The 228,873-nt window shown below is 68.5% G+C and carries 202 protein-coding genes (1 of these 202 cut by a window edge); 121 read left to right on the plus strand and 81 right to left on the minus strand.

Annotated features, from left to right (window positions below):
- The 7 genes in view from LRH25_RS05175 to LRH25_RS32980 are tightly spaced (at most 43 nt apart) and all read left to right on the plus strand, a layout consistent with a single transcriptional unit that may run on beyond the window.
- On the plus strand, positions 1–1,043 hold the 3' portion of the coding sequence (locus LRH25_RS05175) for an SAM-dependent methyltransferase (protein ID WP_141289412.1). 205 nt of this gene lie to the left of the window's left edge; the window shows 1,043 of its 1,248 coding nt (coding positions 206–1,248); the start codon falls outside the window, past its left edge; its stop codon occupies positions 1,041–1,043.
- 11 nt (positions 1,044–1,054) lie between these two features.
- Complete coding sequence (locus tag LRH25_RS05180) at positions 1,055–1,612, plus strand: chalcone isomerase family protein (protein ID WP_141289411.1); 558 nt, start codon at positions 1,055–1,057, stop codon at positions 1,610–1,612.
- Positions 1,612–2,895, plus strand: a complete 1,284-nt coding sequence (locus tag LRH25_RS05185) for an MFS transporter (protein ID WP_375142163.1) — start codon at positions 1,612–1,614, stop codon at positions 2,893–2,895. The genes LRH25_RS05180 and LRH25_RS05185 overlap by 1 nt, the downstream gene beginning before the upstream one ends.
- Positions 2,880–3,440, plus strand: coding sequence for a DUF3833 domain-containing protein (locus LRH25_RS05190; protein ID WP_141287738.1), 561 nt, complete (start codon positions 2,880–2,882; stop codon positions 3,438–3,440). The genes LRH25_RS05185 and LRH25_RS05190 overlap by 16 nt, the downstream gene beginning before the upstream one ends.
- A gap of 43 nt (positions 3,441–3,483) precedes the next feature.
- A complete protein-coding gene (locus LRH25_RS05195) occupies positions 3,484–4,257 on the plus strand; it encodes an SDR family NAD(P)-dependent oxidoreductase (protein WP_141287739.1) in 774 nt (257 codons plus the stop codon).
- 2 nt (positions 4,258–4,259) lie between these two features.
- Positions 4,260–4,673, plus strand: a complete 414-nt coding sequence (locus tag LRH25_RS05200; RefSeq protein ID WP_310742412.1) for a nuclear transport factor 2 family protein — start codon at positions 4,260–4,262, stop codon at positions 4,671–4,673.
- Positions 4,639–4,767, plus strand: a complete 129-nt coding sequence (locus LRH25_RS32980; protein ID WP_310733326.1) for a hypothetical protein — start codon at positions 4,639–4,641, stop codon at positions 4,765–4,767. Before LRH25_RS05200 ends, LRH25_RS32980 begins: the two co-directional genes overlap by 35 nt.
- Here the strand turns inward: LRH25_RS32980 and LRH25_RS05205 are convergent, their stop codons facing one another.
- Positions 4,768–5,484 (minus strand): HAD family hydrolase, encoded by a 717-nt coding sequence (locus tag LRH25_RS05205; protein WP_141287740.1) that lies wholly within the window; start codon positions 5,482–5,484, stop codon positions 4,768–4,770.
- A gap of 5 nt (positions 5,485–5,489) precedes the next feature.
- Positions 5,490–6,464, minus strand: coding sequence for a magnesium/cobalt transporter CorA (gene corA, locus LRH25_RS05210; RefSeq protein ID WP_141287747.1), 975 nt, complete (start codon positions 6,462–6,464; stop codon positions 5,490–5,492).
- Positions 6,465–7,046: 582 nt separating this feature from the next.
- On the opposite strand from corA, the gene hpf reads away from it, so the two are divergent.
- The 3 genes from hpf (at position 7,047) to hprK (ending at position 9,061) form a co-directional block, all read left to right on the plus strand.
- The gene (hpf, locus tag LRH25_RS05215; protein WP_141287741.1) at positions 7,047–7,388 is read left to right on the plus strand and encodes a ribosome hibernation-promoting factor, HPF/YfiA family; all 342 of its coding nucleotides are present in this window, start codon (positions 7,047–7,049) and stop codon (positions 7,386–7,388) included.
- A gap of 246 nt (positions 7,389–7,634) precedes the next feature.
- On the plus strand, positions 7,635–8,105 hold the full coding sequence (locus tag LRH25_RS05220; protein WP_141287742.1) for a PTS sugar transporter subunit IIA: 471 nt from the start codon (positions 7,635–7,637) through the stop codon (positions 8,103–8,105).
- Complete coding sequence (hprK, locus tag LRH25_RS05225; RefSeq protein WP_141287743.1) at positions 8,102–9,061, plus strand: HPr(Ser) kinase/phosphatase; 960 nt, start codon at positions 8,102–8,104, stop codon at positions 9,059–9,061. Before LRH25_RS05220 ends, hprK begins: the two co-directional genes overlap by 4 nt.
- Here the strand turns inward: hprK and fur are convergent.
- A complete protein-coding gene (gene fur, locus LRH25_RS05230; RefSeq protein ID WP_141287744.1) occupies positions 9,015–9,497 on the minus strand; it encodes a ferric iron uptake transcriptional regulator in 483 nt (160 codons plus the stop codon). The genes hprK and fur overlap by 47 nt on opposite strands.
- Before the next feature lie 176 nt (positions 9,498–9,673).
- Here fur and LRH25_RS05235 point away from each other — a divergent pair, with 176 nt between their 5' ends.
- The 4 genes from LRH25_RS05235 to LRH25_RS05250 are packed head-to-tail and all read left to right on the plus strand — an operon-like array spanning position 9,674 to position 12,158.
- Positions 9,674–10,228 (plus strand): outer membrane protein assembly factor BamE, encoded by a 555-nt coding sequence (locus LRH25_RS05235; protein WP_231010300.1) that lies wholly within the window; start codon positions 9,674–9,676, stop codon positions 10,226–10,228.
- Positions 10,225–11,040 (plus strand): 4-hydroxy-tetrahydrodipicolinate reductase, encoded by an 816-nt coding sequence (dapB, locus tag LRH25_RS05240; protein WP_259372440.1) that lies wholly within the window; start codon positions 10,225–10,227, stop codon positions 11,038–11,040. The genes LRH25_RS05235 and dapB overlap by 4 nt, the downstream gene beginning before the upstream one ends.
- 1 nt (position 11,041) lies before the next feature.
- Positions 11,042–11,689, plus strand: coding sequence for a MotA/TolQ/ExbB proton channel family protein (locus LRH25_RS05245; RefSeq protein WP_141287745.1), 648 nt, complete (start codon positions 11,042–11,044; stop codon positions 11,687–11,689).
- 22 nt (positions 11,690–11,711) lie between these two features.
- Positions 11,712–12,158, plus strand: coding sequence for an ExbD/TolR family protein (locus LRH25_RS05250; RefSeq protein WP_141287746.1), 447 nt, complete (start codon positions 11,712–11,714; stop codon positions 12,156–12,158).
- A 6-nt stretch (positions 12,159–12,164) separates the two neighbouring features.
- Here the strand turns inward: LRH25_RS05250 and LRH25_RS05255 are convergent, their stop codons facing one another.
- The gene (locus LRH25_RS05255; RefSeq protein WP_231010302.1) at positions 12,165–14,153 is read right to left on the minus strand and encodes a PEP/pyruvate-binding domain-containing protein; all 1,989 of its coding nucleotides are present in this window, start codon (positions 14,151–14,153) and stop codon (positions 12,165–12,167) included.
- Positions 14,154–14,241: 88 nt separating this feature from the next.
- Here LRH25_RS05255 and leuS point away from each other — a divergent pair, with 88 nt between their 5' ends.
- From leuS to holA, 3 genes are read left to right on the plus strand one after another with little or no spacing between them, the layout of a single operon-like run.
- Positions 14,242–16,893, plus strand: coding sequence for a leucine--tRNA ligase (gene leuS / locus LRH25_RS05260; RefSeq protein WP_141290475.1), 2,652 nt, complete (start codon positions 14,242–14,244; stop codon positions 16,891–16,893).
- Entirely contained in the window at positions 16,880–17,542 is a 663-nt protein-coding gene (locus LRH25_RS05265) for an LPS-assembly lipoprotein LptE (protein ID WP_231010304.1), read from the plus strand. Before leuS ends, LRH25_RS05265 begins: the two co-directional genes overlap by 14 nt.
- Before the next feature lie 10 nt (positions 17,543–17,552).
- Positions 17,553–18,644 carry a DNA polymerase III subunit delta gene (holA, locus tag LRH25_RS05270; protein WP_231010306.1) on the plus strand — a complete coding sequence of 364 codons (1,092 nt, stop codon included), beginning with the start codon at positions 17,553–17,555 and terminating at the stop codon, positions 18,642–18,644.
- On the opposite strand, the gene LRH25_RS05275 is transcribed toward holA, so the two are convergent.
- Positions 18,641–19,153 carry a CinA family protein gene (locus tag LRH25_RS05275; protein WP_231010308.1) on the minus strand — a complete coding sequence of 171 codons (513 nt, stop codon included), beginning with the start codon at positions 19,151–19,153 and terminating at the stop codon, positions 18,641–18,643. The two genes, holA and LRH25_RS05275, sit on opposite strands and share 4 nt — an antisense overlap.
- A 60-nt stretch (positions 19,154–19,213) precedes the next feature.
- Between LRH25_RS05275 and LRH25_RS33270 the strand changes: the two genes are divergently transcribed.
- Both LRH25_RS33270 and LRH25_RS05280 read left to right on the plus strand, forming a co-directional pair.
- Positions 19,214–19,438, plus strand: a complete 225-nt coding sequence (locus LRH25_RS33270) for an addiction module protein (protein WP_141292095.1) — start codon at positions 19,214–19,216, stop codon at positions 19,436–19,438.
- The gene (locus LRH25_RS05280) at positions 19,435–19,731 is read left to right on the plus strand and encodes a type II toxin-antitoxin system RelE/ParE family toxin (protein WP_170201216.1); all 297 of its coding nucleotides are present in this window, start codon (positions 19,435–19,437) and stop codon (positions 19,729–19,731) included. The genes LRH25_RS33270 and LRH25_RS05280 overlap by 4 nt, the downstream gene beginning before the upstream one ends.
- A 29-nt stretch (positions 19,732–19,760) precedes the next feature.
- On the opposite strand, the gene LRH25_RS05285 is transcribed toward LRH25_RS05280, so the two are convergent.
- The 4 genes from LRH25_RS05285 to LRH25_RS05300 are packed head-to-tail and all read right to left on the minus strand — an operon-like array spanning position 19,761 to position 24,091.
- On the minus strand, positions 19,761–20,393 hold the full coding sequence (locus tag LRH25_RS05285) for a phosphatidylglycerophosphatase A family protein (RefSeq protein WP_259373908.1): 633 nt from the start codon (positions 20,391–20,393) through the stop codon (positions 19,761–19,763).
- Positions 20,390–21,349, minus strand: coding sequence for a thiamine-phosphate kinase (thiL, locus tag LRH25_RS05290; protein ID WP_231010716.1), 960 nt, complete (start codon positions 21,347–21,349; stop codon positions 20,390–20,392). The genes LRH25_RS05285 and thiL overlap by 4 nt, the downstream gene beginning before the upstream one ends.
- Before the next feature lie 37 nt (positions 21,350–21,386).
- Positions 21,387–22,046 carry a response regulator transcription factor gene (locus LRH25_RS05295; protein WP_231010310.1) on the minus strand — a complete coding sequence of 220 codons (660 nt, stop codon included), beginning with the start codon at positions 22,044–22,046 and terminating at the stop codon, positions 21,387–21,389.
- Entirely contained in the window at positions 22,043–24,091 is a 2,049-nt protein-coding gene (locus LRH25_RS05300; protein ID WP_231010312.1) for a sensor histidine kinase, read from the minus strand. The genes LRH25_RS05295 and LRH25_RS05300 overlap by 4 nt, the downstream gene beginning before the upstream one ends.
- 203 nt (positions 24,092–24,294) lie before the next feature.
- Here LRH25_RS05300 and LRH25_RS05305 point away from each other — a divergent pair, with 203 nt between their 5' ends.
- The 3 genes from LRH25_RS05305 to LRH25_RS05315 all read left to right on the plus strand — a co-directional run bounded on the left by LRH25_RS05305 (position 24,295) and on the right by LRH25_RS05315 (position 27,670).
- Positions 24,295–26,589 carry an NADP-dependent malic enzyme gene (locus tag LRH25_RS05305; protein ID WP_141288263.1) on the plus strand — a complete coding sequence of 765 codons (2,295 nt, stop codon included), beginning with the start codon at positions 24,295–24,297 and terminating at the stop codon, positions 26,587–26,589.
- Between the two features lie 194 nt (positions 26,590–26,783).
- Positions 26,784–27,227, plus strand: a complete 444-nt coding sequence (locus LRH25_RS05310) for a guanyl-specific ribonuclease (RefSeq protein WP_375140583.1) — start codon at positions 26,784–26,786, stop codon at positions 27,225–27,227.
- 47 nt (positions 27,228–27,274) lie between these two features.
- A complete protein-coding gene (locus tag LRH25_RS05315) occupies positions 27,275–27,670 on the plus strand; it encodes a barstar family protein (RefSeq protein ID WP_141288262.1) in 396 nt (131 codons plus the stop codon).
- Here the strand turns inward: LRH25_RS05315 and LRH25_RS05320 are convergent.
- The 4 genes from LRH25_RS05320 to LRH25_RS05335 all read right to left on the minus strand — a co-directional run bounded on the left by LRH25_RS05320 (position 27,645) and on the right by LRH25_RS05335 (position 32,720).
- Positions 27,645–27,815: a hypothetical protein gene (locus LRH25_RS05320; RefSeq protein WP_170200914.1), complete on the minus strand. Its 171-nt coding sequence runs from the start codon at positions 27,813–27,815 to the stop codon at positions 27,645–27,647. The genes LRH25_RS05315 and LRH25_RS05320 overlap by 26 nt on opposite strands.
- Before the next feature lie 270 nt (positions 27,816–28,085).
- A complete protein-coding gene (gene rsmA / locus LRH25_RS05325) occupies positions 28,086–28,850 on the minus strand; it encodes a 16S rRNA (adenine(1518)-N(6)/adenine(1519)-N(6))-dimethyltransferase RsmA (protein WP_141288261.1) in 765 nt (254 codons plus the stop codon).
- 139 nt (positions 28,851–28,989) lie between these two features.
- On the minus strand, positions 28,990–30,333 hold the full coding sequence (locus tag LRH25_RS05330) for a peptidylprolyl isomerase (RefSeq protein WP_231010314.1): 1,344 nt from the start codon (positions 30,331–30,333) through the stop codon (positions 28,990–28,992).
- Entirely contained in the window at positions 30,333–32,720 is a 2,388-nt protein-coding gene (locus LRH25_RS05335) for an LPS-assembly protein LptD (protein WP_231010321.1), read from the minus strand. Before LRH25_RS05335 ends, LRH25_RS05330 begins: the two co-directional genes overlap by 1 nt.
- A 216-nt stretch (positions 32,721–32,936) precedes the next feature.
- Here LRH25_RS05335 and LRH25_RS05340 point away from each other — a divergent pair, with 216 nt between their 5' ends.
- Positions 32,937–34,040, plus strand: coding sequence for an aminoglycoside phosphotransferase family protein (locus tag LRH25_RS05340; RefSeq protein ID WP_141289836.1), 1,104 nt, complete (start codon positions 32,937–32,939; stop codon positions 34,038–34,040).
- Between the two features lie 55 nt (positions 34,041–34,095).
- Here the strand turns inward: LRH25_RS05340 and LRH25_RS05345 are convergent, their stop codons facing one another.
- Positions 34,096–35,133 (minus strand): LysR family transcriptional regulator, encoded by a 1,038-nt coding sequence (locus tag LRH25_RS05345; protein WP_141289837.1) that lies wholly within the window; start codon positions 35,131–35,133, stop codon positions 34,096–34,098.
- Between the two features lie 165 nt (positions 35,134–35,298).
- Between LRH25_RS05345 and LRH25_RS05350 the strand changes: the two genes are divergently transcribed.
- Positions 35,299–35,583, plus strand: a complete 285-nt coding sequence (locus LRH25_RS05350) for a DUF4148 domain-containing protein (RefSeq protein ID WP_141289838.1) — start codon at positions 35,299–35,301, stop codon at positions 35,581–35,583.
- A gap of 120 nt (positions 35,584–35,703) precedes the next feature.
- Here the strand turns inward: LRH25_RS05350 and LRH25_RS05355 are convergent, their stop codons facing one another.
- Both LRH25_RS05355 and LRH25_RS05360 read right to left on the minus strand, forming a co-directional pair.
- Positions 35,704–37,170, minus strand: coding sequence for a M20 family metallopeptidase (locus tag LRH25_RS05355; RefSeq protein ID WP_141289839.1), 1,467 nt, complete (start codon positions 37,168–37,170; stop codon positions 35,704–35,706).
- Between the two features lie 139 nt (positions 37,171–37,309).
- Positions 37,310–38,212: an alpha/beta hydrolase gene (locus tag LRH25_RS05360; protein WP_231010329.1), complete on the minus strand. Its 903-nt coding sequence runs from the start codon at positions 38,210–38,212 to the stop codon at positions 37,310–37,312.
- A 311-nt stretch (positions 38,213–38,523) separates the two neighbouring features.
- On the opposite strand from LRH25_RS05360, the gene LRH25_RS05365 reads away from it, so the two are divergent.
- A complete protein-coding gene (locus tag LRH25_RS05365; protein WP_141290020.1) occupies positions 38,524–39,174 on the plus strand; it encodes a porin family protein in 651 nt (216 codons plus the stop codon).
- A gap of 28 nt (positions 39,175–39,202) precedes the next feature.
- Here the strand turns inward: LRH25_RS05365 and metW are convergent, their stop codons facing one another.
- Complete coding sequence (gene metW, locus LRH25_RS05370) at positions 39,203–39,784, minus strand: methionine biosynthesis protein MetW (RefSeq protein WP_141290021.1); 582 nt, start codon at positions 39,782–39,784, stop codon at positions 39,203–39,205.
- Positions 39,781–40,956 carry a homoserine O-succinyltransferase MetX gene (gene metX, locus LRH25_RS05375; RefSeq protein ID WP_141290022.1) on the minus strand — a complete coding sequence of 392 codons (1,176 nt, stop codon included), beginning with the start codon at positions 40,954–40,956 and terminating at the stop codon, positions 39,781–39,783. The genes metW and metX overlap by 4 nt, the downstream gene beginning before the upstream one ends.
- Before the next feature lie 324 nt (positions 40,957–41,280).
- Here metX and LRH25_RS05380 point away from each other — a divergent pair, with 324 nt between their 5' ends.
- The 11 genes from LRH25_RS05380 (at position 41,281) to trxC (ending at position 54,577) form a co-directional block, all read left to right on the plus strand.
- On the plus strand, positions 41,281–41,925 hold the full coding sequence (locus LRH25_RS05380; protein ID WP_141290023.1) for a TetR/AcrR family transcriptional regulator: 645 nt from the start codon (positions 41,281–41,283) through the stop codon (positions 41,923–41,925).
- Positions 41,912–42,904, plus strand: coding sequence for an HlyD family secretion protein (locus tag LRH25_RS05385; RefSeq protein WP_231010332.1), 993 nt, complete (start codon positions 41,912–41,914; stop codon positions 42,902–42,904). The genes LRH25_RS05380 and LRH25_RS05385 overlap by 14 nt, the downstream gene beginning before the upstream one ends.
- Positions 42,901–43,875 carry an ABC transporter ATP-binding protein gene (locus tag LRH25_RS05390; protein WP_231010334.1) on the plus strand — a complete coding sequence of 325 codons (975 nt, stop codon included), beginning with the start codon at positions 42,901–42,903 and terminating at the stop codon, positions 43,873–43,875. The genes LRH25_RS05385 and LRH25_RS05390 overlap by 4 nt, the downstream gene beginning before the upstream one ends.
- Positions 43,872–45,011, plus strand: coding sequence for an ABC transporter permease (locus LRH25_RS05395; protein ID WP_141291467.1), 1,140 nt, complete (start codon positions 43,872–43,874; stop codon positions 45,009–45,011). The genes LRH25_RS05390 and LRH25_RS05395 overlap by 4 nt, the downstream gene beginning before the upstream one ends.
- 80 nt (positions 45,012–45,091) lie before the next feature.
- Positions 45,092–45,619 (plus strand): ECF-type sigma factor, encoded by a 528-nt coding sequence (locus LRH25_RS05400; protein ID WP_141291469.1) that lies wholly within the window; start codon positions 45,092–45,094, stop codon positions 45,617–45,619.
- 21 nt (positions 45,620–45,640) lie between these two features.
- Positions 45,641–48,511 carry a serine/threonine-protein kinase gene (locus LRH25_RS05405; RefSeq protein WP_231010336.1) on the plus strand — a complete coding sequence of 957 codons (2,871 nt, stop codon included), beginning with the start codon at positions 45,641–45,643 and terminating at the stop codon, positions 48,509–48,511.
- A gap of 145 nt (positions 48,512–48,656) precedes the next feature.
- Entirely contained in the window at positions 48,657–50,657 is a 2,001-nt protein-coding gene (locus LRH25_RS05410) for a serine hydrolase (protein WP_141291036.1), read from the plus strand.
- Positions 50,658–50,764: 107 nt separating this feature from the next.
- Positions 50,765–52,783 carry an NAD(P)-binding protein gene (locus tag LRH25_RS32985; RefSeq protein ID WP_310742413.1) on the plus strand — a complete coding sequence of 673 codons (2,019 nt, stop codon included), beginning with the start codon at positions 50,765–50,767 and terminating at the stop codon, positions 52,781–52,783.
- A gap of 173 nt (positions 52,784–52,956) precedes the next feature.
- Entirely contained in the window at positions 52,957–53,619 is a 663-nt protein-coding gene (locus LRH25_RS05420; protein ID WP_231010342.1) for a hypothetical protein, read from the plus strand.
- Between the two features lie 29 nt (positions 53,620–53,648).
- Entirely contained in the window at positions 53,649–54,089 is a 441-nt protein-coding gene (locus LRH25_RS05425) for a hypothetical protein (RefSeq protein ID WP_231010343.1), read from the plus strand.
- 53 nt (positions 54,090–54,142) lie between these two features.
- A complete protein-coding gene (gene trxC / locus LRH25_RS05430) occupies positions 54,143–54,577 on the plus strand; it encodes a thioredoxin TrxC (RefSeq protein WP_231010345.1) in 435 nt (144 codons plus the stop codon).
- 1 nt (position 54,578) lies between these two features.
- On the opposite strand, the gene LRH25_RS05435 is transcribed toward trxC, so the two are convergent.
- From LRH25_RS05435 to LRH25_RS05460, 6 genes are all read right to left on the minus strand, one after another.
- On the minus strand, positions 54,579–56,672 hold the full coding sequence (locus LRH25_RS05435; protein ID WP_231010346.1) for an acetoacetate--CoA ligase: 2,094 nt from the start codon (positions 56,670–56,672) through the stop codon (positions 54,579–54,581).
- Positions 56,673–56,734: 62 nt separating this feature from the next.
- Complete coding sequence (locus LRH25_RS05440) at positions 56,735–58,588, minus strand: ABC transporter substrate-binding protein (RefSeq protein WP_231010353.1); 1,854 nt, start codon at positions 58,586–58,588, stop codon at positions 56,735–56,737.
- 1 nt (position 58,589) lies between these two features.
- Entirely contained in the window at positions 58,590–60,455 is a 1,866-nt protein-coding gene (locus LRH25_RS05445) for an ABC transporter substrate-binding protein (RefSeq protein ID WP_231010359.1), read from the minus strand.
- Positions 60,456–60,462: 7 nt separating this feature from the next.
- A complete protein-coding gene (locus LRH25_RS05450) occupies positions 60,463–62,322 on the minus strand; it encodes an ABC transporter substrate-binding protein (protein WP_231010361.1) in 1,860 nt (619 codons plus the stop codon).
- A gap of 5 nt (positions 62,323–62,327) precedes the next feature.
- Positions 62,328–64,214 (minus strand): ABC transporter substrate-binding protein, encoded by a 1,887-nt coding sequence (locus tag LRH25_RS05455; protein WP_231010363.1) that lies wholly within the window; start codon positions 64,212–64,214, stop codon positions 62,328–62,330.
- A gap of 41 nt (positions 64,215–64,255) precedes the next feature.
- Positions 64,256–65,989: an ABC transporter substrate-binding protein gene (locus LRH25_RS05460; protein ID WP_231010364.1), complete on the minus strand. Its 1,734-nt coding sequence runs from the start codon at positions 65,987–65,989 to the stop codon at positions 64,256–64,258.
- 293 nt (positions 65,990–66,282) lie between these two features.
- Between LRH25_RS05460 and LRH25_RS05465 the strand changes: the two genes are divergently transcribed.
- The 11 genes from LRH25_RS05465 (at position 66,283) to LRH25_RS05515 (ending at position 79,761) form a co-directional block, all read left to right on the plus strand.
- Positions 66,283–67,221, plus strand: coding sequence for an ABC transporter permease (locus tag LRH25_RS05465; protein ID WP_141286470.1), 939 nt, complete (start codon positions 66,283–66,285; stop codon positions 67,219–67,221).
- Between the two features lie 8 nt (positions 67,222–67,229).
- The gene (locus tag LRH25_RS05470) at positions 67,230–68,270 is read left to right on the plus strand and encodes an ABC transporter permease (protein ID WP_231010366.1); all 1,041 of its coding nucleotides are present in this window, start codon (positions 67,230–67,232) and stop codon (positions 68,268–68,270) included.
- 6 nt (positions 68,271–68,276) lie between these two features.
- Positions 68,277–69,965 (plus strand): ABC transporter ATP-binding protein, encoded by a 1,689-nt coding sequence (locus tag LRH25_RS05475; RefSeq protein ID WP_141286474.1) that lies wholly within the window; start codon positions 68,277–68,279, stop codon positions 69,963–69,965.
- A gap of 19 nt (positions 69,966–69,984) precedes the next feature.
- Positions 69,985–71,271 (plus strand): hypothetical protein, encoded by a 1,287-nt coding sequence (locus LRH25_RS05480; protein ID WP_231010368.1) that lies wholly within the window; start codon positions 69,985–69,987, stop codon positions 71,269–71,271.
- 47 nt (positions 71,272–71,318) lie between these two features.
- Positions 71,319–72,575: an NAD(P)/FAD-dependent oxidoreductase gene (locus tag LRH25_RS05485; protein ID WP_231010371.1), complete on the plus strand. Its 1,257-nt coding sequence runs from the start codon at positions 71,319–71,321 to the stop codon at positions 72,573–72,575.
- A gap of 2 nt (positions 72,576–72,577) precedes the next feature.
- Complete coding sequence (locus tag LRH25_RS05490) at positions 72,578–73,333, plus strand: class II glutamine amidotransferase (protein ID WP_141291840.1); 756 nt, start codon at positions 72,578–72,580, stop codon at positions 73,331–73,333.
- Positions 73,334–73,430: 97 nt separating this feature from the next.
- On the plus strand, positions 73,431–74,663 hold the full coding sequence (locus LRH25_RS05495; RefSeq protein WP_231010373.1) for a sensor histidine kinase: 1,233 nt from the start codon (positions 73,431–73,433) through the stop codon (positions 74,661–74,663).
- 263 nt (positions 74,664–74,926) lie between these two features.
- Entirely contained in the window at positions 74,927–76,000 is a 1,074-nt protein-coding gene (locus LRH25_RS05500; protein ID WP_231010381.1) for a sensor histidine kinase, read from the plus strand.
- Between the two features lie 12 nt (positions 76,001–76,012).
- Positions 76,013–76,792: a LytR/AlgR family response regulator transcription factor gene (locus tag LRH25_RS05505; protein ID WP_141291914.1), complete on the plus strand. Its 780-nt coding sequence runs from the start codon at positions 76,013–76,015 to the stop codon at positions 76,790–76,792.
- 135 nt (positions 76,793–76,927) lie between these two features.
- A complete protein-coding gene (locus LRH25_RS05510; RefSeq protein ID WP_375142157.1) occupies positions 76,928–77,455 on the plus strand; it encodes a (2Fe-2S)-binding protein in 528 nt (175 codons plus the stop codon).
- Complete coding sequence (locus LRH25_RS05515) at positions 77,452–79,761, plus strand: xanthine dehydrogenase family protein molybdopterin-binding subunit (protein WP_231010390.1); 2,310 nt, start codon at positions 77,452–77,454, stop codon at positions 79,759–79,761. Before LRH25_RS05510 ends, LRH25_RS05515 begins: the two co-directional genes overlap by 4 nt.
- Positions 79,762–79,799: 38 nt before the next feature.
- Here LRH25_RS05515 and LRH25_RS05520 read toward each other — a convergent pair whose 3' ends face one another.
- The 3 genes from LRH25_RS05520 to purB form a co-directional block, all read right to left on the minus strand.
- Positions 79,800–82,736, minus strand: a complete 2,937-nt coding sequence (locus LRH25_RS05520) for an ATP-binding protein (protein WP_231010404.1) — start codon at positions 82,734–82,736, stop codon at positions 79,800–79,802.
- 89 nt (positions 82,737–82,825) lie between these two features.
- Complete coding sequence (pyrF, locus tag LRH25_RS05525) at positions 82,826–83,662, minus strand: orotidine-5'-phosphate decarboxylase (protein ID WP_231010406.1); 837 nt, start codon at positions 83,660–83,662, stop codon at positions 82,826–82,828.
- 124 nt (positions 83,663–83,786) lie between these two features.
- Entirely contained in the window at positions 83,787–85,136 is a 1,350-nt protein-coding gene (gene purB / locus LRH25_RS05530; RefSeq protein WP_231010408.1) for an adenylosuccinate lyase, read from the minus strand.
- 192 nt (positions 85,137–85,328) lie between these two features.
- On the opposite strand from purB, the gene LRH25_RS05535 reads away from it, so the two are divergent.
- Positions 85,329–85,943, plus strand: coding sequence for a glutathione S-transferase family protein (locus LRH25_RS05535; protein WP_141288144.1), 615 nt, complete (start codon positions 85,329–85,331; stop codon positions 85,941–85,943).
- On the opposite strand, the gene LRH25_RS05540 is transcribed toward LRH25_RS05535, so the two are convergent.
- Positions 85,940–87,610: an FMN-binding glutamate synthase family protein gene (locus LRH25_RS05540; protein WP_141288145.1), complete on the minus strand. Its 1,671-nt coding sequence runs from the start codon at positions 87,608–87,610 to the stop codon at positions 85,940–85,942. The two genes, LRH25_RS05535 and LRH25_RS05540, sit on opposite strands and share 4 nt — an antisense overlap.
- 171 nt (positions 87,611–87,781) lie before the next feature.
- Between LRH25_RS05540 and LRH25_RS05545 the strand changes: the two genes are divergently transcribed.
- The 10 genes from LRH25_RS05545 to LRH25_RS05590 all read left to right on the plus strand — a co-directional run bounded on the left by LRH25_RS05545 (position 87,782) and on the right by LRH25_RS05590 (position 99,319).
- Positions 87,782–90,283, plus strand: a complete 2,502-nt coding sequence (locus LRH25_RS05545; RefSeq protein WP_231010410.1) for a penicillin-binding protein 1A — start codon at positions 87,782–87,784, stop codon at positions 90,281–90,283.
- A 39-nt stretch (positions 90,284–90,322) separates the two neighbouring features.
- Complete coding sequence (locus LRH25_RS05550) at positions 90,323–90,850, plus strand: gamma carbonic anhydrase family protein (RefSeq protein ID WP_141288146.1); 528 nt, start codon at positions 90,323–90,325, stop codon at positions 90,848–90,850.
- A gap of 143 nt (positions 90,851–90,993) precedes the next feature.
- A complete protein-coding gene (locus tag LRH25_RS05555) occupies positions 90,994–91,380 on the plus strand; it encodes a hypothetical protein (RefSeq protein ID WP_231010411.1) in 387 nt (128 codons plus the stop codon).
- 55 nt (positions 91,381–91,435) lie between these two features.
- Positions 91,436–93,049, plus strand: a complete 1,614-nt coding sequence (locus LRH25_RS05560; protein ID WP_141289626.1) for an AmpG family muropeptide MFS transporter — start codon at positions 91,436–91,438, stop codon at positions 93,047–93,049.
- Between the two features lie 71 nt (positions 93,050–93,120).
- Entirely contained in the window at positions 93,121–94,062 is a 942-nt protein-coding gene (locus LRH25_RS05565; protein WP_141289627.1) for a M48 family metallopeptidase, read from the plus strand.
- A gap of 187 nt (positions 94,063–94,249) precedes the next feature.
- Positions 94,250–94,798, plus strand: a complete 549-nt coding sequence (locus tag LRH25_RS05570) for a hypothetical protein (protein ID WP_141289628.1) — start codon at positions 94,250–94,252, stop codon at positions 94,796–94,798.
- Positions 94,799–94,899: 101 nt separating this feature from the next.
- Positions 94,900–95,892: an ABC transporter substrate binding protein gene (locus tag LRH25_RS05575; protein ID WP_170200993.1), complete on the plus strand. Its 993-nt coding sequence runs from the start codon at positions 94,900–94,902 to the stop codon at positions 95,890–95,892.
- 22 nt (positions 95,893–95,914) lie between these two features.
- On the plus strand, positions 95,915–97,792 hold the full coding sequence (locus tag LRH25_RS05580; RefSeq protein ID WP_231010413.1) for a sensor histidine kinase: 1,878 nt from the start codon (positions 95,915–95,917) through the stop codon (positions 97,790–97,792).
- Positions 97,793–97,811: 19 nt separating this feature from the next.
- The gene (locus tag LRH25_RS05585; protein ID WP_170201142.1) at positions 97,812–98,183 is read left to right on the plus strand and encodes a response regulator; all 372 of its coding nucleotides are present in this window, start codon (positions 97,812–97,814) and stop codon (positions 98,181–98,183) included.
- Entirely contained in the window at positions 98,180–99,319 is a 1,140-nt protein-coding gene (locus tag LRH25_RS05590; RefSeq protein WP_231010415.1) for an adenylate/guanylate cyclase domain-containing response regulator, read from the plus strand. Before LRH25_RS05585 ends, LRH25_RS05590 begins: the two co-directional genes overlap by 4 nt.
- A 196-nt stretch (positions 99,320–99,515) precedes the next feature.
- On the opposite strand, the gene LRH25_RS05595 is transcribed toward LRH25_RS05590, so the two are convergent.
- The 5 genes from LRH25_RS05595 to LRH25_RS05615 all read right to left on the minus strand — a co-directional run bounded on the left by LRH25_RS05595 (position 99,516) and on the right by LRH25_RS05615 (position 103,755).
- Entirely contained in the window at positions 99,516–100,184 is a 669-nt protein-coding gene (locus LRH25_RS05595; RefSeq protein ID WP_170200896.1) for a Crp/Fnr family transcriptional regulator, read from the minus strand.
- A gap of 70 nt (positions 100,185–100,254) precedes the next feature.
- Entirely contained in the window at positions 100,255–101,094 is an 840-nt protein-coding gene (locus tag LRH25_RS05600) for a helix-turn-helix transcriptional regulator (RefSeq protein WP_231010417.1), read from the minus strand.
- 241 nt (positions 101,095–101,335) lie between these two features.
- Positions 101,336–101,974, minus strand: a complete 639-nt coding sequence (locus tag LRH25_RS05605; protein ID WP_141289805.1) for an MBL fold metallo-hydrolase — start codon at positions 101,972–101,974, stop codon at positions 101,336–101,338.
- Between the two features lie 153 nt (positions 101,975–102,127).
- A complete protein-coding gene (locus LRH25_RS05610; RefSeq protein ID WP_231010418.1) occupies positions 102,128–102,646 on the minus strand; it encodes a MarR family winged helix-turn-helix transcriptional regulator in 519 nt (172 codons plus the stop codon).
- A gap of 92 nt (positions 102,647–102,738) precedes the next feature.
- Complete coding sequence (locus LRH25_RS05615) at positions 102,739–103,755, minus strand: SDR family oxidoreductase (protein WP_141289806.1); 1,017 nt, start codon at positions 103,753–103,755, stop codon at positions 102,739–102,741.
- A 236-nt stretch (positions 103,756–103,991) separates the two neighbouring features.
- Here LRH25_RS05615 and LRH25_RS05620 point away from each other — a divergent pair, with 236 nt between their 5' ends.
- From LRH25_RS05620 to LRH25_RS05630, 3 genes are all read left to right on the plus strand, one after another.
- Complete coding sequence (locus LRH25_RS05620; RefSeq protein ID WP_231010420.1) at positions 103,992–105,644, plus strand: acyl-CoA dehydrogenase family protein; 1,653 nt, start codon at positions 103,992–103,994, stop codon at positions 105,642–105,644.
- Positions 105,645–105,708: 64 nt separating this feature from the next.
- Positions 105,709–106,920 (plus strand): mechanosensitive ion channel family protein, encoded by a 1,212-nt coding sequence (locus LRH25_RS05625; RefSeq protein ID WP_141287505.1) that lies wholly within the window; start codon positions 105,709–105,711, stop codon positions 106,918–106,920.
- 186 nt (positions 106,921–107,106) lie between these two features.
- Complete coding sequence (locus LRH25_RS05630) at positions 107,107–108,255, plus strand: HD-GYP domain-containing protein (protein ID WP_170200844.1); 1,149 nt, start codon at positions 107,107–107,109, stop codon at positions 108,253–108,255.
- Between the two features lie 5 nt (positions 108,256–108,260).
- Here the strand turns inward: LRH25_RS05630 and LRH25_RS05635 are convergent, their stop codons facing one another.
- Entirely contained in the window at positions 108,261–109,049 is a 789-nt protein-coding gene (locus LRH25_RS05635) for an exodeoxyribonuclease III (RefSeq protein WP_141287507.1), read from the minus strand.
- 12 nt (positions 109,050–109,061) lie between these two features.
- On the opposite strand from LRH25_RS05635, the gene pyrE reads away from it, so the two are divergent.
- The 3 genes from pyrE (at position 109,062) to LRH25_RS05650 (ending at position 110,914) form a co-directional block, all read left to right on the plus strand.
- The gene (gene pyrE / locus LRH25_RS05640) at positions 109,062–109,736 is read left to right on the plus strand and encodes an orotate phosphoribosyltransferase (RefSeq protein ID WP_141287508.1); all 675 of its coding nucleotides are present in this window, start codon (positions 109,062–109,064) and stop codon (positions 109,734–109,736) included.
- A gap of 93 nt (positions 109,737–109,829) precedes the next feature.
- Positions 109,830–110,516: a hypothetical protein gene (locus LRH25_RS05645; RefSeq protein ID WP_141287509.1), complete on the plus strand. Its 687-nt coding sequence runs from the start codon at positions 109,830–109,832 to the stop codon at positions 110,514–110,516.
- On the plus strand, positions 110,513–110,914 hold the full coding sequence (locus tag LRH25_RS05650; protein WP_141287510.1) for a hypothetical protein: 402 nt from the start codon (positions 110,513–110,515) through the stop codon (positions 110,912–110,914). Before LRH25_RS05645 ends, LRH25_RS05650 begins: the two co-directional genes overlap by 4 nt.
- A gap of 9 nt (positions 110,915–110,923) precedes the next feature.
- Here the strand turns inward: LRH25_RS05650 and gatB are convergent, their stop codons facing one another.
- From gatB to gatC, 3 genes are read right to left on the minus strand one after another with little or no spacing between them, the layout of a single operon-like run.
- Positions 110,924–112,369 (minus strand): Asp-tRNA(Asn)/Glu-tRNA(Gln) amidotransferase subunit GatB, encoded by a 1,446-nt coding sequence (gene gatB / locus LRH25_RS05655; RefSeq protein ID WP_141287511.1) that lies wholly within the window; start codon positions 112,367–112,369, stop codon positions 110,924–110,926.
- A gap of 2 nt (positions 112,370–112,371) precedes the next feature.
- Positions 112,372–113,886, minus strand: a complete 1,515-nt coding sequence (gatA, locus tag LRH25_RS05660) for an Asp-tRNA(Asn)/Glu-tRNA(Gln) amidotransferase subunit GatA (protein WP_141287512.1) — start codon at positions 113,884–113,886, stop codon at positions 112,372–112,374.
- Positions 113,883–114,182, minus strand: a complete 300-nt coding sequence (gatC, locus tag LRH25_RS05665) for an Asp-tRNA(Asn)/Glu-tRNA(Gln) amidotransferase subunit GatC (protein ID WP_141287513.1) — start codon at positions 114,180–114,182, stop codon at positions 113,883–113,885. Before gatC ends, gatA begins: the two co-directional genes overlap by 4 nt.
- A 290-nt stretch (positions 114,183–114,472) precedes the next feature.
- Between gatC and LRH25_RS05670 the strand changes: the two genes are divergently transcribed.
- From LRH25_RS05670 to LRH25_RS05695, 6 genes are all read left to right on the plus strand, one after another.
- Positions 114,473–115,516 (plus strand): rod shape-determining protein, encoded by a 1,044-nt coding sequence (locus tag LRH25_RS05670; RefSeq protein WP_231010422.1) that lies wholly within the window; start codon positions 114,473–114,475, stop codon positions 115,514–115,516.
- A 78-nt stretch (positions 115,517–115,594) separates the two neighbouring features.
- Complete coding sequence (gene mreC, locus LRH25_RS05675; protein ID WP_231010429.1) at positions 115,595–116,590, plus strand: rod shape-determining protein MreC; 996 nt, start codon at positions 115,595–115,597, stop codon at positions 116,588–116,590.
- Positions 116,587–117,108: a rod shape-determining protein MreD gene (gene mreD / locus LRH25_RS05680; protein ID WP_231010435.1), complete on the plus strand. Its 522-nt coding sequence runs from the start codon at positions 116,587–116,589 to the stop codon at positions 117,106–117,108. The genes mreC and mreD overlap by 4 nt, the downstream gene beginning before the upstream one ends.
- Positions 117,109–117,133: 25 nt before the next feature.
- On the plus strand, positions 117,134–119,305 hold the full coding sequence (gene mrdA / locus LRH25_RS05685) for a penicillin-binding protein 2 (protein ID WP_231010442.1): 2,172 nt from the start codon (positions 117,134–117,136) through the stop codon (positions 119,303–119,305).
- 58 nt (positions 119,306–119,363) lie between these two features.
- Complete coding sequence (gene rodA / locus LRH25_RS05690) at positions 119,364–120,518, plus strand: rod shape-determining protein RodA (RefSeq protein ID WP_141290568.1); 1,155 nt, start codon at positions 119,364–119,366, stop codon at positions 120,516–120,518.
- 81 nt (positions 120,519–120,599) lie between these two features.
- Entirely contained in the window at positions 120,600–121,415 is an 816-nt protein-coding gene (locus LRH25_RS05695; protein ID WP_231010444.1) for a transporter, read from the plus strand.
- Positions 121,416–121,419: 4 nt separating this feature from the next.
- On the opposite strand, the gene LRH25_RS05700 is transcribed toward LRH25_RS05695, so the two are convergent.
- Both LRH25_RS05700 and LRH25_RS05705 read right to left on the minus strand, forming a co-directional pair.
- The gene (locus LRH25_RS05700; RefSeq protein ID WP_231010446.1) at positions 121,420–122,931 is read right to left on the minus strand and encodes a sensor histidine kinase; all 1,512 of its coding nucleotides are present in this window, start codon (positions 122,929–122,931) and stop codon (positions 121,420–121,422) included.
- 6 nt (positions 122,932–122,937) lie between these two features.
- The gene (locus tag LRH25_RS05705) at positions 122,938–123,609 is read right to left on the minus strand and encodes a response regulator (RefSeq protein ID WP_141291149.1); all 672 of its coding nucleotides are present in this window, start codon (positions 123,607–123,609) and stop codon (positions 122,938–122,940) included.
- 165 nt (positions 123,610–123,774) lie between these two features.
- Between LRH25_RS05705 and recA the strand changes: the two genes are divergently transcribed.
- From recA to LRH25_RS05790, 15 genes are all read left to right on the plus strand, one after another.
- Complete coding sequence (gene recA / locus LRH25_RS05710) at positions 123,775–124,827, plus strand: recombinase RecA (protein ID WP_141291147.1); 1,053 nt, start codon at positions 123,775–123,777, stop codon at positions 124,825–124,827.
- A 98-nt stretch (positions 124,828–124,925) separates the two neighbouring features.
- Positions 124,926–125,534: a regulatory protein RecX gene (locus LRH25_RS32990; RefSeq protein WP_310742414.1), complete on the plus strand. Its 609-nt coding sequence runs from the start codon at positions 124,926–124,928 to the stop codon at positions 125,532–125,534.
- Between the two features lie 182 nt (positions 125,535–125,716).
- On the plus strand, positions 125,717–126,319 hold the full coding sequence (locus LRH25_RS05725; protein ID WP_141288194.1) for a DUF2889 domain-containing protein: 603 nt from the start codon (positions 125,717–125,719) through the stop codon (positions 126,317–126,319).
- A gap of 54 nt (positions 126,320–126,373) precedes the next feature.
- On the plus strand, positions 126,374–127,534 hold the full coding sequence (gene sucC, locus LRH25_RS05730) for an ADP-forming succinate--CoA ligase subunit beta (protein WP_141288195.1): 1,161 nt from the start codon (positions 126,374–126,376) through the stop codon (positions 127,532–127,534).
- A 103-nt stretch (positions 127,535–127,637) separates the two neighbouring features.
- Positions 127,638–128,531 (plus strand): succinate--CoA ligase subunit alpha, encoded by an 894-nt coding sequence (sucD, locus tag LRH25_RS05735; RefSeq protein WP_141288196.1) that lies wholly within the window; start codon positions 127,638–127,640, stop codon positions 128,529–128,531.
- Between the two features lie 199 nt (positions 128,532–128,730).
- Positions 128,731–129,429: a TerC family protein gene (locus tag LRH25_RS05740; protein WP_141288197.1), complete on the plus strand. Its 699-nt coding sequence runs from the start codon at positions 128,731–128,733 to the stop codon at positions 129,427–129,429.
- A gap of 299 nt (positions 129,430–129,728) precedes the next feature.
- Complete coding sequence (locus LRH25_RS05745; RefSeq protein ID WP_141288198.1) at positions 129,729–130,427, plus strand: TerC family protein; 699 nt, start codon at positions 129,729–129,731, stop codon at positions 130,425–130,427.
- Between the two features lie 123 nt (positions 130,428–130,550).
- Positions 130,551–131,552 (plus strand): serine/threonine-protein kinase, encoded by a 1,002-nt coding sequence (locus tag LRH25_RS05750; protein WP_231010449.1) that lies wholly within the window; start codon positions 130,551–130,553, stop codon positions 131,550–131,552.
- 48 nt (positions 131,553–131,600) lie between these two features.
- A complete protein-coding gene (locus LRH25_RS05755; RefSeq protein WP_310733332.1) occupies positions 131,601–132,404 on the plus strand; it encodes a Stp1/IreP family PP2C-type Ser/Thr phosphatase in 804 nt (267 codons plus the stop codon).
- Between the two features lie 51 nt (positions 132,405–132,455).
- On the plus strand, positions 132,456–133,085 hold the full coding sequence (locus tag LRH25_RS05760) for an FHA domain-containing protein (RefSeq protein WP_141288200.1): 630 nt from the start codon (positions 132,456–132,458) through the stop codon (positions 133,083–133,085).
- 44 nt (positions 133,086–133,129) lie between these two features.
- Positions 133,130–135,340, plus strand: coding sequence for a CHASE2 domain-containing protein (locus tag LRH25_RS32995; RefSeq protein ID WP_310742415.1), 2,211 nt, complete (start codon positions 133,130–133,132; stop codon positions 135,338–135,340).
- Positions 135,337–136,182 (plus strand): MBL fold metallo-hydrolase, encoded by an 846-nt coding sequence (locus tag LRH25_RS05775; protein WP_141286629.1) that lies wholly within the window; start codon positions 135,337–135,339, stop codon positions 136,180–136,182. Before LRH25_RS32995 ends, LRH25_RS05775 begins: the two co-directional genes overlap by 4 nt.
- Before the next feature lie 218 nt (positions 136,183–136,400).
- Positions 136,401–136,868 (plus strand): pilin, encoded by a 468-nt coding sequence (locus tag LRH25_RS33000; protein ID WP_141286627.1) that lies wholly within the window; start codon positions 136,401–136,403, stop codon positions 136,866–136,868.
- A 170-nt stretch (positions 136,869–137,038) separates the two neighbouring features.
- Entirely contained in the window at positions 137,039–138,799 is a 1,761-nt protein-coding gene (locus LRH25_RS05785) for a PglL family O-oligosaccharyltransferase (RefSeq protein ID WP_141286625.1), read from the plus strand.
- Between the two features lie 97 nt (positions 138,800–138,896).
- Positions 138,897–140,756 (plus strand): PglL family O-oligosaccharyltransferase, encoded by a 1,860-nt coding sequence (locus LRH25_RS05790; RefSeq protein ID WP_170200792.1) that lies wholly within the window; start codon positions 138,897–138,899, stop codon positions 140,754–140,756.
- Here LRH25_RS05790 and moaC read toward each other — a convergent pair.
- Complete coding sequence (moaC, locus tag LRH25_RS05795) at positions 140,746–141,255, minus strand: cyclic pyranopterin monophosphate synthase MoaC (RefSeq protein WP_141286621.1); 510 nt, start codon at positions 141,253–141,255, stop codon at positions 140,746–140,748. The two genes, LRH25_RS05790 and moaC, sit on opposite strands and share 11 nt — an antisense overlap.
- A gap of 170 nt (positions 141,256–141,425) precedes the next feature.
- On the opposite strand from moaC, the gene LRH25_RS05800 reads away from it, so the two are divergent.
- Positions 141,426–143,072 (plus strand): M48 family metalloprotease, encoded by a 1,647-nt coding sequence (locus LRH25_RS05800; protein ID WP_231010457.1) that lies wholly within the window; start codon positions 141,426–141,428, stop codon positions 143,070–143,072.
- Positions 143,073–143,203: 131 nt separating this feature from the next.
- On the opposite strand, the gene LRH25_RS05805 is transcribed toward LRH25_RS05800, so the two are convergent.
- Positions 143,204–143,557 carry a phage holin family protein gene (locus tag LRH25_RS05805; protein ID WP_141286619.1) on the minus strand — a complete coding sequence of 118 codons (354 nt, stop codon included), beginning with the start codon at positions 143,555–143,557 and terminating at the stop codon, positions 143,204–143,206.
- Positions 143,558–143,918: 361 nt separating this feature from the next.
- Here LRH25_RS05805 and LRH25_RS05810 point away from each other — a divergent pair, with 361 nt between their 5' ends.
- Positions 143,919–144,332 carry an SWIB/MDM2 domain-containing protein gene (locus LRH25_RS05810; RefSeq protein WP_141286633.1) on the plus strand — a complete coding sequence of 138 codons (414 nt, stop codon included), beginning with the start codon at positions 143,919–143,921 and terminating at the stop codon, positions 144,330–144,332.
- 189 nt (positions 144,333–144,521) lie between these two features.
- On the opposite strand, the gene uvrA is transcribed toward LRH25_RS05810, so the two are convergent.
- Positions 144,522–147,458, minus strand: coding sequence for an excinuclease ABC subunit UvrA (uvrA, locus tag LRH25_RS05815; protein ID WP_141286617.1), 2,937 nt, complete (start codon positions 147,456–147,458; stop codon positions 144,522–144,524).
- 94 nt (positions 147,459–147,552) lie between these two features.
- Positions 147,553–147,693, minus strand: coding sequence for a hypothetical protein (locus LRH25_RS05820; RefSeq protein WP_170200791.1), 141 nt, complete (start codon positions 147,691–147,693; stop codon positions 147,553–147,555).
- A gap of 79 nt (positions 147,694–147,772) precedes the next feature.
- Here LRH25_RS05820 and LRH25_RS05825 point away from each other — a divergent pair, with 79 nt between their 5' ends.
- Complete coding sequence (locus tag LRH25_RS05825; RefSeq protein WP_141286615.1) at positions 147,773–148,099, plus strand: hypothetical protein; 327 nt, start codon at positions 147,773–147,775, stop codon at positions 148,097–148,099.
- 129 nt (positions 148,100–148,228) lie between these two features.
- Entirely contained in the window at positions 148,229–149,245 is a 1,017-nt protein-coding gene (locus LRH25_RS05830) for a patatin-like phospholipase family protein (RefSeq protein ID WP_231010459.1), read from the plus strand.
- Between the two features lie 127 nt (positions 149,246–149,372).
- Here LRH25_RS05830 and LRH25_RS05835 read toward each other — a convergent pair whose 3' ends face one another.
- Positions 149,373–150,617, minus strand: a complete 1,245-nt coding sequence (locus LRH25_RS05835; protein ID WP_141290411.1) for a glycerophosphodiester phosphodiesterase family protein — start codon at positions 150,615–150,617, stop codon at positions 149,373–149,375.
- Positions 150,618–150,776: 159 nt separating this feature from the next.
- Here LRH25_RS05835 and LRH25_RS05840 point away from each other — a divergent pair, with 159 nt between their 5' ends.
- On the plus strand, positions 150,777–151,907 hold the full coding sequence (locus LRH25_RS05840) for a diguanylate cyclase domain-containing protein (protein ID WP_170201077.1): 1,131 nt from the start codon (positions 150,777–150,779) through the stop codon (positions 151,905–151,907).
- A gap of 32 nt (positions 151,908–151,939) precedes the next feature.
- Here LRH25_RS05840 and recQ read toward each other — a convergent pair whose 3' ends face one another.
- The 6 genes from recQ to LRH25_RS05870 all read right to left on the minus strand — a co-directional run bounded on the left by recQ (position 151,940) and on the right by LRH25_RS05870 (position 157,455).
- A complete protein-coding gene (gene recQ / locus LRH25_RS05845) occupies positions 151,940–153,937 on the minus strand; it encodes a DNA helicase RecQ (RefSeq protein WP_231010463.1) in 1,998 nt (665 codons plus the stop codon).
- 95 nt (positions 153,938–154,032) lie between these two features.
- Positions 154,033–154,734: an anti-sigma factor gene (locus LRH25_RS05850; RefSeq protein WP_231010464.1), complete on the minus strand. Its 702-nt coding sequence runs from the start codon at positions 154,732–154,734 to the stop codon at positions 154,033–154,035.
- 4 nt (positions 154,735–154,738) lie between these two features.
- The gene (locus LRH25_RS05855) at positions 154,739–155,404 is read right to left on the minus strand and encodes a sigma-70 family RNA polymerase sigma factor (protein WP_141289762.1); all 666 of its coding nucleotides are present in this window, start codon (positions 155,402–155,404) and stop codon (positions 154,739–154,741) included.
- Between the two features lie 59 nt (positions 155,405–155,463).
- Positions 155,464–156,099, minus strand: coding sequence for a cupredoxin domain-containing protein (locus LRH25_RS05860; protein WP_141289761.1), 636 nt, complete (start codon positions 156,097–156,099; stop codon positions 155,464–155,466).
- Complete coding sequence (locus LRH25_RS05865; protein ID WP_141289760.1) at positions 156,096–156,554, minus strand: group I truncated hemoglobin; 459 nt, start codon at positions 156,552–156,554, stop codon at positions 156,096–156,098. Before LRH25_RS05865 ends, LRH25_RS05860 begins: the two co-directional genes overlap by 4 nt.
- A gap of 22 nt (positions 156,555–156,576) precedes the next feature.
- Positions 156,577–157,455, minus strand: a complete 879-nt coding sequence (locus tag LRH25_RS05870) for a DUF3034 family protein (RefSeq protein WP_231010465.1) — start codon at positions 157,453–157,455, stop codon at positions 156,577–156,579.
- 258 nt (positions 157,456–157,713) lie between these two features.
- Between LRH25_RS05870 and LRH25_RS05875 the strand changes: the two genes are divergently transcribed.
- Complete coding sequence (locus LRH25_RS05875; RefSeq protein ID WP_141289758.1) at positions 157,714–158,208, plus strand: cupin domain-containing protein; 495 nt, start codon at positions 157,714–157,716, stop codon at positions 158,206–158,208.
- Between the two features lie 276 nt (positions 158,209–158,484).
- Here LRH25_RS05875 and LRH25_RS05880 read toward each other — a convergent pair whose 3' ends face one another.
- On the minus strand, positions 158,485–158,901 hold the full coding sequence (locus LRH25_RS05880) for a hypothetical protein (protein ID WP_231010466.1): 417 nt from the start codon (positions 158,899–158,901) through the stop codon (positions 158,485–158,487).
- A 249-nt stretch (positions 158,902–159,150) separates the two neighbouring features.
- Between LRH25_RS05880 and ssb the strand changes: the two genes are divergently transcribed.
- From ssb to LRH25_RS05905, 5 genes are all read left to right on the plus strand, one after another.
- A complete protein-coding gene (ssb, locus tag LRH25_RS05885) occupies positions 159,151–159,687 on the plus strand; it encodes a single-stranded DNA-binding protein (RefSeq protein ID WP_231010467.1) in 537 nt (178 codons plus the stop codon).
- Positions 159,688–159,837: 150 nt separating this feature from the next.
- Complete coding sequence (locus LRH25_RS05890) at positions 159,838–161,409, plus strand: tetratricopeptide repeat-containing sulfotransferase family protein (protein WP_141289975.1); 1,572 nt, start codon at positions 159,838–159,840, stop codon at positions 161,407–161,409.
- Positions 161,410–161,441: 32 nt separating this feature from the next.
- The gene (gene chrA, locus LRH25_RS05895; RefSeq protein ID WP_141289976.1) at positions 161,442–162,788 is read left to right on the plus strand and encodes a chromate efflux transporter; all 1,347 of its coding nucleotides are present in this window, start codon (positions 161,442–161,444) and stop codon (positions 162,786–162,788) included.
- Between the two features lie 80 nt (positions 162,789–162,868).
- On the plus strand, positions 162,869–163,249 hold the full coding sequence (locus LRH25_RS05900; protein WP_231010468.1) for a metal-sensing transcriptional repressor: 381 nt from the start codon (positions 162,869–162,871) through the stop codon (positions 163,247–163,249).
- A 19-nt stretch (positions 163,250–163,268) separates the two neighbouring features.
- A complete protein-coding gene (locus LRH25_RS05905) occupies positions 163,269–163,769 on the plus strand; it encodes an OsmC family protein (protein ID WP_231010469.1) in 501 nt (166 codons plus the stop codon).
- A gap of 16 nt (positions 163,770–163,785) precedes the next feature.
- Here the strand turns inward: LRH25_RS05905 and soxB are convergent, their stop codons facing one another.
- The 6 genes from soxB to LRH25_RS05935 form a co-directional block, all read right to left on the minus strand.
- The gene (gene soxB, locus LRH25_RS05910; protein WP_231010470.1) at positions 163,786–165,519 is read right to left on the minus strand and encodes a thiosulfohydrolase SoxB; all 1,734 of its coding nucleotides are present in this window, start codon (positions 165,517–165,519) and stop codon (positions 163,786–163,788) included.
- 16 nt (positions 165,520–165,535) lie between these two features.
- A complete protein-coding gene (gene soxX / locus LRH25_RS05915) occupies positions 165,536–166,189 on the minus strand; it encodes a sulfur oxidation c-type cytochrome SoxX (protein ID WP_141289493.1) in 654 nt (217 codons plus the stop codon).
- Between the two features lie 22 nt (positions 166,190–166,211).
- The gene (gene soxA, locus LRH25_RS05920; protein WP_141289497.1) at positions 166,212–167,027 is read right to left on the minus strand and encodes a sulfur oxidation c-type cytochrome SoxA; all 816 of its coding nucleotides are present in this window, start codon (positions 167,025–167,027) and stop codon (positions 166,212–166,214) included.
- A 51-nt stretch (positions 167,028–167,078) separates the two neighbouring features.
- Positions 167,079–167,390: a thiosulfate oxidation carrier complex protein SoxZ gene (soxZ, locus tag LRH25_RS05925; protein ID WP_141289494.1), complete on the minus strand. Its 312-nt coding sequence runs from the start codon at positions 167,388–167,390 to the stop codon at positions 167,079–167,081.
- A gap of 133 nt (positions 167,391–167,523) precedes the next feature.
- Positions 167,524–167,979, minus strand: coding sequence for a thiosulfate oxidation carrier protein SoxY (soxY, locus tag LRH25_RS05930; protein WP_141289495.1), 456 nt, complete (start codon positions 167,977–167,979; stop codon positions 167,524–167,526).
- Between the two features lie 253 nt (positions 167,980–168,232).
- On the minus strand, positions 168,233–168,880 hold the full coding sequence (locus tag LRH25_RS05935; RefSeq protein ID WP_141289496.1) for a DUF599 domain-containing protein: 648 nt from the start codon (positions 168,878–168,880) through the stop codon (positions 168,233–168,235).
- 205 nt (positions 168,881–169,085) lie between these two features.
- Here LRH25_RS05935 and LRH25_RS05940 point away from each other — a divergent pair, with 205 nt between their 5' ends.
- Together LRH25_RS05940 and LRH25_RS05945 are read left to right on the plus strand one after the other, a co-directional pair.
- Complete coding sequence (locus tag LRH25_RS05940) at positions 169,086–169,907, plus strand: sulfite exporter TauE/SafE family protein (protein ID WP_231010471.1); 822 nt, start codon at positions 169,086–169,088, stop codon at positions 169,905–169,907.
- Between the two features lie 67 nt (positions 169,908–169,974).
- Positions 169,975–170,370 carry a thioredoxin family protein gene (locus LRH25_RS05945; RefSeq protein ID WP_141291774.1) on the plus strand — a complete coding sequence of 132 codons (396 nt, stop codon included), beginning with the start codon at positions 169,975–169,977 and terminating at the stop codon, positions 170,368–170,370.
- Positions 170,371–170,382: 12 nt separating this feature from the next.
- Here LRH25_RS05945 and LRH25_RS05950 read toward each other — a convergent pair whose 3' ends face one another.
- From LRH25_RS05950 to LRH25_RS05980, 7 genes are all read right to left on the minus strand, one after another.
- Entirely contained in the window at positions 170,383–172,950 is a 2,568-nt protein-coding gene (locus tag LRH25_RS05950; RefSeq protein WP_231010472.1) for a bifunctional diguanylate cyclase/phosphodiesterase, read from the minus strand.
- Positions 172,947–173,519, minus strand: a complete 573-nt coding sequence (locus LRH25_RS05955) for a methylamine utilization protein (protein ID WP_375140612.1) — start codon at positions 173,517–173,519, stop codon at positions 172,947–172,949. The genes LRH25_RS05950 and LRH25_RS05955 overlap by 4 nt, the downstream gene beginning before the upstream one ends.
- Positions 173,520–173,935: 416 nt before the next feature.
- Positions 173,936–175,867 carry a potassium transporter Kup gene (locus LRH25_RS05960; protein WP_231010474.1) on the minus strand — a complete coding sequence of 644 codons (1,932 nt, stop codon included), beginning with the start codon at positions 175,865–175,867 and terminating at the stop codon, positions 173,936–173,938.
- A gap of 462 nt (positions 175,868–176,329) precedes the next feature.
- On the minus strand, positions 176,330–178,534 hold the full coding sequence (locus tag LRH25_RS05965; RefSeq protein ID WP_141289623.1) for an NACHT domain-containing protein: 2,205 nt from the start codon (positions 178,532–178,534) through the stop codon (positions 176,330–176,332).
- Between the two features lie 32 nt (positions 178,535–178,566).
- Positions 178,567–179,232: a PIN domain-containing protein gene (locus LRH25_RS05970; RefSeq protein WP_141289624.1), complete on the minus strand. Its 666-nt coding sequence runs from the start codon at positions 179,230–179,232 to the stop codon at positions 178,567–178,569.
- A gap of 587 nt (positions 179,233–179,819) precedes the next feature.
- Positions 179,820–180,548: a response regulator gene (locus tag LRH25_RS05975; protein WP_141289625.1), complete on the minus strand. Its 729-nt coding sequence runs from the start codon at positions 180,546–180,548 to the stop codon at positions 179,820–179,822.
- Positions 180,545–182,182, minus strand: coding sequence for a sensor histidine kinase (locus LRH25_RS05980; RefSeq protein ID WP_231010475.1), 1,638 nt, complete (start codon positions 182,180–182,182; stop codon positions 180,545–180,547). Before LRH25_RS05980 ends, LRH25_RS05975 begins: the two co-directional genes overlap by 4 nt.
- Before the next feature lie 212 nt (positions 182,183–182,394).
- On the opposite strand from LRH25_RS05980, the gene LRH25_RS05985 reads away from it, so the two are divergent.
- The 20 genes from LRH25_RS05985 to LRH25_RS06085 all read left to right on the plus strand — a co-directional run bounded on the left by LRH25_RS05985 (position 182,395) and on the right by LRH25_RS06085 (position 202,714).
- Complete coding sequence (locus LRH25_RS05985; RefSeq protein WP_141288365.1) at positions 182,395–182,682, plus strand: hypothetical protein; 288 nt, start codon at positions 182,395–182,397, stop codon at positions 182,680–182,682.
- Between the two features lie 55 nt (positions 182,683–182,737).
- Positions 182,738–182,956: a TOBE domain-containing protein gene (locus LRH25_RS05990; protein WP_141288364.1), complete on the plus strand. Its 219-nt coding sequence runs from the start codon at positions 182,738–182,740 to the stop codon at positions 182,954–182,956.
- A 201-nt stretch (positions 182,957–183,157) separates the two neighbouring features.
- Positions 183,158–184,174, plus strand: coding sequence for a sulfate ABC transporter substrate-binding protein (locus LRH25_RS05995; protein ID WP_141288363.1), 1,017 nt, complete (start codon positions 183,158–183,160; stop codon positions 184,172–184,174).
- Between the two features lie 161 nt (positions 184,175–184,335).
- Positions 184,336–185,280: a sulfate ABC transporter permease subunit CysT gene (gene cysT / locus LRH25_RS06000; RefSeq protein WP_141288362.1), complete on the plus strand. Its 945-nt coding sequence runs from the start codon at positions 184,336–184,338 to the stop codon at positions 185,278–185,280.
- Positions 185,281–185,314: 34 nt separating this feature from the next.
- Complete coding sequence (gene cysW / locus LRH25_RS06005) at positions 185,315–186,253, plus strand: sulfate ABC transporter permease subunit CysW (RefSeq protein WP_141288361.1); 939 nt, start codon at positions 185,315–185,317, stop codon at positions 186,251–186,253.
- A gap of 19 nt (positions 186,254–186,272) precedes the next feature.
- Complete coding sequence (locus tag LRH25_RS06010; RefSeq protein ID WP_141288360.1) at positions 186,273–187,295, plus strand: sulfate/molybdate ABC transporter ATP-binding protein; 1,023 nt, start codon at positions 186,273–186,275, stop codon at positions 187,293–187,295.
- Positions 187,296–187,510: 215 nt separating this feature from the next.
- Positions 187,511–188,548, plus strand: coding sequence for a CysB family HTH-type transcriptional regulator (locus LRH25_RS06015; RefSeq protein WP_141288359.1), 1,038 nt, complete (start codon positions 187,511–187,513; stop codon positions 188,546–188,548).
- Positions 188,549–188,691: 143 nt separating this feature from the next.
- Positions 188,692–189,735: a serine O-acetyltransferase gene (locus LRH25_RS06020; RefSeq protein WP_231010476.1), complete on the plus strand. Its 1,044-nt coding sequence runs from the start codon at positions 188,692–188,694 to the stop codon at positions 189,733–189,735.
- 40 nt (positions 189,736–189,775) lie between these two features.
- Positions 189,776–190,342, plus strand: a complete 567-nt coding sequence (locus tag LRH25_RS06025) for a flavin reductase family protein (RefSeq protein ID WP_141292058.1) — start codon at positions 189,776–189,778, stop codon at positions 190,340–190,342.
- 57 nt (positions 190,343–190,399) lie between these two features.
- Entirely contained in the window at positions 190,400–191,728 is a 1,329-nt protein-coding gene (locus tag LRH25_RS06030; RefSeq protein WP_231010477.1) for an SfnB family sulfur acquisition oxidoreductase, read from the plus strand.
- Positions 191,729–191,763: 35 nt separating this feature from the next.
- Positions 191,764–193,017, plus strand: a complete 1,254-nt coding sequence (locus LRH25_RS06035; RefSeq protein WP_231010478.1) for an SfnB family sulfur acquisition oxidoreductase — start codon at positions 191,764–191,766, stop codon at positions 193,015–193,017.
- 120 nt (positions 193,018–193,137) lie between these two features.
- Positions 193,138–194,883 (plus strand): methyl-accepting chemotaxis protein, encoded by a 1,746-nt coding sequence (locus LRH25_RS32700; protein WP_259373909.1) that lies wholly within the window; start codon positions 193,138–193,140, stop codon positions 194,881–194,883.
- 152 nt (positions 194,884–195,035) lie between these two features.
- Positions 195,036–196,235 carry an acyl-CoA dehydrogenase family protein gene (locus tag LRH25_RS06050; protein ID WP_231010479.1) on the plus strand — a complete coding sequence of 400 codons (1,200 nt, stop codon included), beginning with the start codon at positions 195,036–195,038 and terminating at the stop codon, positions 196,233–196,235.
- A 32-nt stretch (positions 196,236–196,267) separates the two neighbouring features.
- On the plus strand, positions 196,268–197,128 hold the full coding sequence (locus tag LRH25_RS06055) for a methionine ABC transporter ATP-binding protein (RefSeq protein ID WP_231010480.1): 861 nt from the start codon (positions 196,268–196,270) through the stop codon (positions 197,126–197,128).
- Between the two features lie 28 nt (positions 197,129–197,156).
- The gene (locus LRH25_RS06060; RefSeq protein ID WP_231010725.1) at positions 197,157–197,819 is read left to right on the plus strand and encodes a methionine ABC transporter permease; all 663 of its coding nucleotides are present in this window, start codon (positions 197,157–197,159) and stop codon (positions 197,817–197,819) included.
- A 75-nt stretch (positions 197,820–197,894) separates the two neighbouring features.
- The gene (locus LRH25_RS06065; protein ID WP_141291059.1) at positions 197,895–198,731 is read left to right on the plus strand and encodes a MetQ/NlpA family ABC transporter substrate-binding protein; all 837 of its coding nucleotides are present in this window, start codon (positions 197,895–197,897) and stop codon (positions 198,729–198,731) included.
- Positions 198,732–198,739: 8 nt separating this feature from the next.
- Positions 198,740–200,119 carry an LLM class flavin-dependent oxidoreductase gene (locus LRH25_RS06070; RefSeq protein ID WP_231010481.1) on the plus strand — a complete coding sequence of 460 codons (1,380 nt, stop codon included), beginning with the start codon at positions 198,740–198,742 and terminating at the stop codon, positions 200,117–200,119.
- 23 nt (positions 200,120–200,142) lie between these two features.
- Complete coding sequence (locus tag LRH25_RS06075) at positions 200,143–201,123, plus strand: aliphatic sulfonate ABC transporter substrate-binding protein (RefSeq protein ID WP_141291939.1); 981 nt, start codon at positions 200,143–200,145, stop codon at positions 201,121–201,123.
- Between the two features lie 29 nt (positions 201,124–201,152).
- The gene (locus tag LRH25_RS06080) at positions 201,153–201,974 is read left to right on the plus strand and encodes an ABC transporter permease (RefSeq protein ID WP_375142164.1); all 822 of its coding nucleotides are present in this window, start codon (positions 201,153–201,155) and stop codon (positions 201,972–201,974) included.
- Complete coding sequence (locus LRH25_RS06085; protein ID WP_231010483.1) at positions 201,971–202,714, plus strand: ABC transporter ATP-binding protein; 744 nt, start codon at positions 201,971–201,973, stop codon at positions 202,712–202,714. The genes LRH25_RS06080 and LRH25_RS06085 overlap by 4 nt, the downstream gene beginning before the upstream one ends.
- 34 nt (positions 202,715–202,748) lie before the next feature.
- On the opposite strand, the gene LRH25_RS06090 is transcribed toward LRH25_RS06085, so the two are convergent.
- The 3 genes from LRH25_RS06090 to LRH25_RS06100 are packed head-to-tail and all read right to left on the minus strand — an operon-like array spanning position 202,749 to position 205,718.
- Complete coding sequence (locus LRH25_RS06090) at positions 202,749–202,961, minus strand: DUF3565 domain-containing protein (RefSeq protein WP_141291720.1); 213 nt, start codon at positions 202,959–202,961, stop codon at positions 202,749–202,751.
- 2 nt (positions 202,962–202,963) lie between these two features.
- Positions 202,964–204,172: an HPP family protein gene (locus tag LRH25_RS06095; RefSeq protein ID WP_141291722.1), complete on the minus strand. Its 1,209-nt coding sequence runs from the start codon at positions 204,170–204,172 to the stop codon at positions 202,964–202,966.
- 55 nt (positions 204,173–204,227) lie between these two features.
- Positions 204,228–205,718, minus strand: a complete 1,491-nt coding sequence (locus LRH25_RS06100; protein ID WP_231010484.1) for an FAD/NAD(P)-binding protein — start codon at positions 205,716–205,718, stop codon at positions 204,228–204,230.
- Between the two features lie 305 nt (positions 205,719–206,023).
- Between LRH25_RS06100 and LRH25_RS06105 the strand changes: the two genes are divergently transcribed.
- From LRH25_RS06105 to LRH25_RS06115, 3 genes are read left to right on the plus strand one after another with little or no spacing between them, the layout of a single operon-like run.
- A complete protein-coding gene (locus LRH25_RS06105; protein WP_141290917.1) occupies positions 206,024–206,875 on the plus strand; it encodes a WcbI family polysaccharide biosynthesis putative acetyltransferase in 852 nt (283 codons plus the stop codon).
- A complete protein-coding gene (locus LRH25_RS06110; protein WP_231010485.1) occupies positions 206,872–207,777 on the plus strand; it encodes an EamA family transporter in 906 nt (301 codons plus the stop codon). The genes LRH25_RS06105 and LRH25_RS06110 overlap by 4 nt, the downstream gene beginning before the upstream one ends.
- Before the next feature lie 50 nt (positions 207,778–207,827).
- A complete protein-coding gene (locus LRH25_RS06115) occupies positions 207,828–209,648 on the plus strand; it encodes an AI-2E family transporter (protein WP_231010486.1) in 1,821 nt (606 codons plus the stop codon).
- 39 nt (positions 209,649–209,687) lie between these two features.
- Here the strand turns inward: LRH25_RS06115 and LRH25_RS06120 are convergent, their stop codons facing one another.
- From LRH25_RS06120 to LRH25_RS06185, 14 genes are all read right to left on the minus strand, one after another.
- Entirely contained in the window at positions 209,688–213,356 is a 3,669-nt protein-coding gene (locus LRH25_RS06120; protein ID WP_231010487.1) for a CheR family methyltransferase, read from the minus strand.
- Between the two features lie 161 nt (positions 213,357–213,517).
- Positions 213,518–215,482 carry a PhoX family protein gene (locus tag LRH25_RS06125; protein WP_141288214.1) on the minus strand — a complete coding sequence of 655 codons (1,965 nt, stop codon included), beginning with the start codon at positions 215,480–215,482 and terminating at the stop codon, positions 213,518–213,520.
- A gap of 164 nt (positions 215,483–215,646) precedes the next feature.
- On the minus strand, positions 215,647–217,689 hold the full coding sequence (locus LRH25_RS06130; protein ID WP_231010488.1) for a TonB-dependent receptor: 2,043 nt from the start codon (positions 217,687–217,689) through the stop codon (positions 215,647–215,649).
- 243 nt (positions 217,690–217,932) lie between these two features.
- On the minus strand, positions 217,933–218,409 hold the full coding sequence (locus tag LRH25_RS06135; RefSeq protein ID WP_231010489.1) for a hypothetical protein: 477 nt from the start codon (positions 218,407–218,409) through the stop codon (positions 217,933–217,935).
- A 136-nt stretch (positions 218,410–218,545) separates the two neighbouring features.
- Positions 218,546–219,001, minus strand: coding sequence for a hypothetical protein (locus tag LRH25_RS06140; RefSeq protein WP_141291965.1), 456 nt, complete (start codon positions 218,999–219,001; stop codon positions 218,546–218,548).
- A 93-nt stretch (positions 219,002–219,094) separates the two neighbouring features.
- Positions 219,095–220,024, minus strand: a complete 930-nt coding sequence (locus tag LRH25_RS06145; RefSeq protein ID WP_231010490.1) for an ATP-binding cassette domain-containing protein — start codon at positions 220,022–220,024, stop codon at positions 219,095–219,097.
- Positions 220,025–220,075: 51 nt separating this feature from the next.
- The gene (ssuC, locus tag LRH25_RS06150; protein ID WP_231010491.1) at positions 220,076–220,918 is read right to left on the minus strand and encodes an aliphatic sulfonate ABC transporter permease SsuC; all 843 of its coding nucleotides are present in this window, start codon (positions 220,916–220,918) and stop codon (positions 220,076–220,078) included.
- Between the two features lie 22 nt (positions 220,919–220,940).
- On the minus strand, positions 220,941–222,173 hold the full coding sequence (gene ssuD, locus LRH25_RS06155; RefSeq protein WP_141291138.1) for an FMNH2-dependent alkanesulfonate monooxygenase: 1,233 nt from the start codon (positions 222,171–222,173) through the stop codon (positions 220,941–220,943).
- A 41-nt stretch (positions 222,174–222,214) separates the two neighbouring features.
- On the minus strand, positions 222,215–223,213 hold the full coding sequence (locus LRH25_RS06160) for a sulfonate ABC transporter substrate-binding protein (protein WP_141291136.1): 999 nt from the start codon (positions 223,211–223,213) through the stop codon (positions 222,215–222,217).
- 10 nt (positions 223,214–223,223) lie between these two features.
- A complete protein-coding gene (ssuE, locus tag LRH25_RS06165; protein WP_231010492.1) occupies positions 223,224–223,799 on the minus strand; it encodes an NADPH-dependent FMN reductase in 576 nt (191 codons plus the stop codon).
- Positions 223,800–223,992: 193 nt separating this feature from the next.
- On the minus strand, positions 223,993–224,895 hold the full coding sequence (locus LRH25_RS06170; protein ID WP_141291838.1) for a phytanoyl-CoA dioxygenase family protein: 903 nt from the start codon (positions 224,893–224,895) through the stop codon (positions 223,993–223,995).
- Between the two features lie 21 nt (positions 224,896–224,916).
- Positions 224,917–226,083 (minus strand): glycosyltransferase, encoded by a 1,167-nt coding sequence (locus LRH25_RS06175; protein WP_231010493.1) that lies wholly within the window; start codon positions 226,081–226,083, stop codon positions 224,917–224,919.
- A gap of 15 nt (positions 226,084–226,098) precedes the next feature.
- Positions 226,099–226,938, minus strand: coding sequence for an MbnB/TglH/ChrH family RiPP precursor modification enzyme (locus LRH25_RS06180; protein ID WP_141292084.1), 840 nt, complete (start codon positions 226,936–226,938; stop codon positions 226,099–226,101).
- Positions 226,893–228,695 carry a hypothetical protein gene (locus tag LRH25_RS06185; protein ID WP_231010494.1) on the minus strand — a complete coding sequence of 601 codons (1,803 nt, stop codon included), beginning with the start codon at positions 228,693–228,695 and terminating at the stop codon, positions 226,893–226,895. Before LRH25_RS06185 ends, LRH25_RS06180 begins: the two co-directional genes overlap by 46 nt.
- Between the last annotated feature and the right edge of the window lie 178 nt (positions 228,696–228,873).

The following is a 228,873-nucleotide window of genomic DNA, read 5'->3' on the forward strand; positions in this document are numbered from 1 at the left end:
TGCACGACTGGCGCGTCTTTGCCGCGGTGCTGAAGTCTGGCGACGTGGGCTTTGGCGAGGCCTACATGGCCGGAGAGTGGAGCTCGCCCGACCTGCCGGCCCTGCTGCGCCTGTTGATGGCCAACCGCGAGCAGCTCGAACGCGCTGTCTACGGCAGCTGGTGGGGCAGCCTGCTGCACCGCGTGCGCCATGCGCTGAACCGCAATTCGCGCGAAGGCAGCCGCCGCAACATCGAGGCGCATTACGACCTGGGCAATGATTTCTACCGGCTCTGGCTGGACGAAACCATGAACTACTCCAGCGCCTGGTTTGACGGCGACCTGCAGCAGCCGCTGGACCAGGCGCAGCGCGCCAAGCTTGGCCGCGCGCTGGACGCCTGTGGGCTGCGGCCGGGCCAGCGCGTGCTGGAAATCGGCTGCGGCTGGGGGGCTGTGGCCGAGGCTGCTGCGCAGCGCGGTCTGGAACTGACCGGCGTGACGCTGTCCACCGAGCAGCTGGCTTTTGCGCAAGCGCGGCTGGCCCGCCAGGGGCTGGACGGCCTGGCCAAGCTGCGCCTGCAGGACTACCGCGACGTGCCGGAAAGCGGCTTCGACGCGGTGGTCTCGATCGAGATGTTCGAAGCCGTGGGCCAGGCCTACTGGCCACAGTTCTTCCGCGGTGTGCATGCCAAGCTCAAGGCCGGCGGCCGGGCCTGCGTCCAGTCCATCACGCTGCGTGACGAGCTGTTCGAGCGCTACGCCGGCGGCACCGATTTCATCCAGCAATACGTCTTCCCCGGCGGCATGCTGCCCAGCCCCACGGCCTTCCGCGAACAGGCGGCGCAGGCGGGGCTCAGGGTGGTCGACGAAATGGCTTTCGGCCCGGACTATGCCGAGACGCTGCGCCGCTGGCGCGCCGCCTTCCTGGCCCAGGAGGAAGCCGTGCGCCGCCAGGGCTACGACGACCGTTTCCTGCGCCTGTGGGACTTTTACCTTGCCTACTGCGAGGCGGCCTTCGAGAGCGGCAACACCGACGTCATGCAGTTCACGCTGCAGCGCGACTGAGGCCGACGGCCATGGTCCAACGCCTTCGCCGTCACCTGCTTGCCGCGCTGCTGACCTTGCCCCTGTGGGCACAGGCTGCCACGCCCGCCAGCCCCCCACCGGCAGAAGTGCGCGAGGCGCTGGGCGAAGCCGCGCGAGCCCAGGGCCTGGGCCGCATGCGGTTCTTGGGCATCGCCATCTACGAGATTGCCTTGTGGGCGGCAACACCGGTCAGCGCCAGCGACTGGACCGGCAAGCCGCTGGCACTGGAGATTCGCTATGCCCACGGGCTGGACGGCGCGAAGATCGCCGAGCGCTCTCTGGACGAGATGCAGCGCCAGGGCGGCTTCAGCGCTGCCCAGGGCACGGCCTGGCTGGCGCGCATGAAGGAACTCTTTCCCGACGTGAAGCCGGGCGACCGCATCACCGGCGTGCTCGAACCCAGCCAGGCGGCGCGCTTCTACGTCAACGGCCGCGCGGTCGGTGAGCTGCGCGACGCGGCATTTGCCAACCGCTTCTTCGGCATCTGGCTGTCGGAAGCGACTTCGGAGCCTACGCTGCGCCAGCAGTTGCTGGGCCGCGCGCCGTGATCACTACCGCAGCCGCCACCCCGCCGCTGTCCGGCTGGCGCGCCGGCCTGGCCTATGGCGGGTTGGGCCTGCCGCTGGCCTTCGTGGCCCTGCCGCTCTACGTGGTGCTGCCCGAGCACTACGCACGCAGTTTCGGCGTGCCGCTGGCAAGCCTGGGCGCAGTGCTGCTGCTGGCACGTGCCGGGGACGCGGTGATCGACCCGCTGATCGGCCGCGGCGTGGACAGGCTGCTGCGCCGCCCGCCACGCGACTGGGCACTGATGGCGCTGGCCGCCGCACTGCTGCTGGCCGCCAGCTTCCACGGCCTGTTTTTCCCGCCGGTGCGCGGCAGCCCGGCATTGCTGGCCTGGTGCGCGCTGATGCTGGCCGGCTGCTACCTGGCCTACAGCGCACTCAGCGTGCTGCACCAAGCCTGGGGCGCAAGCCTGGGCGGTGACGAAGCCCAGCGGGCCCGCGTGGTCGCCTGGCGCGAAGGGCTGGGGCTGCTGGGCGTGATCACGGCCAGCCTGCTGGCCGGCGTGAGCCTGCAGTGGACCAGCGCGGTGCTGGCCACCACCCTGGCCGCGGGCCTGGTCGGCCTGTCGCGCGCACCGCGGCCGCAGGTGGTGCTGGCCGTTCCCGAAGCCGCACCGTCGCTGCTGGCGCCGCTGCGCCATGCGCAATTCCGGCGGCTGTTGGGCGTCTACCTGCTGAACGGCATGGCCAGCGCGATCCCGGCCACGCTGGTGCTGTTTTTCATCCGCGACCGGCTGCAGGCGCCCGCGCTGGCGCCGCTGTTCCTGGGCGCGTATTTCCTCGCCGCAGCGCTGTCGCTGCCGCTGTGGGTGCGTGGCGTCAAGCGGCTGGGGCTGGCGCGTTGCTGGGCGCTGGGCATGGGCCTGGCGGTGCTGAGCTTTCTCGGCGCGGTGGCGCTGGGCGCTGGCGACACGCTGGCCTACGGCCTGATCTGCGTGGCCAGCGGCGTGGCGCTGGGCGCGGACCTCAGCGTGCCGCCCGCACTGCTGGCCGGCCTGTTGCGCGAAGAAGGCCTGCACGGCCGCAGCGAAGGCGCCTGGTTCGGCTGGTGGCAGCTCTGCACCAAGCTGAACCTGGCGCTGGCGGCCGGCGTGGCGCTGCCGCTGCTGCAGGCGCTCGGCTATGCGCCAGGCCATGCCGATGCGGCTGCCGGCCTGGCATTGGCCACCGTGTATGGCGCGCTGCCCTGTGTGTTGAAAACCCTGGCTGGCCTGCTGCTATGGCACGGCTGGCTGAGAAAAAAGGTGCCTGAATGTTTGCCCGCCTGAACACCCGCTGGCCTCGCCTGGCCGGGCTCGCGCTCAGCGCGCCGCTGTGCCTGGCCTTGTTGTCCGGCTGCGCCAGCCCGACGCCGGCCGACTACGCCAGCCAGACCCCGGTGCTGGACTTGCGCAGCTATTTCAACGGCCCGATGAGCGCGCAGGGGCTGTTCACCGACCGCTCGGGCAAGGTGGTACGCCGCTTCAGCGTGGCCCTGAACGGCCGCTGGGAAGGCGATGAAGGCGTGCTGGAGGAGGACTTCGTCTACAGCGACGGCGAGCGCCAGCGCAGGGTCTGGCACCTGCGCCAGCTGCCCGACGGCCGCTACACCGGCAGGGCCGACGACGTGGTCGGCGAGGCCGTCGGCCAGGCCGCAGGCAATGCACTGAACTGGCACTACACGCTGCGCCTGCCGGTGGACGGCACGGTCTACGAGGTGCAGTTCAACGACTGGATGTACCTGATGGATGCCCACGTGATGCTGAACAAGGCGGCGATGCGCAAGTTCGGCTTCCAGCTCGGCGAGGTCACGCTGGCCTTCTACAAGCCATGAGCCCGGCCATGCCTGCCCGCCTGCACTGCTGCGAAAGCACCTGATGTCCCTGAACCCCCGCATTCCCGCCTGGCAGGGCCAGGTGGTCTGGCTGGTCGGTGCCTCTTCGGGCATTGGCCGGGCACTGGCCGAGCGGCTGCATGCTGCCGGCGCCGTTGTCGTCTGCTCGGCCCGCCATGAGGTTCCTCTTAACGAATTCGTGGCCCGCCACCCGGGCAGCCAGGCGATTGCGCTGGACGTGACCGACCGCGACTCGCTGCAGGCTGCCGCACAGACCGTGGTGGCCCGGCATGGCCGGCTGGACATGGTGGTGTACTGCGCCGGCCACTACCGCGCGCTGCGCGCCACGGCCTTCGACCTGGTGGATGCGCTTCGGCACGACCAGATCAACTACGTCGGTGCGCTGAATCTGCTGGACGCCGTGCTGCCGGTGCTGCTGCGCCAGCGCAGCGGCCACCTGAGCCTGATCAGCAGCGTGGCCGGCTACCGCGGGCTGCCGAACTCGCTGGCCTACGGGCCGACCAAGGCGGCGCTGATCAACCTGGCCGAGTGCCTGTACTGCGATTTGCATGCGCAAGGCATTGGCGTGTCGGTGGTCTGCCCGGGCTTTGTCGACACGCCTCTGGTGCAGCAGAACGAGCACGCGATGCCAGCGCTGATCAGCGCCGATGAAGCCGCAAGGCAGATGCTGGCCGGCTGGGCCGTGGGCGACTTCTCGCTGCACTTTCCGAAACGTTTCACCCGCTGGATGCGCGCCGCACGCTACCTGCCTGATGCTTTGTACTTCCCGGCCGTGCGCCGGGTGACGGGGCTGTGACCATGCTCAAAAACGCCTTGCCCTCCCTCGCCGAGCTGAAGGACCGGCAGCGCCCGGCACCGCGCCATGCCGACGCACGGGTGCAGAAGTTGATCCACTTCTTCGAGCAACTGCAGCTGGCCGACCTGGCGCAGTTGCCCAGGCTCTACACGCCCGAGGCCTACTTCAAGGACCCGTTCCACAGCGTGCAGGGCGTGGCCGAGATCGACGCGATCTTCCGCCGCATGTTCACCAACCTGCAGGCGCCGCGCTTCACGGTGCACAGCGTGATCGCCGAAGGCGCGCAGTGTTTCATGACCTGGGATTTCGACGCGTTGCGCAACGGCCGGCCGCTGCACATCCACGGCAGCAGCCATTTGCTGTTCGACCTGCAGGGCCCGGGTGGCGCTGCACCGCGACTACTGGGACGCGGCTGAGGAGCTGTACGAGCAGGTGCCGCTGCTGGGCGGCCTGCTGCGCTGGCTGAAGCGGCGCATCGCCGGGCCTGCGGCCCAGTTGAGCCGGGACTGATCAGGCTTTCGCTGGCGCGGCGTCGAACAGGTCCAGCGCATCGGCCAACGCCGTCAGCGAATCCAGCTCGCGCCACGGCGTGGCGGTGGTGCGCAGCGGCTTGGGGCGATGGCCGGGCCGATGCAGCCAGACGCTGGCAAGGCCGGCGGCGTGCGCGCCTTCGATGTCCAGCGCCCAGTCGTCGCCCACGTGCAGCACTTCGTGCGGCGCGCAGCCCAGGCGCTCGCAGGCGGCATGGAAAAACGCCGGCTCGGGCTTGCCTACGCCAAATTCACGCGCACCCAGCGTGCCGGCGAAATGACCGGCCAGGCCGATGCGCTGCAGGTCGGCATTGCCATTGGTCAGCGCCAGCACAGGACCACGCGCGGCCAGCCGCACCAGCGCGGCCGGCACGTCGTCGTAAAGCTGTACCTTTTGGCGGTGCTCGAAGAACAGCTCGAAAGCCGGCTCGGCCAGCGCCGGGTCTTCACCGCACTGCGCCAACGCGCGGGCAATGCTGGTCAGCCGCAGCCAGCTGAGGTCGTGGCCGCGCTCAGGGTGCTCGCGCCCGACCTGCTCGCGGATCAGGCGCAGCGCCGCGGTGTCGAAAGCCGCAGCCGTCGCCGGTGCGTTGGCCTTCAGCCAGCCGTGCAACACGGCTTCGGCGGCTTCGATGGCTGGCCAGACCGGCCACAGCGTGTCGTCCAGGTCCAGCGTGATGGCGCGCCAGCTTGGCATGACCGTCACCGCATCCAGCCCTTGCGGCGGAAATACAGCAGCGGCGCGGCGACCGAGGCCACCATCAGGCACAGCGCATAGGGGTAGCCGTATTTCCAGGTCAGCTCAGGCATGGCCTGGAAGTTCATGCCGTAGATGCTGGCGATCAAGGTGGGCGGCAGCAGCGCGACCGAGGCCACCGAGAAGATCTTGATGATCTTGTTCTGGTTGATGTTGATGAAGCCGACGGTGGCGTCCATCAGGAAGTTGATCTTGTCGAACAGGAAGGCAGTGTGGCTGTCCAGCGAGTCGATGTCGCGCAGGATCTGGCGCGATTCCTCGAACTGCTCGGCGTTGAGCATGCGGCTGCGCATCATGAAGCTGACCGCGCGGCGGGTGTCCATCACGTTGCGGCGGATGCGACCGTTCAAGTCCTCTTCCTTGGCAATGGCTGCCAGGATCTCGGCCGCCATGCGGTCGTCCACGTCCTGCTTGAGCACCCGGGCGCCGACTTTTTCCAGGCTGTCGTAAATGCTTTCGAGCGCATCGGCGGAGTATTCGGCGTCGGCGTCGTAGAGCTTCAGCAGCACATCCTTCGCGTCCTCGATCAGGGCCGGGATGCGGCGCGCACGCAGCCGCAGCAGGCGGAACACCGGCAGGTCTTCGGCATGCACCGAGAACAGCACGTTGTTGAACAGGATGAAGGCCACGCGCACGTTGCGCGGCGTGATGTCGTCATCGATCAGGAAGTCGGAGCGGATGTGCAACTCGCCGTTGTCTTCCTCGTAGAAGCGGGCCGATTCTTCGAGGTCATCGTCCACGATGTTGCCGGGGATCTGCAGGCCGAAACGGCCGGCGATCCAGCCGATCTCCTCGGCCGACGGCGCTTCCAGGTCCACCCACACGGGCTGCACCTGGGCCAGTTCGGCCGCGGTTTCGATTTCCTCTTGCACGAGGCGGCCACTCAGGCGGCCCTTGTCCAGCGTGAACACGTTGAGCATGCGGTACTTCCAGCGGATCGGCCCGGCACGGCGGCCGAGGAAGGCAGGCACGGCGCGGGCAGAAAGATCAGGTCGGGGTGTTCGGAGCAGACCGTCTCACCCCAGACGGACCGGACCGGCCCGGGGGCAGGCGTCGCGGCAGCTGGAATGGACGGTCACCGAGGGTGAGGGGTGTCCAAGTCGTGCTTTCAACAATCAAGAAAAAACCAAAACCGGTCCTGCAGGCAGGGTCTAAAAACGGAGAGCCGCACGGGGTTTTCCCTGGGTTTTTGCCCAGCAGCCGGCCATTCCAAAACACCGGGCCAGCAGGCCTTGGCGCCCCGAAAGGGCCGTGACGCCGGGCTGCACGGGTCAGGCGTGGCCTTGGCCCCCAAAGGGCCAGACACCGCCGCGAACGGCCTGCGCAGTAATGCTCACAACCAGCGAGTCTAACCCCCTGGGACGAGGCTGACCACGCTTGTCAAAGCATGGTCCCACGCGCACACTGAATTCGACCGGAGCCCCCAAAGGCACCGGCTGCGAGCGACCAAATGCAGGTGATGAGCCTGCTCTTGTTTTCCCCTTTCCTGAAAGGAGTCCTCGATGAACCTGACGATCAGCGGACATCACCTAGACGTTACCCCCGCGCTTCGCGAGTACGTGCTGACCAAGCTGGACCGGGTCACGCGCCATTTCGACCAGGTGGTCGATGTCAACGTCCTGCTGACGATAGACAACCAGAAGGAAAAGGATCGACGACAAAAAGCGGAGGTCACCCTCCATGTCAAGGGCCGCGACATCTTCGTTGAACACTGCCACGAGGATCTTTATGCGGCGATCGACCAACTGATGGACAAGCTGGACCGCCAGGTCTGCCGTCACAAGGACCGCATGCAGGACCACCACCACGAATCGGCCAAGCGCCAGGTGGCCGCACCGCTTTGATGGCTTCGCTTTTGTCGACCCAACACGGCCCTGCGGGGCCGTTTTTGCTGCCTGGCGCAAGCGCGAGACTGTTACACCTGCGAAATCGTGAACTGTTGCTGCAACGCAGCACCCCATCCGTCAACCACTTGATTCAGGCTTCGTTCAAGTTCATGGTGAGACTGTCGATTTCTATAATCCGCTCCCCGCCCGCACGCTTGAACAGCCTGCCGCTCCAGTTGTGACCGTAGTCGGAGAACATTCTTCATGAACCGCCTTGCCGCCATCCTGCCCGCCGCCAATGTGCTGGTGGGTGTGGACGCCACCAGCAAAAAGCGCGCGTTCGAGCACGCCGGCCTGCTGTTCGAGAACCAGCATGCAATTGCCCGGGCCACGGTCACCGACAACCTGTTCGCCCGCGAACGCCTGGGCTCGACCGGCCTGGGGCATGGCGTGGCGGTGCCGCACGGCCGTGTCAAGGGCCTGAAAAACCCGCTGGCGGCGGTGCTGCGCGTGCAGCAGCCCATCCCGTTCGACGCACCGGACGACGAGCCCGTCAGCCTGCTGATCTTCCTGCTGGTGCCCGAGGCGGCCACCCAGCGCCACCTGGAGATCCTCTCCGAGATTGCCGAGCTGCTGTCCGACCGCGAACTGCGCGACAAGCTCAAGAGCGAGCCCGACGCAGCTGCTGTGCACCGCCTGATCGAAGGCTGGGAACCGCTGAAGTCGGTGGCGTGAAAGCCATTTCGATCAGCGCCGAGGCGCTGTTTGAGGAGCACCAGCCGGCGCTGCGCTGGGAGTGGATCGCCGGCCACGCCCACCCCGAGCGCCGCTTCGACGAAGCCGCGGTGCGCGACGCCCGCTCGGCCGCCGACCTGGTCGGCTACCTGAACTACATCCACCCTTACCGGGTGCAATTGGTCGGCCGCCGCGAGGTGGACTACCTGGGCGAGGCCGCAGCGCCCGAGATCCAGGAGCGCCGCATCCAGCGCATCGTCACGCTGGAGCCGCCGGTCATCATCGTGGCCGATGGCCAGCGCCCGCCGGATCGGCTGGTGGCCATGTGCGACCGGGCCGAGATCCCACTGTTCACCACCAGCCATTCGGCCGGCCATGTGATCGACGTGGTGCGCGCCTACCTGAGCCAGCTGATGGCCGACCGGACCACGCGCCACGGCGTGTTCATGGACATCCTGGGACTGGGCGTGCTGCTGACCGGTGAATCCGGCCTGGGCAAGAGCGAACTGGGCCTGGAGCTGATCTCACGCGGCCACGGCCTGGTGGCCGACGACGCGGTGGACCTGTTCCGCATCTCGCAGGCCACGCTGGAAGGCCGTTGCCCGGAGCTGCTGATGAACCTGCTGGAGGTGCGCGGCATCGGCCTGCTGGACATCAAGGCCATCTTTGGCGAGACGGCGGTGCGGCGCAAAATGCGCCTGAAGCTGATCGTGCACCTGGTCCGCAAGGAAACCATGGAGCGCGAGTTCGAGCGCCTGCCTTACGAACCTTTGCACGAGGACATCCTCGAGATCCCCATCCGCAAGGTGGTCATTGCAGTGGACGCCGGCCGCAACCTGGCAGTGCTGGTGGAAGCCGCGGTGCGCAACACCATCCTGCAGCTGCGCGGCATTGACACCTACCAGGAATTCATCGCCCGCCACCAGGCTGCCATGAGTTCGGGCTCGGATGTTTGACGCCGCCTGCCGGGCGGTGTTCACAATCGGTTTTCACGCAGGTGGCGTACAGCGCCAGCGCATGGTCCTGCAGCGCAAAGCCGCGTGATTGCGCCACGGCGCGCTGGCGCGACTCGATCTCGGGGTCGAAGAATTCCTCGACCCGGCCGCAGCTCAGGCAGACCAGGTGGTCGTGGTGGTTGCCCTCGTTGAGCTCGAAGACCGACTTGCCCGACTCGAAATGGCTGCGCGCCAGGATGCCGGCCTGCTCGAACTGCATCAGCACACGGTAGACCGTCGCCAGGCCGATGTCCGCACCCTCGTTCATCAAGGCCTTGAACACGTCTTCCGCCGTCATGTGCCGCTGCTGGGTCTTCTGGAAGACCTCCAGAATGCGGATGCGCGGCAGCGTGGCCTTCAAGCCGCTGCTCTTGAGTTCGTCTACCTGGTTGCTCATGGTGTCAATCCCTGGCCCCGCGAGGCTTGGTGAGACTTGTTTGGCGTTGCCCTAGAATCGTCCAATCATAGCCAGCCTGTCCGCCTCAAGCGACAGGCAAGCCATTTCGGCCGCCTTCGCCTCGTGTCGCGCGGTTTCTTTTTCGCTCCATCGCCGCCCGCAGGGCGATTCGCCGTATGCCTTTGCTGAGTTCTGTTCGACCCGTTGCGGTCGCGGCCGCGCTGATGGCGGCCAGCCTGCTGGGCGGTTGTGCCTACGTCTCGCGCACCATGAGCGAGGGCATCACCAGCGTGATCACGCCCTACCGCGTGGAAATCGTCCAGGGCAACGTGGTGACCTCGGAGCAGATTGCGCAGATCAAGCCCGGCCGCAGCCGCAACGACGTGCGCGACATCCTCGGCTCGCCGCTGCTGGCCGACCCCTTCCACGGCGACCGTTGGGACTATGTGTTCACGCTGCGTCGCCCCGGTACCGAAGCGCAGAAGCGCTCGGTCGTGATCCGCTTCGAAAAGGACACGGTCAAGACCGTCGACGCGCCGCCCGACCTGCCGTCAGAACGCGAGTTCGTCGCGTCCATCACGCGCTACAAGGCCGATCCGAGCAAGGAACGCAAGCTGATGCTGACCGACGAGGAACGAGCCGCCCTGCCGCTGCCGCCCGCCGCAGCCGCCAGCACCGCCGCAGCCCCCACCGGTCCGACCCGCATCTACCCGCCGCTGGAGACGCTGTGAGTGCCGCCGGCCCCTTGCGCATCGCCATCGCCGGTGCATGCGGCCGCATGGGCCGCATGCTGATCGAGGCGGTGCAAGCCGCTGACGACTGCGTGCTGGCCGGCGCGCTGGACCGCAAAGGCAGCCCTGCGCTGGGCAGCGACGCCACCGCCTGGCTGGGCCAGGCCAGCGGCGTCAAGATCACAGCCGACCTCGCCGAAGGCCTGGCCAAAGCCCAGGTGCTGATCGACTTCACCCGGCCCGATGGCACGCTGGCCCACCTGGCCGAATGCGAGCGCCTGGGCGTGAAGATGGTCATCGGCACGACGGGTTTCGAGCCGGAACAAAAGGCCCGAATCGGTGCCGCCGCGCAGCGCATCGCCATCATGATGGCGCCCAACATGAGCGTGGGCGTCAACGTCGTGATGCAGCTGCTGGCCCAGGCCGCCAAGGCGCTGAACCAGGGCTACGACATCGAGATCATCGAGGCCCATCACCGCCACAAGGTCGACGCGCCCAGCGGCACCGCGCTGGCGATGGGCGAAGTCGTCGCCAAGGCCGTCGGCCGCGACCTGAAGGAATGTGCCGTCTACGGCCGCGAAGGCGTCACCGGCGCGCGCGACCCCAGCACCATCGGCTTTGCCACCGTGCGCGGTGGCGACATCGTCGGCGACCACACCGTGCTGTTCGCCGGCATTGGCGAGCGCATCGAGATCACGCACAAGAGCTCGAGCCGCGTGACGTATGCGCAGGGCAGCCTGCGCGCCGCGCGCTTCCTGGCCGGCAAGGCCAGTGGCCTGTTCGACATGAACGACGTGCTGGGATTGTCCTGAGATGAACGGCTTGAGCGACTTCTGGGCGGGCAGCGACGGCATCGGCCGCACGGTGGCCCTGCTGCTGCTGGCCATGTCGGTTGGCGCCTGGGTGCTGATCGTCTGGAAGACCTGGCTGCTGCGCCGCGCGCTGCGCGGCCAGCGCGACAGCGTCGCCGCCTTCTGGCAGGCACCGAACCTGAAGGACGGCCGCGAACGTGTGGCCCAGTTGGACCGCGAACAGGTGCTGCTGGGCATGGTGGACGCGGCCGCCGCGCAGCCCATGGCCGGCACGCTGCAGGGCAGCGCCAGCACCGAAGCCCAGCTGACCCGCCGCCTGCGCGACGCGCTGCACGAAGGCCTGGGCCGGCTGCAGAGCGGCCAGGTGTTCCTGGCCTCGGTGGGGGCCACCTCGCCCTTCATCGGCCTGTTCGGCACCGTCTGGGGCATCTACCACGCGCTGCTGGGCATCTCCACCGCCGGCAGCCTGTCGATCGACAAGGTCGCCGGCCCGGTCGGCGAGGCGCTGATCATGACCGCCGCCGGCCTGGCCGTCGCCATTCCTGCGGTGCTCGCCTACAACCTGTTCGGCAAGTGGCTGGGCGCACTGGAAGCCGAGCTCGAAGGCTTCGCGCACGACCTGCGCGACCTCGTGCTGACGGGCCGCTGAGCCCGCACCCGAGAACAGCGCCATGGCCTTCGGACGCCTGGAACGCACCCGCCCGCCGCAGCCGATGGCGGACATCAACATGACGCCGCTGATCGACGTGATGCTGGTGCTGCTGGTGATCTTCATGATCACCGCCCCGCTGATGGCCAGCAGCCTGAAGCTGGACCTGCCCAAGGCCGAAGGCGCGTCGCCCGGCGACAACCCGGTATTCCTCTCGGTGGCCATCAGCATCGACGGCCAGTTGCACCTGGACGACGAGCAGGTCAACGACGCCCAGCTGACGCTGCGCGCCCGCCAGGCCTCGCAGCAGGATCCGAATACCGAAGTGCAGCTGCGCGCCGACGAGAAAGTGCCCTATGGCCGCGTGGCCGAGCTGATCGGCCTGCTGCAGGACGCCGGCCTGAGCCACATTGGCTTCATCACCGCCGGCCCGCCAGCCAAGCCCGCAGGCACCACTGCCGCACCCTGAACCGGCTCAGCGCCGTGTCACCAGTGGGCGCGACTGCAGCAGCACCACCTGCCCGGCCGGGTCGATGGCCCATTCGATGTCCTGCGGTGCCGGCCCCAGGCGCCGCTGCACCGCCTCGCCCACCCGCGCCAGCTGCCGCACCAGCGCGTCGCTCAGCACCGCGCGGCCAGGCTCGGCCGGGGCTTCGCGCACACCGCCCTGCGGGTCCAGCAGCAGCGCCACCGGGTCTTCGGTGCGGCTGAGCACCTGGATGCTGTCGCTGCGCCGGTGGTAGAGCACCTGCTCGGCCTGGCGCAGCCCGTCCACCACCCGAATACCCAGGCCGCGCTTGGCGGTGATGAAGCTCATGCCGGGCTGCCCCACGTCGAAGGGATTGGCGGTGGTCATCACGCCGGCCGCCTGTGCGTCCACCGCCTGCTGCACCAGCACGCCCATCACCACCTTGTCGTGCGGCACGCCAGCCGCGCGCCGCGCCTCCCAGGCCTCGGTGTTGTAGACCGAGGCCCAGACCGTCTTCACCGCCTCGGCAAGCTTTGCATCGTCGTCGGCCACGTTGGGCACCGTGGTGTAGAGCCCGGCGCCGCTGAAGCCGGGCAGGTCCTCGGAGTTGGAGGAGCTGCGCACGAACACGCCGCGGCCGCCAGGGACCCAGCGCGCGCGGGCTTCGTGCCAGCGCTGTACCTCGACCTCCGGCAGCGGCAGCGCGACCAGCGCCTCGCGCAGCTTCGCCAGCGCCTGCGCCCGCACCTGGCGGTCGAGCGCAAAGTCTGGCGTGCCCACCGCCTCGGCCAGCGCGGCGCGCGCCGCCGGCTGGGCCATGAAGGCGGCGAAGCTGGCAAACGGGATGCAGAAGCCCGAAGGCACCGGCGCGGCGCCGGGCAGCTGGCCCTGACGCAGCGCGGCCGTGAGTTCGCCCAGGTTGGCGGCCTTGCTGCCGCAGCGGCGACTGTCGGCCCGGCGCAGTTCGGTGAGCGGCGCGAGCGCGCTGCCCGCCAGGTCCGGCTGCGGCCAGTTCGTCACTTTGGCCACAAGTGGCCTGGCCTGCGCCAGCGCCACCTCGGCCTCGCTGGCCGGCACCAGCGTCACGCCGGTGCGTGCCACCGTCAGCCGCACCCACTGCCCGTCCAGCGCGCGCCAGCGCTCGGCCTCGCGCGACCACGCATTGGGAATGCCCCAGCCGCGCGCCAGCAGGTTGACGTGCGACAGCGCGGTGGATGGCTGCAGCGTCAGCACACCCGCCACCGGTGGCAGGTTCTGCGGCAGCGTGCCCAGCAGCGCGACGTCGCCACGCTGCAGGTCGTCCGTGGCATCCGGGTCGTCGCGCACCCTCAGCCGGCCGACCGCACTGCCCGGGTTCAGCGGCAGAAAGCCCTGTTTGGCGATGACGGCCGCCTGGCTCAGCAGCGGCTGGTCCAGCCTCGGCTGCAGGCCTTCGGCCAGCGTTTGCTGGGCCGACGAGGTGGGCTTGAAGCGCAGCGGCGCGAAAAACGCGGCGCGCAGCCGCTGGTCGGCCAGGCGCAGCAATGCGGGCGACAGCGGATCGCCCTCCCAGAACTCGTAGGCCCAGGCACCGGCTGCGGCCTGCCAGCTCAGCGTGCCCATCAGGTAGCGGCGCTGCGGCGAGCGGTAGTTCTGCGCCACGGCGGCATGCGGCCACGCCGCTGCGCCGTCGCGCGCGCGCAGGAACTGCTCATGCAGCGCGAAGCGGCGGCTGTCCAGGAACATCACCTGCTCGCCGTTGGCGCGGTCGATCATGAACAGCACATGAGGCAGCGCCAGCGCGGTGCCGGCGTCGTACACCCGCGCCAGGCGGTCCAGTTCCTGGCGGCTGGTGAGCCGAGGCAGCCAGCCGGCCGGCACGGTGCTGGCTGCACCTGGCGGCGCCACGGCGCGGCCTGCTTGGTAGCCGCTGGGCTTTTCGGCCAGCTGGGCGCTGGCGGCCGTGGCCAGCCCCAGCGCGGTGGCGGCCAGCGCTCGGTGGATGTACTGCTGCATGCGTGTGCCCGCCGGTGGCGGTCCTCTCCCTTGTTGGCGCGCATGATGCCAAAAGGCCCGGCGGCCAGCCACGCGCGATAATTTGCCGATGAACGAGAAATACGTCCCCGCCGAAGTCGAGTCGGCCGCCCAGGCGCACTGGCACGCGAACGACGCCTACCGCGTGAGCGAAGACCAGAACAAGCCCAAGTTCTACGCCTGCTCGATGCTGCCCTATCCCTCGGGCAAGCTGCACATGGGCCATGTGCGCAACTACACGATCAACGACATGCTCACGCGCCAGCTGCGCATGAAGGGCATGAACGTGCTGATGCCCATGGGCTGGGACGCCTTCGGCCTGCCGGCCGAGAACGCCGCGATCAAGAACAAGGTGCCGCCGGCTCAGTGGACGTATTCCAACATCGCGCACATGAAGCTGCAGATGCAGGCCATGGGCCTGGCGATCGACTGGTCGCGCGAGGTTGCCACCTGCCAGCCCTCGTACTACAAGTGGAACCAGTGGCTGTTCCTGAAGATGCTCGAAGCGGGCATCTGCGAGCGCCGCACGCAGATCGTCAACTGGGACCCGGTGGACATGACCGTGCTCGCCAACGAGCAGGTGATCGACGGCCACGGCTGGCGCTCCGGCGCGCCGGTGGAAAAGCGCGAGATCCCGGGCTACTACCTGAACATCACCAAGTACGCCGAGGAGCTGCTGTCGGCCGTGACCGACCCGAGCGACCCCGAGTACCTCAGCGGCTGGCCCGAGCGCGTGCGGCTGATGCAGGAAAACTGGATCGGCAAGAGCGAAGGCGTGCGCTTTGCGTTCCCGCACGAGATCGCCAGCGCCGACGGCGGGCTGATCCAGGGCGGCAAGCTGTTCGTGTTCACGACCCGCGCCGACACCATCATGGGCGTGACCTTCTGCGCCGTGGCGCCGGAGCACCCGCTGGCCGCGCACGCCGCCGCCAGCCAGCCCGAAGTGGCCGCCTTCATTGCCGAATGCGCGCAGGGCGGCACGACGGAAGCCGAGCTGGCCACGCAGGAAAAGAAGGGCGTGAAGACCGCGCTGCTCGTCACCCACCCTCTCACCGGCGCGCAAGTGCCGGTGTGGGTCGGCAACTATGTGCTGATGAGCTATGGCGACGGCGCGGTGATGGGCGTGCCGGCACATGACGAGCGCGACTTCGCGTTCGCGAAGAAGTACGGCATCGCGATCCAGCAGGTGGTGGCCGTCGAAGGCGAGACCTTCTCCACCGAGGCCTGGGCCGACTGGTATGGCGACAAGCAGAAGTGCGTCTGCGTGAACTCGGGTGAGCTGGACGGCCTGGGCCAGAAGGCGGCCGTCAGCAAGGTCGCGGAACTCGTCGGCGCCAAGGGTCTGGGCGAAAAGAAGACCACCTGGCGCCTGCGCGACTGGGGTGTCAGCCGCCAGCGCTTCTGGGGCACGCCGATCCCCATCATCCACTGCGACGATTGCGGTGTGGTGCCGGTGCCCGAGCAGGACCTGCCGGTGGTGTTGCCGGAAGACCTGATCCCGGACGGCTCGGGCAACCCGCTGAACAAGCACGCCGGCTTCCTGAACGTGGGCTGCCCGAAGTGCGGCAAGCCTGCGCGCCGCGAGACGGACACGCTGGACACCTTCGTCGATTCGTCGTGGTACTTCATGCGCTACTGCGACCCGACGAACGAGCAGCAGATGGTCGGCGCCGGCACCGACTACTGGATGCCGATGGACCAGTACATCGGTGGCATCGAACACGCGATCCTGCACCTGCTGTACGCGCGCTTCTGGACCAAGGTGATGCGCGACCTGAAGCTGGTCAAGTTTGGCGAGCCGTTCAAGAACCTGCTGACCCAGGGCATGGTGCTCAAGGGTGCCTATTTCCAGAAGCCGGCCGACGCTGGCAAGAACTACTTCTGGGAGCAGGACGTCGAGACCGTGCTCAACGACAAGGGCGCAGTCGAAGGCTACAAGCTGAAGTCCGACGGCTCGCCGGTCGAGTACGAGATGACGACCATGTCGAAGTCCAAGAACAACGGCATCGACCCGCAGACGCTGATCGACCGCTACGGCGCCGACACAGCGCGCCTGTTCGTGATGTTCGCCGCCCCGCCGGAGCAGACGCTGGAGTGGAACGACGCCGCCGTGGAAGGCGCGCACCGATTCCTGAAGCGCGTGTGGGGCTTTGGCGCCAAGAACACCGACGCACTGAAGTCCGCGAGCGACACCGCCGCCGAACTGTCGGCCGACGCCAAGGCGCTGCGCCGCGAAGTGCACCTGGTGCTCAAGCAGATCTCGTACGACTACGAGCGCATGCAATACAACACCGTGGTCTCCGGCGCAATGAAGCTGCTGAACGCGCTCGAAGGCTTCAAGTCCACCGGCAGCGCCGGCGACAGCGCGGTGCTGCGCGAAGGCTTCTCGGTGCTGCTGCGCGGCCTGTACCCAGCCTGCCCGCATGTCACGCACGCGCTGTGGACCCAGCTCGGTTACGCGGACCGCCTGGGTGACCTGCTGGACGCGCCTTGGCCGCTGGTCGACGAGGCCGCGCTGGTGCAGGACGAACTGGAACTGGTGCTGCAGATCAACGGCAAGCTGCGCGGCGCGGTGAAGGTGCCGGCGAGTGCCGACAAGGCCGCGATCGAAGCCGCGGCAATGGCCGCGCTTTCCGACCCGGAGCTGCAGAAGTTCACCGAAGGCAAGCCGCCGAAGAAGGTGATCGTGGTGCCGGGCCGGCTCGTCAATGTGGTGGTCTGAGCGGGTGGCCGCGCGCTTGCTGTCTTCGCGCCGCGGCGCCCTCGTGGCGCTGCTGGCCGCTGCGTCGCTGGCTGGTTGTGGCTTCGAGCTGCGGCAGCCGCCGCAGCTGCCCTACCAGCGCATTGCGCTGACCGGCTTCGCGCGCCATTCCGAAATGCCAGAAGCCGTGCGGCTGGCGCTGCCCAGCGGCACCAAGATCGTCGACAGCCCGGCCCAGGCCCAGGTGGTGCTGGCGGCGATGGAGGACAAGCTGGAGCGCACCGTCGCAGCCTCCACCTCGGCCGGCCAGGTGCGTGAATTCCGGCTGCGCGTGCTGCTGAAGTTCCGCCTCACCCGGCCGGACGGCACGGTGCTGCTGGGCGACACCGAGCTGGAACAGAGCCGCGACATGAGCTACACCGAAACCGCGGCGCTGGCCAAGCAGACCGAAGAGGCCACGCTGCTGCACGACATGCGCGCCGACATGGCGCGCCAGCTGCTGCGCATGCTGTCGGCCTCGGCCGAGCTGGCAGCGCGGCTGCCGGCGCCAGCGGCTTCGGCAGCGTCCGCACCAGAGGCCGCATCGGCGCCCGAGCCGGCCTTCGTGCCGGCGCCCGCCGGCAACTGGGGCGCGGCTGCCGCGTCCGCGCCGGCCTCGGCCGCACGCTGAAGGCCCCGCGATGCAGGTCCGCTCCGATGCCCTGGCAGCGCAGCTCTCGCGTGGCCTGAAGCCGCTTTACACGCTGCACGGCGACGAGCCACTGCTGGCGCAGGAGGCGGCCGATTCGATCCGTGCGGCGGCCCGCGCAGCCGGCGTCTCCGAGCGCCAGGTCTTCACCGTCAGCGGCGCGCATTTCGACTGGAGCAGCGTGCTGGGCGCCGCGCAGTCCATGGGCTTGTTTGCCGACCAGCAGCTGATCGAGATCCGCATCCCTTCCGGCAAGCCCGGCAAGGAAGGCTCGGTCGCGCTGCAGCAGTATTGCGACCGGCTGGGCGAAGGCCTGTTCACCATCGTGCACCTGCCGCGGCTGGACCGCCAGCAGCAGCAAAGTGCCTGGTTCCTGGCGCTGGACCGGGCGGGGGTGACCGTACGGCTGGACCCGATCGAGCGCAATCAGCTGCCTCAATGGATCTCGCGCCGGCTGGGCGCGCAAGGCCAGTCGCTGCCCGCCGGTGAAGCGGGCCAGCAGGCGCTGGCGTTTTTCGCCGACAGGGTCGAAGGCAACCTGCTGGCCGCGCACCAGGAACTGCAGAAGCTCGCGCTGCTGTACCCCGAAGGCGAACTCAGCTTCGAGCAGATCCAGGACGCGGTGCTGGACGTGGCCCGCTACGACGTCTTCAAGCTCGGTGCCGCCGTGCTGGCCGGCCAGGCCGAGCGCGCGCTGCGCATGCTGGACGGCCTGCGCGCCGAAGGCGAGGCCGCGGTGCTGGTGCACTGGAACCTGGCCGAGGACATCCGCGCGATGAAGCGCGCCCGCGACGCGATGGCCGGCGGCAAGCCGCTGCCGATGGCGCTGCGCGAAGCGCGGGTTTGGGGAGACAAGGAGCGCGCCTTCGAGCGCGTGTTGCCGCAACTGGATGACGCCAAGCTGGCCGCACTGGTGCAGGCCGCCGCGATCTGCGACGGCCTGGTCAAAGGCCTGCGCCACCCCGACTGGCCCACCGAAGCCTGGGACGGCCTGCGTCGCCTGATGCTGATGACGCTGGACCTGATGCAGCCGCCACCCCGCCGCGGCCAGGCTGCGCCTGCGCCGATGGCGCTGCAGCCTTAAGCCGAGCGCTCGACCAGGCGCGCCAGCGCCAAGGCGACGGTCGCCGAGCGCACCGCCGTGCGGTCACCTGGCAGTTGCAGCAACTCGCTGTGAACCTGCGCCACAGCACCGACCTGCCAGGCCAGCGCCAGCCACACCGTGCCCACCGGCTTGCCCGGCACTGCGCCGCCCGGGCCGGCAATGCCGGTGACCGCCACCGCCATCTGCGCGCGGCTGTGCGCCAGCGCGCCGCGCGCCATCGCTTCGGCCACTTCCTGGCTGACGGCGCCGTGTGCGGCGATCAGGTCGGCCGGCACGCCGAGTTGCTCGGTCTTGGCCTCGTTGCTGTAGGTCACGAAACCGCGGTCGAACCAGTCGCTGGAACCAGCGACGCTGGTGCACAGCGCGGCGATCAGGCCGCCGGTGCAGCTCTCGGCCGTGGCCATGCGCCAGCCGCGGGCGCGCAGTGCGTCGGCAAGCGCCGGCAGGCGGGCTTGCAGCGAGGCGGCGTCGGTGAGCAGTGTGTCCATCACTGGGGTTGCGCCGCAGACGCAGGCATTGAGATGGCGCCCGATGCTAGACTTTGACGCATGACTGCTCGCGTTGACCAGCTTCTCGATGAAGCCTTGTCCTTGCCGACGGACGAACGGTCCGCGCTGGTTGTTGCGTTGCTTGACAGCCTGGAAGGCAGCGACGATGCCTGCATTTCTGAGGCTTGGCGTGCGGAGATTCGCAGGCGGCGTGCCGGGCTTCGGGATGGGACCATCGTTCCGGTTCCGTGGTCCGGGGCCAAGGCACGACTCCGTGCACTGTGAGTCAGTTCGAAGTCGTCATTCTTCCCGACGCAGAAGCTGAAATTGCGGGTGCGTTCCAGTGGTATCGCGAACGCAATCCGCTTGCCGCTGAGGCATTTCGGACCGAAGCGCTCGACTGCATTGATGCGCTGGCCGACTCGGCAGAGAAGTGGAAGAAGGATGACGACGGCACGCACCATTGTTTGCTTCGACGATTCCCGTACACCGTTTTCTATGCCATCGAAGGCAATGTCGTGTTCGTGCTGGCAGTTTCGCACCAGAGGCGGGAACCCGGATATTGGCGTGATCGCTGAATTGCGCCGCGCGCGACTTCCGGCGGCCATCATGCGTGCCAGAGTGCCATCACCAGCAGCGTGCAAAGCGCCGCCACCAGGTCGTCGAAGATGATGCCGAAGCCCTGGCGCCAGCCGGGCAGCGTGCCGGGCTGGCCCTTGTAGCGGCGGTCGGCCCAGCCGACCGGGCCGGGCTTGGCGGCGTCAAAAAGGCGGAAGATCAGGAAGGCGGCCAGTTGCGCGACCAAGCTGGAGGGCGTGACCAGCCAGAGGATGAGCCAGAAGGCCAGCACCTCGTCCCAGACGACCGCGCCGGGGTCGCCCACGCGCATGGCCTGCGCGGTGCGCGTGCAGGCCCACCAGCCGACGAAAAAGCCGACCAGCAGCACCCAGCCCCAGCCGGCCTCGCCCAGCGCGTCGCTGAGCATCGGGTCCAGCAGCAGGAAGGCCGCCCAGGCCCACAGCGTGCCGACCGTGCCCGGCGCAAACGGCGACAGCCCGCTGCCCATGCCCAGCGAGATCCAGTGCAGCGGCGAGCGGCGCAGCAGCCACACGCCCGCACGACGCGGCGGCAAGGCGGCATCGGCCGCGTGCACCGACTCAAAGCCGGGCCGCGGCGTCTCGGCGATGACGTGGGCGTCGCTGATCGAAGCGGGTGAGGTGGCAGTGGGCTCTTCGTTCATGACTTGAAGTGATCGAAGCCGGCGAGTTGCGTCAGGTCGATGGGCGAGCCTTGCTCGTCCAGCACACGCAGCCCGGCCCCCCTGGGCAAGACCTGGCCAATGCGGTGCAGCGGCACGCCGGTTTGCGTCGCAATCGCCTGCAGCGCCGCGTCGGCGCCTTCGGGTGCGCAGAACAGCAGCTCGTAGTCGTCACCGCCCGTCAGCCAGGCGATGCGCTGCACGGCGGCCAGCTGGCCGGCCAGCAGCGCGCGGCGTGGCATGCGGGCCAGCGCCAGCTCGGCGCCCACGCCCGAGCGGCGCAGCACATGGCCCAGGTCGCCCAGCAGGCCGTCGCTGACGTCGATGGCCGCGGTGGCCAGGCCGCGCAGCGCCAGCCCCAGCGCAATGCGGGGCTCGGGGCATTCCATCGCCAGCCGGGCCTGTGCAAAGTCTTCGGCGCCCAGCGCCAGCGTGCCGCGGAAGACCTCCAGCGCCAGCCGCGCCTCGCCGGGCCAGCCGCTGACCCAGATGTCGTCCCCCACGCGCGCGCCGCTGCGCAGCAAGGCCTGGCCGGGCGGCACTTCGCCGAACACGGTTATGCCGATGGTCAGCGGGCCTGCCGTGGTGTCGCCGCCGACCAGCTCGATCTGGTGCCGGTCCGCCAGCGCCAGCAGGCCTTGCGCAAACGGCGCGAGGAAACGTTCGTCGGCCCGGGGCAGCGCCAGGCTCAGCGTGAAGCCCAGTGGCTTGGCGCCGCAGGCGGCCAGGTCGCTGAGGTTGACGGCCAGCGCCTTGTGGCCCAGCCGCGCCGGGTCCACGGTGGACAGGAAATGCCGGCCCTCGACCAGCAGGTCGGTCGACACGGCCAGCTGCATGCCGGGCGTGGGCTGCAGCAAGGCGCAATCGTCGCCCACGCCCAGCACGGCGCGCTGCACGGGGCGCTTGAAGAAGCGGTCAATCAGTTCGAATTCGCCCAGGGACATGGGCGGTATTGTCGGTCAGCGGAACACGGGATCAGGGGCGCAAAAGATTGGCCAGCTCGACGGCGGATTTGACGTTCATCTTCTCGAAGACGCGTGCCCGGTGGACCTCGACGGTGCGCACGCTGATGTCCAGCGCGTCGGCGATCAGCTTGTTCGGCCGGCCTTCGACCACCAGCTGCATGACCTCGCGTTCGCGCTCGGTCAGCTCGGCCAGCGCGCGCTGCACCTCGCGCTTGGCCAGGCGCTGCAGCAACACCGCTTCGCTGGCCTGCAAGGCATGTTCGACCCGGTCCACCAGCGCGTTGTCCGAGAACGGCTTCTCGACGAAATCGAAGGCACCGCGCTTGACGGCGGCGACGGCGGTCGGCACGTCGCCATGACCGGTCAGGAAGATCACCGGCAGCACCTGGGCCAGGCCACGCTCGACCAGCCGGTCGAACAGCGCCAGCCCGTTCATGCCGGGCATGCGCACGTCCAGCACCAGGCAGGACGGCGCGGTCGGCCAACTGGCGGCCAGGTCGGCATGGGCGCCGCGCTGATTCAGCAGTTCTTCGAAGGCCTCGGCGCTGGCGAAGCCCTCGGACAGCAGCCGGCGCGAGCGCAGCAGCCAGGCCAGGGCGTCGCGCACCACGTCCTCGTCGTCAACGAGGTAGACCATGGGCAGGCCGAAGCGGGACGAGGTGGGCGTCATGGCGTCATGGCAGAAGAAGGCGCGTTGCGGCGCGGGCTGTCGGGCGCTGGAAGGGTAAACCGGAATTCCGTGCCGGCGGGAGAGGCCTCGCTGTTGGCCGGCCCATGGTCCAAGGTGCCGCCATGTTGCTCGATGACGGTGCGGCAAAGCGAGAGGCCAAGGCCCATGCCTTCCTGGCGGGTGGTGAAAAACGGCGTGAACAGCCGCGCCGCCACTTCCGGCGCAATGCCGGGTCCGGCATCGGCCACGCTGAACTGCACCCAGCGCGGCTCGTGCTGGCGCACCTTCAGCGTGAGCACCCGCTGGGCCAGCGGCGTCTGGTCGGTCTCCATGGCCTGGATCGCATTGCGCGTCAGGTTCAGCAGCACCTGCTCGACCATGGTGCGATCGGCCTGCACGCTGGGCACCGGCTTGGGCAGGTCCAGCTCGATGCGCGTACCGCTCTTGCGCGCCTGCAGGCGCACCAAGGGCAGCACGGCCTCTATCAACTGGTCCGCCGCCACCACCTCGCGCGACTGCTCGCGCCGACGCACAAAGCCGTGCACGCTCTTGATGACACGCCCTGCCCGCTCGGCCTGCTCGGCAATGCGTTCGATGGCCTGGCGCACCAGCTCCAGCGTGTCCGGCTCGGGCTCGGCCATCAGGTTCAGCGAGCCGGTGGCGTAGCTGGCAATCGCCGCCAGCGGCTGGTTCAGCTCGTGGCTCAGCAGCGAGGCCATTTCGCCGACGGTGGCCAAGCGCGCCGCGGCCTGCAGCCTGTCCTGCTGCTGGCGCGAAAGCTCTTCCATGCGCCGCTCGCCGCTGACGTCCAGGATCGCCCCCATCCAGCCCACATGGTGGCCCACCCGGTCGTGCAGCGGCGCCTCGTAAATCATCACCGGGAAACGCTCGCCGCCGCGGCGCATGAACACGGTTTCGTAGCCCTCGCGGTGCACGCCGCCGCCGTCCACGCCCAGCTGCAGCCGGGTGTCCTGGCGCCGCAGGTATTCCTCGACCTGCTCGGGTGGCCAGTAAGGCGGCGGAAAGCGGCCGATCAACTCTTCCGGCGCATAACCCACCATCTCGCTGAAGGCCGGGTTCACATAGCTGACGCGGCCTTGCACATCGCGTGCGCGCAGGCCGGTGACCAGCGAATCCTCCATCGCCCGGCGGAAGGCCAGCGACTCGGCCAGCGCGGTCTCGACCTGGCCGCGGCGGCGCACGTCGCGCACCAGCAGCACCACCAGCCCCAGCAGCACCAGCGACAGGCCCAGCACCAGCGCAATCGCCAGGTTCGGGATCAGCCCAGGCCGGCCGGCCACGGCATCGGCGCGCAGCTGCAGCGAGCTGCCGGGCAGATCGACCAGCCGGCTGGCGTGGTAGATGCCGGCGCCGCGCATCGGCCCGGCACGCACCAGCCGCGTGCCGTCGGCCTCGACCAGCGACAGCTCGTGCCGGCCGACTTCGGCCTGGCGCACCGTGTCGTCCAGCATGGCTGCCAGACCCAGCGTGGCCACCATGAAGCCGACCAGGTGGCCCGATTGCGTGATCGGCATGCACAGGTCCAGCACCTCCAGGCCGAGGCCGCTGGGCTGGGGCACGAAGTACGAGCGCGAATAGGCCGGCGCGCTGCTGCGGCGGGCGGTGGCGCAGGCAGCCTGCAGCTCGACCTCCAGCTCGCTGCGGCCGATCACGGTGAACAGCGAGAGCTCGGGCCTGCCGTCCAGTGCGAGCTGGACGCGCAGCTCCAGGTCGCGCCGCTCCAGCCGCAGCACCTCGCGGCGCTGGCGCAGCATCTCGGTGGCGTCCAGCCGCCACTGGCGCTCGTCCGGCTCGTTCCACAGCAACGACTGCACGCTTTGCTGGCTGCGCAGCAGCACGCGCCGCATCTCGATGGCCGCCGAGGTGGCGACCGCATCGGTCTCGTCCTGGGTTCGGGCTTCCTCGTAGCGCAGCGTCAGCATCACCAGCAGCGACTGCGCGACCAGCAGCAGCACCACCAGCGCACCCCACAGCAGCCAGCGCATGCCGCGGCGCAGCCGGGGCGCGTCGGCGGGGGTGTCCATCCTCATCGGCGTGGGGTCTCGCGGGCGCATGATCGTGCAGGGAACGGGGCCGAAGTATCTGCGCTGGGCAGAGGCGCCCGGTAAGCAGTTCCTCGCATGCGCCATGCCCGCCGGCGCGCGCACACTGCGCCCCCGCCCCGCCGTTCACTTGCGGCTCCTACAATCGCCGACCCCGGGGTTGGGAATGAAAAGGACACTTTGCGATGCCGACAGCCGAAGAACGAAAAGCCGAACTGCGCCGTGCGGCGCTGGAGTATCACGAGTTCCCGACGCCGGGCAAGATCGCTGTCACTGCCACCAAGCAGCTGATCAACCAGCACGACTTGGCGCTGGCCTACTCGCCCGGCGTGGCCGCCGCCTGTGAAGAGATCGTCGAAGACCCGGCGAATGCCTTCCGCTACACCTCGCGCGGCAACCTGGTCGCGGTGGTGTCCAACGGTACTGCGGTGCTGGGCCTGGGCAACATCGGCCCGCTGGCTTCCAAGCCGGTGATGGAAGGCAAGGGGGTGCTGTTCAAGAAGTTCGCCGGCATCGACGTCTTCGACCTGGAGATCGCCGAGAACGACCTGGACAAGCTGGTCGACGTGATTGCTGCGCTGGAGCCGACCTTTGGCGGCGTGAACCTCGAAGACATCAAGGCACCGGACTGCTTCTACGTCGAGCGCAAGCTGCGCGAGCGCATGAAGATTCCGGTCTTCCATGACGACCAGCACGGCACGGCCATCGTCGTCGGTGCGGCGCTGCTGAACGGCCTGAAGGTCGTCGGCAAGAGCATCAAGCAGGTCAAGCTGGTGTCCTCCGGCGCTGGCGCCGCGGCGCTGGCCTGCATCGGCCTGCTGGTCAAGATGGGCCTGCCCAAGGAAAACATCTGGCTGACCGACCTGGCCGGCGTGGTCTACAAGGGCCGGGTCGAGCTGATGGACCCGGACAAGGCCGAGTTTGCGCAGGAAACCTCGCAGCGCCACTTGTCGGAGGCCATCGAAGGCGCGGACATCTTCCTGGGCCTGTCGGCCGGCGGCGTGCTCAAGCCGGCGATGGTCGCCGCCATGGCCCCCAAGCCGCTGATCTTCGCGCTGGCCAATCCGACGCCGGAGATCATGCCCGAAGAGGTCAAGGCGGTGCGCGACGATGCGGTGATGGCCACCGGCCGCACCGACTACCCGAACCAGGTCAACAACGTCCTGTGCTTCCCGTACATCTTCCGCGGCGCGCTGGACTGCGGCGCCAGCACCATCAATGACGAGATGGAAATCGCCGCGGTGCGCGCGATCGCCGAGCTGGCCCAGGCCGAGCAGCACGACGTGGTCGCCGCAGCCTACGCCGGCATCAACCTCAGCTTCGGCCCGGAATACCTGATCCCCAAGCCTTTCGACCCGCGGCTGATGACGCAGATCGCACCCGCCGTGGCGGAGGCGGCGCAACTGTCGGGCGTGGCCACCCGACCCATCACCGACATGGTGGCCTACCGCGAGAAGCTGCACACCTTCGTCTATGCCTCCGGCACGATGATGAAGCCGATCTTCTCGGTCGCGAAAAAGGCCAAGGCCAACCGTGTGGCCTACGCCGAAGCCGAGGACCGGCGCGTGCTGCGCGCGGTGCAGGTGGTGGTCGACGAAGGCCTGGCGCGGCCGGTGCTGGTCGGCCGGCCGAACATCATCACAGCCCGCATCAAGAAGCTGGGCCTGCGCCTCGAAGAAGGCCGCGACTACGAGATCGTCAACACCGACGACGACCGCCGCTACCGCGACTTCTGGCAGACCTATCACCAGATGATGGACCGCAAGGGCGTGACCGAGCAGCTGGCCAAGATCGAGATGCGCCGCCGCCTGACGCTGATCAGCAGCATGCTGCTGCACAAGGGCGAGGTGGACGGCCTGATCTGCGGCACCTGGGGCTCGACCGCACTGCACCTGAACCACATCGAGCAGGTGATCGGCCGCCGCCCTGGCGTCAAGACCTACGCCTGCATGAACGGCCTGGTGCTGCCGAACCGCCAGCTGTTCCTGGTCGACACCCACGTCAACTACGACCCGACCGCCGAACAGCTGGCCGAGATCACCATCATGGCGGCCGAGGAAATGCTGCGCTTTGGCATCCAGCCCAAGGCCGCGCTGCTCTCGCACTCGAACTTCGGCTCCAGCAACCAGCCGTCCGCCATCAAGATGCGCGACACACTGGCGCTGGTGCAGGCCCAGGCGCCCTGGCTGGAGATCGATGGCGAGATGCACGGCGACGTGGCGCTGGACACCGCTTACCGCGCCGAGCTGATGCCGCGCAGCACGCTCAAGGGCGAAGCCAACCTGCTGGTGCTGCCCAACATCGACGCCGCGAACATCAGCTACAACCTGCTGAAGACCGCCGCCGGCGGTGGCATTGCCATCGGCCCGGTGCTGCTGGGCGCGGCCAAGCCGGTGCACATCCTGACGCCTTCGGCCACGGTTCGCCGCATCGTCAACATGACCGCGCTGACCGTGGCGGACGCCAACGCCGGGCGCTGAGCGCCCACCAACCGGCACCAAAACCGCGCATCCAGGCCAGCGGCAGAAGAACAAGTAAGCGGTTACTTCAATACCCGTCCACTGCACGCTTTTCGGGCAGTGGACTTGTGGTATTTGTGCCAATCAGATAGGATCGCGGTTTGATTCTTCAGGGCAAACCCGTGGTTTTTCTTGGTCGGCTGTCAACAACGCCGATGGAGCGGTCCTGGCGCCAAAAGTTTGATTTTGTGCGTCGTGGCCTCAGCTCCTTCGGTGTGGCAGCAGTGCTGGGAATGGCCGCCGTGGTCCAACTGGCAGGGTCCGGCGCAGCCCTTGCGCGGGAACCGATGGTCGTCACCGCCGAGTCGCTCGGCACGGTGTCGCTGGCCAGCCTGCCGCCCGAGGCGCAGCAAACCGAACGCCTGGTGCGTGCCGGCGGTCCGTTTCCTTTCGACAAGGATGGCGTGGCCTTCGGCAACCGGGAACGCAGGCTGCCGCCTCAGGCGCGAGGCTACTACCGCGAGTACACCGTGCCCACGCCCCATGCAAAGAATCGTGGGGCAAGGCGTTTGGTGTGCGGCGGTCGTCAACCGCAACAGCCTGAAGCCTGTTTCTATACCGACGACCACTACGCCAGCTTTCGCCGCCTGGTGCCGTGAACGCCATTTCGGGATCTGGATTTCTTTGACCAAGGAGGAACGCGACCATGCTTTTGCAGACCGTCCGTCCCAACATCGTGCAGGCGATACGCGCTTATCGGGTGGATGACCTGATGCGCGCGGCCCAGGAATCGGGCCAGCACTTCCTGTTCGCCAATCTGACTGAAGCCCAGTCCAAGCAGGACGTGCTCGAGGGCATTGCCACCTCGTTCTTGTTCCCCCAGCATTTCGGGAAGAACCTGGACGCGCTGTATGACTGCATGACCGACCTGGTGCACAAATCGGGCCAGCAGCCCGGCTTTGTCGTCGTGTTGGAACAGTTGCCGGATAACTCGCGTTTCGACCGCGAATCCCGAGAACAGCTTCTGGACGTCTTCCGAGACGCGGCCGACTTCTGGGCCGAGCGGAAAATCCCGTTCAGATGTTTCTATTCTTTTCAGTAGCCCGCTCCCAAGAAAACGGGTCATGGGAGCGGGCTGCGGAAACGGCCCCCGAAAAACCGGCCAGCAAGGCCAGTACAAAAGCAGGCAGCAACCCCAGCTTCGGCATGAACATGCCGATGATGAGCAGCGCCTTCGACACCGCCATGTGGCAGAACGCCGCTTGAGTTGTGCACCCGGCCTCAGGGACACCTGAGGCCACCCGCCGAGCGGGTAGCGGGGCCGCGTGGCAGCGGCCCGGCGCTGGCCCCGGAGTGTGGTGCACCCGGCTCGGCGGATACGCCGAGCCGCCCGCCAAGCGGGTTGCGCAGCCGCCTAGGGGCGGCCAGGCGCCGGCTGCGCTCTGCGGCCTTGACGGTTGGTGAATGCAAACGGCCCGCGAATGCGGGCCGTTTGCATTGGTGCGTCTGCGTTGAGATCAGCGCGGCGGCAGCGACTGCGCCAGCGCAACGAATTCGGCCACAGGGACTTCTTCGGCGCGACGTTGCATGTCGAACGTGCCTTCAAAGCCTTGTTCATCCAGCCAGCGGCCGAGTGCGTGGCGCAACAGTTTGCGGCGCTGGGAGAAGGCAGCTTGCACCATGGCGCCGAAGCGGGGCAGGTCCAGCGTGGCGGGTTGCGGCAGCGGGATCATGCGGACGACCGCCGAATCGACCTGCGGTGGCGGGTCGAAACTTTCGGGCGGGACGTCGAGCAGGGACTCGATGTCGTAGCGCCACTGCAGCATCACCGAGAGCCGGCCGTAGGTCTTGCTGCCGGGGCCGGCGGCCATGCGGTCGACGACTTCCTTCTGCAGCATGAAATGCTGGTCTTCCACATGCTGCACGTGTTCGAGCAGGTGGAACAGGATGGGCGTGGAGATGTTGTAGGGCAGGTTGCCGACCACGCGCAGCTTGCCGCCCAGTTCGCCGGCCAGCGCGCTGAAGTCGACCTTCAACACGTCGGACTCGATCACGCTGAGGCCTTCCTGCTTGCGCAGGCGGGCGGCCAGGTCGCGGTCCAGCTCGATGACGGTGAAGGCCGGGCAGCGCTCGCGCAGCGGCAGCGTCAAGGCGCCCAGGCCAGGGCCGATCTCGACCACCGGCTGGCCCGGCTTCGGATCGATCGCGCGCACGATGTCGTCGATCAATCCAGCATCGGTCAGGAAGTGCTGCCCAAAGCGCTTGCGCGCCAAGTGCTTCATGACAGCCCCTCGTCCGACGGGTACGTCAGCCGATCCCCCACGGGGGCGAGCGCGGACGTGACTTGTCCGGGGGACAAGTCACGCCAGCAAGCGGCCAGCTTGGGAGCGGCCCGGCGCTCGACCCGCTTGAAAGCACGGCTCACAGCGGCGGCTCGCGCATCTCGATGAAGGCCTTGGCGCGCAGGTCGTCGATCCATTCGGCGTAAGCCGCGTCGAACTTCTTTTCGCGCAGCGCGGCACGGGCCTGCTCACGCGCCTTGATGGGGTCGATGGGGATCTCGCGGCGCTCCATCACCTGGATCAGATGCACGCCGTAGCGCGAGACGATGGGTGTGGAAATGCCGCCTGGCTGCAGCGCGTTCATCGTGATCTCGAACTCGGGCACGAAGGTGCCGGCCGCAGCCCAGCCCAGGTCGCCGCCACGCGAGGCGCTGCCGTCTTCCGAGTAGGCCTTGGCCAGGTCCTCGAAGCTGCGCTTGCCACTGAGGATCTGGGCGCGGAAATCGGCCAGCCGGCGCTGCGCGGCGTCCTGGGAAAGTTGTTCGGACGGCCGCAGCAGGATGTGGCGGGCACGGGTTTGGGTGACGGTGTTGACGTCCGCACTGGCGCGCGAGAGCACCTTCAGCAAGTGGAACCCGGCCGGGCTGCGCAGCGGCTGCGGCGTGACCGCGCCAACCGGCAGGTCCTTCACCGCGGCAACAAACAGGTCCGGCAACCTGTCGGTCGGGCGCGAGCCGATCTCGCCACCGCGCTCCTTGTTGTTGTCTTCCGAAACCGCCTTGGCGACCAGTTCAAACGGCTCGCCGCTCTGGAGCCGGCCCTGCACCGTCTTCATGCGGGCCTGGACTTCGGCCACCTGGGCCTCGCTGGGATTTTCCGGCAGGGTCAGCAGGATTTGCGCGAGGTTGATCTCGTTGCGCGTGGCCTTGGCGGCACGCTGCTCGGCCAGGTAGGCGTCGACCTCGGCGTCGGTGATCTTCACGCGCGAGTTCACCTCGCGCTCGCGGCTGCGCTCGGCCAGGATCTGGTCGCGCAGGTTGGCGCGAAAACGCGTGTAGTCCATGCCGTCGGCCTTGAGCCGCTCGCGCAGCTGCGGCACGGTCATCTTGTTGGCACTGGCGATGTTGTCGACCGCGCGGTCCAGCTCGGCGTCGTCAACCTTGGCGCCACTGTCGCGGGCATTGGTGATCATCACCCGCTCGTCGATCAGCTGTTCGACCACTTCCTTGCGCAGCGCGGCGTCGTCCGGCAGCTTGGCGCCAGAGCGCCCTGCCTCTTCCTTGGCCCTGGCGATGCGCTGCTCAACCTCGACCTGGGTCACCAATTCGTTGTTGACCACGGCCACGATGTAGTCCGCGGTGCGGGGTGCGGGAATCACCGGTGCAGGCTTGGTGCCCACGCGCTGGGCCATCGCACCCAGGTGAGGAAAGGCCAGCGCAGCCATCAGCGGCAGCAGGCGGAAGAGGGAACGCGAGGAAGACATCATGGATTCACCGTGGACGGTGGCGCTGCGTTGTCATCACGCAGCAGCCGGTAACCGGGGATATTGTCCTTCAGGACCTGCAGCGGGTTGCTGCCCAGGCGGGACAGGCCGACCAGCTCCAGCTGGATCATCAGCCGCTTGGTGGCTTCGGACTGGCCGGTGGAGACACGCTCCGCCACCACCCGTGCGATCCAGCAGCCTGCGTCGTATTCGAGGCCGACGATGGAATCGGTGGTGCGGTGGTCCTTCAGGCTGTAGTTGACGCGGCCCACACCATACAGCGTGCCCTGGCAGCTGCCATCCGCAGTTTGCGCACCCTTGCCGCTGAACAGCGGCCATTGGTAGCCGAGCTCGAACTGCTCGCTCAGGCCGCGCGAGTAGCGATAGGTGCCGGCCAGCGTGTGGAACGGCGCCGGGTTGTAGCGCATCGAGATGATGGAGCGCACCGTGCGGCCGAGGTCGGGGTTGTACTGCAGCGTGGTGTCGGTCCGCCAGTCCTGCCCCAGCCGGCCGGCGGCGAACACCAACAGGTCCGAGACATGGTTGTCGCTGGCCTGGCCATCGGCCGTCAGTTTCTGGTCGCGGAACTGGAAGCGCTGCGCGGCGCCCAGGCTGAAGCGCTCGACGCCGGTGTCCGGTTCTATCCAGCGGGTGCTGGCGCCCAGCGTGATCTGGTGCGCGTCGCTGACGCGGTCAATGCCGGTGAACTCGTTGTCGGCGTAGATGGACAGCGAGTTGAAGTCACTGGCTGCGGTGTCGAACAGCGGCAGCGCATCCTGGCCATGCGTGGGCGTGTTCAGGTAGTGCAGGCGCGGCTCCAGCGTCTGCACGAAGCGGGTGCCGAACCAGGTCGAATCGCGCTCGAAGCGCAACCCGCCGTCGATGCTGGCGGTGGGGATCACGCGGTGGGCGCGGGTGCGGCCGTCGGTCATCGGCTCGTCGGTGTCGTAGGCCGCGGCGTTGACCGCCAGGCGGGGCGTCAGCCAGCCCCAGCCGAAGTCGTAGGGACGCGCGACGGCACCGAGCGCATGCACGCGGCTGCCCTGGGGCCGCGTGTCGCCGGCCGCCCGGTCGTTCAGCGTGAAGCGGTTGGCCTCGGTCTCCAGGTCGAAACGCAGCGACTGCCAGCCCACGTTGCTGAGCCGCGCGCCGATCTGCGGCGCGCGCTGGTACGGCACCTCGATGGGCGTGTCCACATCCTGCAGCACCCGCCAGTCCTGCACCCGGGCATAGACCGACAGGTTGCCCTGGTCCACCGCCCACGAGCGCCAGACGCCCGCCTGCTGTGGCAGCAGCCGCGGCGCCAGGCTGGGCAGCAGGCGCGAGAAGTCCTTCCAATAGCGGTCGTCGGAGGCGTCTTCGTAAGCCAGCTCGTAGCGCACGCCGTTGTCCAGCGCGCCTTCGTGCTCGGCCTGCACCGAGTAGCGGCGGGTGTCGGTGGTGCGGTCTTCCGGCACCCAGTGCAGCTCCAGCCGCCCACTGTCATTGGGCTGCAGGTAGCGGAATTCGCTGCGCAGCGCGGTGCCGCGGCGCGACGAGAGCACCGGCGTGAGCATCAGGTCGTAGTTCGGCGCGAAGCGCCAGTAGTACGGCACCGAAAAGCCGAAGCCGCCTCGGCTGTCGAAGAAGTCGATCGTCGGTGGCAACCAGCCGGACTTGGCCGCGTCGCTGGTCGGAAAGCTCATCGACGGCAGCGCCAGGATGGGCACGCCCAGGAAACGCAGCACCGCGCCGGTGGCCTTGCCTTCGTTGGCATCGAAGTCCAGGTCCAGCTTGTCCATGCGCAGCTCCCAGCCGGGTTCGCCATCGGCCTCGCGGGTGCAACTGCTGTAGTTGGCGTTGTAGGCGGTGAGCTGCTGCGGGCCGGTGAAGTCGATGCGGCGCGCGTTGCCACCGGCGGCGGTGCGGGCGAAGTAGTAGGTCGGCTCGGTCACGTAGCCGGTGTGGCTGTCCAGCAGCAACTGGGCCTGCTCGCCATTGAACATGTCGCCGCCGCTGCTCAGCCGCACCTGGCCGCTGGCCATCACCAGGCGCTGGGCCTGCAGGTAGCGCAAGGTGTCCGAGGTCAGCAGCAGGCCACCGCGGCGCAGCTCCACATCGCCCAGCGCCTGGGTTTCCTGGTTGAGCTGGCTGTGCACTTCGCGCGCTGTCAGCTGCACCGGGCTGTCGCTGCTGCCATCGATGGGCGGCTGCGGGTTGACCTTGCCGGGCCGGGACTGGGCGGGCGTGGTCAGGGCCGGCGCAGGCAGCGCGGCAGCGGTCGACTGGCCCCAGGCCAACGGCGCCACGCCAAAGGCCAGCGCCAGCCCGGCGGCCAGCGGCAGCCAGGCGAAGGGCGCAGGACAGAGGCGGCGGGAGCGGCGGGGGGCAGGCAGCGGGAGAAACAAGCGCGGCAACTCGCGGTGATGTGCAAGCCCCACCGGTCGCGGCAAGCGGCTCAACACAGGGCAGGCCGGCAGCGGCCGCCCGGGGCGTCATTAGAATGAAGATTATCCATGAGCCCTGCCCGGCCGCCCCAAGCGGCCCGCACCGAAGCCCTTCCAGGCGAAGGCGCCAAGGTGTGAACCCTGCCGCGGCAGGCCGTGGCCAGCCGGCATGCCCTGATGACACCTGAACCCCCCGCCCCCGCTTCGCCCCCCGTGGCCCCCGTGCAATGCCCCGCCCGCATCGCCTGGGGCAATGCAGGCCGACGCCTGGCCTTCGAGCAATGGCTACAGCCGCTGGTGGCCTCGCACGGCCTGCAAGTGGCCAGCCTGGAGGCCGCCTCGGCCGACGCCAGCTTCCGGCGCTATTTCCGCATCCAGGCACAGCCGGCCGGCATGCCGCTTTCCACCCTGATCGTGATGGACGCGCCGCCGCCGCTGGAAGATGTGGCGCCGTTTGTGCAGGTTGCCGGGCTGATCCAGCAGGCGGGACTGCACGGCCCGCAGGTGCTGGCCTGCGACGCCGAACAAGGTTTCCTGTTGCTCAGCGACCTGGGCCGCACGCTGTACCTCGACGCCCTGCAGGCCGAGGACTGTGCCCAGGCCGACAAGCTGATGCGCGACGCGATCCGTGCGCTGGTGCAGTGGCAGGGCCATGTCGACGCGACACCGTTGCCGCCGTACGACGACGCGCTGCTGCGCCGCGAGCTGGCGCTGTTCCCCGAATGGTGCGTGCAGCGCGAATTCGGCATCACCTGGACAGCCGAGCAACACGCCCGCTGGCAGTTGGTGTGCGACCGGCTGGTGGCCAGCGCGCTGGCGCAGCCCACCGTGGCGGTGCACCGCGACTGGATGCCGCGCAACCTGATGGTGGCCGACCCGAACCCGGCCATCCTGGACTTCCAGGACGCCGTGCGCGGCCCCATCAGCTACGACGTGGCCTCGCTGCTGCGCGATGCCTTCCTGTCCTGGGACGAAGAGCAGGAACTGGATTGGGCCGTGCGCTACTGGCAGGCCGCGCGCAAGGCCGGGCTGCCGGTGGACGAGGACTTTGGCGAGTTCTGGCGCCAGCTCGAATGGATGGGCCTGCAGCGCCACCTGAAGATCCTGGGCATCTTCTGTCGCCTGAAGCACCGCGACGGCAAACCGCGCTACAGCGAAGACCTGCCACGCTTCTTTGCCTACGCGAACAAAGTGGCGCTGCGCTACCAGCCGCTGAAGCCGCTGCTCGCGCTGATCGAGCCGATGCAACAGGCCAAGCTGAGCACCGGCTACACCTTTTGACATGGCGCACCCCCGGCCTCGCGGGTACGCGAGACCACCCGCCGAGCGGGTTGGCTCAGCGCCCTTGGGGCGGCCCTGCGGGCGCTGAGCTCGCGTCAGCCACGGTTTCAAGTGCCTTGACGCAGTCGGCCGCAAACGGGCGTGTCTCGCAACCGGCTGCGGCCAGCCACGGGTCCCGGTCCTCGCCGCCAAATGCCTCGACCAGGAAATCGCGCAGCGCGCGGGTGCGGGCCGGCAGGTGATGGCGCGTGGGCATGCACAGCCACAGCGTCTGGCTGTAGAGCCGCCATTCGGGGATGACACGCTCCAGCGCATGCTCCATCAGCGCGTCTTCGGCCACGAAGGACGGCAGGCCGGCAATGCCCAGGCCAGCCAGCGCAGCGGCGTAGTTGGCGTCCACATGCAGGGTGCTCAACACGCCGCGGCGCGGCACCATGTGGACCACGTCCGGCCCGGCGTCGCCCTCCTTCGCGCCGCATCGGTAGAAGGTGACGCCGCGTGTCACCTCTGAAGCCGGCGGGATCAGCATGTCGTGCTGCTTGAACTCGGCCGGGTGCTGCGGCCGGCCGCGTTTGTCCAGGTACTCGGGCGAGGCGCAGCAGATCACCTCGGTGCGCGCCAGCCGGCGGGCCACGAACTGGCCGTCCAGCGGCTTGCGGGTGTGCACCAGCGTCAGGTCAAAGCTCTCGTCGACCGCCTCTACCGCGCCGGGTGCGGTGATCTCCAGCGTCACGTGCGGGTACAGCGCATGGAAGCGCGGCAGCAGCTTGGCGATCTGGTGCACGGCGAAGGCCGGCGCGGTCAGCAGCCGCACATGGCCGCGCGGCTCGTGCACCGAAGCCGAAGTCATGGCCTCGGCTTCGTCGATGTCGGCCAGGATCTGCCGCACCCGCTCCAGGTAAGCCTCGCCGGTTTCGGTCAACGACAACCGGCGCGTGGTGCGGTTCAGCAGCCGGGCGTCAAGGTGCGTCTCCAGCTCAGAAATCAGCCGGGTCACGACGGCCGGTGCCAGGTCCAGCGCGCGGGCCGCGGCAGCCAGGCTGCCTTCGTCGACGACACGGGCAAACACCCGCATGGCGCGCAAGGTGGGCATGCAAGCACTCCAGGAATTCAAAGACTGAGGGACCGGCAGCGCCGTTTCGATTGTTTGCGAAACGAGAACACTGCGTGTGCGCAAACCTTATTTATTCCTTCGATCCAAATCTCTACAGTTCAACCCTATCGGCACTAACCCTGGGCCGAAACGAAAGGAACTCAGATGACCCGCTTCTCCTCCGCTTCCATGGTTGCCGGCCTGCTGCTGGCATCTGTCGCCACCCTGAACGTGGCCCAGGCCGCCGACAAGGCCGACCAGCCGCGTACCCGTGCCGAAGTGCTGGCCGAACTGGCCCAGGCCCGCGCCAATGGCGAAATGAACTTCGCCGACCAGGAAGTCATGCAGACCCCGCGTCGCGTCCGCGTCCAGGCGCCCACCGCGTTTGCTGCCAGCACCCCGGCGACCACCAAGACCCCCGACACCGAAACCAAGACCAGCGCCCAGTGAGCGCGGGGCAACGGCAGCTTGGTCCCCGAGGGCCAGGTCTGCCAGACACGCCAGAACCAAAGCGGGCTTGAGGCCCGCTTTTTCACGTCCTGAGCCGGCAGCTGCCCTTGACGGCCACGTTCAGGGATGGGCCGCGATGACCTCGGCCACCGCCGCCGTCAGCCGTGTGCCGTAGCCAATGTGCAGGAACTCGTTGGGCCCGTGCGCATTGCTCTTCGGACCCAGCACGCCGCAAACCATCATCTGCGCCTTCGGGAAGCCCTGCTGCAGCAGGCTCATCAGCGGGATGGTGCCACCCTGGCCGATGTAGCCCAGCGGTGCGCCGAAGTGCCTGCGCGAGGACTGGTCCATCGCCGTCTCCAGCCACGGCGAGAGTTCAGGCGCGTCCCAGCCGGTCGCCCCCCATTGGCCCACGCGGCCATCCGGCACGAAGGTGACCTTGGCGTTGTAGGGCGCGTTGTCTTCCAGCAGCGCCTTCAGCTGCACCGCCGCCTCGTGGCCCTGCACCAGCGGCGGCAGCCGCAGCGAGAGCTTGAACGCGGTGTAGGGCCGCAGCACGTTGCCGGCGTTTTCCAGCGACGGCATGCCTTCCACGCCAGTGACCGACAGCGTGGGCCGCCAGGTGCGGTTCAGCAGCGCCTGCACCGGGTCGGTGGTGGTGGGCAAGGTCGCGCCGCCGTCGGCGCCGCAGGCCCAGGGGTAGCGCTTCCAGACCTCGTCGCCGAGGATGTCGGCCGTGGCCTGGGCCTGCGCCACGCGCGAGGCCGGCACTTCGCAGTGGAAGACCGGCGGCAGCAGCCGGCCGGTGGCGGAATCTTCCAGCCGGTCCAGCACCTGCCGCATGATGCGGAAGCTCGACGGCACCAGCCCGCTGGCGTCGCCCGAGTGGATGCCCTCGGTCAGGATCTCGACCTTCAGCGCGCCGGTGATGTTGCCGCGCAGGCTGGTCGTCAGCCACAGCTGGTCGTAATTGCCGGCGCCCGAATCCAGGCAGACCACCAGGCTCACGTCGCCCAGCCTGTCCTTCAGCTGTTCCAGGTACAACGGCAGGTCGAACGAGCCGGATTCCTCGCAGCTCTCGATCAGGCCGACGATGCGCGGGTGCGGCGCATGCTGCGCCTTCAGCGCCTCGATCGCGCTGACTGCGGCATAGACCGCGTAACCATCGTCCGCGCCGCCGCGGCCATAGAGCTTGCCGTCCTCCAGCTTGGGCGTCCACGGGCCCAGGTCCGAGCGCCAGCCGTTGAACTCGGGCTGCTTGTCCAGGTGGCCGTACATCAGCACCGTCTGCGTGCTACCGGGCTTGGTCGACTCGACCTCGAAGAAGATCACCGGCGTGCGGCCTTCGCCGCGGATGACCTCCAGCTTCAGCCCCGGCACCTTGCGGCCCTCGACCCAGGCCGCGGCGTCGCGCACCACGCGGTCGATCAGGCCGTGCGCGGCCCAGTCGGGGTCGAACATCGGGCTCTTGGCCGGCACTGCGATGTAGTCGACCAGGTTCGGAACGATGCGCTCGCTCCAGGCCTCGGTGACGAACCGATTCAGTTGTGCCGAATCGAGGCCGGGCAGTTTTTCAGGTGCATTCATGGTGTGAAGCCTCCGGCGCGCCGGGTGCCGGCGCGGTGCTGGACGGGAACGGGCCGGATCGGCCCTGTGGCAGCGCACCCCAACGGGCGCCAACCCAGTATTCTGCGCTTCCCGTGCCAGCCCGAACCGAGGCGGGGGCTCAGGCGACGGCGGCCATGGGTGCCGCCACCGCGCCACGCCGGTCCACCGCCTGCAGCCAGGCCAGCAGGGCAGAGACGACTTGCGCCCGTTCGGGCTCGTTGAAGATCTCGTGGGCCAGGCCCGGCCACTCGCGGGTGCGCACCAGCGCCGGCGCATGTTGCGCGAAGCGCGCGCTGCCGGCCGGGGCAACGCAGCGGTCCGCACCGGCCCACATCAGCAGCGTGGGCACGCGCCAGCGAGAAGCCAGCGCTTCGACAGCCGGGCCTTCATCACGCACGAAACGCGCGAGCCGGCCGCTGATGCGGTCATGCACCAGCGGGTCGTCGCGGTAGGCCTGCACCACCGCCGGGTCGCGGCAGATCCAGTCGGCATCCAGGCCGTTGTTGACCGCCAGCGATGGCGAGAGGGCGCAGACCAGCGAGACCAGCTTCTTCTGGAACGCACTCATGCCGCCATCCAGCGCGGGCGACGACAGCACCAGCGCGTCCACCGTGCGTGACCATGCGGCCGGCTGCGGCTGCAGCGCCTCGGCGACGAAACGCCCGGCGACCAGTCCGCCCAGACTGTGCCCGAGCAGCACCCGTGGCGCGCCGGCCGGGGCTTCGGCCGAAACCGCGTCCCAGAGGCCGCCGAGGTCGCTCAGCAAACTGTCGTCTGCCGCGATGCGCCCCAGCGCACCTTGCGAACGCCCGTGGCCACGCTGGTCGTAGGCCTGCACCTGCCAGCCCTCGCCGGCCAGGGCCTGCGCCAGCGCCTGGTAACGGCCGGCGTGTTCGCCCAGGCCGTGCACGATCAGCAGTTGCCCGCGCGCCGGGCCTGTGGGCTGCCATCGGTAACGCTGCAGGTTCAGGCCGTCCGGGCTGCGCCAGGCCGGCGCGAGGAATTCTGGGAGGGTGCTCATCGAGGCAGTCTACGAGGCGCCAACGCACAGGCCCTTGGCGTTCACCCGCACAGGGCGCGACCTGCGAAGCCAAAAGCAGGTCCCGGCAAGCCAGGTGCCTGAAGCGGCAAAAGCCGGGGCACGCTTGCAAACGCAGGCTTCGTCTGACATCCGCTTTCACTTCAGGCTTCTTTACGCCCAGCAACGGAACATCCGGGTTTGCCCGCAGGTCTATCTCACGGCAGTGCCAAAAAACCGAGGCCCGCAACGATCTCGCCTCGCAGGCACCGCGCTTCGCAGCCACCCGGCTGTGCAATACAGAAAGGCATCACATGACTCGCTTCTTCTCCCGTTCCCGTGTTGCGGCCCAAGGCCTGCCTGCCGGCTCGGCGGCATCTCGCCCCGGCCAGCCGCAAGTGCTGCCGCTGGTGACGCGGCGCCGCGGTCGGCGTGCCGCGCAACTCGGCGTGGCCTTGCTCGGGCTTGCAGCGCTGGGCTTTGCCGCCAGCTCTCGTGCCGAGGGTCTGTACCTCGGTGGCAGCCTGGCGGTGCCGCAGTGGCACGGGCCTGTCAACGGCAGCGATGGCGACAACCAGGGCGTGGGCGTGAACCTCTACGGCGGCTATTCGTTCACGCCGAACTGGTCACTGGAAGCAGGCTACATGAACCTGGGCCGCCTGAAGGGCGACGTCGACGGCCTCAGCACCTCGGCCAAGGCCCAGGGCGGCTACCTGGATGCGGTGGGCACGCTGCCGATCGGCGAACGCTTCTCGCTGCTGGGCCGCCTCGGCTACGCCGGCGCGAACCTGAAGACCACCGCGGGCGACGACCACGGCAACGGCCTGAAGCTGGGCGCCGGCGTGCAGTACGACCTGAGCAAGCAGGTGGCGCTGCGCGGCGAATGGAACCGCTACCGCTTCGATGCTTTCTCCGACCATCAGGACGTCGACCAGTACAGCCTGGGCGTGAAGGTCGGGTTCTGAACGCCGCGCTCGCCTTTCGCGGCGAGCGCTACTTCGAGAACTTGAACACCGCGACGCTGGCTCGCAGGTTGGGCCAGCGCCGCACGACGCGCCCGCCCTGCAACCCGAAGCTGTCCTCGATGTTCAGCCCGTTCTTGCGCGCCAGCACCTCGAAGTCGGCCAAAGTGCCAACCCGGATGTTCGGCGTGTCGTACCACTCGTAGGGCAGCGCGCGTGTCACCGGCATGCGGCCGCGCACCACGCTGAGCCGGTTCGGCCAGTGGGCGAAGTTCGGGAAGCTGACGATGCCGATGCGGCCCACGCGCGCCGTCTCGCGCAGCATGCGCTCGGCATTGCGCAGGTGCTGCAGGGTTTCGAGCTGCAGCACCACGTCGAAGCTGCGGTCGTCGAACAGGTCCAGGCCTTCTTCCAGGTTCAGCTGGATCACGTTGACGCCGCGCTGCGCACAGGCCAGCACATTGGCGTCGTCCAGCTCGATGCCGTAGCCGCTGCAGCCGCGATGCTGCTGCAGGTAGGCCAGCAGCTCGCCGGTGCCGCAGCCCAGGTCGAGCACGCGCGCGCCTTCGGGTACCAGGCTCGCAATGACCTCCAAGTCTTTTCGTTCACTCATGCTGCAAACCCCTTGACCTGAAGCGGCACGTTCGCGGTCTCGGCCGCGATGCGCTCGAAATACGCCCGCATCACGCCGTGGTAGCGCGGGTCTTCGAGCAGGAAGGCGTCGTGGCCATGCGGCGCAGCAATCTCGGCGTAACTCAGGTCCACTCGGTTGTCCACCAATGCCTTGACGATCTCGCGCGAACGGGCCGGCGAGAAGCGCCAGTCGGTCGTGAAGCTGACCAAGAGGAACTTCTTTTCGCGCGCCACCGCAAACGCCCGCGTCAGGTCGCCGGCATGCGTACGGGCCGGATCGAAATAGTCCAGCGCGCGGGTGATCAGCAGGTAGGTGTTGGCGTCGAAATAGTCGCTGAACTTGTCGCCCTGGTGGCGCAGGTAGCTCTCGATCTGGAACTCGATGTCCTGCGTGCTGTAGCTGGGCGCGCCGTTGCGCAGCTCGCGGCCGAACTTGGCCTCCATCGAGTCGTCGCTCAGGTAGGTGATGTGGCCGATCATGCGGGCCACGCGCAGGCCGCGCTTGGGCACCACGCCGCGGGCATAGAAGTGGCCGCCGTGGAAATCCGGGTCGGTCACGATGGCGCGCCGCGCCACCTCGTTGAAGGCGATGTTCTGCGCCGACAGGTTGGGCGCCGTGGCCACCGCCACGCAGTGGCGCAGGCGCTCCGGGTAGCGCAGCGTCCAGGCCAGCGCCTGCATGCCGCCCAGGCTGCCACCAAGCACGGCCGCCAACTGCGTGATGCCCAGGTTCGCGATCAACCGCGCCTGCGCGTCCACCCAGTCTTCCACGGTGACGACAGGAAAGTCGGCGCCATACGGCTGACCGTTTTTCGCCGGGTTCGGGTCGGTGTGCATCGGCCCGGTCGAGCCGAAGCAGGAGCCGGGGTTGTTGATGCCGATGACGAAGAACTTGTCGGTGTCCAGCGGCTTGCCGGGCCCGATCATGTTGTCCCACCAACCCTCGCTTTTGGGCTCGCCCGCATGCAGCCCCGCCACGTGGTGCGAGGCATTCAGCGCATGGCAGACCAGCACCGCATTGCTGCGTGCGGCATTCAGTGTGCCGTAGGTCTCGTAGACCAGCGTGTAGTCGGCCAGCTGCGCGCCGCTTTGCAGCGGCAGCGGCTGCTCGAAATGCATTTGCTGCGGTGTGACGACGCCCAGCGAAGCCATGTTGCAAACCCCAAAACAAGAACACCCGGCACCGCACAAGAAGCGGACACCGGGTGACTGTTGGGTCGGGGCGTCCCTCTTTAGCGGCATTTCTTCGGGACGGCCCCTCGGCTTCCCGGCGCCCGCAATCCGGAACAAATCGGCGCCAATGGAAGGAGTTTAGCAGCGCGGCAACCTGCCATGCCCGCTGCGACGGTCACTCGGCGATCAACCCTTGATGCTGCAGGCGCCCTGCAGATGCAGAGCAACGGAGCCGTCGGGTGCCGCATCCCCCGCCCAGCCATCCGGACTTTGAATTACTGAACACTCGGCCAATAATGCCCCATGCCACGCCCGTCCCAAGCCGTTGACCAAGCTTTGCTGCAGAGCGGGCTGGCGCTGTATCCGCAGGTGGGGTGCGCGGGCTTGTCGCTGCGAAAGGTGGCAGAACATGCGGGCACGCAGCCGGCGATGGTGCATTACCACTTCGGCAGCAAGCAGGCGTTCCTGAGGGCTGTGCTGCAGCAGTGCTACGAGCAGTTGTTTGCGCAGATGAGCGCGGGCAGTGCGGCTGAGGGGACAGCAAGGCACCGGCTGCGCACGGCCCTGCTGGCGCTGGCGGGGTTCCTGCGCGAGCACCGGGCGCTGATTGCGCGGCTGCTGATGGATGCGGCCCAGGGCGAGCCGGTGGTGCACAGCTTTCTGCAGGCCAATGCGCCGCGCCACCTGGGGCTGGTGATGCGCCTGCTGGGCGAGGTCGCGCTGAAGCCCGGAGTGTTGCCGATGCAGGCGTTTGCGTTCCTGATGGGCTCGGTCAATGCGCCGTTGCTGGTGGCATCCGGCGCCTTGCACATTGGCGTGGTGCCGGGTGTGCTGGGCGAGCAGCTGGCAGCGCAGGTGGTGAGCGACGCGGCGCTGGCGCAGCGCGTGGACCTGGCGCTGGCGGCACTGTGCGCAACCGAGGAGGGTTCGCCCGATGACAAGGTTTGATCCGAGATCCATTGGCGCAACGGCGGCGCTGGCGCTGCTGTTGACGGGCTGCCAGAAGCCGCCGCCGGCCGGTTGGTCGGGCTACGTGGAGGGCGACTACGTGCTGGTGGCCGCGCCGGTGGCGGGCACGCTGACCAAGCTTGCGGTGCAGCGCGGTCAGACGGTGGCGGCCGGCGCGGCGCTGTTCTCGCTGGACGACGTGAGCGCCCGTGCGGCCAACGACGAGGCGCAGGCCCGTGTGACTGCGGCACAGGCACAGGCCGACAACGGCCGCAGCGGCCAACGCACGCCGCAGCTGGCCGTGACGCAGGCGCAGTTGGCCCAGGCCCAGGCCGCGGCGCAGCGGGCCGACACCGAGCTGCAGCGCCAGCAGCAGTTGGTGGCGCAGAACTTCATCTCGCGCTCGCGGCTGGACGACGCGGTGACCACCGCACGGCAGGCGCACGATCATGTGGCCGAGCTGCAGGCCGCGCTGCATAGCGGTGAGCTGCCTGCCGCCCGGCCCGAGGAACTGAAGGCTGCGCAGGCCAACACCGAGGCCGCGAAGCAGGCGCTGGCGCAGGCCGCCTGGCGCGCGCAGCAGGCCCGGCAGAGCGCCCCGGCCGCCGGCCTGGTTGCCGACACCTTCTTCCGCGAAGGCGAATACGTGCCCGCAGGCCAGCCGGTGCTGTCGCTGCTACCACCCGAGCGCCGCAAGGCCCGCTTCTACGTGCCCGAGGCCGAACTGGGCGGACTGCGCGTGGGCCAGGCGGTGAGCCTGGGCTGTGACGGCTGCGGCGCGCCGATTGCCGCGCGCATCAGCTACCTGTCGCCACAGGCCGAGTACACGCCACCGGTCATCTACTCGAACGCCCAGCGCGCCAAGCTGGTGTTCCTGGTCGAAGCGGTGCCGGCCGCGGCCGATGCGCTGCGGCTGCAGCCGGGGCAGCCACTGGATGTGCGGCTGAATAACGCCGCGAGTGCGGCCAGCGCGCCATGAGCACACCCGAAGCCAGCTTGGCAATCGACGTTCGCGGCCTGACCAAGCGCTACGGCCAGCACACCGTCGTCGACCAGATCGACCTGCAGTTGCGCCCCGGCCGCATCTGCGGCTTCCTGGGGCCCAATGGCAGTGGCAAGACGACGACCATCCGCATGCTGTGCGGGCTGCTGACGCCGGACGCCGGCGAGGGCCAGTGCCTGGGGCTGGACATTCGCCGCGAGGCGCTGGCGATCAAACGCCAGGTCGGCTACATGACGCAGCGCTTCGGGCTGTACGAGGACCTGTCGATCCGCGAGAACCTGGACTTCATCGGCCGGCTGTTCGAGCTGCCGGACCGCAAGCGCCGCGTCGACGAGGGCCTTGAGCGCCTGGGCCTGGCCAGCCGCCAGCGCCAGCTGGCCGGCACGCTCTCGGGCGGCTGGAAGCAGCGCCTGGCGCTGGCCGCCTGCCTGCTGCACGCGCCGCGTTTGCTGCTGCTGGACGAGCCCACCGCCGGGGTGGACCCGAAGGCGCGGCGCGACTTCTGGGACGAGATCCACCGCCTGGCCGCCGAAGGCATCACGGTGCTGGTCTCGACCCACTACATGGACGAGGCCCAGCGCTGCCACGAGCTGGTCTACATCGCCTACGGCAAGCTGCTGGCACGTGGCAGCGAGCGCGAGATCATCGAAGGTGCGAAGCTGAGCGTGTGGGCCGTGCAGTCGGACCGCGACGACCCGGCCGCGCTGGCGCCGCTGGTCGCGCCCTTGAAGGCGGCACCCGGCGTGCAGAGCGTGGCCTCGTTCGGCAGCGCGCTGCACGTGGCCAGCCAGGACCAAGCGGCGCTGAAGCGTGCCATTGCGCCGTTCGAGCACCAGCCGGGCCTGCGCTGGGCGCCGGCCGAGGCGTCGCTCGAAGACGTGTTCATCAGCCTGATCTCGCAGAGCCCGGACAACTTCGGCAGCGGCGCCGCGAGGGAGAAGGCATGAAGAGCAAGAGGTTCAGCGTCGCCAGGATGTGGGCCATCTTCCTGAAGGAATTCCAGCAGATGATGCGCGACCGGCCGACCTTCGCAATGGCGGTCGGCGTGCCCATCCTGCAGCTGGTGCTGTTCGGCTACGCGATCAACACCGACCCCAAGGGCCTGCCCACCGCGGTGGTGAGCCACGACAACGGCACGATGTCGCGCAGCCTGCTGGCCACGCTGCAGAACACCGGCTATTTCAAGGTCATTGCCCAGCCCGCCAGCGAAGCCGCCGGCGACGCACTGGTGGCCGACGGCGAGGTGCAGTTCCTGATCGTCATCCCGCCGGACTTCAGCCGCCGCCTGGTGCGCGGCGAGCAGCCTGCGCTGCTGGTCAGCGTGGACGCGACCGACCCCTCGGCCGCCGGCAATGCGCTGGCCGCGCTGTCTCAGCTGGGCAGCACCGCGCTGCAGCGCGAACTCAGCGGCCCGCTGGCGCACCTGCAGCCCGGGCCGGCACCGTTCGAGATGCGCATCCACCGCCGCTACAACCCCGAAGGCCTGTCGCGCTACAACATCGTGCCGGGCCTGATCGGCACCATCCTGACGATGACGATGGTGATGCTGACCGGGCTGGCGATGACGCGCGAACGCGAGCGCGGCACGATGGAAAACCTGCTGGCAACGCCTGTGCGCCCATTCGAGGTGATGGCCGGCAAGATCCTGCCGTACATCCTGGTGGGCTACATCCAGCTGGGCGTCATCCTCTCGGCCGGGGCCTTCCTGTTCGAAGTGCCAATGGAAGGCAGCCTGGCGCTGCTGATGGTCATGATCGGCGTCTTCATGCTGGCCAACCTCGCCGTGGGCTTCACGTTTTCCACGCTGGCCAAGAACCAGATGCAGGCGCTGCAGGCGACCTTCTTTTTCTTCCTGCCGTCGATGCTGCTGTCGGGCTTCATGTTCCCGTTCCGCGGCATGCCGGTCTGGGCCCAGCACCTGGGCGAGCTGCTGCCGCTGACGCACTTCCTGCGCATCGTGCGCGGCATCCTGCTCAAGGGCAACACCATGGGCCAGGTGCTGCCGGAGCTGTGGCCACTGCTCGGTTTCCTCGTCGTCGCAGGCACCGTTGCCTTGGCGAGGTACCGGCAGACCCTGGATTGAGGCAAGAAACACCAATTCCCACGCCCCGCCCCGCTGGCATACTCGCCCCGCCCACTCCCTTCGCCCTCGGAGAGCCTTTGATGATTGCCGCCGAGCCGCCGCCCGCAGACGCCCTGTTCCAACAGCTCTACCAGGACCTGCGCCGCCTCGCCCGGGCCCGGCTGCGCCGCAGCGAGGACATCACGCTGCTGGACACCACGGCGCTGGTGCACGAGTCCTACCTGCGCATGCAGCAGCAGGAAGATGCAGCACTGGCGCAGCTGCCGCCAGGGCAGTTCCTGGCCTATGCCTCGCGCAGCATGCGTTTCGTCGTGATCGACTTCGTGCGCCAGCGGCATGCCGAGCGGCGCGGCGGCGGGCAGTTCCAGGTCACGCTGAACACCGAGATCGGCGACTCGCTGGCGGTGGACGACAGCGAGGTGCTGCGCATCCACGAAGCGCTGGAAGAGCTGGCCCAGGTGGACGAGCGGCTGGCCCGCATCGTCGACATGCGCTGCTTCGGCGGGCTGGACGAGGCGACGATTGCCGACGCGCTGGGCATCACAGACCGCACCGTGCGCCGCGACTGGCAGAAGGCCAGGCTGATGCTGAAGGCCGCGCTGGCCTGAGCGGCTGAGCGTCTTTCGGCCATGCCCTTGCCCGCTGCCGACCTGGCCCGGCTCTCGCGCCTGCTGGACCAGGCCCTGCCGCTGAACGAAGCCGGCCGCGAGGCCTGGCTGGCGAACCTGCCCCCGGAAGATGCCGACCTGCGCGTGCTGCTGGCCGAACTGCTGGCCGACGACGCCGCGCCGCTGTCGCGCGAAGCCGTGGCACCGGTTGGCCTCTCCCGCACGGCCAACCCGATCGCGCTGCTGGACCGGCTGCCGGCCATGGCCGCGACTGCCGCGCGCCAGGCGCTGGGCCAGCCGGCCAACGAGCGCAACAGCCGCGTCGGCCCCTATGGCCTGCTGCGCCGCATTGGCGAAGGCGGCATGGGCGAGGTCTGGCTGGCCGAGCGGGTCGACGGCGGGCTGCAGCGCGAAGTGGCGCTGAAGCTGCCCGCGCGCCCGGCCGGCAGCGACCCGCAGCGCCTGGCGCGCCGCTTCGAGCGCGAACGCGACATCCTCGCCGCGCTGGAGCACCCGCACATTGCGCGCCTGTACGACGCCGGCATCGCCCCCGACGGCCAGCCCTACCTGGCGATGGAATACGTGGACGGCCAGCCGCTGACCGCCTGGAGCGAACAGCAGGCGCTGCCGCTGCGCGCGCGCATCGAGCTGTTCCTGCAGGTGCTGCAGGCGGTGCAGCACGCGCACTCGCAGCTGGTGGTGCACCGCGACCTGAAGCCTTCGAACATCTTCGTCAACCGCGAGGGCCAGGTGCGGCTGCTGGACTTCGGCATTGCCACGCTGCTGGCCGACGAAGCCGAGCCCGGTCACGGCCCTGCGACCGAATGGGCCAACGCGCCAATGACGCCGAACTACGCCTCGCCCGAGCAGATCGCCGGCGAGCCGCTGGGCACTGCGTCGGACGTGTATTCGCTGGGCGTGGTGCTGTGCGAGCTACTCAGCGGCCAGCGGCCTTACCGGCTGGCGCGCGCCAGCCGCGGCGCGCTGGAAGACGCCATCCTGCACACCGAACCGAGCCGGCCCAGCCAGCTGGTGGGCGCCGAGCAGCCGCTGCTGCGGCGCGAGCTGCGCGGCGACCTGGACACCATCGCCTTGAAGGCCTTGCGCAAGGCGCCGGCCGAACGCTACGTGTCGGCCGAAGCCTTCGAGCAGGACCTGCGGCGCTGGCTGCGTCATGAGCCGGTGCTGGCCCACCCCAGCCACTGGACCTACCGCACGCGCAAGTTCATGCGCCGCCATGCGCTGCCGGTGGCCGCCGGCGCGGTGGCCACGCTGGGCCTGGCCGTGGGCCTGGGCGTGGCGCTGCACCAGGCCGAGGCCGCGCGCCGCCAGGCCCAGCGAACGCTGGCCGTGCAGGACTTCCTGATCGGCCTGTTCAACGAGGCCGACCCGGCCCACGCGCAAGGCCGTGAGCTGTCGGCGCACGACCTGCTGGCGCGCGGCGAGCGCGAGCTGACGCGCCTGGCCGCCGAGCCCGATCTGGCCGCCCAGCTCGGCGGCGTGCTGATGACGCTCTACGGCAAGCTGGGCGACGGCGTGCGCGCGCTGCCGCTGGCCGAACAGCAAGTGGCCTGGGCACTGCAACAGCACGGCGCCGGCAGCATGGCCCACGGGGACGCCTTGATGGCCCTGGGGCGCATCCACACGATGCTGGATCATCACGAACAGGCTTTGGCCACGCTGGCCCAGGCCGACGCCGTGCTCGCGCAACACGGCGAAGCGCGGGCCGACGCGAGGCTGACGCTGGCGATGATGAAGGCCGATAACCTGCAGGCCCTGCTGCGGACCGGCGAGGCACTGACGCTGGCGCAAGACACCTTGCAGCGGCTGCTCGCGCGGCATGGCGCGCAGCACTGGACGGTGATCAAGGCCGAGGTGCAGGTGGCCACCCAGCTGGCCGCCACCGGCCAGCTGGCCAGGAGCCGTGAAGCCCTGCAGCGGCTGGCCCCGGCGCTGGCGCGCGACTGGCCCGAGCAAGGCCTGGAGGCCACCGAGCTGCGGGCCGACGTGGGCTATGCGCTGTGGCAGCTGCGCGAGTTCGAGGCCAGCGGCGAGCTGCTGCGCCAGGCGATTGCCGAGCTGGAGCGGCTGGCCGGGCCGCGCAATGCCGGCACCATCCAGGCCAGCCGCACGCTGGGCATGCTCTACATGGACAGCGGCCAGTACGCCCGCGCTGCCGAAGTGCTGCGCAGCAACGTCGCCCGCTCCCGCACTTTCTACGGGCCTGGTGACAGCGAAACGGCGCTGAACCTGTCCTTCCTGGTGCTGCCGCTGTACCGCACCAATGATGTGGCCGGTGCGCTGGCCGCCGCGCGCGAGGCCTGGCAGCTGGTCAGCGCGGGGCCGGGCACCTTGTCCGGCTCGGAGCAGCGTGGCGTGCGGCGCCGCTTCGCAGGTGCGCTGCTGGCCGCCGGCCAGACCTCGCAGGCGCTGGCCGAGTTTGCCGCGCTGGCAGACGACGAACGCGCCGCAGGTGGCCTGGACACCCGCCATGCCACCACCTTGCTGCTGCAGGCCGGCGCGCTGAACACCGCTGGCCAGCCGCGCGAGGCGCTGGCCAGCGCTGAGGCCGGCGCTGCGCTGTTCGGCCGCAGCGACAACTCAGCCGGCCGCCTCGGCCGCGCCAAATGCCTGATGGTCCAGACGCTGGCCCTGGTGGCGCTGCAAAGGCCGGATGAAGCTGCGCAAAGCCTGGCCGAGGCCGAACGCCTGTTCAATGCCGAACTGCCGGCCGCCCACCCGGACCGCGAACTGCTGCCCTGGATACGTTCCACCTTGTTGCAGGCCGGCGGCCAGACGGCTGCCGCCGAAACGATGCGCAACCAGGCCAGTGCACGCTACACCGAGCGCTCAGGCGGCACATTGCCGGAGCGGCCGAGCTACGTGTTCTGAAGCGGCTCTGAAAATACTTTCGGAAATCCCCCCATCGGAGGGAGACAGCGCATGTCCGGTTTTGCCTCCGGGGCGCGAATTGATAGGTAAGCACCTCAACAAACACCCGGTGCTGATTCATCGATTCACACCCTCGGAGATCAACATGAAGACCCGCATGACCACCCGCCAGCAGCTGACCCAATCCGCGCTGGCCGCCCTCGCCACCATTGCCACGATGACTGCCTTGGCCGCCGCTTCTGGCGCCCACGCACAGGACATGGCGACTCAAGCCGAGACGATGTCGGCGCAGGACGAGGCGCTTTCTGCCCAGCTTGACCCGACCCCGCAGATCCTCGACACCACCTCGATGACCGATGACCATTCGGTCAACGTGCCGACGGGCTGGTGGACCTACACCAATGTCAGCGCCGCCTCGATCGGCACCTACCTGAGCCAGAACAACGCCCGCCTGACCGAGGTCAAGGTCTACGGCGTGAGCAACGGCACGCCGACCTTCAGCGTGCGCATGGTGGCCAACAGCGGTGCCTACGCGGTGCCCGGCTGGTGGTGGTACTACGGCCTGACGGCGGCCGATGTGACGGCCAAGGTGAATGCCAACACCGCCCGCCTGATCGACCTGCAGCCTTACGACGCAGGCGGCGGCACGATCCGCTACGCGGCCGTGATGGTCTCCAACACCGGCAGCGCGGCGCGCGCCTGGAGCTACCTGATGGGCGTGAGCACTTCGCAGATCAGCACCCAGATCACCAACAGCGGCCACCGCCTGATCGACCTGGACAGCTACGTCGAAGGCGGCGTGAAGAAGTACAGCGCAGTGTTCGTGGCCAACACCGGCGCGGATGCCAAATCCTGGCAGTGGTTCTACGGCGTGAGCCCGGCCACCATCGCCAGCAAGGTCTCGGCCTTCCAGGGCCGCATCGTCAAGCTGGATCGCCACAGCGACGGCACCTACAACATGATCCAGGTGAAGAACACCGGCAGCGACGCCTCGGCCTGGTGGTACCAGTACGGCTTCGCCTCGATGGCCGACCTGAACAACTACGCGCTGCAACTCGCCTCGCGCCCGGTCGACATCACGACCTACAAGGACGCCAACGGGACCCGCCGCTACGACGCCGCCTTCATCGACAACGCCAACACCAGCACCCGCCGCATGCGCAGCGAGTTCGCCCCCACCTTCCTGGACGCCAACGGCAACCCGACCAAGGGCATCTTCGAGGCCTATCTGAAGGAAGTCAGCGGCAGCGTGAAGGTGGACCTCAACGGCAGCCGCCGTGCCGAGACCGCCAGCTCGTTCAAGTCGGTTCACCTGCTGCATTCGATGCGCCAGGTCGCCGCCGGTGCGGACACGCTGGCCTCGGCCTTCAGCTACTACGAGTACGACCCGGTCAAGGGCAAGGACGCCTGCCCGAACCCGGCGCTGGAAACCGCCGCCAACCTGCGCACCAACTACAACTTCGAGACCGGCCTGGACCAGATGATGGCCATTTCGGACAACCGCACCACGCGCGGCACGGTGATCCGTTACGGCGGCTTCACGCCCTTCAACAACACGGCCGCCGCCACCGGCCTGACGGGCACCACGCTGCGCCACAACATCGGCTGCGGCTACAAGAACCTCAGCACCGGCAAGTACGACCCGACCAACATGCGCAACGACACCACGGCGAGCAACCTGGCGCGCATCTACGAAGGTGTCTGGAACAGCACCCTGCTGAGCAACAACTTCAACGCCCGCACCGAGTTCCTGGAATCGGCCAACCCGTCCAGCGGGGTCGACCCCACCTTGCAGGCCGTCATCAACGAGGAGGCGGCAGCCCTGGGCAAGTCCGCGATCGCGGCCAGCTTCGGTGCCAACATCAAGCGTTGGGGCAAGGGCGGCAGCTACGGCACCTGCCTGCCTGACAGCAACGGCGCCTGCGGGCAGAAGGTCACGATCCGCTCGGGCACCGGCCTGATCAGCCTGCCCTTCAAGAGCGGCGGCGTGATCGCGCCCAAGGTCTACAGCTTTGCCCGCCTGATCTCCGACGTGCCGGTCTCCTGCTGGAACTGCACCGAGGAAACCAACTACGTCAACGCCTACAACGACGCCTCCAACGAGCTGTACCGCGACGAGATCCGGGCCGCACTGAAGACCTGGTAAGCCCTCCGAAGGCAGCCCCCGCTGCCGCCCTCCCCGGCCGCCGGCCTGCGCTTTGCAGGCCGGCTTTTTTGCGCCAGTGCGGCGCGCGGCGGACTATCCTCAAGCCCATGGCCGAACTGCCCCGCCCCGCGCGCCCGTGGTCCGAATTGCTGCCGCAGGTCAGCCGGCGCGATCTGCTGCACGGCGCAGGCGCGCTCGCGCTGAGCAGCGCTGCCATCCAGGCGAAGGCCGCAGACACGCCGCCGGCCGGCCCGCCACCCGATCACCCGTCCCGGCGCACCGGCCTGCAAGGCCAGACCGACAGCGTCAACCACGCCGCGCATGCCTGGCGCGACCACCCCGAGGACGCGCGCGAGGCAGTGGCTGAGCGCGACCCCGAGATCGAGGACCTGGTGGTGGTCGGCGCCGGCATCAGCGGCCTGGCCGGCGCCCATCTCTTCCGGCAGCACGCTGGCCGGCCGGTGCGCGTGCTGCTGCTGGACGCGCTGGACGACCTGGGCGGCCATGCGCGGCGCAACGAGTTCGTCTCGCGCAGCGGCCGGCGGCTGGTGGGCTATGGCGGCTCGCAGTCGCTGGACTCGCCCGGCCTGTTTTCGCCAGCCATGCACACGCTGCTGCAGGACCTGGGCATTGAGCTCAAGCGCTTCGAGACCGAGTTCTACGACAGCGGCTGGGCCGAGCGCCACGGCCTGCGCAGCCACGGCCTTTACTTCGGCGAGGAAGCCTGGCCGGACGCCGCGCCGGGCGCGAGCCGGCTGGTGCTGCCCGGGCCGGACGAAGCCGCCGGCGCCTGGCTGGCCCGCACGCCGCTGCCGCCCCGCGCGCAGGCCGATCTGCAGGCCTTGCTGGCCACCGAGCCACCCGCGCCGCTGCGCCGCCCGCTGCCCGGCTCGCGCGCAGCCCGCCGCCGGGCGCTGGCCGCGCTGCGCTACGACGACTTCCTGCGCCGCCACTGGCAGGTGCACCCCGCCGTGCTGCGCTACCTGCAGGCCAACACGCAAGGCTATTTCGGCGTTGGCACCGACGCCACCAGCGCGCTGGACGCCTGGGCTGGCGGCCTGCCCGGCTTCGCCAGCCTGGACCTGGGCAGCGCACCCGATCGCCTGCAGTCGCCCAGCGGCCGCCACCTGATGGCCGGCACCGACCGCTACATCTACCACTTCCCCGACGGCAACGCCGGCCTGGCCCGCGCGCTGCTGCGTCGGCTGATTCCCGCTGCTCTGCCGGGCAGCGGCATGGCAGGCCTGGCCGATGGCGTGCTGCAGCATGCCGAACTGGACCGTCCCGACAGCCCCGTTCGGCTGCGGCTGCAGTCCACCGTGCTGGGCCTGCGCCACCTGGGCCCGCCAGCGCAGGCCGAGCTGGTCGAGCTGCGCTATGTGGACGCCGGCGGCAGGCTGCGCACCGTGCGCGCCCGCCAGGTGCTGTTGGCCTGCTGGCACCGGGTCATCGCCCGGCTGACCGACGAGCTGCCCGCCGCGCAGACCGCGGCGCTGAACGACCAGGTCAAGGTGCCGCTGCTGTATGCCAACGTGCTGCTGTCCAACTGGCAGGCCTTTGCCCGTGGCGGCCTGGACGCCTTCAGCGTGGCGGCCGGCTTCTGGGCCGAGGCGGGGCTGGACTTCCCGGTGCGCATGGGCACGCTGGGCCCGCCGGACGATCCCTCGCAACCCATCCTGCTGCACCTGGCCAAGGTGGTGGTACCCGGGGACGGCCAGCCGGCCCGCGCCCAGGCCGCGCAGGGCCGGTCCCAGCTGCTGGGCTGGGACTTCGACTTCCTGGAGCAGCAAAGCCGCGCGCTGCTGCAAGGCGCGCTGGGCGGCTTCGGCTTCGACCACACGCGCGACATCGAAGCCCTGACCGTGAACCGCTGGGCCCACGGCTATGCCTATGAATACATGCGGCCCTGGGATGCCTGGTGGCCCACCGGCCCGCTGCCTTGCGAAACCGCCCGTCGCGGCTGGGGCCGGGTGCAGATTGCCAATTCGGATGCGGGCGCCTATGCCTACGCCCACAGCGCGGTCGACCAAGCCACGCGCGCGGTGCAGGCCCTGTTGCCGCATGCCAGCTTGCCGCGCTGGCATGCCGGGCCTGGCCCCGAGATGCCACTTCTGACGCGGCGCTGACGCCAGTTTCGGCAAATTGGCAGCAAAAGCGCGACACCCGGGCCGCCCGCTTCACGGCTGGGCCGGGAAAATGTGATGGAATCGTTGACTAGGCACGACCGCCCACCGCCGGGGTGCGTGCATTCGCTAAATAGACAACCTCAACAACCAACAGGGTGGCGCGCGTGGGCTTGATGGCAGATGTTCCCGCCTGGTACTGGCAAGTGTTGGGCGCGATATGCGGCCTGGGACTGGGCCTGGTGCTGGGTGCGCTGCACAAGCGCAGAAGCAGCAAGGGCAGCGCCGCCGGTGCGCCGCGTGCGCAGGCCGCCGGGCCGTCCAGCACCGTGCCGCTGCCACCCCGACCCAGCCGCCCGCCTGGCGCCACCGGCATGGCACCGGCCGCCGCGGCCCAGCCAGCCGCCGGCGAAGCCGGCCCGTCCCAGCGCCTGCTGGAAAAGCTGCGCGAGACCAACCTGGACCTGAACGCCAAGCTGCGCGCCGCGACAGACCAGCACGCGCGCGACATCCTGGAACGCAGCCAGACCCAGCAGTCCGACCAGATGCGCCATGAGCGGCAGCTCGAAGAACTGCGCCAGGCCCATTCGTCCGAACTCTCGCACCTGATGTCGGCCATGGTCGAGCAGGTCGATGCGATGCAGCGCGAGCATGCCGCCCAGGTGCACACGCTGGAAGGCGAGATCGAGCGGCTGAAGCGCGCCTCTCAGACCAGCGCCGAAGCCGCCGCCTCCGAAGCCTTGACCCGCCCGGTCACGATGACCATGGGCGGCGACATGCGGCCACTGCCAGCGGCCCCACCCGGGCCGCCCACGCGGCCCCGCTCCTCTTCGCACTGAGCCGACGTGCCGCCGCCGTTGCTCCCCGCATGTCGCTGAACTCGCTTGCCCTGGTCCACGCCGCCTGGCTGCTGGTCGGCCTGGTTCTGGGCCTGGTGCTGGGCTGGCGCATTGGCCCCGGCCGTCACCCGAAAGCCGCTTCCCAGCTGGCCACCGCCCTGCGCAACGAAGCCGGCCTGAAGCGCGATGTGGAGCGCATGCGTGAGCTGCAGACCGAGCTGCGCGGCCGGCTGGCCGATGCCACAGCCCGCCACAGCCAGCAGCTCGAACAGCTGAAAACCATCCACGGCGCAGCGATGGCCCAGGCCGACGAAGAACTCAAGCGGGCGCAGACCAAGCTGCTGCACCTGATCGACGCGGTCGAGCAAGGCCAGCCAATGTCGCCCAGCGCTTTCCAGAGCACCCAGTTCGAAGACCCGCCAGCCACCGCGGCGGTGCCGACCACGGCAGTGCGCCCGCCGCAGGCCTGAGGCTCAAGGCCTTGCCGGCTTGAAATCCGCCGGCCCGGCCTCACGATCAGGCCATGGACACCGAAGCTCGCACCCTGCTCGCCTGCCCGCACTGCGGCGCCACCAACCGCGTGCCCAGCGCACGCCTGGCCGAAGACCCGGTCTGCGGCCGCTGCGGCACCGCGCTGGCCGACGGCCACCCCGTGACGTTGACCGACGCCAACTTCGACGCCTTCGTGCGCGCCAGCGGGCTGCCAGTGGTGGTGGACTTCTGGGCCGAATGGTGCGGCCCCTGCCGCATGATGGCGCCGCAGTTCGAGCAGGCCGCCGCGCAGCTCAAGGGCAAGGTGGTGTTCGCCAAGGTCAACAGCGACGAAAACCCGCGGGTCTCGGCCCGCTTCGGCATCCGCAGCATTCCCACGCTGCTCAAGCTCAAGGGCGGCCAGGAGGCGGACCGTCAGGCGGGCGCTCGGCCGGCTGCCGCCATCGCCCAGTTCGCGGCCAGCTGAATCAGCCCGCCAGGCGCTGCTGCGCGTAACTGACGAACCAGCCCACCGCGCCGGCGTTCGCCATCGCGTCCGGGTTCAGCACCTTCTCCGCCGCCTCGCCCAGCAGCAGCTTCTTCACCGGCAGCTCCATCTTCTTGCCCGACAGCGTCCGCGGCACCGCCGGCACCTGCAGCACCACGTCGGGCACGTGGCGCGGCGACAGCGCCTGGCGGATGCCGGCCTTCAGCCGCGCGACCAGCGCCTCGTCCAACGCCAGCCCCTCGCGCAGCACCACGAACAGTGGCATGAACGACGGCCGGCCCAGGTACTCCAGGTCCACCACCAGGCTGTCCAGCACCTCGGGCTCGGCTTCGACCGCGCGGTACAGCTCGGCCGTGCCCATGCGGATGCCGTGGCGGTTGATGGTCGCGTCGCTGCGGCCGTAGATGATGGCGCCAGCCGCACCAGCGTCCGGATGCGGCACGATGCGCAGCCAGTCGCCATGCCGCCAGACGCCGGGATAAGTGTCGAAATAGCTGTCGTGCAGGCGTTGACCTTGCGGCCCTGGCGGCTGGTCACCCCAGAAGTACAGCGGCATCGAAGGCATCGGCGCGGTGCACACCAGCTCGCCCACCTCATCGATCAGCGGCCGGCCACGTCCCTCGTCATCGGGCTCGCTGAAGGCCTGCACCGCAGCACCCAGGCAGCGGCACTGCATCTCGCCGGCGACCACCGGCAGGGCGGGCGTGCCGGCCAGGAAGGCGCCGGCGAAGTCGGTGCCGCCGGAGATGCAGGAGATCCAGATCGGCCGGCCACCGGGCCGCGGCAGCTGCTGCCAGATCCATTCGTAGCACTCGGGTGCCAGTGGCGAGCCGGTCGAGCCGACCGCGCGCAGGCGGTGCAGGTCGGCCACCTGCTGCGGCGCCACCCCAGCCTTCAGGCAAGCAGCGTAGAACGCCGCGCCGGCGCCGAAGAAGGTGCAGCCGGCCAGGCCGGCAAAGCGCCACAGCGTGGACCAATCCGGCGCGCCCGAATGGCCATTGGCGGGCGCTGCCGGTGAGCCGTCGAACAGGCAGACCGTGGTGCCGCTGAGCAGGCCGGCAACCTGGCTGTTCCACATGATCCAGCCGGTGCTGCTGTACCAGTGGAAGCGGTCACCGCCAACGGCGCTTGGCGCCAGGTCGTTGTGCAGCCCGCCCATCTTCAGCGCCTCCAGCACCACGCCGCCGTGGCCGTGCACGATGGGCTTGGGCAGTCCTGTCGTGCCGCTGGAATAGACGATCCACAGCGGATGATCGAAGGGCAGCCAGGCCGGGGCCAGCGGTGCGGGGACTTGCGCCTCACCGGGCAGCAGCGCGTCGGCCACCAACGCCGAAAAGTCCAGACGCGGACAGCCGCCCCCTGCGTCGTCCCATGGCAGGTCCAGCACGTCCACGGCCACCTGCAGCTTCAGGCTGGGCAAGGTTTGCTGCAGTTGCGCCACCAGCGCGCGCCGGTCATGCGCCTGGCCGCCGTGGCGGTAGCCGTCGCAGGCGATCAGCGCCACCGGCGCGATCTGCCGCCAGCGGTCCAGCACCGCCACCGGCCCCATGTCCGGCGAGCAGACCGACCACACGGCCCCCAGGCTGGCGCAGGCCAGGAAGGCCACGATGGTCTCGGGCCGGTTCGGCAGCAGCGCCGCCACCCGATCGCCGCGCTGCACGCCCAGCGCCTGCAGCCGCGCGGCCAGCAGGCCGACCTGGCGCCGCAGCGACGGCCAGTCCAGCTGACGAAGCTCGCCACGCGCCAGGCCAGGCTCGTCGGTCCACACGATGGCCGGATGGCCGGCGGCATGCGCCGCGTCCGCATGCCGCAGCACCTGCTGCGCATAGCTGACCTGGGCGCCGGGAAACCACTGCGCGCCCGGCATGCGCCGCTCGGCCAGCACCGTGCGATGCGGCGTGGGCGACTGCAGGTCGAAGTATTCCCACACCGCCTGCCAGAAGCTTTCCAGCTCGTCGACCGACCACTGCCACAGCGCGTCGTAGCTGGCGAAACGCCGCCCGCTGCGCGCCTCCAGCCAGCGCTCGAAACGGATCAGCTGAGGTTCCGGCAGGGCAGCGGCATCACGTGTCATGCCGGCAGACTAGGCAGCTTTGCTGCACCGCGCCATCCGGGCTGCCCCGGGGCCCAAAAACTTCAGGCCTTCTTCAGGCTGTTGTCCACGTCCACGTAATGCCAGAAGTCGTTGTGGAAGACCGGTCGGCGGTAGCCCTGCACCCACGGGTGCGCCATGTCCGTCACGTAGCGGTGCACGTGGTTCTTGTAGGGTGCATAGGCCACGGCAATGCGCTTGGCTTCCTGGAACAGGGCCAGGCGCTCCGGGCCATCGGGCAAGGCCTTCATCTTGTCGTAGATCGCATCGAACTGCTTGTTCTTGAAGCGCGCCAGGTTCGCGCCACCGCTCATGGGCCCGTAGAGCCGGCCCAGCGCACCCTGCCCGTCGGGCTGGGACGATGACGAGGCCACGTCCCAGATCATGGCCTTGCCGGCCTGCGCGGTGCGCAGGTTCTCGGGCCACTTGGCGATACGCAGGTCCACCTTCAGGCCGATGGCCTGCATGTCGCGTTGCCAGATCTCTTCCAGCCCGCGGGTGAATTGGTCAGGCTGGGTGTTCTTGACCAGCACCAGCGGGCTGCCGTCGGGCATTTCACGCCAGCCGTCGCCGTCCTTGTCCAGGTAGCCGTAGAGATCCAGCAGCGCCCGCGCCCGGCCCGGGTCGAAGTCGCTCATCTCGGTCTTGAACTTCGGGTCGTAGCCGGTCGTGTGCGGCACTTCCATCGCCTGCGCTGGAATGGCCTGGCCACGGCGACCGAGGCTGATCTCGCGCTGGATGTTGGTGCCCAGGTTGATCGCGCGCCGCAGCGCCACCTTGTCTGGCGTGTAGCCGCCAATGACCGGATGCTCCATGTTGTACAGCGTGACCACCACGTCCCAGTACAGCGTGCGATAGCCCTGGATGCCTTGGTGCTTCAGGTTGGCCGCCAGCTTGCCACCCGGCATCGCGATGTTGATGAACTCCTCGGGCACACGCTCGATGAAGTCGTGCTGCTGGTTCAGGAAGGACAGCCAGCGCGGCTGGTTCTCCTCAATGATGGACACCTCCACACGGTCCACCAGCGGCAGGCGGCGCCCCTTGTACTTGGCCAGCATCGCCTGGCCTTCGGCGTCGTCGGCCGCCGGCTCGGCGTCGTACAGCACTTCGCGGTACTGCGGGTTGCGCTCCAGCGCCACCAGCGAGCTGCGCCGCCACTGCACCAGCTTGAACGGGCCGGTGCCCACCGGATGGGCCGGGATCTGGTCGCCGTAGCGTTCCACGACTTCGCGCGCCAAAGCCCCGTACAGGTCGCCTTGCGCCAAGAACTCGACCAAGCGCGGTTGCGGCTCACGCACTTCAAAGCGAATGGTGTAACGATCCAATGCCCGCAGGCCAGCCACTTCTCGCTCGTAGTCGAATGGCGTGCGCTTGCTCAGCGCTTCTTCGCGCACCTCGGCGAGGCCGACAAGGCGAAGTTCTTCCAGCTCACCCCAAGCCGGGCTCTTGTTGGCAGGATCGGCGAAGCGCTTGATGCTGTAGACGTAGTCCTGCGCCACCAGCTCGCGCGGTTTGCCACCAAATGCCTCATCGTCGGTGAAGAAGATGCCGGGCTTGAGCTTGACGGTGAAGACGCGAAAGTCAGCCGACACCTCGGGCAAGGCTGCCGCCGTCAGCGGCTTGATCTTGGCCGGCTCGGCCAGGTAGTCGTATCCGTACAGGCCCTCGAACAGGTGCGCGGTGATGATGCGCGAATAGAGGTCCGACAGCTTGGCCGGATCAAAGCCGGTTTCGGCGACACGGAAGGCGTAGCGCAGGACCTTGGGGCTGACGTCGCCCGCTGAAGGTGCTGCGCTGGCCAAGCCCGGCGCCAGCAAACCACCCGCAGCGGCAGCGGCCATGCCAAGGGCCGTGCGGCGGCCCGGGTTCACGGGCGCATCAAGGTCAATGCTGCTCATCTCAGGCTTTTCGCTTGCTGTCGTCCACGTCCACGTACTGCCACCAGTCCTGCCAGAAGTCCGGCCGGCGGTAGCCGATGATCCACGGGTGGGCCATGTCGGTCACGTAGCGGTGCAGGTGGCACTTGTAGGGCGCGTAGGCAATGGCAATGCGCTTGGCTTCGCGGAACAGGGCATTGCGCTCGGGGCCGTCCGGGATGCCTTGCATCTTCAGGTAGATCTCGTCGAGGGCTTTGTTCTCGAAGCGCGCCAGGTTGGCACTGCCCTTCAACGGCCCATACAGTCGGCCGAGCGCGCCCTGCCCATCGGGCTGGGCGGCCGATGAAGCGACGCCCCAGATCATCACGCTGCCGGCTTGCGCTGCCCGCAGATTCTCGGGCCATTTGTTGGCACTGAATTCGATCTTCAGGCCCAGCGCATTCATGTTGCGCTGCCAAAGCTCATCCAGTTGGCGCGACTTCTGATCCGGTTGCGTGTGCTTGATCAGCACCAGCGGGCTGCCATCGGGCTGCTCGCGCCAGCCATCGCCGTCCTTGTCCACGTAGCCGAACATGTCCAGCAGCGCGCGAGCGCGCGCCGGATCGTAGTCGCTCATCTCGGACTTGAAGTGCGGGTCGTAGCCGGTCGTGTTGGGCACTTCCATCGCCTGGGCCTTGATGCCCTGGCCGCGGCGAACCTGGTCGATCTCGCGCTGGATGTCCACGCCCAGGTTGATCGCGCGCCGCAGCGCCACTCTCTCGGGCGTGTAGCCGCCGATGACCGGATGCTCCATGTTGTAGAGCGTCAGCACGATGTCGGACGTCAGCACACGATAGCCCTGGACGCCGTGGCGCTTCAGGTTGGGTGCCACCTGCCCGCCGGGCATCGCAGTGGTGATGAACTCCTCGGGCACCCGTTCGACGAAGTCGTTCTGCTGGTTCAGGAAGGACAGCCAACGCGGCTGGTTCTCTTCGATGATGGAGACCTCGACGCGGTCGATCATCGGCAGCCGGCGGCCCTTGAACCTGGCCAGCAAGGCCTGGCCTTCGGCATCGTCCGCAGCCGGCTCCGCCGCGTAAAGCATCTCCCGATACTCCGGGTTGCGCTCCAGCACAATCAGCGAGCTGCGGCGCCACTGCACCAGCTTGAACGGGCCGGTGCCCACCGGATGCGCGGGGATCTGCTCGCCATAGTGCTCGACCACCTCACGGGCCACGGCGCCATACAGGTCGCCGCCCGCCAGAAGCTCCAGCAGACGCGGCCGCGCGGCGACCACCTCGAAACGGATCGTGTAACGATCCAGCGCCCGCAAGCCCGGCACTTCACGGTCGTAGTCGAACGGCGTGCGCTTGGCCAGCGACTCTTCGCGCAGCGCGTTCAGGCCAATGAAGTCCGCCTCTTCCAGGTCACCCCAGGGTGGCGCCTTGTTGGCCGGGTCGGCAAAACGCTTCAGCGCATAGACATAGTCCTGTGCCACCAGCTCGCGCGGCTTGCCACCAAAAGCCTCGTCGCTGGCGAAGAAGATGCCCGGCTTGATCTTGACCGTGTAGACGCGGAAGTCGGCCGAGATCTCAGGCATCGCGGCAGCAGTCAGCGGCTTGATCTTCGCCGGGCGCGCCAGGTGGTCGTAGGTGAAGAGCCCTTCGAAGATGTGCTGCGTGACGATGCGCGAATAGATGTCCGACAGCTTGGGCGGATCGAAACCGGTCTCGGCGATCTGGAACGCGTAGCGAAGCACTTTCTTGCCGCCAGCGGTGGCTGCCGGCGCCGGCGCGGCCATGCCCAGCGCGGGTATCGCCAAGCCGGCAGCTGCGGCCGCGGAAAAGCCCAGCACTTGCCGGCGGCTAGGGTCGATTGGCAACAAAGAGGTATCGGAATCGGTGCTCATCGGAATCTCAGGTCTTGCGCTGGCTGTCGTCCACATCCACGTACTGCCACCAGTCGTTCCAGAAGACCGGACGGCGGTAGCCGACGATCCACGGGCGGGCCATGTCGGTGATGTAGCGGTGCAGGTGGATCTTGTAGGGGGCGTAGGCCACGGCGATGCGCTTGGCCTGCACAAACAGCGCTTCCCGCTCGGGTCCGTCGGGCAGCACCAGCGCCTTGCGGTAGAGCGCGTCGAACTGCTCGTTCTTGAAGCGGGCGTAGTTGCCGCTGCCGGCCTGCGGGCCGTAGTACAGGCCCAGCGTGCTTTGTCCGTCGTACTGCGCTGCGCTGATGCCCAGCCACCACATCATCAGGCTGCCAGCCTGCACCGCGCGCAGGTTCTCGGGCCACTGCGCCGGGCGGATCTCGGCCCTGATGCCAATGGCCTTCATGTCGCGCTGCCAGCGTTCGTCCAGCGCACGCGAGAGCTGGTCGGTCTGGCTGGCACGCCACACGCGCAGCGGGCTGCCATCGGGCTGCTCGCGCCAGCCATCGCCGTCGCGGTCCAGGTAGCCGTAAAGGTCCAGCAGCGCCTTGGACCGGGCCGGGTCGTAATCACCCATCTCGGACTTGAACTTCGGGTCGTATCCGGAGGTGTTCGGAATGAACGGCGACTGCGCCGTGTAGCCCTGGCCGCGACGCACGATGTCGATCTCGGCCCGGATGTCCATTGCCAGGTTCATGGCCCGGCGCAGCGCGATCCTCTCCGGGGTGTAGCCCCCCACCACCGGGTCCTCCATGTTGTAGACGGAGATGACGATGTCCGGCGCCTGTGAGCGGTAGCCCTGTACACCATGCTTGGCCAGGTTGGCCGCCACCTTGCCTGCAGGCATGGCCTGGCTGATGTACTCCTCGGGCACACGCTCGATGAAGTCGTACTCCTGGTTCAGGAAGGACAGCCAGCGCGGCTGCGGCTCCTCGATGATGGCCACTTCCACGCGGTCGATCATCGGCAGCCGCCTGCCCTTGAAGCGGGCCAGCAGGGCTTGGCCTTCGGCGTCATCCGCCGCGGGCTGTGCGTCGTAAAAGCGCTCGCGGTAGGCCGGGTTGCGCGCCAGGGTGATCAGCGAGCTGCGGCGCCAGTTGGCGAGGATGAACGGGCCGGTGCCGACCGGGTGCGCGGCGATCTGGTCGCCGTAGAACTCGACGACCTCGCGCGCCACCGCGCCGCGCAGGCTGCTGTCAGCCAGCGATTCGATCAACCGGGGGCGGCTTTCCTTCAGCTCGATGCGCAGCGTGTGCCGGTCCAGCGCACGGAAGCCCGGCAACACCTTGTCGTAGTCGAAGGGCTTGTGCGAAGCGATGGCTTCATCGCGCGCCTCGTTGAGCCCGACGATGTTCAGCTCTTCCAGGTCGCTCCAGCTGGGCGCCTTGTTGGCCGGGTCGGCAAAACGCTTGAAGGCGTAGATGAAGTCTTCGGCCACCAGTTCGCGCTTCCCACCCTTGAAGGCCGGATCGTCCGCAAAGAAGATGCCGGGCTTGAGCTTGATCGTGAAGACCTTGAAGTCGGCCGAGGCCTCGGGCATGCCATCGGCCGTCAGGGGCTTGATCACCGGCGGACGCGCCAGGTGGTCGTAGGTGTAGAGACCTTCGAAGAGGTGGCTGGTGATGATGCGTGAGTACAGGTCCGACAACGGAGCCGGATCGAAGCCGGTTTCGGCTGCGCGCAACGCATAGCGGAGCACCTTCTGGCCACCGGACTCGGCCACACTGGGCGTGGCCAGGCCTGCCAACGGCGCGAACAGGCCGCCGGCCACGACGGCCATCGCCACACCCAGGCCCTGGCGCCGCCTGCGGTCAATCAATTCGGGAAAGACGTCTTTGCTCATCTCGTTCAAGCCTTGCGCTGGCTTTCGTCCACGTCGATGTACTGCCACCAGTCCAGCCAGAACAGCGGCCGGCGGTAGCCGACGATCCACGGGCGGGCCAGGTCGGTCACATAGCGGTGCAGGTGGATCTTGTAGGGGGCGTAGGCCACGGCGATGCGCTTGGCCTGCAGAAACAAGGCCTCGCGCTCCGGGCCGTCCGGCAGCACCAGCATCTTGCGGTAGACCTCGTCGAACTGGTCGTTCTTGAAGCGGGCGAGGTTGCCGGCACCGGCCTGCGGGCCGTAGTAGAGCGTGAGCGCGCCCTGGCCGTCGTACTGCGCGGCGCTCAGGCCCAGGAACCACATCATCAGCTTGCCGGCCTCCGCCGTGCGCAGGTTCTCCGGCCACTGCGCCACACGCAGTTCGACCTTGATGCCAATCGCGGTCATGTCGCGCTGCCAGCGCTCCGACAAGGCCACGTATTGCTGATCGCTCTGGGTGGCATGCCAGATGCGCAGCGGACTACCGTCGGGTTGCTCGCGCCAGCCGTCGCCGTCGCGGTCCACGTAGCCATAGAGGTCCAGCAGCGCCTTGGCCTTGGCCGGGTCGTAGTCACCCATCTCGGAGCGGAACTTCGGGTCGTATCCCGACGTGTGCGGCACGATGGGCGATTGGCCCGGAATGCCCTGGCCACGCCGCACGATGTCGATCTCTCGGCGCACGTCCATCGCCAGGTTCATCGCCCGGCGCAGCGCGATCTTTTCCGGCGTGTAGCCGCCGACCACCGGGTCCTCCATGTTGTAGAGCGTGAGGAACTGGTCTGGCGCCAGGGACTGGTAGCCCTTCACGCCGTGGTGGGCGAGGCCGGGCACGACCTTGCCACCGGGCATGGCCTGGTTGATGTACTCCTCGGGCACGACGTCCAGGAAGTCATGCTCCTTGTTCAGGAAGGACAGCCAGCGCGGCTGAGGTTCTTCAATGATGGAAACCTCGACCCGGTCCAGCATCGGCAGCCGGCGGCCCTTGAAGCGCGCCAGCAAGGCCTGGCCTTCGGCATCGTCGGCAGCCGGCTGGGCGTCGTAATAGTGTTCGCGGTAGGCAGGGTTGCGCGCCAGCGTGATCAGCGAACTGCGCCGCCAGGCCGCCAGCACGAATGGCCCGGTGCCGACCGGGTGGGCACTGATCTGGTCGCCATAGTGCTCGACCACCTCGCGCGCCACCGCGCCACGCAAGCTGCAGTCGGCCAGCGATTCGATCAGCCGCGGCCGCGTGTCGCGCAGTTCGAGGCGCAGCGTGTAGCGGTCGAGCGCACGGATGCCGGGCACCACGCGGTCGTAGTCAAACGGCTTGCGCGAGGCGATGGTCTCATCCCGCTGCTCGTTCAAGCCGACAAACTTCAGCTCCTCCAGGTCGCTCCAGCTTTGCGACTTGTTGGCCGGGTCGGCAAAACGCTTGAAGGTGTAGACATAGTCTTGCGCCACCAATTCACGCGGCTTGCCCTGGAAGACCGGATCGTCGGCGAAGAAGATGCCAGGCCTGACCTTGATCGTGAAGACCTTGAAGTCGGCCGAGGTCTCGGGCATGCCTTCGGCGGTCAGGGGCTTGATCAGCGCGGGCCGAGCCAGGTGGTCGTAGGTGTACAGGCTCTCGAAGATGTGGGCCGTGAGATAGCGCGAATAGAGGTCCGACAGCCGCACCGGGTCCATGCCGGTCTCGGAGGTCTTGAACGCATAGCGCATGACCTTCTGCCCAGCCGGCGTGGTGCTCACAGTGGCAGAAGCGGCAGAAGCGGCAGGATCGGCAGCCCAGCCCAGGCCGGTGGCCCAGAGGCCGGCTGCGGCGCCGGCGGCTTGCAGGCCGCGACGGCGGGCCGGCAACTTCGGCCGAGCGGAAACAACAGTCTTCTTGGTCACGACAACTCTCGGGTGAACCGCCCTTGTGGGGCGTGTGGCGCTCAGCGAATCGCCGCCGCCTGCTTGGCAGCGTCAACATCCACATAGCGGCCGAAGTCCAGCGCGAATGGATGCGTGCGGTAACCGGTCAGCCAGGGCTGGGACAAGTAGATGCGGATGCGATGCACATGAGGCTTGATCGGCAGGTAGACCGCGAGCAAGGACTGCGCCTGCTTCAGCAGCGCATGGCGCTCCGGGCTCTCGGGGGATTCGTCAATGCGCTTCACCAGGGCGTCATACGCCGGCAGGTTGAAGCGCGCCAGATTCTCCGCGCCGATCTCGGGGCCATAGGCCTCGTGCAGGAAGCTGGATCCGTCCGGCGAGGTGGCGGTATTGCCCAGGCCCCAGATTTGAATCTTCCCGGCCTGCGCCTGCTTGAACTGCTCGGGCCACTGACCGATCTCGAACACCATGCGCAGGCCGACCGCCTTCATCGCCTTGGCCCACAGCTCGTTGAACTGCCGGTAGGTCTCGCTGCCGGTGGTGTAGTAGTGCAGGGTCAGCGGTTGGCCATCCGGCAGGTCCCGCCAGCCGTCACCGTCCTTGTCCAGATAGCCGTAGAGGTCCAGCAAGGCCTTGGCCTTGGAGGGGTCGTGTTCGCTGAAGCCGAAGTCCAGCGCAGCGTCGTAGCCCAGGGTGTACGGAACGACCAGGCTGGTGGCGGGAATGCCCAGCCCGCGCCGCACGCGGGTGATTTCGGTGCGATTGTCGTAGGCCAGCGCAATCGCACGCCGCAGCGCGATCTTGTCTGGCGTGTAGCCGCCGACCACCGGATCTTCCATGTTGAAGTAGGTGTAGACATGGTCGGCCTGCAACGTGCGCTCCAGCGTCATGCCCTGCTTGGCCAGGTTGGGGGCCAGTTTGCCGCCGGGCACGGCAATGGGCGCGAACTCCAGCGGCACGCGCACCAGGTCGAACTCCCTGCCCAGGAAGGACAACCAGATGGGCTGCGCCGCCTCGATGATGGAGATCTCGATCTGGTCAACCAGCGGCAGGCGGCGCCCCTTGTACTTGGCCAGCCAGGCCTGGCCGGCGGCGTCGTCGGCGGCGGGCTGCGCGTCGAACAGGTCCTCGCGGAAGCCGGGATTGCGCACCAGCACGATTTTCGAAGCACGCCGCCACTGGGCGAGCTTGAAGGGGCCGGTGCCAACAGGATGGTCGTCGAGCTCTTCGCCATAGCGCTCCACCACCTCGCGCGCCACCGCCCCGAAGTTGTTGGGATTGGCCATGTTCAGGATGAACTGGGGATCGGACCGGCCGAGGTGCACGCTCAGCGTGTAGCGATCCTTCAGTTCCAGGCCGGCCACGGGCGCGTCGTAGTCAAACGGTTGCCTGGTGTCCAGGGCCCGTTGGCGCAGCGCCTCCAGGCCCAGCACGTCGTCTGCGCGATAGTTGCCGTAGACGGGGCTCTTCCAGCGCGGGTCGTAGTAGCGCTTGAAGCTGTACGCGTAATCGGCAGCGGTCAACTCGCGGCGCTTGCCATTGAAGGCGGGGTCATCGGCGAAGTAGATCCCGGGCCGGATGCGAATCGTCCAGGTCTTGAAGTCGGCCGAATGCTCGGGCAGGGCCACGGCGGTGCGCGGCACCAGGACCACCGGGCGCGCCAGGTAATCGTAGGTCAGTGGCGACTCGAAGATGTGCGCAATGATCGTGTTCGAGTACGTGTCCGAAACCCGGGCCGGGTCCAGGCTGGTCTCGGCCGCGTCCAGCGCATAGCGGAAAACCTTCTGCACCACCGCGTCAGGCGGCGTGGCAGAGGTAGCCCAATGGCTGGCGCCTGCCAGCCCTAAGATCAAAGCGATTCTCAGCGCATGGCTTGTGGCCCGCGCCAAACTGCGAATCCGGCCCATGTGCTGCTGCCGCTTCCGTTGCAAAGCCGCAGAGTCTATCCGCGACCCAGGCCTTCCCGCGCCTGGCACAGGGTTTGCGTGAGGAAAGCTCAACAAGGGCGTGGCCCTACACTCTCGCGTTTTCGCCAACTGGCAGCCCGCCACAAGCTGGGTGCGCCTCAACTTCCGCTGTTGCCCCCATGCTCGCTTACCTGATACGGCGCTTGTGGCAGATGATCCCCACCTTGATCGGTGTGGTGCTGCTGGTGTTCGTGCTCTTCAAGTACTTCGGCAGTGACCCTGCCGTGATCCTGGCGGGGCAGAACGCCACCCAGGCCCAGATCGCCGCCATCCGCCAGCAGCTTGGCCTGGACCAGCCCGCCTGGTTCCAGCTGTGGATCTTCATCAAGCAGATCGCCACCTTCGACTGGGGCAAGAGCTGGGCGACCAACGAGGCGGTGAGCCACCTGTTCGCGACCCGCATGCCGGCCACGCTGACCGTCATGATCCCCATCGTGCTGCTGGACACCATCCTGGCCATTCCGGTGGCCCTGGGCGTGGCCTATGTGCGCGGCTCCTGGACCGACCGCACGCTGATGGTGGCCACCACCATCGCGCTGTCGATCTCCTTCCTGGTCTACGTGATCATCGGCCAGTACGTGTTCGGCTTCCAGCTCGGCTGGTTCCCGGTGCAGGGCTGGAGCGATTCGACGCTGACCAACCTGATCGTCTACTGCCCGCTGCCGGTGCTGCTGGCCGTGGCGGTGGGCATCTCACCGCAGACGCGCCTTTACCGCACCTTCTTCCTCGACGAGCTCAGCCATGACTACGTGCGCACCGCACGCGCCAAGGGCCTGAGCGAGCGCAGCGTGTTGTTCAAGCACGTGCTGCGCAACGCGATGATTCCGATCCTGACCAACGTCGGCCTGGCGCTGCCGGGCATCTTCGTGGGCTCGTTCCTGATCGAATTCTTCTTCTCGATTCCCGGCATGGGTCGCGAGGTGTTGCTGGCGGTCAACCGCAGCGACTACCCGGTGATCCAGGCCTCGGCCGTCTACCTGGCGATGATGACGATGTTGATCAACCTGGCCACCGACCTGCTCTACAAGGTTGTGGACCCGCGGGTGGTGCTGAAATGAGCGCAGTGATGAATGCAACGGCCGCCGAGGTGAACGAGCGGTCCGAGGGTGTGTGGCGCGCGGCCTGGCGGCGCTTCAAGACCGACCGCGTGGGCCTGGTGTCCATGGGCGTGGTGGCCATCTTCCTGGTGATGATCCTGCTGTCGGCCACCGGCGTGGTGGCGCGCAATTTCCAGCAGGAAGTGGCCGTGCCCAACGCGCCGCCGACCTTCCTCGGCGCACGCGCGGCCGAGAAGGCCGCAGCCGCGGTGGCCGCACCGCTCACGCCCAATGTGGACCTCAGCGACATCGACCCGCTGGCCCCGCGCTACGCCGAGTGGGCCGAGAAGGCCAAGCAGTACCACACGACCGAAACCGTGAAGGCCACGACGCTGCCGCTGGGCGCTGACCGGCTGGGCCGGGACGTGCTGTCCAAGGCGCAGAAGGGCACCGAGATCTCGGTCTTCGTCGGCGTGCTGGCCGCGCTGGTGGCGACCATCCTCGGCACGCTGCTGGGCGCCTCGGCCGGCTTCTTCGGCAAGAAGGTCGACGACTTCCTGGAGTGGCTCTACAACGTCTTCACCGCCATTCCCGACATCCTGCTGATCTTCGCCTTCGCGGCCGTGCTGGGCCGGGGCATCGGCACCGTGGTGCTGATCCTGGGCCTGACCGGCTGGACCAGCCTGTACCGCCAGGTGCGGGCCGAGTTCATCAAGCACCGCCAGCGCGAATACGTGCGGGCGGCCGAGGCCATCGGCGCCTCGTCGTTCTCGCGCATGTTCCGCCACATCCTGCCCAACGTGAGCCACGTGGTGCTGGTGCGCATGTCGCTGATGGTGGTGGGCTTCATCAAGAGCGAGGTGATCCTGTCCTACCTGGGCCTGGGCGTGCCGGTGGACCAGGTGTCCTGGGGCACGATGCTGGCCGAATCGCAGGCCGAGCTGATCCTCGGCTACTGGTGGCAACTGGCTGCCGCCACCGTCTTCATGGCGGTTTTCGTCACGGCCTTCTCGCTGATGGCCGACGCCTGGCGCGACGCGCTGGACACCAAGCTGCGCGGCCAGGAGTAAGCCATCATGTTGTTGAGCATTCAGAACCTGAAGGTCGCGTTCCGCATGGGGCGCGTGAACGGTGAGATGGTGCGTGCCGAGGCCGTGGGCCGCGGCGGCGAAAGCGTGAGCTTCGACGTGCCGGAGAACAGCACCGTGGCCCTGGTCGGCGAGTCCGGCTCGGGCAAGAGCGTCACCGCGATGTCCATCCTGAACCTGCTGCCCAAGAACGCCGAGCGTTCGGGCCAGGTGCTGTGGCGCGGCAAGAACCTGCTGGAAGCCACGCCGGCCGAGCTGCGCGCCTTGCGCGGCGCCGAAATCGCCTGCGTGTTCCAGGACCCGATGTCCTCGCTGAACCCGGTCTTCACCGTGGGCCAGCAACTGGTCGAGACGCTGAAGGTGCACCTGAGCCTCTCGGCCAAGGCCGCGCTGGCGCGCGCCGAGCAGTTGCTGCAGGAAGTCGGGATCCCCGAGCCGGCGCGCCGGCTCAAGGCCTATCCGCACGAGCTTTCGGGTGGCCAGCAGCAGCGCGTGATGATTGCGATGGCACTGGCCTGCGAGCCCAAGCTGCTGATCGCCGACGAACCCACCACCGCGCTGGACGTGACCATCCAGCGCCAGATCATCGAGCTGCTGGCTTCGCTGAAGGCCAGGCACAAGATGTCGGTGCTGTTCATCAGCCATGACCTGGGGCTGGTTGGCGAGATTGCCGACCACGTGGTCGTGATGCGCCAGGGCACGGTGCGCGAAGCCGGCACCACGGCCGAGCTGTTCAGCGCGCCGAAAGACCCATACACCAAGGCGCTGCTGGCCTGCCGGCCCAGCCTGGATCACAACCCGCCGCGGCTGATGGTGATCGACGATTACATCCAGGGCCGCGCTGCGCGCACCGACAGCAAGGCCAAGGACCCGGCCGCGCCGGTGGTGCTGGAAGTCAAGTCGCTGGCCAAGAGCTTCTTCATGAAGGAAGGCCTGTTCGGCAAGCGCGAGTTCAAGGCCGTGCGCAACGTCAACTTCAAGCTGCGCAAGGGCCACACGCTGGGCGTGGTGGGCGAGTCGGGTTCCGGCAAGACGACCATGGGCCTGACGCTCTTGCGCCTGCACGAGCCAACCAGCGGCGAGGTGATCTTCGACGGCAAGAACCTGCTGGCGCTCTCGGCCGCTGAGCGCCAGCTGATGCGCCGCCGCATCCAGATCGTGTTCCAGAACCCGTATGCCTCATTGAACCCGCGCTTCACCATCGGCCAGGCGCTGATCGAGCCGATGCGCATCCACGGCATTGGCAAGGACGACCGTGATCGCGAGCAGCGCGCCCGCGAGCTGCTGGTCAAGGTGGGCTTGGACGGCCGCGCCTTCGGCAAGTACCCGCACGAATTCTCCGGCGGCCAGCGCCAGCGCGTGGCGATTGCCCGCTGCCTGAGCCTGAACCCCGAAGTGCTGGTGCTGGACGAATCGGTCAGCGCGCTGGACGTGTCGGTGCAGGCCCAGGTGCTGAACCTGCTGAAGGACCTGCAGGACGAGCTGGGCCTGTCGTACATCTTCATCAGCCATGACCTGTCGGTCGTGCGCTTCATCTCCGACGAGGTGCTGGTGATGAAGGACGGCGAAGTCGTCGAGCAGGCCGGCGTGGAGGAGATCCTGCATGCGCCCAAGCAGGAATACACCCGCAAGCTGATCAGCGCGGTGCCCAAGGGCTGGCAAGGCGCGGCAGCCTGAGCCTGACGGAGCAGGCGCGATGCGCTGGCCAGGCAGTTTCCTCGTTGCGCTGGCGCTGCTCGTCAGCGGCTGCGCAACGCCGCCGGCCCCGCCGCCCGATCCGCTTGCCGGCCCGCAGCTGTATGCCGACTTGCGGCACTACGCCAGCTTCGGCGAGCACCGCTTCGGCTCTGCGGCCGACCAGGCCACCAGTGACTGGCTGGCCGCCGAGCTGAGACACGCCGGCCTGCAGACCAGCTTCCAGCCGTTCACGATGGACCGCCAGTACCAGCTGGACAGCGCCAGCGTGACGGTTGGCGAAGCGCAGCTGCAGGCGCGGCCGTTCTGGTGGCCACCGGCCGAGCAGGCGAGCTTTCGCCTCAGCGCACCCATTACGCCTGAAGGCAGCGCCGACGCCAGCGGCCAGATCGTCTGGCTGACGCTGCCCTACGACCAGTCCGCCTACCTCGGCAAGGCGCAGCGCGACGCGATTGCCGCCGCTGCACTGCGCCACCCAGCGGCCATCCTGCTGAGCATTGCCAGCCCGGGCGAGCAGCCGTATGCGTACAACGTCGCGCAGGCAGACACGCCGTGGCCAGTGCCAGTGCTCACCGTGGGCACGGCGGACGCCGGCCTGTTGCGGGCCGCGCAGGCAGCCGGCCACAAGGTGAACATTGCCGTCGACGGCCGCTACGAACAACAGGTCGCCGGGCGCAACGTCGTGGCCCGGCTGGACCGCCATGCCGCGCGCACCATCGTCGTCTCCACGCCGACCACCGGCTGGTTCACCAGCGCCTGCGAACGTGGCTCCGGCATCGCGGTCTTCCTGGCGCTGGCGCGCAGCGTGGCGGCCAGCGACCTGGGTGTGAACTTCGTCTTCGTGGCCACCGCTGGCCACGAGATTGGCCACGGCGGCATGGAAGTCTTCCTGCAGCGCGAGCCGCCGCCGGCCGACTCGGTCAGCTGGCTGCACCTGGGCGCGTCGCTGGCCTGCTACGAGTGGCGCAAGGAGGGGGCGCAGTGGGTCACAGACCGCGCTGTGGACGCCCGCCGCACGCTGTTCTACAGCGCTGCGCTGGCGCCCGCGGCGAATGCCGGCAGCGAAGGCCTGCTGCCGCTGCGCCGGGTGCAGGTGGGCAGCGCGGCGCCGCCCGGCGAACTGCGCGAGATCCATGCGGCAGGCTACGGCCGCTACCTCGGCCTGGCCTCCGGCCACCGCTTCTTCCACAACCCGGGCGACACGCCCGCCACGACCGGCCCCGAGGCGCTGGCCCCGGTCGCCCGGGCGCTGGACCGCACGCTGAAATTGCTCGCCCGTCCGGAGTGAGCCAGGCACGGCGTTACGATGACCGCTTCCGCCGATCACCCCGCCCCATGGACCCGCTGGCCGCCATCCCTTCCGCATCCCCTTTGCCCGAAGCCTGCGACGTGCTGGTGATCGGCGCGGGCCCGGCTGGCAGCGCCTGCGCCCAGCTGCTGGCGCGCGCCGGCAAGGCCGTCTGCCTGGTGGACGCGCAAAGCTTCCCGCGCGAAAAAATCTGCGGTGACGGCCTGATCCCCGATGCCCACGCCGCCTTCGCCCGCCTGGGCGTGGCCGACCAGATCCAGGCCTATGCACACAAGGTGCCGTTCCTGCGCTGCGTGGGCCCGCGTGGCGGGTCCATCGAGATCCCCGGTCACCTGGCCACGCTGGCCCGCCGCGAGCTGGACATGATCCTGCTCGAAGCCGCGCGCCGCGCCGGCGCCGCCTTCCATGCACCGTGGCGCTTCGAGGCCCTGCTGCACGCAGACGGCCCGGATCGCCCCGCCACCGGCGCCCGCCTGAAGGGCCCGGACGGCAGGCTGTGCGAAGTGCGCGCCAGCCGTGTCGTGCTGGCCACCGGCGCCGTCACGCAAGGCCTGCTGGCGGCCGACCTGTGCGAGCGCCGCACGCCCAGCGCGATTGCGCTGCGCGCCCATGTGCGCTGCCAGTCGCTGGTGGACCGCATCCGCGGGCTGGAGCTGGTCTGGCACCAGAAGCTGCGGCCGGGGTACGGCTGGATCTTCCCGATGAAGGACAGCGTGTTCAACATCGGCGTGGGATTGTTCCAGACCGACGCCGAAGCGGCCCCCAATCTGCGCCAGGTCTTCAATGCCTTCCTCGAAGCCTACGAACCCGCTCGCTTGCTGATGCAAGACGGCGAAGTGCTGGGCGACGTGAAACGCGAGGCCAGCGGCTGGGCACTCAAGGGCGCGCCACTGCGCTGCTCGCTGGGCGGCGCGAAGTGGAGCGCGCCGGGCGTGCTGGTCACCGGCGAGGCCGCTGGTGCCACCTACCACTTCACCGGCGAAGGCATTGGCAAGGCCATGGAAACCGGCATGCTGGCCGCCGAGGCGCTGCTGGTGGCCGAAGACGAAGGCGTTCAGCGCGCCGCCTACGAAGCGCGGCTGCGCGCGCTGCAGCCGCGCTTCGCGCTGTACGAGAAGGCCAACCTGATCAACAGCCACCCCTGGCTGGCCGACCTGCTGATCTGGCGCGGCCGCCACAGCGCCTTCCTGCGCGGTCGCATGGCCAAGATCCTCGACGAGACCAGCAACCCAGGCAGCCTGGTGACCGTGCGTGGCCTGGCGCGCGCGATGATCGGCGTTTGAGCATGTGCCAGCTGCTCGGCATGAATGCCAACACGCCGACCGACGTGATGTTCAGCTTCACCGGCCTGGCCACGCGCGCCGACGAGCACAAGGACGGCTTTGGCATCGGCTTCTTCGAGGACCGCGGCGTGCGCCTCTTCGTGGACCACCACAGCGCCCGGCAGTCGCCGGTGGCGCAACTGGTCAAGACCTACCCGATCCGCAGCGACAACGTCATCGCCCACATCCGCAAGGCCACGCAGGGCCGCGTGGCGCTGGAGAACACCCACCCGTTCCAGCGCGAGCTGTGGGGCCGCTACTGGGTGTTCGCGCACAACGGCAACCTGGTGGACTTCCACCCACGCCTGCACGCCGCGTTCCGCCCGGTGGGCGACACCGACAGCGAGCGCGCCTTCTGCTGGCTGATGCAGGAGCTCGCCAAGGCGCATGCCGGCGTGCCCGCCATAGCCGAGCTGACGCGCACGCTGGCCGAGCTGATGCCCACGCTGCACCGCCACGGCACCTTCAACATGCTGCTGTCCAACGGCCAGGCGCTGTGGGCCCACGCGTCCACCCACCTGCACTGGGTCGTGCGCCAGCATCCGTTCGGCGCAGTCGCGCTGCGCGACGAGGACCTCAGCGTGGACTTTGCCCACCACACCACGCCCAAGGACCGCGTGGCCGTGATCGCCACCGAACCGCTGACCCAGCACGAAGCCTGGACCGCCTTCACCTGCGGCGAGCTGAAGGTTTTCGTTGACGGCCAGCCGCTGGGCTGACCGCAGCTCATGCGCCGCTGCTGCCATTCGTGCGCCCGCACCGGCCGTCCGCCGCCTCGCAGCGCCGCTGCGCCAGCGGCTGCGAGATGCTGGCGCCATGACGATGCCGCCGACTCCCTTGGTCATTGAGGACCCGGGCCGCCCTGCCGGGCCGGCCACCACCCCAGAGGTGCCACTGAACGGCTTCCAGCGCTGGCTGCTGGTTCGCATGTCGCCGGACCGCCAGGGCTGGCCCGCCGAGCAGCGCGAGATGGCCGAAACCATGGACCGCCTGATGGTGGGCCGCTTTGGCCTGGGCATGGCCACGGGCGTGGCCGGCGGTGTCATCGGCGGCGCTGGCGGGCTGCATGCCAACGGGCTGAGCTGGCCCGCCGCCTGGGCCGTCAGCGCGCTGTATTTCGCCGGGCTGTTCATGCTGTGCCTGCGCGTGTGGCGCCAGCCGGGCCTGTTCGCCTCCCAGGGCTCGGGCCGGCGCCTGCTGCGCCTGGCGCTGCTGATGTCGCTGGCCACCTATGCCAGCACCCTGGTGCTGGCCTGGCGCAAACTGCGTGGCAGCGAGGCCGGCTGGCCCTCGCCGGGCGAATGGCCGGGCTTGCTGTGGGCGGCCACGCCACTGCAGCTCATCGTGGCGCTCACCACGCTGGTCTTCCTCTGGCTGCTGTCCAACACCCGCAAGGTGCAGATGAAGCTGGAGCTCGAGCGCATGCAGCTCAAGCGTGAGCGCGACCAGGCCTCGCGCGAAGCCGCGGAGGCCCAGCTGCGGCTGCTGCAGGCGCAAATCCAGCCGCACTTCATCTTCAACACGCTGGCCGCGCTGCAGCACTGGGTGGACAGTGGCGACGCGCGTGCGCCCGGCCTGCTGCGCGCCCTCACCGGCTTCCTGCGTGCCAGCACCGAAACGCTGTCGCGCGCGCACATCCCGCTGGCCGAGGAAGCCGCCACCGTGGCGCACTACCTGGCCATCCAGCAGGCCCGGCTCGGCGCGCGGCTGCAGACCGCCCAGTCGCTGCCACCCGAAGCCGGCGCGCTGCCGCTGCCGCCGGGGCTGCTGCTGACCCTGGTGGAAAACGCCATCGAGCACGGCGTGAGCCCGGCGCTGGCCGGCGGCGAGATCCGCCTCGGTGGCGCGCGGCAGGCCGATGGCTGGGCCGTGTGGGTCGACAACACCGGCCAGCCCTTGCCAGAACCGCTGCCATCCGAAGGCGTGGGCCTGCGCAACTGCCGCGAGCGGCTGCAGCGCCTGGCCGGTCCGCGCGCCACGCTGGCCCTGCAGCGCCAGCCCGATGGCAGCACACGCGCCGCGCTGTGGTTGCCGGAGTCGCGGTCATGAGCGCGACTCCTCTCGGTTCCGTTCGCCCTGAGCTTGTCGAAGGGTTGGCTGGCTTCGACAAGCTCAGCCCGAACGGTGGGGGACTCGGCACGGACGGACAACGTGCATCGGCATCCGTTCACCCTGAGCCTGTCGAAGGGCCGGGGGCTTCGACAAGCTCAGCCCGAACGGCGGAGGGGTCAGTCAGGACGGGGAAGGGATCAGCCGGCTCGGCCGCCACGACCACCCCGCCCCGCACGACATGGTTCGACTGGCGCTGCATGATGATGATGCTGCCCAGGCGCCGCTTCACGGCCGCCGAGCTGGCGCGCGCCGTGCCGCACGGCCCGTCGCCCTCCATCGTCGGCGCGGTGCTGTTCAACGTGATCTTCGTGATGGCGATGTACGCGGTCGCCTTCCACGCGATGGTGCCCGCGCCGATCTGGTTCGTGATGGGCTTCTACCTGCTGGGGCTGCTGGCCGGCCTGTGGGCGCTGTGGCACGACCCCGGCTGCCGGGCCGGGCGCTGGGCTTACTACGTGATGCCCATGGCCACCGCGAGCGGCTTCCTGCTGGTGCCGATGCTCACCTACGGCGGGTCGTTCGGGCAGGTGCTGCACACCGCGCAGAATCTGTCGACGGTGCCGGCCGGCCCCGGCGTGCTGGGCGCGCTGTTCGGCATGGGCATGGTGGGCCTGTGGTTCACCGCGATGCACCGCAGCCAGCACATCGCCCTGCGCCTGGCCGAGCTGGACGAGCGCGAGCGCGCGCTGGAAATGGCCCGCCAGCTCGGCAGCGCGCAGATCCAGCCGCACTTCCTGTTCAACACGCTGGCCTCGCTGCAGCACTGGGTGGCCAGCGGCGACCCGCGCGCCGCGCCGCTGCTGGACTCGCTGACCGGCTACCTGCGCGCCACGCTGCCGCTGTTCGACCGACCGCTGCTGCGCCTGGACCAGGAGCTGGAAGCCGTGCGCCGCTACCTGGAGGTGATGCAGGCGCGGCTGGGCGAGCGGCTGCGCTTCGAGATCCGCGCCGAGCCCGCGCTGGGCGCCACGCCGCTGCCGCCCGGTCTGCTGCTGACGCTGGTCGAAAACGCCGTTGAACACGGCATCTCGCCGCAGCTGGCCGGCGGCAGCGTGCAGCTCAGCGCCTGGCGCGAAGCCGGCCAGCTCTGCATCGCCATCGACGACGACGGTCCCGGCCTGCCGCTGCTGCCCGGCCCTGCCGAAGGCCACGTGGGCCTGGTCAACAGCCGCGCCCGCCTCGCACAAGCCTTCGGCACCAAGGCCGAGCTGAGCCTGGCCAACCGACCCGAGGGCGGCTGCCGTGCGCTGCTGCGTCTTCCACTTTCTGCCTGAGCCTGCACACCGATGAATCCCATCACCGCCCTGATCGCCGACGACGAAGAAGCCCCGCGCGCGCAACTCAAAGCCGCGCTGCAGCAGGCCTGGCCGGAACTCGAACTGGTGGCCGAGGCCGTCAACGGCGTGGACGCCTGGGACGCCTTCCTCGAACACGAGCCGCAGCTGTGTTTCCTGGACATCCGCATGCCGGGCCTGAGCGGCATCGAGGTCGCGCAGCGCATCCAGGGCCGGGCCGAGGTGGTGTTCGTCACCGCCTATGGCGACCATGCGCTGCAGGCTTTCGAGGCTGGCGCGGTGGACTATGTGATGAAGCCGGTGGACCCTGCCCGGCTGGCGCAGACGGTGGCGCGGCTCAAGCAGCGCTTGCAGCCCGCGCAAGCCGCGCCCGCCACACCGGACATGACGGCACTGCTCGCGCAGCTCAGCCAGCAGTTGCTGCCGGCGCGCCGGCCGGCCCCGATGATCCAGGCCAGCATCGGCAAGGAGGTGCGGCTGATCCCGGTCGAGCAGGTGGTGTACTTCGAGTCGGACGCGCGCTACACGCGGGTCGTCTACCAGGACGAGGCCGGCCCGGGCGAGGCGCTGATCCGCACGCCGCTGAAGGAGCTGCTGGCGCAGCTGGACGAGCAGCAGTTCTGGCAGGTGCACCGCTCGGTGATCGTCAACCACCGGCACATTGCCAGCGCGCTGCGGGTGGACGAGGGCACGATGGTGCTCTCCTTGCGCGGCCGCAGCGAGAAGCTGCCGGTGTCGCGCCACTTCCAGGGCCTGTTCAAGGGGCAGTGAGCTTCAAACGCCGCGTCACCTCGGGTTAGTCCGGGAGGCCTTGTCACCGCTGGACACCCTCGCGACAGGCGATGGCGGCCCTGCTTCTGCCAAACTCGCGGCGCTCCCAGTTCCAGGAGCGTAGGAGACGCGCCCGTGCAGTTGACCGTCAACACCCAAGCCCATGCCCTCGACGACCAGCGCGTACCGCCGGACATGCCGCTGCTGTGGGTGTTGCGCGATGAACTCGGGCTGACTGGCACCAAGTACGGCTGTGGCGTCGCCGCCTGCGGCGCCTGCACGGTGCAGGTCGACGGGCAGGCGGTGCGCTCGTGTGTGACGCCGGTCGGTGCGGTGCAGGGCAAGGCGGTGAAGACCATCGAGGGCCTGGCGGGCACGGGTTTGCACCCGCTGCAGCAGGCCTGGGTCACCCACCAGGTGCCGCAGTGCGGCTACTGCCAGAGCGGCATGCTGATGGCGGCCGAGGCGCTGCTGCGCCAGAAACCACAGCCGACCGACGCCGACATCGACGCGGCCATCACCAACCTGTGCCGCTGCGGCACCTACCCGCGGGTGCGCGCGGCCATCCATGCCGCGGCCGCAGCGCTGGCGCCGGCCATCAAGCCCGGGGCCAAGGCGCTCGTCAAGACTGCCCTGGCGGACCAGGACCGGAGCGCCGCATGACGCTCAAGCGCCGCACGCTGCTGTGGTCCGGCCTGGCCGGCGCCGGGGCCTTGATCGTGGGCTGGAGCGGGCTGCCGCCACGCGGCCGGCTGGGCCGGGCCGACACCTTGCCGCCAGTGGCTGGCGAGGTCGGGCTGAACGGCTGGATCAAGGTGGCGCGCAATGGTGACGTGCTGCTGGCCATGCCGTATGCCGAGATGGGCCAGGGCGTGCACAGCACGCTGGCCTTGCTGGTGGCCGAGGAGCTGGACCTGGCGCCCACCCGCGTGCGACTGACCGCGCCAGCTGCGGGCGAGACGCTGTACGGCAACGTGGCCGTGCTGGCCGCCAGCCTGCCGGTGCACCCGCGCTCGCTGGAACCCGGCCATGAGACCACCGGCGCGCGGCTGGGGCAGTGGATGGTGCGCAAGGTGGCGCGCGAGCTGGGCATCGTGATCACCGGCGGCTCGTCCACCGTGGCGGACGCCTGGGAACCGCTGCGCCTGGCCGCGGCCACCGCGCGGGCCCAGCTGCTGGGCGCGGCCTCGCTGCGCTGGCGCCTGCCGGTGGACGAGTTCCAGGTGCAGGACGGTATGGTGCAACACGCTGCCAGCGGCAACAGCGCCGGCTACGGCGAGCTGGCCGAGGCGGCGGCCACCGTGCCCGCCGGCAGCGTCAAGCTGAAAGCCAGCCCCCAATGGCGCCTGCTGGGCAAGCCGCAACCGCGCAGCGACACGCCGGCCAAGAGCACCGGCGCGGCGCGCTACGGCATCGACACCCGGCGGCCAGACATGCTGTTCGCGGTGATGCGCCATGCGCCTGCGCTGGGCGGCGCCCCGGGTGCGGTGGACATGGACGCGCTGCTGCGCCGGCCCGGCGTGCAGCGCGTGGTGCGGCTGGGCCCGGTGGCCGGCAGCACCGCCGGCATCGCGGTGGTCGCACACAGCAGCTGGCATGCCAAGCAGGCGGCGCTGGCAATGGACGCGAGCTGGCAGGGCCGGCCCGCCGGCGCGCTGGACTCGGCCGCCATTGCCGCCAGCCTGGCGCAGACGGCGCGCAACGCCGCCGACGCCAACCACGGTTTTGGCTTCTACAACCTGGGGGACGCGGCGGCCAGCTGGCGGGCCGGCGAACAAGGCGGCGCCCGCCGGCTGGAAGCCGCGTACCAGGCACCGTACCTGGCCCACGCGACGATGGAGCCGATGAACTGCACCGTGCAGGTCACGGACCAGGCCGTTGAGATCTGGGCCCCGACACAGGTGCCTGAAATGGCCCGCCAGCTCGCGGCCCGCGTGGCCGGCGTGCCGCTGGACAAGGTCACGCTGCACATGACGCTGATCGGCGGTGGGTTTGGCCGCCGGCTGGAGACCGACCACGTGGGCCAGGCGGTGCGCGTGGCCATGGAAACCGGCGGCCGGCCGGTGCAGCTGCTGTGGCCGCGCGAAGAGGACTTCACGCACGACTTCTACCGCCCGGCAGGGGCTGCACTGCTGCGCGGCGTGCTCTCTGGCGACGGCAAGCTGCAGGCGCTCAGCATTCACAGTGCCGGCGACGCCATCACGCCGCGCTGGATGGCGCGCAACGTACCTCAGCTGGCCGGCCCGGTGGACATGCCGGACAAGACCACGGCCGAAGGCCTGTTCGACCTGCCGTATGCCGTGCCGAACCAGCGCATGGCGCATGTGGCCACGCAGCACGACGTGCCGATCGGCAACTGGCGCTCGGTCGGCCATTCGCACAACGCGTTTTTCAGCGAAGCTTTCATCGACGAGCTGGCGCATGCCGCCGGGGCCGACCCGCTGGCCTTTCGCTTGAGCCTGCTGGCCGACCAGCCGCGCCATGCCGCCGTGCTGCAGCGCGCCGCCGAGAAGGCCGGCTGGGGCCAGCCGCTGCCGGCCGGCATCGCCCGCGGGCTGGCGCTTCACGAGAGCTTCGGCACCGTGGTGGCCCAGGTGCTGGAGGTCACGCTGAGCGACAGCAAGCCGCGCGTGCTGCGGGTGGTTTGCGCAGTGGACTGCGGCTTGGTGCTGCAGCCGGACATCGTGGCCCAGCAGGTCGAAAGCAGCGTGGTCTTCGGGCTGACGGCCGCGCTCTACGGCCGCATCGACATCGTGGGCGGCGAAGTCCAGCAGAAGAACTTCCCGGACCAGCCACTGCTGAGCCTGCGCGAATGCCCGCTGATCGAGACCCACCTCATCACCAGCACCCGCACGCCGACCGGCATTGGCGAGCCCGCCGTGCCGCCAGTCGCGCCAGCGCTGGCGAATGCCTTGTTTGCGCTGACGGGTCAGCGGCTGCGCAGCTTGCCGCTGACGCTGGCCGCCTGAAAAGGCCGGGCGCAGCCCGGCCCGGGGAGTGCCAATCCTCAGGTCTCGCCGTGCAGCGCGCGCAGCGCGCGCACCAGCGAAGCGCGCAGGCGCTGCGCGTCGATCGGCTTGGTCAGGAAGTCGTTCATGCCTTCGGCCAGCGCCTGGTTGCGCTCGGAGACCAGCGCCGCGGCGGTCAGCGCGATGATGGGCAGCTGCTCGCGCGAGTGGCGACGGCGCAGCACCTGGGTCGCCTCGTGGCCGCTGATGCCGGGCATCTGCACGTCCATCAGCACCACGTCGTACGGCCGGCCCAGCGCAAAGGCCTGCTCCACCGCCTCGATGGCCTGCGCGCCGTCATGCGCCTGCGTGACCAGCGCGCCCCACTGCTCCAGCAGGGCCACCGAGATCATCATGTTGACCGGGTTGTCCTCGACCATCAGCACGCGTGCGCCGTTGACCGGGTCCATGCCGCCGCTGCCGGTGCTGGCCTCCAGGTCCTCGCTGCTGCCGCTGGGCAGCGGCAGCTCGGCCCAGAACACGCTGCCGCGGCCCGGCTCGCTGAGCATGCCGACTTCGCCTTCCATCAGGTGCGCCAGCTGGCGGCAGATGGACAGGCCCAGGCCGGTGCCGCCAAAGCGCCGGTTGACCGAGTTGTCGACCTGGGTGAAGGGCGTGAACAGCCGGGCCTGCGCGTCTGGCGCGATGCCGCTGCCGGTGTCGCGCACCTCAAAGCGCAGCGCGTTGCCGCCGATGCGCCGCACCGCCAGTTCGATCCGGCCGGCCTGGGTGAACTTCAGCGCGTTGGTCAGGTAGTTGCTGAGGATCTGGCGCAGCCGCACCGAGTCGCCGATGACGATGGCCGGCACGTCGGCATCACAGGCCAGGCGCATCGCCAGGCCCTTGTTGTCGGCCAGTGCGCCATAGGCCTGGTAGAGGCTGTCGAGCAGCGCCTGCAGCGAAAACGGCAGGTGCTCCAGGTGCATCTTGCCGGCCTCGATCTTGGACAGGTCCAGGATGTCGGAAATGATGGCCGACAGGGTCTCGGCGCTTTCGCTGATCTGCTCGATGTAGTCCTGCCGGCGGCGCTCGCCGACCTCGGGCTGGCGCGCCAGCCGGGCCAGCCCGAGCAGCGCATTGAGCGGCGTGCGGATCTCGTGGCTGAGGTTGGCCAGGAAGTCGCTCTTGGCCCGGTTGGCAGCCTGGGCCTCGTCACGCGCCTTGGCCAGCTGCTGCTCGACCTGGCGGCGCTCGGTCACGTCTTCGGCCAGCCAAAGGTTGCCACGCGGGCCGGGCTTGTGCGGGTTGATGGCCTTGGCCATCAGGCGGCAGAGGAAAACGCTGCCGTCGCGCCGCTTGAGCAGGTGCTCCAGCTCGATCGACTCACCGGCCGTCAGCCGCGGATCGAAACGCCGCTGGGCCTCCAGGTGCTCGGCTCGCGTGGGCCAGATCACCGCGGCATGCTGGCCCACCAGCGCGCCGGGCGGCCAGCCCAGCATGGCCTCGAAGCGGGGGTTGGCCATCACGAAATGCTCGTCACGCACGAACGCGATGCCGATCAGCGCGTTGTCCAGGATCGCCTGGTACTCCAGCCGGGTCTGCTCGGCCTGGGTCACGTCGCGCAGCGTGACCACCATGTAGTCGACCTGGTCCTCGTGGAAGCGTGCGGCCGACAGCAGCACGTCCAGCCGGCGACCGTTGCGCGCGGTGAGCGTGACCGGCATGTCCTGCACCGCGGCCCGCTGGCGCAGCACCTCCAGCAGCTCACCGCGCTGGGCCGGGTGGGTCCAGATGCCGACCTCCAGCGCGGTGCGGCCGATCACGTCGCTCGCGCGGTAGCCCATCAGGCGCTCGAAGCTGGCGTTGACCATCACATAGCGCGAGCTGCCAAGCTCGGTCAGCGAGATCGCGTCGGGGCTGATGTCGACCAGGTGCGACATCAGGGCATCCGCGCGGCCGCTGGTGGCGGCAGGCGCCGGCGTGTGTTCGGGCAGCAGCAGCGACAGCGTGGCAGGTGCCTCGCCACCGCTGCCGCCGCCCAGCACCTGGCTGCGCACCTGGATCGGCTGGGCCGTGCCGAGCAGGAAGCTGCCGACCAGCGGCGAGGCGCCCGCCGGCTGGCGCCGCGCGGCCTCGAACTGGCGAGCGGCGCGGGCCCGGCTGTCGCCCGGCGCAAAGCTTTCGAGCAGGTCACGCGCCAGCAGGGCCTGGCGGTCGGCCGCGCCCAGCAGTTGCAGCGCAGCCAGGTTGGCGTCCAGCAGGCGCGGGCCGCGGTGCAGCAGCAGCGCTTGTGGCAGCTCGGCGAACAAGGCCTGGAAGCGCTGCTCGCCGCGCAGGTCGCGCAGCACCGCGCCAAAGCCCAGCAGGCGTCCGCCGGCACTGCGGCGCGGCAACCCACTGAGCGCGAAATGCCAGGCCTGGCCATCGGGCGACTGCCAGTGCCAGTCCAGGTCGCGCCAGGGCCGGCCTTCCTTGATGGCGCGCTGCAGCGCCGGCAGGTCAGGCGGCGGCAGCCGGGCACCGGGCAGCGCCCACAGCGGCTGGCCGCTCAAAGCGGCGAGTGCCGCCAGCCGCTGGCGGCCATCCTGTTCGACCAGGCCGAGCAAGCGGCCGTGCTCGTCCAGCGTCAGCACCGCGTCGGCGGTCATCGCCAGCAAGCCGGCCGCGAGTGCGTCGCGCGGCGGCGAGAGCGGCGCGGTTTCAGACGCAACGGCGGGCCGCTCTGCGGGCAAGGCGGCGGCTGCGCGGCTGCGATGCAGGCGCAGGCTGAGCCACACGCCGCCGGCCACGCCCAGCAGCGCACCCAGGCCCCAGCGCAGCGGCGCCGGCCATTCGCCAGGGTAGAGCTGCCACAACGACATGGCCGCCAGCGCCGCCAGCAGCCCTGTGCTGCCGGCGCCAGCCAGCGCGCGCCAGCGCGGCAAGGCACGCAGGTGCGAGGCCGGCGGCGCCGGATGGGCGGGGCGCGCAGGGCGACCGGCAGGGCGGCGGGTCATTTCGACAACCTGCGCGGCGGGGGCCGGTCAGCGTGCCGCAGCGCCGGTCGGCTGGGCCGACCTGGCGGGGACTGCAGCCGGCAGGCACTTCACGACAACCGGGCCGGCAAGGCTTTTTGCGCGGCCTGCAGCTCCAGACGCGTGGCCTGGGCCACGGTGCGGGCCTGCTGGGCAAAGTCCTCGCCGCTGCCGGCGTACAGCACGGCGCGCGAGGAACTGACGATGATCGGTGCGTCAGGCCGCCAGCCGGCTTGCACCGTGGCCGCAGCATCGCCCCCCTGGGCGCCCACGCCGGGGATCAGCAGCGGCAAGGTGGGCGCCAGCTCGCGCACCCGGGCCAGCTCGGCCGGGAAGGTGGCACCAACGACCAGGCCCAGCCGGCCATCGCGGTTCCACTTGCCGGCCGCCAGCCGGGCCACTTCCTCGAACAGGCGCTCGCCATTGGCCAGCGGCTGGAACTGCAGGTCGCTGCCGCCGGGGTTGGAGGTGCGGCAGAGCAGGATCAGGCCCTTGCCGTCGTATTTCAGGTAGGGCTCGATCGAGTCGAAGCCCATGTAGGGCGACAGCGTCACCGCGTCGGCCTGGTAGCGCTCGAAGGCTTCGCGCGCGTACTGCTCGGCGGTGTTGCCGATGTCGCCGCGCTTGGCGTCCAGGATGACCGGCACCTCGGGCGCATTGCGCCGGAGGTAGGCCATCAGCTGCTCCAGCTGATCCTCGGCGCGATGGGCGGCGAAGTAGGCGATCTGCGGCTTGAAGGCGCAGACCAGGTCCTTGGTCGCGTCAACGATGCGGGCGCAGAAGTCGAAAATGCGGGACGGGTCGCCGCGCAGGCCGGCGGGGAACTTGGCCGGGTCCGGATCAAGACCGACGCACAGCAGGGATTCGTGGCGGGCGCAAGCGCGCGCCAACTGGGAAGCGAAATGCATGGGGCGATTCTAATGAGCGCCCCCTGCCCGCAGGGTGACCGAACAGGTGAATCCGCTGCCGGCCTGACGTGCTTTTTGCGGGACACGGGGCATGCACCCCGCCACCCTTGCATTTCGTTACCGTTCAGACCCGTTTTGCCAGCGCTGCAGCGAGGCCGAGGTAGCTGCCCGGCGTCATCGCCAGCAGGCGGTCTTTTTCGCTCTGCGGCAACGCCAGGTTGGCAATGAAGCCCTGCATCATGTCGCGCGTCATCGGCTTGCCGCGGGTGAAGGCCTTGAGCTGCTCGTAGGGCTGCGGCAATGCATGGGCGCGCATCACCGTCTGGATGGCTTCGGCCAGCACCTCCCAGGCGCCGTCCAGGTCGGCGGCCAGCGCGTCGGTGTTGATCTCCAGCTTGCCCAGGCCGCGCGACAGCGACTCGTGCGCCAGCACCGCGTAGCCCAGCGCCACGCCCATGTTGCGCAGCACGGTGGAGTCGGTCAGGTCGCGCTGCCAGCGGCTGATCGGCAGCTTCTGGCTCAGGTGCGCCAGCAGCGCGTTGGCCAGGCCGAAGTTGCCTTCGGCGTTCTCGAAGTCGATCGGGTTGACCTTGTGCGGCATCGCCGAGGAGCCAACCTCGCCGTCCTTCAGCTTCTGCTTGAAGTAGCCCAGCGAGATGTAGCCCCAGACGTCGCGCGCGAAGTCGATCAGGATGGTGTTGCAGCGCGTCACCGCATCGAACAGCTCGGCCATGTAGTCGTGCGGCTCGATCTGGATGGTGTACGGGTTGAAGGTCAACCCGAGGCCGCTTTCGACGACCTGGCGCGAGAAGGCTTCCCAGTCCTTGTCCGGGTAGGCGACCGAGTGGGCGTTGTAGTTGCCGACCGCGCCGTTCATCTTGGCCAGCAGCGGCACTTCGGCAATTCGCTCGCGGGCGCGCTGCAGGCGGGCCACGACGTTGGCGAACTCCTTGCCCACCGTTGTCGGGCTGGCCGTCTGGCCATGGGTGCGCGAGAGCATCGGCACATCGGCAAAGCCGTGCGCCATCTCGGTCAGCTGGGCAATGACGCGCTCCAGGCCCGGCAGCAGCACCTCGGCGCGCGCGGCCTTCAGCATCAACGCATGGCTGGTGTTGTTGATGTCCTCGCTGGTGCAGGCGAAGTGCACGAACTCCGACGCCGCGGTCAGTTCGGCGTTCTGCTCGAAACGGGCCTTGAGCCAGTACTCGACCGCCTTCACGTCATGGTTGGTGGTCTTCTCGATGTCCTTGATGGCCTGCGCATCGGCTTCCGAGAAGCGGGTCACCAGCCCGCGCAGAAGGCCGCGCGAGGCTTCGGACAGCGGCGCAAAGCCGGTCAGGCCGGCGTCGGACAGCGCGATGAACCACTCGACCTCGACCTGCACCCTGCGGTGCATCAGTCCGTACTCCGACAGCAGCGGGCGCAGCGGGGCGACCTTGGCGGCATAGCGGCCATCCAGCGGGGACAGGGCCATCAGGGCCGAATGGGATGACAGCGAGGGGGAGTTCTGCATAGGAGCGGGGGCGCAAGCCAGGCAAGGCGCACACGCGGGGCGCATGTGCGGAGCGCCCCATTTTACGGGGGCAACCCGCGAGGCCCCTCGGCATGCCCACGGGCCGCTTCGATAGAATCGCGGCCAAGGGACAGCCCAAAGACGACAACAAGCATGAAACTGATCGGATCACTCACCAGCCCGTACGTTCGCAAGGTACGCATCGTGCTGGCCGAGAAAAAGCTGGATTGCCAGTTCGTGCTCGAGGACGTCTGGGGCAGCGACGGCATCCTGGCGGCCAATCCGCTGGGCAAGGTGCCCTGCCTGGTGATGGAAGGCGGCGAGGCGGTGTTCGACTCGCGTGTCATCGTCGAATACGTCGACACGCTGTCGCCGGTCGGCAAGCTGATTCCGGCCAACAGCCGTGAGCGCGTCGAAGTGCGCACCTGGGAAGCGCTGGCCGATGGCCTGCTGGACGCCAGCATCACCGCCAGGCTGGAAAAGCACTGGGCCGGCCGCACCGAAGAACAGCGCTCGCAGGCCTGGATCGACCGCTACATGGCGCGTGTGCAATCCGCGCTGGCGGCGATGAGCCAGGGCCTGGGCGACAAGCCCTTCTGCGTAGGCATCCACTTCACGCTGTCGGACGTCGCCGTCGGCGTCGCACTCGGCTACCTGGACTTCCGATATCCCGAGATCGACTGGCGCACGCCGTACCCGAACCTGCAGAAGCTCTACGACAAGCTGGCCGCCCGGCAGAGCTTCCTGGACACCGTCCCCCAGGCCTAACTCACCGCCTCCAGCTCGGCCTCCGCAGCCTGGAAGCTGTTGGCGCGGGCCATGGGCCAGTACATTTCGAAGACCTTGTGCGGCCAGGGCTGCTGGCCAGCCGCGGCGGCCAGCAGTTCGCCCGGCTTGAGGAACTGCAGGTGGGTGGACAGCAGGCGGATCTGGTCGCCGGCGGTGCGGCGCACGATGTGGCGGGCCGAGATGGCGTTCGGGTGATGCAGGCCGGCTGCCTGCACCAGTTCCTTCAGCGCGTGCAGCGTGTTCTGGTGGAAGCGGGTCACGCGCTCGATCTTGTCGGGCACGACCAGCGCGCGCTGGCGCACCGGGTCCTGCGTGGTCACGCCCGTCGGGCAGTTGCCGGTGTGACAGGTCTGGGCCTGGATGCAGCCCAGCGCGAACATGAAGCCGCGGCCGGAGTTGCACCAGTCGGCACCCAGCGCCATCGCACGGGCAATGTCGAAGGCGCTGACGATGCGGCCGGCCGCGCCAATCCGGATGCGCGAGCGCAGGCCCAGGCCGACCAGGCTGTTGTGCACCAGCAGCAGGCCTTCCTGCATCGGCGCGCCGACATGGTCGGTGAACTCCAGCGGCGCCGCACCGGTGCCGCCTTCGGCGCCGTCCACCACGATGAAGTCCGGCAGCAGGTCGGTTTCCAGCATCGCCTTGCACAGCGCAAACCATTCCCACGGATGGCCGATGCAAAGCTTGAAGCCGGTCGGCTTGCCGCCTGAAAGCTCGCGCAGCTTTGCGATGAACTGCAGCATCTCGACCGGCGTTGAAAAGGCGCTGTGCGAGGACGGCGAGATGCAGGCCACACCCTCTGGCACGCCACGCGCCGCGGCGATCTCCGCGGTGACCTTCGGGCCCGGCAGCACGCCGCCGTGGCCCGGCTTGGCGCCTTGCGAGAGCTTCAGCTCGATCAGCTTGACCTGCGGCTCGCGGGCATTGGCAATGAAGCGCTCCTCGCTGAAGCGGCCGGCCTCGTCACGGCAGCCGAAGTAGCCCGAGCCGATCTCCCACACCAGGTCGCCACCATGCACCCGGTGGTGCACGCTGATCGAGCCTTCGCCGGTGTCGTGCATGAAGTTGCCGCGCCGCGCGCCGCCGTTGAGCGCCAGGATGGCGTTGGCGCTCAAGGCGCCAAAGCTCATCGCCGAGATGTTGAACACGCTGGCCTGATAGGGCTGCGTGCAGCTGGCGCCGATGGTGATGCGGAAGTCGTGCGAATCGAGCACGGTGGGCAGCAGCGAATGGTTGATCCACTCGTAGCCCTCACGCTGCACGTCCAGCTGGGTGCCGAACGGCCGGTTGTCTGGGTCGCCCTTGGCGCGCTGGTAGACCAGCGAGCGCTGCTGGCGCGAAAAAGGCGCGGCCTCGTTGTCGCTCTCGATGAAGTACTGGCGCATCTCCGGCCGGATGAACTCCAGCAGGAAACGCAGGTGGCCGATCACCGGGTAGTTGCGCAGGATCGCGTGGCGCGTCTGGCGCAGGTCGCGCAGGCCCAGCAGCAGCCCGGCCAGGCCGACCAGCAGTGCCAGGGCCCAGGCGCCAAGATGGCCGCCCAGGCCCAGCACCACGCAGCTGACCAGCGCCAGCAGCGCGCAGGCCACCAGCGTGAGGTAGCGCAAGGGAATCAGACGGTTCAGGGCATTCAACCAGGCAGGCATGCAACTCACTCCTCGCCCGGGCCGTGCTCGGGCTGGCGGCATGCTAGCGGGCTTGCGGCCCGCGTGTCAGGCCAAAGAGCGGACCATGCGCCCGCCACTTCGGGGCTTGACGGCGGGCGACCTGGCGGCATGCCGATAATCGGTCGGCCGTAAGTTCCAGGATCCGACCTGATGCGTGTCACTGCTCCCCGCCCCGCCCACCGCGATATCCGCCGTGCCGTGCCGCCATCCTGCCAGCGCGGGCGGCTGCACTTCGACCCGGCCGCGTTGCGCCAGCAGGCCGCCGCACTGTGGCGCAAGCTGTGGACCCGCTGGCCGGCCAACTGGCCGCAAAGCCCCTGGGCCAAGCTGGGTTTGATGCTGGGCGCCGGCTTCAGCGCGCTGCTGCTGGTGCTGGTGATCTCGATTGCCGTGATCTACCCGCAGCTGCCGGCGCTGGACCGCGTGACCGACTACCAGCCGCGCCAGCCGCTGCAGGTCTTCACACGCGACGGCGTGGAGATCGCCCAGTTCGGCTCGGAGCGCCGGCAGTACCTGCCGATTGCGCAGATTCCCAAGCAGATGCAGGACGCGCTGTTGGCCGTGGAAGATGCGCGTTTCCGCGAGCACGGCGGCATCGACCCGATCGGCGTGCTGCGCGCGCTGGTGGCCAGCGTGACGCCAGGCGGCATGCGCCAGGGCGCGTCCACCATCACGCAGCAGGTCGCGCGCAACTTCTTCCTGTCCTCGCGCCGCACGCTGGAACGCAAGCTGAAGGAAGCGCTGCTGGCGCTGAAGATCGAACACCAGCTCGACAAGGATCAGATCCTCGAGCTGTACATGAACCAGATCTACCTCGGCCACCGGGCCTACGGCTTTGGCGCGGCGGCGCAGGTCTATTTCGGCAAGCCGCTGTCGCAGCTGTCGACCGCCGAATGCGCGATGCTGGCCGGGCTGCCGCAGAACCCGGGCTATGCCAACCCGCTGAGCAATTTCGAGCGTGCCACCGCGCGGCAGCACGTGGTGCTGGCGCGCATGCTGGCCACCGGCGTGATCGACCAGGCGCAGTACGAGCAGGCCAAGGCCGAGAAGCTGGTGATCCGCTCGCAAACGCAGGTCGACGTGCACGCCGAACACGTGGCCGAGATGGCGCGCAAGGTGGTCTTCGAGCGCTACGGCGAGCAGGCCTACACGGAAGGATTCAAGGTCTACACCTCGCTGATCGCGGCCGACCAGCAGGCCGCCTGGAGCGCGCTGCGCCGTGGCGTGCTGGACCACGAGCGCAAGCAGCCCTGGCGCGGCCCGGAAGACAACGAGGACCTGCCGGACAACGCCGACGATGGCGAGGTCCAGGCAGCCCAAATCCTCAAGGATTACCGCGACGACGAAGACCTGCGCGTGGCGCTGGTGCTCAAGGCCAGCCCCAAGGAAGTCGTGGCCCAGCTGGCCACCGGCGAGAACATCCGCCTGAGCGGTGACGGCCTGCGCCTGGGCCAGCCCGGCCTGAAGCCCAAGGCCAGCAAGGACCTGCTGCTGGACCGCGGCGCGGTGATCCGCGTGTCGCATGTGGATGCCAAGCCCGGAGCAAAGGGCGAGGACGCGCAAGGCAGCTGGACGCTAGCGCAGTGGCCCGAAGCGCAGGGCGCGTTCGTCTCGATGGACCCGCAGACCGGCCGCGTGCGCGCGCTGGTCGGCGGCTTCGACTTCACGCGCCAGCAGTTCAACCACGTCACGCAGGCCTGGCGCCAGCCCGGCTCCAGCTTCAAGCCTTTCCTGTATTCGTCGGCACTCGAGCACGGCGTGATGCCGGCCAGCGTGATCGACGACGAACCGCTGACGCTGGCCGACGGCAGCGCACCGGCCAACTGGAACCCGCAGAACTCCGACGGCCAGTTCGACGGCCCGATGAGCCTGCGCCGCGCGCTGGCCAAGTCCAAGAACCTGGTCAGCATCCGGCTGCTGCAGCACGTGGGACTGGCCGATGCGCGCGAGTGGATCTCGCGCTTTGGCTTCGACGCGGACAAGCAGCCCGACAACCTGACCTTCGCGCTGGGCGCCGGCAGCGTCACGCCGCTGCAGATGGCCGGCGCCTACGCGGTGCTGGCCAACGGCGGCTACAGGGTCGACCCGCTGGTCATCGAGCGCATCACCAATGCGCAGGGCAAGACGCTGTACGAGGCGCCGACGCCGGCCGCGCTGGACGACAGCCGCCGCGTGGTGCCGGCGCGCAATGTCTTCCTCACCGACAGCCTGCTCAACGAAGTGACCCGCAGCGGCACCGCGGCGCGTGCGCAAGCTGCGCTGAAGCGGCCGGACATCTACGGCAAGACGGGCACCACCAACGATGCGGTGGACGCCTGGTTCGCCGGCTTCCAGCCCTCGGTGGTGGCGGTCGTGTGGATGGGCTACGACGACCCGCGCAGTCTCGGCAGCCGCGAGTCCGGCGGCGGGCTGTCGCTGCCGGTGTGGATCAGCTACATGGAGCGTGCGCTGAAGGGCGTGGCGGTGCAGACCTACCCCGCACCCGAAGGCGTGCAGGAAGCCGGCGGCGACTGGCTCTACAGCGAGTTTGCCGACGGCAGCTTCGTGGCCCACGTGGGCGCCGAGTCTTCGCCAGAGAACGCGGCTTCGGAAGCGGAGGCCGCCGGTGCACTGCTGCCGCTGCCGGCCAGCGCGCCGGCTTCGTCGCCCTGAAGCCGCCACCCCATTCCAACCGACAGGAGACAACCCGACATGGCCTTGTATGAAGTGGACGGCTTGCAGCCGGTGGTACCGGACTCGGCCTGGGTGGCCGATTCGGCCCAGGTGATCGGCCGGGTCGAACTGGGTGAAGACAGCAGCGTGTGGTTCGGCGTGGTGATCCGTGGCGACCAGCCCGAGCCGGTGCGCATCGGCGCGCGCACCAACATCCAGGAATCCAGTGTTTTGCATTCGGACGCCGGCAAGCCGCTGACGATCGGCAACGACGTGACCATCGGCCACAAGGTCATGCTGCACGGCTGCACCGTGGGCGACGGCTCGCTGATCGGCATTGGCGCAGTGGTGCTGAACGGTGCGGTGATCGGTAAAAACTGCCTGGTCGGCGCGGGTGCGCTGGTCACCGAGGGCAAGACATTTCCGGATGGTTCGCTGATCGTCGGCAGCCCGGCGGTGGTCAAGCGCGCACTGTCGCCCGAGCAGATGGCCGGGCTGATGGGCAGCGCGGCGCACTACGTCGACAACGCCAGGCGCTTTCGGGACACGCTGCACAAGGTCGCTTGACTTGTCACGCATGGAAACGTGATGGCCGGGGTGTAAATCCGGGCGGCCGCCGTCATCGGCTGGGCGCGGCGCGGCGTTGAGCTGCACTGAACACCGCTGTTGGAGACATCTCTATGCGACCCCTTCCCGCTTCACGTTCCCTGTTGCGCACAGCCCCGGCCGCCGCCTTGGCACTGGCCGCTGCCGCCGCACTCAGCGGATGCGTGGTCGCCCCCCTGCCAGCCCGCGGCTATGGCGGCGGTGGCTACGTGGACCACGGTTATTACAACAACGGCCCGGCCTACGACAACTACGGCGGCAGCGTGGTGGTGGACGTGGCACCGCCGCCGCCGCGCTACGAAGTCATCACCCCCGCACCGGCCCTCGGCTGGCTCTGGATTGGCGGCTACTGGGGCTGGCGCGCCAACCAGCACTACTGGAATGCCGGCCACTGGGAAGCGCCGCGCGCCGGCTACCGCTACGTGCCGCACGCCTGGGAGCCCGCAGGCCGCGGCTGGCGCGAGCGCCCGGGCCGCTGGGACCCGCGCTGAGCTGACGGCCGGTTGACAGGCCGGCCGGGGGTGCGCCGCTCCTAGAATCGCGCGCATGCCCAACCCCTCCCAGCTGGCCGCCCCTGAAGCTGTTTCCTCACCGGCCCGCCAACGGCTTGGCACCGTTCACCGGCTGTTGGTCGTCACGGTGCTGGGTTTTGCCTCCGGCCTGCCGCTCGCACTGACCGGCATGGCCTTGCAAGCCTGGCTCAGCATCGAAGGGCTGGACCTGGCGACCATCGGCTTCCTCAGCCTGATCGGCCTGCCCTACACCTTCAAGTTCCTCTGGGCGCCGCTGATGGACCGCTTCGAGCTGCCCTTGCTCGGCCGGCGGCGCGGCTGGATGGTGCTCACGCAGTTGCTGCTGGCCGGTGGCCTGCTGCTGCTGGCGGCCATTCCGCCCAAGGACTCGCTGCAGCTGTTTGCGCTGGTCGCCGTGGCCATTGCCTTCCTGTCGGCCTCGCAGGACGTGGTGATCAATGCCTACCAGACCGACCTGCTGCCGCAGCGCGAACGAGGCCTGGGCTCTTCGCTGAACGTGATGGGCTACCGGCTGGCAATGATCGTCTCCGGCGGCCTGGCGCTGATCTGGACCGACGCAGCGCAAGGCGGCGGCTGGAGCTGGCCTTCGGTCTACCGGCTGATGGCAGGGCTGATGGCAGGCGCCGCGGTCTTCAGCGCCGTGCTGCTGCCGCCGCTGCGCAACGCCGCCATGCCCAGCAGCGTGGCCCGGCATGACGTGGTCGGCTTTTTCGCCGTCTGTGCCGCTGCCGCGGCCGGCTACCTGCTGACCGACCACCTCTGGAACCCGCTGGCGCATTGGGCGATGACGCCGCTGTTCGCCGGCAGCAGCATGGCCGCCACGCTGCAGCAGCGCTGGATGGACCTGGCCGGGCTGCTGGTCGGCCTGGGGGTGACCGTGCCGCTGGCGGCCTGGGCCGCGCGCAAAGCGCGTTTCGAGACGCTGATCAACGGCCTGAACAGCTACTTCGCACAGCCCGGTGCCATTGCCTTCCTGCTGTTCATCGTGCTCTACAAGCTGGGCGACGCCTTTGCCTACTCGTTGATGACGCCCTTCCTGCTGAAGAGCATGCTGTTCAGCGCGGCCGAGGTCGGCGTGGTCAACAAGATCGTCGGCCTGTGGCTGACGATTGGCGGCGCCTTGCTGGGCGGCGCATTGATGCTGCGGCTGGGCCTGTGGCGGGCGCTGATGCTGTTTGGCGTGCTGCAGATGGTCAGCAACCTGGGCTATTGGTGGCTGGCCGTGGCCGGCAAGGGCCTGATGCCCGGCCTGGTGATCCCGGCTTTCGACTGGGGCTTCGTGAAGCTGGTGCAGGACACGCCGGTGGACGGCGGCCTGCTGATGGTGATTGCCTTCGAGAACCTCTCGGGCGGCATGGGCACCGCGGCTTTTGTCGCGCTGTTGATGAGCCTGTGCAGCCAGCGCTTCACGGCCACGCAGTACGCGCTGCTGATCTCGTTCGCTTCGGTCGGCCGGGTCTGGGTCGGCCCGCTGGCCGGGGTTTTGGCCGAATCCATCGGATGGCCAGCTTTTTTCATTGTTTCGACGCTGTTGGCAGCACCAGCCCTGATGCTGCTGTGGCGGCTGCGTGCGAGCATCGCGCTGCTCACCGCTTCCCCCGACAGCGCAGGCCTGGCAGACGACTGAAAACGTCACATTCCGCCAGGCCCGGCTGTTGCTTGTCTGCCTCAGGGTTTCCAAATTTCCACAACCGCAGCATGACCCACAGTTTTCGCACCGACGCCGAGTTGCCGCTGCCACCGATGGTCCACGCCAGCGGCTGCAGTTGCCACCTGCATGCGCGCCGCCGCATGGGTGCGGCGCTGGCGGTCACGCTGGGCAGCGCCGGCTTGCTGCCCGCTGTGGCGCGGGCCCAGCAAGGCGCCGAAGAAGGGGTGCGCTCGCAGGTCGGCCGGGAATCCAGCTTCGCGCAAATGGTCTCGGCCGAGCAGGTGGAAACGGCCGCGACCCGGCAATACGGCCAGATGAAGCGCGAAGCCGCCGCCAAGCATGCGCTGGCGTCGGACGACAACCCGCAGCTGGTCCGCCTGCGCGCCATCGGCCAGCGGGTGATCCCGTTCTGCCAGGCCTGGAACCCACGCGCCGGACAGTGGCGCTGGGAGGTCAACCTGATCGGCTCCAACGAGCTGAACGCCTTCTGCATGCCCGGCGGCAAGATTGCCTTCTACTACGGCATCCTCAAGCGCCTGCAGCTGAGCGACGACGAGGTGGCGATGATCATGGGCCACGAGATGGCCCACGCGCTGCGCGAACATGCGCGCGAGCAGATGGGCAAGACAGCGGCCACCCGCATGGGCGCCGGCCTGATCAGCTCGCTGTTCGGCTTTGGCAACCTTGGCGACACCATGCTCAACATGGGCGCCCAGCTGCTGACGCTGCGCTTCAGCCGCGAAAACGAAACCGAGGCCGACCTGGTTGGCCTGGAACTGGCCGCGCGCGCAGGCTACGACCCGCGCGCGGGCATCAGCCTGTGGAACAAGATGACCGAGGCCAACAAGGGCGCCCCGCCCCAGTTCCTCTCCACCCACCCCGCCAGCCCCACCCGCATCGCCGAAATCGAACGCGCACTTCCGCGCGTGCTGCCGATCTACGACCGCGCCCCCAAGCCGGCCAAGTTCTACGGCCCGCCTACAGCCTGAACGCGGTTCGTGGCCGGCCAGCCCAGCTGAATCGGAGTGTCAGCTGGCCTTCGCGTGATCTTTTTCACGATGAATTGGCGCGCAAGCGTCGCCTCCTCCCCAGCCCAGAGGACGCCGCCGGTGGACACATCCGGATGCAAATTGAAACATCGCGCCTTCAAGGATTTTTCGTCCAGGAGGGATTTCGATGTTCTATGTCTGCATTCCACGTTTCCAAGGCACGCCACTCAACAGCGGCAGCCCGCTGGGCGGCGGCACGCTGCTGACCGCCCAACCCGGTGAAACCTCCAGTTGGGCCGGTGACACCGACTCGCTGATGGGCTCCGGCCTCGTGGCCGGGCCGACCTCGCTGCAGTGGATCTCGTTTGCAGACGGAGCTGCCGCGACCGCCTGGTCCAACCTGTCGACGGTGCAACCGCTTTTGAACGTCAGCCTGGTCTCGGGCTACGACGGCACCGACGTCGGCGCAGGCAACGTGGTGCTCGTGGTGCATCGCTGGCGCACTTGGCCAGGACCGAACCCCAGCATGACCTGCATGCGGTGTCCACCGGGCCTGACCAGCAGCCTGCCTCGTTGGTACGGTCAACCGGTGGCCGGCAAGACGCCAGCGTCGCCCATGGAGACCTGGGTGCTGATGTTCGAATCGCTGGCGGCCCTCAACACCTGGACCGCATCCACCGGTGGCGCCATGTTCATGAACAACAGCCTGTACGCTATCCGGGTCCCGACGACCTGACACCCTCCTGAATGCCTCCGGCTCTGCGACCTCTGCTGCTCTACCTGCTCTTCGCGCTGTGGCCCTTCCAGCGCGGCATGGCGGCAGCATCAGCGCAGGCCGTGCTGGTGCTGTCGCAATTGCCGGAGGTCTATGACCGCAGCGTGATGGCCACGTTGCGGCGCGAACTTCAACCGGTTGGTAACGCCGAGCCCTACCTGCTTGAACGGGTGGAACTGCCGGACGAGACCGACATCGCCAAGCTGCGCGTCGCCGTGCAACAGGCGATGAAACAGCGCCCCTGGCGTCTGGTCGTGGCCACCACCGGCCAGGCGGCTCAGCTGGTCGCAGAAACGGGCACGCGCGTTCCCTTGCTGTTTCGCAGCTCGGTGCATCCGGTGGTGAGCTGCCTCGTACACAACCTGCGCCACCCCGGGACCGGGGCAACGGGCTACACCAGCGCCACCTGGAGCGAAGGCAAGATGGCCGAAGCCCTGCAACTGGCCTACCCGCGGTTGAAGCAGATCGTGCTGCTGGTCGATGGCCGACCGGACACCTACGAGGCGGACTGTCCGCCAACGCTGCCCACACCCCCGTGCCGCGCTGGGTTCGTGCACGACCCAGCCGAGCAAGCGGCGCTTCTGGTCAGTTTTACCAGCCTGCCCGACGTACTTCGCATCGGCCGGTCACCACATCCGCCGGTGCGGGTCTTGCGCCTGTGCGACCCCGCCGACGTGGCTGCGCTGCCACGCTGGCTGCCGGCCAACGGCGCTCAAGCCGAAACGGCCCTGGTCGTGCCATACCAACCGCTGTTCTACGAATCTGGCACCGAATTGATCGCGAAAGTGCGCCGCCTGCGCCTGCCCGCGATTTTCGGTTCCCGCAACTTCCTGCCCATGGGCGCGCTGATGGCAATGGCGCCCCTCGCGGAACCGCCGGGCGAAGCACGCGGCATTGAACTGGCCCGTCGCATCCTCGCGGGAGAATCCCCGGCCGAAATCCCGGTCCAACGCCCCGAAGGCGTGGAGTTGATCGTGAACCTCAGCGTGGCCCGAGAACTGGGCATGCCGCCCAGCAAGGCCTTGCTGCGTGCCGCCGATCGCCTGATACGCTGACGGCCGATCGACTGCCGCGCTCATGCCCGACTTGCCACCCCACCTCCCGACCAGCAACCCGATCAAGCCCGGCCTCTGGCGCATGCGCCTGTGGCGCAAGCAAGCGCTGGCGTTTGGGGGGCTGGTGCTGCTCAGCTTCGTGCTGTTTGGTGCGGCCGAAGTGATGTTCTCGTACCGCGAGGCGATCAAGGCAGTGACGCTGAACCAGTCGCTGCTGGCGCGTGAGGTCAGTGGCTCGATCCGCGGTTCGCTCAACTCGATCCAGAACCATGTGCGGGCCACCGCCAGCCTGCCGTGGGAGATGCCGGGCTGGCTGGACCTGCAGGACCGGCGTGACGAGTTCCAGCGCATCCTGCGGCTGGAGCCCGCGGTGCGCGACCTGACGCACCACGATGCACGCGGCGAGCCGGACCTGTTTGTCTCGCGGCTGGAGTTGTCCAGCCTGCCTGGGCCGGACACGCTGAGCTTCGCCGACGCGGCGCGGCTGCGCTGGCCGGACGGCCTGCCGCCGGCCCAGGGCAGCATCGACTACGCAGACGGCTATGAGCCGCACCTGCTGCTGGTGACGCCGGACCCGCGTCTGGGCGCCGGCACGACGCTGGCGCGGGTCAACCTGCGCAGCCTGGCGCGTGGCCTGAACGAGGTGCTGCGCAGCAAGGGGCTGGAGGCGTATGCGGTGGACAGGCGCGGCGTGGTGGTGCTGCATGCCGACACCACGCTGATGCTGGCCCAGCACCAGGCGCTGGGCGCCGCCACCGCCCGGCCCGACGCGCCGGCCGCCACCGCGCGCAGCGGACTGGACAAGCGGCCGGTGATCGCCAGCAGCTTCGAGCTGCCGGAGCTGGGCTGGCGCATCGTCATCGAACAGCCGCGCGACGTGGCGCTGGCCCCTGTGTACGACACGGTGCTGCGCACCTTGCTGATCACGCTGCTGGCCAGCCTGGCCGCGGTGCTGCTGGCGCTGGTGCTGGTGCGCCGCTCGATCGCACCGATCAACGCGCTGCACCGCGGCGCGCAGGCGCTGGGCGACGGCAAGCTGGACGCGCGCATCGAGATCCGCACCGGCGACGAGCTGGACGACCTGGCGCTGCAGTTCAACACCATGGCCAGCAACCTGCAGCATGTGTACCGCAACATGTCGGCCATGATTGCCGAGAAGACGCGCGACCTGGAGCTGGCCAACCGCCACAAGTCCGAGTTCCTGACCCACATGTCGCACGAGTTGCGCACGCCGCTGAACTCGGTGATCGGCTTTTCCGACGTGCTGCGCGAAGAGCTGTTCGGCGCGCTGAACGACAAGCAGAAGGAATACGCCAACGACATCCATGCCTCCGGCGAGCACCTGCTGGCGCTGATCAACGACGTGCTGGACCTGTCGAAGATCGAGGCCGGCCACATGACGCTGGACCTGTCGGAAGTGGAGGTGGCCTCGCTGCTGACCGCCACCGCCAACATGATGCGCGAGCGCTGCATGCGCCAGGGGCTGCAGCTGCAACTGCAGCTGCCGGAGGACATGGACGTCTGGACGGTGGACGCGCGGCGGCTGCGGCAGGTGGTGCTGAACCTGCTGTCCAACGCGGTGAAGTTCACCCCGGCCGGCGGCCAGGTGACGCTGCGCGCCGGGCAGAATGCGGCCGAAGGCCTGTGGGTCGAGGTGAGCGACACAGGAGTGGGCATCGCGCTGGAGGACCAGGCCACGGTGTTCGAGGAGTTCCGCCAGGTGGGCGACGACGTGCTGCGCAAGGCCGAGGGCACCGGCCTGGGCCTGCCGCTGGTGCGGCGGCTCGTGCATTTGCATGGCGGCGAGGTCACACTGCACAGTGCGCCAGGCCAGGGCTCGACCTTCCGCTTCAACCTGCCGCTGCAGCCCGCCGCAGCACCCGTGCCCGCCATCATCTGACTGCCCCCGGGACCCTGCCATGACCACCCTGCATGTGATCGACGACGACGAGCGCAGCCGCAAGCTGGCCTCCGACGTGCTGGCTGCGGCCGGTTTCGAGGTGCTGCAATCCGGCACCGCTGCCGCCGCCCGCGACCAGCTCAGCGCCCACGGCGCCGACCTGGTGCTGCTGGACATCCAGCTGCCCGACGAAGACGGCTTCAAGGTGATTGCCTGGATCCGTGAGCAGCCGGCCCTCAAAGAGGTACCTGTGATTGCGCTGACGGCCTCGGTGATGCCGGCGCACCGCGGCCGCATCGAAGAATCGGGCTTCAACGGCTTCATCGCCAAGCCGCTGTCCTCCGTGCGCGAGTTCGTGCTGAAGGTGCGGGAGCACCTGGGCCGGTCGTGAACGAGGGCTCACCGGCCTTTCCAGGCCCCTCACCGGCGCGCATTCTGGTGGTGGACGACCTGCCGGCCAATCGCCGGCTGCTGGAAGCCCACCTGCTGGCCCGCGGCTACCAGGTCTGCCTGGCGGCTGGCGGCCACGAAGCGCTGGCCATGGCCAGCGCCGAACCGCCGGACATGGTGCTGCTGGACGTGCTGATGCCCGACATGGACGGTTTCAGCGTCTGCGCCGCGATGCGGGCCTTGCCGGCGCTGCGCGCGGTGCCCATCGTGATGGTGACCACGCTGGACGCCAAGGAAGACCGGGTGCGCGGGCTGGACGCCGGGGCCGACGACTTCATCACCAAGCCCCTGGTGAAGGAAGAGCTGTGGGCCCGGGTGCGCTCGCTGCTGCGGGTCAAGACGCTGTACGACGAATCGCAGCGCCAGCAGCGCCAGCTCGCCAGTTGGTCCACCGAGCTGGAGCGCCGCGTGGCCGAGCAACTGGGCGAGATGCAGCAGCTCTCGCAGCTCAAGCGCTTTTTCTCACCGGCGCTGGCGGCCCGGCTGGTGGCCAGCCGGCTGCGCGACGAGATCCTGAACAGCCACCGGCAGGAGGTCACGGTGCTGTTTGCCGACCTGCGCGGCTTCACCGCGTTTGCCGAGCAGGCCAGCGCCGACCAGGTGATGGCGATGCTGCGCAGCTTCCACGCGGCCATGGGCGAGCTGATCTTCCAGTTCGAGGGCACGCTGGAACGCTTCACCGGCGACGGGTTCATGGTCTTCTTCAACGACCCCGACCCGCAGCCCGACCACAGCCTGCGCGCGGTGCGCTTGGCACTGGCCATGCAGGCCCGCGCCGCGCCGCTGCTGGCCGCCTGGCATGGCCGCCACGGCCCGGCCGGGCTGGGCCTGGGCATCAGCCGCGGCGAGGCCACGGTGGGCGCCATCGGCTTCGAAGGCCGGCTGGACTACGCGGCCATCGGCACCGTGACCAACCGCGCCGCCCGCCTCTGCGCCGCCGCCGAGGCCGGCGAGATCCTGGCCTGCGAAGCCGCCTGGCGCAACGTGCACGCGCAGGTCACGCACCTGCCGCCGCGCATCCCCGAACTGCGCGGCCTGCCCGAGCAGCTGGCCTATCCGCTCACCGGCCTGCGCTGATCCGCAGGGCCGGGTGCCCCATCCAGCGGGGCCGGCGCCGGGCCGCCCCAAGTGGCCCCGCCCCCTCTCGGAGGGTGGTGCTGCGTACCCGCAGCGCCGGGTGCACCATCCAGCGGGGCCGGCGCCGGGCCGCCCCAAGCGGCCCCGCACCCTCTCGGAGGGTGGTGCTGCGTACCCGCAGCGCCGGGTGCACCACCTACCAACGGGGTGGAAGATTCCGCAGAACTTGAAGACGGCCGCGTTGCTGCGCCACATAGCCGCCACGCTCCAGGTCCTTCAGCAGGCGGCTGACCATCTCGCGCGAGCTGCCGATGCGGCTGGCCACGTCCTGGTGGGTCAGCCGGCCGTTGAACAGTCCGTCGGCCCCGCAGGCTTCGTTGGGTGGCTGGGTCAGCAGCAGGCGCAGCCGGCCGTACACGTCGTTCAGTGCCAATCGCTTGGCCGACAGCGTGACCGCGCGGGCCCGGTGGATGACCTTGGCCAGCAACTCGAACGCAAACTCGGGGTGTTCGGCAATGTGGCGGGTCAGGGTTTCGCGGGTCAGCACCACGCAGGCGCTGGGCTCCTGGGTGATGACGCTGGCCGAGCGCAGACCGCCGTCCAGGCTCATCTCGCCCATGTACTCGCCCGGGCCGTAGACGCCATAGGTGATCTCGCGGCCGGTCTCGTCGGCCGAGAAGGCGCGCAGCAGGCCGGAGACGATGATGTAGAGCGTGTCGCCCCTGTCCCCCTCCTGGATGATCAGCGTGCCCTTGGGGTAGCGCCGCAGGTCGCCACGCTGCGCCAGCAGCTGAAGCGAGGGCGACAGCAAGGGCAGGGCCACAGGGCTGCGCGGTGAAGGGGAAGCGTGGGGGGCATCTTGCATGCCCCCCATCGTAGCGCCCTGGCCGCCAGGCGGCTTGACGCGCGTGAACTCGCGCGCGCCACCCGCCGCGTCAGCTGGTCAACGCGCCCAGTGCTTCGAGCAGGTGATCGGCACTGTGCATCGCCCGCGCGCTGGCGCTGCCTGCCGGCGCGGCGGTGCGGGCTTCCGGCTTCTGGCGCAGGGCACCGACCAGCGGCGGCAGCAAGGCCACTTGCTGGATCAGGTCGCGGATGCTGACGCTGCCGGTCTTGGCCCGGATGTTCGCAATCTGCGTGCGCACGGTCGAAATCGCCACGCCGTGGGTTTTGGCGATGTCGCCCGGCGAGCGGCCATCGCACAAGGCGATCAGCACCTGTTCTTCGCCTGGCGAGAGCCGGTGCGCGCGGGCAAAACCCTGCACCGACAGCGCGCCGCAGACCTGGCTCTTGCCCAGTACCAGCAGCGTGGCGCCGGGCAGCGGGTCGCCCGGCAGCGCCGGCAGCGGCACCACCGAAACCCCGGCACGCGCCGCGCCGGTGCCCAGCGACAGCAGCTTGCGCAGGCCGCGCCGGCTGGCGCCCAGCAGCGCTTCCTGCAGCACCAGCAGGTCTTGCGCCTGTCGCACGCGCAGCTGGCCGCCTTCCATCGTCAGCGGATGCTCGCCGGCTTCCAGCTCGACGCGCGCGGCATGGTTGGCATGCAGCACCTGGTATTCATCGTTGATGACCAGCATGCCGTAGTCGATCTCGTCCAACGCCAGCGCCATCAGCCGCGCCATCACCGCGGCGCCGGTGCGCCGCTCCGGGCCGCGGTAGGCCATGGCCTGGCTGACCGAGGGCCACAACGCGGCGTGCACATTGCCGGCCAGCGTGAGCGCCGACGAGCCCATGGCGGAGTTGCGAGAAGCGCGGCTCTGACCTTGATCCACCATGGAGAACTCCCGGGTTGAGAAGGCAGCGCAACACAGGCCACCCATGGTCGGAAGCTTAGGGAACACAAGTCGTAACCGGTGGGGAGTTTGACCTGCGGGCTGTGTGCGTTATTCACACTCCGTCCCCACGCTTGGCGACATGTGTCGGCTTCTTGACAGAGGCTGGCACGAGATGCGCAGGCGCGGCAGTGCAACAGTTCGTGAACACGGCAGCTTGCGCACGCCGTTTGCCCAGCCCCGGTCAGGTACCGCGTACGTAGGGGTTTTGGCGCCGCTCGCGGCCGAAACTGCTCTCCGGACCGTGGCCGGGAATGAACACGGTGTCGTCACCCATCGGCCACAGGCGCTCGCGGATGCTGGCAATCAGGGTGCCGTGGTCGCCGCCGGGAAAGTCGGTGCGCCCAATGGAACCGGAAAACAGCACGTCGCCGACAAAGCAGCGCTGCGCCCCGGCATGGTGGAACACCACATGGCCAGGCGTGTGGCCAGGGCAGTGGCGCACGCTGACCTCGGTGTGGCCCAGCGCCACCGTGTCCCCATCGGCCAGCCAGCGGGTGGGTGTGAAGTCTTCTGCCGGCGGGAAGCCGAACATGCGGCTTTGTTGCGCCAGTTGGTCGATCCAGAATTGGTCGCCCGGGTGCGGCCCCATGATGGGCAGCCCCCGCTCCCGCGCCAGTTGTCCGGTGCCGCCGGCATGGTCGATGTGCGCATGCGTGAGCCAGATCGCCGTCAGCTTCAGCCCGCGCCGCTCAACCTCGGCCAGCAGCAGGTCCAGCCCACCACCGGGGTCGATCACCGCCGCGTCCAGCGTCTCGTCGCACCAGACGAGTGAGCAGTTTTGCTGGAATGCGGTCACGGGGATGGTGTGGTATCTCAGCATGGGCGGGTCAGGTTCGTTCACGGCTTCTCACGTTGCCATGGATCGATTTGAACAGTTCGCTGCCCTTCGCCGAAGTCGGCCAGCTGCTCTTCGACGCCACCGGCAGCACCAGCGGCCACACCAATGGCCCGGGACGGGACCCGGCTGGCGTGCCTAGTCCAGCGCAGCCGAGTTTTCGAGGTTGGCCACCACCCGCTGCAGCAGGCCGATGAACTGCTCGGCCTCGGCCTCGCTGAAGTCGGCCAGCGCCTCGCTGCTGCCTTGCCTGAGGGTCTGCCGCGCCTGCGGCAGCAGTTGCCTGGCCTGCTCGGTCAGCGTGACCAGGCTGCTGCGCCTGTCCTTGGGGTCGGGCTCGCGCAGGATCAGGCCGTCGCGTGCCATGCGGGCCAGCAGTTCGGCCATTGCCGGCTGCTCGATCTGCATCAACGCGGCCAGGTCCTTCTGGCACAGGCCGGCTTCGCTGTATTTGAGCGTCACCATCACGGGCACCTGCGCATACGCCAGGCCGAACTTGACCAGCCGCCGCTCGGCCCTGCGCATCAGCAGCCGGCTGGCCCGGTTCATTAGGTAACCGGGGTTCTTGTAGCGGGTGTCCGGCGTTGTGTCAGGCGTGATGCCCGGTGTGGCGCCGGATGCGATGTCAGATGTCGGGGGCTGCGAGTGCTGGTTCACGGCCCCAGTTTAAGGCGCACAAGCCGCCCCGCCTCTTGCTGCATCGGCCCCGATTCACTGAGCTCGGTGCCGGTCTGCAGGACCTATCGCGGCTAGATCGCACCGACGCTGCCGGTCACCGGCAGCACGATCCCGTTGATGTAGCCCGACATCACCGGCGAGGCCAGGAAGACGTAGGCCGGCGAAAGCTCCTCGGGCTGAGCGGCGCGCTTCATGTCGGTATCCTGGCCGAACTTCTCGACCTGCTCGGCCTGCGAATCGGCGGGGTTCAGCGGCGTCCAGACCGGGCCGGGGGCCACCGCGTTGACGCGGATGTTCTTCGAGATGAGGTTCTGCGCCAGCGACTTGGTGAAGGCGTGGATCGCGCCCTTGGTGGTGGCGTAGTCCAGCAGCCGCGGACTGCCCTTCAGGCCGACCACCGAACCGGTGTTGATGATGCAGGCCTTGGCACGCATCTTCGGCACCGCGGCGCGGGCCATGTGGAAATACCCGCCGATGTTGGTCTGCAGCGTCTCTTCCAGCCGCTCGTCGGAAATGTCCTCGATGCTGGCGGCGTGTTCCTGGAACGCCGCGTTGTTGACCAGGACGTCCAGCCGGCCGTAGGCGTTGACGGTCTTCTGCACCGCGTCGATGCAAAACGCGCTGTCGCGCACGTCGCCGCGCAGCAGCAGGCAGCGCCGGCCTTCGGCCTCGACGTGCCTGCAGGTCTCCTTGGCGTCTTCGTCCGAATGCAGGTAGACGATGGCCACGTCCGCGCCTTCGCGGGCATACAGCACCGCCACCGCACGGCCAATGCCCGAGTCGCCGCCGGTGATGATGGCGACCATGTCCTGGAGCTTCCCGCTGCCCTTGTAGTCCGGCGCCTGGAAGCGGGGCGCGAGCGCCAGGTCGGCCTCGACGCCCGGTTTTTGCAGATGCTGCCTGGCCAGTGTGCGCGGCTGCTCGCGTGCACCAGCCTGTACCGCCTTCTCTTCCTTCGAACCCTTCTCGCCGGCAGGTTTCAACTGGTCCTGCTCGTCCTGCTGGGCCTGGAAGGCGCGTTGGCGCGCGACAGTCGCGTCGGCGTTCTGCTTGACGGTGTCAGGGCGGGACTTTTCAGCGGTTTTCATGGCGTGCCTTTCGGTGCGTGTCAGCGAGGTGGCGCGCCGCCTGGCTGCGCGTCGAATGCGCTGTGCCGGCAATCCCCGTGCCCTGCGGCGCGCCGCCGCGTCGCCCCGCTGCCGTGGGCAATTTCTGCGGCAGGCTTTGCCATCGACAAGCGGCTGCGTCACGGGGCCTAACCGGATCGCAGGGCGCTGCCCCGCTGCGTAGACTTGGGTGCTTCTGTTCCCACCGGAAGCGCGCCATGGCCTGGTCCACCCACGAGATTCGCAACCAGTACGACGCACTGAGCGCCTACCCGCTGCTCGAAACGGACCTGGCGCTGCAGGAAGCACTGGCCCGCGCGCAAGCAGGCTGGGCAATGCCGATGCTGCAAGGCTTCAGCGCCGAACTGGCCCGTCCCGAGACCTGGGCCTGGGCCGAAGAAGCCAACCGCCACACGCCCGAGCTGCACGCCTTCGACGCGCGCGGGCGGCGTGTCGACCAGGTCGAATACCACCCGAGCTGGCAGGCGCTGATGGCGCTGTACCGCCGGCAAGGGCTGGTCTCGCTGGCCTTCGACAACGACCGCCCCGGCCGCTGGGCCGCGACCGCGGCCGGCTTCTACCTGCACGGCCAGGTCGAGGCCGGCACGCTGTGCCCGGCCACGATGACGCAGGCGGCCATTCCCGTGCTGCAGAAGGAGCCCGCGCTGTGGGCCGAGGTCGGCCCACACCTGCTGAACACCCGGCACGACCCGCGCGATGTGCCGCTGGCCCAGAAGGCGGCCGGCTGGATCGGCATGGGCATGACCGAAAAGCAGGGCGGCTCGGACGTGCGCGCCAACACCACGCAGGCCACGCCGGTGGGCGCGGGCGGGCGTGGTGCCGAGTACCGGCTCACCGGCCACAAGTGGTTCTTTTCGGTGCCGACCAGCGACGCGCACCTGGTCGTCGCCCGCACACCCGAAGGCGGGCACTCCTGCTTCTACGTGCCGCGCTGGCGGCCGGACGGCACGCGCAATGCGGTGCAGATCCAGCGGCTGAAGGAGAAGGTCGGCAACCGCAGCAATGCCAGCAGCGAGGTGGAGTTCCAGGACGCGTTTGGGCTCATGCTGGGCGACGAGGGCCGCGGCATCCCCACCATCATCGAGATGGCCACGTACACGCGGCTGAACTGCGTGCTGGGCAGCAGCGCGATCCTGCGCCAGGCCGCGGTCCAGGCCATTGCCTACACGCGCCAGCGCCATGCCTTTGGCCGCGCGCTGGCCGAGCAGCCGCTGATGCGCGCGGTGCTGGCCGACTTGGTGCTGGAAAGCGAGGCCGCGCTGGTGCTGGCGATGCGCCTGGCGCAGGCCTTCGAGGCGGGCGACACGCCGGCACAGAAGCCGTGGAAACGCCTGCTGACGCCGGCCGCGAAGTTCTGGGTCTGCAAGCGCGCGGTGGAGCTGACCGGCGAGGCCATGGAAGTGTTCGGCGGCAACGGCTACGTGGACGAAGGTCCGATGGCGCGGCTGTTCCGCGAGGCGCCGGTCAACTCGATCTGGGAGGGCTCGGGCAACGTGATGTGCCTGGACGTGATGCGCGCGGTGGCCCGCGAGCCTGACGCCGCGTGGGCGCTGCTGGACGAACTCGGCGGTCTGGCCGCCGGCGAGCCGCGGCTGATCGCCGCACTGCAGGCGCTGGGCGACGCGCTGCGCGAGCCACCGGAAGCGCTCGAAGGCCTGGGCCGGCGCTTTGCCCAGCAGCTGGTGCTGGTGGCGCAGGCGGGGCTGCTGCGCCAGCACGCGCCGGCAGCGGTGTCCGGCGCCTTCATCGCCACCCGTTTTGGCGACGGCCAGTGGGGCCGCGTGGTCGGCGCGCTGGACACGCGGGGCCTGGACGTGAATGCGCTGCTGCAGCGCGCCTACCCGGCCTGATTTTTCGGGCTGATCCCGATGCTGCGGCGCAGCAGAGCGGCACGCCGTTTGCCTCGCTGCCGCGATGCAGCATTTCGATCTCTACGAATGGTGGCAACCGCTGGCGGTGGGCCTAGGCGCCGCGGTGTTGGCCTGGCTGGTCTACCGACTCAGCCAGCCGCTGGTGCGGCGGGTGACCCAGCACTCGCCGGTATTGCATGCCGTGGCAGTGCGGCTGCAGCCGGCCCTGAAATGGCTGCTGCCGCTGATCGCGCTGGAGCTGGTCTGGGCCGGCGTGCCGGACGAGCTGCGCGGCATCGACGGCCTGCGCCACTGGACCGGCATTGCGCTGATCGGCGCCTTCACCGCCGCAGCGATCGCTGCGGTGCGCGGCGTGGTCGATGCGGTTGCCTTGCTGCACCCACAGGACGTCGCCGACAACCTCGAAGCCCGGCGGGTAATGACGCAGGCCCGCGTGCTGTCGCGCATCGCCATTGCCGGGCTGCTGCTGGCAGGCCTGGCCTTCATGCTGATGACCTTCCCCCGCGCGCGCCAGCTCGGCACCAGCCTGCTGGCCTCGGCAGGGCTCTCGGCCCTGGTGATCGGCATTGCCGCCAAGTCGGTGTTCGGCAACCTGCTGGCCGGCCTGCAGATCGCGCTGTCGCAGCCGATCCGCATCGACGACGTGCTGATCGTCGAGAACGAATGGGGCCGGGTCGAGGAGATCACCGGAACCTATGTGGTGCTGAAGATCTGGGACGAGCGCCGGCTCATCATCCCGCTGCAGTGGTTCATCGAGCACCCGTTCCAGAACTGGACCCGCACGACCTCGCAAATCATCGGCAGCGTGATGCTGTGGGTCGACTACACGACCGACCTCGGGCCGATGCGCGCCGAGGCCACGCGGCTGGCCCAGTCCAGCCAGGACTACGACGGCCGCGTCTGCCTGCTGCAGGTGGTGGAGACCAGCGAAAACGCGATGCAGCTGCGGCTGATCGTCAGCTCGCCTTCCGCTGGCCAGAACTGGGACCTGCGCTGCCTGCTGCGCGAAGGCCTGATCGCCTTCCTGCAGCGCAGCCAGCCGCAGGCGCTGCCCAGGGTGCGCGCCGAGCTGCAAGGCGCAGCGTCTGCGCAGAACATCCTGCCCAGCCGCGCAGCAGAAGCCGGTGCCACACCGGCCGCCTCCGCGCCTGGCGCGCAGGCCACTGGCGGCAGCGAAGTCAACACCCAGACCGGCATGGCCAGCCTGGCCGCGCCAACCGGCGGCGTGACGCCACCTGCAGCGCCGCCACGCTGAGCCAAGCTCGCGAAGCTTTGTGAACGGGATGATCCAGGCCTGGGCGGGTCGGTCATGCATGCCCTGCTTCCTGGCTCAGGCAAGGCAAACGTCAAAAGGGCGTTGCCCGGCCCAGCATGGATGCAGGCGTTGCATGGCAACATCGGCCTTCACACGCGGCGGCGGCCGCAACCCTCAACTGTCGTCATGCCTGTTTGCTCACTCTCCTCGGTCAAGAATCGCATCGTGCTGGGTGAGCCGCTGCCGTTCAGCGTGCGAGACGCGAGCCAGATGCTGTTGCTGGCGCGCGGCCAGGTCATCGTCGACGAGGCCCAGTTGCAGGCGCTGTTCAAGCGCGGGGCGGTGGTCGAGCTGGAAGAACTGGCCGAAGCGGTGCAGGCAGTGCGCAGCGAAAACCCGGCACAGCGGCACGCCCAGTTGCCGCAGGAGTGGGAGCGCCGTTCGCGCGAGGTGAAGCGAGCGCTGAACGCACCCAGCGCAGAGTTGGCTGGCGCGCTTCACAAGACCACGGATCAGTTGCTGGCACTGATCGAGTTTTCACCCGACATGGCGCTCTCGCAGGTGGTGCGCCAGCCCGACAGCGGGGCCGGGCACTATGGCGTGAACCATTCCATCCATGCCGCCACGGCCTGCCAGGCGGCCGCGCGTTACCTGGGCTGGAGCGCCACCGAGCAGCGCCGGGCCTTCCAGGCCGCGCTAACGATGAACCTGTCGATGTTCGACTTGCAGGCCCGGCTGGCACAACAGGTCTCGCCGCTGACGGCCAAGCAGCGCGAAACCATCAACGAGCACCCGACCCGCAGCGCCGAGATGCTCAGCCAGGCCGGCATCACCGACCAGGACTGGCTGGACGCGGTGATCCAGCACCACGAACTGGCGGACGGCTCCGGCTACCCGAGCGGCGCGACGGACGTCAGCGAACTGGCCGAGATGCTGCGCCTGGCCGATGTCTACACCGCCCGCCTGAACAGCCGCGCCAACCGGCCGGCAATGAGCGCCCAGCAGGCCGGACGCGAACTTCACCAGATGGCAGGCGCCAGCCCGCTGGCCACGGCGCTGATCAAGGCCTTCGGCGTGTTCCCGCCCGGCAGCCTGGTCAAGCTGGCCTCGGGCGAGATGGGCCTGGTGGTGCGCAACGGCGAACGAGCGCACTGGCCGTTGGTCGCCGCGCTCACCAACACCAGCGGCGCGCCACGCGGGGTGCCGGTGGTGCGCGACAGCGCGCATGCCGATCACGCGGTGGTGGCCTTGCTGTCGGCCCAGGCGCTGCCGATGCGGCTGACCGACGACATGGTCGCCGGCCTGATCGCCAGCAGCCCGAGCCGCGTCGCCTGAATCAGTCAGAGCACGAAGTCGTAATCGATCACCAGCGGCGCGTGGTCCGAGAAGCGCTGATCGAGGTGGATGTATTCGCGCTGGGCGGTGGCGGCGATGCCGGGGGTGGCGAGGTGGTAGTCCAGGCGCCAGCCCACGTTCTTGGCCCAGGCCTGGCCGCGGTTGCTCCACCAGGTGTATTGCTCGGGTTTGTCGTTGAGCTTGCGGAAAACGTCGACCAGGCCGCCTTCTTCGAGCAGCTTGGTCATCCAGTCGCGCTCTTCAGGCAGGAAGCCGGAGTTCTTCTGGTTGCCCTTCCAGTTCTTCAGGTCGATGGCCTTGTGGGCGATGTTGATGTCGCCCACCAGCACGAACTCGCGCTCGGCCTTCAGCGTCATCAGGTACGGGTACATCTGGGCCAGGAAGCGGAACTTGGCCTGCTGGCGTTCTTCGCCCGATGAGCCGCTGGGGAAGTAGCAACTGATGACGCTGAATCTGCGAGCGGGCGTGTCGAAGCGCAACTCGATGTAGCGGCCTTCGAAGTCGAATTCCTCGACGCCAAAGCCGGTGATCACATCGCTGGGCTCCTTCTTGCTGTAAGCCCCGACGCCCGAGTAACCCTTCTTCTGCGCGTAGTGGAAATGCCCATTCATGCCGGCAACCGTGTCGTACTTCCCATTCACGTCGACTGCCTGGGCCTTGACTTCCTGCACCCCCATACAATCTGGCGAGACGCTTTCCGTCCATTGCATGAAGCCCTTGGTCGCTGCCGAACGGATCCCGTTCAAGTTCAGCGTCACCAGCCTGAATCCCATTTGAATTTCTCCATGAAGACCGTTCCCCATACCGACCCGCTGGCGCAGGATTTCGTGCAGTTCTCGGTGGAAGCGGGGGTGCTGCGCTTCGGCGAGTTCACCACCAAGGCGGGTCGGCAGTCGCCGTATTTCTTCAACACGGGGCTGTTCGACGATGGCGCGAAGCTGATGCGGCTGGGCGAATTCTATGCACGCCGCCTGCTGGCCTCGGGCATCGAATTCGACATGCTGTTCGGCCCGGCCTACAAGGGCATCACGCTGGCGGCTGCGGTCGCCATCGGCCTGGCCAAACACGGCAAGAGCGTGCCCTATGCGTACAACCGCAAGGAAGCCAAGGACCATGGCGAAGGCGGCACGCTGGTCGGCGCGCCGGTCAAGGGCCGGGTGCTGATCATCGACGATGTGATCACCGACGGCGCTTCCAAGCGCGAGGCCGCCGACATGATCCGCGCCGCAGGCGCGACGCCGGTGGGCGTGGCCATCACAATGGACCGCCAGGAGCGCGCGTCCGACGATCCCGCCAACCGCCGCTCGGGCGTGCAGTATGTCGAGCAGGAACTGGGCTTGCAGGTGCTGTCTATCGCCACGCTGGCCGACCTGATGCAATTCCTGGCCACCACCGGCGACGCCACGCTGGCGGCCAACACCGAACGCGTCGCGGCCTATCGCACGCGTTACGGAATCTAAGCGCTGAAACACCTGCTGACCGACGCATCCGGCCCTTGCCAGATGACGTACGCTCGCCTCCGAAGTTCCTCTCTCCTTGCCCACCCTCCGTCCATGGCGTCACCAGTTCTGCTGAGTGTGTTGTTCGGCGCCATGCTGGCCGCTGCGGCGCCCGCCGCCTGGGCGGTCGATGCCAAGCCGCAAACCGGCGATGGGCGCATCTACACCTGCACCGATGCCAGCGGACGCCGGCTCAGCTCGGACCGGCCGATTCCCGAATGCCTGTCGCAGGAGCAGCGCGTGCTGGGCCGGGACGGCAGCCAGCGCGGCGTGGTGCCGCCACTGCGCTCGCGCGAGGAGCAGGACCGGCTGGAAGACCTGAAGAAGCAGCAGTCGCAGGACCTGGCGACGCAGAACGAAGCCGTGCGGCGCGACCGCATGCTGCTGACGCGCTACCCCGACGCCGGCTCGCATGACGTGGCGCGCCAGCGCGCGCTGGCGCCGGTGCAAAAGCTGATCGATGCGGCCAAGAGCCGGCTGCACACGCTGGAAGCCGAGGCCGACGGGCTGGCCACCGAACGTGCCGCACTGGGCAACCGGTCGTCTCCGGACGAACTGCGCTCGCGCATCAATGCCAACGAGGGCGCCACCGAGGCGCAGCGCACCATTCTGCAGAACCAGGAAGCGGAGCGGGAACGCATCGTGCAACAGTTCGACGCAGAACGCTCGCGGCTGCAGCAGCTGTGGGCCGGTGCCGCGCCGGGCGCGGCCGATCCTGCCGCCAAGCGCGCCACCCCATGACAATTCTGGTCAACCTGACGACGTCTTTCAGCGCCCACCTGCCGCATTGCGTCGCCGCCCTGCTGCTGGCCGGCGCCGCCGCGGGTGCGTCTGCCTCGCCGGCGACCTATCGCTGCGACAACGGCCAGGTGCTGAACGCGACGATGACCCCGCGCGACGCCAAGCTCAAGCTGGACAGCCAGGAATACCAGCTCAAGCGCGTGCGCGACCGGGCCGACGCCCGCTTCGTCAACAACGCCGGCGTGACGCTGACGTTGGCCAAGAGCCAGGCCGAACTGGCACGCAAGGACCAGCCGACGCTGATCTGCAAGAAGGTCGTGGCCTCGCTGGAGCCCGAGGTGTTGAACGGCAGCGGAGCGTCACGCCGCCCACCGGCAGGCGAGACCGCCTCGCGCTGACTCGCCGGCTCAGAGCTTCTGCTTCAGCAGCTCGCTGGCCTGGGCCGGGTTGGCCTTGCCCTTGCTGGCCTTCATGACCTGACCCACCAGCGCGTTGAAGGCCTTGTCCTTGCCGGCCCGGTATTCCTCGACCGACTTCGGATTCGCGGCGATCACCTCGTCGACGATCTTCTCCAGCGCGCCGCTGTCCTTGGACTGGCGCAGGTCCTTGGCGTCGATGATGGCATCCACGTCGCTGTCGGCGCCGGTCCACAGCGCCTCGAAGACCTGCCGGGCCGAGTTGTTCGACACCGTGCCGTCGTGGATGCGCTGGATCAGCGTCGCCAGCGTGGCCGGCGACACCGGCGCCTGCTCGATGCCGCGGTCCTCGGCATTCAGCCGCTTGCTGATCTCGCCCATCAGCCAGTTGGCGACCAGCTTGGGCTGCCTGCAGACCTCACGCGAGGCCTCGTAGTAGCGGGCAAAGCCCAGCGACTGGGTCATCATCGTCGCGTCGTAAGCCGGCAGGCCATCCTGCTGCACGAAGCGCTCGGCCATCGCACGCGGCAGCTCGGGCATCTCGCCCTTCACGCGTTCCACCCATTCCGGCGCGATTACCAGTGGTGGCAGGTCGGGGTCGGGGAAGTAGCGGTAGTCCGCCGAGTCTTCCTTCGAGCGCATCGCGCGGGTCTCGCCGCGGTCCGGGTTGTAGAGCACGGTGGCCTGCTGGATCGGCAGGCCGTCCTCGATCTGGTCGATCTGCCAGTTCACCTCGTAGTTCACCGCGTCCACCAGGTAGCGAAAGCTGTTGAGGTTCTTGATCTCGCGCCGGGTGCCATAGGGGCGGCCGGGCTTGCGCACTGACACGTTCACGTCGCAGCGGAACGAGCCTTCCTGCATGTTGCCGTCGCAGATGTCCAGCCACATGACCAGCGCATGCAGCGTCTTGGCGTATTCCACGGCTTCCTGGGCCGAGCGCATGTCCGGCTCGGAGACGATCTCCAGCAGCGGCGTGCCGGCCCGGTTCAAGTCGATGCCCGACATGCCCTGGAAGTCCTCGTGCAGGCTCTTGCCGGCGTCTTCCTCCAGGTGGGCGCGGGTCAGCTGCACCTTCTTCTTCTCGCCGCCGACGAAGAACTCGACCTCGCCGCCCTGCACCACCGGGATCTCGAACTGCGAGATCTGATAGCCCTTGGGCAGGTCCGGGTAGAAGTAGTTCTTGCGGGCGAAGATGGACAGCGGCGCCACCTTGGCGCCCACCGCCAGGCCAAAACGAATGGCCCGCTCCACGGCAGCACGGTTGAGCACCGGCAGCGTGCCGGGCAGGGCCAGGTCCACCGGGCAGGCCTGGGTGTTGGGCTCGGCGCCGAAGGCGGTCGAGGCCCCGCTGAAGATCTTGGACAGCGTGGAGAGCTGGACGTGGTTTTCGAGGCCGATGACGACCTCGTAGCCGCGGATGAGTTGAGGTGCGGACATGGTCAGAAGCCCTCCGGCGTGCGGAGGTGGAAATCGGTGGCCTGCTGCAGCGCGTGCGCCGCGTGCAAGAGCCGGCCTTCCTGGAAGTAGTTGCCAATCAGCTGCAGGCCGACCGGCATGCCGTGTTCGCCGAAACCGGCCGGCACGCTCATGCCAGGCAGGCCGGCGAGGCTGCCGGACAGCGTGAAGATGTCGGCCAAGTAGGCCTTGACCGGATCGTCGCCCTGCTCACCCAGCTTCCAGGCCACCGTGGGCGCCACCGGGCCGGCGATCAGGTCGCACTGCTGGAAGCAGGCCTGGAAGTCGTCGGCGATCATGCGGCGCAGCTTCTGCGCCTGCAGGTAGTAGGCGTCGTAGTAGCCGTGGCTCAGCACGTAGGTGCCGATCATGATCCGGCGCTTGACCTCGGCGCCAAAGCCTTCGGCGCGCGTCTTCTTGTACATGTCCAGCAGGTCGCCGTGCTGCTTGGCGCGATGGCCGAACTTGACGCCGTCGAAGCGGCTCAGGTTCGAGCTGGCCTCGGCCGGCGCGATGATGTAGTACACGGGAATCGACAGCTCGGTGCGCGGCAGGCTGAGGTCCACCAGCGTGGCGCCCAGCTTCTCCAGCTCGGCCAAGGCACCGCGCACGGCGCCGTTCACGTCGGCCGCCAGCGCGGCCGGGAAAAACTCCAGCGGCAAGCCAATGCGCAAGCCCTTCAGCGGCTGAGCGGCGGTGGCGCCGTCACGCGCGGTAAGCATCGCGGCATGGAAGTCCTGCGGCGGGCGCTCGGCGCTGGTCGCGTCGCGGGTGTCGAAGCCGCTCATGGCCGACAGCAGCAGCGCGCAGTCCTCGGCGCTGCGCGCCATCGGTCCGGCCTGGTCCAGGCTGGAAGCGAAGGCAATCATGCCGTAGCGCGAGCACACGCCATAGGTCGGCTTGATGCCGGTGATGCCGGAGAAGCTGGCGGGCTGGCGGATCGATCCGCCGGTGTCGGTGCCTGTTGCGGCAGGCACCAGGCGCGCGGCGACCGCAGCAGCAGAGCCGCCAGACGAACCGCCGGGCACTCGCGAGGTGTCCCAGGGGTTGCGCACCGGGCCGAAGGCGGAGTTCTCGTTGGCCGAGCCCATCGCGTATTCGTCGCAGTTGAGCTTGCCCAGCGAGACCATGCCGGCGCCGCTGAAGTCGTCCGCGCCATTGCCCAGGCGGGCGACCACGGTCGCGTCGAACGGGCTGCGGTAGCCGGCCAGCATCTTCGAGCCGGCGGTGGTGGGCATGTCACGGGTGACGAAGATGTCCTTGTGTGCCAGCGGAATGCCGGTCAGCGCGGTGGCCTTGCCGGCGGCGCGGCGCTCGTCGGCCACCGCAGCGGTGGCCAGCGCGCCGGCTTCGTCCAGGTGCAGGTAGGCGCCCAGCGTGGCGTGGGCCTTGGCACGGGCCAGCAGGTGCTGGGTCAGCTCGGTCGAAGAGACTTCACGGGCCGCGAGCTTGGCGGACAACTGGGCCACGCCCAGGGTGTGCAATTCACCTGCGCTCATTCGATCACCTTGGGCACAAGGAACAGGCCGTTCTCGACAGCAGGGGCGCTCAACTGGTTGCGCTCGCGGTTGTTGCTTTCGGTCACCACGTCGTCGCGCAGGCGCAGCGTCACGTCCTGCACTGCCGACAGCGGGGTGTACAGCGGCTCGATGCCGCGGGTGTCGACCGCGCTCATCTGCTCGACGATGCCGAAGAAGCCGTTCAGCTGGGTGAGCATCGCGTCGGCCTCAGCGCCGGAGAGTTCCAGGCGCGCCAGATGGGCGATGCGGCTCACGTCCGCGGGGGAGAGTGCCATGGGTGTTTCAAGGTGAAATCAAAGCGGCCGGAACAGGCTTCCAGCGGGCAAAAAAGGGCCTGCGCACCCCATGTCTGCGGGGGGCTTGGGGTATTATCTCCGGTTATCCGCGACCTATCGGCGACCTCTTCCGATGCCATGTCCAGCGATCCTGCTGCGTGGCACGAGGCCCGCAAGTTCGACGAGCACACCCCCCATCCATGAGCCTCGAGGTACTGAGCCCGCCCTGCGTCCAACGGACGTGGATGGCCGCCGACCTCGTGGCCTGCCATTGTCTGGACTGAGCCCCCATGTTCGCTTCCCTCCGCCGCTACGTTTCCACCGACCTCGCCATTGACCTGGGCACCGCCAACACGCTGATCTACGTGCGAGGCAAGGGCATCGTGCTGGACGAGCCCTCGGTCGTTTCCATCCGTCACGAAGGCGGCCCCAACGGCAAGAAGACCATCCAGGCCGTGGGCCACGAAGCCAAGGCCATGCTGGGCAAGGTGCCGGGCAACATCGAGGCCATCCGCCCGATGAAGGACGGCGTGATCGCCGACTTCACCGTCACCGAGCAAATGCTCAAGCAGTTCATCAAGATGGTCCATCCGCGGTCCCTGCTGAAGCCCAGCCCGCGCATCATCATCTGCGTGCCCTGCGGCTCGACCCAGGTCGAGCGCCGGGCCATCCGTGAATCGGCCCTGGGCGCAGGCGCCTCCGAGGTCTACCTGATCGAAGAACCGATGGCAGCGGCCATCGGTGCCGGCCTGCCGGTGTCGGAAGCTTCCGGCTCGATGGTGGTCGACATTGGCGGCGGCACCACCGAGGTCGGCGTGATCTCGCTGGGCGGCATGGTCTACAAGGGCTCGGTCCGGGTGGGTGGCGACAAGTTCGACGAAGCCATCATCAACTACATCCGCCGCAACTACGGCATGCTGATCGGCGAGCCCACCGCCGAGGCGATCAAGAAGAACATCGGTTCGGCCTTCCCCGGCTCCGAGGTGAAGGAAATGGAAGTCAAGGGCCGCAACCTTTCCGAAGGCGTGCCGCGCAGCTTCACCATCTCGTCCAACGAGATCCTGGAAGCGCTGACCGACCCGCTGAACCAGATCGTCTCCTCGGTGAAAAACGCGCTGGAACAGACCCCGCCGGAACTCGGCGCCGACATCGCCGAGCGCGGCATGATGCTGACCAGCGGCGGCGCGCTGCTGCGCGACCTGGACCGCCTGCTGGCCGAGGAAACCGGCCTGCCGGTGCTGGTGGCCGAGGACCCGCTGACCTGCGTGGTGCGCGGTTGCGGCATGGCGCTGGAAAGCATGGAACGCCTGGGCTCGATCTTCACGCAGGAGTAACCGGCCACTGCAGGGCCGCACGTCATCCGTTGACGCCGCGGCCTCCTCTGTTCATGCCCTGACAAGCGCCCAACCGCCATGCCACTGGGCACCTTCGACCGCAGCCCACCGCCCTTCTTCCGGCAGGGCCTGCCCGCGCTTTCCAAGCTCTTGCTGTGCACCGCGCTGGCCATCTTCCTGATGGCCGCCGACCACCGCTTCGCGCTGACCCAGCCGCTGCGCAACGCCATGGCCACCGCGCTGCTGCCGGTGGTGCGCGTGCTCAGCCTGCCGATGCAGGCCTGGGACGGCGTGGGGGAGTACTTCGGCGGCGTGCACCAGGCCTATGCCAAGGCCGACGCGTTGCAGCAGAAGCTGGTGGTCCAGTCCGAACAGTCGGCCAGCGCCGGCCGGCTGGCCCACGAGAACGCGGAACTGCGCGCGCTGCTGGGACTGCGGCCAGGCCTGCAGGTGCGCTCGCTGGCGGCCGAGGTGCTGTACGAGGCGCCGGACCCTTATTCGCACAAGCTTTTCATCGACCGCGGCAGCCGCCACGGCGTGGTCGACGGCTCGCCTGTGATCAATGAAGCCGGGGTCCTGGGCCAGGTCACGCGCACCTACCTGATGAGCGCCGAGGTCACGCTGCTGATCGACAAGGACGCCGCCATCCCGGTGCTGAACACCCGCACCCAGCACCGCAGCGCAGCCTTTGGCGGCGGTGAGGAAAACCAGATGGAACTGCGCTTCGTCTCGGCGACCGACGACGTGCAGGTCGGCGACCTGCTGACCACCAGCGGTGTCGACGGCATCTACCCGGCCGGACTGCCGGTGGCCAAGGTCACGCGCATGGACAGGCGCGGCGATGCCGGCTTCGCCCGCATCGGCCTGCAGCCCATGGCACCGCTGGGCGGCGTGCACCATGTGCTGGTGCTGGAGCCGCTGGAGCAGCAGCAGCCGGCGCATGAAGAAACCCCCGCGCCGCCTGCGCGTGTTGCAATCGCCAGCGCACCGCACCCGGCGGCCTCGCGACCGGCCGCGGCCGCCTCGCGTCCTGCCGCCAGCGCCAGCAGCAAGCCCAAGGGAGAGCGCCGATGATCATGCCGCGCGGCGCCGGGCAGCTGTTGCTGCCGGTCAATCCGGTCTTCCTGTGGTTCTCGCTGCTGCTGGCGATGGCGCTCAATCTGATGCCGCTGGGCCGCTACGCGGCGATGCCGGACTTCATCGCGCTGGTGCTGGTGTTCTGGAATGTGCACCAGCCGCGCCGCGTGGGCATTGGCTGGGCCTTTGTGTTTGGCCTGCTGATGGACGTGCACGAAGGGGCGCTGCTGGGCCAGCACGCGCTGTCGTACAGCCTGCTGAGCTACTTCGCGATTGCGCTGCACCGCCGGGTGCTGGGCTTTGGCTGGGGTGCGCAGCTGCTGCACGTGCTGCCGCTGTTTTTCATCGCGCAGCTGGTCTCTCTGCTGATCCGCCTGCTGGCCGGCGACGCTTTCCCTGGCTGGCAGCTGGCGCTGGCGCCGCTGATCCAGGCCCTGCTGTGGCCGGTGGCGAGCTGGGTGCTGCTGGCGCCGCAGCGCCGGCCGCCGGACCCGGACAAGACGCGGCCGCTGTGAAACAGCGCATGCAAGAGTTGCCGGCATGACGGAGTTGCGCAATGTCGAGCGCGAGCTGGACAGGTTCCGGCTGCGCTCGGTCGCGGCGGCGTTTTTCGTGCTGATCGCCTTCGGGCTGCTGAGCTCGCGGCTGGTGTACCTGCAGGTCTACCGGCACGACGAACTGTCGACCCGCGCCGAGGCCAACCGCATCGCCGTGCTGCCGGTGGTGCCCAACCGTGGCCGCATCCTGGATCGCAACGGCGTGGTGCTGGCTTCGAACTACACCGCCTACACGCTGGAGATCACCCCGTCCAAGGTCGAGAACCTGGAAGAGACGATCAATGCGCTGACGCAGGTGGTGGAGATCCAGCCGCGAGACCGGCGCCGCTTCAAGCGGCAGATGGAAGAAAGCAAGAGCTTCGAGTCACTGCCCATCCGCACCAAGCTGACCGACGTGGAAGTGGCGCGCTTCCTGGCCCAGCGCTTCCGCTTTGCCGGCGTGGACATCAAGGCACGGCTGTTCCGCAACTACCCGCTGGGTGACACTGGGTCCCACATGCTGGGCTACATCGGCCGCATCAACCAGGCTGAGAAAAAGGCCATGGAGGATTGGGACGACGACGTGCTGGCCAACTACCGCGGCACCGAATACATCGGCAAGCTGGGGCTGGAGCAGAGCTACGAAAGCGAGCTGCACGGGGCGACCGGCTATGAAGAGGTGGAGACCTCGGCCGGTGGCCGTGCAGTGCGCCGGCTCAACAGCCGCCCACCCACGCCTGGCAACGAGCTGCACTTGTCGATCGACATCAAGCTGCAGGCGATGGTCGAGGAGCTGTTCGGCGAGCGCCGCGGCGCGCTGGTGGCCATCGACCCGCGCAACGGCGAGGTGCTGGCCTTCGTCTCGAAGCCGACCTTCGATCCCAATCTGTTCGTCGACGGCATCGATGCCGACTCCTGGCGCGATCTGAACGAGAACCCCGACAAGCCCTTGCTGAATCGGGCCATGCGCGGCACCTATCCGCCGGGCTCGACTTTCAAACCCTACATGGCGATGGCTGCGCTGAACACCGGCAAGCGCTCGCCCAGCGTGGTGATCCAGGACAACCTGACCTACAGCTTCGGCGGCCGCACCTTCGGCAGCGCCGAGGGCGACCGCGCCGGCCCCAAGGACATGCGCCTGGCCATCGTCACCTCCAGCAATGTCTACTTCTACAGCCTGGCCAACGAGATGGGCGTGGACCTGATCCACGATCAACTGGAACCCTTCGGCTTCGGCCGCAAAACCGACATCGACCTGGAAGGCGAGGTGACCGGCGTGCTGCCCTCGCAGGATTGGAAGCGTCGCTACTTTGCGAAGACTCCGGCGAACCAGAAGTGGTTTCCCGGCGAAACCATCTCGCTGGGCATTGGCCAGGGCTACAACAGCTTCACGATGCTGCAGCTGGCCACCGCCGTCTCGACGCTGTCGACAGGCGGCCAGCGCTACAAGCCGCGGCTGGTGCGTGAAATCGAGGACGTGGTCAAGCACGATCAACGCCACATCGCAAGCGACGCGCTGAGCGCGCTGCCGCTGCGGCCGGCCGATGTCGACGTGATCCGCAACGCGATGAACGGCGTGACGCTCGAAGGCACCTCGCGTGCGGTCTTCGCCGGAGCCGCCTACCAGAGTGGCGGCAAGACCGGCACGGCCCAGGCGATCGGCTTGCGAGCGGGGCAGACCTACAAGGACATCAAGGCCGACGAGCGCAAGCGCGACCACTCGCTCTACATCGCCTTCGCGCCGCTCGAAGCGCCCCGCGTCGCGCTGGCCCTGATCGTCGAGAACGCCGGCTTCGGCTCGACCTCGGCCGCGCCCATCGCGCGCCGCGTGTTCGACTATGTGCTGAGGAACGAGTACCCCAGCGAAGAAGACATGGCGCTGGTGCGCCAGGGCAAGGCCACCGCGCCGGTCGGCAAGCCGCGCAACCCGGCGGACATTCCGCTGCCCACCGGCACCGGCGCCAGCGTCGCAATGGGCCTGGTGCCCACGCCCGAGCTGGCCGCCAGCGAAGCTGCCCTTGCAGCCAGCAGCGCTGAAACGCCTGCTTCCGGCGCTGCTTCTGCCGCAGCGTCCGCTTCCGCCCCCGCCCCCAAGCCGGTGCCGCCCAAGCCGGCCAGCGCGGTGCTGCCGGTGCTGGCGCCGGCACCCAAGCCCAGTTCGGGAGGCCCGCCATGAGCCCGCAGGGCCGCCCCAAGGGCGAAATCGCAGCGCGTCAGCGCGAAGGGATACACCAGTGAGCGTTGTGCTGGAACGTCCACCGCTGTGGCGCCGCGTGCTGCCGGTCTTCTACGGCTTCGACCTGCCGCTGCTGCTGGGGCTGGGGCTGCTGGGCGGCATCGGCCTGGTGACCATGTACTCGGCCGGCTACGACCACGGCACCCGTTTCGTCGACCACGGCCGCAACATGCTGTTGGCGCTGTTCATCCTGTTTGCCGTGGCCCAGGTGCCGCCGCAAAAGCTGATGCGCGTCGCCGTGCCGCTGTACACCGTTGGCGTGGCACTGCTGATCGCCACCGCGTTGTTCGGCGTGACCAAGAAGGGCGCGACACGCTGGCTGAACGTGGGCATCGTGATCCAGCCCAGCGAGTTGCTGAAGCTGGCGATGCCGCTGATGCTGGCCTGGTGGTTCCAGAAGCGCGAGGGCCAGCTGCGCACGCTGGACTTCGTCGTCGCCGGGCTGTTGCTGCTGGTGCCGGTGGGCCTGGTCGTCAAGCAGCCGGACCTGGGCACCGCCATCCTGATCCTGTCCGGCGGCCTGTACGTGATCTATTTCGCCGGCCTGTCCTGGAAGCTGATCCTGCCGGTGCTGCTGGCAGGCGCCATCGCCGTCGCAGCGCTGGTGATGTCGGGTGACCGCATCTGCCAAGACGACGTGAAGTGGCCTGCCATGCGGGACTACCAGAAGCACCGCGTCTGCACCCTGCTGGACCCGACCACCGACCCGCTGGGCAAGGGCTTCCACATCATCCAGGGCATGATCGCCATCGGCTCCGGCGGCCCGACCGGCAAGGGCTTCATGAAGGGCACGCAGACCCATCTGGAGTTCATTCCCGAGCGCACCACCGACTTCGTGTTCGCCGCCTATGCAGAAGAATTCGGCCTGATGGGCACGCTGGGCCTGATCGCCTGCTTCACCTTCGTGCTGGCGCGCGGCCTGGTGATCGCCGCGCAGGCGCCCACCGCCTTCACGCGGCTGCTGGGCGGTGCGCTGACGATGAGCTTCTTCACCTACGCGATGGTCAACATGGGCATGGTCAGCGGCATCCTGCCCGTCGTGGGCATTCCGCTGCCCTTCATCAGCTACGGCGGCACCGCGATGGTCACACTGGGCTTGGCCATGGGCATGCTGATGTCCATCGCCCGCAGCCGGCGGCTGATGCAAAGCTGAGGCCTTCGGGCGAGCCGCTTCAGTTCCGGCGCCAACGCGCCGAAATGCCAGGGGTGCGGGGCTTCCTCGCGAGGAAATCCCATGGCTGCTGCCCTGCCCCTGTTCCGTTTCCCCCAGCTTGCCATGCTGACGCTGCTGGCGGCCTGCGCGCTGCCTTCGGCCTTTGCTGGCGACGAGATCGTCACCGACCGGCCGGACTTCGTCGAATCCAGCGACGTGGTCGGCCGCGGCCGCTTCCAGATCGAAACTGGCTTCAGCAGCGAGCGCCAGGACGGCAGCGGCCTGAAGACCCGCACCCGCAGCACGCCGACGCTGCTGCGCCTGGGCGTCAGTGACGCGCTGGAACTGCGAATCGAGACCGACGGCGCGATGCACAGCCGCACGCAGGACACGACCGCCGACACCACCACCACCCACGGCTTTGCCGACACCTCGCTGGGCCTGAAGTGGCGCATGCAGGAGGGCGACGAAGAGACTGGCGCACCGGGCATGGCCTGGCTGCTGCACGCCGACCTGGCTTCGGGCAGCCGCGACTTCCGCGGCCAGGGCGTGCGCCCTTCGCTGCGCTTTGTCGCCGAATGGGATTTGCCGCACGACTTCTCGGTCGGCGTGATGCCGGGCTTGGTCGCCGACAAGACCGAGGACGGCAAGCGCTTTGCCGCCGGCATCTTCGCCGTCACCTTGGGCAAGGGCTGGGGGCCGGCCTGGCACAGCTTCGTCGAAATCGCCGGCCAGCAACTCGCCGCCAAGCACAACGGCGGCAAGGTCGTCAGCCTTGACTTCGGCGCCAGCTACCTGGTGACCGATTCGCTGCAGCTGGACCTCGCCGCCTCGCGCGGCCTGACTCGCGAAACCGCCGATTTCCAGTGGGGCGCCGGCGTCTCCATCCGCTTCTGAACTGCTACGCCGCCGGCACGGCTGGCGCGATCGGGAAGCGGCAGGTGATCAAGGTGCCCAGGCCTTCGTGCTGCGGCGTCTGGCGGGCGTATTCGATGCTCACCGTGGCGCCATGCTTGTCGGCGATTTCCTTGACGATGGCCAGGCCCAGGCCGCTGCCATCCACGTTGGTGCCCAGGCCGCGGTAGAACGGCTGGAAGACCAGCTCGCGCTCGGCCGGCGCAATGCCCGGGCCGTTGTCCTCCACCTGCAGCACCATGACCTGGCCAAACGGGTCGGCGAACACCCGCACCGTGACCGTGCCGCCCTCGGGGGTGTACTGCAGTGCGTTGTCGACCAGGTTGCGCACCAGCTCGCGCACCAGCAGCGGCTGGCCCAGCAGCTTCGCCACCCGCTCGCTGGCATCCGGGCCCTCGTAGCCCAGGTCGATGCGCTTTTCCATGGCCCGCGGCACGAAGTCCTGCACCGTGTCGATGGCCAGCCGCACCAGGCCGAACACCTGGCGCCGCTGGGCCTGTTCGTGGTCCTCGGCGCGCGCCATCGCCAGCAGCTGGTTGACCATGTGGGCCGCACGCTGGCTGGACAGCGAGATCTGCTGCAGCGAGCGGCGCACCGAACGCACGTCGCCACCCGCATCGATCTCGCGCTGGGCCAGCTCGGCCTGGGTGCGCAGCCCCGCCAGCGGCGTCTTCAGCTGGTGCGCAGCGTCGGCCAGGAAGTGCTTCTGCGCGCCCATGCTCTGGTCCAGCCGGGCCAGCAGGTCATTGATCGAGCGCACCAGCGGCGCCACTTCCTCAGGCGCGTCGTGTTCCTCGATCGGGCTCAGGTCGTGGCTCTCGCGCTGGCGGATGCGCTGCTGCAACTGGTTCAGCGGCGCAATGCCACGCGCCAGCGCAAACCACACCAGCAGCACCGCCAGCGGCAGGATCACGAACTGCGGCAGGATCACGCCCTTGATGATCTCGGTGGCCAGGCGCGAGCGCTTGTCCAGCGTCTCGGCCACCTGCACCAGCGCGACCGGCCACGGCTGCGAAGCGTTGCCGTCCACCTGCAGCGGCCGCAGGCTGACCACGCGCACCGGCTCGCCGCGCACCTCGGCGTCGCGCCAGGCCAGCTCGCCCGGTGCGCTGCGCTCGCCGTCGACCGGCGGCAGGTCACGGTCACCGGTGATCAGGCGGCCCTGGGCGTCCAGCACCTGGAAATACACCCGGTCGACTTCGTCGCTGCGCAGCAGCACCGCGGCCGATTCCGGCAGCCGCACCGGCAGGCCAGGATTGGCCGCCAGCTCCACCGCCATCTGGCGCGAGACCATGTGGGCCAGCTGGCCCAGGTCGCGGTCGTAAGGCCGGGCCGCGATGTTCTGCGCCACCAGCCAGGTCAGCGCCACGCTCATCGGCCACAGCAGCAGCAGCGGCGCCAGCATCCAGTCGAGGATCTCACCAAACAACGAGCGTTGTTCGCGTGGCGTGCTGCTGTCGGCCGAAGGCGCAGGGCGGGCGGAGGGCAACAGCCGCATGGGCCTCTAGGCGGCGATTTTTTCGAGGCAGTAGCCCAGGCCCCGCACCGTGGCGATGCGGATCTGGCCCTGCTCGATCTTCTTGCGCAAGCGGTGGATGTAGACCTCGATCGCGTTGTTGCTGACCTCTTCGCCCCATTCGCACAGCCGGGCCACCAGCTGGTCCTTGCTGACCAGCCGACCGGCGCGCTGCAGCAGCACTTCCAGCAGGCTGATCTCGCGCGCCGACAGATCGATCATCTGGTCATTGATGTAGGCCACGCGGCCGGTGGCGTCGAAGGTCAGCGGGCCGTGCTTGATGACGCTGGAGGCCGTGCCCAGGCCGCGCCGGGTCAGCGCGCGTACCCGCGCTTCGAGCTCCTGCAGCGAAAACGGCTTGGCCATAAAGTCATCGGCCCCCAGGTCCAGGCCCTTGACACGCTGCTCGACCGAATCGGCCGCAGTGAGGATCAGCACCGGCGTGGAGGTGCCGCGGGCGCGCAGCTTGCGCAGCACTTCCAGGCCATGCAGCTTGGGCAGGCCCAGGTCCAGGATCACCAGGTCGAATTCGTGGGCCGCCAGGGCAGCGTCGGCCTCGCTGCCGTTGCCGACCTGGTCCACCGCATAACCGGCGCCGCGCAGCGAGCGCAGCAAGCCATCGGCCAGGACCTGGTCGTCTTCGGCTATCAGGATGCGCATTGCCTTGTCTCCTCGCAGCCTGCTGGCCGACTCGTTTGATTCTAGGTGGCGAGGTTCACAGTGCCGCCCACGCGACATGATGCAATCTCGCAAATCGTGGCGCCAAGATACTGTACGAATATCCAGCTTCTGCCATAATCGCGGCCATCACCAGGAGAGACTTGCATGAATGCCCCCGCCCCCGCCAATACGCTGAACCCCGAAAAGTCCAAGGCCCTGCAAGCGGCCCTCTCGCAAATCGAGAAGCAGTTTGGCAAGGGTTCGATCATGCGCCTGGGCGATGGCGAAAAGATCGAGGACATCCAGGTCGTCTCCACCGGCTCGCTGGGCCTGGACGTGGCGCTGGGCGTCGGCGGCCTGCCGCGCGGCCGCGTGGTCGAGATCTACGGCCCTGAGTCCTCGGGCAAGACCACGCTGACGCTGCAGGTCGTGGCCGAAATGCAGAAGCTCGGCGGCGTGGCCGCCTTCATCGACGCCGAACACGCGCTGGACATCCAGTACGCGCAAAAGCTCGGCGTGAACCTGCAGGAACTGCTGATCAGCCAGCCCGACACCGGCGAGCAGGCGCTTGAGATCGTCGATTCGCTGTGCCGCTCCGGCGCGGTCGACCTGATCATCGTCGACTCGGTCGCCGCACTGACGCCCAAGGCCGAACTCGAAGGCGAAATGGGCGACTCCTTGCCCGGCCTGCAGGCCCGGCTGATGAGCCAGGCGCTGCGCAAGCTGACCGCGACGATCAAGAAGTCCAACTGCATGGTGATCTTCATCAACCAGATCCGCATGAAGATCGGCGTGATGTTCGGCAGCCCGGAAACCACCACCGGTGGCAATGCGCTGAAGTTCTACGCCTCGGTGCGACTGGACATCCGCCGCATCGGCTCGATCAAGAAGGGCGAAGAGGTCATCGGCAACGAGACCCGCGTCAAGGTCGTCAAGAACAAGGTCGCTCCGCCGTTCAAGGAAGCCGAGTTCGACATTCTTTACGGCGAAGGCACCAGCCGCGAAGGCGAGATCATCGACCTGGGCGTGCAGGCCAAGATCGTCGACAAGTCCGGTGCCTGGTATTCGTACAACGGCGAGAAGATCGGCCAGGGCAAGGACAACTCGCGCGAATTCCTGCGTGAAAACGCCGACCTGGCGCGCGAGATCGAAAACAAGGTGCGCGCTGCACTGGGCGTGCCGCTGCTGAACGCGGCGGCGGGCACTGCGGCAGCATGAACCGCGGCCAGCAGCCGGCTTGAGCCGCCGCTGGCACTTGGCGGTGGCGCCAGCCATCGCCCAGGCGTCATCTCCTGGCGCCTTCTGCCCGTCCCGCCGTGAAGACCGCTCCTCCCAGCCTGAAGGCCCAGGCGCTGGCACTGCTGGCGCGGCGCGAACACAGCCGTGCCGAGCTGCGCACCAAGCTGCTGGCCCATGGCCGCAAGCGCCTTGCCTGGCTGGCCGAAGACCAGCGCCGCGCGGCCGAGCGCGCCGCCGGCCTGGATTTCGCCACCGCCTTTGGCCTCGATCCGGCCGCATCCAGCTCATCGGCCGGGCCGGATGACGATGGGGATGCCGGCATGCACGAACTGGCGCAGGAAAACCTGGGCGCAGAGGTCGACGAAGTGCTGGACTGGCTGGAAGCGCAGCGCTATCAAAGCGACGCCCGCTTCATCGAGAGCCGCGTCAACGCCCGCGCCGGCAAGCTGGGCCAGATGCGCATCAAGCAGGAACTGGCGCAGCATGGTGTGGCGCTGGATGCCGAAACCGCGCTGCAGCTGCGACAGACCGAGCTGGCACGCGCCCGCGAGGTGTGGCGCCGACGCTTTGGTGACACCCCTGCAAGCGAAGCTGCCGAAAGGGCCAGGCAGATGCGTTTCCTCGCCGCGCGCGGCTTTGCTGGGGACGTGGTGCGGCGGGTTGTGGGCGACAGGGAAGACGACTGACTCGCACTGCTCGCGGGCATCCAGGTGATGCCCGAAACCAGGTACATGCGGGTTACACGCTGCTCGTGAGGACTGGCCTCGCGCCGGCAAGTCATCAGGTCACTTGAGGGAACGGGCATGCTGCGATGCAGCAAGGGTGTAAAATCTTTGGTTGTCTGGCCCGGTTCGGGGCAGCTGTCCCCATGCCTTTGCCCGCTGCATCCCCCACCCGCCAGCTGAAGCACCACCGTGCGATCAGCGTGACCGTGTTCGCTCGCGACGACGGGCTGTGGGAAGTCGACGCCCGCATTACGGACATCAAGACCCACCCGATCAGCACCGCCAACGGGGTGCGCCCGGCTGGCGAGCCAGTGCACGACCTGCTGCTGCGGCTGGTCGTCGACACCCGCTTCAACATCCTCGAAGCGGGCGCAGAATCCCGCGCCACGCCCTATCCGGGCCATTGCAACCAGCACGGCGACGCCTACGGCAGGCTGGCCGGGCTGAACCTGATGCAAGGCTTCAAGCGCGCGCTGCGCGAACGCGTGGGCGGCGTTCGCGGCTGCACCCACCTGACCGAAATGGGCGACCTGCTGCCCACCGCTGTCGTCCAGGCTTTTGCCGGCGAGGTGCTGGACACCCACGGCCAGGGCGACGAACCCCCTTTCCAGCTCGACCGCTGCCACGCCCTCGTCACCGATGGCGAGGTGGTCAGACTGCACTATCCCCGCTGGTTCCGTCAGGCCGCCGCCGACGAAACTGCCGCAAAATTGCGCGCCGGTCCCGCTGGCAGCATTTCCCGCTGAGCCGGCACTGCCGCTGCTCCTTCCCCGTTTTCGCACTCACGCAAAGACCCTCCCATGAAGATTCACGAGTACCAAGGCAAGGAAATCCTGCGCCAGTTCGGTGTGCCGGTGCCCAAGGGCATCCCGGCCTTCAACGTGCAAGAGGCGGTGGAAGCCGCCCAGAAGCTGGGCGGGCCGGTCTGGGTCGTGAAGGCCCAGATCCACGCTGGCGGCCGCGGCAAGGGCGGCGGCGTGAAGCTCGCGCGCACGATGGACGACGTCAAGGCCATCTCCGAGCAGATCCTCGGCATGCAGCTGGTCACGCACCAGACCGGCCCGGAAGGCCAGAAAGTGCGCCGCCTCTACATCGAAGAAGGCGCCGACATCAAGAATGAACTCTACGTCTCGCTGGTCACCGACCGCGGCACGCAGAAGGTCGCCTTCATCGCTTCGAGCGAAGGCGGCATGGACATCGAGGAAGTTGCGCACTCGACCCCCGAGAAGATCGTCACCGAGATGATCGACCCGCTGGTGGGCCTGACGGCCGAGCAGAGCAGGAAGATTGCCGCAGCCATCGGCCTGACCGGCGCCTCGGTGGACCAGGCCGTGGACCTGTTCGCCAAGCTCTACAAGTGCTACATGGACACCGACGCGTCGCTGGTGGAAATCAACCCGCTGAACTGCGACTCCAAGGGCAACCTGATCGCGCTCGACGCCAAGTTCAACTTCGACGCCAACGCCCTGTTCCGCCACCCGGAAATCGTCGCCTACCGCGACCTGGACGAAGAAGATCCGGCCGAAGTCGAAGCCTCGAAGTTCGACCTGGCCTATATCAGCCTGGACGGCAACATCGGCTGCCTGGTGAACGGCGCCGGCCTGGCGATGGCCACCATGGACACCATCAAGCTGTTCGGCGGCGAGCCGGCCAACTTCCTGGACGTGGGTGGTGGCGCCACTGCCGAGAAGGTCACCGAAGCCTTCAAGATCATGCTGAAGAACCCGGAAGTCAAGGGCATCCTGGTCAACATCTTCGGCGGCATCATGAAGTGCGACACCATCGCCACCGGCGTGATCACGGCCTGCAAGGCGGTGAACCTGTCGGTGCCGCTGGTGGTGCGCATGAAGGGCACCAACGAAGACCTGGGCAAGAAGATGCTGGCCGAAAGCGGCCTACCCATCATCGCGGCCGACACGATGGCCGAAGCGGCCACCAAGATCGTCGCCGCCGTCGCCTGACTCCCATCCACACCATCGCACCACGCCCGAGCGCCGGGCCGCCCCAAGCTGGGCGTGATCCCCTCGGGGGATCGGGTGCGGTACACCGCATACGAGGGGCACCATGTCCATTTACATCAACAAAGACACCAAGGTCATCACGCAGGGCATCACCGGCAAGACTGGCCAGTTCCACACCCTGGGCTGCCAGGCTTACGCGAACGGCAAGAACGCCTTCGTGGCCGGCGTGAACCCGAAGAAGGCCGGCGAGAAGTTCTCCGACATTCCCATCTACGGCAGCGTCAAGGAAGCCGCCGGCCAGACCGGCGCGACCGTGTCGGTGATCTACGTGCCGCCGGCAGGCGCCGCGGCCGCGATCTGGGAAGCCGTCGAAGCCGACCTGGACCTGGCGATCTGCATCACCGAAGGCATTCCCGTGAAGGACATGCTGGAAGTGCGCAACAAGATGAAGGCCAAGGAAGCTGCCGGCGGCAAGAAGACGCTGCTGCTGGGCCCGAACTGCCCCGGCCTGATCACGCCGGAAGAAATCAAGATCGGCATCATGCCCGGCCACATCCACCGCAAGGGCCGCATCGGCGTGGTCTCGCGCTCGGGAACGCTGACCTATGAAGCCGTGGCACAGCTGACCGAAATCGGCCTGGGCCAGTCCAGCGCCGTCGGCATCGGTGGCGACCCAATCAACGGACTGAAGCACATCGACGTGATGCAGGCCTTCAATGACGACCCGGACACCGACGCCGTCATCATGATCGGCGAGATCGGCGGCCCGGACGAGGCGGAAGCCGCCCGTTGGTGCAAGCTGAACATGAAGAAGCCCATCGTCGGCTTCATCGCCGGCGTGACCGCGCCTCCCGGCAAGCGCATGGGCCATGCCGGCGCGCTGATCTCCGGCGGCGCAGACACGGCCGATGCCAAGCTGGCGATCATGGAAGAGTGTGGCTTCACCATCACCCGCAACCCGTCGGAAATGGCCAAGCTGCTGAAAGCCATGCTGTAAGGTCGGCGCCGACAGCCTAGGGATGTCCGTAGTACCACGGACAGCCACCTGACAGGCTTGCCTAGAATCCAGGGATCGATCGCAAGGTCGATGCCCTGCGCAAGGGCCTGATGCAGACGCATCAGGCCTTTTTCATTCGGCCATCAGGCGGCCGGGGCCACCGCCACCCACAACATCATTCTTCGGGAGAACCCACGCCATGGACATCACTTCGGCCGCCTTCTGGGCCGCCCTCGGCTCCATCATCCTTGCGAACGTGCTGCTTTCGGGCGACAACGCAGTGGTGATCGCCATGGCTGCCCGCGCCCTGCCGGCCAACCAGCAGAAGAAGGCCATCTTCTACGGCAGCGCCGCCGCCATCGTGATGCGGATCGTGCTGACGCTGCTGGCGGTCAAGCTGCTGGCCATGCCTTACCTGAAGCTGGTGGGCGGTGTGGCGCTGGTCTACATCGGCACCTCGCTGCTGCTGGAGAACGACGATGAGGACGACGCACACGGCACCGGCCACACCAGCCTGATGACGGCCATCCGCACCATCCTCGTGGCCGACCTGGTGATGAGCCTGGACAATGTGCTGGCCGTGGCCGCCGCCGCGCACAACAACACGCTGCTGCTGATCCTGGGCCTGGGCATCAGCATCCCGCTGATCATCTTCGGCTCGACGATGCTGCTGAAGGTCATGGACCGTTTCCCCATCATCATCACGCTGGGCGCTGCACTGCTGGGCTACCTGGCCGGTGAAATGGCCTTGACCGACCCGGGCGTGGTCTCACTGATCGGACCGCAGCCGGAAATCGTGCCAGAGATCGCCGGGGCCATCGGCGCCGTGTTCGTCGTTGCGCTAGGCCACTTCCTGAAGCAGCGCGCGCACCGCGCGGCGCAGGCCAAAGCCAGCTGAAACAAGGCCGCTTTCCGCTGACAAACCCCGCCACCCGGCGGGGTTTTCCTTTGGTGTCCCGCATAATGGCGGCCTGAAGGGGAGTAGCTCCCATCGGCAGGTCGTCAATACGGGGTCGCAAGCCCCCGGTCTGTCGGACAAGCTGGCCGCAACAGCCGCTTGTCGAGCAAGACCTTCGACACGCCCGCGCGACACGCGTCGGGAGTTCGAAGGCATCCCCGTCCGGTTGATCCGGCGCGTCTTTGGCTCTCGCCCGATCACAGGGTGTGTCGTACCCACCGACAACCTGGAGCACACACATGGAATTCCTGTCCGCCCAATGGTTCTCAGCGCTGCTGGCCATTGTCCTGATCGACCTCGTCCTGGCCGGCGACAACGCGATCGTCATTGCCCTGGCCGCCCGCGGCCTGCCCAAGCACCTGCAGGGCAAGGCCATCCTGTGGGGCACCGTGGGCGCCATCGTCGTGCGCTCGCTGATGACGGTGGTCGTGGTCTGGCTGCTGAAGATCCCCGGCCTGATGCTGGCCGGTGGCCTGGGCCTGGTCTGGATTGCCTACCAGTTGCTGGCCTCCAACGACGAAGGTGGTCATGAAGGCGGGGGCGCCACCACCTTCTGGGGCGCGATGAAGACCATCGTCGTCGCTGACGCACTGATGGGCATCGACAACGTGCTGGGCGTGGCCGGCGCGGCGCATGGCGCCTTCGACCTGGTCATCATCGGCCTGCTGATCAGCGTGCCCATCGTGGTCTGGGGCAGCAGCCTGGTGCTGAAGCTGGTGGACCGTTTCCCCGCCATCACCTACATCGGCGCCGGCGTGCTGGCCTTCACTGCCGCCAAGATGGTGATCGACGAGCCGCTGCTGGACGCGGTATTCGATGCCTCGCTGCCCACCCGCTTGCTGACCTATGCGGTGGTGGTCGTCGGCGTGCTGGCTGCGGGCTGGTGGCGCAAGCGCCGCGCCAACACCAACGCGGCCCAGCCCGGCGTGGCTCACTGAGCGCCGCACCGCATCCACCCGTGGAGGTATGCCACCCCGCGGGTGGGCGAGTCCCAGGACCTGACGGGGCTGCCGCTGTGCTAAGGTCAGCCAGCCCCAATTCACCCAAGGGAAACGCCAACGATGGCAACCGCCCAACCGGGCTTCTGGCAGCAGCTGTTCCGCCGCAACCAAGGCGCCAGGCAGCAAGCCTGGCCCGCCACCAGCCAGCCGCCGCCCAGCGAACCGGCCACATCCGCGGCATTGCCGGCAGCGCCAGCGCCGCCGCTGGGCAAACTGGCCGGCTACACGCTGCAGCGGGTGCTGGTGCAGGGCCCCCAAGGTGCGCTCTACCTGGCAGACGCGCCGCGCACCGGCGAGCCCGTCGCGCTGAAGACGGTGAGGCTGCAAGGCAGCGAACACACCCGTGAGCGCTTTCTGCACGAAGCCGAAACGGCAGCCCGCCTGCAGCATCCGCACATCGTGCAGACCTTCGCATCGGGCGTCGTCAGCCAGTCGCACGAAGCGCATGGCTGGATCGCGATGGAATGGGTGCCAGGCGGCGACCTGATCCGTTACACCACACCCGGGCAACTGCTGCCGGAAGGCTTGGTGCTGCAGATCGGCGCGGCCATGGCAGAGGCACTGGCCCATGCGCACCGGCAAGGCGTGGTGCACCGCGACCTGAAGCCGGCCAACGTGATGTTCAACCCGGCCAACGGCATGCTGAAGCTGGGCGACTTCGGCTGCGCCCGCCTCAGCGACGCCGAGCGCAGCCGCAGCGGGCTGATCGTCGGCACGCCCGGCTACATGGCGCCCGAGCAACTCAGCGGCCTGCCGCTGGACGGGCGCTGCGACCTGTACGCGCTGGGCGTGCTGCTGTTCGAGCTGCTGACCGGCCGGCTGCCGTTTGCCCATGCCTCGATGGGCCAGCTGCTGGTGGCGATTGCCACTGAACCCGCCCCGCGGCTGGATGCCTTGCGCCCCGAGTTGCCGCCACTGCTGGCCGACGTGATCGCCCGGCTGCTGTCCAAACACGCCAGCCAGCGTCATGTGGACGGCACGCAACTCGCGCGTGAACTTCGTCTCCTGGTGCCAAGCTGCACGGTGCTGCCCGAAACCCGCACCAAAGCCCATGACGCTTGAGCGCACAATGCCTGCCCGGCATCACTTCACATTTCAGGATTCCTGCCTGTGCCCCTGAGCCTCGACTACAGCAGCGCGCTCGACACCGGCCGCGCTCGCCACAACAACGAAGACGCCGTGCTGGTCGACCCCGGCCTGTCGCTGTGCCTGCTGGCCGACGGCATGGGCGGCTATAACGCCGGCGAGGTCGCCAGCGAGATGGCGGTACGCGTCATGCGGGACCACTTGGTCGAATGGGCCGCGCAACAACCTGACCAGTCCACCCCGCCCACCAGCCCCGCCGTGCAGGCCGCGCTGGCCGCTGCCGCACAACATGCCAACCGCGCCGTCTTCACCGCAGCGCAAACCGTGCCGGAGTACAACGGCATGGGCACCACGCTGGTGGGCGCCTTGTTCGGCGGCCATCAGGTCTGGATCGGCCACCTCGGTGACTCGCGCGCCTACCGCTGGCGCGCCGGCCGGCTGGACCAGCTCAGCCGTGACCACTCGCTGCTGCAGGAACAGATCGACGCCGGCCTGCTGACGGCCGAGGAAGCCCAGTTCGCCGCGCACCGCAATCTGGTGACACGCGCAGTCGGCGTGGAGCCCGAGGTGATGCTGGAAGTGCACGAACACGCCTTGTTACCGGGAGATGTCATCTTGCTGTGTTCTGACGGACTGTCCGATATGCTGCCGGATTCCGGCATCGCGCAAGTGCTGCGCCAGCACGACAGCGACCTGGACAGCACCGCCCATGCCTTGGTGGATGCCGCCAACGCGGCGGGCGGAAGGGATAACATCTCCGTGATTCTGGCCAGGACAAAAGGAAGCCAGAACGCGTCAGCCCGGGCCTGGTGGCCTTTCCGGCGCTGACCTGGCAGGGGTGTAGAGGAGCCGTCCGCACGCGGACAACTGAGGGATTTCATGGGCAAGCTGGTCGTATCACTCGACAACGTGGTTCTCAAGGAAGTGCAGATCCAGAAGGAGCGCACGACCCTGGGCCGGCGTCCGTACAACGACATCGTGATCGACAACCTTGCCGTCAGCGGCGAGCACGCCGTGCTGCTGGCCGTCGGTGAAGACGTCTTCCTGGAAGACCTCAACAGCACCAACGGGACCTACATCAACGGCAAGGCGGTCAAGAAACAGTTGCTCTCGCACAACGACTCGATCGAGATCGGCAAGTACCGCCTGAAGTACCTGACCGACGAAGTGCCGGACTACGAAAAGACCATGATCCTGCGGCCCGGCACCTTCACGCCGCACCTGCCGCCCATGCCTGCCGTGCAGACGCTGCCCGCGTCGGTCAAAGTGCTGAACGGTGGCGCCGCCGGCCGCGAAGTGCTGCTGTCCAAGGCGGTCACCACCGTCGGCAAGCCCGGCACCCAGGTCGCCTCGATCGCCAAGCGGCCCACCGGCTACGTGCTGGCCCACGTCGAAGGCGACGCCCGCCCCAGCATCAACGGCGCCCCGCTGGGCGACGGCGTGATGGCGCTGAAAAACGGCGACATCATCGAGCTGGCCGGCACGCAGATGCAGTTCATCCAGGGCTGAACGCCCTGAACACCGGCGCCTGAACAAGCGTCCGCGAGCAACTGATGCGCCTGCGCGGCCTCGCCTGGTGGGCCGGCGGCGCACTGGCGCTGCTGGGCGCCTGGCATGCCGCTGTCCGGCCGCTGCCGCCACTGGCCAGGCTGGAAGCCGCGGCCGACGACTGGCGCCAGGACCTGCTCGCGCCCGCCCATGCCGCCGGCCCTCATCCTGACATCCTCATCGTCGACATCGACGAAGCCAGCCTGCAGGCCGTCGGCCACTGGCCCTGGCCGCGCGAGCGCATTGCCGCGCTGAGCCGCGAACTGCTGCAGCGCCAGCAGGTAGCAGCCCTGGCCTTCGACTTCGTCTTTCCCGAGGCGGCCGAGGGTGACGACACGCTGGCCGCCGCCTGGCGCGGCCAACCCGTGGTCGCCGGCTTCTACCTGCAGGCCACTGGCGCCAACTACCGCGCCGGCCAGCTGCCCGCCGCACTGGCGAGCACGAACACAGTCCCGCAAGGCTGGCCGCTGTGGACCGGCTACGCCGCCAGCCTGCCGGCACTGGCCCAGGCCGCGCCACACGCCGGCTTCTTCAACGTGCTGCCAGACGCTGACGGCCTGGTGCGCAGCGTGCCGGCCGCGGCCGTGGTGCAAGGGCAGCTCCAGCCTTCGCTGGCGCTGGCCACGCTGCAGCTGGTGACCGGCAGCCCGGCGGCCACGGCAGGCGTGTCCGCCGAGTGGCTGCCCGCCACAAGTGCCCAGCCTCGCGCCGCCGTGGCCGCGCTGCGGGTGTCTCCGCCGGGACAGGCTGCGCGCCGCTTGCCAGTCGACGAACATGGCAACTGGCGCGTGCCGTTCCGCGGCCCGGCGGGCGTGCAGGGTGGCAGCTTTCGCTACCTCGGCGCCGCCACCGTGCTGGCTGGCGGGCTTCCGGCCGCCAGCCTGGCCGGGCGCATCGTGTTGCTGGGCAGCTCGGCACCGGGCCTGGCGGACCTGCGGCCCACGCCTGCAGGCAACGCCACGCCCGGCGTGGAAGTCCATGCCCACCTGCTGGCGGGCTTGCTGGACGGCGCACTACCCTACCGCCCCGCCTGGGCACCCGGTTACGAGGTCTGCCTGATCGCCCTCAGCCTGCTGCTCTGCGGCCTGGCGGCCCGGCTCAAGGCTGCACCGCTGGCACTGGCCGGCGTGGCCGCCGTCATGGCCTTGCTGCTGGCGGCCAATGCCGCGCTGTACGCCGGCCTGGCATTGGTGCTGCCGGTCGCCAGCGCGGTGCTGCTGGGCGCAATGCTGGCCGCGCTGTTGGTCGGCCAGAACTACCTGGGCGAATGGCGCAACCGCCGCTCGCTGCTGCAGCTGTTCGACCAATACCTGCCGCCCGAACGCGCCCGCGCGCTGGCGCAGGAACTCGCCCGCGACCCGGCGCAGCAGCAAACACTGCAAGCCGAGAACCGAGAGCTGACGCTGCTGTTCTGCGACCTGCAAGGTTTCACCGCGCTGTCTGAACAACTGCCGCCGCTGGCCTTGCGCGACCTGCTGAACCACTACTTCTCCACCGTGACCCAGGTCGTGCATGCGCACGGCGGCACGCTGGACAAGTTCATTGGCGACGCGGTGATGGCCTTCTGGGGCGCGCCACAAGCCCAGCCCGACCATGCGCAACGCGCCGTGGCTGCGGCCTGGGACCTGCGCCAGGCCGCGGAACCGCTGAACCAGCGGCTGCGCGACCAAGGTTTGCCTGCCATCCGCTTTGGCATCGGCCTGGCCAGCGGCGTGGTCTGCGTGGGCGACCTGGGCTCGGCGCTGCGGCGCAGCTACACGGCAGTCGGCGACGCCGTGAACCTCGCCGCCCGCCTCGAAGCGCTGACGCGTGAACTCGGCGCACCGCTGCTGGTCGCAAGCAGCACACAAGCCGCTTGCGGCCCCGCACCCGCCGGCGCGGCGTGGCTTGAGGTCGATCAAACCCAAGTCCGGGGCCGCCAGCAAAGCGTGACGGTTTTCACGCTCGCTGGCACCGCCAGTCCGCCCACACCCGCGCAGGCGCTTCAACTGCAAACTTGGGCGCTTGCGCAAGCCGCCGTCCGCACCCACCATGCTGCCCAAGCTCTGGCCCTGCTGGCCGACCTCACTGCCTTGCGCGCCGCTGACATTCCCACCCCCCTGGCTTCCCCCGCCCCCACGGCGCTGAACACCGTGCTGGCCGCGCTCTGCGCGTCGCTCGAAACCCGGCTTCGCGCCAACGTGGACGAGCCGCCGGCGTCCGCATCGGCGACATGAGCGCCCCCGCACGGTCGCCCGCAGGCGGCGCTCAGTCCCTCCCAGCGGAGGCTGCAACAGCCCACGTTCGCGTCCTCGGTTGCTCCGGCTCCATCGCCCAGGGCTGCCGCACCACCGCCTTCCTGCTAGACGACGACGTGTTGATCGACGCCGGCACCGGCGTTGGTGACCTGACGCTGGACGAACTCACCCGCATCGACCACATCCTGCTCAGCCACTCGCACCTGGACCATGTGCTAGGCGTGCCGCTGCTGGCCGACACCGTGATGCGCCGCCGCGCCGGCCGCCCACCCATCCAACTGCACGCGTTGCCGGAAACCCTGGCCGTGCTGCGCCAGCACGTCTTCAACAACCTGCTCTGGCCGGACTTCACCCGCCTGCCCAGCGCCGAAAGCCCGGTGCTGGCGCTGCAGCCGTTGCAGGTCGGCCAGGTCCTGACGCTGGGCGCCAAGGCCCGCCAGATCGAAGTGCTACCGGCCCGCCACAGCGTGCCCGCGGTCGGCTACGCCGTTTCCACCCAACCCGGCGGCCCGCTGTGGGTCTACACCGGCGACACCGGTCCGAACCCGCCGCTGTGGGAAACCCTGCGCGGCAGACCGATGAGCCATCTGGTGATCGAGATCGCCTTCCCGGAACGCGACCGCGCCATCGCCGCCGACGCGCTGCACCACTGCCCGTCCACGCTGGCCGCCGAACTGCAACACGTCCCGGCCGGCCTGCAGGTCATGCTTACCCACATCAAGCCCGGCGAAACCCAAGCCGTGCTGGCCGACCTCGCCGCCCGACTGCCCAGCATGTGCCTGCAGACCCTTCAGGCCGGCCAGGTCATTGCGCTGGCCTGACACGACCAGGCACGGCAGCCTGACACTTTTGGTCACCCACACCCGCCGCGAAAGCGGAACCAATACCGGCAGGTGACCCGAATCGTCAGAAAAGCAGGCTGAAAACCGGCCAAACAAGCTGGCACGCCGCTCGCATAAGACTGAGTGCAAAACACCTCCGGCACCTTCCCGCCGGTCACATCCGTCAGTCAGTTTCCAGACCTCTCAGGAGTCAACCCATGAAGCGCGTTCAACAAGGTTTTACCCTCATCGAATTGATGATCGTCGTGGCGATCATCGGCATCCTGGCCGCCGTTGCGCTGCCGGCTTATCAGGACTACATCACCAAGGGCAAGTGGGGTTCCAATCTGTCTGACTTGGAAGGCCTCAAAACCGCGATCAAGACCTGCCTGAATGACAACGCAGGTGACGGCCAGTCCTGCGACGATGAGACGAAGCTCGGGAACTTTGGCTTCGCTGGCTCGGAACTGCCCACTCCGAAGTACGGCGACAAAGTCGTGCTGGTCGGCACCGCAAGCAGCGGCACGACCCCGGGCAAGGTGAACATCGCCTTTAACGGCAAGGCTGAAGTGGGGGGCCTGAAATACAACGCGGATTGCGCGATCGATACAGGCGGCAACATCACCTGCCTCAAGACGGCAACTGACACGATCACGGACAAATACATCCGCGGCTCGGGCCGCTGATATAGCGCGGCTTTAACGGAGATGCGCTGAAGGTTTCAGGCTTCTCCCCGCTACCGCCCCAGCGTTTGCGCGCTGGGGCGGTTTTGTTTCAGGCGACGGTTTTCTGCTGCATTGGGGTCGGCATCGCCCGCTCAATCAGCCTAAGCCGCAGCCCACCTGGGAAGATACCATTGAGCGTCGAATCGCGTGCCCCTGTCGAAGGCTTGATCCTGACCTTGGTGCTGGCAGCGCCCATCTTGGTCGCGTTCAACGCGCCACCTGCCACCACGCTGGTGAATCAGTTGCTGGCCGCTGCGGGATGGGGGACCGTCTGCATGCTCAAGGGCGCCGCACCGATGCAAACCCTGCGCGCGCGCCCTGCCACGGTCTTGCTGATCGCGCTGGCGGGGCTGTGTGCGGCGGTGGTTTGGTCGTGGCATCAAAGCTTGCCATTCGGACTGGCGGTGCAGGCACTGGGCAGCCTGCTCATGGCCGCGGGCTTGGTCGCATTGGCGTCTCAGCCTGGGGCGGCGGCTGCGCCACGCGTGCAAAGTGATGGGCACACGTTTGCGGGCGCCATGCTGGTGGTGGCCAGCCTGAGTGCCGTGTTGGCCTGCGTGCAGGTCTTCGCGCCCGAATGGGTCGATGGCACTTTCATTGCCGCCCTGAATCCAGATTACGCGGGGCGTGCTGTCGGCAATTTGCGTCAGCCCAACCACCTGTCCAGCGTGTTGCTGTGGGGCCTGGTTGCTTGGGTGCCCATGGCCCACACGAAGCGCTGGTTTGGACGCCGGGTGTCGTGGCTTGCAGCAGCACCCATTGGCGCGCTTCTGATCTTGGCGCTGGTACTCACCGCCTCAAGGACCGGCGCACTGGGCCTCTTTGTCTTGGCCATTTGGGGGGCTGCCGATAGGCGCCTGGATGGCAAAGTCCGAATCGGCTTGTTGGCCTCGCCCTTGATGTATTTGGCTTGCTGGTGCCTTGTTGCCTGGTGGGCGCGTTGGACAGGCTACTTTTTCTGGGGCGAAGTGCGCATGGGTGAGGGCGGCGCACAAGCGTTGGCCACCAGCCGCTACGAGCTCTGGCATAACGCGCTGACGCTGATCCAGTCGCACCCTTGGCGAGGGACAGGGTTTGGCGAGTTCGGCATGGCGTGGATGCTCACACCGTTTTCCGATCGTTCGGGTGAGCTTTTTGATCACGCCCATAACCTGCCCCTGCACTTGGCTGTTGAGTTGGGTTTGCCGGGGGCATTGTTGCTGATGAGCTTATTGGGTTGGGCAATTTGGCAGGCAGCAAAACGCACTTGGCGGACGGCTGGCGACGAAGGGGTGGCGGCCCGCGCGGTGTTCATGATGTTGCTGGTGATTGGGTTGCACAGCCTGCTGGAATACCCGCTTTGGTACAACTACTTTCTATTTCCAACGGCCTGGGCTTGGGGGCTTTGCCTGCGCCAACCAATCAACACAGCCGTATCACCAACAGAGCAGGCACACCCCAAAGTCGGTGTTGTTGCGTCGGGCCTGGTCATGGTGGCTGGGTCACTGTGGCTGCAATGGGACTACCGAAGTGTCGCGGCCATTTACCAACCCAGCGACAGCACCTTGACGCAAGCACAGCGAATTTCCCGTGGCCAATCCAGTGTGGTCTTCAGCTACTTTGCCGACTATGCAGCAGCCCTCAAAGCCGAGCCGCCCGCGCCTGCCATGGCGCTGTTCAGCAACGCTGCACCAGTCATGTTGGACCCTCCTTTGATGAAGGCTTGGGCCAATGCATTGGATGCTGCGGGACAAACTGACAAGGCGCACTATCTGGCAGAACGACTGCGAGAGTTTCCCGACTCAGAGTCGCAGGCGTTCTTCTCTCAATGCAGCAACTCGGCAGTGGCGACCAAGCCCTTTCAATGTGAACCGTCGAGCCAACCACACACTTGGAAAGAGTTCTTGCGGTGAGGTAGAAGTTTGCGACGACAGCGGACCCGAGCCATATCTTGAAGTCCAAGGCCGCGCGGCCAGTGACAATGCGCCGTACTTGCTTTTCAGCGCACCCATGAATCGCCCGCTCGCGTCACTGCCGCTGCATCTGGCAGCTGTTTTCGCCCTCACCGCCCCCTCCCTCCTCTCCTACTCCCTCAGCCCCTCCTCCACGCTGCTGAACCAGTTGCTGGCCGTTTTCGGTTGGGGCGCGGTGTTGTGGCTGCTGGACAGTGGGCCACGGCGCAGCAGCCTGGGTGCGTTGGCCTTGCCGTTGGGGATGCTGGCCATCCTGGCGGCCGGGGTCGCGGTTTCCTGGTTCGGCATGCTGCCGGACTCGATGGCGCTGTCCGCAACGCTGTTGCTCGCCTGCGCTGCGACGGTCATGCTCGCGGCGCAGGCGGACGACGGCACGGTGGACGGGCCTTTGCTGTGGCCAGTGCTGGCGGGCGTGCTGCTGGCAGGCGTGCTGAGCGGCTTGATCGCGCTGATCCAGGTGTTCCTGCCGAGCTGGACCGAGGGCTCGGGCTGGATCGCCAAATCCGGGCTGGTGGGGCGGGCGGTAGGCAATCTGCGGCAGCCGAATCACCTGAGCACCTTGCTGCTCTGGGGCTTGATTGCGCTGGTGCCGCAGGCTGATGCCGGGCGGGTGCTAGGGTGGCGGCTGCCGGGAGCGGCGGCGGCAGCGCTTGGCAACCTGATGGTGCTGGCCGTGGTGCTGACGGCTTCGCGCACTGGGCTGGTGGGTGTGGTGCTGCTGGCTTTGTGGGGCTTGCTGGACCGGCGGCTGCGCAAACCGGTGCGCTGGGCCCTGGTGGCGGCACCGGTGGCCTATTTCCTCTGGTGGTTGTTCATGGCCGGCTGGGCACACGAAACGGCCCACACCTTCGGCGGCGAGGCGAGGCTGGGCGAAAGCGACCTGTCGGCCTCGCGCTTTGGCATCTGGGGCAACACGCTGAAGCTGATCGCGGCGAACCCGTGGACCGGCGTGGGTTTTGGCCAGTTTAATTTCGCGTGGACGCTGACGCCGTTTCCCGGCCGGCCGGTGGCCTTCTTCGACCACACGCACAACCTGCTGCTGCAGTTCGCGGTGGAGCTGGGCATTCCGGCGGCGCTGCTGCTGACCGGCTTGCTGGTCTGGACGCTGGTGCAGTGCTTCCAGCGCTGCTGGTCCGCGCCTGGCGCCGCGGGCACAGGCGCGCGCGCAGCACTGGTGATGGTGCTGCTGGCGGGGCTGCACAGCATGCTGGAGTACCCGCTCTGGTACGCCTACTTCCTGCTGCCCACGGCCTGGGCGCTGGGCCATGCGCTGCGCCAGCCAACGGTGCCGCTGCCAGCGGCAGGCGACAGCGAATACTTCGCATCGCCGCCTGCCACCACGCCAGACAGCGTGCAGGCCTCGACCCATGCACCTTCGTCACTGTGGGCCGAATCACGGGCCTTTGCTGCGCCTGCTGCACCGCTGTCCTTCGCCCGGCGCTGGCTGCTGCCGATGATGGGCGCCCTGATGCTGGCGGGCGCGCTGTTCGGGTACTGGGACTATCGCCGCGTCTCGGCGATCTACGCGCCGGGCAGCAGCACGCTGTCGCTGCCGGAGCGCATCTCGATTGGCCAGTCGTCCTGGCTGTTCTCGCACCATGCGGACTACGCGGCCGCGACCACCGCCGAGCCGCCGTCGTCAGCGATGGGCGCATTTGCCGCGACCACCCATTCGCTGCTGGACACGCGCCTGATGCTGGCCTGGGCCAAGGCGCTGAACGAGTCCGGCCATGTGGACAAGGCGCGTTACCTGGCCGAACGGCTGCGCGAGTTCCACAATCCGGCATCGGACGACTTCTTCGCCGTGTGCAATGCGCCGCCAGCGGAAGGCGCGGCACTGCCGTTCCAGTGCACCGCGCCCGGCAAGGCCTTGACCTGGCGCGACTTCAAGCCTTGAGCGAGGCAGCCGGGTCGGCTGTCCAGTGGCCGCTCTTGCCACCCTGCTTTTCCAGCAGCTGGATGCCTTCCATGACCATGCCACGGTCGGCTGCCTTGCACATGTCGTAGATCGTCAGCAGGCCGACCTGCACGGCGGTCAGCGCTTCCATCTCGACCCCGGTGCGGCCGACGGTTTCGGCCACCACGGTGCAATGCACGGCGCTGCCTGGATCGTCCAGCTCGAAGCTGACGGCCACGCGGGTCAGCGGCAGCGGGTGGCACAAAGGCACCAGCTCGGACGTGCGCTTGGCGCCCTGGATCGCCGCGATGCGGGCGATGCCCAGCACGTCACCCTTCTTGGCCTGGCCGCTGGCGATCAGCGCCAGCGTGGCTGGCAGCATGCGGATGCGGCCGGTGGCGCGGGCCACGCGGTGGGTTTCGGGCTTGGCGGCCACGTCGACCATGTGGGCCTGGCCCTGGGCGTCGAAGTGCGTCAGCGGGGAGTCGGTGTCTGGCATCGGGGGCTTTGTGCGGCAATGCCTTGTCAGGCTCGGGGGCAGGCCGCAACAGGCGGGTGACAAGTCGGTGCGATGATAGCGGGCGAACTTTTTCAGGGCGGCGCAGGTCTGCCTCAGACCCCGGCCCGCTGCGAAGGATGGTGTTGTTGCCTTTCCGTCAGATCTCCCGCGTGACTTCCCGTGAGCCCACGCCCGCGCTTGCGCACTCCCTGCGCCAGCCTTCGCTGTCCCCGGCATTCCGGCTGCGCCCGCTGGCCCGAACGCTGGCTCTGGCTGCGCTGTGCTCGCTGCTGTGGACCAGCGGCGGCCCGCAAGGCCAGCCTTTGCAGGCGATGGCGCAGGTCAACCTGCCGGCGCTCGGCGATTCCGTCTCCAGCGACTTCGACATCATGGACGAGCGCCGGCTGGGCGAGCGCATCATGCGCGAGATCCGCCACGACCCGGAGTACCTGGACGACCCGCTGCTCAGCGACTATCTGAACTCGATCTGGCAGCCACTGCTGAACGCCGCCCGCAACCGCGGCAACATCAGCGCCGAGCAGGACACTAACTTCCCGTTCGAGACCTTCCAGGTGCTGGACCGCTCGATCAACGCCTTTGCACTGCCCGGCGGCTATGTCGGCGTGCACCTGGGCCTGATCGCGATGACCGCCAACAGCGACGAGCTCGCCTCGGTGCTGGGCCATGAACTGACGCACATCACGCAGCGCCACATCGGCCGCAGCATGGTCAACGCACAGCACCAGAGCATCGCGACCGTTGCCGGCCTGGTGCTGGGCATGATTGCCGCCACACGGGCGCGCAGCGTGGACGCAGCGAACGCCGTGATCATCGGCAGCCAGGCGGCCGCGGCGCAGGGCCAGCTGAACTTCTCGCGCGAGATGGAGCGCGAGGCCGACCGCATCGGCCTGCAACTGATGAGCTCTGCCGGCTTCGCGTCCGCCGGCATGGCCGGCATGTTCGAGAAGCTGGAGTCCAGCTCACGGCTGAATGACAGCAACCAGTACCCCTACCTGCGCAGCCACCCGCTGACCATCGAGCGCATCAGCGAAGCCCGCCTGCGCATGAACAGCAACCCGTCCACCCGCCCGCCCAGCCTGGCCGTGCACGCGCTGATGCAGGCGCGCGCACGGGTGCTGATGGACGGCGCAGAGCCCGCGCTTCGCAAGCTGCAGACCGTTGCCAGCCCCGGCTCACCCGCAGTCGACGAAGCCAGGCTGGGTGCGATCTACGCCGGCGCGATGGCCTCGATGCGGCTGCGCGACTTCCCGCAGGCGCTGCGCCTGGCGGACAGCGGACTGGAACTGGCCAAGCGGCAATACGCACGTGAACCGGTTGCCGCGCGTGACTTCGCGTTGCTGCGCCTGGAGATCGAGGGCAATTCGGGCAAGCCGGCCGAATCGCTGACCGCCGCGCTGGACAGCCTGGGCAACGACAACTCCCGGCCCAACCTGCTGGCACGCGCCCAGGCTGCACAAGCCTGGCAACGCGCAGGCGACGCGGCAGCGCCTGCAGCCCTGCGCAACAGCATGGAGGCGCTGCAGACCTGGGTCACCGAGCACAAGCAGGACGCACTGGCTTGGCTGGCGCTGTCGCAATGTGCCAATGCCCAGGGACAGCGCCTGCGTGCGCTGCGCGCGGACGCGGAAGCCGCCGCGGCGGTAGGCGACGTGCTGGGCGCCGTGGACCGCTTCCGCGTGGCCCAGCGCATCGCCAAGGAAGACCCGGGCTCCGATTACGTCGAGAGTTCCATCATCCAGTCGCGTCTGCGGGACCTGGAGGCCGAGCGAAGAAGGATGCTCCTGGAACGGGACTAGATGGAGCACCCGTGGAATGGCGCACCCGGCCTCGCGGGTACACGAGACCACCCGCCAAGCGGGTTGGCCGGCCGCCTTGGGAGCGGCCCGGCGGCGACCGGCTGAAGGCCCGCGAAGCGACCCGCCCCCCTTCAATCGCGGTTGAAGAGCGCCTCGATCGCGACGTCGATCACCATGCCGCACAGGCTGTAGAGCAGAGAGCCGATCAGCGCGGCGCTGAAGCCGGCGACGTTGAAGCCCTGCAGCAGCGACGCGGCCCAATAGAACATCAGCGCGTTGATGACGAACAGGAACAGGCCCAGCGTCAACAGCGTGACCGGCAGGGTCAGCAGCACCAGCAGCGGCCGCACCAGCGTGTTGAACAGGCCCAGCACCAGCGCGGCGACCATTGCGCTGCCAAAACTCGCCACGCTGACGCCGCCGTAGAGATTGGCAACCAGCAGCAAGGCGGCGGCCAACAGCAGCCAGCGAACCAAGAGCTTCATGACATGTGCCTCAAGTGCTGTCGAGAGGTGGCCATTGTGCGGTCAAGCCGCAGCCGACCGACTTGTCTAGACAGGGTCAAACGCCGCCGAATGGCGTCCCGAGCAGCGAAAACCGTGTTTCCCCCGAGAAAATACCCATGACCGTATGTGTTTTGCGGGGCAAATGCCGCTCAGGCGTTGCAGGGCGGCAAAAAAGGCGATTTACCTGGGGAGAAAGCTGGGTTTACGAGGGAAAACGGCTTCTCAGCCCCCCGTGCAGGCATTACCATTCCAGCCGCTGTGGCACTGCAGAGGATCGAAAGCTCATGCGGCTTTCGCCCAGGCCCGGCACATCAACTTTTTTTTGATGGAGAGAATCCAAATGGCAACTGCGAAGAAGGCCGCTCCGGCCACCAAGGCCGCCCCGGCAAAGAAGGCCGCCGCTCCCGCGAAGGCTGCCCCTGCGAAGAAGGCAGCGCCCGTCAAGGCCGCCGCTCCGGCAAAGGCAGCACCGGCCAAGAAGGCCGCTGCTGCTCCTGCCAAGAAGCGCACCCCGAATGCAGCCTTCATGAAGGCCATGACGCCCAGCGCTACGCTGGCCGCCGTGATCGGCGACAAGCCGATGCCGCGCACCGAGGTGACCAAGAAGGTCTGGGAGTACATCAAGAAGAATGGCCTGCAAGACCCGGCGGCAAAGACGATGATCAATGCCGATGCCAAGCTGAAGGAGATCTTCAAGAAGCCGCAGGTCTCGATGTTCGAGATGACCAAGCTGATCAACGGTCACCTGAGCTGAAGCTGGCCCGGGCCTCACGGCCTGACGCCATCTGAAAGCCGGCCTCGTGCCGGCTTTTTCGTTTCCGAAACCTGTCTTGGTCGGTGAACAGCAGCGACATGGCCATGGTCTGGGCATGGGCCACGGCGGGGCCGCCCAGCGAACGCGCGGCGCTGCCGTTGCAGGCATCGTCACCTGCCGTGAAGAATCTCAGGCGGCTTCTGCCAGCAGTGGCTTCAGGAAGCGGCCGGTGTGGCTGCCAACGCAGGCCGCAATGGTTTCCGGCGGGCCTTCGGACAGCACCTGCCCACCGCCCGAGCCGCCTTCGGGCCCCATGTCGATCAACCAGTCCGCCGTCTTGATGACGTCCAGGTTGTGCTCGATCACGACGATGGTGTTGCCGGCATCGCGCAGCTGGTGCAGCACCTTGAGCAGCAGCTGGATGTCGTGGAAGTGCAGGCCGGTGGTCGGCTCATCCAGGATGTAGAGCGTGCGGCCGGTGTCGCGCTTGCTCAGCTCCAGCGCCAGCTTCACGCGCTGCGCCTCGCCGCCGGACAGCGTGGTCGCGCTCTGGCCCAGCGTGATGTAGCCCAGGCCCACGTCCAGCAAGGTCTGCAGCTTGCGCGCCAGCGTGGGCACGGCGCTGAAGAAGGCGTGCGCGTCTTCCACCGTCATGTCCAGCACCGCGGCGATGTTCTTGCCCTTGTAGAGCACTTCCAGCGTCTCGCGGTTGTAGCGCCGGCCGTGGCAGACGTCGCAAGGCACGTACACGTCCGGCAGGAAGTGCATCTCGACCTTGATCACGCCGTCGCCCTGGCAGGCCTCGCAGCGTCCACCGGACACGTTGAAGCTGAAGCGCCCCGCGCCGTAGCCGCGTTCGCGCGCAGCCGGCACTTCGGCGAACAGCTCGCGGATGGCGGTGAACAGCCCCGTGTAGGTGGCGGGGTTCGAGCGCGGCGTGCGGCCGATGGGGCTCTGGTCGACATTGATGACCTTGTCGAGGGCCTCCAGGCCTTCGATCGCGTCGTGTGCCTCCGGCTCGGCGTGGCTGTTGTAGAGCTTGCGGGCGACGGCGGTGTAGAGCGTGTCGTTGACCAGCGTGCTCTTGCCCGAACCCGAGACGCCGGTGACGCAGGTGAACAGGCCCACCGGCAGCTCGACCGTGACGCCCTTGAGGTTGTTGCCACGCGCATTGACGATGCGCAGCACCTGCGCCGGATCGGGCTCGCGGCGCTGCTTGGGCACCGCGATGCGCAGCACCCGGCCCAGGTACTGGCCGGTCAATGAATCCGGGTGCGCCGCGACCTCGGCCGGCGTACCGGCAGCAATCACATGGCCGCCGTGCTTGCCGGCGCCCGGGCCCATGTCCACGCAGTAGTCGGCCGCGCGGATCATGTCCTCGTCATGCTCGACGACCAGCACGCTGTTGCCCAGGTCGCGCAAATGCTGCAGCGTGCCGATCAGGCGTTCGTTGTCGCGCTGGTGCAGGCCGATGCTGGGCTCGTCCAGCACGTACATCACGCCGGTGAGACCGGAGCCGATCTGGCTGGCCAGGCGGATGCGCTGCGACTCGCCGCCGGACAGCGTGTCGGCGCTGCGGTCCAGGCTGAGGTAGTTCAGGCCCACGTCATTGAGGAACTTCAGCCGCGAGCGGATCTCGCGCACCACCTTGTCGGCGATCTCGCCCTTGGCACCCGTGAGCGACAGGCCGCTGAACCAGGCCAGCGCCTCGGCCAGCGTCAGGTGCTCGGCCTGGTAGATGGGCAGGCCCTTGTTGCCGGGCTGGCCAGGAATGAAGACGTTGCGGGCCTCGCGCCGCAGACGGGCACCGCCGCAATGCGCGCACGGCTTGGCGCTCTGGTAGCGCGCCAGGTCCTCGCGCACCGCGACCGAATCGGTCTCCTGGTAGCGCCGCTCGAAGTTCGGGATCACGCCCTCGAACGGGTGCGAGCGCTTGACGCTGCGCATCTTGCCGCCCTTGCCTTCGGCCTCGTAGATGAACTCGATCTCGTCTTCGCCAGAGCCGTACAGCACCGTCTTGCGGAAGCCCTCGGGCAGCGACTCGAAGGGTTCGTCCAACTCCACCTTGTAGTGCTTGGCCAGGCTTTCCAGCATCGAGAAGGTGTAGGCATTGCGCCGGTCCCAGCCCTTGATCGCGCCGGAGCCCAGCGACAGCGACGGGAAGGCGACCACGCGCTCCGGGTCGAACACCGTCTGCACGCCCAGGCCGTCGCAATGCGGGCAGGCGCCCATCGGCGCGTTGAACGAGAACAGGCGCGGCTCCAGCTCCGGCAGCGAGTAGCTGCAGATCGGGCAGGCGAACTTGGCCGAGAAGAGGTGCTCTTTGGCCGTGTCCATTTCAAAGGCAATCGCACGGCCTTCGGCGCTGCGCAGCGCCGCCTCGAAGCTCTCGGCCAGGCGCTGCTTCATGCCGTCCTGCGTCTTGAGCCGGTCGATCACGACGTCGATGTCGTGCTTCTCGGCCTTCTTCAGCGCCGGCAGGTCGCTGGCTTCGACGATCTGCCCGTCCACCCGGAAGCGCACATAGCCCTGCGCCTGCATGTCGGCAAACAGCTCGACGAACTCGCCCTTGCGGTCGCGCACCACCGGCGCGAGGATCATCAGCTTGGTGCCTTCGGGCAGCGCCAGCACGGCGTCCACCATCTGGCCCACGCTTTGCGCCTGCAGCGGCAGGTCATGGTCCGGGCAATACGGCGTACCGGCGCGGGCGTAGAGCAGGCGCAGGTAGTCGTGGATCTCGGTCACCGTGCCGACGGTGGAGCGTGGGTTGTGGCTGGTGGCCTTCTGCTCGATCGAGATGGCCGGTGACAGGCCCTCGATCACGTCCACGTCCGGCTTGTCCATCAACTGCAGGAACTGCCGCGCGTAGGCGCTCAGGCTTTCGACATAGCGGCGCTGGCCTTCGGCATACAGCGTATCGAAGGCCAGGCTGGACTTGCCGGAGCCCGACAGGCCGGTGATGACCACCAGCGCGTGCTTGGGCAGGTCCAGGTCGATGTTCTTCAGGTTGTGCGTGCGCGCGCCACGCACCGAAATCTTGGTGGCAAAGGCCACGGCAGGATTGACCGGCTTGGCGGGCGGAAATGGCGGAACGGACGGGGACGAATCGGGAGTCGACAAGGGCATGCGCAGCAACTGGCGCCCGGCGGAAATCGCAAGGCAACCGGGCATGATACAGAGCGCGTGCGACGCGTGCAGCCCTGCGCCGCCCGCGGGGCTTTCAGGCGTGCAGCGGACACGGGTCGAAATGCCGCGCGTCCATCAGCCGCAATTCACCAGGCACGGCCTCCGGCGCGCCGCGCACGGCCGGCACCTCGCGCTGCATGGCCATGCCGGGCGCGATCTCGGTCAGCGTGCCCATGAAGACCAGGTGCTTGGCGCCCTGCGGCAGGATTCGGGACCGCGGGCGTTGCGCCGATGAAAACTCCGGGTTTGCGCCAATGACCTGGTACTTGTTTGTCGCAAGATACCGTTTCGTGAAAAAAGTTGCAGGGGAGTACGCCTTGGCTGTCATCCAGCTGTCGGCGGCTCACGTTGAGCCAGCCAGACAGCGAGGGCCGCAGAGCCCACCAGAAGCTGTGCCCGAGGACCACCACATCATGCAAAAGTCAGCTCAACCCCAAAAAACGTCCAACCGCAGCGACCGCCAACGCATGGAGCCGCTGCAGGAAGACAAAGGCCAGAAGTTCGAACCCTTCTGGTCCGCCGCCTTTGGCAGCGACCGCCGCAGCCAGGCCCGGATGCTGAAATTCGACCAGAAGCGTTGATCGCGACCGACTCGGCCCAGCGCTGAGCTTCTTCCCCTCGCGGGCCGCCTTGTGCGGCCCGTTTGCACTTCTGGCGCCGGTGCATGCCCCTTCACGGCGCCCGTCACGCATGTGACGTAAGGTGCACCCATGCAGATCGCCAAACCGTTGCCGATCAACCTGGCCCTGCAGGGCGGCGGCGCCCATGGCGCGCTGAGCTGGGGCGTGCTGGACAGGCTGCTGGAAGATGGCCGCGTGGCACCGGCCGCGCTCAGCGGCACCAGCGCCGGCGCGATGAACGCCGTGGCACTGGCGCAAGGCTGGCTGGATGGCGGCCCGGATGGCGCCCGCGCGGCCTTGGCTCGCTTCTGGCAGGCCGTGGCCGCCAGCGTGCCGGCCGAGGCCAGCCTGATCGCGGCAGACGGCCTGGCGGCACGCCTGTCGCCCATGGTCAAGCTGCTGATGCACTGGTCCCACTACCTGCCACCCGAGCTCAGCAACCCGCTGGACCTGAACCCGCTGCGCGACATCGTGCTGGCCCAGTTCGACTTCGAGCGCCTGCGCGCCAGCGCCGGCCCTGCCCTGTTCATTGCCACCACGCGCGCGCAGACCGGCCAGCTGCGGCTGTTCGACCGCGCGAACCTGAGCGCAGACGCCTTGCTGGCTTCGGCCTGCCTGCCGACGATGTTCCGCGCGGTGGAGATCGACGGCGAGCCGCACTGGGACGGCGGCTACAGCGCCAACCCGCCCGTGCTGCCACTGCTGCAGGCCGGCCGCGCGCGGGACACCTTGCTGCTGCTGCTCAACCCGCTGCAGCACGAAGGCCCGCTGCGCAGCGCCGCGCAGATCCAGCACCGCGCGCTGGACATGAGCTTCCACGGCGCCTTCCTGCGCGAGATGAACCTGCTGGCCGCCTGGCAGCAGCAGGCCCGCCAGCACTGGCTGCCGCTGGACCGCGGAACGCGCCAGTTGGCAAGCGCCCGCTTCCACCTGATGGACGGCGGTGCCTTGCTGTCCGGCCTGCCGCAGGACAGCCGCCTGGTCGTGCACCCGGCCTATTTCCAGGCGCTGCACGAGCAGGGCAGAGCGCTGGCCGGCGACTGGCTGGAACGCCACGGCAGCCAGCTCGGCCGCCGCGGCACAGTCGAACTGTCCGAACGCTTTTAGCGCCGGCCTGCGTCAGCGACCCGTGCAGTTCGCGTAGGGGAATGACGCACCCGGCCCCGCAAGTACGCGAGGCCACCCGCCGAGCGGGTTGCGCAGGCCGCTTGGGGCGGCCCGGCGCTGGCCTGCGTCAGCGGCCAGTGCAGTTCGCGTAGTACGTGACCGTGGCAGGCCAGTCCGAGAACATGCCGATGATGCCGACGTCGTTGGCCAGCACGTCCAGCGCGGTGTAGTAGTCGCCCGGGCCCTTGACGGCGGGGGTGACGCTCTGGAAGTAGTAGCCGCCACCATCGGTCAGCGGGCCGGAGCGTTCCAGCGACCAGCTGATGATGTTCATGCCGGCGTTGCGCGCGGCGTAGGCGTAGTCGGAGCCGACCATCTTGCCCTTCTTGTCCAGCGCCAGCAGGGCCCAGATCGGCGGGGCGACGATCTTCACGCCCTTGGCCGCCATCTCGGGCAGCAAGGCCTTGGCAGCGGGCACCTGGTCAGGCGTGTCCACGGGGATCAGCGCGACAGACTGCTTGCCGAAGTCCGGCTCGTGCTGGAGCCAGTAGTAGTTGTCGTTGATGTTGAAGGACTGGGCCCAGACCCGCTTGGCCGGCACGCCCGCGTTCTTGAACGCATCGATCATCGCCTGCGCGTACTTCTCCTGGGTGTAGTCACCCTGGTAAGGCATGGGCACGCTGGCGGCCTTCAGCTCGGGCGTCATGTCCACCTTCAGCTGCTTGAACAGCTCGATGGCCTCGGCGAGCGTCATCAGCGTGCCGGTGGCGGCATAGGCATCGGTGCGCCAGTTAGGCGTGCCCTTCATGTACTCGGCCACGCTGGTGGCGTTCGGGTTCGCACCTTCCATCTTGCCCATCAGGCGCTTGAACTCGCTGACGCTCAGGTCGCTGGTGCAGCAGGTCGCAGTGGCCTGCTTGCCGGTGGCCGGGTCGGCAGGGCTGAACGGCACGCTGCATTTGGCGGCCAGGTCCGGGATGGACAGGATGTTGGTGGTCTGCGCCAGGTCGCACTGCGAATGGCGGCAGACCAGCTCGCGGTCCTTGGTGAAGGTCACGTCGCACTCGATCACGCCCGCGCCCTGGCGCGCCGCGGCCATGTAGCCTTCCTTGGTGTGCTCGGGAAACTGCATTGCCGCGCCACGGTGGCTGATGGAGAACTGGCTCTTGGTCGCCGGAATGTTCTCGCAGGCCTTCAGGCGCTGCTTCAGGTCCTTGTCGGGCACCTGGTCGACCAGGTACATCGGCCGCACCCCGAGCTGGTAAGTGGTGACAGGCTGTACCTTGCCGGCATGGGCCGAAGGCAGCTGGGCGAGGCTCAGCGCCAGGCCGCCGGCCAGCATCAACGCGGCTTGTCTGAGGACATGTGTCATGGCTGTCTCCAATTTGATCAGGGTGGGTGAGCCCGCAGTGTGAAAACCGCACATGTCCTGGGCATGACCGAACGGGGGCAGGCCGCGGCCATCGGGTCACAATCTGTAAGACAAGCCAACACACAAACAAGGGATCATGGGGCCATGAGGAGGCTGTGGATGTTGCACAGACTGTGGCGGCGCCTGTGGCGCAGGCAGGATGCTTCGGGCACGCAAGACCCGTCGCACGTGTTGGCGCGCGCCGCGTTCGAGGACGTGCTGACCGGATTGCCGACGCGCCACGTGGCGTTCGAGCGCATTCTGGAAGCCCGCAGGGCCGGCGTTCGCGGCTTAGCGGCCATGGCCGACCTGGATCATTTCAAGCAGCTCAACGACAGCTTCGGCCACACCGCGGGCGACGAAGTGCTGCGGGTCACCGCCGAGCGCCTGCAACAGGCTTTGCCAGACGGCGGCTGGGTGGCCCGCATGGGCGGCGAGGAGTTCTGCATCTTCCTGCCCGGGCTGACGCAGGCCGAGGCCGTGGCCTGGCTCAACGCCGCCAACGCCAGGCTGAGCGCGCCAATGGACCTGATCTCGGCCAAGGTTTCGGCCTCGTTCGGCGTGACCAGCTTCGTGGGCCAGTCCCCGGACAACCTGATGAGTGCCTGCGACCTGGCGATGTACGCCGCCAAGGCCCGTGGCCGCAACCAGGTCGTGGTGTTTGACGACGACACGCGCGCGGTCGCCACGTCACGCCGTGAGCTGGCTGCGACGGTGGCCGAACTGCAGCAGCGCAACCAGGCGCTGTTGGACGAGGCCCGCACCGACGCCTTGACCGGCCTGCGCAACCGCCGCGCACTGGACGAAGCACTGGCCACCGCGGAGGCCGATCAGATCGCCGTGGCCTTTCTCGACATCGATCACTTCGGCGAATTCAACCACCTGCACACCGACACCGCTGGTGACGCCGCGTTGCGCGCGGTCGCGGCAGCGGTGCAAGCGACGATCCGTCAGGAGGACCAGGCCTTCCGCAAAGGTGGCGAAGAGCTGGTGGTGCTGCTGCATGCCGCGGACCCGGGCGCCGCGCTGGCGGTGGCCCAGCGCTTGCGCCAGGCGGTGCAGGCGCTGGCCATTCCCCATGCTGGCTCGCCGACCGCGGCGGTGCTGACGATCACCGTCGGCGTGGCGCATGCCAGCGCCAAACGAAGCGTGCAGCAAACCCTGGAAGCGGCCGCAGCGCTGGCGATGGCGGCGAAGCGCAACGCGCAGCGCAACCAGGTGCACGCAGAACCCCTGCCAGGCGCCGGCTGAACCCTCGATCGCTGCCGGCCAGGTTCAGGCCTTCAGCGCCCATCGAAGTCCTCGAAACCGCCCGGATCGTCCGGGTCGCCCATCGCGCCGGCATCGTCGAAATCCCCGGCGCCGCTGCCGCCGGAGCCGCCCAGGTCGCCCAGCACGCGCAGGATCTGCTTGCCGTAGGCTTCGAGCTTCTTCGCGCCCACGCCGCTGATGCCGGCCAGTGCGTCCAGCGTGGCCGGCGCTTCGGCGGCCATCTGGGCCAGCGTCGCGTCGTTGAAGACGATGTAGGCCGGCAGGTTGTGTTCCTTGGCCACCCCCGCACGCCAGGCCTTCAGGGCCGTGAAGCGGGCCTGGGCCGGATGGCCCAGCGTGGCCGCGGCGCGCGGCACCTTGCTGCTGCCGGCGCTGCCGGTCTTGCCGCGCGAGCGGATGCGCGGCGTGGGTTCACGCGGTTCGCGCAGCTCGATCTGCACCTGGCCCTTGAGGACGGCACGCGCGCTGTCGGTCAGCGCGAGCGTGCTGTATTCGCCTTCGCTGGCCACGTGGCCCAGCGCGATCAGCTGGCGCATCACGCCGCGCCATTGCGCTTCGGACAGGTCCGCGCCAATGCCGAAGGTCGACAGGCTTTCGTGGCCGCGCGCGCGGGTCTTTTCGGTGGACTTGCCGCGCAGCACGTCGATCAAATGCACCGTGCCGAAGCCGAAACCCGAATGCTGGTGGCAGCGGTAGATGCAGGACAGCGCCTTGCGCGCCGCCTCGGTCGCGTCCCAGCGCGCAGGCGGCTGCAAACAGTTGTCGCAATTGCCGCAACGCCAACCGGCGGGCCGGTCTTCACCGAAATAGGCCAGCAGCCGCACGCGCCGGCAGTCCAGGCTTTCGCACATGGCCAGCAGCGCTTCGAGCTTGCCGACCTGCAGGCGCTTGAACTCGTCGCCCGCGGTGCTCTCGTCGATCATGCGGCGCTGGTTGACCACGTCGGCCAGGCCGTAGCTCATCCAGGCATCGGCGGCCTCGCCGTCACGCCCGCCGCGGCCGGTTTCCTGGTAGTAGCCTTCGATGTTCTTCGGCAGGTCCAGGTGGGCGACAAAGCGCACGTCCGGCTTGTCGATGCCCATGCCGAAGGCCACCGTGGCGACCATCACCAGGCCCTCCTCGCGCAGGAACCTGTCCTGGTGGCGGCGGCGCACGTCCTGGTCCAGCCCGGCGTGGTACGGCAGCGCGCTGAAGCCTTCGGCACTCAGCCACTCGGCCGTCTCCTCGACCTTCTTGCGGCTCTGGCAGTAGACGATGCCGGCATCGCCCACGTGTTCGTCGAGCAGGAAGCGCAGCAGCTGGGCCTTGGCGTTGTCCTTCTCGACGATGGTGTAGCGGATGTTGGGCCGGTCGAAGCTGCTGATGAAGGTGCGCGCGCCTTCCAGCATCAGCCGGTCGATGATGTCGGCGCGGGTGTGCTCGTCGGCGGTGGCCGTCAGCGCGATGCGCGGCACGCCGCCAAAGCGCGTGGCCAGCAGGTCCAGCTGCAAATAGTCTTCGCGGAAGTCGTGGCCCCACTGGCTCACGCAGTGCGCTTCGTCAATGGCGAACAGGCTGAGCTGGCCGCGCTGATGCAGTGAGTCCAGCATCGCCAGGAAACGCGGGTTGGTGATGCGCTCGGGCGCGGCGTAAAGCATCACCAGCCGGCCTGCCATCAGCTCGCGCTCGACATGCTGCGCGCCGGCGCTGTCCAGCGAGGAATTCAGGAAGGCGGCATGCACCCCCGCTTCTTCCAGCGCGCCGACCTGGTCGTGCATCAGCGCGATCAGCGGGCTGACGACCACCGTCACGCCCTGGCCTGCGCGGTGCCGCGCAATCGCCGGGATCTGGTAGCACAGGCTCTTGCCGCCGCCGGTGGGCATCAGCACCAGCGCATCGCCGCCGCCAATCACCTGGTCGACGATGGCACCCTGGTGGCCGCGGAACGCGGTGTAGCCAAAGACCTGGTGCAGGATGTCGGCCGGCGCGGCGCTGGCATCAAGGGCGGAATCGATCGAGGAGGCGGGCATCGGCCTCTATCCTAACTTGTGGCCCCGTCAATGGCGCACCCGCACCGGCGCTTGGGACGGCCCGGCGCCGGCCTGCGGTCTCGGCCCCGAAGGTTTCAGCTGCTCAGTGCGCCCAACGAAATCACCGGTCCGGTCGGCGCGCCGGTCGGCGACCCGCCAGCCGGCTCCAGGCTGATTGCAAACGCCGCCGTGTCCTGCAGCAGCTTCGTGCGCTGCACCTGGCTGCCGCCGCTGGCCGAAATCAGCCCCAGCGAACGTGGTGCACCCTTGGCGGGCACCGCCCAGAGCTCCAGCGCGCGGCCGGTGGCCACGCTCAGCGGTTCCAGCGGGCGCAGCACCAGCGCGCGGCCATCGGCACTGATGCTGGCGACGAACTTGGCGCGCGACAGCAGCGCGGCATCGGCCTGGGCCGCAGGGTTGGGCGACAGCAGCACCAGCACCGGCGGCTGCGGCGGCACCGGCCGGGCCAGCATCACGGCCAGCACCAGCGCGGCAAATGCCGCAGCCCCGCTGCCCAGCTGCCACACCAGCAGTCGCTGCCACCAGGCCTGACGTGCGCCGGGCTGGGCACGGAACAGCCGCGCCTCGATGCCGGCCCAGACGCTGGCCGAGGGCGCCACTGGTGGCACGCTGGCGGTCAGCGGCAACAGCCGGGCTTCCCAGCCAGCCACCGCGCGGCGCAGCATCGGATGCGCCGGCAGCAGCGCCTCGAAGCGGCTGCGCGCGGCGCCGCGCAAGGTTCCCAGCACGTATTCCGAGGCCAGGCGCTCGGCCCGTTCGGGGCGCGAGTAATCCATGTCATCAACTCCTTGTGGACATGTCGCCCATGCTGGTCATCCCGCTGCCGAACCTGCCACCCAGCTCGCCGATCGCCAGGCACTTCTGCAGCGCCAGCAGGCCGCGCCGCAACCAGCTCTTCACCGTGCCCAGCGGCTGCCCCAGGTGCTGGGCCACTTCGGCATGCGTGAGCCCGTCGTAGAAGGCCAGCGCCAGGCTTTGCCGCTGGTCGTTCTGCAAGCTGCCCATGCAGCCGCGCACCGCCCGCGCCTGCAGCGCCTGCTCCATCAGGTCCACCGGGCCGGGGCCGTCTCCTGCGACCTGCTCCAGCGGGTCGCTGTCGTCGCCTTCGGCCAACGCGCTGGCAGGCGGCGATACGGTGCGCACCGGATCGGCCTTCTGCCGGCGCAGGCTGTCGATGGCCGCGTGGCGCGCCAGGCTGTACAGCCAGGTCATGGGCTGCGCACGCTCGGCATCGAACCCGCGCGCCGCGCCCCAGACCTTCACGAACACCTCCTGCAGCACCTCCTCGGCCCGGCCACGGTCGGGCTGGATGCGCAGGACCACGCCCAGCAGGCGCGCCGCCGTCGCGTCGTACAAGGCCCGGAACGCCGCCCGGTCGCCCAGGGCGATGCGGGCCATCAAGGCCGCCAGCTCGGCGGCAGAGGAAGAAGCAGTGGCAACAGGCATCGGGCGACGATACAGGCGGTGTGTTCAGTTGACCATCGGCAATGCGCGCCAGCCTCGGCTCAGCGACGCTGGCGCGGCGTGAAGTTCAGCGTCGCCACCACATTCGTCGGGGTTGCCGTCTGCTGCGCGTGCAGCACCGGCTGCTCCACCAGTTGCTGCGAGTGCCAGACGGCCACGTCCACCGCGCCTTCGGGCACATCGTCCAGCGTGACCACGCCGTCCTTGCCCGTCACGCCGTACCAGGGCGATTCGGCCACGTAGATGCTGGCCTGCATGCGCGAGTGCAGGTAGCAGCCGAGCTGGATCGGACCGGCACCGCCTTGCAGCACGACTTCCGGCGAAGCGGCGGGCGGCTTGTTCGCATCGGCACCCGCAATGCGGAACTCGAAGCTCTGCCCCTCTGTACCGCGCACATGGTGGTCGAACGAATCGCGGTTGGTCAGCTTGATCTTCGTGCCGGGCGTGACGATGACCATCGCCGGCACGAAGCGCACGCCCTGCTGGGCGATCTCCACCGTGGGCACCGGCGAAGCCCGTCCCGGCTTGCTGCGCGAGCTGACGACGACCGCGACGTCCGGCACCGGCTGGCCGGTGGTGTCGACAACGCGCACCGTCATCGAGGCGGCCTGGGCGGCCGAGAGCGCTGCACCCAACAGCAGGCCGGCGAAGGAGAGGCGGGGGAAGCGGGCGTTCATGGCGTCTCGATGATGTCGCGGTGCATCGGCGCCAGCCGGGCCAGCAGCTGGTTCTGGACGGAAAACGGAATGTGGCGGGCCGCCATGGCCGCCTGCAGGTCCTCGACCAGCGCGTGGAAATCGGCCTTGCTGATGCCCATCTCCTGGTGCACCGTTTTCATGTCGACGCCGGCGTAGCGGCACGGGCCACCCAACAGCTGGCAGAACTGGTCGGCCAGCTGCTTGGCCAGCGCAGCGCGGTTGGTCTTCTCGAAGAAGCCGGCAATGCGCGGGTCCGACGAGACACGGTCGACCAGGTCGGTGCTCAGCGCCAGCAGGCCGGCCTGCTCACCAAAGGACTGATAGAGCTCCGACGTGGCGGCGGACTGGGCACCCGCTTGCGCGGCGGCAAAGCTGCCTGCGAGGGCAAGGGCCAGGACGCGCACGGTGCGAAGAGAGGACGCATGGAAAGGCATGGGATCTCCGGAAGGAAGGGCGTCAGAACGCCAGCTGGGCCGAGAGGTAGGCGCCCGTCTGCCGGCGCGGCTGCACCGCGGGCGCGATGCGCCCCAGGTCCACCCAGGCCAGCGTCAACGAGGCATGCTTGTTGGGCGCCCAGGCCACGAACAAGTCTTTCCAGTCGTCTTCCTTCAAGGCACCGTCACCCAGCGCCGAATGGTTCAGCGCGTCCGGCTTGGCCTTGTATTCAGCGCCCACCGCCCATTGCGGACTCAGCAGCCAGGCCACCGCGACCTCGGGCTGCAGGTGCCAGTCCTTGTCCTGCGCACCGCCGAAGCCGAGCAGGCCATCCTGGTTGGCCTTGGTCATGCGCAGCGTGCCGTTAACCAGCAGGCCTTGCGCCAGCAGCAGCTTGGTGGCGCTGAGGTAGAGCTCGGTGCCATGCGTCTTGGCGCCCAGCGCGCCGGTCAGCGTGGGCGCCAGCGCGCCGCTGTCCACGTGGTGGTAGACCGCCCCCACGGCGACCTGGGGCGTCCAGGTGTCGCTGTCCAGCACCGCGTCGCCCGCGACACGGACTTTCACGCCCAGCAGGTTCTGCCGCAGGCGCAGGCCGTCCAGGCCCAGCGGGGCCAGGTTGTCTTCGGTGTCGAAGTCCTGCCGGGCCACGGTGAATTCCACCCGGTCGCTCCAGGTGAGGCCGGCGCCAAACACCTTGAGCCGGTAGTCCTGCGTCTTCACGCCGGTCACGAAGGCCGAGCCGCCCCATTCGCCGTCCGTGCCGTAGCCGGTGGTCAGCGCCCACGGCACCAGGCCGCCGCCGCCCACGCCGTCGATCGTGCTGACGCCGCCGGTCAGCAGCAGTTTGCCGCCCTCGGCATGGGCCGTCAGCGGCAGGGCCAGCATTGCCAGTGCGGACATTGCAGCCAGCCACGGCTGGGGCGCCCGCCTGGGGCGGCCTCGGTTGCATCCTCTGGTCATGGCAACTCTCCTATTGGGGTTGGGTTGGGAATGGCCTCACTTCGGAGCCTTCTCCATCCTTGCTTGTACGCAGCCCAACCGGATCTGGATGCAGCGCCTGGCCACCCGCGGCTAAATTCCCCGCCAAGCCGGCACAAGCGCACGCAGCTTATGCTGGGCATCACAGCCTGCCCCCGCCAGCAAACCCGAAGGAAAGCCATGGACGCCAAGGAATTGCGCCAGCGACTGATCCGCAACATCGACGAGCAACTGACCGGCCCGGCGGCCGAGCGGCAGATGCGCCCGCCGCGCTACGAAAGCCTGTTCGCCAGCCTGTCTGGCGGCACGGTGGCCAGGCAGCTGGGCGCCGGCGTGGACATGGTGCCGCCCGGCAAGCAGAGCTGCCCCTACCACCTGCACCATTCGCAGGAGGAGATGTTCGTGATCCTCGAAGGCCGCGGCACGCTGCGCGTGGCCGGCGAGTTGCTGCCGGTGCGCGCCGGCGACGTGATCTTCATCCCGGCCGGCCCCGAGTACCCGCACCAGCTGATCAACACTTCGGACGCGATGCTGAAGTACATGTCCATCAGCACCCAGCAGAAACCGGAGATCTGCGAGTACCCGGATTCCGGGAAAGTGCAGGCCTGGGCCGCCGGCGTCAAAGTGGTGCAGCGCCCCGCGGACGCACTCGACTACTGGGACGGCGAACCCTAGGAATGGGGCACCCGGCCTCGCGGGGTACGCGAGGCCACCCGCCGGGCGGGTTGGCGGAGCCGCTTGGGGCGGCCCGGCGCTGGCCCCGCCGCGGTCTGGGGCACCCGGTCTCGCGGGTACGCGAGGCCACCCGCCGGGCGGGTTGGCGGGGCCGCTTGGGGCGGCCCGGCGCTGGCCCCGCTGCGGTCTGGGGCACCCGGTCTCGCGGGTACGCGAAACCACCCGCCGGGCGGGTTGGCGGGGCCGCTTGGGGCGGCCCGGCGCTGGCCCCGCTGCTCACTGCGCCTTGGGCCCCTGCGGCCGCACCGCCGTGGCCGGATTCAGCACGCAGCGGTAGGTGGCCGCGTCGCAGCGCGCCCCCGGGTCGGTGACCATGATGCAGATCGACACCTCGCCACTTCGTTGCTGCGCAGCCTTGCGTTCGGCCGAGTAACTGTCGGCGGCACGCTGCACTTGGGCCTCGTTGGCGGTCAAGGTGGACCAGGGGGCATAGGCCTCGGGGCCGCCGCAGGCTCGGTGGCCAATCGCCACCGTGTGGCACTGGGCATCCTGCGAGCAGCGCGGCTCGCCGATCGCGGCGTCCACCATCGCGCGGGCGCTGTCGGGTGCGGCCGCCGCGGGCGCGCGGCAGGCGCTGCCCAGCACGGCGCTCACCAGCAAAGCCAGCCAGGCTGACGATTTGAAGCATTTCATGCCCGGGATCATCCCCAGCCCAGGGCCGAATACCGTATCGGGTTGTTACCGATCGGCCCGGGCTGCTCGCCCCCCTAGACTGCAGCCCGCTGCCGGCACCCTCTCGGACCGCGTTGGGAACAGGGACACGAGCGGGCCGGCAGCATCCTCGGCCCCTCGCTGGCGAGCCGGCGGGTTCAGCCTTGCGGCACAATCCATGCTTGGATTCCAGCGGCTCCCCGCCCGCTTTTCTCTTGCTCTGGAGCGCCCATGGCCTCGATCAACAAAGTCATCATCATCGGCAATCTGGGCCGCGATCCCGAGGTGCGCTACACCCCCAACGGGGCGGCAGTGTGCAACCTGCGCATTGCCACCACGCGCAACTGGAAGCACCGCGAAAGCGGCGAGCGCCAGGAAGAAACCGAATGGCACTCGGTCGTGCTGTACGACCGCCAGGCCGAGGTCGCCGGCGAGTACCTGAAAAAAGGCCGCCCGGTCTACATCGAAGGCCGCCTGAAGACCCGCAAGTGGCAGGACAAGGACGGCAACGACCGCTACACCACCGAAATCGTCGCCGAGACCATGCAACTGCTGGGTGGCCGCGACAGCACGGGCGGTGGCGGTGGCGACGACGAAGGTGGCGGCGGCTACAGCGCTGCCGGTGGCGGCGGCGGTGGTGGCTACAACCGCGAACCCTCGGCCGCCCCGGCCCCGCGCAGCGCCCCAGCACCACGCGCCCCGGCGCCAAGGCCAGCACCGAAGTCGTCGACCGGCTTCGACGACATGGACGACGACATTCCGTTCTGAGCCTCCTTGGCGCCGCGCCAGCCTATGCCACGCGGCCACATCTTGCTGATTCCGGCAGCCGGAAGCTTGCCAGTTGCCCGCGTCCCCCGCTGATGCAGCGCGGGACGCAGGCCCGCTCTGTCCTTTCCTTTACCCGCACGCAGGAGCCAGATGCTCACGGACGACGCATTGCGCCAGCAGGCCGAGCAACATGCCACCGAGGGCAGGTGGGCGCAAGCCACGGCCTGTTTCGAGACCCTGCTAAGCCGGCATCCCGGCGATGCCGACCTGCTGCTGCAGCTCTCGTACATGGCCTCGCTGGCCGGCCATTACCGCCAAGCCCGCACGCACACGTTGGCCGCAGCCGAGGCCGCGCCGACCGACCCTGAGCTGGTGCAGGAATTGATCGCCCGGCTGCGCACCTTCAACGAGGCGCCAGCGCTGCTTGCCTGCCTGGAACGCCTGAAGCCCCTGGCTCGCCTGCCGATGCCGCTGCTGCTCGGTTTTGCTGGTCAGCTAACCCATCTCAATGAACACGCCGCCACGCTGCCGCTGCTGGACGAGGCCAAGCGCCGCGAACCGGACCATCCGGCGGTGCTGGTGACACGTGGCCAGGTGCTGCTCTACCTGGGCCGCTTCGACGAGGCCCGTGCCGAACTGCTGGCCTGTACTCTGCGCGCGCCGCAGCTTGCCCGTGCCTGGGGCCTGCTGGCTGAATTGGACAAGCAGACTGCCGCATCCAACCACGTCATCGCGATCCGCACCGAACTGGCCCGTCCCAACCGCCGGCCGGAGGAGGTTGCCGAACTGGCCTATGCGCTGCACAAGACGCTGGACGACCTGGGGGAACACGACGCCGCCTGGTCGGCACTGGAGCGCGCCTGCCGCGCCAAGCGCTCGCAGCTGAACTATCGCAGCCAGGACAGCGTGGACCTGGTGGATGCGCTGATCGCCATGCCCGCGCCAGCCGTCACACCTGTAGACCAGCCCGTGCCCGACGCTGGCGCCAAGCTGCCGCTGTTCATCGTCGGCATGCACCGCTCTGGCACCACGCTGTTGGAACAGATGCTGGACGGTCATTCCGAGGTGCGCGCTTTGGGCGAGCTGTATGACTTCACCAGCCAGATGCGCCACGCCACCGACCACCACTGCCGCGGTGTGATCGACCTGGCCCTGGTTCGACGCTCACGCGGCGCCAACTTTGCCGCCGTGGGTCGCGGCTACCTGGAGCGCATGGCCTGGCGCCTGGGCAGCGAGCGGTTTTTCACCGACAAACTGCCCTCGAACTTCCTCAACATCGGCTTCATCTGCCGAGCACTGCCGCAGGCCCGCATCCTGCACTTGCGGCGCGACCCGATGGAGGTCTGCTTCTCCAACCTGCGCGAGCTGTTCCACGACGCCAACCCGTACAGCTACGACCTGCGGGAGTTGGCCGCCTTCTACGCCCAGTACCAGCGGCTGATGGCGCACTGGCATGCCCAGTTCCCGGGCCACATCCTGGACGTGGACTACGCCGAACTGGTGGGCCAGCCAGAGGCCACGCTGCGCAAGGTGGCAGCCTTCTGCGGCCTGGACTTCGAGCCTGCGATGCTGGCCATCGGCGAGCGGACGCGCCTTGTGTCCACTGCCAGCGCGGTGTCGGTGCGTCAAGTCATCACCAAGCGCGAAACCCCGAAGTGGCAGCCGTACGCGGACAAGCTGCGGCCCCTCGCGGCGGCGTTGGCGGAGGCCAAAGCGCTGTAGGCCTCAGTAGGCGTCAGACAGAAGGAGCGCCCATGACCGTTGCGCCGCTGGACGCCACCCCGCCCGCCCCCGTCAGCCTCGCTGAAGCCTTCTGGTTCTGGCTGAAGCTTGGCTTCATCAGCTTTGGCGGACCGGCCGGGCAGATTGCGATCATGCACGAGGAGCTGGTCGAGCGGCGGCGCTGGATCTCCGAGGGCCGCTTCCTGCACGCGCTGAACTACTGCATGGTGCTGCCCGGCCCCGAGGCCCAGCAGCTGGCAACCTACATCGGCTGGCTGATGCACCGCAGCTGGGGCGGGCTGGTCGCAGGCGGGCTGTTCGTGCTGCCTTCGCTGTTCATCCTGATCGCGCTGTCCTGGCTCTACATGGCGTTTGGCAACGTGCCGGTGATCGCCGGGCTGTTCTACGGCATCAAGCCGGCCGTCACCGCACTGGTGGTGCATGCGGCGTGGCGCGTGGGCTCGCGCACGCTGAAAAACCGCTGGCTGTGGGGCATTGCCGTGGCCGCCTTTGTGGCGATCTTCGCGCTGCAATTGCCCTTCCCGCTCATCGTGCTGGCGGCCGGCGCCATGGGTTACGCGGGTGGCCGCTGGGCGCCGGAAAAGTTCACCGTCGGTGGTGGCCATGGCAAGGCGGGCCAGCCGGCTGGCCCCGCATTGATCGACGACACGACGCCAACGCCCGCGCATGCGTTGTTCAGTTGGGCCCATTTCCGCTGGGTGCTGGGCATCGGCCTGGGGCTGTGGGGACTCGCCATCGGCGTGTTGTGTGCGTTGTACGGCTGGCAGGGCGCGCTGACGCAGATGGCCTGGTTCTTCACCAAGGCCGCGCTGCTGACCTTTGGCGGCGCCTACGCGGTACTGCCTTACGTGTACCAGGGTGCGGTCGACCATTACCAATGGCTCACGGCGCCGCAGATGATCGACGGCCTGGCGCTGGGCGAGACCACACCCGGGCCGCTGATCATGGTGGTGGCGTTTGTCGGCTTTGTCGGCGGCTGGGGCCAGGCCTTGTTCGGGCCGGACGCATTGCCGCTCGCCGGTGCGGCGGCCGCCAGCGTGGTCACCTTCTTCACCTTCCTGCCGTCCTTCGTGTTCATCTTCCTGGGCGGGCCCTTCATCGAATCGACCCACGGCAAGCTGAAGTTCACGGCGCCGCTGACCGGCATCACCGCCGCGGTGGTCGGCGTGATTGCCAACCTCGCGGTCTTCTTTGCCTGGCGTGTGCTGTGGCCGCAAGGCTGGGCCGGGCGCTTCGACCTGTTCTCGGCGCTGATCGGCATTGGCGCCGGGCTGGCGCTGTTCCGCTTCAAGCTGGGCGTGATCACTGTGGTGATCGCCTCGGCGCTGGCTGGCCTGGGCTTGAGTTACCTGCACTGAGCACCAGGCGGCAGGTCCTTCTGGCAAACCCCCACCCGTGCCCGGCACGGAATGCGACTGGCGCAAAAAGGCGGCGGCACATGGTGTCGTCCCCTATACAGATGACCGCCTTTCCTGGGCGGAAAGCCGCACAATCCCCTGGCACCTATCTCTTGCGACGGAGCCCGGCGATGGCAATGCTGACCGACGAAAAGAGCCGAACCGACCTGATGAACCGCCTGAAGCGTGCCGAAGGCCAGCTCAGGGGCATCCAGCGCATGCTGGATGAAGGCCAGAGCACCCAGGACATCGCCAGCCAGATGTCGGCGGTGCGCAAGGCGCTGGACAGTACCTATGTCCGCATGACGGTTTGCTTCATGGAACAGGAGCTGGGCGCGCGGGTGGGCGATACCCCCCGCGGTCGCAAGCAGCTCGGCGAAGTGCTGGAGGAAGTGCAGGGCCTGCTCGGCAAGATCAGGTGAGCGTCTGTAGGATGCGCCGATGAGCGACATCACCTCAACTTCACCCACCCCGTCCACGCTGGTCACCACCGTCACGCTGCGCCAGCTGCAGGACTACCGCTTCGAGATCGGCTTCGGCGACGAAGTGCCCGCCATCATTGGCGACGAGCCGCCGCCGCTGGGCAGTTCGACCGGACCGTCGCCGGTCCAGCTGCTGGCGGCCGCGGTGGGCAACTGCCTGTCGGATTCGCTGCTGTTTGCGCTGCGCAAGTTCAAGCAGTCGCCCGAACCGCTGAGCTGCGAGCTGCAGGCCCATGTGGGGCGCAACGCCCAGGGCCGCAACCGCGTGATGCGCATGCAGGCCACGCTGACGCTGGGCGTGCCGGCCGCGTCGCTGGAACACCTGGACCGCGTGCTGGTCACCTTCGAGCAGTTCTGCACCGTGACGCAAAGCGTGGCGCCGGCGATCCCGGTACAGCTGATCGTGCGCGACTCGACCGGCGCCGAACTGCTGAACCACCTCAGCCTGGCAAGCAGCTGAGGGGCTGCAGGCCGACTCAGGCGCCCGGCGAATACCCCGGGTCGTCGGCCACGCCGACCAGCGCCGGCGCGTCCGGCACGCGCTGCGCCACCCGCCCCCCGGGCTGGCGCTTGAGCCAGCGCTCCACCAGCGTCCACACCGGCGGCCCGCCAGCCTGTTTCACGTCTTCGGAGACGGAGGCCCAGCCGGCCACCGCATAGCGCTTGTCGGACTGCAGCGGCTGGCCGTTGATGCGCAACTCGTCGATGCGGCGGCCCATGGCCGCGGCCGGCGTGCAGCGCCAGCTCAGGCCGCCGGTGCGCACCATGTCGCCGCCCTGCTGGTAATACGGGTCGGGGTTGAACAGGTTGTCGGCCACGTCCTCCAGCACGGTCTTGATCTGCTCACCGCTCATCAGCGTGCGCGTGGCCGTCGGGTAGGTGATGGCCAGCTGGTCCATCAGCCGCTCGCGCGTGATGGCCTGGCCCGGCAGCAGGCTGCCGCCCCAACGGAAACCGGGTGAAAAGGCCAGCTCGGCGTCCTGCTCGGCGCGCAGCGCGTCGCAGATCAGTTGGTCCCAGCTGCCGTTGAAATTGCCGCGCCGCCACAACAGCCCGTCGGTCACGGCCAGGGTTTCGTTCAGCTGTTTGTCGTAGGGCGCGCGCAGCTTGGCGATCAACGCGGCCATCGCCGGGTCCGGCGGCAGCTGGCGCGAGAAGATGGGCAGCAGGCGGTAGCGGAAGTCGCGCACCCGGCCGTCCTTCACGTCGAAGTCCATCAAGCCGAGGAACTTGCCGTGCGAGCCGGCGTTGGTGACCAGCGTCGTGCCGCCGGCATTGCGCACCGGCACAGCCAGCGGCACCGCGTCATGCGTGTGGCCACCGAAGATCGCGTCCAGCCCGCGCACACGGCTGGCCAGCTTCAGGTCCACGTCCATGCCGTTGTGCGACAGCAGCACGACCACCGCCACGCCCTTGGCGCGCAGCGTGTCGACCTGCTGCTGCAGCTGCGCTTCCTGGATGCCGAAGGTCCAGTCCGGCACGAAGTAGCGCGGGTTGGCGATGGGTGTGTACGGGAAGGCCTGGCCGATCACGGCGCAGGTCACGCCGTTCTGCTGGCGCAGCGTATAGGGCGCAAACACCGGGTCGCCGAAATCGGCGCTGGCAATGTTCTGGGCCACGAAGTCGATCTGGCCCTTGAAATCTTTCGCCACGACCTCCTGCACCCGCGCCGCGCCCAGCGTGAATTCCCAGTGCCCCGTCATCACGTCCACGCCCAGCAGCTTGCAGGCCTCGACCATGTCCTGGCCGTTGGTCCACAGCGCGGTGGCCGAGCCCTGCCAGCTGTCGCCGCCGTCCAGCAGCAAGGCGCCGGGCCGGCTGGCGCGCAGCTGGCGCACCAGCGTGGCCAGGTGGGCAAAACCGCCGAGCTGGCCATGACGCTGGGCCTGGGCGCTGAAGTCCAGGCAAGTCAGCGCATGTGCCATTGCACTGCCCGGAGCCACGCCTGCGGCCTTCAGCGCAGCCTCGCCCGCCAGGTGTGGCCACTGTCCCCTGGCCGCGCCTACGCCCAGGTTCACGCTGGGCTCGCGGTAGTGCAGCGGCAGCAACTGCGCATGGCAGTCGGTCATGTGCAGGAACGAGACGTTGCCAAAGCGCGGCAGGTCGTACAGCCCGCGGGCCTCGACCGTCTGCGCCTCGCCATTCAGGTTGAGCCCGGCCATGGCCGCGGCGCCCAGCGCCTGCAGCCACTCGCGCCGATCCAGATTCATCTCGGAGCGACCAAGGTCACTTCGCGTTGACCGGTGACTGCGGGTCCAGCAGCAAGGCCATCACGTTTTTCAGCTGGCCCTCGTCGAGCAGGTTCTTGTGGCCGAAACGCGGCATGTTGGAGCAGGCGTTGTAGGCCCAGGCGTTGTACAGCTTGGCCCAGGTGTATTGCACGATGGGCGCTGCGGCCGGGTCCTTCGGGTCGCTCACGCCGCGCAGCTTGCCGTAGTGGTACAGGCTGGGGCCGATGCTGCCAAACGAGATTTCGCCAGGGCCGATCTGGTGGCAGTTGTAGCAGCTCGCGCCATTGGCGCTGGTGGCCGTGCTCTTGTCGCTCCAGGTCATGCCGCGGCCGTTTTGCGCCAGCTTCTCGCCTTCGCGCCAGTCGCCCAGGTACTGGCCGTCCGAAGGCGGCTTGACGGTCGCCAGCGCCTGGGCTTCGAGCTCGGCGTGCAGCGTCGGGTCCGGCGGCGTGCGGCTGGAGCAGGCGGCTTGTTCGGGCGTCTGCTGCAGGCGGTCCAGCCCGGCAATGCCTTCTTCGCGGAAGGACGATTTCAGCATCGCCTGGAATTCGGCCTCGGAGGCTTCGTTGCCGGTGCCGGGCGACTGGCAGCCGGTCAGCAGCAGCGCGCCAATCAGCAGGCTGCCGCCTGTGGCGAACATCGATCTCATGCGGTTTCCCATCTCAGCCCCCTCAGCGCTTGAGCGACGGCGCGGCAGCCGCAGCACCGTTGGCGTTCACGCCCATGTAGACACCCAGCGCCACCGTGATCTCGGAGCCAAAGCCGGGGTACGGGAAGCGCTGCTGACGGAAGCAGTCGTTGAGCCGGCGCTGCATGGTCCACAGTTCGCCGCTGGACAGCCGGTAAGCCGGCCAGGCCGCGAAGCCGACGCCATCGCCAGGGTTGCTGCGCAGGTCCGGCAGGTCCTGCAGGCGGATGCGCTTGCCGGCTTCGCCGTGGCAGGTGGCGCAAGCGAAGTCCATTGGCCCGCCGCGGAAGTAGAAGGCGCGCTGGCCCAGCGCATAGAGCCGCTTTTCTTCCGGGTGGCGCTGTGGCAGGTTGATCTTCATGCCGCTGGATTCGGACGAGACGTAGGCCGCCAGTGCCTCGACGCTGGCCTGCTCGCCCTTGCCAAACGGCGTCCTGGCGATCTCGGCGGCATTGAAGCCCTGCAGCGTCTCCATGCAGCTCAACAGGCGGGACTCCAGGTCCTGCACGCGACCGGTGTCGGCGAACCAGCGCGGCAGCTGTGCCCATGCGCCCTTGACCACGCCCGCGCCCAGGCCCAGGTCGCATTGGCTGAGCGAGGCCTTTTTCGGCCCGCGCGGCTCGGTCCACAGCGACTCGCCTTTGGCGATGAACAGCTCGGCCGGGTTGCCATCGGCCAGCATCGCGCGGTATTCGGCAATGCCGTCGGCGGCGGACTTCTGCTGCGCCAGCGCGGCGCTGCTGGCCAGGGCCAGTCCCAGCGTCAGGACGGTGGCCAGTTGCGGCCTCCTGCGCGGCATCGGGTTCTCAAGGTTCACGGGCTCCTCCTGTGGATGTGGGCGTGTCGGCTCTCAGGCCACTGTTGCTTCGTCGCTGCGCTTGTCGCCGTGGTTGTCGGTCCACGAAACGCTGACCTTGTCCCCCGCCTTGGCGCCCTTGATGTTGAACTGCAGGAACGGGTTCTTGGCCACCGAAGGCCCCCACTGCGCGGTCAACACCGGCTTGCCGTTCAGCGAGGCCGTGACTTCCTGGATGAACCAGGCCGGGATCGTCTTGCCAGCCGCGTCCTTGCGCTGGCCGGTTTCCATCTCATGGCTCATCAAAACCTTGACGACGGCCTTGTCGCCAGCGGCCTGGGCGCGAATGCGCATCGGATCGGACATGTATTGCTCCTCGAATTTCAATCAACCAACGGTGGCAGCGTCGCTGCGGGGCCGGCGCCGGGCCGCTCCCAAACGGCCCCGCCAACCCTCCCGGCGGGTGGCTTTGCGTACCCCGCAGAGCCGGGTGCCCCATCTAGCCGCCGCAACCGCCGAGGGTCACCTTGATTTCTTTTTGCGCAAACAGCACCTTGTTGTCCGCAGTGATCGCCACCGCGTAGACATTGCAGGTCTGCGCCATCTTCACGCGCAGCGAGAAGCTGGGCTCGATCGCGTCGCTGATGTCGAACGAAGCCGCCAGCGTCGACGGGTTCTTCTCGATCAGCACCAAGAGGCGCTTGACGCCCGGCAGCGAGGTCGCCAGCGCCAGCGGCACGACGGCGCCGTTCTCGGCAATCTCCGGACCGGTCAAGCTGACGTCCTTGCTCTCCACCGGTGCCGACACGCCCAGCGCCTTCACCACCTCGGCCACGCTCTTGGCCTCGAAGGCCGCCGTGTTCCAGGCCGCATGGGCGGCTCCCGGAAGGGCGCCCAGGCCGGCCAGCAGGCCTGCCACGCTGGCACTTCGCGCCAACAGCTCACGACGATGCATCTTCAAATTCTCCTTGCGGTATGGACTCAATGCTAACCACGGCCGTCACTTGCCGATGTTGCTCACGGAACCGGGCGCCCAGCGGGGCCAGCGCCGGGCCGCCCCAAGCGGACCCGCCACCCGCTCGGCAGGTGGTTTCGCGTACTCGCGGAACCGGGTGCACCAGCGGGGCCAGCGCCGGGCCGCCCCAAGCGGACCCGCCACCCGCTCGGCGGGTGGTTTCGCGTACTCGCGGAACCGGGTGCACCATTTCCTAGTCGGTGATGGCGCCGGGTTTATCGAACTGCCACAGCACCCACACGAGACAAACGCAAGCGGGTGGCAACAGCACCGGGTTGACGATGCCCACCACCAGCGGCGCGACGCTGAGGAAACTGCGAAGGCTCCAGCCGTACAGGTAACCGGCGCGCTCGATGTAGTCGACCGCCAGCCCGACCACGGCCTGGCGCTGCGGCGAGCCGGCCGGCAGCGACATCGCGAAGCCCACGTGGTTGTAGTAGCGCATCGACAGCGTCGAGCAGACAAATGACGCGAACAGCGTGCCCATCAGCAGCAGCTGCAGCAGTTCCAGCGGCAACAGGTCATGGGGCGCATGCACCCCGGCAAGCCCGGCCGCCAGGCGGCTGCCACCCAGCGTCACGGCGCCCATCAGGCACAGCGCGGCGGTAGAGGCGGTGATGGTGGCCGACATCAGCGAGTTGCGCAGCGTCTGCACCGCGACGATCTCGAAGCCCGGCTTCTCGGCCAGCGCGCGCACCCAGTCGGCCCGCATCTGGGCATGCACGTCGCGCGCCACGCGGTGTGGCGCGCGACGGCCGATCCAGACCACCCGGCCCTCGTAGAGCAGAAGAATCAGCAGGCCCAGCGCCAGCGCCAGCCAGGGGTTGATCAGGCCGCTCATGCCCGGAGCTCCGACATCGGCTGGTGCGGCTGGCCGCGGCACAGCAACGCAGGAGAAAAAATCCGCATGGGGCGATTGTGTGCGCAAGCGAGGGCAACTCGCAGCCTGGCAGGCCCGGTTGCGCCAAGCATTTGCGCTGGTCAGGCGTTCGCGGCGACCCATTCCGCTGCGACACTTTGCGCATGAGCAAATCTGTTTTCCGAGCATGGAATTGAGCTGGGCCCTGGGCGCCATCGTCGGCTTGATCCTGGCGCTGACCGGCGCTGGTGGCGGCGTGCTGGCCGTGCCGCTGCTGGTCTTCGGGCTGCACATGTCGGTGCAACAGGCGGCGCCTGTTGCACTGCTGGCGGTAGGCGCGTCCGCCGGCCTGGGCGCGGTGCTGGGCCTGCGCGACGGCATCGTGCGCTACCGCGCGGCCAGCCTGATCGGCGGCCTGGCCATGCTCACCGCGCCGCTGGGCGTGGCGCTGGCCCAGCACCTGCCGGCGCGGCCGCTGACCGGCCTGTTTGCCATGGTGCTGGGCTGGACGGCCTGGCGCATGTGGCAGCAAAGCCGGCCCGCAGCAGCGGGCTCGGCAGCCAGCCCGGCCGCGCCGCGCCAGCTGCCGCCCTGCGTGGTCGACGCGGCCGACGGCCGGCTGCGCTGGACAGCCCCCTGCGCCTGGGTGCTGGCCACCACCGGCGCGGCGTCCGGGCTGTTGACCGGCCTGCTGGGCGTGGGCGGCGGCTTTGTCATCGTGCCTTCTTTGACCCACTGGACCGACCTGGACGCGCGCAGCATCGCCGCCACCTCGCTGGCGGTCATCGCACTGGCCACGCTGAGCGGCCTGCTCGCCGCCACCGGCCACGGCCACCTGGACGGCGACCTGGCGCTGAGCTTCGGCGCTGCCGCCGTGGTCGCGCTGCTGATCGGCCGCGTCGTCGCCAAGCGGTTGCCCGCGGCCATGCTCAAGCGGGTGTTCGCGGTGGTCAGTGCCCTGGTGGCGGTGATGATGTTGGCGCGCGCGCTGAATCCCATGGCGGCCTGAGGTTGCGCAGCTGAACGTCAGAATCCGGGACCCACGATGCGGGTCACCCGCCGGACACGCCTGACAGATGAAGCCCCTCGCGAACCCTGACGCCAGCCCGCCCCTCGTCCTGTGCCTCTGCGCCGCCTGGTGCCGCACCTGCGACGCCTACCTGCCGGTGATGCAGGCCCTCGCCGCGCAACATCCCGGCTGGCGGTTTGGCTGGCTGGACGTGGAGGACCATGCGGACGTGCTGGCAGCCGGCGGTGCGGAGGCGGCGCTGGACATCGAGACCTTTCCGACCGTGCTGCTGGTGTGGCAGGGGCAGGCTCGGTTTCTCGGGCCGCTGGCGCCGCAGGCGGGCGTGCTGACACGGCTGCTGCTGCAGGCGAGTGAGTTGCCGCCGCTGGTGGACACGGCAGCCCAGGCGCTGGCGCGCAATGCCACGGCAATCGCCGCGCAAGGGCTGGCAGCGCTGCCCTGATGCGTCGCCCGCTCAGGCGCTGTGTTCGGCCGGCACCGGCGTGTCGTTGGCGCTGTTGCGCCAGGCTTTGGGCAGCTTGGGGGCCGCGTCGGCACCCAGGTCCTCGACGGGCGCCGTGGCCGGCGGTGAAACCAGCCCAGGCCAGCGGCCGCGCACCCAGTCCACCAGTTCGCCCGACGGCAACGGTTTGCTGATGTGATACCCCTGCGCCTCGTCGCAACCCAGCGCGCTGAGCTGGGCCAGGATGGCCGGGTTCTCGACGCCTTCCGCCACCACGGTGAGCCGGCAGTCGTGCGCCAGGCCGATGATGAAACGCACCATCGAGGCCTTGTCGGCGTTGGTGTCCATGGTGCGCACGAACAGCATGTCGATCTTCAGCTCGTTGACCGGCAGGTCGATCAGCTGGCCCAGCGAGGTGTAGCCGGCGCCGAAGTCGTCGATGGAGAGCTTGTAGCCGCTGGTCTTGAGCGCATGCAGCGTCTGCAGCGCGCGCTGGGGGTCGGAGGCGATCGCGCTTTCGGTGATCTCCAGGCACAGCGCCGAAGGCGGCACGTCGTGGTGGCGCAGGCGGGCGTCGATGCGGGCGACCAGGTCGGCCTTCATCAGGTCGTGCGCCGAAAGGTTGACCGACAGCCGCAATTCCAGGCCCTGCGCGCGGTGCTGGGCCCAGACGCGGGCAGCCTCGTCGACCACCCACAGCGTGAGCTCGTGGATGAAGCCGGTTTCCTCGGCAAACGGGATGAACTGGTTCGGCGGCACCAGGCCGCGCGTGGGGTGCTGCCAGCGCACCAACGCCTCGGCACCGATCAGGCTGCCGTCGGCCAGCCGCAGCTTGGGCTGCAGGAACAGGCGCAGCTCGCCGTGGCGCAGCGCATGGCGAAGCTCGCCCAGCAGCGACAGCGTCTGCGCGCTGCCAGCGTCGATGGAAGGGTCGTACACCAGGCAGCCGGCCATGCGGCGCTTGGCTTCCGTCATTGCCAGCAGCGCCCGGCCCATCAGCTGGTCGGCGTGCTCGGCATGCTCGGGGAAGCAGGCAATGCCGATGCCGGCCGACAGGTCGACCACGCTGTCGTCCAGCTGCACCGGCCGCTCGAAGCTGCGCACCACGCTTTGCGCCACCCATTGGGCGCGGGCCGGGCTGGCCCCGGGCAGCAGCAACGCAAACTCGTCGCCCGCCAGGCGCGCAACGAAGCCGTCGATCGATGCCGGCAGCTCGCTCAGGCGCCGCGCCACGCCGCGCAACCGCTCGGCAGCAGTCTGCAGCAGCCGGTCGCCACGGGCCCGGCCCAGCACCTGGTTGACCTGCTCCAGCCGGTCCAGGTTCAGCATCAGCAGCGCCACCGGGCGGCCGGGCTGCAGCTCGCGCCGCAGCAGGTCCTCGAACTGGGCACGGTTGGGCAGGCCGGTCAACCGGTCCCAATAGGCCAGCAGGCGGATTTCCTCTGTGCGGGCGGCCAGGCCGGTGCGCATGCCGTCGAAGGCCTGGGCCAGTTCGCCCAGCTCGTCGTCGCGGCCGGTCTGCGGCACGGGGGTCTGGAAGTCACCCGCGCCCAGGCGTTCGCTGGCGCGCAGCAGCTGGCGCACCGGCTGCGTGACGCGGCGCGCGGTCAGCACGCTGCCCACGCCGAAGATGGAAACGGCCAGCACGGTGATCAGGGCCATCGAGGCCTGCAGCCGGCGAAAAGGCGCCACGGCCTCGTCGATCGAGCGGAACAGCACCGCATGCAGGCTGCCGCGGCCACCGCCCGGTGCGCTGGCCGGCAGCAGGTCCACCCGCAACCGAAGCACCGAGATGCCGTCCAGCTCACCTTCGGACATGCCAGGCCCCGCGTCCACCATGGCCGCCACTCGGCCAACCGCGGTGGTGCCCAGGGCCAGGTGCGGCGCCTGGCCAGCAGTCTGGCTGAACAGCACCATGTCCAGGCCGGAGAGCGCGTGCAGGTCCTGCGCCAGCGCGTTCTGCAGCGGAAACCCCATCACCACCCAGCCGATCAGCAGCGGGGCCTTCATCGGCACCACCACGAATTGCATGGCCTGGCCGTGCACAAGGCGCAGCGGCGCTTGTTCGCCCCCGGATTGCCTGCGCTCCGCCGCCAGCGCAAGGAGCACCGGATCCAGACCCTCCGCATCGGACGAGCGCCCCAGGACCTGCCGCTGCGCGTCGGGCCTCCCCTGCGGGTCAAGGAAAATCGGGGACGGCCGGGCGATTTCTTGAGAACTGACCGCCACCAAGCCGCCGTTCACATCCAGCAGCGCCGAGACGCTGGCGCCAATCCGCGCAGCCTGGTTTTCCAGCGCCGAGCGCACCGTCTCCGCGTCCCCGGACTGGACTGCGGCGCGAAAGCCGAAGTCGGCCGCCAGCAAGGTGGCGCCCTGGCGCAAGCCCTGCGCGTTCTGGTCCAGCAGCCGGCCCAGCACCCGCTCGCCCAGCTGCAGCTGGTCGCCCAGCATCCTGCGCGCGTTGCGGTCGATGCTTTCGCGAACCGTCAGGAAAGCCGCCAGCTGGACCACCAGCAACAGGCCGAGGAAGAGCGTGACGATGCGCCCCGCCAGGCCGTTGAAGAGGTTGCGGCGTTTCACTTCAGCCCCGCATCCAGGCGCACGGTCAGCGCTTCTGGGCCGGCGCCCACGGTCACGGCCTGCTCGGGCAAGGGCGCGCCAGGCGCCAGGTCCGGATGCCAGGCGCGCAGCCGGTAGCTGCCCGCTGGCACCTCGCCAAGCGCGAGCTGGCCGCTCGCCGCGGTCTTGCCGTGCCAGGGCGTGTCCACCACCAGCACCCAGCCGACCATGGTGTCGTGGATGTTGCAGCCCAGCACGACAATGCCGGGCTGGTCGAACACGATGGGCTCACTCGGCTTGCCGTGGTAGAGCTTGATCTCGAATTTCTTGGCCGGCGAAAAGGAGTACACATGGTGCTGCACCCGGTCGCGGTTCGGGAAGTTGACCGGCGTGCCCACCGTCACCACCGACACCAGCGGCACGAACTGCCGCCCTTCCTGGCCAACTTCGGCATGCGCGGCCGGCTTGACCGCCGCCTTGGCGCCCACGGGCTCCAGCATCAGCACCGCGTCGGCCAGCGGCTGGCCTTTGGCGCCACTCACCTGCACCGTGACGGGACCTGCCGCGGCCAACACGGGCCACAGCACCATTCCCATCAACCAGCCAAGCCCGCGCACCGACATGCCACCAACCCCATCGCCCAACAGCGTTCACCGGGCCCCCCACACGCCGCAGTGGACGAGCCGGGGGCATCACATCCCGATTTCGGCTGAGCTGGGTCGGAACTTGAGGGGGTCTAAGGCAATGCTGAACAAGTCCTGTGCGCCGCGGCGGATTCAGGCGGGATGCCAGGCTAGGCGCGAGCCGCCGCCCAGGCTTGTGCCTGGGCAAGGTTCGCAACGACGCCTGGCGCCCACCTGAACCGCCCCGGAGGGCTGGCGAGATAACGGGCCGCCTCGGTCGTTGCGCCGCTCGGCTTCGGGCAGAGAGCCCGACCTTCGCGTCGCGCCTACGATCCGGCCTGTTCTCTCGCCAGCGCGGCACACAGGACTTGTTCAGCATTGCCTTAAATCTGGACGCGGGTGCCCAACTCCACCACCGCGTTGTCCGGCAGCCGGAAAAAAGCCACCACGCCGGTCGCGTTGCGGTTCATCGCCGCGAACAGGCGGCGGCGCCAGCCGCGCAGGCCCAGGCCCGGCGCGGTCACCACGGTCTCCCGGCTGAGGAAGAAGCTGGTCTCGAAGACGGGAATGCGCAGGCCCTGGGCGTCGCACAAGGCCAGCGCCTTGGGCACGTCCGGCACGTCGAGGAAACCGAAATTCAGCGTCACGCGCCAGAAGCCGGGCGCCAGTTCGGCCACCCGCACCCGCTCGCTGTCCGGCAGCGCCGGCACCTCGTGGAACACCACCGTCAAAATCACGTTGCGCTCATGCAGCACTTGGTTGTGCTTGAGGTTGTGCAGCAGCGCCTGCGGCACGGTGTCGGGGTTGGCGACAGGGTAGATCGCGGTGCGTGAGACGCGCGTGATGCTCGGGTCCTGCAGCGACTCGATGAAGGGTTGCAGCGCCAGGCCTTCATCGCGGATGTTGTCCAGCAGCAGCGCCCGGCCGCGGGCCCAGGTGCTCATGACGATGAACAGCAGCCCACCCAGCGCCAGCGGGAACCAGCCGCCGTCGAACAGCTTGACCGCGCAGCCGGCGACCAGCGCCGCGTCGAACAACATGAAAAATGCCGTCGCGCCCAGCGCCAGCCAGCGCGGCAGGCGCCAGCCATCGCAGATCACGAAGTAGGTCAGCACCGTGGTGATCATCATCGTCAATGTGACAGCCATGCCATAGGCACCGGCCAGCGCCGAAGAACTGCCGAACCACAGCACCGCCGCGAAGACCGCCGCCAGCAGCGCCCAGTTGACTGCCGGCAGGTAGATCTGGCCGGCCTCGCTGGCGGAGGTGTTGCGCACCACCATGCGCGGCAGAAAGCCGAGCTGGATGGCCTGCTTGGTCATCGAGAACGCGCCGGAGATCACCGCCTGCGAGGCAATGATGGCGGCCAGCGTGGCCAGCAGCACCGCAGGGGCGATCCAGGTCGCAGGGAACAGGCGGAAAAACGGGTTGTCGATGGCCTCGGGCTGGCGCATCAGCAGCGCGCCCTGGCCCAGGTAGTTCAGCGCCAGCGAAGGCATCACCAGCAGCGACCAGGCCAGCTGGATCGGCTTGCGCCCGAAATGGCCCATGTCGGCATACAGCGCCTCGGCGCCAGTCAGCGCCAGCACGATGGCACCCAGCGCCGCCAGCACATGCCAGCCGCGGCCGGCCAGGAAGGTCCAGGCCTGGCGCGGGTCCAGCGCAGCCAGGATGGCCGGTTGCTGCGCAATCTGCTGCACGCCGGTCCAGGCCAGCGCCAGGAACCAGACCAGGATGATGGGCCCGAACACCCGGCCCACCTGCTGCGTGCCGAAGCGCTGCACCAGGAACAGCGCCGCCAGCACCGCCAGCGACACCGGCAGCACATAGGGCTTCAACAGCGGCGTGGCCACCTCCAGCCCCTCCACCGCGCCCAGCACCGAGATCGCCGGGGTGATGACGCTGTCGCCATAAAACAGCGTGGCGCCGAACACGCCCAGCAGCAGCAGGACGCGGCGCAGCGCCGGCTTGTGCGCCACCGCCCGCCCGGCCAGCGCCGTCAGCGCCAGCCCGCCGCCCTCGCCGCGGTTGTCGGCCCGCAGGATCAGCACCACGTACTTCAGCGTGACCACCAGCATCAGCGCCCACAGGATGGCCGACACCGCGCCCACCAGGTTGGCCGAAGTCAGCGGCACGCCACCCGCGCCAAACACTTCCTTGACGGTGTACAGCGGGCTGGTGCCGATGTCGCCATAGACCACACCCACGGCAGCCAGCGTGAGCCCCGCCAGCGCGCGCCCGCGCGGCTGGCCCTGGGGCGGGGCAAAGCCAGAAGTGGCGGAGGAAGAAGAACGGGGTAAAGCGGCAGCGGTCATCAGACGGCCCTGGAAACAGGATGCCGCGATGGTGGTGGGCTTTACATCAGGAACACATAAGGACTCGTCAAAGCGCCGTCAGCACCGCCGCGGCGCGTGACGTGTCGAAAACGGCCCATGGCCCAAACAAAGCGCAGCGCCCAGGCTTGCCCGCTCGCTCATTGGCAGAACGCTTTGCAGCGGTGACTGTCATTGACTGCTGGGGATCGGGTCACGCTGCCGGCCGCAAACCAGACACTGGGTTGAGCCGATGCCGGCGACATCAACGTCCGTGCGGAGCGCGCAGCGACCATCCAAGCCGCAGTTCAGGAAGCTCCGGGGCCAGGACCGATCGGAGGTCTGCTGCCTTTGGAGGCGCACAGGCGCTTTCGACCCCGACGAGACCTGATTGAGTCGCCGCAAAGATGACAGCCGGACAGGCACGAAAGCATTCGTTGGTGGCTCCTAAGCGGTATCGTTCGGTCAACTCACCCGTAACTGCCCACCGCCGGCCAAGGCGGTGACGCGGGCGTTTAAATTTTCAAACAGCTTGACAACATCTGGGTCTGACGGATCCTCCGCAAGAATCTTCTCCCGCATTCGTATGTGCGTAAACTTCGACTTCGCCCCTGCGGCTTGGCGGACCTCCTCGCGAAGGAGATTACAGCCGCGAAGCTCGGCCGCCAATTCGTCCCAATACTTACTTCTAAGAATCTTTTCCGCCTGAACGTCATCTCCTAGACGCAACCAATATTGCCGAACCCGGCAGGCACTTCCAAGCAATTTGAACAATGGATGCTCTGAGAGCGCAGGCGACGCCAACCCGTTGACGACCGTAGCAGTTGCATTTCGGCCATGTCGGGTTAACCATTCATCGATCTGATCAGATTCAACGAGGTCTGCGCCTCCCTCTAACGCTATAAGCCGCGGAATCGGGAACGATGGCGAAAGACGCGTACCGTCATTTGCGATTAGATTGGCGATCTTGCAGTCATCGAATAGAACACTGCCAAGGTCTGCCGCTCTGCAATCGAGTTGATGGATTGATACCTTGGACAGCGTCACCTTGCTGGCCGTTCCGCGAACTACTGTCTCATCAATATCAGAATCCCGTAAAACTTCACCATCACTCAATAACGCGAGGGTCGACATCAGAAGCGCCCCTACGTTGCGAGACGCCCTATCCACTCCACCATACAAGCTTGCCATTGTCAATCCATGGGTGAGGAAGGCTTTTGACTGCGGAGTACCGGCCGCCTTTGCCGCGACGTCGCCAAAAACGGCTACCATTTCCGAGCCAAGAACGTTTCGCTTCAAGAACTTCGGCACCTCGCCTTTACCTACAGCCTCAAGAGTTGCTAGCGACAAAAAGTAGTTCTGAATATGCGAGTGAACAAATCCCTTGTAGCCCGCCCTTAAGTCCGGTTTGAGCGCAGCGACTACACTGGCTCGATTTCGGATCAGCCGAACGACCTCTTCAGGGTAACCGTCGCCCAGGGCTATTTCAACTATCCACGAAAGCGTTGTTTCATCAAGAGATTCAGATTGGCCGTCCGCCATTTCACGCGCCACTTCAATCAAGTAGCGAAGGAGAAAATCCTCGAGCGAATCGCGGCTAACAATTTTCTCGACTGCATCGCCAAATAGCTTTGCCTCTCTCTCAAGCATATGCTTAACGAGCAGTGGGGTCAGGAAACTGTCACTTTCCTCACGGAGACGCTTCGGCTCCAGATTCGCCGCCATCAAATTCAGAAAAACTGGTCGAAGCGCGAATGACCCATCATCCAACAGCGACGCAACTGCGGGAATCTTAAAGTGAACATCAGTCCAGCCCCTTGACTTCAACCATTCCCGGGCTTGATCAGGGGTGGACGCCTCAACAGTCAAACTGATCACAACGTCGCGGTCTTGACGCAACGATTGCACGTCGCGAAAGAGACGATCCCTACCTAGAAAGGTGTCGCGTCCGGAAAGTAAGACCACTCCCCTGCCGCGGGCGGCTGAAATCAAATCATTGACCTGCGACCAAGCCAACTCATATCCATTTGGGTCGCCCAGCTCGTCGAATCCATCGATGGCCACTACGATAAGCCCATGCTTCAGCAGAATCGGAATTTGGTCGTAAGTTGTGTTCGAGCGAAGCGTCTGCAGGCTAAATGCCATCAAATCCTGCAAGTTCGAGAGGACACGGCCACGACTGCGTACATGCAAGATCAGCGATGTTGGTGAAGCAGCGTAGGCTTCGGCGCGGAGTAGCGCCAGTTGCTCAACCAACTTTGTTTTACCGATGCCAGCCGGGCCGTCAATCAAAATGACCTCAGCCGCGTCCGCTGGCCGTGGCTGAGAATTGAATAGGGCATTGACCTGCTCCACACCCTCAAAACGTGCGTTCTTGTGATTGCGAGCATTAAAGGGCAAGAGGCGTCTTTCCGCAGCGGCCGCCCTCCCTAACAGTTCAGCCTGAGATTTAGCCCACTTCTTTAAGTTTGCAAAATCATCCGACGCGAGCATATTGGCGAAGGACGTAAATCCTTTAGCGGGGAAGCCCTTTTTGGTGAAAACCACTTTCCCTGTGCCATTGTCAATTTGCAATTTTATCTCTCGACCATCTCGGACAAAATTGGCAGTGAGGCCCTCCGTCTTCTCCGATATCTTTGGTGAAGGAGTTCCAATATCGACGAATGGCAACAGATCGTACGCTAAAGACGCTTTTGTTGGAATCACATTTTCACCATAATATGTTGAAGTTTCAAAAAGTTTTCTGAGCGATTGCGACTCTGCAGCATCAATACTTTGGATGAATATCTTGCCAGCAGGGCCTCTGCTGTAAACACAGGCGGGACCAAATCGTCGTCTTCAGCAACGACCACGATCCATTCATCCGTCTGAGAAGCTGCATTCGAAACAACGTCGGCAGCAAGGGCGGTATCGACCATTTTCTCGGTCAACTCACCGTGCTGGGTCTGGAGTGTATTCGGGAGATGAATCCCGAGCCTCGCGTGTAGTCTGATCGAAAGTGCATGAAGCAAGCAGTCGCCGTAAGCTACGTTCGAGTCAAATACAACGTTCCGAAGCGGCGATAAATCTGCGAAATTCTTTGAGGCAAGTACTGTGGTGATCGCAATTCGATTTGCTGTTGGCTGAAAGCCCTTGTGCCACCCATGATAGAGGCGCAGCTGGACTCTAAAGCGTCCGCCAGGGTCGATACCTCCAAGGCATCTTGCGATACGCGTCGTAGTCTTCTTGAGAACCATTTCAGCAGTCGCCATTGGGTCTCGCTGCTTCTTGTCACCGCTGATATGAATCTGGGAGTTCCAGTCAACGAAAGCAGAAACTTTCTGAAATCCGGTTCGCGCTGTTGCCGCCTGCCTTTCGTCCGTTTCCATCGGGCGATCTCCTTGTTTCTGGCAGGATCGTACTCGTGACTGACCCTCATGGGCGCAATGCCGGGAGGTTGCTGCGCACCAGTTCTCGAGCATCGCAATCTACGGGCTCACTCTGCATGTCACGGTACAGGTCAGAAGCAGCACGCAAGATGGAGGCGGCACACGAGATCCGCACGCGGGAAGGGCGACTACGGCGTGTGACAAGCATCGAGAGCTCTGCTTGACGGTGCGCCGTGCATCGCTTTACCAGTAGTCCCTCGCAAACAGCCGCTCCTAGCCGGGAGCGCCAGTTCGCAACTGTGGCCCGGAAGCTGCCGCTCAGGGCGGGAGCCAATGGGAGCCAAGGTCGGCTTCAGGTGAATCCACGGTGCGTTCCACAAGCGCCCTCAGTGCGCAACCTATTCGAGCAATTTGGGGTCTACCGCCAGAAAGGAAGCTGCGCCACGCCAAAGCTTCACGTCCAGTGAGAAGGCAGTTCAGGGCGTCGTGAGACATGCGCCGCAAAATCTTTGAACGGCCGACCCGCCGGTTTCGCCTTGGGTGTAAACCGACAAGCCAAGGCGAGCCGACGCCGCTGGCCGCGTGTTTCAACCCTCGGCCTCGGCCTCCACCAACCGATAACCCACCCCCGGCTCCGTCAGCAGCCAGCGCGGATTCGCCGGCTGGCTCTCCAGCTTGGCGCGCAGCTGGGCCATGTAGAGGCGCAGGTAGTGGGTTTGTTCGGTCTGGTCGGGGCCCCAGACGTCGCTGAGCAGTTGGCGGTGGGTGACGACCTGGCCGGCGCTGCGGACCAGACGGGCGAGCAGCTTGAACTCGGTGGGGGTCAGGTGGCAGGCTTCGTTACGGACCTTGACGCTGCGGGTGCCGAGGTCGATTTCCAGGCCCATGGGGCCGCCGTTGCGGTAGTGGGTCAAGGCGGCGTCGATGCGCGTGCCGCGGTGGCGCAGCGTGACGCGCATGCGGGCCAGCAGCTCGCCAACGGCAAAGGGCTTGACGAGGTAGTCGTCGGCACCGGCGTCCAGCAGGCGGATCTTCTGGCCGTCGTCCTGCGCGGCGGAGATGACCAGCACCGGCAGGCTGTGCTTGCGTCGCAGCATGCCGAGCAGTTGCTGGCCCTCGCCGTCGGGCAGGCCCAGGTCCAGCAGCACCAGATCGAAACCGGCCGGGCGCACGGCGTCGGCCAGGTGGGTGGTCAGCGCCTGGGCTTCGGCCAGGCTGGCGGCGGTGAAGACTTCGTAGCCTTCGATGTCGAGTGCGCTTCTCAGCGTGGCGCGCAGCTCCCTGTCGTCTTCCACGAGCAGCACTCTGAGGGTCATGCGGTGGCCTCCTTGGCGGGCTCGGGCGCGGCCTCGCCCAGCGGCAGCCAGCATTCGAAGCTGCTGCCGCCGTGGCCGCGGGCGCGCAGGCGCAGCATGCCGCCGTGGGCCTCGGCAATGGCGCGGCAGACGGCCAGGCCCACGCCCGCACCGCTGCGGCCACCGCGCTCGGTGGCGGCCAGGTCCACCGGGCCGCGCTGGAAGACGTCGAAGATGCGCTGGCGCCACTCGGGCGGCACGCCGGGGCCGCGGTCCCGCACGGCCAGCACCCAGTGGCCGGGCTGGGCGCGGGCCAGCAGTTCGACCGGGCTGTCGCCGCCGTACTTCAGCGCGTTGGCGATCAGGTTGTCCAGCAGCTGGGCCAACAGCAGCGCGTCGCAGCGCAGCAGCGGCAGCCCCGGCTCGACGCGGGCGCGCAGCGCACCTTGCGGATGGCGCTGGCCGGCGCGGCGCATCGCGGCACCCACGATGTCTTCGGCCGATTCCCAGTCCAGCCGCAGCTGTACGCCAGGCGAGCTGAGGCGGGCCAACTGCAAGGTGTTCTCGGTCAACTCGCCGAGCCGGCCGATCTCGTCGATCACGGTGGCCAGCAGCGTGCGGCGCTGCGCGGCGGAGAGGCGGTCGCCCTGGTCCTGCAGCGACGAGGCGGCGCCGAGCATGGTGGCCAGCGGCGTGCGGTAGTCGTGCGAGATTGCCGCCAGCAAGGCATTGCGGGTGGCGTGCTCCTGGGCCAGCTGGCGCGCCTGCGTGGTCAGGCGCGCGGCCTGGGCGTGTTCGAGCGCCGCGCCCATCTGGTCGCACAAGGCCTGCGCATGGGCGCGCATGGCCTCGGGCAGCGCCGGGCTGTCGCCGGTGCCGACGGCCTGGGCCAGCGCATTGAGCCAATTCTCGTCCAGCGGCAGCGAGACCGCACCACGCGCGCCATGCCGGCCGCGCAGCGGCAGCAGCCACTGGCGCAGCTCTTCATGCCGGCCGGTACCCGGCCCCATCGCCCGCGACTGGCGCAGGCACAGCCACAGGCCGACGCGCGTGTCGTCGTCGGGCTCGCCGAACCAGCGCACGGCCTCGGGCAGATCGGTCGCCGGCAGCTTGGGCTGCTGCAGCAGCATCAGCACCGGCGCGCCCTGGAATTCGCGCGCCAGGTGGCTGAACAGCAGGCCGGCATGTTCGAGCGGATCGTCCACCGCGCGCAGCGCCTCGCCCAACTCGCGCAGCTGGTGTGCATGGCGGGCCTGGCGGGCCAGCTGCGCGGCCAGCCGGCGCTGCGCCACCATCAGCCAGGTGACGATCCAGTTGACCAGCAGCATCGCGCCCAGCAGCAAGGCGTGGTGGCGCAGGTCGACCTGGAAGCTGCCGCGCGGCGGCACGAACCACCAGTTGAAGGCCAGCACCGCCAGCGCGCTGAGCGCCAGCGACACGCCCAGCGGCAGGCACAGCGCGGCCAGCGCGGCGGCCAGCACCGGCAGCATGGCCAGCCCGGCCAGGTCGACATGGCCGTCCAGCCAGGCCATCAGGCCCGCGGCCAGGCCCCAGATCAGCAGCCCCCATGCCGGATGCGGCCGCATCAGCAGCCGCAAGCCATGCGGCTGCGCAGCAGCGGGCGCCACGGAGGCTTCGGAAGGCACGCGGGCCATGTTCATGCACCGGACGCTAGCACGCGCGCTTGGCGCATCGCATCAGCAGCTGCCTGCTGGCGCGCCCAGCCGGGACACGGGTTGAAACACGCTGAACGTGTTTGCAGCCGGTCTTTTATGCGGTGGCAGGCTATGGATAGCTGAAAGCCTTCGTTCACGCAAGCCAGGGCGGCGCCCATGATCAAGGCATTCCATCACGCAGGAGACCTGCCATGACAAGCCACATCGCCAACGCTCCGGTCGAGCTGCCCGTCACCGGCCAGGCCCTGCGCCAAGCGCTGGAAGCGCGCGACGTGTCGGCCCTGCTGGCCTGCACCCAGCAGCTGCGCGTGGCGGGCTACCGGGTCGAGCCGGGCCGCCTGGCGGCCGAGCTGCTGGCCCACGGCTGCACCTGGGTCGAAGACGCCTTCGGCCATCGCGTGGCGCTGCAGGTGCATGTGCCCAAGGCGCTGGCCCAGTTGCAGCCCGACGAAGCCTGCAGCTTCCGCATTGCGGCCTGACGGTCTCCCGAACTCCCATCCGAACTCAACGCTGTCATTAGAAAAGGCAATCACCATGAGCATCCTCGCTGTCAACGCGCGCAACCAGTTCCGTGGCCGGGTCAAGGAAATCATCGAGGGCCCGGTGGTCTCGGAGGTCGACGTGGAAATGCCGTCCGGCCTGGTCGTGACTTCGGTCATCACGACCCGCTCGGTGCACGAGCTGGGCCTGCGCGTGGGCCGCGACGTGGTCGCGCTGGTCAAGTCGACCGAGGTGTCCATCGCGACCCTCTGACCCTATCGGCCCCGGGCGCGCCAACCTGGCGAGGCCTGTTGCCACATCCCACGGGCGGCCATGAGCCGCCCGTTTTTCATTGGCCAAGGCCGCTTGCCCCGCACAAATCGAATAAGAAAGCTCGTTTTGATTCGTTCCTCGTTCGATGCGCGATTTCTAGCATCTGGTTCCAGATTGCAACAACGCCCCGAGGAACCTCCGATGCCGTCCCGCCGTACCACGATTGCCCAGTTTGCCGCCGCCGCGCTGCTCGCCCTGACCGGCGCCGCCGCCATTGCCAAGGACGTCACGCTGCTGAACGTCTCCTACGACCCCACCCGCGAGCTCTACCAGGACTACAACAAGGCCTTCGCCGCCTACTGGAAGACCAAGACCGGCGACACCGTGACGGTCAAGCAGTCGCACGGCGGCTCCGGCAAGCAGGCCCGCTCGGTGATCGACGGCCTGGAGGCCGACGTCGTCACGCTGGCGCTGGCCTATGACATCGACGAGATCGGCGAGAAGGCCAAGCTGATTCCGCCCGACTGGCAAAAGCGCCTGACGCACAACAGCTCGCCCTACACCTCGACCATCGTGTTCCTGGTGCGCAAGGGCAACCCCAAGGGCGTGAAGGACTGGGACGACCTGGTCAAGCCCGGCGTCGCAGTGATCACCCCCAATCCCAAGACCTCTGGCGGCGCCCGCTGGAACTACCTGGCGGCCTGGGGCTACGCGCTGAAGAAGCCGGGCGGCAATGACGCCAAGGCCAAGGACTTCGTCACCGCGCTGTTCAAGAACGTGCCGGTGCTGGACTCCGGCGCCCGCGGCGCGACCACCACCTTCGTCGAACGCGGGATCGGCGACGTGCTGATCGCCTGGGAAAACGAAGCCTTCCTGGCCGTCAAGGAACTGGGCCCGGACAAGTTCGAGATCGTCGTGCCCTCGGTCAGCATCCTGGCCGAGCCGCCGGTGACCATGGTCGACAAGGTGGTCGACAAGCACGGCACGCGTGCCGTGGCCCAGGCCTATGTCGAGTACCTGTATTCGCCCGAAGGCCAGAAGATTGCGGGCGAAAACTACTACCGCCCGGTCGACGCTAAGGCTGCCGCGCAATTCACCAAGTTGTTCCCGGCCGTGAAGCTGTTCACCATCGACGACACCTTCGGTGGCTGGGCCAAGACCCAGAAGACGCACTTCAACGACGGTGGCGTGTTCGACAGCATCTACGTCAACAAGTGATGACTGCGGCCGGGCACCGCTGCGCGCGGGTGCCCGGCCTCCGCGCTTGCGCGGTTTTCCTGCCAGGGCGCGGCTTTCCGCCGCGTTTCTCATAAGCAAGCGCGTTTTGCTTCGTTCCTCGACTTGATGCCGCTGCCTAGCATCACTTCACGCATGAACACATGCGCAAAGGCTGCTTGGACAGCCCCCAGACAGCCGAACCACCCAGCCCAGGACCCGCCGTGACCACCGCCTCCCTTGCCGCCCATCCCGCCAGCCGTCCGGCGCGCGGCCCCTGGCTGTCGCGCCTGCTGCTGCGCCGCCGCAGCGTGCTGCCCGGCTTCGACCTGGCACTGGGCATGACGGTGCTGTACCTCAGCATCATCGTGCTGATTCCCCTGTCGGCCGTGTTCCTGAAGACCTTCACGCTGAGCTGGGACGGCTTCTGGGCCGCGGTGGCGTCGCCGCGCGTCGTCGCGTCCTACCGCCTGACCTTCGGCGCCTCGTTCGCCGCGGCCTTGCTCAACGGCGTGTTCGGCATGCTGGTCGCGTGGGTGCTGGTGCGCTACACCTTCCCGTTCAAGCGCGTGGTGGACGCCTTGGTGGACCTGCCGTTTGCGCTGCCCACCGCGGTGGCCGGCATCGCGCTGACGGCCCTGTACGCGCCGACCGGCTGGATCGGCCAGTACGTGCCGTTCAAGGTTGCCTTCACGCCGGTGGGCGTGTTCGTCGCGCTGACCTTCATCGGCCTGCCGTTCGTGGTGCGCACGGTGCAGCCCATCCTGGAAGACCTGTCCAAGGAACTGGAAGAAGCGGCGGCCACGCTGGGCGCCTCGCGGCTGCAGACCTTCACCAAGGTGATCCTGCCTTCGCTGGCACCGGCGCTGCTGACGGGTTTTGCGCTGGCCTTTGCCCGCGCCCTCGGCGAATACGGCTCGGTGATCTTCATCGCCGGCAACATGCCGATGGTCTCGGAGATCACGCCGCTGCTCATCATCACCAAGCTGGAGCAATACGACTACGCCGGCGCCACCGCCATCGCCGTCGTGATGCTGAGCATTGCCTTCACGATGCTGCTGGTCATCAACCTGCTGCAGGCCTGGGCCCGCAAGCGCCAGGGCCGCTGAGCCTCCCCAAATCCCTGTTTTTGCCGAGGTTCGCATGACCACCGCCCAGATTCCCCTGCCCGACGCGGCCACGCCGCAGCCGGCGCCCCCCGGCGCACCCGTTTCGCAGCGAGGCACGCGCGCACGCTCCGCGCTGTCGTCCACCACAGAGCCGGCCTGGGTCCGCACCACGCTGATCCTGATCGCGCTGCTGTTCCTGTCGCTGTTCCTGTTCGTGCCGCTGGTGGCCGTGTTCGTCGAAGCCTTCAAGAAGGGCTGGGAGGTCTACGTGGCCGCCATCGTCGAGCCGGACGCGCTGGCCGCCGTCAAGCTCACGCTGATCGCCGCCGGCATCTCGGTGCCGCTGAACCTGGTGTTCGGCGTTGCCGCGGCCTGGGCGATCGCCAAGTTCGACTTCCGCGGCAAGGACCTGCTGCTGACGCTGATCGACCTGCCGTTTTCGGTCAGCCCGGTGATCGCCGGCCTGATCTACGTGCTGGTCTTCGGCCTGCAGGGCTGGTGGGGCGAATGGCTGCGCGACCATGACCTGAAGATCATCTTCGCAGTGCCCGGCATCGTGCTGGCCACCGTCTTCGTGACCTTCCCGTTCGTGGCCCGCGAGCTGATCCCGCTGATGCAGGCGCAGGGCCAGGAACAGGAAGAGGCCGCGCGCGTGCTCGGCGCTTCGGGCTGGCAGATCTTCTGGCGCGTCACGCTGCCCAACGTCAAATGGGCGCTGCTGTATGGCGTGATCCTGTGCAACGCCCGGGCCATGGGCGAGTTCGGCGCGGTCTCGGTCGTGTCCGGCCATGTGCGCGGCTTCACCAACACCATGCCGCTGCACATCGAGATCCTCTACAACGAATACCAGTTCGCGGCCTCGTTCGCCGTGGCCTCGCTGCTGGCCGGCCTGGCGCTGGTCAGCCTGGTGCTGAAGTACATCGTCGAGCAACGTGTGAAGCGTGAATCGTCGGCCGCCCAAGGCGCTCACTGAAAACCGAAAGAAATTCATCATGTCGATTGAAGTCAAAAACCTGGTGAAGCGCTTTGGGTCGCTCGCCGTCTGCAACAACCTGAACCTGGAGATTCCCTCGGGTGAGCTGGTCGCCTTGCTGGGCCCGTCCGGCTCGGGCAAGACCACGCTGCTGCGCATGATTGCCGGGCTGGAACAACCCGACTCCGGCAGCGTGCTGTTCCATGGTGCCGACGCGACCTTCTCCGACGTGCGCGACCGCAATGTCGGCTTCGTGTTCCAGCACTACGCGCTGTTCGGCCACATGCGCATTGCCGACAACATTGCCTTCGGCCTGCGCGTGCGGCCGCGCGAGACCCGCCCATCCGAAGCGGCGATCAAGAAAAAGGTCGCTGAATTGCTGAAGCTGGTGCAGCTGGACGCCATGGCCGAGCGTTTCCCGCACCAGCTCTCCGGCGGCCAGCGCCAGCGCGTGGCGCTGGCCCGCGCGCTGGCGGTCGAGCCCAAGGTGCTGCTGCTGGACGAACCCTTCGGCGCGCTGGACGCCAAGGTGCGCAAGGAACTGCGCCGCTGGCTGCGCCGCCTGCATGACGAGATGCACGTCACCAGCGTCTTCGTCACGCACGACCAGGAAGAAGCCATGGAAGTGGCCGACCGCATCGTCGTGATGAACGAAGGCCGCATCGAGCAGCAGGGCGCACCGGACGAGGTCTACGACAACCCGGCCACGCCGTTCGTGCTGAAGTTCCTCGGCGACGTGAACCTGTTCCACGGCCGCAATGCTTCAGGCAAGGCCGAGGCCGACGTCAGCTACGTGCGCCCGCACGAGCTGGAGATCGTCGCCACGGCCGAGGCCGACACCTGGGCCGTGACGCTGGCGCAGACGCTGACCGTCGGCCCGAACACGCGCATCGAATTCAAGCGCGACGACGACGGCAGCTACGTGGACGTGGAGCTGCCGCGCGAAGCCTGGATCAACGCGCGTGACCGCCTGAACCTGATCAACGGCTGCCGCGTGCACCTGAAGCCGCGCCGCGTGACGCGGTTTGCGGCGCCTGTCTGAGCGCTTCCTTGCCACCCGTACCTCCCCCCGTGTCACCCAGGGCTGCTTCGGCAGCCCTTTTTCATTGGTGAGCAGACGTGTCATCGGCTGTGCACGCCGGTCATGAGTTAAGGCGGAAAGCTTCCTTCGCAGGCAAGGGCCGGCTCCCCAAAATCCCCTGACACCAAGCGACGCGTGGGCCACTGGCTCGCCGCGCTCAACCAGGGGACATTGCCTTGAACTTCCAGCAACTGCGTTCCGTCCGCGAAGCCGCGCGCCAGGGTTTCAACCTCACCGAAGTGGCCCAGGTGCTGCACACCTCGCAGCCAGGTGTCAGTCGCCAGATCCGCGAGCTGGAAGATGAACTGGGCCTGGCCTTGTTCGCCCGCAGCGGCAAGCGCCTGGTGGGCCTCACGCCGCCGGGCGAGCGCATGCTGCCCATCGTCGAGCGCATGCTGGTGCATGCCGAGAAGCTGCGCCACGTCGGCCGCGACTACGCCAGGGAAGCCTCCGGCCAGCTGACGATTGCCGCCACCCATTCGCAGGCCCGCTACGCGCTGCCGCCGGCCGTGATGTCCTTCCGCGCCCAGCATCCGCACATCGGCCTGACGCTGCACCAAGGTTCGCCGGACCAGGTCGCCAAGCAGCTGCTGCGCCGCGAGGTGGACATCGGCATTGCCACCGAAGGCCTGGCCCGGCACGCCGGCCTGCTGACCCTGGCCTGCTACAGCTGGACCCACCTGGTGCTGGTGCCCAAGGGCCACCCGCTGACCGATGGCAAGCCGCTGACGCTGGCCCGCCTGGCGCGCTTCCCGCTCATCACCTACGAGCGCGGCTTCACCGGCCGGGCCTCGCTGGACCAAGCCTTTGCCGCCGCCGGCCTGGCGCCACAGCTGGCGATGGAAGCGATGGATGCCGACGTGATCAAGACCTATGTCGAGCTGGGCATGGGGGTGGGCATCGTCGCGGCGATTGCGCACCAGCCCGAGCGGGACAACGAGCACATGGTGGCGCTGGACGCTCGCCACCTGTTTGCGCCCAACCTGACCCGGCTGGCGGTGCGCCGCGGCGAGCCACTGCGCGACATCGTGTTCGAGTTCATCCGCGCCTTCGCGCCGCCGCTGACGCGCGAAGTCGTCACCGCCGAGCTGCAGAAGGAGCTGCTGCGCGAGGGCCTGAGCCGGCCCGAGCTGCAGCATCCGGAGCTGGCCAGCAATGGCGCGCTGTACAACGGACCAACCGACAAGGTGCTGCCGCTCGCCCAAAGCGCCTGAGCCCGGCCCCATCGAAATCACAAACCGAATAAGCAGCGGCCCTTTGATTCGTTCCGTCGTCGCAGTCCGGCCCTTACGCTGAAGCCATTCGCTGAGAACCCTTGCTTTGTCTTTGATCTTCAACGCCTACCGCCGAGCCCGCCATGAACGCCACAGATCTGCTGCAATCGCTCACCCGCCCGGCTGCCATGCAGCCGCTGGGCGCGCCTGACCCCCACGGCCCTATCGTGCCCGCGCCCGTTCAACTGGAACCCGTGAACGACACACTGAGCCCGGCCGACGCCCAGCTCGACCTGGACCAGATCGTCACCTCGCTGCGCACCGTGCGCCTGAGCTGGCGCGAAGCCAGCGGCCGCTCGCGCGAACCTGCCGGCCGTGAACTGCCCTCGCCCGACACCGTCGCCCACATCATGGACGACCTCTGCGGCGTGCTGTTCCCGATGCGCCTGGGTCCGCCCGAGCTGCGCCCGCAGGAAGAAGACATCTACGTGCGCCGCACGCTGGGCCAGACGCTGCAGTTCCTGCAAGGCCAGGTGCGGCTGGAGCTGGCGCACGACGCCCGCCTGCTGGACGACGAGCAACGCAACCGCGGCGAGCTGCCCGAACTGGCTCGCCAGGTCGTCAACAACCTGGCGCGCTCGCTACCGGTCATCCGCTCGCTGCTGGACAGCGACGTCGCCGCCGCCTTCCACGGCCAGCCCAGCGCCCGCAATGTCGACGAGATCCTGCTCTGCTGCCCCGGCGTGCGGGCCATGATCCACCACCGCGTGGCCCATCGCCTGCACCGCCTGGGCGCGCGCCTGCTGGCCCGCATGGTGGCCGACCTGGCCCACAGCCGCACCGGCATCGACATCCATCCCGGCGCCACCATCGGCGCCGGCTGCTTCATCGACCACGGCAATGGCGTCGTGATCGGCGAAGGCGTGCGCATCGGTCGCCAGGTGCGCATCCACCAGGCCGTCACGCTGGACGCTGGCGACAGCCCGCGCCAGCCCGGCAGCACCACGCTGCTGGCCTACCCCACGGTGGGCGACGACGTGGTGCTGCACGCTGGCGCCACCGTGCTCGGCGGCGTGAGCATCGGCCAGGGCGCCCGCATTGGCGGCAACGTCTGGCTGACCGACGACGTGCCGGCCGGCGCACTCGTCAGCCAGGCGACGCTGCGGCAGGGGCCAGCACGCCCCTGAGCACGCCTCGCATGCGGCAGTGGGCGATACCATCCGCCGCATGCGCATCCCAGTCGACCTGAAACACGCCAGCCGCCTGCTCAACCACGGCCCCACGGTGCTCGTCGCCAGCGGCGACGGCGCCGGCCGGCGCGACGTGATGGCCGCGGCCTGGAACATGCCGCTGGACTTCCTGCCGCCCAAGGTCGCGGTGGTGATCGACAAGGCCACCTTCACGCGCGAACTGATTGCCGCATCCGGCAGCTTCGTGCTATCGGTGCCCAACGCCGCACAGCTCGACATGGTGGTCGCCGTCGGCAACACCAGCGGCCGCGAGCGCGACAAGTTCGCCACCTACGGCATTGCCACCACACCGGCCTCGCAAGTCCCTGCCCCGCTGGTCGAAGGCTGCCTGGCCTGGCTGGAATGCAAGGTCTACCCCGAGCCGCACAACGAAGCCACCTACGACCTGTTCCTCGCTGAAGTCGTCGCCGCGTGGGCGGAGGACTTCGCGTTCAAGGACGGGCACTGGCAGAACCTGCCCGAGCCGCAGCGGGCCTTGCATCACCTGGGTGGCGGCAACTTCTTCACCAGCGGCGGGCTGCTGAAGGGCACGGCCACCGGATAAGCAAACCCGAATTTCTTCGTGGCCGCGCGCGAGGCCATGCGCTGCAATGCCAGCAACATGACCGTGATCACCGCGCCCGCGCTGGCCTCCGCTCACGAGGCGGTCGCCGATGGAACACCCGCCTCTGCGCCCCCTCGCTCATCGCCGCCGCGCCCTGAGCCAGAGCGTGTGCACCGCATCCGTGACGACGCCGAGGCCCTGCAAGTCGCCAGGCAGCTGGCCGCAGAGTTCGCCACCGGCGCCGCGGAGCGCGACCACCAACGCCGGCTGCCGTGGGACGAGTTGCAGCGCTGGTCCGAGAGCGGCCTGGGCGGCATGACGGTACCGCGCCGCTTCGGCGGTGCCCAGGTCTCGTGCCTGACGCTGGCCGAAGTCTTCGTCACGCTGTGCGCCGCAGACCCGGCGCTCGGCCAGATCCCGCAAAACCATTTCGCGCTGCTGGGCGTGCTGCGCGAAGCCGGCAGCCAGGCGCAGCAGCAGCGCTTCTACGCCGAGGCGCTGGACGGTCTGCGGCTGGGCAATGCCGGGCCGGAGCGCAAGTCCGCCGAAGCGCCCACCATCCTGCGCGGCGGCCCCAAGCTGGTCCCCCGCGAGGACGGCGGGCTGACCTTGAACGGCCAGCGCTTCTATTCGACCGGGGCCTTGTTCGCTCACCGCATTCCCACCCGCGCGCTGGACGCCAAGGGCCGCCCTGTGCAGGCCTGGGTGCCGGCTGACGCGCCCGGCGTGCAGGTGATCGACGACTGGGATGCCTTTGGCCAGCGCACCACCGCCAGCGGCAGCGTGCGCTTCGACCAGGTGCAGGTGGACCCGGAAGACGTGCTGCCGCTGTGGCGGCTGGCCGAGCGGCCCGGGCTCTATGGCCCGGTGTCGCAGCTGATCCAGGCCGCCATCGACCAGGGCATTGCACAGGCCGCGCTGGCCGACGCGCTCGTCTACGTGCGCGAACGCGCCCGCCCCTGGGTCGACTCCGGCCTGGAACGCGCCAGTGACGACCCGCATCTGATCGCCGAGGTCGGCCGGCTGCAAATCACGCTGCATGCAGCCCACGAGCTGCTGCGCGAAGCCGCCAGCACGCTGGACGAACTGGCGGCCAGCGCGCTGGATGCCGAAGGCCGCTGGACGCCTTTGAGCGCCGAGGCCAGCGCGCACGCCTCGGTCACCGTCGCGCAAGCCAAGGTGATGACGACCCGCGCCGCGCTGGCCGCCAGCGAGCAGCTGTTCGAGCTGGCCGGCTCGTCCGCCACCCGGCTCTCGCGCCATCTGGACCGCCACTGGCGCAACGCCCGCGTGCACACGCTGCACGACCCGGTGCGCTGGAAGCTGCAGCTCATTGGCAACCACCATCTCAATGGCGTGCTGCCGGCGCGCCACTCGTGGAACTGAGCGCTCCGTCAGCCTCGTCAGCCCCGACTTCCCCCATGTCCCTGCTGCTCACGCCCACACCCGCCCCAGCCCGCCAGCTCAAGCCGGCCGACCCGCCGCTGCAGCGCCCTGCCCGCCTGCCGGACGACGCTGCCGCCGTGCGCGCCGCGCGCCAGCTGGCCGCCGAATTTGCCCCCGGCGCCGCCGCCCGGGACCAGTCGCGCACGTTGCCCTGGGCCGAACTGGACGCCTTTGTCGCCAGCGGCCTGTGGGCCATCAGCGTGCCACGCGAACATGGCGGCCTGGGCGCCAGCAGCGCCACGCTGGCCGAGGTCACCGCGCTGATCTCGGCGGCAGATGGCTCGCTGGGCCAGATCCCACAGAACCATTTCTACGCGCTGGAAGTCCTGCGCGTGGGCGGCAGCCGTTCGCAGCAGCGCTTCTTCTACGACCGCGTGATGGCCGGCGAACGCTTTGGCAACGCGCTGGCCGAGATCGGCCACAAGGACTTCAAGCGCCGCACGCGGCTCACGCGCGCCGGCAGCGGCTGGCGCATCGAAGGCCGCAAGTTCTACTGCACCGGCGCGCTGTATGCGCACTGGATCCCCACGCTGGTGGTCACCGAGGAAGAGGGCCGCGAAGTGCAGTACCTGGCCTTCGTACCGCGCAATGCGCCAGGCGTCACCGTCATCGATGACTGGGACGGCATGGGCCAGCGCCTGACCGGCAGCGGCAGCGTGGTGTTCGACAACACCGAAGTCGAACCCGGCTGGGTCGTGCCCTTCCAGGCCTCGTTCGAGCAACCGTCCACCATCGGCCCGTTTGCACAGATCCTGCATGCCGCCATCGACCTCGGCATCGGCCAGGGCGCGCTGGCGGCCACGCTGCCCTTCCTGCGCGAACACGCCCGCCCGTGGATGGACAGCGGCCTGGCCCGTGCCGCCGACGACCCGCTGGCCATCCAGCAGATCGGCGAGCTGAAGGTCCAGCAGGCCGCAGCCCATGCCCTGTTGCGCCGCGCCGCCCGCTTCCTGGATGCCGCCCAGCTGCGCCCGACCGAACGCAGCGTCGCCGAAGCCTCCATCGCCGTGGCCGAAGCCCGCGCCTTGAGCACCACCTTCTCGCTGGACGCCAGCACCCGCCTGTTCGAACTCTGCGGCACCGCCGCCACGCTGGGCAACCTGGGCTTGGACCGCTTCTGGCGCAACGCCCGCACCCACACACTGCACGACCCGGTGCGCTGGAAATACCACGCGGTCGGCAACCATGTGCTCAACGACAAGCTGCCGCCAAGGCATGGAGCCTTGTGAGCCCGCTTCGGCCCGGTATCAGCTCAGCGCACTGACGCTTACGTCATCCTTCAGCAACCCACAAGGCGGCCGATAAATGACCGAGCAACGAACTCGGAGTGCCCGATGCGGATTCAAGACATGAAGATTTCCACCCGGCTGGTGCTGGGTTTCACCATGATGGCGATCCTGGTCGCGGTGCTGGGCGCGATTTCCATCCTCAAGGTCAACGCCATCAATGCCAAGCTGGAGCTGGCGGTGCGGGACCGTTATCCCAAGGTGCAGCGCTTCCTGACCATCAAGGAAGCCAATGCCACGGTGGCCCGCAACATCCGCGAGCTGTTCATCGTCACCGACCCTGCCGATGCCAAGGCGCTGTACGACGACATCGACGCGGTCAGCAAGCGCACGGCCGAACAGTTCGAGGCGCTGAAGAGCATCATGACCACGCCCAAGGGCAAGGAAGGCTTCGAGAAGCTGGCCGCCGCCCGCGCCGCCTACCGCGGCCCGCGTGACAAGGTGCTGGGCCTGCTCAAGCAGGGCAACCTGGAAGAGGCCAAGACCGTGCTGCTGACCGAGGTGCGCCCGCGCCAGGTGGCCTACATGAGCGCCGTCGAAGAGATGGTGACGCTGGGCGGCAAGCTGATGGAACAGGCCGGCGCGGAAGCGGACCAGGAAGTCGCCAGCGCACTGGCCATGGTCGGCACGCTGATCGGCCTGGCGCTGGCCGCGGCCGTCGCGGTGTGCATCTGGACGGTGCGCAGCACCACCCGGCCCATCCATGAAGCCGTGCGCGTGGCGCGTGGGGTGGCGGCCGGCGACCTGACCGCCGAGTTCGACGCCAGCGGCGAAAACGAGACCGGCCAGCTGCTGCGCGCGCTGAAGGAAATGCAGCAACGCCTGGCCGACATCGTGGGCCACGTGCGCCAGAACGCCGAAGGCGTGGCCACCGGCTCGGCGCAGATCGCCTCGGGCAACAGCGACCTCTCGGCCCGCACCGAGCAGCAGGCCGCCGCGCTGGAAGAAACCGCGGCCTCGATGGACGAACTGGGCGCCACCGTGCGCGCCAATGCCGACAACGCCCAGCAGGCCAACGAACTGGCGGCGACCGCCAGCGACGTGGCCGGCCGCGGCGGCGTGGCGGTGCAGCAGGTGGTCGAGACCATGCGCGGCATCAGCGAAAGCTCGAAGAAGATCGCCGACATCATCGGCACCATCGACGGCATTGCCTTCCAGACCAACATCCTGGCGCTGAACGCCGCCGTCGAAGCGGCCCGCGCCGGCGAACAAGGCCGCGGCTTTGCGGTCGTCGCCTCCGAAGTGCGCAGCCTGGCGCAGCGCTCGGCCGAGGCGGCCAAGCAGATCAAGGGCCTGATCACGCAGAGCAGCGAGCGGGTGGAACAAGGCACCGCGCAGGTGGACCAGGCCGGCGCGACCATCGACGAAGTGGTGCGCTCCATCGGCCGCGTGACCAGCATCGTCGGCGAGATCAGCTCGGCCTCGCGCGAGCAGGCCGCAGGCGTGGCCCAGGTCGGCCAGGCCGTCACCGCAATGGACCAGGCCACGCAGCAGAATGCCGCGCTGGTGGAAGAGTCCGCTGCCGGCGCCGAGAGCCTGAAGCAGCAGGCCCAGCAACTCGTGGCAGCCGTTGCGGTGTTCAAGCTCAGGCATGGCGAGACGGTGGCACCGGCGAAGGCACAGGCCGCTGCGCCCAAGCACAGCTTTGCACCGGTGAAGCCGGCCCCCGCGGCGCCGCGCGCAAAACCGCACGCAGCGCCGCACGCCACGGCCAAACCCAGCCACGCGCCCGCCCCGGCACCGCGCGCTGCCAAGCCCGCACCAGCGGCCGTGACGGCCGATGCCTCGGCCGATTGGGAAACCTTCTGACGGCAGGGCCAACAAGCCATTGAACAGGCCCTGCGGGGCCTGTTCTGCATTTGGGCGCCGCCCGACCCGGCGCGGCCTCTGCTCGGTTTCGCAACAAGCACAAGCGGAAACGTTCGTTGGCCGGCACCGCGCGTCACGCAACACTGTGTTGCATGGACGCTGTCATCTCCGTTGCCGACACCACAGAGCGCCTGGCGCGCCGGTTGGAGGCCACCGCCGTAGAACGCGACCGCAGCGGCGGACACGCCGCTGCGGAGCGCGTGGCCATTCGCGACAGCGGCTTGCTGGGGCTGACGATTCCGCGCAGCGCGGGCGGCCTGGGCGCGGACTGGCCGACCTTCTACGGCGTGGTGCGGCAGCTGGCGCAGGCCGACAGCGCACTGGCACACGTCTTCGCCTTCCATCACCTGCAGATCGCCACCGTGCTGCTCTACGGCAGCGAGGCCCAGCAGCGTGAACTGCTGCCACGCTCGCAGTCCGAAGGCTGGTTCTGGGGCAATGCGCTGAACCCGCTGGACACCCGGCTGGTGGCCACCGTGGTGACCGGCGGCTGGCAGCTGGACGGGCAGAAGAGCTATGCCTCCGGCTCGGTCGGCTCGGACCGGCTGGTGGTCTCGGCCGTGGCGCCGCGCAGCAACCTCGAGATGGAAACCCAGCATCCGCCTGCGGGCCGGCTGATCCTGCACCTGGACACGCGGGCACCCGGCGTCACGGTGCGCGAGGACTGGGACAGCTTCGGCCAGCGCCAGACCGACAGCGGCACCGTGCTGTTCGAGCGCGTGTTCGTGCCGCAGCGCGACCTGCTGCAAGGCCCCGACACGCCGCCCACGCCACGCGCCACGCTGCGCACGCTGGTCTCGCAGCTCATCATGGCCAACCTCTACCTCGGGCTGGCGCAGGCCGCCTTCGAGGCCGGGCGCCGCCACACGCTGGAAAAGTCCCGCCCCTGGCTCAGCGGCAATGCCGCCAGCCTGGCGGATGAGCCGCTGGTGCAGCACCGCTACGGCGAGCTGTGGCTGCAGCTGCGCCCGGCCCAGCTGGTGACCGACGCTGCCGCGCAGCAGCTGCAGGCCGCGCTGGACGCCGGCGACGCGCTGACCGCCGCGCAACGTGGCGAGCTGGCCGTGGAAGTGGCCGAGGCCAAGGTGCTGGCGCACCGCGCGGCCATGGCCATCAGCAGCGACGTCTTCGAGCTGGCCGGCGCCAGCGCCACCAGCCAGCGCCTGGCGCTGGACCGCTTCTGGCGCAATGCGCGCGTGCACACGCTGCACGACCCGGTGGACCTGAAGCAGCGCGACATCGGCCGCTTCCGGCTCGATGGCCGCCCGACCGAACCCAGCCCTTACGCCTGAGTGTGAACGGCTGTGCCCACGAGGATCATTCGATGAGCCTGCTGTCGCTCGCTTCCGCCACGCCTTCCGCTGTGGCCGCTCCGGCGCCCGAGCCGCTGATCCGCCTGGAAGACGTCGCCAAGCGCTTTCTGCTGCCAGGCGGCGCTCACTTCGACGCGGTGAAACCGACCTCGCTGGAAGTGCAGCGCGGCGACGTGTTTGGCCTGGTCGGCAAGAGCGGCGCAGGCAAGAGCACCCTGCTGCGGCTGATCAACCTGCTGGAGCGGCCGGACCAGGGCCGCGTGTGGGTGGCCGGCCGCGAGTTGACGGCGCTGAGCAAGCCGGCGCTGCGCGACGCGCGCCAGCAGATCGGCATGATCTTCCAGCAGTTCAACCTGCTGCAGAACGCCAGCGTGTTCGACAACGTGGCCTTCCCGCTGCGCCTGCACAAGCTGCAGGGCGGCAAGGCCGCGGGCATTGCCAGGCGCGTGCACGAATGCCTGGCGCTGGTCGACCTGGCCGACAAGCAGCACAGCTTCCCGGCCCAGCTCTCCGGCGGGCAGAAGCAGCGCGTGGCGATTGCCCGCGCGCTGGCCAGCCAGCCCGCGGTGCTGCTGTGCGACGAACCGACTTCGGCACTGGACGCCGAGACCACCGAATCGCTGCTGGCCACGTTGCGCGACATCAACACCCAGCTGGGCGTGACCATCGTCATCGTGACCCATGAGCTGGCGGTGATCGACACGCTGTGCCGCCACGTCGCCGTCATTGAAGACGGCCAGATCGCCGAGCGTTTTGCGGTGGGCGACAGCCGCACGCCGGCGGTGACACGGCTGGGCCGCGAGCTGCAGCAGCTGCGCGCACGCGAAGCGGCGCTGGCCCGGCTGGCCTGGCCGGAGGCCGCGCTTGCCTGAGCACCTGCTTGAGATGTTGTCCGAGCTGTTGACGCCCAACATTGCCGCGCTGCTGCCCGATCTGGGCACCGCGCTGAGCCAGACCGGGCTGATGCTGGCGCTGGGTCTGGCGGCCGCGGTCCTGCTCGGCGGGCCGCTGGGCATCTGGCTGTTCCTGCTCGGGCCGGGGCAGCCGCTGCAACGGCCCTGGCTGCACGGGCTGGTGGGCTGGCTGGTCAACACCGTGCGTTCCTTTCCTTTCATCATCCTGCTGGTCGCGCTGGCGCCGGTGACCCGCGTGGTCGCCGGCAGCTCCATCGGGCCGGTCGCCGCGGCAGTGCCGCTGTCGTTTGCGGCCATCGCCTACTTCGCCCGCCTGGTCGAGCAGAACCTGCGCGAGGTGCCGCGCGGCGTGGTCGAAGCCGCCCAGGCCATGGGCGCATCGGACCTGCAGATCGTCCTGCGCGTGCTGCTGGTCGAGGCCCGCTCGGGCCTGGTGCTGGCGCTCACGGTGCTGGCCATCAGCTTCCTGTCGTACTCGGCGGTGGCCGGTGTGGTCGGTGGCGGTGGCATCGGCGACCTGGCGATCCGCTACGGCTACTACCGTTTTCAGACCGACGTGATGGTCTTCACCGTCGCGCTGCTGGTGCTGCTGGTGCAACTGCTGCAGTTCACCGGCAACACCGTGGCGCGCCGGCTGGACAAGCGCTGACCCGCTTGCCACCAGCGGCCGTCACGTCGCTTTTTCCGGGCCGCCGCGCCCGTGTTCGCCAAGAAGGATGTTCCGATGACCCTCGCCCGCCGTCCCTTGCTGGGTGCCACCGCCGTGCTGCTGCTGGGCAGCCTGGCCACGCTGCCTGCGCTGGCCGAGGAAGCCAAGAAGACGCTGACGATCGGCGCCACCGCCGGGCCGTATGCGGACCAGGTCAAGTGGGGCATCAAGCCGCTGCTGGAGAAGAAGGGCTACACCGTCAAGGTGGTCGAATTCAACGACTACATCCAGCCCAACTTCGCGCTGGCCCAGGGCGCGCTGGACGCCAATGCCTTCCAGCACATCGTCTACCTGACCAAGTTCTCCACCGAGAATAAGCTGGCGATCAGCGAGCTGCTGAAGGTGCCGACCGCCCCCATCGCGATCTACAGCCACAAGCACAAGACGCTGGACGTGAAGCCCGGCGCCGCCGTGGCGCTGCCCAACGACCCGACCAACGCCGCCCGCGCGCTGATGGTGCTGCAGGAGATCGGCTGGATCAAGCTGCGCGAGGGCGTGGACCCGATCCGCGCGTCTGAAAAAGACGTGGCAGTGAACCTCAAGCAGATCAAGCTGATCCCGCTCGAAGCCGCGCAGTTGCCGCGCTCGCTGGACGACACCGACTACTCGTTTGTCAACGGCAACTTCGCGCTGGCTTCCGGCCTGAAACTGACCGAGGCGCTGGCGCTGGAGAAGACCGGCCCGACCTACCAGAACGTGGTCGCGGTGCGCACCGAGGACCTGGCCAAGCCCTGGGTCAAGGACATTGCCGAGGCCTACCGCTCGCGCGAGTTCCTGGCCGTCACCGAGCAGCGCTTCGCCGGCTTCGTGAAGACGGACTACCAGCAGGCGCTGCAGACCGCGACCAAGTGAGCGCCGGCATGGCCAGCAACTTGATCAGGTTCAACGCGTTCCAGATGAACGCGGCAGGGCACCAGTCGCCCGGCCTGTGGGCCCATCCGCGCGACCGCTCGCACCACTACCGCGAAGCCGCGCACTGGGTCGAACTCGCGCAGCTGCTGGAGCGCGGCCTGTTCGACAGCGTGTTCCTGGCCGACGTGCTGGGCGTCTACGACGTCTACCGCGGCAGCCTGGACGCCTCGCTGCGCCATGCCACGCAGGTGCCGCTGAACGACCCGCTGGCCCTGGTACCGCTGATGGCCCAGGCCACCACGCACCTGGGCTTTGGCGTGACGTGCGCGCTGACCTACGAACATCCGTACCCGTTCGCGCGCCGCATGAGCACGCTGGACCACCTGACCGGTGGCCGCGTCGGCTGGAACATCGTCACCGGCTACCTGGACAGCGCCGCGCGCAACCTCGGGCTGGACCGCCAGCTCGCGCACGACGACCGCTACGACCTGGCCGACGAGTACATGGAAGTCGTCTACAAGCTCTGGGAACAGAGCTGGGACGACGACGCGGTGCGCCTGGACAAGGCCGGCCGCGTGTTCACCGACCCGGCCAAGGTGCATGCCATCGCGCACCACGGCCCGCATTTCCAGGTGCCCGGCATCCACCTCTGCGAACCGTCGCCGCAGCGCACCCCCGTGCTGTACCAGGCCGGCACCTCGTCGCGCGGCAAGGCTTTTGCCGCGCGGCATGCCGAGTGCGTCTTCATGAGCGGCCCGAGCCAGACGGTGATCGCGCGCCAGGTCGACAGCCTGCGCAGCGCGCTGGCCGAGGCTGGCCGCCCGCCCGGGTCGCTGCGCATCTTCACGCAGGCACTGGTGATCACCGGCGAAAGCGAAGCCCAGGCGCAGGACAAGCTGGCCGACTACCAGCGCTACATCGACATCGATGCCTCGCTGACCCTGCTCTCCGGCTGGACCGGCGTGGACTTCAGCCGCTACCCGCTGGACGCGACCATCGAATACATGGACACCGAAGCCGGCCGCAGCGCACTGGCCTCGTTCAGCGCGGCGGACCCGAGCCGCCGCTGGACCATGCGCGAAGCGGCCGAGTTCGTCGGCCTGGGCGGCCGCGGGCCGGTCCTCGTCGGCAGCCCCACGCAGGTGGCGGACCAGCTCGAAGACTGGATCGACCGCACCGGCATCGACGGCTTCAACCTGACCTACGCGCTGAGCCATGAAACCATGGAAGACGTGGTGCGCTGGGTCGTGCCCGAGCTGCAGCGCCGTGGGCGCTACCGCACGGCCTACACGCCCGGCTCGCTGCGCCACAAGCTGTTTGCCCAGGGCGACCGGCTGCCGGCCGAGCACGCCGGCCGGCAGGTGAAGCTGGGCACCACGACATCCTGACGCCTCTACGAAAGCAGTACCCGATGCAACGTCGCTCCGTTCTCTCGCTGGCCGGCGCCACGCTGGCCCCCGCGGTGATTCCCGTGCTGGGCCACGCCGCCGACACCCTCACCGAGCTGCGGCTGGACTACGCCACCTACTCGCCCGTCAGCCTGGTGCTGAAGAAGTTCGGCTGGCTGGAGGAAGACTTGAAGCGCGACGGCATCGCCGTCAAGTGGGTCTTCAGCGCCGGCAGCAACCGGGCATTGGAATACCTCAATGCCAACAGCATCGACATCGGCTCCTCCGCCGGCCTGGCCGCACTGCTGGCCAAGGCCAATGGCAACCCGATCCGCACACCCTACATCTTCTCGCGCCCCGAGTGGACCGCGCTGGTCGTGCCCAAGGATTCGCCGATCAAGACCCTGGCCGACCTGAAGGGCAAGAAGATCGCCGCGACCAAGGGCACGGACCCGTACCTGTTCCTGCTGCGCGCGCTGCAGACCGTGAAGCTGCACCGCAGCGACATCGAGCACGTCGGACTGCAGCATGCCGACGGCCGCGCCGCGCTGGAGCAGGGCCGGGTGGACGCCTGGGCCGGGCTGGACCCGATGATGGCCGCCAGTGAGCTGGACGCCGGCTCGCGCCTGCTCTACCGCAACGTGGCCTTCAACACCTACGGCTTCCTGAACGTGCGCGAGGACTTCCTGGCCAGGCAGCCGGCGCTGGTCAAGCGCGTGATCGCCGCCTACGAGCGCGCCCGGCTGTGGACCATCGCCAACACCAGCGAGGCCGCGCGCATCCTCAGCGAGGAGGCCAAGGTCTCGCTGCAGGTCGCGCTGCTGCAGCTCAAGCTGCGCACCGACCTGAGCCAGCCGCAACCATCGGCCGAACACATCAAGGCCTTGCAGGCCGCCGCGCCCATCCTGCTGGAAGAGCAGCTGGTCAAGCCCGGCACCGACCTGGTCAAGACGGTGGAGGCGCTGGTCGACACGCGCTTTGCGCAAGGCCTGATCAAGGCCTGAGGCTTTCGGACATGGCCGCCGACCCGACGATGCTGGACGCCGCTGCAGCGCCCACTGCGGCAGCAGGCGCACCTGCACGGCCGGCGCGCCGCTGGCCGGTCGGCTGGATCCTGCCGGCGCTGGTGCTGCTGCTGGCCGAGGCCGCGCCGCGGCTGGGCTGGATCAGCGCCCACCTGCTGCCTCCCCCCAGCGCCGTGCTGGAGACGCTGATCGCGATGGGCCCGCAAGGCCTGGCCGCGCACATCGCCGCCAGCACCGCGCGCGTGGCCGCGGGTTTTGCGCTGGGCGCGGCGCTGGCGGTGCTGGCCGGTGCGCTGGTCGGCCTGTCTCCCTTGGGCGCACGCCTGCTGGACCCTAGCTGCCAGGCGCTGCGCGCCATCCCGTCGCTGGCCTGGGTGCCGCTCTTGCTGCTGTGGCTGGGCATCGACGAGGCGCCCAAGGTCGTGCTGATCGCCATCGGCGCGTTTTTCCCGGTCTACATGGGCATGTCCTCGGGCTTCCGGGACGTGGACCGCAAGCTGGTCGAGGTCGCGCGGCTGGCGCGGCTGGCGCCGCTGGCGCTGGTCGGCCGCGTGCTGCTGCCAGCCGCGATGCCGGCGGTCTTCACCGGGCTGCGCAACGGCCTGAGCCTGGCCTGGATGTTCATGGTCGCGGCCGAGCTGATCGCCGCCAGCAAAGGCCTGGGCTACCTGCTGACCGACGGCCGCGAAACCAGCCGGGCCGACATCGTGCTGGCCGCCATCCTGCTGCTGGCCGTGCTGGGCCAGCTGAGCGACCGCCTGATGCAGGCGCTGGAGCGCCGGCTGCTGGCTTGGCGCGACACCTTCGACCACGGCGGCGCAGTGCGATGAGCAAGCCCGAACCACTGCTGCAGATCGACGTGCGCCGGCACGCCTTTGGCGAGCGCTGCGTGCTGCAAGGCATCCGCACGCAGGTGCAGGCCGGCGAGATCGTCGCCATCGTCGGCGCCAGCGGCTGCGGCAAGAGCACGCTGCTGCGCATCGTCGCCGGGCTGGAAACCGGCTTCGAAGGCCGCATCACCTTGGCGGGGCAGCCACAGCACGGTTTGAGCCGCGAGATCGGCTTCATCTTCCAGGAACCGCGGCTGTTCCCGTGGCTGACCGTGGCCGAGAACGTCGCCTTCGACATCGGCCGCCGCGGCGCCGGCGATCCCCGCGTCGCCGAGCTGCTGGCCGAGGTCGGGCTGGACGGCCTGGGCGGCGCCTTGCCCAAGCAGCTCTCCGGCGGCCAGGCCCAGCGCGTGGCGATTGCCCGCGGCCTGTTCAGCCAGCCGCGCGTGCTGCTGCTGGACGAACCCTTCTCTGCCGTCGACGCCTTCACGCGCATGCGGCTGCAGGACCTGCTGCTGGGCCTGGCGCGGCGACATGCCAGCACCTTGCTGCTGGTGACGCACGACATCGACGAAGCGGCCTACCTGGCCGACCGCGTGTGGGTGCTGGACAGCCAGCCGGGTCGCCTCTCGGCCGACATTGAGGTGCCGCTTTCGAGACCCCGTGCGCGGGACGGCGCAGCGCTGGCCCAGTCGCGCGCCGAGGTCCTGCATGCGCTGCAGGCGGTGCGCGCGATCTGAAGCTTGCCTGGCCGGCGCAGGCTGCTCAGCCCGTTCAGACGCCTGGCAGGTCCGGCGGCGCGCCGGCATCGCACTTGCGACATTCCAGCACCTGCCCCAACACCCGGTGCCGGCCTTCGACCGTCTGCGTCCACGGCCGGCTCTGCCAGGGCGGGTCATGGCGCACGTGTTGGTTGTGGCCGCAGGCCAGTTCGGCCACCCAATGGCCTTCCTCGTCCTGGTGAAAACCGGTGATGGGCTGCAGCATGCTCAGGCCGCCGCCGGCTCGCGCAATGCGGCCAGGCTGGTTTCGTACAGCGCCGCGACCAGGTCGGTCTGGGTGACGATGCCGACCAGGCGGCGCGCGTCGTCGACCACCGGCAGGTGGTGCAGGCCGGCGCCGGCCATCAGCGGCACGAGTTCGGCGATCGGCGTGTCCTGCGGCACCGTGACGACCGGCGTGTGCATGATCTGGCCGACCGCCTCGTGCTTGCTGGAGTGGCTGTGCGCGGTGCGGCGCAGGAAGGCGCCCAGGCGACTGCCCACGCTGCGGTAGTCGCCCAGGTCCACGTGCTGCAGGAAGTCGCCGCGGGTGACGATGCCGATCACGCGGCGCGCCCGGTCCACCACCGGCAGGGCCTGCACCTGGTGCGTGTGCATCAGGCGCCAGGCATCGGCCAGCTCGGTGGCGTAGTCGACCGTCAGCACGTCGCGCGACATCAGGTCGCGGCAGCGGGTCTCGCCGAAGCGGCGGCGGAAGGCCTGCTGCTCGGTGCGGCGGAACAGCGTGTCGAGATCGTCCACCGAGATGTCCAGCACCTGGCCATGGCCCTTCAGCACGGCCAGCAGGTCTTCCGGCTTGAAGCCCAGCCTGGCAGTGGGCGCGGGGTCTGCCGTGGCATGCGAAGGCGGGGGCGCGAGGCGCTGCGCATGCGGGTAACGCCGGCCCAGCGCACGGTTGTAGACCAGGGCCACGGCCAGCAGCAGCAGGCTGTTCAGCAGCACAGGCACCAGCACGAAGCCGAAGCCGGCTGCGTGCACGGCCGGGCCGCCGAGCACCGCCGTGAGGGCCACCGCACCGCTGGGCGGATGCAGGCAGCGCAACGCGAACATCGCGGCAATCGCCAGTGCAATCGCCACGCAGGCTGCCGCCACCGGGACGGCGATCAGCTTGGCGCAGCACACCCCGATGAGCCCGGCGCAAAGGTTGCCACCGACGATGGACCAGGGCTGCGCCAGCGGGCTGGCCGGCACCGCGAACAGCAGCACGGCCGACGCGCCCATCGGCGCAATCAGCCAGAAGGCCTGTGCCGACTGGCCCAGCAGCACGGCGCTCAATGCCCCGCACAGCAGGATGCCGACCAGCGCGCCAGCGCAGGACCGCAGCCGCTCGGCGGCACCGACGGCGGATTCGGCCGGCCACAGGCTGCGAAGCCAGGCCGGGGCGTCTTCAAAAGCTCGGTTCGGGGTGCGGCTCACTCCTGAATTACATCACCCCCATGACACGGCCAGCGGCAATGCCGGCGGCCGTGGCTCAAGCCGCTGCGCGCTCCACCTGGCAGCGAACAGCGTATTCCGCCAGCACCGCCTGCGCGGTCTGCGCGGCATGCTGGCGCAGTTCGGGGATGGCGGTGGCTTCCCAGTGCTGGGCCTTGAGCATCGGGCCGATGTAGAACAGGTCTTCGACGGCCACGCCGCTGCTGTCCAGCGGGCGGTGCTGGGTGTCGGTCAGCAGGCCCAGGCCCAGCGCGTCGGCGCTGAGCATGCCGCGCTCGCGCAGCGAGGCGAGCAGCGGGTCGGTGGCATGGCGCAGCGAGCTGGTCGGGCCGGTGCAGTTGATGATGGCGTGCACTTCGGCACCCTGGATCTCGGCGCTGCCGCGGGGCTGCCATTGCAGGGCCCAGCGGCCGTCGGCCAGTTGTTCGGCGTGGCGCAGCCGGCCGGCAACGCTGGCGACGCGGCCTGCGGCCATGTCGTCCTGCAGCGCCTGCCAAAGCACCGGCGCCAAGCGGTGGCGGTGGGTGTCCCACCAGGGCTGCACGTGGCGCAGGAACTGGCGCCGGTCGCGCACCGTGAGGCGTTGCCAGAGCTTGGGTGTGCAGCTGCGCAGGCTGGCCATCACGTCGCGCCAGTCGCGGCCATCGGCTTCCGCTTCGGCGACCCAGCGGCGCACGGCGCGCAGCACCAGCCGCAGCTTCAGGTCCGGGCCGAGTTCGGAGATGGGCGACAGGCCAGGCCGCGGTCGGGCTTCCAGCACCCGGTGCGGCTGCGGCAGCAGGCCGCGGCGCGAGAGCATGGTGATGCGGCCGCGGTGGCCCTGGTCGCGCAGCTGGGTGACCATGTCGATGGCGGTCAGGCCGCTGCCCAGCAGCAGCACGTCGGCCTCGGCCGGCAGTTCGCACCAGGCGGGCTGGGCCCAGGGGTCGGCAAACCAGCCGGGCGCCTGCCAGGCGCTGTCGCCGCTGGCGGCGTCGGTCACCGGCGGGCGGGCCGGCGGCAGGTGGCCGGTGGCCAGCACGACTTGCGATGCTGAAAGCGTGCTGCCGTCTGACAGCTGCAGGCGCCAACAAGGGCCTTGGCGCACCAGGCCGGTCACGCCGGGCAGGCCGCTGCGCACCCGCACGCCACGGGCGCGAGCCGCGTCAATCGCCTGGGTCAGCCCATGTTCGAGGTAACTGCCGAGCAGGCGGCGCGGCGCGAAATCGGCCGCTGCAAGCGGCTGGCCCTGCGGGTCAGTGGTGCCGCGTTCGGTCAGCCAGGCCAGGAAACTGGCCTCGTCCGCCGGGTCCCAGCCCAGCCGGCCGGCCGGCACGTTCAGCAAATGGCTGTCACAGCGCGTGCCGTAGGCCACGCCGCGGCCGGCGCTGTCGCCCCGCTCCAGCAAATGCAGCGTGGCGCCGGGCGGCAGGCCGCGCAGCAGGTGCAGCGCGGTGGCCACGCCGCTGAAACCCAGGCCGACGATGGCGACGCAGGCCTCGCCGCTCGAGGGAATGTTGCTGTCGTTGCTGATGCTGCTGAGGTCCATGCGCCGGGCTCCCGCGGCAGCTCGTGGCCGCCTGGATGGGTGGTGAATGCCCGCATGCTCGCGCGCCGCCGGTTTGGCGTGAACGCAGATTGCTGCATAAGCTCATACGCGAAACGGCATAAGCTTGGATTGAAATGAGCATATAGAGGTAAGCCCCCCCGCCGGGCCCACCGCCCTGCGCCGCGCCCCCTGCACGAGCCCGGGCCGCAACGCCGGTCTTTTTTCATTCCGGCAGAGGCTGACACGGCCATCGTGATGGCTGTCGGCCCGCGGATAATTGTGGTGCAGCGGGGAGGCTGCTTTCCATGACCCACATCGTCATATTCGGCAATTGCCAGGGGCAGCACTTGGGGTACCTGCTCGGCAAATGCCTGCCGTCGGACACTTACCGCATCTCCAGCTACTCCAACAATGGCCGCACAGGTGGCATGAAGCGGGCAGACGAGATTGTTGCGGGCATCCTGAAGAGCGACGTGTTCATCTATCAACCGCTGACCGAGAAGCACGGCCGGTTGTGCACGGCAGATCTGGTGCGGCAATTGAAGCCCGGCGCAAAGTCGGCTTCGTTTCCGTATTTTTATAACAGCGGCGCCTATTCTCTTTGCCATGCGCCACAGGCTGCTGGAAAGCACTATGGTGCGATTTTTGGCGAAGAAATCATCACCGGGCTGCTGGAAGAGGGTTTGACGGTCGCGGAGATTCTGGATCGCTATCGGGAAGGCCGTATCGACTTCAGGCTCGCACAACGCTTTGCCGAAAGCCATGCCCAAATGAAGCTGCGGCAGCAGGGCTGCGACGTGCGAGTCACTGGCTACATCAAGAAATTCGCACGGCGACAAAGGCTGTTCTTGACGCACAACCACCCAACCAACGTGGTGTTCTTTGAGATGTTGAAGCAACTGGCCGTGCTCACCGGTCTCCCTGTCGCCTTGCCGGCCGGTGCCCGGAAAACACTGGATCAGTTGACGCGGACCAACTGTCCGGTCAGCCCTTACGACATCAAGACCATGGGTTACCCGTTTGAACCGGATCCGGACTGGTATGAGCGAGGCAGTGCGTTGATCCTGACCATTGCGGCGCACTGGCGCCCGGTCGCCGCGAGCGCCACGACGCCCGTCGCTGCGCCGGTACCCATCGGGGTGGGCGCGGCGGCGTGAAACAGGCTTCCCTCCGGCCCGCGGACCTCGCGCTGGCCCTGCTGGTCATCGTCGTGTGGGGCGTCAACTTCGCGGTCATCAAGGTCGGCGTGGCGGGCGTGCCGCCGTTCCTGCTGGGCGCGATGCGCTTCGCGCTGGCGGCGTTTCCTGCGCTGCTGGTGTTCCGGCCGCCCAAGCTGCCGCTGCGCTTGTACCTGGCTTATGGCCTGACGATCTCGGTTGGCCAGTTTGCCTTGCTGTTCACCGCGATCCACCTGGGCATGCCTTCGGGGCTGGCCTCGCTGGTGCTGCAGTCGCAGGCCTTCTTCACGATGTTCTTCGCCGCCGTCTGGCTGAAGGAACGCTGGCAGGCCAACCAGCTGGCGGGGCTGCTGCTGGCGGCCTGCGGGCTGGCGCTGATCGGCAGCGCGCACGGCGCAAGCATGCCGCTGGTGGGCTTTGGCCTGACGGTGGCGGCCGCGGTGATGTGGGCCTGCGGCAACATCGTCACGCGCTCGCTGAACCGCTACGCGCCGTTCAACCAGACGGCGTTTGTGGTCTGGGCCAGCCTGGTGCCGCCGCTGCCCTTCCTGGCGCTGTCGTACCTGCTGGAAGGCCCGGAGGCCATCGGCGCCGCGCTGCGCAACCTCAGCCTGCAGTCCTTCGGCGCGGTGGCCTACCTGGCCTGGGCCGCCACGCTGCTGGGCTACGGCGTGTGGACCTACCTGATGGGCCGCTACCCGGCCAACCGCGTGGCGCCGTTTTCGATGCTGGTGCCGTTGGTGGGCCTGAGCACCGGCTGGCTGGTGTTCGGCGAGGCGCTGCAGCCCATCCACTTCGCCGGCGGCGCGCTGCTGATGCTCGGGCTGCTGGTCAATGTGTTCGGCGGACCCTGGCTGGCCAGGTTGCGGCCGGCGAACTGAGCCCCGCAGCCTCGATACTTGCCGCTTCGCTGCATTCCCCGGGCACCCTGATGACGCCGACGGCACCCCACGAGGCCTGGACCTCATCACTGGCTTTGAAGATCCTCGCCGGCACGGCCGTGCTGGGGCTGCTGTACCTGGGCCGCGGGGTGCTGGTGCCGATCACGCTGGCGGCGATGCTGGGCTTTGTGCTGGCGCCGCTGGTGAAGAAGATCCGCGGGCTGGGCCTGGGGCAGGCTTCCGCGGCGATGCTGGCGCTGATCGTCGCCGGGCTGGCCGCTGCCGGCGTGGCGATGGCGATCCTGGTGCAGCTGGGCACGATGTCCGACAGCATGCCTCGCTACGAGGCCCATGTGCAGGCCAAGATCGCGACGCTGCGCGAAGCCACGCTGGGGCGACTGGCCGAGGCGCAGGGCCGTGCCGGCCGGCTGATCGGCAACCTGGCGCCTGCGGCCGACCCTGACCACGGGGCCGACACGCCCCAGGCCGACGGCGCACCTTCCAGCCTGCTGCTGCGCTTCGTCTCGTCGATCTGGGCGCCGTTGGGCACGACCGGCGTGGTGCTGCTGGTGCTGATCTTCGTGCTGCTGGAGCAGGACTCGCTGCGCGACCGGCTGATCCGCCTGACGGGCGGCCAGGACGTGCGCGCCGCCACCAGCGCCTTCAACGACGCCGGCCAGCGGCTGTCGCGCTACTTCGCCTCGCAGTTCTCGGTGAACCTGGGCGTGGGCCTGGTGATCGGGCTGCTGCTGGCCGCCATCGGCGTGCCGCAGGCAGCCGTGTGGGCCACGCTGGCCGGCCTGCTGCGCTTCATCCCCTATGTGGGCTTCCCGGCGGCCGCCGTGTGCGCTGGCGCCTTTGCCGCGGCCGTGGTGCCGGGGTGGGAACTGATGGGGGCCACGCTGATGGTCTACCTGGTGGTCGAACTGGTGGTGGCACACGTGGTGGAGCCGCAGCTCTACGGGCACACCACCGGGCTGTCGCCGTTTTCGGTGGTGGTGGCGGCCATCTTCTGGGGTGCGTTGTGGGGGCCGGTGGGACTGCTGCTGTCCACGCCGCTGACGCTGTGCCTGGTGGTGGCCGGCCGCCATGTGCCGGCGCTGGCTTTCCTGGACATCCTGTTCGGCGACACGCCGGCGCTGACGCTGTCGCAGCGCTTCTACCAGCGCTGCATCAGCGGCGATTCGGTGGAGATCCTGGCCGATGCGCGGGCCTTCCTGAAGCGCAAGTCGCTCGCCGCCTACTGCGACAAGATCGTCATGCCGGCCTTCGAGCTGGCGGCGGTGGACCTGGAGCTGGGGCTGATCAGCGACGAGCAGCGGCTGATGGGCCAGCAGGTGATCGCGCGCACCTTCAGCGAGCTGGCGCACGAGCCGCGCCGCTCGCGGGGCACGCGCGTGGCGGTGCTGGACGCGCCCAACCTCGGCATGGCGCTGCGCCAGGGCCGCATGCAGACAGAGGGGCGCTGGCAGGGACGGCTGGACGTGCCGGCGGGCTCGGTCACGCTGTGCATCAGCATGGCCGGCGACCAGGCCCAGCTGACCACCGAGCTGCTGGTGCGGGTGATGCGCGCCGAGCACCTGGACGCACGCCACGTGACGATTGCCGAGCTGGCGGACCCGCCGGACGAAGCCAGGCCCGAAACCGTGGGATCGGTGTTTGTCGTCGGCACGGCGATGGACCAGGCGGTGAGCACGGACAACCAGCTGCTCAACGAAGTGCTGGCGGCGATGCCGCAGGCCAGGATCGTGCTGATGCTGCCGGCGCTGCAGCGCCAGGCGCCGGCCGATCCGATCACCGCCGACCTGGCCCACCGCACCGCCTACTCGTTCGAGGAAGCGCTGGCGCTGATCGGCAACGAGCGGCGCTGAATCCGCCGGCAACGACACCCTGCCGCCGGCGGCGGGCGTTCAGCGCGGCGCGCTCAGCCGCGCCGAGGCGACCGTCAGCCGCTCGATCAGCGCGCCCGCGTCGACAGGCTTGGCGGCATGGTCATCGAAGCCGGCCGCCAGCGCGGTGTCGCGGTCCTGCAGCGAGGCCAGGCCGGACAGCGCGATGGCATAGCTGCGCGGCCTGCCGTCCTGCAGCTCGCGGCTGCGAACCAGGCGCAGCAGCTCGAAGCCATCGCGGCCCGGCATCGCCAGGTCGCTGACGATGGCGTCGAAAGGCTGCTGCTCCAGCTGCTGCAGCGCTTCGGTCACCGAGGCCGCCGTCTGCACCCGCGCGCCCATCAGCTGCAGCAGCTCGCGCATGGCCTTGCGCGCCTCGTCATCGTCGTCCACCAGCAGGATGTCCAGCTGCAGGTCCTGGGCAGGCAGCAGCGCCCTGGCCTGCGGCTGCGGGGCGTGGTCCATGGCCGGCAGGTCCAGCGCCGGAAAGCGCAGGATCAGGCGCAGCCCTTTGCCCGGCCCGTCGCTGAGCGCGGTGGCGGTACCACCGTGCGCCAGCGTCAGGTGCTTGACGATGGACAGCCCCAGCCCCAGCCCGCCGTACTCGCGCGTGCGGTGCATGTTGGACTGGGAGAAGCGGTCGAACAGCCGCGGCAGCAGCTCGTCGGACACGCCCATGCCGGTGTCGGAGATGGACAGCTCCAGCAAGCCGTCCAGCCGTGTCATGACCACCTCGATGCGCCCGCCGGCCGGCGTGAACTTGATCGAGTTGCCGACCACGTTGTTGACGATCTGCTGCAGCCGCCGGCCGTCGCCATTGACCAGGTGGCCGGCCTGCAGCCCGCTGCCGGTCAGCACCAGCTGGCGGGCCTGCGCGGTGGGCTGCAGGCCTTCCAGCACGCTGGCGATGCAGGCACCCAGGTCGACCGGCCGCGTCTCGATGGCAAAGCGCCCGGAGGTGATGCGCGAGGCATCGAGCAGGTCGTCGATCAGCTGCGCCTGGACCTTGCAATGGCGCAGGATGGTCTCGACGGCGCGCACCTGCCCCTCGGGCATGTCGCCCCGGCTGGCGTGAGAGCGCGCCAGCACCGCGGCCCAGCCGGAAATGACGTTCAGCGGCGCGCGCAGTTCGTGCGAGACCAGGGCCAGGAAATCGTCCTTGGCGGCATTCGCATGCTCGGCCTCGCCGCGCGCCAGCTGGGCCTGCGAGACGGCCTGCTTCAGGTCGTTGACATCCTGGAAGGCGATCACCGCGCCGTCGATGCGGTCGTCCGCGGTGCGGTAGGCGCGCACGTTGACCAGCCACCAGTGCCCGGCCGCGTCCTGGTACTCGTGCTTGACCGAGGCCAGCCCGCGCACCGCGGCGTTCACCATCTCCTCGATGTCGCTGACCGCAAAGCGATTGTTCAGCGTCGGCATGGCCTTGCCCACGCCATCGGCCGGCAGGCCGAACAGCGTGGCTGCCTGCGGCGTGAAGTGGCGCAGCCGCAGGTGCCGGTCCAGCAGCACGACGGGCAGCGGAATGCCTTCGACCAGGTTGCTCAGGTCGTCATTGGCGACCGCCAGCTGGTCGTTGCGGTCCTTCATTTCCTCGTTCAGCGAATGCAGCTCCTGGTTCGCGCATTCGAGCTCCTGCTTGGCGCTCTGCAGCTCTTCGTTGGCGCTCTGCATTTCCTCGTTGGCACTGAGCATCTCCTCGTTCGAAGTGCGCAGCTGCTCGTTGGCCGATTCGAACTCCAGCACCATGGTCTTGAGCTGCGCCTGGGCCGACTCCAGCTCGGCCGACAAGGTCAGCACCGTTCGCTCCAGGTCGCTTTCCCGGGTCGGGTTGCCGTCAGCGCGACTGGCACCGGCAGTGACGGCCTCGTCGGGCTGCAGTTGCAGGGTCAGGAGAAAGTGCCGCGATTCGGTACCCACCGTCAGCGGCAAGGCTTCCAGCGCGTAGCTGCGTTCGCCGATCGGCACTCGCTCGCGTCGCACCGGTGCGGCCGACTGCTTGGCTTCCAGCAAGGCGGTGCGCACCGGCACGTTCAGCTCCGCGCGCAACAGGCGCGACAGCGACAGCGTCGCCTCGCCGGTGGCTGGCGCGACGAACTCGGCCACATCGCCACGGAACTGCACCACGTCACCCGCCTCGTTGACGACAAAACCCGGCGGCACGTAGCGCTCCAGCGCGCAACGCGTGACGGCCTGCTCGATCTGCTCGGCGTGGCTCCTGGCGCGCACGCTGGCGTCCGGCCGGGGCTCGGCCCAGGGCAGCATGGCCTCCACCGGCCAGGCGCGGCGCGGGCGTTTGCCGGCCAGCTTGCGGTACAGGTGTGGCGCGCCGGCATGCTCGAAGCCCTGGTCCACCGAGGCCGCCTCGGCCCGGCCCAGCAGCACGTAGCCGTCCGGCCGCGCCGCGTAGTGCAGCACGCTCATCACATGCTCCTGCGCCTCCTTGCGAAGGTAGATCAGCATGTTGCGGCAGCTGATCAGGTCCATGCCCAGAAAGGGCGCGTGCGTCATCACGTTGTGGCGCGCGAACACGCACATCGAGCGGATGTCCTTGCGGATCGCAAAGCCGCCGGCCGTCTGCACCAGCGCCTTGGCGCGGTAGGTGTCAGGCAGGCTTTCGACGGCGGCGGCGGCGTAGAGCCCGGCCCGGGCCGTCTCGATCGAACGCTCGTTGATGTCGGTGCCGAAGATCTGCACCTTGGTGCCCAGGCCGCTGGCGTCCAGCGCGTCGCGCAGCAGCATCGCGATGGTGTAGGCCTCCTCTCCGGTCGAGCAGGCCGGCACCCAGATGCGGATCGGGTCATGCCGCAACTCGATCAGCTTGGGGATCACCGTCAGGCGCAGCACGTTGACAAATTCCGCGTCGCGGAAAAAAGCTGTCACGCCAATCAGGATGTCGTCCTGCAGCGCAGCGGCTTCGCCGGGGTCGGTGCGCAGGTGCTGCAGGTAGCCGGCCACGTCGCGGTCCTTCTGCAGCAGCACGCGGCGCAGGAAGCGCCGCTTCAGGTTGGTGTCCTTCACATAGCCGAGGTTGGTGCTGGTGCGCTCCTGCACGATGGCCAGCGCGGCGCTCAGCGCCTCGTCGTAGTCGTCGCCCGGCGCCGGCGGCGCATTGCCGAAGCGCTGCACCAGGCGGGCGGCGATCTCCTCCAACGGCAGCACCTCGTCGACCAGCCCGGTGTTGATCGCCGCGGTCGGCATGCCGTCGTAGTCGGCCGAGCCTGGGGCCTGCACCAGCACAAAACCGCCGGCCGACTTCAGGTCAATGACACCGGCCTCGCCGTCGCTCCCGGTGCCCGACAGGATCACGGCAGCGGCCTCGATGTCGGGGTCCTGGGCCAGCGAAGCCAGGCTGATGTCGATCGGGCGGTGCACGCCTGGCGGCCGCTGGCCGAGCCGGAAGTGACCGTCCAGCGCGGTGACGTTGGCACCCTCGGGCAGCACGTAGACCGTGTCGTGCTCGATCTTGCGCATGTGCGTGAGCCGCTCGACCGGCAGCGAGGTGCGCCGCCGCAGGATCTCGTCGAGCTCGCTTTTCTGCGACTGGTCCAGGTGGCTGACCACCAGCAGCGCAAAACCCGGCCGGTCCGGCAGGCCGGACAGCACCGTGCCAAAGGCATCGATGCTGCCCGCCGAACCACCCAGAACCGCCACCTTCACCAGTTCCTTCTGATTCTGATCTTGCAGGTCCACGGCGTTGCCTCGTTATTGACGGGCGAGTCTACCGCTGTGGATTTCCCCAACACGAGCGAGGGAAGGACCCCATCGGGCCGGCATCTGGCTGACCGGACGGTGCATGCGCAGGCCAGGCTCGCCGCGCAGCAGCGAGCTTGGCCTCGTTTCAGGTGACGCTGTCAGGCCTCCAGCTTGATCTGCGTGCTGGTCGCGGTCACGTAGCCCACCGCGGCGCCGAAGCGGTCGTCGTAGTTGGCGCGCACCAGCGGGTCCAGCGTCGGCTTGACGATGTCGTGCAGCGGCGTCTCCCAGTCGCCCGGGTGCTGGAAGTTGCTCATCACGTAGGTCCAGCCGTTGATCTCGTCGACGGCCTGCAGGCCCGTGGACTCGGCGCCCGACGGGCAGCTCAGCACCCGGCTGAGCGCCTTGGTGTCGACGTTGTAGGCCCACAGGAAGTTGTTGACGTGCATGCCGCTGTCTTCACCGATGAACAGCGTGCGCATGGCTTCCGAGTACTTCAGGTTGTCGGGGTTGCCGATCTTGTCGGCATTGGCCAGGTTGCCGAGCGCATCGGCCGTGGCCAGGTCTTCGCCGAGCAGGATGAACTGCGAGCTGGCCGGCACCCAGTCGCTGTTGATGGCGTTGCCTTCGCTGTCCTTCTGGCCTGCCGCCAGCGTGTGCTCCAGCACGCCGCCGGAGTTGATCGCCGCCGGGAAGACGACGTTGTGCGCGGCGACGAAGCCGGTCTTGCCCGTGACCATTGAGTCCTTGATCGCCGAGATCGCGGAGTAGGCCTTCTTGTCCTGGATGTTGACCGTCGTGCCTTCCATCTTCGTGAAGGCCATGCTGCCGCCCTTCAGCGCGGCGTAGCGGTGGGTTTCCAGGAAGGCCGCGGCCTTCTCCTGGCCGGCCTTCACGCGCACCCACAGCGTCTTCTTGTTCAGCACGACCTGGGTGTAGCTGCTGTCGGCCGGGTCGGTGGTGAGCGAGTCCATGATGTCGGTGGCGACGATGCCGCCGTCCACCAGGGCCTTCACTTCCGCGCTGGTCGCGGCGCCCAGCTTGATCCAGCTGATGCTGGCGCTGGCGGTGGCGTTCAGCTCGCTGGTGTACTTGGCCACGTACAGCGTGCCTGCCGAGAGGTCCTTCTCCTTGTCGGCCACGAACATGAACAGCGCGCCGTTGGTCGCGTCGTCGCCCATCAGCGCGGTGCGGTTGTCGGGCATGACCTGGATCAGCTCGTGCGAGATGCGGCCCAGGCAGTAGTGCTTCTGGATCGTGCCGGTACCGTCCGCCTTCACCGTGACTTCAGGCAGGTGGCCGTAGTCGTAGGGGTTGGCAGTGGTGGTGTCGCCGAAGACGTTCTGGCTGTAGCCGTGCAGCACCGAAAGGGACTGGCCCAGCGCGCCCTGGTCGAAGGCGTCCGGCTCGTATTCTTCGGACGACAGGTGCGTGCCCCAGGGCGACAGGCTGGCGCCGCAAGTGATCCACAGGCCCTTGACGCCCGAGGTGTCCACGTTGTGGTACTTCACCAGGCTGAGCTTGCCGGTGTCCTTGTCCTGGTCCAGCGTGAGCACGGCAATGGGTGACGGCAGCAGGCCGTACATCGAAGCCAGGGCCTGGTTGCGGGTGGCGTATTCGAACTGCACCACGGCGAACACGGTGTTGCCCTTGACGCCGGCCACGCTGGCGCCGCTGACCGTCAGCAGCGAAGTGCCGTCCGGGCAGTCGGAGAAGAACTGGCGCTCCGAGCCGGGCACCGAGCTGTCGACGATGGGCTGGTTGTCGATGTCGTAGTAGCCGCCAGCGACCAGCGTGCCGCCGGCGCCGTCGGGCACCGCGGTGCCGGTGATGAAAAACGGCTGGTAGCCCAGCGTGAAGCTCTGGGTGCTCTGGTTGTCGAAGCTGGCGACCAGCGTCGAGCCGACCGTGGTGGTGGCCATCGCTGCGGCATTGGCCAGCGAAGGCGCGGCCATCGCGCTGAAGCTGACGCCGGTCAGCTTGGCGGACGGCGTGTCGTCGTCGTCGCCGCAGGCGCTGAGCAGGCCGGCGGAGGCCAGGGCGCTGCCCAGCGGCAGCAGGGGCATGCCGGCCATCATCTTGACGAGGCTGCGGCGGGTGGGCTGGAAGGGGGAGGAGGTCATCGGTCTGGCGTTGGCTCGATCAAGAAGACGCCGACGCCGATGCGGCGACGGCACATGCCAGCAATGTAGGAAGCCAAGATGTCAGGACCGTTAAACATCGACTTCCCCTTCCCTGGAGTCGAGATCAGCACCCATCCGAATTCAAGACGTGGCCAAGTGCGCGCTCAGAACGCGGTCCGGAAGCTCACCCGCAAGCTGCGCGGCTCGGCGGGGTGCACGATGCGGCCCTCGGTTGCGTCGCGGTTGGGCAGCTGGTACGCGTAGACATACTGGATGTCGTTGACCTTGCGGTCGAACAGGTTGAAGACGTCCAGCGTCAGCGCCGAATCGCGACCGAGGTAGCGCTTCAGGTCATGGCCGACGCGCAGGTTGAAGGTCGATGCCGGGTTGGAACGCTGGCTGTTGTCTTCCACCAGCGCGCCGCTGCCCAGGTAGCGCCATTGCAGGCTGGCCGACCAGGGGCCGATGTCCTGCAGCGTGGCGGCCACCGAGGCGACCTTGTCGACCGCATTCGGGATGCGCTCACCGTTGTCGAAACGGGCGTGCGTGAACGCGAAGTCGGCGTCCAGCAGGAAGTGCTTGTTGGAGGTCCAGCGGTTGTTGAACTCGATGCCGTGGCGGCGGCTGCCGTCGCTGGCCTCGGTGGCACCGGCGTCACCCACGTAGACCAGCTCGGAGTCGAAGCGCAGCTGCCACAGCGCCAGCGAGCTTTGCAGGCCGGGCAGCGCTTCGGTGCGCAGGCCCAGCTCCATGCCGCGCGAGGCGACCAGGCCGGGCACCGGGTCCACCGCGTCGCCGGTCTTGGGGTCGATGTGGGCCGTGGTGCCGCGTGCATCGTTGCTGTGGAAGCCGCGGCCGGCGTTGAAGAACAGCTCGGTCTTTTGCCACGGGCCGGCGATCAGCGACAGCTTGGGGGACCACTGCGTGGCATCGGCCTTGCCGCCGTTGGCCGGCTGAAGGCGGCTGTCGACGTCGAAGCTGGCGCGGTCCACGCGCAAGCCGGCAATGCCACGCAGCCATGGCGCAAGCTGCACGCTGCTCTGGCCGTAGAGGCCGGCCAGGGTTTCCTTCACGTCGTCTTCGCGTGTGGTGCCGATGACCTGGCGCGCCTCGGTGTCGAACAGGCCGACGTGGATGCTGTCGTAGCGGATTTGTGCGCCCACTTCGCTGCGCGCCTCCAGGCTGCCCAGCATGTGGTTCCAGGCCTGCGAGGCCTTGGCGCCGAAGACGCTGCGCGCGTCCTGCTGCGAGAACTGGTCGCCAGTGTCCGGCCGTTCCAGCGCGTAGGTGAAGTTGGAGAACAGCTTCAGGCGATAGCGCATCGCGTAGGCCGAGACATGGGTCTCGCTGTCGTCGCCCACGCGGTGCCATTCGCCGGCCAGGCTGTAGCGCGAGGTGCTGCCGCCATCCGTCGGGTCCAGCGAGTCCCAGCGCGAGAACGGCTTGTCGTTGTACTGCCCGGCGGTGATCAGGTCTTCCGGCACCTGGTCGGTCGAAGTCCAGCCCGCGTCATAGCCCATCAGGCTGACGCTGGCGCCCTGCGCGCGCGTGCCTTGCGAGAGCTTCAGCACCGCGTTCTTGCGCCGCAGGTTCTCGGGCACGGTCCACGGGCCGTCATTGGCCATCCATTCGACGGCGGCGTAGGCGCTGGTGTCCTCGCTCAGTGGCGTGCTGACGGCCCCCACCGCGCGGCGGTAGCCGTTCTGTCCGGCGGTGAGCTGCACGAAGGGCGTGTCGAGCCGGGTCTTGTAGGCAATGTCGGCCGCGCCCGCGGAAGCGAAGTCGCCATGCGTCGCGAAATACGGGCCCTTGCGGTAGTCGATGTGGTCCACCAGTTCGGGGATCAGGAAGTTCAGGTCCGAGTAGCCCTGGCCGTGGCCGTGCGTGGGCATGTTGACCGGCATGCCGTCGACGCTGGTCGCGAAGTCGGTGCCGTGGTCCAGGTTGAAGCCGCGCAGGAAATACTGGTTGGCCTTGCCGTCACCCGAGTGCTGGGTGACGATCAAGCCCGGCACGAACTCCAGCACTTCGCCCGGGCGCAGTGCTGGCCGGCTCTTCAGCAGCTCGGCGCGGATGCTGCCTTGCGAGGCGGCGTCGCTGCTGCCCACCGCGTTGTCGTAGTGGCGGCCGGTGACCTCCACGGTTTGAGGCGCCTCGGCAGCCGCCTCCTCGGCGCGCGCGTTGGCGAGTTGGAAAGCGCAGCACAAGGCCAGGCAGGCAGGACGGAGCGCTGCGGAGTGGCGAGCGGAAACAGGGCAAGGCATGCCCAGGAGGTGCAGGGAAGACAACATTGGTGGTGCCAACAGGCGGTGTCGGGAAGAGAAAGGCGAACGCCTGGCCGCCACGCGACGCAGCGAGTGGCAGGCATGCAGGCGCATCGGCCCAGGCTGCGCGGGCAGCACCAGGACAGCGGAGACGGGAATCCGGGCCCCTGGGCGGGACCCCGGCGCTCACGCGTGAGGCGGGCGCTCCAGCGGCACGGGCACGGCGTTGGCCCATGCAGCCAAGACGGCAGTCGGCCAGGCCAGGTGTCGGCCCTGCGGTGCCGGCACGGCGTGCACGCCCACCGGCAGGAAGGGCAGCATCGCGCTGCCGACCGCCGCCAGGTCGACCATCACCGAGGCATCGCTGGCGCCCAGCAGCTCCACGCTGGCGTCGCCGGCCGCGTGGTGGTGGTGCTCGAACAGGCCGTGGTGATGCGGCACCGACTCGTCGTGCAGGCTGGCCTGCAGCTGCGCGGTGGCCAGCAACGCGGCAGCCTTGTCGCCGATCAGGCTGCGAAGGCCTTGCTGCAGCCAGTCGCCCCGGTCTTCATGCGAAGGGGGCACCGGAGACTGGACCTGCACGTGGCGGTGCGCAGGGCCGACCACGCTCAGCAGCACGCCCGAAGTGCCGTACAGCGGCACCGCGGCGAGCAGCAGCAACACCAGCCACCGGTGCAGGCACCGGCGCAAGGATTGCAAAAGCGGGGGGAAGACCGAGCGCATGGGGCGATGCTGCCGTCGTTTCGTGAAACGGTGACGACAGTGATACGCAGCCCCTCGCGAGGTGGATGCAGGCAGGCTATTCGAAGACGCCGCTGCGGAAACCGGCCTCGCCGGCCACCCGCACCTTCAGCGTGAACTTCAGCGGGAACACCTGTTCGAGCGACTGGCCCAGCGCCGCGGCCAGCTCGCGGCGCGGCTTGATGGGGCGCAGGTGCTCCGGGCCCGGCAGGAACAGGTGCTGGCCGTTCAGGAACACTGCGCCGGGGCCAAATTCCAGCTCGATGGTGCTGCTGACTTCCACCAGGCCATCCAGCGGCTGGCCGGAGGCGGTCTCGAAGCGGGCGGCGGCCGAGGTGCCATCCAGCAGCTCGCCAAGCTCGCTGCCGTCCACCGGGCGGACCCAGGTGTCGTCCTGGTCCTCGCGACCGGGGTCGCCTTCTTCGTCGTAGGCGTATTCCCAGATCGGGAACGCGGCCAGGTCTTCAGCCGACAGGTCGTCAGCCGGTTTGCGGGTGTTCAGCGTGATGGGCATGGGCGCGGCTTTGCGGCCTGCGAAAGCGGCCGCCGGCCGGCATCATGCACCCAGGTCGACCGCACGCGGCGCAAGCGCGCTGTCGCTTCGCTGTCAGATCGCGAAGCGCGGGCCGCTGGACCAGGACGACACCGGCACCGGCTCGATCTTCGGCAGCTCGGGCTGCTGCAGCACGCGGCGCAGCACCCTGTCCTCCAGTGCAGCAAAGCCTGCCGCGCCGCGCGAGCGCGGGCGGGCCAGCAGCACCGATTGGTCCAGCGCGATGTGCTGCTGCTCGATCAGCACCACGCGGTCGGCCAGCGCCACGGCTTCGCTCACGTCGTGGGTGACCAGCAGCGCGGTGAAGCCCTGCTCCTTCCACAGCCGCTCGATCAGCTGCTGCATGTCGATGCGCGTCAGCGCATCCAGCGCGCCCAGCGGCTCGTCCAGCAGCAACAGGCGCGGCCGGTGCACCAGCGCGCGGGCCAGCGCCACGCGCTGCTTCTGGCCGCCAGAGAGCACCGCCGGCCACTCGTTGGCGCGGTCGGCCAAGCCCACGTCGCGCAGCGCCTTCAGCGCGCGCTCCTTCGGATTGGGGCCGCCCACGCCCAGCGCCACGTTGTCCAGCACGCGCTTCCACGGCAGCAGCCGCGCGTCCTGGAACATGATGCGCACGTCGCCGCGGCTGTCGATCTGGCTGCGCACCTGGCCGTCCAGCTGCACGCTGCCACGGTCGGCATGCTCCAGCGCGGCGACATGGCGCAGCAAGGTGCTCTTGCCGCAGCCGCTGCGTCCGACGATGGCGACGAACTGACCCGGCACGATGTCCAGGTTCACGTCGCGCAGCACGGCGCGGCCGGCGTACTGCTTGGTCAGGCCACGCACCTGCACGGCCAGGCCATGGGCGCGCGAAGCATCGGCCGGCGCCTGTGCACGTGCCGGCACGCGGCGCGGCAGCGGGTCCAGCTCGCCGGGCACGGTCACATGGGCTTCGGCGCCCAGCCAGTCGCGGGCCTGGCCGCCATTGCGCTCAAGGTAGGACATGGTGTCGGCTCCAGCAAGGTTGCGAGGTTCTGCGCTGTTCATGCGTGTGCTTCAAGCGGATTGATAACCCGGGTGCCAGCGCAGGCACAGCCGCTCCAGCCCGCGTGCCACTTCGTCGGCCAGCTTGCCCAGCAGCGCATACAGCAGGATGCCGACCAGCACCACGTCGGTCTGCAGGAACTCGCGCGCGTTCATCGTCATGTAGCCAATGCCGGCCTGGGCCGAGATGGTCTCGGCGACGATCAGCAGCACCCACATCAGCCCCAGCGAGAAGCGCAGGCCCACGAGGATGGACGGCAGCGCGCCGGGCAGGATGACCTCGCGGTACAGCGACCAGCCGGAAAGGCCGTAGCTGCGCGCCATCTCGATCAGGCCTTTGTCCACGTTGCGGATGCCGTGGAAGGTGTTCAGGTACAGCGGGAAAAACACGCCCACCGCGACCAGGAACAGCTTGGCGCTTTCATCGATGCCGAACCACAGGATGACCAGCGGGATCAGCGCCAGCGCCGGGATGTTGCGCAGCATCTGGAAGCTGGTGTCCAGCAGCGTCTCGGCCAGCCGGAAGCTGCCGGTGGCCAAGCCCAGCAGCAGGCCCAGCCCGCCGCCAATGGCCAGCCCTGCCATCGCACGGCCGCTGCTGACGGCCACGTGGTGCCACAGCTCGCCCGAACGGGCCAGTTGCCAGAAGGCGCTGGCGACAGCGTCCGGCGCCGGCAGCACGCGGCTGGACAGGCTGCCGCTGCGCGAGGCCAGCTCCCAGGCGACCAGCAGCAGCAGTGGCACCAGCCAGGGCAGCGCCTGGCGGGTGACGCGGCGCCAGGCCTGCGACCCGGCCTTGACGGGGATGTCAACGGGCGCCGGCGCCGACGAAGAAGGAACAGCTTGCGTGGTCATGGCGACAGCACCTGCTCCCGTCTCAGCTGGCGGCGCGTGCGAGCACCGAAGGCTCGCTGGCGGCAGCGGTCTTCCCGGTGCTGTTCGCCGCACTGTTGGCACTGGGCACATGGTTGTTGGCGACGATCTCGCCAAACGGCCCGGTCAACGAGGGCTGGCCCAGGCGCTCGCGCACCGACAGCGGCAGCAGCGGGAACACCAGCTCGGCGAAGCGGTAGGCCTCTTCCAGGTGCGGGTAGCCGGACATGATGAAGTAGTCCAGCCCCAGCGCCGCGTATTCCTTGATGCGGTCCGCCACCTGCTGCGGGTTGCCGACCAGCGCGGTGCCGGCACCGCCGCGCACCAGGCCCACGCCGGCCCACAGGTTGGGCGAGACCTCCAGGCCTTCGCGGATGTTCTCCGGGTTGTACTTGCCGGCATGCAGCGCGGCCATGCGGCGCTGGCCTTCGGAGTCCATCTTGGCGAAGGTGGACTGCGCGCGGGCAACGACTTCCGGGTCCAGGTACGAAACCAGGTCGGCCGCGGCGGCCCAGGCAGCCTCTTCGGTCTCGCGCACGATCACGTGCAGGCGGATGCCGTAGCTCAGCGTGCGGCCCAGCTCGGCGGCGCGGCGACGCACGCCTTCGACCTTTTCGGCAACGGCCGCAGGCGGCTCGCCCCAGGTCAGGTAGGTGTCCATCTGCTGGGCGACCAGCTCATGCGCCTCAGCCGATGAGCCACCGAAGAACAGCGGCGGGTACGGGCGCTGCACCGGCGGGTAGAGCAGCCGCGCACCCTTGACCTGCAGGTGCTTGCCGTCGAAGTCGTGCGACTCGCCGGTGTGGCTCTTGGCCATGATGTCGCGCCAGAGCTGCATGAACTCCGAGGCTTGCGCGTAGCGCTCGCCGTGCGGCAGAAACTGGCCGTCGCCTTCGAGCTCGGCCTGGTCGCCACCGGTGACCAGGTTGATCAGCAGCCGGCCGCCGGACAGGCGGTCGAAGGTGGCGGCGATGCGGGCGTACTGGCTGGGCGTGATCAGGCCCGGGCGCAGCGCGACCAGGAACTTCAGGCGCTGGGTGAAACCCATCACGCTGGAGGCCACGGTCCACGGGTCTTCGCAGGAGCGGCCGGTGGGGATGAGCACGCCTTCGTAGCCCATGGTGTCGGCGGCGATGGCGACCTGCTTGAAGTAGTTCAGGTCGGCCACGCGCGCGCCGTGGGAGGTGCCGAGGTAACGGCTGTCGCCGTGGGTCGGGATGAACCAGAGCATCTTCATGATGGCGGCTTTCTTGTGCGGTGAAAGAGGAGACGGCGCTTTCAGCGCTCGGTGGCGACGCGGGTCGCGCTGGCAGCGCCAGGCAATGCGTCGACGATGCGGATGGGCTTGGGGATCAGCTTCAGGTTGTAGAAGCTGTCGGCAATCAGCTGCTGCTCGGCGGCGATGGCCGGGGTCACCGGCTGCACGTTGAACTGGTAGCGGTGCAGGCTGAGCTTGACCACTTCCACGTCCAGCCCCTGCAGCGGCGCGATCAGCAACGCGGCCTCGTCCAGGTGGGTCTTGAGCCAGCGGCCCTGGGCCTGCGTGTCCTCGAACAGTGCGGCAATCACCTTGGGGTACTTCTGTGCGTAGCCGCGTTCGGCCAGGTAGAAGTTGTAGTCGCTCACCAGGCCCTTGCCGTCGGCCAGGATGCGGGCGTTGCTCTGCTTCTCGACGGCGGCCAGGAACGGGTCCCAGATGACCCACGCGTCCACAGCACCTCGTTCGAAGGCAGCGCGTGCATCGGCTGGCGGCAGGAACACGGGCTGGATGTCGGTGTACTTCAGGCCGGCTTTTTCCAGCGCCTTGACCAGCAGGTAGTGCACGTTCGAGCCCTTGTTCAGGGCGACCTTCTTGCCCTTGAGCTCGGCCACGCTCTTGATCGGCGAGTCCTTCTGCACCACCAGCGCCTCGGCTTCGGGTGCGGCCGGGTCGTTGCCGATGTAGACGAAGTTGGCGCCGGCCGCCTGCGCAAAGATGGGCGGCGCTTCGCCGACAAAACCGACGTCGATCGCGCCGACGTTCAGGCCTTCGAGCAGCTGCGGCCCGGCCGGGAACTCGACCCACTGCACCGCCACGCCCAGCGGCTGCAAACGCTTTTCCAGCGTGCCCTGGGCCTTTTGCAACGTCAGCAGGCTGGCGGATTTCTGGAAGCCGATGCGCAGCGCAGACGGCGAGGCCGGCGCGGCGGCGAAGGCACCGGCGGCGCTCAGGCCGATCGACAAGGCCAGCGGTGCGGCAAGCATGTGGCGGCGGGTGCGGGACAACAAGGACAACATGACGGCTCTTTCAATGCTGCGGAACGGCGGCCAGCGCTGCCAGCGCGGCAGGCTGCACACGCAGCGGCGGCTGCAGCGGCGCCAGCGCGCGGCCCAGCCGGTCCAGCACCGCTTCGGAGGGAATGTGGCGCTGCAGCGCGTGGTCGCGCTCGAACTGGGTGTCCTCGGCGTAGACGACGTCCAGCACATGGCGCGCGCCCAGTGCCGACAGCACGGGCTTCAATGCATAGTCCAGCGCCAGCAGGTGGCCGATGCTGCCGCCGGTGCCCAGCGCCAGCACCGTCTTGCCGCGCAGCCCGTCCTGCGGCAGCAGGTCCAGGAAGGCCTTCAGCGCGCCGCTGTAGGCGGCCTTGTAGATGGGGGTGGCGACCAGCACCACATCGGCCGCGGCAACCTGCGCCAGCGCCTGGGCGATCAGCGGGTCACGCGCGTCAGCTGCCAGCAGCGGCACGGCCGGCAGCAGGCGGACTTCGATCTCGATCGTGCCGGGCCCCTGGGGGCGGGCCAGCGAGGCCAGCGCGGCGCGCAGCAGCGCAGTGGAGCGGGACGGGCTGGTGGGGCTGCCCGCGATGCCGACGATGTTCATGACCTGCCTTCGACCCTGCACCTGCAGCGGGCGAGACCGCTGCAGGCGATATGCGTGAAACAAGCTTGGCTGCGGGAGACCATGCAGCCAGCGTGTTCACGATAACGAGCACCCTGCGCAGGGCGAAGGAAGGTTTTCGGCTTTGGTTATCGGCTTTGGTTATCGGCTGGGCGATTGCACGCGTTCAGTCCGTTCAGACCACCACGCGTTCCCACACCGGCTGGCCCGCGGCTTCGGCTTGCGCTTCGGGTACGGTGCCCAGCGGGCCGAAGTGGGCGGGCAGTTCGGCGCGGTCTTCCAGCAGCGCGAGGAAGTCCGGCCGCAGCGGCACGCGGGCGGCTTCCAGCGCCAGCTTGCGGGCGTTCAGCAGCGGCGGGTTGCCGACGATGGACGCGGCGCGGAAGGTGATGTTGACAAGCGTGCGGCGCTGCTCGGTCACGTTGATGCCCTGGCTGTGGATGGCCATCGGGTCCAGGAAGACCAGCGAGCCGCGTGGCGCGAGGATCTGCACCGCGCTGGGGAAGTAGGACTGGTCATAGACCAGGTAGTTGATGCCTTCCTCGCGCACGCCCGCCTCGGTGTGCTTGAAGTAATAGCCGGGTTCGCGCAGGCGGTGGCTGCCGGGCACGACAAAGGTCGCGCCGTTCTCGGCCGTCAGGTCGGTCAGCAAGATGAAGGCATGCAGGTAGCTGGGCAGGATGGGCCCGTCCTTCCACAAGGTGTCGCGGTGGTAGCTGAGCCGGCCGCCCAGGCCGCGGGCCTGGCTGCGCGGGTCCGGCATGTTGGTCTGCAGCAGGCAGTCGCGGATCACCGCGCCGCCCAGGTAGGTTTGCGCCATCGCCTGCACCCGCTGCGACATGGCCAGCGCCTGCAGTTCCTCCGAGACGCAGTAGGCGCAGCGCGTGGTCAGCAGTGGCCAGCCATGGGTGAAGTTCACTTTGCCTGCGGTCTTGGCGTAGTGCTCGACCTCGGCCTCGAAAGCGCTCAACGGCGGCAGCAGCGTGGCCAGCTGGTCGTCGCTGACAAAGCCGGGCAGCACGACAAAGCCGGCGGTCTGCAGACAGAACAGGTCGCGTTCGAATTGGGGGATGGTCATGGGGTCGTGGGGCGGGTCTGTTCAATGAAGCCAGGCCAGAAGGCGCTCGGCGCAATCGGCCGGAGCCGGCATGGCGGCAATTTCCTGCTGCAGGCGGCGCGCCGCCTCGCGGTGGCCGGGCTGGTGCAGCAAGGCGGCGACCGCCGGGCCGACGGCCTGCGCGGTGGCCGCTTCCTCGCTCAGGTGCAGGCCGGCGCCAACCCGCTCGCAATGCACCGCATTGCGGTACTGCGAGGCGCCGCCGCGCGGCACGATCAGCAGCGGCAGGCCATGGGCCAGCGCGGCAATGGTGGAGCCGGCGCCGCCGTGGCAGATCACCGCGTCGCAATGCGGCAGCAGCTGGCGGTGCGGGATGAAGGCGCTGGCGTGCACATTGGCGTAGCGGCTGAAGTCCAGCGACTGCAGCGCCGCGCCGGTCGTCAGCACCACGCGCACCGGCTCGCGCTGCAGGCCGTCCAGCAGGCGCAGCAGCAACGCGGGCGCCTGGTTGTAGGCGTCCACCGTGCCCAGCGTGATGTGCACCACGGGTTCGCCGGGCTGCAACAAGGCCTCGGGCAGGGCATCGGCCGCGCTGCCGGGCGGGCCGTCCACCAGCTCAGGCCGCAAGGCCCAGGCGCCAGGGAAGGCAGCGGCCGCTTCGGTCTGCAGCGTGGGTGGGCAGGTGTCGATGAACCGCTGGTACAGGCCGGCGTAAGGCGGGGGCTGCAGGCCCTGGGCCTGCCACTGGGCGTGCATGCGCTGGGTGACGTTCTGCAGCACCTGCAGCGGCCGCATCGCGACCGGCCAGCCGACGGTGGCGCAGCGCGCGCCGACCAGCGCCGCCACCAGCGGCCCGGCGAATTCGCCTTCCTCATGCAGCACCAGCGCCGGCCGCCAGTCGCGCAGCTGCGGCAGCAGCGTGGCCAGCAGGCGCTCGGGGTAGAGGCGGGTGAACATGGTGGCGGCGCGCTCGGAGGCCGGCATGGCGGCTGTCCCGTTCTCTGCCAGTTGGGCGTCCAGCAAGGCGTTCAGCTCGTCGGTCTCGGCACCGGCCTCCAGGCATTCGAAGCCCATGCGCCGCACATGCTGCGCGAAGCGCGGCGGCGCGGCGAAGCGCAGCGCGTGGCCGGCCTGCTGCAGCGCAGCGGCCAGCGGCGCCAGCACCTCGAAGCGGCCACGGCCGGGAATGCACAGCAGCAACACGCGCATGGGGCGTTCTCCGGTTCAGGCGGCCAGCGCCTCGGTTTGCAGCAGGATCTCGCGGGCCCGGGCCACGCTGTCGAAGATGTCGGCCAGGTCGAAGTTGATGTCGCGCTCGATGATGATGGCGCGCGGCTGGGCGCGTTCGCAGACGTGGCGCAGCAGCTCCCAGACCGGCTCGCCGATGCGGTGGCCGTGGCTGTCGATCAGCAGCTCGTCGCGCACGAAGCCGCCGGCCAGGTGCAGCTCCACCACGCGGCCGAGGTCCAGCCCGGCCAGGTATTCATACGGGTCGAAGCGGTGGTTCTGAGCGTTGATGTGCAGGTTGTTGACGTCCAGCAGCAGCCCGCAGTCGGCCTGCTGCAGGATGCCGTTGACGAAGCTCAGCTCGTCCATCTCCTCGTCGCCATGCTCGAAGTAGTAGGTGATGTTCTCGACCAGGAAAGGCGTGGCGCTGGCCTGCTGGATCTGGCGGATCTTGGCGGCGATGCGCTGCTGGTTGGCCAGGCTGCGGCGCACCGGCATCAGGTGGCCCACGTCCAGCTCGCCCACGCGCGAAAACGCGATGTGGTCGCTGAACCAGAGCGGCTGCCAGCGCTCGACCGCCTGCAGCGTCGCGGCCAGGTGGTCCGGGTCCAGCGGCGCGGCGGTGCCCAGCGAGGTGCTGACGCCGTGCAGCACCAGCGGCTTGTCGCGCATCAGCCGGCGCAGCGGCTCGCCGACCTGCTCGTCCTGCAGGATGTTGTCGGAGATGACCTCCAGCAGGTCCAGCTCGTCGAGCCGGTCGATGATCTCGGCCTCGATCTCGTGGCGGTGGTTCAGTCCGACGCCGAGGCAGTGGGGATTGCAGTCACGCTTGGGCATGCCGGGTCCTGTTCGGGAGGGGAGACGGAAGGGGTGGACAACACCAGGGGCGCGATCACGCCGGCCTCGGCGAGCCTGTCCAGCGTGGCGGCCAGCGCCTGCGGGGTGGACAGCGCGTAGCCCTGGCTGCGCAGGTGGTCCGGCAGGTCGGCCAGCGAACGCCGGCCATCGCAGGCCGACAGCAGCAGCAGGGTGCGCGCGGTGATGCGCAGCACCCGCACCTGGGTGTCCTGCCAGGCTTCATAGAACAGCAGCAACTCGTCCTGCGCGGGCGCCGCCGCCTGGTCGCGCCAGGCGGCCAGCGCGGGCTCGCGCATCTCGGCGGGCTGCTGCACGGCAGCGCGCAGCGTGCGGACCAGCGGCGAGATGGCGCGCTTGAAATGCAGGGTCTCGCTGTTGGTGACCAGGGCCGGGCCCAGGTAAGGCGGGGACACCGGCGCCGACTTGCCGTGGCGCGCCGCGCGGTCGCTGATGCGCAGCAAGGCCTCTTCGTAGCGCATCACGTCCAGCACCGGGTCACCCTCTGCCAGCGCCGGGCCGGGCTCGGCCACGCAGGCAGCGCAGAAGGCCCGGCAGGCTTCGGCCACTGCAGGCGTGGTGGTGTCAACCTGCGCGTCCTTGAAGCGGCGCCACAGCTGGCGGGCCTGCTCGGGCGACAGCAGCGCAGCGCTCAGCGGCAGCGCGCGCAGCACCTGGTCCATCAGCCGCTGGTCCAGGATGCTGGCGAGGATCTTCAGGCGCCGGCTGTTGCGCTGCACCGTGGGGGCCAGCAGCGCCAGCGCCTTGGCTGGCAGATCGTCGAAGGTGACGGCTGCGCCCTCGCTGACGCAGCGCGCCAGCAGCCCGCTGTTGCAGACCAGCCGGGCCACGGCCTGCTGCAGCAGGTATTCGGCCTGCTCGTCGCTGGGCTCGGCGCGCGCGCTGTCGGCCACGGGGGCGGTGGCGGCGTGGGCGGCCAGCAGGCGCTGGTGCAGCTGCATGAAGCGGCTGCGGTCCTGCGGGCCCAGCGAGGCGGCCAGCCGGTCGCCGCAGGCCAGCGCGGTGGCCAGGTCGGCGCGCACCAGCTGCTTGTAGGCCTCCAGCCGGATGCGCGCATCGCCCAGCTCGAAGATGCGCGCCAGCAGCCCGGCCGGCGCGGGCCGGGCCAGCGCCTTCAGCAGCACCAGCACCGTCTGCAGGTTGCGCCGCGAGGGCCGGGCCGGGTCGCGGTAGAAGTCCAGCGGGTTGACTTCATCGTCGAACCACAGCGTGTCGTTGGCACGCTGCGCCCTGTCCTCGGAATCGTTGAAGACATGCAGCGTGACGCTGGGCGCCGTGGTGTCGGGATTGCCCAGCGCATGGATGCAGGGCGGCACCAGGAAGCCGGTCTGGCCGCGAGCGGCCACGAAGCGCTGGGTCGGGTTCAGCGTTTGGCTGGCGGCGTCGCGCTGGTAGAGCGCCACGTCCAGCCGGTTGTGCATCACGCCGCTGACGCTCCAGGTGTTGTGCTGGTGCGGCGCATTGGTGAAACCCGGGTCCCACAGGAACAAGGCCATGCGCCAGCAGCGCCCGTGCTCGATGTGCAGCGGCTCGTAGGGCGCGCCTTCGAGCAGGCAGCGGGCGGCCTTGTCGGTGGTGGCTTCGGCGCATTCGAGCACGAAGCGCTCGTCCAGCATCGCGCTGCCGACGATGGGCCGCACCGCGTGCACCACGTCGGCCGGCGACAGGTGCCGGTCGACCGCGTCGTTGATGCCTTGGATCAGGGTGGTCAGTGCCATGCACGGCTCCCGCTGCACGCGAAGCACTCGCCGGTGCAGCGTCAAGGAACTCGCCGAGCAAACCGCAAGCTCGGACCTCGGAACAGGGGCACCCCGACCCGGCACGCTGTTGACATGCCGCACCAAGGTGCCTGGACGGGGCTCAGGCGAAACCGCCCGGGCCGCGTCCGTCAACAGC

Origin of the sequence: Ideonella azotifigens (assembly GCF_021043325.1) — a bacterium.
In the GTDB taxonomy this organism is placed as follows: domain Bacteria; phylum Pseudomonadota; class Gammaproteobacteria; order Burkholderiales; family Burkholderiaceae_C; genus Ideonella; species Ideonella azotifigens.

Bases quoted from the DNA above. Each gene is read 5' to 3' on its own strand.
- LRH25_RS05180 (WP_141289411.1), top strand. From the start codon at position 1,055: ATGGTCCAACGCCTTCGCCGTCACCTGCTTGCCGCGCTGCTGACCTTG.
- LRH25_RS05190 (WP_141287738.1), top strand. From the start codon at position 2,880: ATGTTTGCCCGCCTGAACACCCGCTGGCCTCGCCTGGCCGGGCTCGCG.
- LRH25_RS05195 (WP_141287739.1), top strand. From the start codon at position 3,484: ATGTCCCTGAACCCCCGCATTCCCGCCTGGCAGGGCCAGGTGGTCTGG.
- LRH25_RS05200 (WP_310742412.1), top strand. From the start codon at position 4,260: ATGCTCAAAAACGCCTTGCCCTCCCTCGCCGAGCTGAAGGACCGGCAG.
- LRH25_RS05205 (WP_141287740.1), bottom strand. From the start codon at position 5,484: ATGCCAAGCTGGCGCGCCATCACGCTGGACCTGGACGACACGCTGTGG.
- corA (WP_141287747.1), bottom strand. From the start codon at position 6,464: ATGCTCAACGTGTTCACGCTGGACAAGGGCCGCCTGAGTGGCCGCCTC.
- hpf (WP_141287741.1), top strand. From the start codon at position 7,047: ATGAACCTGACGATCAGCGGACATCACCTAGACGTTACCCCCGCGCTT.
- LRH25_RS05220 (WP_141287742.1), top strand. From the start codon at position 7,635: ATGAACCGCCTTGCCGCCATCCTGCCCGCCGCCAATGTGCTGGTGGGT.
- fur (WP_141287744.1), bottom strand. From the start codon at position 9,497: ATGAGCAACCAGGTAGACGAACTCAAGAGCAGCGGCTTGAAGGCCACG.
- LRH25_RS05235 (WP_231010300.1), top strand. From the start codon at position 9,674: ATGCCTTTGCTGAGTTCTGTTCGACCCGTTGCGGTCGCGGCCGCGCTG.
- LRH25_RS05245 (WP_141287745.1), top strand. From the start codon at position 11,042: ATGAACGGCTTGAGCGACTTCTGGGCGGGCAGCGACGGCATCGGCCGC.
- LRH25_RS05250 (WP_141287746.1), top strand. From the start codon at position 11,712: ATGGCCTTCGGACGCCTGGAACGCACCCGCCCGCCGCAGCCGATGGCG.
- LRH25_RS05255 (WP_231010302.1), bottom strand. From the start codon at position 14,153: ATGCAGCAGTACATCCACCGAGCGCTGGCCGCCACCGCGCTGGGGCTG.
- leuS (WP_141290475.1), top strand. From the start codon at position 14,242: ATGAACGAGAAATACGTCCCCGCCGAAGTCGAGTCGGCCGCCCAGGCG.
- LRH25_RS05265 (WP_231010304.1), top strand. From the start codon at position 16,880: ATGTGGTGGTCTGAGCGGGTGGCCGCGCGCTTGCTGTCTTCGCGCCGC.
- holA (WP_231010306.1), top strand. From the start codon at position 17,553: ATGCAGGTCCGCTCCGATGCCCTGGCAGCGCAGCTCTCGCGTGGCCTG.
- LRH25_RS05275 (WP_231010308.1), bottom strand. From the start codon at position 19,153: ATGGACACACTGCTCACCGACGCCGCCTCGCTGCAAGCCCGCCTGCCG.
- LRH25_RS33270 (WP_141292095.1), top strand. From the start codon at position 19,214: ATGACTGCTCGCGTTGACCAGCTTCTCGATGAAGCCTTGTCCTTGCCG.
- LRH25_RS05285 (WP_259373908.1), bottom strand. From the start codon at position 20,393: ATGAACGAAGAGCCCACTGCCACCTCACCCGCTTCGATCAGCGACGCC.
- LRH25_RS05295 (WP_231010310.1), bottom strand. From the start codon at position 22,046: ATGACGCCCACCTCGTCCCGCTTCGGCCTGCCCATGGTCTACCTCGTT.
- LRH25_RS05300 (WP_231010312.1), bottom strand. From the start codon at position 24,091: ATGGACACCCCCGCCGACGCGCCCCGGCTGCGCCGCGGCATGCGCTGG.
- LRH25_RS05305 (WP_141288263.1), top strand. From the start codon at position 24,295: ATGCCGACAGCCGAAGAACGAAAAGCCGAACTGCGCCGTGCGGCGCTG.
- LRH25_RS05310 (WP_375140583.1), top strand. From the start codon at position 26,784: ATGGAGCGGTCCTGGCGCCAAAAGTTTGATTTTGTGCGTCGTGGCCTC.
- LRH25_RS05315 (WP_141288262.1), top strand. From the start codon at position 27,275: ATGCTTTTGCAGACCGTCCGTCCCAACATCGTGCAGGCGATACGCGCT.
- LRH25_RS05320 (WP_170200914.1), bottom strand. From the start codon at position 27,815: ATGGCGGTGTCGAAGGCGCTGCTCATCATCGGCATGTTCATGCCGAAG.
- rsmA (WP_141288261.1), bottom strand. From the start codon at position 28,850: ATGAAGCACTTGGCGCGCAAGCGCTTTGGGCAGCACTTCCTGACCGAT.
- LRH25_RS05330 (WP_231010314.1), bottom strand. From the start codon at position 30,333: ATGTCTTCCTCGCGTTCCCTCTTCCGCCTGCTGCCGCTGATGGCTGCG.
- LRH25_RS05340 (WP_141289836.1), top strand. From the start codon at position 32,937: ATGACACCTGAACCCCCCGCCCCCGCTTCGCCCCCCGTGGCCCCCGTG.
- LRH25_RS05345 (WP_141289837.1), bottom strand. From the start codon at position 35,133: ATGCCCACCTTGCGCGCCATGCGGGTGTTTGCCCGTGTCGTCGACGAA.
- LRH25_RS05350 (WP_141289838.1), top strand. From the start codon at position 35,299: ATGACCCGCTTCTCCTCCGCTTCCATGGTTGCCGGCCTGCTGCTGGCA.
- LRH25_RS05355 (WP_141289839.1), bottom strand. From the start codon at position 37,170: ATGAATGCACCTGAAAAACTGCCCGGCCTCGATTCGGCACAACTGAAT.
- LRH25_RS05360 (WP_231010329.1), bottom strand. From the start codon at position 38,212: ATGAGCACCCTCCCAGAATTCCTCGCGCCGGCCTGGCGCAGCCCGGAC.
- LRH25_RS05365 (WP_141290020.1), top strand. From the start codon at position 38,524: ATGACTCGCTTCTTCTCCCGTTCCCGTGTTGCGGCCCAAGGCCTGCCT.
- metW (WP_141290021.1), bottom strand. From the start codon at position 39,784: ATGAGTGAACGAAAAGACTTGGAGGTCATTGCGAGCCTGGTACCCGAA.
- metX (WP_141290022.1), bottom strand. From the start codon at position 40,956: ATGGCTTCGCTGGGCGTCGTCACACCGCAGCAAATGCATTTCGAGCAG.
- LRH25_RS05380 (WP_141290023.1), top strand. From the start codon at position 41,281: ATGCCACGCCCGTCCCAAGCCGTTGACCAAGCTTTGCTGCAGAGCGGG.
- LRH25_RS05385 (WP_231010332.1), top strand. From the start codon at position 41,912: ATGACAAGGTTTGATCCGAGATCCATTGGCGCAACGGCGGCGCTGGCG.
- LRH25_RS05390 (WP_231010334.1), top strand. From the start codon at position 42,901: ATGAGCACACCCGAAGCCAGCTTGGCAATCGACGTTCGCGGCCTGACC.
- LRH25_RS05395 (WP_141291467.1), top strand. From the start codon at position 43,872: ATGAAGAGCAAGAGGTTCAGCGTCGCCAGGATGTGGGCCATCTTCCTG.
- LRH25_RS05400 (WP_141291469.1), top strand. From the start codon at position 45,092: ATGATTGCCGCCGAGCCGCCGCCCGCAGACGCCCTGTTCCAACAGCTC.
- LRH25_RS05405 (WP_231010336.1), top strand. From the start codon at position 45,641: ATGCCCTTGCCCGCTGCCGACCTGGCCCGGCTCTCGCGCCTGCTGGAC.
- LRH25_RS05410 (WP_141291036.1), top strand. From the start codon at position 48,657: ATGAAGACCCGCATGACCACCCGCCAGCAGCTGACCCAATCCGCGCTG.
- LRH25_RS32985 (WP_310742413.1), top strand. From the start codon at position 50,765: ATGGCCGAACTGCCCCGCCCCGCGCGCCCGTGGTCCGAATTGCTGCCG.
- LRH25_RS05420 (WP_231010342.1), top strand. From the start codon at position 52,957: ATGGCAGATGTTCCCGCCTGGTACTGGCAAGTGTTGGGCGCGATATGC.
- LRH25_RS05425 (WP_231010343.1), top strand. From the start codon at position 53,649: ATGTCGCTGAACTCGCTTGCCCTGGTCCACGCCGCCTGGCTGCTGGTC.
- trxC (WP_231010345.1), top strand. From the start codon at position 54,143: ATGGACACCGAAGCTCGCACCCTGCTCGCCTGCCCGCACTGCGGCGCC.
- LRH25_RS05435 (WP_231010346.1), bottom strand. From the start codon at position 56,672: ATGACACGTGATGCCGCTGCCCTGCCGGAACCTCAGCTGATCCGTTTC.
- LRH25_RS05440 (WP_231010353.1), bottom strand. From the start codon at position 58,588: ATGAGCAGCATTGACCTTGATGCGCCCGTGAACCCGGGCCGCCGCACG.
- LRH25_RS05445 (WP_231010359.1), bottom strand. From the start codon at position 60,455: ATGAGCACCGATTCCGATACCTCTTTGTTGCCAATCGACCCTAGCCGC.
- LRH25_RS05450 (WP_231010361.1), bottom strand. From the start codon at position 62,322: ATGAGCAAAGACGTCTTTCCCGAATTGATTGACCGCAGGCGGCGCCAG.
- LRH25_RS05465 (WP_141286470.1), top strand. From the start codon at position 66,283: ATGCTCGCTTACCTGATACGGCGCTTGTGGCAGATGATCCCCACCTTG.
- LRH25_RS05470 (WP_231010366.1), top strand. From the start codon at position 67,230: ATGAATGCAACGGCCGCCGAGGTGAACGAGCGGTCCGAGGGTGTGTGG.
- LRH25_RS05475 (WP_141286474.1), top strand. From the start codon at position 68,277: ATGTTGTTGAGCATTCAGAACCTGAAGGTCGCGTTCCGCATGGGGCGC.
- LRH25_RS05480 (WP_231010368.1), top strand. From the start codon at position 69,985: ATGCGCTGGCCAGGCAGTTTCCTCGTTGCGCTGGCGCTGCTCGTCAGC.
- LRH25_RS05485 (WP_231010371.1), top strand. From the start codon at position 71,319: ATGGACCCGCTGGCCGCCATCCCTTCCGCATCCCCTTTGCCCGAAGCC.
- LRH25_RS05490 (WP_141291840.1), top strand. From the start codon at position 72,578: ATGTGCCAGCTGCTCGGCATGAATGCCAACACGCCGACCGACGTGATG.
- LRH25_RS05495 (WP_231010373.1), top strand. From the start codon at position 73,431: ATGACGATGCCGCCGACTCCCTTGGTCATTGAGGACCCGGGCCGCCCT.
- LRH25_RS05500 (WP_231010381.1), top strand. From the start codon at position 74,927: ATGATGATGCTGCCCAGGCGCCGCTTCACGGCCGCCGAGCTGGCGCGC.
- LRH25_RS05505 (WP_141291914.1), top strand. From the start codon at position 76,013: ATGAATCCCATCACCGCCCTGATCGCCGACGACGAAGAAGCCCCGCGC.
- LRH25_RS05515 (WP_231010390.1), top strand. From the start codon at position 77,452: ATGACGCTCAAGCGCCGCACGCTGCTGTGGTCCGGCCTGGCCGGCGCC.
- LRH25_RS05520 (WP_231010404.1), bottom strand. From the start codon at position 82,736: ATGACCCGCCGCCCTGCCGGTCGCCCTGCGCGCCCCGCCCATCCGGCG.
- pyrF (WP_231010406.1), bottom strand. From the start codon at position 83,662: ATGCATTTCGCTTCCCAGTTGGCGCGCGCTTGCGCCCGCCACGAATCC.
- purB (WP_231010408.1), bottom strand. From the start codon at position 85,136: ATGGCCCTGTCCCCGCTGGATGGCCGCTATGCCGCCAAGGTCGCCCCG.
- LRH25_RS05535 (WP_141288144.1), top strand. From the start codon at position 85,329: ATGAAACTGATCGGATCACTCACCAGCCCGTACGTTCGCAAGGTACGC.
- LRH25_RS05540 (WP_141288145.1), bottom strand. From the start codon at position 87,610: ATGCCTGCCTGGTTGAATGCCCTGAACCGTCTGATTCCCTTGCGCTAC.
- LRH25_RS05545 (WP_231010410.1), top strand. From the start codon at position 87,782: ATGCGTGTCACTGCTCCCCGCCCCGCCCACCGCGATATCCGCCGTGCC.
- LRH25_RS05550 (WP_141288146.1), top strand. From the start codon at position 90,323: ATGGCCTTGTATGAAGTGGACGGCTTGCAGCCGGTGGTACCGGACTCG.
- LRH25_RS05560 (WP_141289626.1), top strand. From the start codon at position 91,436: ATGCCCAACCCCTCCCAGCTGGCCGCCCCTGAAGCTGTTTCCTCACCG.
- LRH25_RS05565 (WP_141289627.1), top strand. From the start codon at position 93,121: ATGACCCACAGTTTTCGCACCGACGCCGAGTTGCCGCTGCCACCGATG.
- LRH25_RS05570 (WP_141289628.1), top strand. From the start codon at position 94,250: ATGTTCTATGTCTGCATTCCACGTTTCCAAGGCACGCCACTCAACAGC.
- LRH25_RS05580 (WP_231010413.1), top strand. From the start codon at position 95,915: ATGCCCGACTTGCCACCCCACCTCCCGACCAGCAACCCGATCAAGCCC.
- LRH25_RS05585 (WP_170201142.1), top strand. From the start codon at position 97,812: ATGACCACCCTGCATGTGATCGACGACGACGAGCGCAGCCGCAAGCTG.
- LRH25_RS05595 (WP_170200896.1), bottom strand. From the start codon at position 100,184: ATGCAAGATGCCCCCCACGCTTCCCCTTCACCGCGCAGCCCTGTGGCC.
- LRH25_RS05600 (WP_231010417.1), bottom strand. From the start codon at position 101,094: ATGGTGGATCAAGGTCAGAGCCGCGCTTCTCGCAACTCCGCCATGGGC.
- LRH25_RS05605 (WP_141289805.1), bottom strand. From the start codon at position 101,974: ATGCTGAGATACCACACCATCCCCGTGACCGCATTCCAGCAAAACTGC.
- LRH25_RS05615 (WP_141289806.1), bottom strand. From the start codon at position 103,755: ATGAAAACCGCTGAAAAGTCCCGCCCTGACACCGTCAAGCAGAACGCC.
- LRH25_RS05620 (WP_231010420.1), top strand. From the start codon at position 103,992: ATGGCCTGGTCCACCCACGAGATTCGCAACCAGTACGACGCACTGAGC.
- LRH25_RS05625 (WP_141287505.1), top strand. From the start codon at position 105,709: ATGCAGCATTTCGATCTCTACGAATGGTGGCAACCGCTGGCGGTGGGC.
- LRH25_RS05630 (WP_170200844.1), top strand. From the start codon at position 107,107: ATGCCTGTTTGCTCACTCTCCTCGGTCAAGAATCGCATCGTGCTGGGT.
- LRH25_RS05635 (WP_141287507.1), bottom strand. From the start codon at position 109,049: ATGGGATTCAGGCTGGTGACGCTGAACTTGAACGGGATCCGTTCGGCA.
- pyrE (WP_141287508.1), top strand. From the start codon at position 109,062: ATGAAGACCGTTCCCCATACCGACCCGCTGGCGCAGGATTTCGTGCAG.
- LRH25_RS05645 (WP_141287509.1), top strand. From the start codon at position 109,830: ATGGCGTCACCAGTTCTGCTGAGTGTGTTGTTCGGCGCCATGCTGGCC.
- LRH25_RS05650 (WP_141287510.1), top strand. From the start codon at position 110,513: ATGACAATTCTGGTCAACCTGACGACGTCTTTCAGCGCCCACCTGCCG.
- gatB (WP_141287511.1), bottom strand. From the start codon at position 112,369: ATGTCCGCACCTCAACTCATCCGCGGCTACGAGGTCGTCATCGGCCTC.
- gatA (WP_141287512.1), bottom strand. From the start codon at position 113,886: ATGAGCGCAGGTGAATTGCACACCCTGGGCGTGGCCCAGTTGTCCGCC.
- gatC (WP_141287513.1), bottom strand. From the start codon at position 114,182: ATGGCACTCTCCCCCGCGGACGTGAGCCGCATCGCCCATCTGGCGCGC.
- LRH25_RS05670 (WP_231010422.1), top strand. From the start codon at position 114,473: ATGTTCGCTTCCCTCCGCCGCTACGTTTCCACCGACCTCGCCATTGAC.
- mreC (WP_231010429.1), top strand. From the start codon at position 115,595: ATGCCACTGGGCACCTTCGACCGCAGCCCACCGCCCTTCTTCCGGCAG.
- mreD (WP_231010435.1), top strand. From the start codon at position 116,587: ATGATCATGCCGCGCGGCGCCGGGCAGCTGTTGCTGCCGGTCAATCCG.
- mrdA (WP_231010442.1), top strand. From the start codon at position 117,134: ATGACGGAGTTGCGCAATGTCGAGCGCGAGCTGGACAGGTTCCGGCTG.
- LRH25_RS05695 (WP_231010444.1), top strand. From the start codon at position 120,600: ATGGCTGCTGCCCTGCCCCTGTTCCGTTTCCCCCAGCTTGCCATGCTG.
- LRH25_RS05700 (WP_231010446.1), bottom strand. From the start codon at position 122,931: ATGCGGCTGTTGCCCTCCGCCCGCCCTGCGCCTTCGGCCGACAGCAGC.
- LRH25_RS05705 (WP_141291149.1), bottom strand. From the start codon at position 123,609: ATGCGCATCCTGATAGCCGAAGACGACCAGGTCCTGGCCGATGGCTTG.
- recA (WP_141291147.1), top strand. From the start codon at position 123,775: ATGAATGCCCCCGCCCCCGCCAATACGCTGAACCCCGAAAAGTCCAAG.
- LRH25_RS05725 (WP_141288194.1), top strand. From the start codon at position 125,717: ATGCCTTTGCCCGCTGCATCCCCCACCCGCCAGCTGAAGCACCACCGT.
- sucC (WP_141288195.1), top strand. From the start codon at position 126,374: ATGAAGATTCACGAGTACCAAGGCAAGGAAATCCTGCGCCAGTTCGGT.
- sucD (WP_141288196.1), top strand. From the start codon at position 127,638: ATGTCCATTTACATCAACAAAGACACCAAGGTCATCACGCAGGGCATC.
- LRH25_RS05740 (WP_141288197.1), top strand. From the start codon at position 128,731: ATGGACATCACTTCGGCCGCCTTCTGGGCCGCCCTCGGCTCCATCATC.
- LRH25_RS05745 (WP_141288198.1), top strand. From the start codon at position 129,729: ATGGAATTCCTGTCCGCCCAATGGTTCTCAGCGCTGCTGGCCATTGTC.
- LRH25_RS05750 (WP_231010449.1), top strand. From the start codon at position 130,551: ATGGCAACCGCCCAACCGGGCTTCTGGCAGCAGCTGTTCCGCCGCAAC.
- LRH25_RS05760 (WP_141288200.1), top strand. From the start codon at position 132,456: ATGGGCAAGCTGGTCGTATCACTCGACAACGTGGTTCTCAAGGAAGTG.
- LRH25_RS32995 (WP_310742415.1), top strand. From the start codon at position 133,130: ATGCGCCTGCGCGGCCTCGCCTGGTGGGCCGGCGGCGCACTGGCGCTG.
- LRH25_RS05775 (WP_141286629.1), top strand. From the start codon at position 135,337: ATGAGCGCCCCCGCACGGTCGCCCGCAGGCGGCGCTCAGTCCCTCCCA.
- LRH25_RS33000 (WP_141286627.1), top strand. From the start codon at position 136,401: ATGAAGCGCGTTCAACAAGGTTTTACCCTCATCGAATTGATGATCGTC.
- LRH25_RS05790 (WP_170200792.1), top strand. From the start codon at position 138,897: ATGAATCGCCCGCTCGCGTCACTGCCGCTGCATCTGGCAGCTGTTTTC.
- moaC (WP_141286621.1), bottom strand. From the start codon at position 141,255: ATGCCAGACACCGACTCCCCGCTGACGCACTTCGACGCCCAGGGCCAG.
- LRH25_RS05805 (WP_141286619.1), bottom strand. From the start codon at position 143,557: ATGAAGCTCTTGGTTCGCTGGCTGCTGTTGGCCGCCGCCTTGCTGCTG.
- LRH25_RS05810 (WP_141286633.1), top strand. From the start codon at position 143,919: ATGGCAACTGCGAAGAAGGCCGCTCCGGCCACCAAGGCCGCCCCGGCA.
- uvrA (WP_141286617.1), bottom strand. From the start codon at position 147,458: ATGCCCTTGTCGACTCCCGATTCGTCCCCGTCCGTTCCGCCATTTCCG.
- LRH25_RS05820 (WP_170200791.1), bottom strand. From the start codon at position 147,693: ATGGGCACGCTGACCGAGATCGCGCCCGGCATGGCCATGCAGCGCGAG.
- LRH25_RS05825 (WP_141286615.1), top strand. From the start codon at position 147,773: ATGACCTGGTACTTGTTTGTCGCAAGATACCGTTTCGTGAAAAAAGTT.
- LRH25_RS05830 (WP_231010459.1), top strand. From the start codon at position 148,229: ATGCAGATCGCCAAACCGTTGCCGATCAACCTGGCCCTGCAGGGCGGC.
- LRH25_RS05835 (WP_141290411.1), bottom strand. From the start codon at position 150,617: ATGACACATGTCCTCAGACAAGCCGCGTTGATGCTGGCCGGCGGCCTG.
- LRH25_RS05840 (WP_170201077.1), top strand. From the start codon at position 150,777: ATGTTGCACAGACTGTGGCGGCGCCTGTGGCGCAGGCAGGATGCTTCG.
- recQ (WP_231010463.1), bottom strand. From the start codon at position 153,937: ATGCCCGCCTCCTCGATCGATTCCGCCCTTGATGCCAGCGCCGCGCCG.
- LRH25_RS05850 (WP_231010464.1), bottom strand. From the start codon at position 154,734: ATGGATTACTCGCGCCCCGAACGGGCCGAGCGCCTGGCCTCGGAATAC.
- LRH25_RS05855 (WP_141289762.1), bottom strand. From the start codon at position 155,404: ATGCCTGTTGCCACTGCTTCTTCCTCTGCCGCCGAGCTGGCGGCCTTG.
- LRH25_RS05860 (WP_141289761.1), bottom strand. From the start codon at position 156,099: ATGAACGCCCGCTTCCCCCGCCTCTCCTTCGCCGGCCTGCTGTTGGGT.
- LRH25_RS05865 (WP_141289760.1), bottom strand. From the start codon at position 156,554: ATGCCTTTCCATGCGTCCTCTCTTCGCACCGTGCGCGTCCTGGCCCTT.
- LRH25_RS05870 (WP_231010465.1), bottom strand. From the start codon at position 157,455: ATGTCCGCACTGGCAATGCTGGCCCTGCCGCTGACGGCCCATGCCGAG.
- LRH25_RS05875 (WP_141289758.1), top strand. From the start codon at position 157,714: ATGGACGCCAAGGAATTGCGCCAGCGACTGATCCGCAACATCGACGAG.
- LRH25_RS05880 (WP_231010466.1), bottom strand. From the start codon at position 158,901: ATGAAATGCTTCAAATCGTCAGCCTGGCTGGCTTTGCTGGTGAGCGCC.
- ssb (WP_231010467.1), top strand. From the start codon at position 159,151: ATGGCCTCGATCAACAAAGTCATCATCATCGGCAATCTGGGCCGCGAT.
- LRH25_RS05890 (WP_141289975.1), top strand. From the start codon at position 159,838: ATGCTCACGGACGACGCATTGCGCCAGCAGGCCGAGCAACATGCCACC.
- chrA (WP_141289976.1), top strand. From the start codon at position 161,442: ATGACCGTTGCGCCGCTGGACGCCACCCCGCCCGCCCCCGTCAGCCTC.
- LRH25_RS05900 (WP_231010468.1), top strand. From the start codon at position 162,869: ATGGTGTCGTCCCCTATACAGATGACCGCCTTTCCTGGGCGGAAAGCC.
- LRH25_RS05905 (WP_231010469.1), top strand. From the start codon at position 163,269: ATGAGCGACATCACCTCAACTTCACCCACCCCGTCCACGCTGGTCACC.
- soxB (WP_231010470.1), bottom strand. From the start codon at position 165,519: ATGAATCTGGATCGGCGCGAGTGGCTGCAGGCGCTGGGCGCCGCGGCC.
- soxX (WP_141289493.1), bottom strand. From the start codon at position 166,189: ATGAGATCGATGTTCGCCACAGGCGGCAGCCTGCTGATTGGCGCGCTG.
- soxA (WP_141289497.1), bottom strand. From the start codon at position 167,027: ATGCCGCGCAGGAGGCCGCAACTGGCCACCGTCCTGACGCTGGGACTG.
- soxZ (WP_141289494.1), bottom strand. From the start codon at position 167,390: ATGTCCGATCCGATGCGCATTCGCGCCCAGGCCGCTGGCGACAAGGCC.
- soxY (WP_141289495.1), bottom strand. From the start codon at position 167,979: ATGCATCGTCGTGAGCTGTTGGCGCGAAGTGCCAGCGTGGCAGGCCTG.
- LRH25_RS05935 (WP_141289496.1), bottom strand. From the start codon at position 168,880: ATGAGCGGCCTGATCAACCCCTGGCTGGCGCTGGCGCTGGGCCTGCTG.
- LRH25_RS05940 (WP_231010471.1), top strand. From the start codon at position 169,086: ATGGAATTGAGCTGGGCCCTGGGCGCCATCGTCGGCTTGATCCTGGCG.
- LRH25_RS05945 (WP_141291774.1), top strand. From the start codon at position 169,975: ATGAAGCCCCTCGCGAACCCTGACGCCAGCCCGCCCCTCGTCCTGTGC.
- LRH25_RS05955 (WP_375140612.1), bottom strand. From the start codon at position 173,519: ATGGTGCTGTGGCCCGTGTTGGCCGCGGCAGGTCCCGTCACGGTGCAG.
- LRH25_RS05960 (WP_231010474.1), bottom strand. From the start codon at position 175,867: ATGACCGCTGCCGCTTTACCCCGTTCTTCTTCCTCCGCCACTTCTGGC.
- LRH25_RS05970 (WP_141289624.1), bottom strand. From the start codon at position 179,232: ATGGAAACGGACGAAAGGCAGGCGGCAACAGCGCGAACCGGATTTCAG.
- LRH25_RS05975 (WP_141289625.1), bottom strand. From the start codon at position 180,548: ATGACCCTCAGAGTGCTGCTCGTGGAAGACGACAGGGAGCTGCGCGCC.
- LRH25_RS05980 (WP_231010475.1), bottom strand. From the start codon at position 182,182: ATGGCCCGCGTGCCTTCCGAAGCCTCCGTGGCGCCCGCTGCTGCGCAG.
- LRH25_RS05985 (WP_141288365.1), top strand. From the start codon at position 182,395: ATGACAAGCCACATCGCCAACGCTCCGGTCGAGCTGCCCGTCACCGGC.
- LRH25_RS05990 (WP_141288364.1), top strand. From the start codon at position 182,738: ATGAGCATCCTCGCTGTCAACGCGCGCAACCAGTTCCGTGGCCGGGTC.
- LRH25_RS05995 (WP_141288363.1), top strand. From the start codon at position 183,158: ATGCCGTCCCGCCGTACCACGATTGCCCAGTTTGCCGCCGCCGCGCTG.
- cysT (WP_141288362.1), top strand. From the start codon at position 184,336: ATGCGCAAAGGCTGCTTGGACAGCCCCCAGACAGCCGAACCACCCAGC.
- cysW (WP_141288361.1), top strand. From the start codon at position 185,315: ATGACCACCGCCCAGATTCCCCTGCCCGACGCGGCCACGCCGCAGCCG.
- LRH25_RS06010 (WP_141288360.1), top strand. From the start codon at position 186,273: ATGTCGATTGAAGTCAAAAACCTGGTGAAGCGCTTTGGGTCGCTCGCC.
- LRH25_RS06020 (WP_231010476.1), top strand. From the start codon at position 188,692: ATGAACGCCACAGATCTGCTGCAATCGCTCACCCGCCCGGCTGCCATG.
- LRH25_RS06025 (WP_141292058.1), top strand. From the start codon at position 189,776: ATGCGCATCCCAGTCGACCTGAAACACGCCAGCCGCCTGCTCAACCAC.
- LRH25_RS06030 (WP_231010477.1), top strand. From the start codon at position 190,400: ATGACCGTGATCACCGCGCCCGCGCTGGCCTCCGCTCACGAGGCGGTC.
- LRH25_RS06035 (WP_231010478.1), top strand. From the start codon at position 191,764: ATGTCCCTGCTGCTCACGCCCACACCCGCCCCAGCCCGCCAGCTCAAG.
- LRH25_RS32700 (WP_259373909.1), top strand. From the start codon at position 193,138: ATGAAGATTTCCACCCGGCTGGTGCTGGGTTTCACCATGATGGCGATC.
- LRH25_RS06050 (WP_231010479.1), top strand. From the start codon at position 195,036: ATGGACGCTGTCATCTCCGTTGCCGACACCACAGAGCGCCTGGCGCGC.
- LRH25_RS06055 (WP_231010480.1), top strand. From the start codon at position 196,268: ATGAGCCTGCTGTCGCTCGCTTCCGCCACGCCTTCCGCTGTGGCCGCT.
- LRH25_RS06065 (WP_141291059.1), top strand. From the start codon at position 197,895: ATGACCCTCGCCCGCCGTCCCTTGCTGGGTGCCACCGCCGTGCTGCTG.
- LRH25_RS06070 (WP_231010481.1), top strand. From the start codon at position 198,740: ATGGCCAGCAACTTGATCAGGTTCAACGCGTTCCAGATGAACGCGGCA.
- LRH25_RS06075 (WP_141291939.1), top strand. From the start codon at position 200,143: ATGCAACGTCGCTCCGTTCTCTCGCTGGCCGGCGCCACGCTGGCCCCC.
- LRH25_RS06080 (WP_375142164.1), top strand. From the start codon at position 201,153: ATGCTGGACGCCGCTGCAGCGCCCACTGCGGCAGCAGGCGCACCTGCA.
- LRH25_RS06085 (WP_231010483.1), top strand. From the start codon at position 201,971: ATGAGCAAGCCCGAACCACTGCTGCAGATCGACGTGCGCCGGCACGCC.
- LRH25_RS06090 (WP_141291720.1), bottom strand. From the start codon at position 202,961: ATGCTGCAGCCCATCACCGGTTTTCACCAGGACGAGGAAGGCCATTGG.
- LRH25_RS06100 (WP_231010484.1), bottom strand. From the start codon at position 205,718: ATGGACCTCAGCAGCATCAGCAACGACAGCAACATTCCCTCGAGCGGC.
- LRH25_RS06105 (WP_141290917.1), top strand. From the start codon at position 206,024: ATGACCCACATCGTCATATTCGGCAATTGCCAGGGGCAGCACTTGGGG.
- LRH25_RS06115 (WP_231010486.1), top strand. From the start codon at position 207,828: ATGACGCCGACGGCACCCCACGAGGCCTGGACCTCATCACTGGCTTTG.
- LRH25_RS06125 (WP_141288214.1), bottom strand. From the start codon at position 215,482: ATGACCTCCTCCCCCTTCCAGCCCACCCGCCGCAGCCTCGTCAAGATG.
- LRH25_RS06140 (WP_141291965.1), bottom strand. From the start codon at position 219,001: ATGCCCATCACGCTGAACACCCGCAAACCGGCTGACGACCTGTCGGCT.
- LRH25_RS06145 (WP_231010490.1), bottom strand. From the start codon at position 220,024: ATGTCCTACCTTGAGCGCAATGGCGGCCAGGCCCGCGACTGGCTGGGC.
- ssuC (WP_231010491.1), bottom strand. From the start codon at position 220,918: ATGACCACGCAAGCTGTTCCTTCTTCGTCGGCGCCGGCGCCCGTTGAC.
- ssuD (WP_141291138.1), bottom strand. From the start codon at position 222,173: ATGAAGATGCTCTGGTTCATCCCGACCCACGGCGACAGCCGTTACCTC.
- LRH25_RS06160 (WP_141291136.1), bottom strand. From the start codon at position 223,213: ATGTTGTCCTTGTTGTCCCGCACCCGCCGCCACATGCTTGCCGCACCG.
- ssuE (WP_231010492.1), bottom strand. From the start codon at position 223,799: ATGAACATCGTCGGCATCGCGGGCAGCCCCACCAGCCCGTCCCGCTCC.
- LRH25_RS06170 (WP_141291838.1), bottom strand. From the start codon at position 224,895: ATGACCATCCCCCAATTCGAACGCGACCTGTTCTGTCTGCAGACCGCC.
- LRH25_RS06175 (WP_231010493.1), bottom strand. From the start codon at position 226,083: ATGCGCGTGTTGCTGCTGTGCATTCCCGGCCGTGGCCGCTTCGAGGTG.
- LRH25_RS06180 (WP_141292084.1), bottom strand. From the start codon at position 226,938: ATGCCCAAGCGTGACTGCAATCCCCACTGCCTCGGCGTCGGACTGAAC.
- LRH25_RS06185 (WP_231010494.1), bottom strand. From the start codon at position 228,695: ATGGCACTGACCACCCTGATCCAAGGCATCAACGACGCGGTCGACCGG.